200 protein-coding genes and 2 tRNA genes (2 of these 202 only partly in view) are annotated in these 230686 nt (G+C 62.0%); 131 read left to right on the plus strand and 71 right to left on the minus strand.

The genetic code is table 11. The features are described from left to right. The 3 genes from K8B33_RS11470 to K8B33_RS11480 form a co-directional block, all read left to right on the plus strand. Window positions 1-1059: the 3' portion of a TonB-dependent receptor domain-containing protein gene (locus K8B33_RS11470; protein ID WP_223426570.1), read on the plus strand. The gene continues 1011 nt to the left of window position 1, outside the view; the window shows 1059 of its 2070 coding nt (coding positions 1012-2070); its start codon lies off the left edge, out of view; its stop codon occupies window positions 1057-1059. A gap of 17 nt (window positions 1060-1076) precedes the next feature. Beyond that, window positions 1077-2369: a YncE family protein gene (locus tag K8B33_RS11475; RefSeq protein ID WP_223426571.1), complete on the plus strand. Its 1293-nt coding sequence runs from the start codon at window positions 1077-1079 to the stop codon at window positions 2367-2369. A gap of 76 nt (window positions 2370-2445) precedes the next feature. Beyond that, window positions 2446-3132: an SDR family NAD(P)-dependent oxidoreductase gene (locus K8B33_RS11480; protein ID WP_223426572.1), complete on the plus strand. Its 687-nt coding sequence runs from the start codon at window positions 2446-2448 to the stop codon at window positions 3130-3132. Between the two features lie 12 nt (window positions 3133-3144). Here K8B33_RS11480 and K8B33_RS11485 read toward each other — a convergent pair whose 3' ends face one another. Together K8B33_RS11485 and K8B33_RS11490 are read right to left on the minus strand one after the other, a co-directional pair. Next, window positions 3145-4476 (minus strand): MATE family efflux transporter, encoded by a 1332-nt coding sequence (locus tag K8B33_RS11485; RefSeq protein WP_223426573.1) that lies wholly within the window; start codon window positions 4474-4476, stop codon window positions 3145-3147. Next, window positions 4473-5609 carry an AraC family transcriptional regulator gene (locus K8B33_RS11490; RefSeq protein ID WP_223426574.1) on the minus strand — a complete coding sequence of 379 codons (1137 nt, stop codon included), beginning with the start codon at window positions 5607-5609 and terminating at the stop codon, window positions 4473-4475. Before K8B33_RS11490 ends, K8B33_RS11485 begins: the two co-directional genes overlap by 4 nt. 36 nt (window positions 5610-5645) lie before the next feature. Between K8B33_RS11490 and K8B33_RS11495 the strand changes: the two genes are divergently transcribed. Genes K8B33_RS11495 through K8B33_RS11505 form a run of 3 tightly spaced genes read left to right on the plus strand, consistent with a single transcriptional unit; the run spans window position 5646 to window position 8742 of the window. After that, entirely contained in the window at window positions 5646-7175 is a 1530-nt protein-coding gene (locus tag K8B33_RS11495) for a flavin-containing monooxygenase (protein ID WP_223426576.1), read from the plus strand. Beyond that, window positions 7159-8085 (plus strand): patatin-like phospholipase family protein, encoded by a 927-nt coding sequence (locus K8B33_RS11500; RefSeq protein WP_223426580.1) that lies wholly within the window; start codon window positions 7159-7161, stop codon window positions 8083-8085. The genes K8B33_RS11495 and K8B33_RS11500 overlap by 17 nt, the downstream gene beginning before the upstream one ends. A 48-nt stretch (window positions 8086-8133) precedes the next feature. Continuing rightward, window positions 8134-8742 (plus strand): methyltransferase domain-containing protein, encoded by a 609-nt coding sequence (locus K8B33_RS11505; protein WP_223426582.1) that lies wholly within the window; start codon window positions 8134-8136, stop codon window positions 8740-8742. On the opposite strand, the gene gloA is transcribed toward K8B33_RS11505, so the two are convergent. Next, on the minus strand, window positions 8723-9268 hold the full coding sequence (gene gloA, locus K8B33_RS11510; protein ID WP_223426584.1) for a lactoylglutathione lyase: 546 nt from the start codon (window positions 9266-9268) through the stop codon (window positions 8723-8725). The genes K8B33_RS11505 and gloA overlap by 20 nt on opposite strands. Window positions 9269-9409: 141 nt before the next feature. Here gloA and K8B33_RS11515 point away from each other — a divergent pair, with 141 nt between their 5' ends. From K8B33_RS11515 to K8B33_RS11535, 5 genes are all read left to right on the plus strand, one after another. Continuing rightward, complete coding sequence (locus K8B33_RS11515) at window positions 9410-10792, plus strand: SDR family NAD(P)-dependent oxidoreductase (protein WP_223426586.1); 1383 nt, start codon at window positions 9410-9412, stop codon at window positions 10790-10792. Beyond that, window positions 10789-11712, plus strand: coding sequence for an alpha/beta hydrolase (locus K8B33_RS11520; protein ID WP_223426589.1), 924 nt, complete (start codon window positions 10789-10791; stop codon window positions 11710-11712). The genes K8B33_RS11515 and K8B33_RS11520 overlap by 4 nt, the downstream gene beginning before the upstream one ends. A gap of 118 nt (window positions 11713-11830) precedes the next feature. After that, a complete protein-coding gene (locus tag K8B33_RS11525) occupies window positions 11831-12517 on the plus strand; it encodes a DUF3592 domain-containing protein (RefSeq protein ID WP_223426591.1) in 687 nt (228 codons plus the stop codon). Between the two features lie 135 nt (window positions 12518-12652). Then, window positions 12653-13147, plus strand: coding sequence for a GNAT family N-acetyltransferase (locus tag K8B33_RS11530; protein ID WP_223426594.1), 495 nt, complete (start codon window positions 12653-12655; stop codon window positions 13145-13147). A 132-nt stretch (window positions 13148-13279) separates the two neighbouring features. Beyond that, entirely contained in the window at window positions 13280-15352 is a 2073-nt protein-coding gene (locus K8B33_RS11535; RefSeq protein WP_223426596.1) for a CocE/NonD family hydrolase, read from the plus strand. A 495-nt stretch (window positions 15353-15847) separates the two neighbouring features. Here the strand turns inward: K8B33_RS11535 and K8B33_RS11540 are convergent, their stop codons facing one another. Then, window positions 15848-17692, minus strand: a complete 1845-nt coding sequence (locus K8B33_RS11540) for a beta-ketoacyl synthase (RefSeq protein WP_263284642.1) — start codon at window positions 17690-17692, stop codon at window positions 15848-15850. Between the two features lie 215 nt (window positions 17693-17907). Here K8B33_RS11540 and K8B33_RS11545 point away from each other — a divergent pair, with 215 nt between their 5' ends. From K8B33_RS11545 to K8B33_RS11565, 5 genes are all read left to right on the plus strand, one after another. Then, on the plus strand, window positions 17908-19089 hold the full coding sequence (locus K8B33_RS11545; RefSeq protein WP_223426597.1) for an acetyl-CoA C-acyltransferase: 1182 nt from the start codon (window positions 17908-17910) through the stop codon (window positions 19087-19089). A gap of 193 nt (window positions 19090-19282) precedes the next feature. Further along, the gene (locus K8B33_RS11550) at window positions 19283-19864 is read left to right on the plus strand and encodes a superoxide dismutase (RefSeq protein WP_223426598.1); all 582 of its coding nucleotides are present in this window, start codon (window positions 19283-19285) and stop codon (window positions 19862-19864) included. A 196-nt stretch (window positions 19865-20060) separates the two neighbouring features. Next, on the plus strand, window positions 20061-20603 hold the full coding sequence (locus K8B33_RS11555; RefSeq protein ID WP_223426599.1) for a hypothetical protein: 543 nt from the start codon (window positions 20061-20063) through the stop codon (window positions 20601-20603). Window positions 20604-20743: 140 nt separating this feature from the next. Further along, the gene (locus K8B33_RS11560; RefSeq protein WP_223426601.1) at window positions 20744-21649 is read left to right on the plus strand and encodes a coiled-coil domain-containing protein; all 906 of its coding nucleotides are present in this window, start codon (window positions 20744-20746) and stop codon (window positions 21647-21649) included. Between the two features lie 100 nt (window positions 21650-21749). Continuing rightward, a tRNA-Leu gene (locus K8B33_RS11565) sits at window positions 21750-21834 on the plus strand. 42 nt (window positions 21835-21876) lie between these two features. Here the strand turns inward: K8B33_RS11565 and rnk are convergent. Then, window positions 21877-22254, minus strand: a complete 378-nt coding sequence (gene rnk / locus K8B33_RS11570) for a nucleoside diphosphate kinase regulator (protein WP_223426604.1) — start codon at window positions 22252-22254, stop codon at window positions 21877-21879. Window positions 22255-22686: 432 nt separating this feature from the next. Between rnk and K8B33_RS11575 the strand changes: the two genes are divergently transcribed. The 5 genes from K8B33_RS11575 to K8B33_RS11595 all read left to right on the plus strand — a co-directional run bounded on the left by K8B33_RS11575 (window position 22687) and on the right by K8B33_RS11595 (window position 29257). Next, the gene (locus K8B33_RS11575; protein ID WP_223426607.1) at window positions 22687-23013 is read left to right on the plus strand and encodes a YbjQ family protein; all 327 of its coding nucleotides are present in this window, start codon (window positions 22687-22689) and stop codon (window positions 23011-23013) included. After that, window positions 23010-23486, plus strand: a complete 477-nt coding sequence (locus K8B33_RS11580; protein WP_223426610.1) for a YbjQ family protein — start codon at window positions 23010-23012, stop codon at window positions 23484-23486. Before K8B33_RS11575 ends, K8B33_RS11580 begins: the two co-directional genes overlap by 4 nt. Then, window positions 23483-24334, plus strand: a complete 852-nt coding sequence (locus K8B33_RS11585) for a M48 family metallopeptidase (protein WP_223426613.1) — start codon at window positions 23483-23485, stop codon at window positions 24332-24334. The genes K8B33_RS11580 and K8B33_RS11585 overlap by 4 nt, the downstream gene beginning before the upstream one ends. 13 nt (window positions 24335-24347) lie before the next feature. Further along, entirely contained in the window at window positions 24348-28571 is a 4224-nt protein-coding gene (locus tag K8B33_RS11590) for a caspase family protein (protein WP_223426616.1), read from the plus strand. Window positions 28572-28657: 86 nt separating this feature from the next. Then, entirely contained in the window at window positions 28658-29257 is a 600-nt protein-coding gene (locus K8B33_RS11595) for a porin family protein (protein ID WP_223426620.1), read from the plus strand. 57 nt (window positions 29258-29314) lie between these two features. On the opposite strand, the gene K8B33_RS11600 is transcribed toward K8B33_RS11595, so the two are convergent. The 4 genes from K8B33_RS11600 to K8B33_RS11615 all read right to left on the minus strand — a co-directional run bounded on the left by K8B33_RS11600 (window position 29315) and on the right by K8B33_RS11615 (window position 32838). After that, window positions 29315-30034, minus strand: a complete 720-nt coding sequence (locus K8B33_RS11600; RefSeq protein ID WP_223426622.1) for a hypothetical protein — start codon at window positions 30032-30034, stop codon at window positions 29315-29317. A gap of 269 nt (window positions 30035-30303) precedes the next feature. Further along, on the minus strand, window positions 30304-31206 hold the full coding sequence (locus K8B33_RS11605) for an alpha/beta hydrolase fold domain-containing protein (RefSeq protein WP_223426625.1): 903 nt from the start codon (window positions 31204-31206) through the stop codon (window positions 30304-30306). Between the two features lie 147 nt (window positions 31207-31353). Beyond that, on the minus strand, window positions 31354-32199 hold the full coding sequence (locus K8B33_RS11610) for a metal-dependent hydrolase (protein ID WP_223426627.1): 846 nt from the start codon (window positions 32197-32199) through the stop codon (window positions 31354-31356). 147 nt (window positions 32200-32346) lie between these two features. After that, window positions 32347-32838, minus strand: coding sequence for a DUF1289 domain-containing protein (locus tag K8B33_RS11615; RefSeq protein ID WP_223426629.1), 492 nt, complete (start codon window positions 32836-32838; stop codon window positions 32347-32349). Between the two features lie 108 nt (window positions 32839-32946). Between K8B33_RS11615 and K8B33_RS11620 the strand changes: the two genes are divergently transcribed. Next, window positions 32947-33537 (plus strand): DUF2846 domain-containing protein, encoded by a 591-nt coding sequence (locus K8B33_RS11620; RefSeq protein ID WP_223426632.1) that lies wholly within the window; start codon window positions 32947-32949, stop codon window positions 33535-33537. A 23-nt stretch (window positions 33538-33560) separates the two neighbouring features. On the opposite strand, the gene K8B33_RS11625 is transcribed toward K8B33_RS11620, so the two are convergent. Next, entirely contained in the window at window positions 33561-34112 is a 552-nt protein-coding gene (locus tag K8B33_RS11625) for an acyl-CoA thioesterase (RefSeq protein WP_223426634.1), read from the minus strand. A gap of 228 nt (window positions 34113-34340) precedes the next feature. Here K8B33_RS11625 and K8B33_RS11630 point away from each other — a divergent pair, with 228 nt between their 5' ends. Both K8B33_RS11630 and K8B33_RS11635 read left to right on the plus strand, forming a co-directional pair. After that, window positions 34341-35111 carry an SDR family NAD(P)-dependent oxidoreductase gene (locus tag K8B33_RS11630; RefSeq protein WP_223426637.1) on the plus strand — a complete coding sequence of 257 codons (771 nt, stop codon included), beginning with the start codon at window positions 34341-34343 and terminating at the stop codon, window positions 35109-35111. A 215-nt stretch (window positions 35112-35326) separates the two neighbouring features. Continuing rightward, window positions 35327-35593, plus strand: coding sequence for a hypothetical protein (locus tag K8B33_RS11635; protein WP_223426639.1), 267 nt, complete (start codon window positions 35327-35329; stop codon window positions 35591-35593). Between the two features lie 41 nt (window positions 35594-35634). Here the strand turns inward: K8B33_RS11635 and dinB are convergent, their stop codons facing one another. Both dinB and K8B33_RS11645 read right to left on the minus strand, forming a co-directional pair. Continuing rightward, window positions 35635-36750 carry a DNA polymerase IV gene (dinB, locus tag K8B33_RS11640; protein WP_223426641.1) on the minus strand — a complete coding sequence of 372 codons (1116 nt, stop codon included), beginning with the start codon at window positions 36748-36750 and terminating at the stop codon, window positions 35635-35637. A 40-nt stretch (window positions 36751-36790) separates the two neighbouring features. Beyond that, window positions 36791-37156 carry a cupin domain-containing protein gene (locus tag K8B33_RS11645; protein ID WP_223426644.1) on the minus strand — a complete coding sequence of 122 codons (366 nt, stop codon included), beginning with the start codon at window positions 37154-37156 and terminating at the stop codon, window positions 36791-36793. A gap of 68 nt (window positions 37157-37224) precedes the next feature. Between K8B33_RS11645 and K8B33_RS11650 the strand changes: the two genes are divergently transcribed. Beyond that, the gene (locus K8B33_RS11650; RefSeq protein WP_223426646.1) at window positions 37225-38925 is read left to right on the plus strand and encodes an FAD-dependent monooxygenase; all 1701 of its coding nucleotides are present in this window, start codon (window positions 37225-37227) and stop codon (window positions 38923-38925) included. A 72-nt stretch (window positions 38926-38997) separates the two neighbouring features. Here the strand turns inward: K8B33_RS11650 and K8B33_RS11655 are convergent, their stop codons facing one another. From K8B33_RS11655 to K8B33_RS11665, 3 genes are all read right to left on the minus strand, one after another. Further along, complete coding sequence (locus K8B33_RS11655; protein ID WP_223426649.1) at window positions 38998-40746, minus strand: S1 family peptidase; 1749 nt, start codon at window positions 40744-40746, stop codon at window positions 38998-39000. Between the two features lie 70 nt (window positions 40747-40816). After that, a complete protein-coding gene (locus K8B33_RS11660) occupies window positions 40817-42571 on the minus strand; it encodes a serine protease (protein WP_223426652.1) in 1755 nt (584 codons plus the stop codon). A 72-nt stretch (window positions 42572-42643) separates the two neighbouring features. Then, window positions 42644-43591 (minus strand): GGDEF domain-containing protein, encoded by a 948-nt coding sequence (locus tag K8B33_RS11665; protein ID WP_223426654.1) that lies wholly within the window; start codon window positions 43589-43591, stop codon window positions 42644-42646. A 212-nt stretch (window positions 43592-43803) separates the two neighbouring features. On the opposite strand from K8B33_RS11665, the gene ppc reads away from it, so the two are divergent. Continuing rightward, window positions 43804-46473 (plus strand): phosphoenolpyruvate carboxylase, encoded by a 2670-nt coding sequence (ppc, locus tag K8B33_RS11670; protein ID WP_223426656.1) that lies wholly within the window; start codon window positions 43804-43806, stop codon window positions 46471-46473. A gap of 22 nt (window positions 46474-46495) precedes the next feature. Here ppc and K8B33_RS11675 read toward each other — a convergent pair whose 3' ends face one another. Then, a complete protein-coding gene (locus K8B33_RS11675) occupies window positions 46496-46723 on the minus strand; it encodes a CDGSH iron-sulfur domain-containing protein (protein WP_223426659.1) in 228 nt (75 codons plus the stop codon). A 109-nt stretch (window positions 46724-46832) separates the two neighbouring features. Between K8B33_RS11675 and K8B33_RS11680 the strand changes: the two genes are divergently transcribed. The 8 genes from K8B33_RS11680 (at window position 46833) to K8B33_RS11715 (ending at window position 54550) form a co-directional block, all read left to right on the plus strand. Next, entirely contained in the window at window positions 46833-47699 is an 867-nt protein-coding gene (locus tag K8B33_RS11680) for a GNAT family N-acetyltransferase (protein ID WP_223426663.1), read from the plus strand. Between the two features lie 3 nt (window positions 47700-47702). Next, window positions 47703-48545, plus strand: a complete 843-nt coding sequence (locus K8B33_RS11685) for a lysophospholipid acyltransferase family protein (RefSeq protein ID WP_223426665.1) — start codon at window positions 47703-47705, stop codon at window positions 48543-48545. Window positions 48546-48754: 209 nt separating this feature from the next. Beyond that, window positions 48755-49792: an aminopeptidase gene (locus K8B33_RS11690; protein ID WP_223426666.1), complete on the plus strand. Its 1038-nt coding sequence runs from the start codon at window positions 48755-48757 to the stop codon at window positions 49790-49792. A 39-nt stretch (window positions 49793-49831) separates the two neighbouring features. Continuing rightward, entirely contained in the window at window positions 49832-50740 is a 909-nt protein-coding gene (locus K8B33_RS11695; protein WP_223426668.1) for a rhomboid family intramembrane serine protease, read from the plus strand. A gap of 95 nt (window positions 50741-50835) precedes the next feature. Continuing rightward, window positions 50836-51708, plus strand: coding sequence for a TRAP transporter TatT component family protein (locus tag K8B33_RS11700; protein ID WP_223426670.1), 873 nt, complete (start codon window positions 50836-50838; stop codon window positions 51706-51708). 32 nt (window positions 51709-51740) lie between these two features. Further along, entirely contained in the window at window positions 51741-52727 is a 987-nt protein-coding gene (locus K8B33_RS11705) for a TRAP transporter substrate-binding protein (protein ID WP_223426672.1), read from the plus strand. 21 nt (window positions 52728-52748) lie between these two features. Then, on the plus strand, window positions 52749-53264 hold the full coding sequence (locus K8B33_RS11710) for a TRAP transporter small permease (protein ID WP_223426674.1): 516 nt from the start codon (window positions 52749-52751) through the stop codon (window positions 53262-53264). Next, window positions 53261-54550: a TRAP transporter large permease gene (locus K8B33_RS11715; protein ID WP_223426676.1), complete on the plus strand. Its 1290-nt coding sequence runs from the start codon at window positions 53261-53263 to the stop codon at window positions 54548-54550. The genes K8B33_RS11710 and K8B33_RS11715 overlap by 4 nt, the downstream gene beginning before the upstream one ends. Window positions 54551-54568: 18 nt before the next feature. Here the strand turns inward: K8B33_RS11715 and K8B33_RS11720 are convergent, their stop codons facing one another. Together K8B33_RS11720 and K8B33_RS11725 are read right to left on the minus strand one after the other, a co-directional pair. Further along, window positions 54569-55165, minus strand: a complete 597-nt coding sequence (locus K8B33_RS11720; RefSeq protein ID WP_223426679.1) for a GNAT family N-acetyltransferase — start codon at window positions 55163-55165, stop codon at window positions 54569-54571. Between the two features lie 29 nt (window positions 55166-55194). After that, window positions 55195-55542, minus strand: coding sequence for a hypothetical protein (locus K8B33_RS11725; RefSeq protein WP_223426680.1), 348 nt, complete (start codon window positions 55540-55542; stop codon window positions 55195-55197). 135 nt (window positions 55543-55677) lie between these two features. Between K8B33_RS11725 and K8B33_RS11730 the strand changes: the two genes are divergently transcribed. Further along, the gene (locus K8B33_RS11730; RefSeq protein WP_223426681.1) at window positions 55678-56079 is read left to right on the plus strand and encodes a CBS domain-containing protein; all 402 of its coding nucleotides are present in this window, start codon (window positions 55678-55680) and stop codon (window positions 56077-56079) included. A gap of 44 nt (window positions 56080-56123) precedes the next feature. On the opposite strand, the gene acnA is transcribed toward K8B33_RS11730, so the two are convergent. Further along, complete coding sequence (acnA, locus tag K8B33_RS11735) at window positions 56124-58877, minus strand: aconitate hydratase AcnA (RefSeq protein ID WP_223426682.1); 2754 nt, start codon at window positions 58875-58877, stop codon at window positions 56124-56126. A 283-nt stretch (window positions 58878-59160) separates the two neighbouring features. Here acnA and K8B33_RS11740 point away from each other — a divergent pair, with 283 nt between their 5' ends. The 3 genes from K8B33_RS11740 to K8B33_RS11750 are packed head-to-tail and all read left to right on the plus strand — an operon-like array spanning window position 59161 to window position 65004. Next, the gene (locus tag K8B33_RS11740) at window positions 59161-60807 is read left to right on the plus strand and encodes a cation:proton antiporter (RefSeq protein ID WP_223426683.1); all 1647 of its coding nucleotides are present in this window, start codon (window positions 59161-59163) and stop codon (window positions 60805-60807) included. A gap of 34 nt (window positions 60808-60841) precedes the next feature. Next, the gene (locus K8B33_RS11745) at window positions 60842-62266 is read left to right on the plus strand and encodes an MBL fold metallo-hydrolase RNA specificity domain-containing protein (protein ID WP_223426685.1); all 1425 of its coding nucleotides are present in this window, start codon (window positions 60842-60844) and stop codon (window positions 62264-62266) included. Next, the gene (locus K8B33_RS11750) at window positions 62263-65004 is read left to right on the plus strand and encodes a cation-translocating P-type ATPase (protein ID WP_223426686.1); all 2742 of its coding nucleotides are present in this window, start codon (window positions 62263-62265) and stop codon (window positions 65002-65004) included. Before K8B33_RS11745 ends, K8B33_RS11750 begins: the two co-directional genes overlap by 4 nt. A gap of 12 nt (window positions 65005-65016) precedes the next feature. Here the strand turns inward: K8B33_RS11750 and K8B33_RS11755 are convergent, their stop codons facing one another. The 4 genes from K8B33_RS11755 to K8B33_RS11770 form a co-directional block, all read right to left on the minus strand. Next, on the minus strand, window positions 65017-67416 hold the full coding sequence (locus K8B33_RS11755) for a phosphoketolase family protein (protein WP_223426687.1): 2400 nt from the start codon (window positions 67414-67416) through the stop codon (window positions 65017-65019). A gap of 95 nt (window positions 67417-67511) precedes the next feature. Beyond that, on the minus strand, window positions 67512-68981 hold the full coding sequence (locus K8B33_RS11760) for a hypothetical protein (RefSeq protein ID WP_223426688.1): 1470 nt from the start codon (window positions 68979-68981) through the stop codon (window positions 67512-67514). Beyond that, window positions 68932-69585, minus strand: a complete 654-nt coding sequence (locus K8B33_RS11765) for an START domain-containing protein (protein ID WP_223426689.1) — start codon at window positions 69583-69585, stop codon at window positions 68932-68934. The genes K8B33_RS11760 and K8B33_RS11765 overlap by 50 nt, the downstream gene beginning before the upstream one ends. Then, window positions 69545-70327 (minus strand): lysophospholipid acyltransferase family protein, encoded by a 783-nt coding sequence (locus K8B33_RS11770; protein WP_223426690.1) that lies wholly within the window; start codon window positions 70325-70327, stop codon window positions 69545-69547. Before K8B33_RS11770 ends, K8B33_RS11765 begins: the two co-directional genes overlap by 41 nt. A 133-nt stretch (window positions 70328-70460) precedes the next feature. Here K8B33_RS11770 and K8B33_RS11775 point away from each other — a divergent pair, with 133 nt between their 5' ends. Together K8B33_RS11775 and K8B33_RS11780 are read left to right on the plus strand one after the other, a co-directional pair. Further along, window positions 70461-71441 carry an NAD(P)H-dependent flavin oxidoreductase gene (locus K8B33_RS11775; RefSeq protein ID WP_223426692.1) on the plus strand — a complete coding sequence of 327 codons (981 nt, stop codon included), beginning with the start codon at window positions 70461-70463 and terminating at the stop codon, window positions 71439-71441. A gap of 285 nt (window positions 71442-71726) precedes the next feature. Then, window positions 71727-73508, plus strand: a complete 1782-nt coding sequence (locus K8B33_RS11780) for a c-type cytochrome (RefSeq protein ID WP_223426695.1) — start codon at window positions 71727-71729, stop codon at window positions 73506-73508. 57 nt (window positions 73509-73565) lie between these two features. Here K8B33_RS11780 and K8B33_RS11785 read toward each other — a convergent pair whose 3' ends face one another. From K8B33_RS11785 to K8B33_RS11795, 3 genes are all read right to left on the minus strand, one after another. Continuing rightward, entirely contained in the window at window positions 73566-74225 is a 660-nt protein-coding gene (locus K8B33_RS11785; RefSeq protein WP_223426698.1) for a hypothetical protein, read from the minus strand. A 305-nt stretch (window positions 74226-74530) separates the two neighbouring features. After that, entirely contained in the window at window positions 74531-75490 is a 960-nt protein-coding gene (locus K8B33_RS11790; protein WP_223426699.1) for an Rpn family recombination-promoting nuclease/putative transposase, read from the minus strand. Between the two features lie 111 nt (window positions 75491-75601). After that, a complete protein-coding gene (locus tag K8B33_RS11795; protein WP_223426700.1) occupies window positions 75602-76597 on the minus strand; it encodes a GlxA family transcriptional regulator in 996 nt (331 codons plus the stop codon). Between the two features lie 113 nt (window positions 76598-76710). Here K8B33_RS11795 and K8B33_RS11800 point away from each other — a divergent pair, with 113 nt between their 5' ends. Beyond that, complete coding sequence (locus K8B33_RS11800) at window positions 76711-77193, plus strand: hypothetical protein (RefSeq protein WP_223426701.1); 483 nt, start codon at window positions 76711-76713, stop codon at window positions 77191-77193. A gap of 126 nt (window positions 77194-77319) precedes the next feature. Here K8B33_RS11800 and K8B33_RS11805 read toward each other — a convergent pair whose 3' ends face one another. From K8B33_RS11805 to K8B33_RS11845, 9 genes are all read right to left on the minus strand, one after another. After that, window positions 77320-78750 (minus strand): aldehyde dehydrogenase family protein, encoded by a 1431-nt coding sequence (locus K8B33_RS11805; protein WP_223426702.1) that lies wholly within the window; start codon window positions 78748-78750, stop codon window positions 77320-77322. 38 nt (window positions 78751-78788) lie between these two features. Then, window positions 78789-80429, minus strand: coding sequence for an acetolactate synthase large subunit (locus K8B33_RS11810; protein ID WP_223426705.1), 1641 nt, complete (start codon window positions 80427-80429; stop codon window positions 78789-78791). A 119-nt stretch (window positions 80430-80548) separates the two neighbouring features. After that, window positions 80549-81535 (minus strand): Csu type fimbrial protein, encoded by a 987-nt coding sequence (locus K8B33_RS11815; protein WP_223426708.1) that lies wholly within the window; start codon window positions 81533-81535, stop codon window positions 80549-80551. After that, on the minus strand, window positions 81532-82308 hold the full coding sequence (locus K8B33_RS11820) for a fimbrial biogenesis chaperone (protein WP_223426710.1): 777 nt from the start codon (window positions 82306-82308) through the stop codon (window positions 81532-81534). The genes K8B33_RS11815 and K8B33_RS11820 overlap by 4 nt, the downstream gene beginning before the upstream one ends. Window positions 82309-82313: 5 nt before the next feature. Next, the gene (locus K8B33_RS11825; RefSeq protein ID WP_223426713.1) at window positions 82314-84860 is read right to left on the minus strand and encodes a fimbria/pilus outer membrane usher protein; all 2547 of its coding nucleotides are present in this window, start codon (window positions 84858-84860) and stop codon (window positions 82314-82316) included. Window positions 84861-84984: 124 nt separating this feature from the next. Next, window positions 84985-85539, minus strand: coding sequence for a Csu type fimbrial protein (locus K8B33_RS11830; RefSeq protein ID WP_223426716.1), 555 nt, complete (start codon window positions 85537-85539; stop codon window positions 84985-84987). Window positions 85540-85955: 416 nt separating this feature from the next. Beyond that, on the minus strand, window positions 85956-86156 hold the full coding sequence (locus K8B33_RS11835) for a hypothetical protein (RefSeq protein WP_223426718.1): 201 nt from the start codon (window positions 86154-86156) through the stop codon (window positions 85956-85958). Between the two features lie 118 nt (window positions 86157-86274). Further along, window positions 86275-87591 (minus strand): ribonucleotide-diphosphate reductase subunit beta, encoded by a 1317-nt coding sequence (locus tag K8B33_RS11840; RefSeq protein ID WP_223426720.1) that lies wholly within the window; start codon window positions 87589-87591, stop codon window positions 86275-86277. A gap of 46 nt (window positions 87592-87637) precedes the next feature. Further along, window positions 87638-90532, minus strand: coding sequence for a ribonucleoside-diphosphate reductase subunit alpha (locus K8B33_RS11845; RefSeq protein WP_223426722.1), 2895 nt, complete (start codon window positions 90530-90532; stop codon window positions 87638-87640). A 789-nt stretch (window positions 90533-91321) separates the two neighbouring features. Between K8B33_RS11845 and K8B33_RS11850 the strand changes: the two genes are divergently transcribed. The 5 genes from K8B33_RS11850 (at window position 91322) to K8B33_RS11870 (ending at window position 97707) form a co-directional block, all read left to right on the plus strand. Continuing rightward, on the plus strand, window positions 91322-92044 hold the full coding sequence (locus tag K8B33_RS11850) for a response regulator (RefSeq protein ID WP_008737922.1): 723 nt from the start codon (window positions 91322-91324) through the stop codon (window positions 92042-92044). A gap of 21 nt (window positions 92045-92065) precedes the next feature. Beyond that, complete coding sequence (locus K8B33_RS11855) at window positions 92066-93694, plus strand: ATP-binding protein (RefSeq protein ID WP_223426724.1); 1629 nt, start codon at window positions 92066-92068, stop codon at window positions 93692-93694. Window positions 93695-93745: 51 nt separating this feature from the next. Next, on the plus strand, window positions 93746-95236 hold the full coding sequence (gene glpK / locus K8B33_RS11860; protein WP_223426727.1) for a glycerol kinase GlpK: 1491 nt from the start codon (window positions 93746-93748) through the stop codon (window positions 95234-95236). A 220-nt stretch (window positions 95237-95456) separates the two neighbouring features. Then, window positions 95457-96560: a GGDEF domain-containing protein gene (locus K8B33_RS11865; RefSeq protein ID WP_223426729.1), complete on the plus strand. Its 1104-nt coding sequence runs from the start codon at window positions 95457-95459 to the stop codon at window positions 96558-96560. A gap of 4 nt (window positions 96561-96564) precedes the next feature. Beyond that, window positions 96565-97707 (plus strand): GGDEF domain-containing protein, encoded by a 1143-nt coding sequence (locus tag K8B33_RS11870; RefSeq protein ID WP_223426731.1) that lies wholly within the window; start codon window positions 96565-96567, stop codon window positions 97705-97707. Between the two features lie 16 nt (window positions 97708-97723). Here K8B33_RS11870 and K8B33_RS11875 read toward each other — a convergent pair whose 3' ends face one another. The 3 genes from K8B33_RS11875 to K8B33_RS11885 are packed head-to-tail and all read right to left on the minus strand — an operon-like array spanning window position 97724 to window position 100888. Continuing rightward, window positions 97724-98785 carry an ABC transporter ATP-binding protein gene (locus K8B33_RS11875; RefSeq protein ID WP_223426734.1) on the minus strand — a complete coding sequence of 354 codons (1062 nt, stop codon included), beginning with the start codon at window positions 98783-98785 and terminating at the stop codon, window positions 97724-97726. Between the two features lie 19 nt (window positions 98786-98804). Then, window positions 98805-99704 carry an ornithine carbamoyltransferase gene (gene argF / locus K8B33_RS11880; RefSeq protein WP_223426736.1) on the minus strand — a complete coding sequence of 300 codons (900 nt, stop codon included), beginning with the start codon at window positions 99702-99704 and terminating at the stop codon, window positions 98805-98807. After that, entirely contained in the window at window positions 99701-100888 is a 1188-nt protein-coding gene (locus tag K8B33_RS11885) for an aspartate aminotransferase family protein (protein WP_223426739.1), read from the minus strand. Before K8B33_RS11885 ends, argF begins: the two co-directional genes overlap by 4 nt. Window positions 100889-101106: 218 nt before the next feature. Here K8B33_RS11885 and K8B33_RS11890 point away from each other — a divergent pair, with 218 nt between their 5' ends. From K8B33_RS11890 to grxD, 3 genes are all read left to right on the plus strand, one after another. Continuing rightward, the gene (locus tag K8B33_RS11890) at window positions 101107-102669 is read left to right on the plus strand and encodes a hydantoinase B/oxoprolinase family protein (protein ID WP_223426741.1); all 1563 of its coding nucleotides are present in this window, start codon (window positions 101107-101109) and stop codon (window positions 102667-102669) included. 138 nt (window positions 102670-102807) lie between these two features. Then, window positions 102808-104994, plus strand: coding sequence for a TonB-dependent receptor family protein (locus K8B33_RS11895; protein ID WP_223426742.1), 2187 nt, complete (start codon window positions 102808-102810; stop codon window positions 104992-104994). Between the two features lie 126 nt (window positions 104995-105120). Continuing rightward, on the plus strand, window positions 105121-105450 hold the full coding sequence (grxD, locus tag K8B33_RS11900) for a Grx4 family monothiol glutaredoxin (protein ID WP_223426744.1): 330 nt from the start codon (window positions 105121-105123) through the stop codon (window positions 105448-105450). A 115-nt stretch (window positions 105451-105565) separates the two neighbouring features. On the opposite strand, the gene K8B33_RS11905 is transcribed toward grxD, so the two are convergent. Both K8B33_RS11905 and K8B33_RS11910 read right to left on the minus strand, forming a co-directional pair. Beyond that, window positions 105566-108106 (minus strand): efflux RND transporter permease subunit, encoded by a 2541-nt coding sequence (locus K8B33_RS11905; RefSeq protein WP_223427144.1) that lies wholly within the window; start codon window positions 108104-108106, stop codon window positions 105566-105568. Between the two features lie 137 nt (window positions 108107-108243). After that, the gene (locus tag K8B33_RS11910; RefSeq protein ID WP_223426746.1) at window positions 108244-108675 is read right to left on the minus strand and encodes an SRPBCC family protein; all 432 of its coding nucleotides are present in this window, start codon (window positions 108673-108675) and stop codon (window positions 108244-108246) included. Between the two features lie 283 nt (window positions 108676-108958). Between K8B33_RS11910 and K8B33_RS11915 the strand changes: the two genes are divergently transcribed. The 3 genes from K8B33_RS11915 to K8B33_RS11925 all read left to right on the plus strand — a co-directional run bounded on the left by K8B33_RS11915 (window position 108959) and on the right by K8B33_RS11925 (window position 113476). Continuing rightward, window positions 108959-109975: an AraC family transcriptional regulator gene (locus tag K8B33_RS11915; protein ID WP_223426749.1), complete on the plus strand. Its 1017-nt coding sequence runs from the start codon at window positions 108959-108961 to the stop codon at window positions 109973-109975. Then, window positions 109972-110763, plus strand: a complete 792-nt coding sequence (locus tag K8B33_RS11920) for an AraC family transcriptional regulator (protein ID WP_223426751.1) — start codon at window positions 109972-109974, stop codon at window positions 110761-110763. The genes K8B33_RS11915 and K8B33_RS11920 overlap by 4 nt, the downstream gene beginning before the upstream one ends. Window positions 110764-111658: 895 nt before the next feature. Beyond that, a complete protein-coding gene (locus K8B33_RS11925) occupies window positions 111659-113476 on the plus strand; it encodes an acyl-CoA dehydrogenase (RefSeq protein ID WP_223426754.1) in 1818 nt (605 codons plus the stop codon). A 15-nt stretch (window positions 113477-113491) separates the two neighbouring features. Here K8B33_RS11925 and K8B33_RS11930 read toward each other — a convergent pair whose 3' ends face one another. The 5 genes from K8B33_RS11930 to K8B33_RS11950 are packed head-to-tail and all read right to left on the minus strand — an operon-like array spanning window position 113492 to window position 119787. Continuing rightward, window positions 113492-115270: a flavodoxin domain-containing protein gene (locus K8B33_RS11930; protein WP_223426757.1), complete on the minus strand. Its 1779-nt coding sequence runs from the start codon at window positions 115268-115270 to the stop codon at window positions 113492-113494. Window positions 115271-115272: 2 nt separating this feature from the next. Beyond that, window positions 115273-116124 (minus strand): DUF4198 domain-containing protein, encoded by an 852-nt coding sequence (locus K8B33_RS11935; protein WP_223426760.1) that lies wholly within the window; start codon window positions 116122-116124, stop codon window positions 115273-115275. Window positions 116125-116155: 31 nt separating this feature from the next. Then, complete coding sequence (locus tag K8B33_RS11940; RefSeq protein ID WP_223426761.1) at window positions 116156-116701, minus strand: DUF2271 domain-containing protein; 546 nt, start codon at window positions 116699-116701, stop codon at window positions 116156-116158. 42 nt (window positions 116702-116743) lie between these two features. After that, window positions 116744-117367: a PepSY-associated TM helix domain-containing protein gene (locus K8B33_RS11945; protein ID WP_223426762.1), complete on the minus strand. Its 624-nt coding sequence runs from the start codon at window positions 117365-117367 to the stop codon at window positions 116744-116746. Between the two features lie 8 nt (window positions 117368-117375). Beyond that, entirely contained in the window at window positions 117376-119787 is a 2412-nt protein-coding gene (locus tag K8B33_RS11950; RefSeq protein ID WP_223426763.1) for a TonB-dependent receptor domain-containing protein, read from the minus strand. Window positions 119788-120088: 301 nt separating this feature from the next. Between K8B33_RS11950 and K8B33_RS11955 the strand changes: the two genes are divergently transcribed. The 6 genes from K8B33_RS11955 to ung all read left to right on the plus strand — a co-directional run bounded on the left by K8B33_RS11955 (window position 120089) and on the right by ung (window position 126683). After that, window positions 120089-122026, plus strand: coding sequence for a DUF389 domain-containing protein (locus tag K8B33_RS11955; protein WP_223426765.1), 1938 nt, complete (start codon window positions 120089-120091; stop codon window positions 122024-122026). Window positions 122027-122123: 97 nt separating this feature from the next. Continuing rightward, on the plus strand, window positions 122124-122408 hold the full coding sequence (locus K8B33_RS11960; RefSeq protein ID WP_223426767.1) for a DUF7352 domain-containing protein: 285 nt from the start codon (window positions 122124-122126) through the stop codon (window positions 122406-122408). Between the two features lie 90 nt (window positions 122409-122498). Then, window positions 122499-123618, plus strand: a protein-coding gene (gene prfB / locus K8B33_RS11965; protein ID WP_223426770.1) for a peptide chain release factor 2 whose coding sequence is annotated in 2 segments (ribosomal slippage) — window positions 122499-122570 and window positions 122572-123618 — 1119 coding nt in all. Because the reading frame shifts where the segments join, the coding sequence is not laid out codon by codon here. Window positions 123619-123650: 32 nt separating this feature from the next. Continuing rightward, window positions 123651-125177 (plus strand): lysine--tRNA ligase, encoded by a 1527-nt coding sequence (gene lysS / locus K8B33_RS11970; RefSeq protein ID WP_223426771.1) that lies wholly within the window; start codon window positions 123651-123653, stop codon window positions 125175-125177. A gap of 112 nt (window positions 125178-125289) precedes the next feature. Beyond that, complete coding sequence (locus tag K8B33_RS11975) at window positions 125290-125964, plus strand: TetR/AcrR family transcriptional regulator (RefSeq protein ID WP_223426772.1); 675 nt, start codon at window positions 125290-125292, stop codon at window positions 125962-125964. Window positions 125965-125969: 5 nt separating this feature from the next. Then, window positions 125970-126683, plus strand: coding sequence for a uracil-DNA glycosylase (gene ung, locus K8B33_RS11980; RefSeq protein ID WP_223426773.1), 714 nt, complete (start codon window positions 125970-125972; stop codon window positions 126681-126683). 56 nt (window positions 126684-126739) lie between these two features. Here the strand turns inward: ung and K8B33_RS11985 are convergent, their stop codons facing one another. After that, complete coding sequence (locus tag K8B33_RS11985) at window positions 126740-127720, minus strand: AraC family transcriptional regulator (RefSeq protein WP_223426774.1); 981 nt, start codon at window positions 127718-127720, stop codon at window positions 126740-126742. 111 nt (window positions 127721-127831) lie between these two features. On the opposite strand from K8B33_RS11985, the gene K8B33_RS11990 reads away from it, so the two are divergent. From K8B33_RS11990 to K8B33_RS12010, 5 genes are all read left to right on the plus strand, one after another. Continuing rightward, window positions 127832-129325: a CoA-acylating methylmalonate-semialdehyde dehydrogenase gene (locus K8B33_RS11990; RefSeq protein ID WP_223426776.1), complete on the plus strand. Its 1494-nt coding sequence runs from the start codon at window positions 127832-127834 to the stop codon at window positions 129323-129325. Between the two features lie 67 nt (window positions 129326-129392). Further along, on the plus strand, window positions 129393-130532 hold the full coding sequence (locus tag K8B33_RS11995) for an acyl-CoA dehydrogenase family protein (RefSeq protein ID WP_223426777.1): 1140 nt from the start codon (window positions 129393-129395) through the stop codon (window positions 130530-130532). A 57-nt stretch (window positions 130533-130589) separates the two neighbouring features. Continuing rightward, window positions 130590-131486: a 3-hydroxyisobutyrate dehydrogenase gene (gene mmsB / locus K8B33_RS12000; RefSeq protein ID WP_223426778.1), complete on the plus strand. Its 897-nt coding sequence runs from the start codon at window positions 130590-130592 to the stop codon at window positions 131484-131486. 76 nt (window positions 131487-131562) lie between these two features. Then, a complete protein-coding gene (locus K8B33_RS12005; protein WP_223426779.1) occupies window positions 131563-132678 on the plus strand; it encodes an enoyl-CoA hydratase/isomerase family protein in 1116 nt (371 codons plus the stop codon). 60 nt (window positions 132679-132738) lie between these two features. After that, the gene (locus K8B33_RS12010) at window positions 132739-134640 is read left to right on the plus strand and encodes a polysaccharide deacetylase family protein (protein ID WP_223426780.1); all 1902 of its coding nucleotides are present in this window, start codon (window positions 132739-132741) and stop codon (window positions 134638-134640) included. 1 nt (window position 134641) lies between these two features. On the opposite strand, the gene K8B33_RS12015 is transcribed toward K8B33_RS12010, so the two are convergent. Continuing rightward, window positions 134642-135529: an acyltransferase gene (locus K8B33_RS12015; RefSeq protein ID WP_223426782.1), complete on the minus strand. Its 888-nt coding sequence runs from the start codon at window positions 135527-135529 to the stop codon at window positions 134642-134644. Between the two features lie 154 nt (window positions 135530-135683). Between K8B33_RS12015 and K8B33_RS12020 the strand changes: the two genes are divergently transcribed. Beyond that, complete coding sequence (locus tag K8B33_RS12020; RefSeq protein WP_223426783.1) at window positions 135684-137480, plus strand: phospholipase D-like domain-containing protein; 1797 nt, start codon at window positions 135684-135686, stop codon at window positions 137478-137480. A 20-nt stretch (window positions 137481-137500) separates the two neighbouring features. Here the strand turns inward: K8B33_RS12020 and ygfZ are convergent, their stop codons facing one another. Beyond that, on the minus strand, window positions 137501-138568 hold the full coding sequence (gene ygfZ / locus K8B33_RS12025) for a CAF17-like 4Fe-4S cluster assembly/insertion protein YgfZ (protein WP_223426784.1): 1068 nt from the start codon (window positions 138566-138568) through the stop codon (window positions 137501-137503). Window positions 138569-138794: 226 nt separating this feature from the next. On the opposite strand from ygfZ, the gene K8B33_RS12030 reads away from it, so the two are divergent. Further along, window positions 138795-139109, plus strand: coding sequence for an FAD assembly factor SdhE (locus K8B33_RS12030; protein ID WP_223426785.1), 315 nt, complete (start codon window positions 138795-138797; stop codon window positions 139107-139109). Window positions 139110-139125: 16 nt separating this feature from the next. After that, window positions 139126-139461, plus strand: a complete 336-nt coding sequence (locus tag K8B33_RS12035; protein WP_223426787.1) for a hypothetical protein — start codon at window positions 139126-139128, stop codon at window positions 139459-139461. Here K8B33_RS12035 and nadB read toward each other — a convergent pair. Then, window positions 139458-141047 (minus strand): L-aspartate oxidase, encoded by a 1590-nt coding sequence (gene nadB, locus K8B33_RS12040; RefSeq protein WP_223426790.1) that lies wholly within the window; start codon window positions 141045-141047, stop codon window positions 139458-139460. The genes K8B33_RS12035 and nadB overlap by 4 nt on opposite strands. A 359-nt stretch (window positions 141048-141406) precedes the next feature. Here nadB and rpoE point away from each other — a divergent pair, with 359 nt between their 5' ends. The 13 genes from rpoE to acpS all read left to right on the plus strand — a co-directional run bounded on the left by rpoE (window position 141407) and on the right by acpS (window position 152290). Then, the gene (gene rpoE / locus K8B33_RS12045) at window positions 141407-141973 is read left to right on the plus strand and encodes an RNA polymerase sigma factor RpoE (protein ID WP_223426792.1); all 567 of its coding nucleotides are present in this window, start codon (window positions 141407-141409) and stop codon (window positions 141971-141973) included. A gap of 85 nt (window positions 141974-142058) precedes the next feature. Further along, window positions 142059-142661, plus strand: coding sequence for a sigma-E factor negative regulatory protein (locus K8B33_RS12050; protein WP_223426794.1), 603 nt, complete (start codon window positions 142059-142061; stop codon window positions 142659-142661). Window positions 142662-142681: 20 nt separating this feature from the next. Next, window positions 142682-143665, plus strand: a complete 984-nt coding sequence (locus K8B33_RS12055; RefSeq protein ID WP_223426795.1) for a MucB/RseB C-terminal domain-containing protein — start codon at window positions 142682-142684, stop codon at window positions 143663-143665. Window positions 143666-143699: 34 nt separating this feature from the next. After that, a complete protein-coding gene (locus K8B33_RS12060) occupies window positions 143700-144185 on the plus strand; it encodes a SoxR reducing system RseC family protein (protein ID WP_223426796.1) in 486 nt (161 codons plus the stop codon). A 105-nt stretch (window positions 144186-144290) separates the two neighbouring features. Further along, window positions 144291-145685, plus strand: coding sequence for a DegQ family serine endoprotease (locus K8B33_RS12065; protein WP_223426797.1), 1395 nt, complete (start codon window positions 144291-144293; stop codon window positions 145683-145685). A 92-nt stretch (window positions 145686-145777) separates the two neighbouring features. After that, on the plus strand, window positions 145778-147577 hold the full coding sequence (gene lepA, locus K8B33_RS12070) for a translation elongation factor 4 (protein WP_223426799.1): 1800 nt from the start codon (window positions 145778-145780) through the stop codon (window positions 147575-147577). After that, window positions 147577-148371, plus strand: coding sequence for a signal peptidase I (lepB, locus tag K8B33_RS12075; protein ID WP_223426800.1), 795 nt, complete (start codon window positions 147577-147579; stop codon window positions 148369-148371). The genes lepA and lepB overlap by 1 nt, the downstream gene beginning before the upstream one ends. Then, window positions 148368-148745, plus strand: coding sequence for a DUF4845 domain-containing protein (locus tag K8B33_RS12080; protein WP_223426801.1), 378 nt, complete (start codon window positions 148368-148370; stop codon window positions 148743-148745). Before lepB ends, K8B33_RS12080 begins: the two co-directional genes overlap by 4 nt. Before the next feature lie 70 nt (window positions 148746-148815). After that, the gene (gene rnc / locus K8B33_RS12085) at window positions 148816-149523 is read left to right on the plus strand and encodes a ribonuclease III (protein ID WP_223426803.1); all 708 of its coding nucleotides are present in this window, start codon (window positions 148816-148818) and stop codon (window positions 149521-149523) included. After that, complete coding sequence (era, locus tag K8B33_RS12090; RefSeq protein WP_223426805.1) at window positions 149516-150427, plus strand: GTPase Era; 912 nt, start codon at window positions 149516-149518, stop codon at window positions 150425-150427. The genes rnc and era overlap by 8 nt, the downstream gene beginning before the upstream one ends. Further along, window positions 150417-151091: a DNA repair protein RecO gene (recO, locus tag K8B33_RS12095; protein ID WP_223426808.1), complete on the plus strand. Its 675-nt coding sequence runs from the start codon at window positions 150417-150419 to the stop codon at window positions 151089-151091. The genes era and recO overlap by 11 nt, the downstream gene beginning before the upstream one ends. Window positions 151092-151172: 81 nt before the next feature. Continuing rightward, a complete protein-coding gene (gene pdxJ, locus K8B33_RS12100; RefSeq protein ID WP_223426809.1) occupies window positions 151173-151910 on the plus strand; it encodes a pyridoxine 5'-phosphate synthase in 738 nt (245 codons plus the stop codon). Then, a complete protein-coding gene (gene acpS / locus K8B33_RS12105; RefSeq protein WP_223426811.1) occupies window positions 151907-152290 on the plus strand; it encodes a holo-ACP synthase in 384 nt (127 codons plus the stop codon). Before pdxJ ends, acpS begins: the two co-directional genes overlap by 4 nt. On the opposite strand, the gene K8B33_RS12110 is transcribed toward acpS, so the two are convergent. Then, window positions 152251-155040 (minus strand): response regulator, encoded by a 2790-nt coding sequence (locus K8B33_RS12110; protein ID WP_223426812.1) that lies wholly within the window; start codon window positions 155038-155040, stop codon window positions 152251-152253. The two genes, acpS and K8B33_RS12110, sit on opposite strands and share 40 nt — an antisense overlap. Before the next feature lie 204 nt (window positions 155041-155244). On the opposite strand from K8B33_RS12110, the gene cysM reads away from it, so the two are divergent. From cysM to K8B33_RS12140, 6 genes are all read left to right on the plus strand, one after another. Continuing rightward, window positions 155245-156150, plus strand: a complete 906-nt coding sequence (gene cysM, locus K8B33_RS12115; protein WP_223426813.1) for a cysteine synthase CysM — start codon at window positions 155245-155247, stop codon at window positions 156148-156150. Between the two features lie 92 nt (window positions 156151-156242). Beyond that, window positions 156243-157580, plus strand: coding sequence for a 23S rRNA (uracil(1939)-C(5))-methyltransferase RlmD (gene rlmD / locus K8B33_RS12120; RefSeq protein WP_223426814.1), 1338 nt, complete (start codon window positions 156243-156245; stop codon window positions 157578-157580). 63 nt (window positions 157581-157643) lie between these two features. Continuing rightward, entirely contained in the window at window positions 157644-159896 is a 2253-nt protein-coding gene (gene relA / locus K8B33_RS12125) for a GTP diphosphokinase (protein WP_223426815.1), read from the plus strand. A 17-nt stretch (window positions 159897-159913) separates the two neighbouring features. Continuing rightward, window positions 159914-160711 (plus strand): nucleoside triphosphate pyrophosphohydrolase, encoded by a 798-nt coding sequence (gene mazG, locus K8B33_RS12130; protein WP_223426816.1) that lies wholly within the window; start codon window positions 159914-159916, stop codon window positions 160709-160711. A 138-nt stretch (window positions 160712-160849) separates the two neighbouring features. After that, window positions 160850-161878, plus strand: coding sequence for a porin (locus tag K8B33_RS12135; RefSeq protein WP_223426818.1), 1029 nt, complete (start codon window positions 160850-160852; stop codon window positions 161876-161878). Window positions 161879-162134: 256 nt separating this feature from the next. Beyond that, a complete protein-coding gene (locus K8B33_RS12140) occupies window positions 162135-162869 on the plus strand; it encodes a putative porin (RefSeq protein ID WP_223426821.1) in 735 nt (244 codons plus the stop codon). A 2-nt stretch (window positions 162870-162871) separates the two neighbouring features. Here the strand turns inward: K8B33_RS12140 and K8B33_RS12145 are convergent, their stop codons facing one another. Further along, on the minus strand, window positions 162872-163021 hold the full coding sequence (locus tag K8B33_RS12145; protein ID WP_223426823.1) for a hypothetical protein: 150 nt from the start codon (window positions 163019-163021) through the stop codon (window positions 162872-162874). A gap of 191 nt (window positions 163022-163212) precedes the next feature. Between K8B33_RS12145 and K8B33_RS12150 the strand changes: the two genes are divergently transcribed. Beyond that, window positions 163213-164298: a porin gene (locus K8B33_RS12150; RefSeq protein ID WP_223426826.1), complete on the plus strand. Its 1086-nt coding sequence runs from the start codon at window positions 163213-163215 to the stop codon at window positions 164296-164298. 75 nt (window positions 164299-164373) lie between these two features. Here K8B33_RS12150 and fabB read toward each other — a convergent pair whose 3' ends face one another. Then, window positions 164374-165588 (minus strand): beta-ketoacyl-ACP synthase I, encoded by a 1215-nt coding sequence (fabB, locus tag K8B33_RS12155; protein WP_223426829.1) that lies wholly within the window; start codon window positions 165586-165588, stop codon window positions 164374-164376. A 10-nt stretch (window positions 165589-165598) separates the two neighbouring features. After that, window positions 165599-166117 carry a 3-hydroxyacyl-[acyl-carrier-protein] dehydratase FabA gene (gene fabA, locus K8B33_RS12160; protein ID WP_223426831.1) on the minus strand — a complete coding sequence of 173 codons (519 nt, stop codon included), beginning with the start codon at window positions 166115-166117 and terminating at the stop codon, window positions 165599-165601. Window positions 166118-166633: 516 nt separating this feature from the next. Here fabA and K8B33_RS12165 point away from each other — a divergent pair. The 9 genes from K8B33_RS12165 to K8B33_RS12205 all read left to right on the plus strand — a co-directional run bounded on the left by K8B33_RS12165 (window position 166634) and on the right by K8B33_RS12205 (window position 174764). After that, entirely contained in the window at window positions 166634-168616 is a 1983-nt protein-coding gene (locus K8B33_RS12165) for a heme lyase CcmF/NrfE family subunit (RefSeq protein WP_223426833.1), read from the plus strand. Then, window positions 168613-169161, plus strand: a complete 549-nt coding sequence (locus K8B33_RS12170; RefSeq protein ID WP_223426834.1) for a DsbE family thiol:disulfide interchange protein — start codon at window positions 168613-168615, stop codon at window positions 169159-169161. The genes K8B33_RS12165 and K8B33_RS12170 overlap by 4 nt, the downstream gene beginning before the upstream one ends. Next, window positions 169158-169625, plus strand: a complete 468-nt coding sequence (locus K8B33_RS12175; protein WP_223426835.1) for a cytochrome c-type biogenesis protein — start codon at window positions 169158-169160, stop codon at window positions 169623-169625. The genes K8B33_RS12170 and K8B33_RS12175 overlap by 4 nt, the downstream gene beginning before the upstream one ends. Beyond that, entirely contained in the window at window positions 169622-170653 is a 1032-nt protein-coding gene (locus tag K8B33_RS12180; RefSeq protein ID WP_223426836.1) for a tetratricopeptide repeat protein, read from the plus strand. Before K8B33_RS12175 ends, K8B33_RS12180 begins: the two co-directional genes overlap by 4 nt. Before the next feature lie 121 nt (window positions 170654-170774). Further along, window positions 170775-171437: an adenylate kinase gene (gene adk, locus K8B33_RS12185; protein WP_223426837.1), complete on the plus strand. Its 663-nt coding sequence runs from the start codon at window positions 170775-170777 to the stop codon at window positions 171435-171437. A gap of 220 nt (window positions 171438-171657) precedes the next feature. Continuing rightward, a complete protein-coding gene (minC, locus tag K8B33_RS12190; RefSeq protein ID WP_223426840.1) occupies window positions 171658-172377 on the plus strand; it encodes a septum site-determining protein MinC in 720 nt (239 codons plus the stop codon). 92 nt (window positions 172378-172469) lie between these two features. Next, the gene (minD, locus tag K8B33_RS12195; protein ID WP_223426841.1) at window positions 172470-173288 is read left to right on the plus strand and encodes a septum site-determining protein MinD; all 819 of its coding nucleotides are present in this window, start codon (window positions 172470-172472) and stop codon (window positions 173286-173288) included. Further along, window positions 173288-173548, plus strand: coding sequence for a cell division topological specificity factor MinE (minE, locus tag K8B33_RS12200; protein ID WP_223426842.1), 261 nt, complete (start codon window positions 173288-173290; stop codon window positions 173546-173548). The genes minD and minE overlap by 1 nt, the downstream gene beginning before the upstream one ends. 379 nt (window positions 173549-173927) lie before the next feature. Next, window positions 173928-174764 (plus strand): hypothetical protein, encoded by an 837-nt coding sequence (locus K8B33_RS12205; protein WP_223426843.1) that lies wholly within the window; start codon window positions 173928-173930, stop codon window positions 174762-174764. A gap of 95 nt (window positions 174765-174859) precedes the next feature. On the opposite strand, the gene mobA is transcribed toward K8B33_RS12205, so the two are convergent. After that, window positions 174860-175438 (minus strand): molybdenum cofactor guanylyltransferase MobA, encoded by a 579-nt coding sequence (mobA, locus tag K8B33_RS12210; protein ID WP_223426845.1) that lies wholly within the window; start codon window positions 175436-175438, stop codon window positions 174860-174862. A gap of 129 nt (window positions 175439-175567) precedes the next feature. Here mobA and K8B33_RS12215 point away from each other — a divergent pair, with 129 nt between their 5' ends. Genes K8B33_RS12215 through K8B33_RS12235 form a run of 5 tightly spaced genes read left to right on the plus strand, consistent with a single transcriptional unit; the run spans window position 175568 to window position 180351 of the window. Further along, complete coding sequence (locus K8B33_RS12215; RefSeq protein ID WP_223426847.1) at window positions 175568-177547, plus strand: ATP-dependent DNA helicase; 1980 nt, start codon at window positions 175568-175570, stop codon at window positions 177545-177547. Then, complete coding sequence (gene tsaB, locus K8B33_RS12220; RefSeq protein WP_223426850.1) at window positions 177528-178214, plus strand: tRNA (adenosine(37)-N6)-threonylcarbamoyltransferase complex dimerization subunit type 1 TsaB; 687 nt, start codon at window positions 177528-177530, stop codon at window positions 178212-178214. Before K8B33_RS12215 ends, tsaB begins: the two co-directional genes overlap by 20 nt. A 13-nt stretch (window positions 178215-178227) precedes the next feature. Further along, complete coding sequence (locus K8B33_RS12225) at window positions 178228-178737, plus strand: acyl-CoA thioesterase (protein WP_223426852.1); 510 nt, start codon at window positions 178228-178230, stop codon at window positions 178735-178737. Continuing rightward, window positions 178734-179531: an undecaprenyl-diphosphate phosphatase gene (locus K8B33_RS12230; protein WP_223426855.1), complete on the plus strand. Its 798-nt coding sequence runs from the start codon at window positions 178734-178736 to the stop codon at window positions 179529-179531. Before K8B33_RS12225 ends, K8B33_RS12230 begins: the two co-directional genes overlap by 4 nt. A gap of 10 nt (window positions 179532-179541) precedes the next feature. Beyond that, a complete protein-coding gene (locus K8B33_RS12235; RefSeq protein ID WP_223426857.1) occupies window positions 179542-180351 on the plus strand; it encodes a class I SAM-dependent methyltransferase in 810 nt (269 codons plus the stop codon). Between the two features lie 13 nt (window positions 180352-180364). Here the strand turns inward: K8B33_RS12235 and plsB are convergent, their stop codons facing one another. Beyond that, entirely contained in the window at window positions 180365-182857 is a 2493-nt protein-coding gene (plsB, locus tag K8B33_RS12240) for a glycerol-3-phosphate 1-O-acyltransferase PlsB (RefSeq protein ID WP_223426860.1), read from the minus strand. Window positions 182858-183022: 165 nt separating this feature from the next. Between plsB and K8B33_RS12245 the strand changes: the two genes are divergently transcribed. Then, window positions 183023-184042, plus strand: a complete 1020-nt coding sequence (locus K8B33_RS12245) for a zinc-dependent alcohol dehydrogenase family protein (protein WP_223426862.1) — start codon at window positions 183023-183025, stop codon at window positions 184040-184042. Window positions 184043-184158: 116 nt separating this feature from the next. Beyond that, window positions 184159-184899, plus strand: a complete 741-nt coding sequence (locus tag K8B33_RS12250; RefSeq protein WP_223426863.1) for a TIGR04219 family outer membrane beta-barrel protein — start codon at window positions 184159-184161, stop codon at window positions 184897-184899. A 62-nt stretch (window positions 184900-184961) separates the two neighbouring features. On the opposite strand, the gene K8B33_RS12255 is transcribed toward K8B33_RS12250, so the two are convergent. Beyond that, window positions 184962-185708, minus strand: a complete 747-nt coding sequence (locus K8B33_RS12255; RefSeq protein ID WP_223426864.1) for a ParA family protein — start codon at window positions 185706-185708, stop codon at window positions 184962-184964. Window positions 185709-185953: 245 nt separating this feature from the next. On the opposite strand from K8B33_RS12255, the gene K8B33_RS12260 reads away from it, so the two are divergent. Beyond that, window positions 185954-186976: a DUF4062 domain-containing protein gene (locus K8B33_RS12260; RefSeq protein WP_223426865.1), complete on the plus strand. Its 1023-nt coding sequence runs from the start codon at window positions 185954-185956 to the stop codon at window positions 186974-186976. A gap of 51 nt (window positions 186977-187027) precedes the next feature. Here K8B33_RS12260 and K8B33_RS12265 read toward each other — a convergent pair whose 3' ends face one another. After that, window positions 187028-188746, minus strand: coding sequence for a proline--tRNA ligase (locus tag K8B33_RS12265; protein ID WP_223426867.1), 1719 nt, complete (start codon window positions 188744-188746; stop codon window positions 187028-187030). A gap of 167 nt (window positions 188747-188913) precedes the next feature. Between K8B33_RS12265 and K8B33_RS12270 the strand changes: the two genes are divergently transcribed. Beyond that, window positions 188914-189318 (plus strand): PaaI family thioesterase, encoded by a 405-nt coding sequence (locus tag K8B33_RS12270; RefSeq protein WP_223426869.1) that lies wholly within the window; start codon window positions 188914-188916, stop codon window positions 189316-189318. A 7-nt stretch (window positions 189319-189325) separates the two neighbouring features. Here K8B33_RS12270 and K8B33_RS16230 read toward each other — a convergent pair whose 3' ends face one another. From K8B33_RS16230 to K8B33_RS12320, 10 genes are all read right to left on the minus strand, one after another. Further along, window positions 189326-192913 (minus strand): translocation/assembly module TamB domain-containing protein, encoded by a 3588-nt coding sequence (locus K8B33_RS16230; protein WP_223426870.1) that lies wholly within the window; start codon window positions 192911-192913, stop codon window positions 189326-189328. Continuing rightward, window positions 192910-194589: an autotransporter assembly complex protein TamA gene (locus K8B33_RS12280; protein ID WP_223426871.1), complete on the minus strand. Its 1680-nt coding sequence runs from the start codon at window positions 194587-194589 to the stop codon at window positions 192910-192912. The genes K8B33_RS16230 and K8B33_RS12280 overlap by 4 nt, the downstream gene beginning before the upstream one ends. 302 nt (window positions 194590-194891) lie before the next feature. Next, the gene (locus K8B33_RS12285; protein ID WP_223426872.1) at window positions 194892-195446 is read right to left on the minus strand and encodes a response regulator transcription factor; all 555 of its coding nucleotides are present in this window, start codon (window positions 195444-195446) and stop codon (window positions 194892-194894) included. Further along, window positions 195443-196705, minus strand: a complete 1263-nt coding sequence (locus tag K8B33_RS12290; RefSeq protein WP_223426874.1) for a sensor histidine kinase — start codon at window positions 196703-196705, stop codon at window positions 195443-195445. The genes K8B33_RS12285 and K8B33_RS12290 overlap by 4 nt, the downstream gene beginning before the upstream one ends. 108 nt (window positions 196706-196813) lie before the next feature. Continuing rightward, on the minus strand, window positions 196814-197434 hold the full coding sequence (locus K8B33_RS12295; RefSeq protein ID WP_223426877.1) for a class I SAM-dependent methyltransferase: 621 nt from the start codon (window positions 197432-197434) through the stop codon (window positions 196814-196816). 10 nt (window positions 197435-197444) lie between these two features. Then, window positions 197445-198665 (minus strand): hypothetical protein, encoded by a 1221-nt coding sequence (locus K8B33_RS12300; protein ID WP_223426879.1) that lies wholly within the window; start codon window positions 198663-198665, stop codon window positions 197445-197447. 294 nt (window positions 198666-198959) lie between these two features. After that, window positions 198960-199253, minus strand: a complete 294-nt coding sequence (locus K8B33_RS12305; protein WP_223426882.1) for a PA4642 family protein — start codon at window positions 199251-199253, stop codon at window positions 198960-198962. A gap of 50 nt (window positions 199254-199303) precedes the next feature. Beyond that, window positions 199304-200578, minus strand: coding sequence for an ABC1 kinase family protein (locus K8B33_RS12310; RefSeq protein ID WP_223426884.1), 1275 nt, complete (start codon window positions 200576-200578; stop codon window positions 199304-199306). Window positions 200579-200654: 76 nt separating this feature from the next. Then, complete coding sequence (locus tag K8B33_RS12315) at window positions 200655-201863, minus strand: acyl-CoA dehydrogenase family protein (RefSeq protein ID WP_223426886.1); 1209 nt, start codon at window positions 201861-201863, stop codon at window positions 200655-200657. Between the two features lie 194 nt (window positions 201864-202057). Next, complete coding sequence (locus tag K8B33_RS12320) at window positions 202058-202465, minus strand: HU family DNA-binding protein (protein ID WP_223426888.1); 408 nt, start codon at window positions 202463-202465, stop codon at window positions 202058-202060. 269 nt (window positions 202466-202734) lie between these two features. Between K8B33_RS12320 and aspS the strand changes: the two genes are divergently transcribed. The 21 genes from aspS to nadA all read left to right on the plus strand — a co-directional run bounded on the left by aspS (window position 202735) and on the right by nadA (window position 221670). Next, a complete protein-coding gene (aspS, locus tag K8B33_RS12325; protein ID WP_223426890.1) occupies window positions 202735-204501 on the plus strand; it encodes an aspartate--tRNA ligase in 1767 nt (588 codons plus the stop codon). Between the two features lie 45 nt (window positions 204502-204546). Then, window positions 204547-205287 carry a YebC/PmpR family DNA-binding transcriptional regulator gene (locus K8B33_RS12330; protein ID WP_223426892.1) on the plus strand — a complete coding sequence of 247 codons (741 nt, stop codon included), beginning with the start codon at window positions 204547-204549 and terminating at the stop codon, window positions 205285-205287. Between the two features lie 69 nt (window positions 205288-205356). Next, window positions 205357-205875: a crossover junction endodeoxyribonuclease RuvC gene (ruvC, locus tag K8B33_RS12335; protein WP_223426895.1), complete on the plus strand. Its 519-nt coding sequence runs from the start codon at window positions 205357-205359 to the stop codon at window positions 205873-205875. Further along, window positions 205872-206489, plus strand: coding sequence for a Holliday junction branch migration protein RuvA (ruvA, locus tag K8B33_RS12340; protein WP_223426898.1), 618 nt, complete (start codon window positions 205872-205874; stop codon window positions 206487-206489). The genes ruvC and ruvA overlap by 4 nt, the downstream gene beginning before the upstream one ends. A 39-nt stretch (window positions 206490-206528) precedes the next feature. Next, window positions 206529-207584: a Holliday junction branch migration DNA helicase RuvB gene (gene ruvB, locus K8B33_RS12345; protein ID WP_223426901.1), complete on the plus strand. Its 1056-nt coding sequence runs from the start codon at window positions 206529-206531 to the stop codon at window positions 207582-207584. Window positions 207585-207644: 60 nt separating this feature from the next. Continuing rightward, the gene (gene ybgC / locus K8B33_RS12350; RefSeq protein ID WP_223426902.1) at window positions 207645-208067 is read left to right on the plus strand and encodes a tol-pal system-associated acyl-CoA thioesterase; all 423 of its coding nucleotides are present in this window, start codon (window positions 207645-207647) and stop codon (window positions 208065-208067) included. 87 nt (window positions 208068-208154) lie between these two features. After that, window positions 208155-208844 (plus strand): protein TolQ, encoded by a 690-nt coding sequence (tolQ, locus tag K8B33_RS12355; protein WP_223426903.1) that lies wholly within the window; start codon window positions 208155-208157, stop codon window positions 208842-208844. Beyond that, complete coding sequence (tolR, locus tag K8B33_RS12360) at window positions 208844-209272, plus strand: protein TolR (protein ID WP_223426904.1); 429 nt, start codon at window positions 208844-208846, stop codon at window positions 209270-209272. Before tolQ ends, tolR begins: the two co-directional genes overlap by 1 nt. Then, entirely contained in the window at window positions 209272-210042 is a 771-nt protein-coding gene (gene tolA / locus K8B33_RS12365; RefSeq protein WP_223426906.1) for a cell envelope integrity protein TolA, read from the plus strand. The genes tolR and tolA overlap by 1 nt, the downstream gene beginning before the upstream one ends. Before the next feature lie 8 nt (window positions 210043-210050). Continuing rightward, entirely contained in the window at window positions 210051-211331 is a 1281-nt protein-coding gene (gene tolB / locus K8B33_RS12370) for a Tol-Pal system beta propeller repeat protein TolB (protein ID WP_223426908.1), read from the plus strand. Between the two features lie 79 nt (window positions 211332-211410). Further along, window positions 211411-211986, plus strand: coding sequence for a peptidoglycan-associated lipoprotein Pal (gene pal, locus K8B33_RS12375; RefSeq protein WP_223426910.1), 576 nt, complete (start codon window positions 211411-211413; stop codon window positions 211984-211986). Between the two features lie 51 nt (window positions 211987-212037). Next, entirely contained in the window at window positions 212038-212847 is an 810-nt protein-coding gene (locus tag K8B33_RS12380) for a tetratricopeptide repeat protein (RefSeq protein WP_223426911.1), read from the plus strand. Between the two features lie 124 nt (window positions 212848-212971). Beyond that, window positions 212972-213613, plus strand: coding sequence for a 7-carboxy-7-deazaguanine synthase QueE (gene queE / locus K8B33_RS12385; protein WP_223426912.1), 642 nt, complete (start codon window positions 212972-212974; stop codon window positions 213611-213613). Between the two features lie 41 nt (window positions 213614-213654). Next, window positions 213655-214326, plus strand: coding sequence for a 7-cyano-7-deazaguanine synthase QueC (queC, locus tag K8B33_RS12390; RefSeq protein ID WP_223426913.1), 672 nt, complete (start codon window positions 213655-213657; stop codon window positions 214324-214326). A gap of 65 nt (window positions 214327-214391) precedes the next feature. Next, window positions 214392-214466 (plus strand) — tRNA-Lys (locus K8B33_RS12395). 210 nt (window positions 214467-214676) lie between these two features. Then, entirely contained in the window at window positions 214677-215627 is a 951-nt protein-coding gene (locus tag K8B33_RS12400) for a MerR family transcriptional regulator (protein ID WP_223426914.1), read from the plus strand. After that, the gene (gene phrB / locus K8B33_RS12405; protein ID WP_223426916.1) at window positions 215624-217081 is read left to right on the plus strand and encodes a deoxyribodipyrimidine photo-lyase; all 1458 of its coding nucleotides are present in this window, start codon (window positions 215624-215626) and stop codon (window positions 217079-217081) included. Before K8B33_RS12400 ends, phrB begins: the two co-directional genes overlap by 4 nt. A gap of 44 nt (window positions 217082-217125) precedes the next feature. Next, window positions 217126-218370 carry an NAD(P)/FAD-dependent oxidoreductase gene (locus K8B33_RS12410; protein WP_223426918.1) on the plus strand — a complete coding sequence of 415 codons (1245 nt, stop codon included), beginning with the start codon at window positions 217126-217128 and terminating at the stop codon, window positions 218368-218370. Then, window positions 218367-219173, plus strand: a complete 807-nt coding sequence (locus K8B33_RS12415; RefSeq protein ID WP_223426919.1) for a DUF1365 domain-containing protein — start codon at window positions 218367-218369, stop codon at window positions 219171-219173. Before K8B33_RS12410 ends, K8B33_RS12415 begins: the two co-directional genes overlap by 4 nt. An 8-nt stretch (window positions 219174-219181) precedes the next feature. Further along, a complete protein-coding gene (locus K8B33_RS12420) occupies window positions 219182-220453 on the plus strand; it encodes a class I SAM-dependent methyltransferase (protein WP_396020983.1) in 1272 nt (423 codons plus the stop codon). A 164-nt stretch (window positions 220454-220617) separates the two neighbouring features. Beyond that, window positions 220618-221670, plus strand: coding sequence for a quinolinate synthase NadA (gene nadA, locus K8B33_RS12425; RefSeq protein WP_223426921.1), 1053 nt, complete (start codon window positions 220618-220620; stop codon window positions 221668-221670). A 486-nt stretch (window positions 221671-222156) separates the two neighbouring features. Here nadA and K8B33_RS12430 read toward each other — a convergent pair whose 3' ends face one another. Both K8B33_RS12430 and K8B33_RS12435 read right to left on the minus strand, forming a co-directional pair. Then, the gene (locus tag K8B33_RS12430) at window positions 222157-223527 is read right to left on the minus strand and encodes a DEAD/DEAH box helicase (RefSeq protein ID WP_223426923.1); all 1371 of its coding nucleotides are present in this window, start codon (window positions 223525-223527) and stop codon (window positions 222157-222159) included. 172 nt (window positions 223528-223699) lie between these two features. Continuing rightward, window positions 223700-225148 (minus strand): M48 family metalloprotease, encoded by a 1449-nt coding sequence (locus K8B33_RS12435; RefSeq protein ID WP_223426934.1) that lies wholly within the window; start codon window positions 225146-225148, stop codon window positions 223700-223702. Window positions 225149-225245: 97 nt separating this feature from the next. Here K8B33_RS12435 and K8B33_RS12440 point away from each other — a divergent pair, with 97 nt between their 5' ends. Then, complete coding sequence (locus K8B33_RS12440; protein WP_396020980.1) at window positions 225246-225575, plus strand: sulfurtransferase TusA family protein; 330 nt, start codon at window positions 225246-225248, stop codon at window positions 225573-225575. Next, window positions 225576-226667, plus strand: a complete 1092-nt coding sequence (locus K8B33_RS12445) for an AI-2E family transporter (RefSeq protein ID WP_223426935.1) — start codon at window positions 225576-225578, stop codon at window positions 226665-226667. Between the two features lie 18 nt (window positions 226668-226685). Here K8B33_RS12445 and K8B33_RS12450 read toward each other — a convergent pair whose 3' ends face one another. Then, complete coding sequence (locus K8B33_RS12450) at window positions 226686-227156, minus strand: peroxiredoxin (protein WP_223426936.1); 471 nt, start codon at window positions 227154-227156, stop codon at window positions 226686-226688. 27 nt (window positions 227157-227183) lie between these two features. Beyond that, window positions 227184-227714 (minus strand): glycine cleavage system protein R, encoded by a 531-nt coding sequence (locus K8B33_RS12455; RefSeq protein WP_223426940.1) that lies wholly within the window; start codon window positions 227712-227714, stop codon window positions 227184-227186. Window positions 227715-227965: 251 nt separating this feature from the next. On the opposite strand from K8B33_RS12455, the gene dapA reads away from it, so the two are divergent. The 4 genes in view from dapA to purC are tightly spaced (at most 35 nt apart) and all read left to right on the plus strand, a layout consistent with a single transcriptional unit that may run on beyond the window. Further along, window positions 227966-228853 (plus strand): 4-hydroxy-tetrahydrodipicolinate synthase, encoded by an 888-nt coding sequence (gene dapA, locus K8B33_RS12460; RefSeq protein WP_223426949.1) that lies wholly within the window; start codon window positions 227966-227968, stop codon window positions 228851-228853. Then, a complete protein-coding gene (gene bamC, locus K8B33_RS12465; protein WP_223426952.1) occupies window positions 228850-229461 on the plus strand; it encodes an outer membrane protein assembly factor BamC in 612 nt (203 codons plus the stop codon). Before dapA ends, bamC begins: the two co-directional genes overlap by 4 nt. 24 nt (window positions 229462-229485) lie before the next feature. Next, complete coding sequence (locus tag K8B33_RS12470; protein ID WP_223426962.1) at window positions 229486-230262, plus strand: MBL fold metallo-hydrolase; 777 nt, start codon at window positions 229486-229488, stop codon at window positions 230260-230262. 35 nt (window positions 230263-230297) lie between these two features. Continuing rightward, on the plus strand, window positions 230298-230686 hold the 5' portion of the coding sequence (purC, locus tag K8B33_RS12475; RefSeq protein ID WP_223426964.1) for a phosphoribosylaminoimidazolesuccinocarboxamide synthase. 328 nt of this gene lie beyond the right edge of the window; the window shows 389 of its 717 coding nt (coding positions 1-389); its start codon is at window positions 230298-230300; its stop codon lies beyond the right edge, outside the window.

Genomic DNA, 230686 nt, shown 5'->3' on the forward strand with positions numbered 1-230686 from the left:
ACGACGTTTCGGCATCGCGGCTATGAAACCCGCATAGAGGCCGAGCACCAGCCGCTGGCCGGATGGGAAGGACTCGTCGGCATCCAGTACCAGGATAGCCAGTTCAATACCTTCGGGGTGGAAGCCTTCATCCCGAAAACCGACACCCGTCTGATCGGCGTTTTCCTGATCGAGCGTTACCGCATCAATGAAGCGCTGCGGCTGGAGCTGGGCGCGCGCCACGAGCACCAGTGGTTGACCACGGTGGACGATCCGCAGAACCGGCCGGATTTCAGTAACGGCGCGACCTCCCTGTCTTCTGCCTTGTTGTGGCAGCCCGTGCACGGGTACCAGTTGTCTTTGTCGCTGGATCGGGCCCAGCGCTCGCCCCACGCGCAGGAAATGTATGCACGCGGCGTGCATCTGGCCACCAATACCTACGAGTGCGGTCTGGCGGCGGATGCATTTACCTGCGGCGGCCCGCAAAACGATGCGCCGATCAGAACCGAAACGTCGCACAACATCGGCCTCAACCTGAAAAGAACGCTGGGGGCGCTCACCTTCGAGGCGGGGCTGTTTCACAACCGCATCGATGACTACATTTATGCGCGCACGCTGGATCAGGTGGATGAATTCCGCCTGATCAAATACACCCAGGATGATGCGGTCTTCAACGGGGCAGAGCTGGAAGTCCGTTATACCTGGGCAGACTGGCTCAGCACCCGCGTGTTCGGTGACACGGTGCGCGGCGCGCTGCGCAACGACGAAAACCTGCCACGCATTCCCGCCGACCGCCTGGGCGTGGGCGTCGATACCTTCTGGCGCGGTGTGGAAGGCGATGTTGCCTTTTATCGCGTGTTTGCCCAGGACCGGCTGGCGCCTGAGGAATCGCGCACCGCCGGGCATGACCTGCTCAGCGCCTCACTGGGTTATCGCTTCGGGCGTGCTGATCAATACAGCGTTTTCCTGCGTGGCAATAACCTGCTCGGCGAAAAAGTCTGGAACCACACCTCCTTTCTTGCACAAACCGTTCCGGAGCCAGGCCGCAATCTGTCTGCCGGATTGCGTATCGAATTCTGAAGAGGGAAATAACCACCATGAAAAGATTACTGACAAGAAACGTGACAATCCTGTTTGCCGCGCTGGCGCTTGCCGCGTGCAACAACGATACGGGGGGCACCGCGCTGCCCGGCGACCACGACCATGACCATGGGGATGCTGCAGGGCGTCTGGTATTCAGCCACGCTGCAGGCAGTAACTCCCGGGTCTATGTGTATGACCTGCACGAAGAAGCGATGCTGGATGATTTTGCCCTGAGCCACCCCGCCAATGCCGTGTACCCCAGCCCGGGTGGTCGCTACGCGCTGGTCATGCACCGCGACAATGATCAGGTGTCGATACTGGACAGCGGCCTCTGGTGGCATGGCGACCATCCCCATGTGGACCCGCCGGTGCTGTTGCCGTTGACGCTGGATGGCGTACGCCCCACTCATTACCGCTACAACGGTGATCATGGCGCGGTATTTCACGATGGTGATCATGATGCCGGCCTGATGGCCAGCTTCGATCTGTTCACCGATGCGAGCCTGTCCCAGGGCGGTGTAGTGGCCTCGCGTACCCTCACCAGCGCGCACCATGGCGTTGCCGAGCCGCTCTCGGGCTGGGTGCTGGCCAGCGATGCGGAATCCGGTGAAAGCGCTTCCGGTATTCGCTTGTTCGAGGTCCACGGTGATCATTTCCATAATGAAGGTCTGTTGCCGGAAGCCTGCCCGGGCCTGCATGGAGGTGCCACCCACAGTGTTTATTCCGTGTTCGGTTGCAGCGACGGTGTTCTGATCGTCGAGCGGCTGGGTAACGATTTCGAGGCCACCAGACTGGATGAACCGGCTGAAGGCATTTCGATTGTCTACGGGCATGAGGACCTGCCGCTGTTTGTCGGCTTCTCCTGGCCTGCCCTGAATCTCTATACCATCGACCCGGTGGGCGAGACGGTTGAACTGGTCGACTGGCGCAATGGCGCGGTCAACGGTGACGACGACCCGGTGGCGGCGGTTTACACCGCGATGGGGCTGGACGCTCACGGCGAGCATCTGGTGGTGCTGGATGAAACCGGCCATGTGCATGTGGTGGATACCGCGACCTGGACGCATCAGGGCAGTGTGAAGTTGCTGGACCAGGTGCCGGCGGGTGCGCTCGCCCCGGTGCTGACCTTCAGCCGACTGGGCGGCGTTGCTTACCTGACGGACCCGGCGGACCAGCGCATTCTCGCACTGGATCTGGAAACACTGTCCCATGACGTGGTAGTGGACGAACTGGGCTTCGCCCCTGTGGGTCTGGCCTGGACCGGGTTTGAGGATGACCACGATCACCACCACGACCACGATCACTAAACCCGTCTCGCATGCGTCTTGACCTCGACCGGGCTTGAGGTCTTAACCTCAAGCCTGTTTTGTCAGGAGGTGAGTGATGCATGCTGTGATTACCGGTGCGAGCCAGGGCCTGGGCCGCGCGTTGGTGGAAGGGTTGGGGCATGCGGGCGATCGCATGACCGGCGTGTCACGCGGGCGCCCTGCGACAGTGCGCTCCCGTGTGCAGGCGCAGATCGACTGGATTCCGGCGGACCTGAGCGAGGGTGAGGCTGCCAGCAAGACAATACTGAGTGCACTGGGCGCGGCGTGCCCTGATGTACTGATCTGCAATGTCGGCATCTGGGAACCACGCGCCTTCGAGGACGATTACGACTTCCTCTCGGATGCGCCGGACATGCTGCGTCGGCTGGTGGACATCAACATCACCAGCACCCTGTTGTTGTGTCAGGCGTTGTTGTCGCGCCTGCTGACCCATCGTAAATCCCACATCATTCTGATCGGCTCTACCTCCGGACGTCCCCATGCCGGGCGTCCGGAGGTGGCGTTCGGTGCCAGCAAGCATGCACTCAACGGCATGGCCGATGCCTTGCGCGAAGGATTTCGTCAGCGCGGTCTGGCGGTGACCTGTCTGCACCCCGGTTATCTGGCAACAGGGGACGAGGCGGATGCCTCACAGATTCCGTTGCAGGATGTCGTCAGTGTGCTGCGCTGTGCGCTATCGCTGTCGGAAGCGTCCTTCGTGCGGGAGCTGGTGATGCCGGCGCTGGCGGACGCGCGCTTCTGATCAGCCTCTGCGTCAGTCGGCGGCGTCCTGGTGAAAATGACGCCGGTACAGACCGGGCAGGCAGGCACCCAGGGTCAGGCCACGGAACACCACGAATAACACGAACGCCAGCCACAACCCGGTGTTGCCCCAGGTGGCCAGGCCGGCGGAGGCGCCGATGAACAACAGCAGGGCCACCAGTGTGCTGTTGCGCATGGGGCGGCTTTCCGAGGTGCCGATAAAAATGCCGTCCAGCTGAAACGCGGCGCAGGACAGGGCCACATAAAGCGCCACCCAGGGCAGCTGGGCGATGGCGACCTCGCGCACGCTGTCGATGCTGGTGAGGGCGTGCACGCCCCAGTGCCCCAGTAACAGCACCAGCAAGGCAAGCAGCAGGGCAGTGCCGACGGCCAGATGGCTGCTGCGCACAATCACGTCGCGAAAGCGTTGCCGGTCTCGTGCCCCGACGGCCTGACCCACCTGTGATTCCACCACGAAGGCGTAGCCATCAAGAAAAAAAGCCGAGAAGGCGATGAATTGCAGCAGCACATGATTGGCGGCCAGTACATCATCCCCCAGCGCGGCACCCTGGCGCGCAAACCAGCCAAACCCGGCGAGCAGAAACAGGGTGCGCCACATGATGTGACTGTTGGTGCGCAGGGTGGCCTGCCAGCGTTGCCTCTGACGCAGCAATGGCCACGGCCAGGGCTGGCCGGGGGCCGGACGGACCAGCGGCCAGAGCAGCCACAGGCCCAGCAACAAGGCGCTCCATTCTGCAATGACGGTGCCCAGGGCGACGCCCGCCACGCCCCAGTCGAGTACCAGCACGAAGTACACATCCAGCAGAATATTCAGACCGTTGAGGAAGACTTGCAGCACCAGCAGGTGCCGCGTGCGCCCCAGGCCGATCAGAGTGCCGAGCAATGCAAAGGTGGCCAGGGTCGCCGGCGCACCCCAGATCCGCAGGTGAATATATTCGCGCAACAGGGCGCGGGCGTCGTCACTGCCGCCGAGCAGCAACAGGGCAAGCTGGCTGATCAATCCTTGCAGCACAATCAGCAGCAGGCCGATGCCCAGCCCCAGCAACAGGGCGCGGGTCAGGGCGGCGCGCACTTCATCGTTATCGCGGGCGCCGGTGGCACGGGCGATAAAGCCGGTGGTGCCCATGCGGAGAAAGCCGAAACCCCAGTAAACAAAACTGAACACCAGCGCCCCCAGCGCGATGGCGCCGAGGGCGGCCGCATCGCCGGTGTGGCCGATCACGGCGGTGTCCACCAGGCCGAGTAACGGCACGGCGATATTGGCGAGGATCACCGGAATGGCCAGCTGGATCAGGGTCCGGTAGCGCAGCGAGGACGTCGTCATGGGCGCCATCTTGCACGCCATCTTGCACGATAATCGCGAGGTGTCTCGCCGGTCCAGCGGCGAAAGGCACGGGTAAAGTTGGCCGGATTGTCGTAGCCCAGGCGGGCGGCGATATCGCGCACCGGCATGGGCGAGTGAGCCAACAGGTGACGGGCGTCCTGCTGACGGGCCTCTTCGAGCAACAGCAGGTACGAGGTGCCCTGTTGTTGCAGGCGCCGCTTCAGGGTGCGGCTGCTCAGGGCCAGCGTTGCGCACACGTCAGCCGGGCGCGGGTAGCCGCCGTGCTCTGACGGCTTCAGGATGGCGCGCACCCGTGCGGTGATATCGCTTTCCTGGCCTGCCGCCAGGGCCAGTTCCTGTTCGCACAGGGCGATGGCTTGCTGCGACGCCATCGGGTCGGCCAGCACCGGGCGCAGTGTCAGGTAGTGGGCAGGCAGTCGCAGTAAATTGGCGCGCTGCCCGAAACGCACACGCGGCAGCCGTGTTCGCCAGGCGGCGTAGTAGGGGGGCTCCGGGGTATCGAACCAGATTTCCAGGTCGGGTAACTCGGCCAGGGATCGGCCCAGCAGTACCGCCGTGGCGCCGGCCAGACCCAGCAGAATATTTTCGATAAAAAAGGCACGCGCCACCGGGATCGGTTGGCGCGGGGTCAGCGCCAGATAGCCGTAGTCGGCATCCTCGTAAAAGTCGAAGGTAAACCCGGCCTGGCGCAGGCGATTATAGCGGGCGGAGATTTCCTGGGCCTGGCGCAGGGTGGCGCTGCTCATGGCGGCATAGCCGAGCACGCCATGCACTGTCGGCCGCATGCGCAGGCCGTAGGCGTAGCCGAGCCCCGGATCGCCGGTCAGGGTCAGGGCGCGCAGCACCAGCCGGGTCCATTGTGCCGGGGACATGCGTGCCTGGTTGTCACGCAACAGCGCCGGGTCCAGCGGCTGGTCTGCCAAGAGCTGCTCCGCCGTCATGCCGCGCTCGCCCAGCATCTCCACCAGCAATTGCAGGTAGGCGATGGGAATGGAGGGCTGGTGCTGGAAATCGGGCACGGTGCGTCGGCATGGTGGCGGCAGTGGCCCCCGATGATAAGCGACATGGCGCCCGCCCGCATCACGCTTCTGCCAGCAAGCCGATAGAATCATTGTTTAATGTCACGTTCTTCAAAGGAAAAGTCATTCATGGCCAGCAAGACGCCACCCGGCACAACACCACCCGACATAACACCACAGTGGTTCGACGTTCTGATTATCGGTGCCGGTATCAGCGGTATCGGTGCCGCCATTCGTCTGCGTGAGCAGGGGATCGACAATTTTGCCGTGCTGGAAAAGGCCGACAGCCTGGGCGGCACCTGGCGCGACAATACCTATCCGGGCTGCGCCTGCGATGTGCCGTCGGCGCTGTACTCCTACTCCTTTGCCCAGAAGCCGGACTGGAGTCGCTTTTTCGCCGGCCAGGCGGAAATTCTGGATTATGTGCAGGACACCGCCAGGCGCCACGATGTTGCGCGCTTTATCCGCTTTGGCGAGCCGCTTGAAGAGGCCGTGTGGGACGAGGACGGTAACTGCTGGGTGGTGCGCACCTCACAGCACACTTACCGGGCGCGCGCCGTCATGGCCTGTACCGGCTACCTGCATGAACCGATCATTCCGGACTTGCCGGGGCTGCAGGCATTTCCCGGCACGGTCTTTCATTCCTCGCAGTGGGACCACACCCATGATCTGCGTGGCAAGCGCGTGGCGGTGATCGGCACCGGCGCGTCGGCGATCCAGTTCGTGCCAGCCATCCAGCCACAGGTCAGTGAACTGAACATCTATCAGCGCACGCCGCAGTGGATTCTGCCGAAACCTGATACCGCACTGGACGGTGTCGCTGCCGGCCTGTTGCGCCTGCCGGGTGTCCGGCAGATGTTGCGCGGCATGCTCTACAGCGGCTTTGAAACCTTCGGCATCGGCTTTCGCAAACCGGCACTGCTGCGTCAGGTGGAGCGCCTGGCGCGGGCGCATATTCGCCTGGCGATCAAGGACCCGGTACTGCGGGAAAAAGTCACCCCGGATTACACCCTCGGTTGTAAACGAATGCTGCTTTCCAACGACTATTATCCGGCGCTGACGCAACCGAATGTGGCGGTGTTCGCCAGCGGGGTGCGCGAGATTCGCGGCAATGTGGTGGTGGCGGACGATGGCAGCGAGCGCGAGGTGGACACCATCATTCTCGGCACCGGCTTCCATGTGACCGATCAGCCGATTGCCCATCGCGTGCGCGGTGTCAGTGGCGACACACTGGCCGCCACCTGGGCGGGCAGCCCGCAGGCCTATCGCGGCACCACCATCCACGGTTTTCCGAACCTGTTTCTGGTACTGGGGCCCAATCTGGCCATTGGCCACAACTCGGCGTTCATCGTTATTGAATCGCAGATTCGCTATGCGATGTCGGCACTGCGCGCCATGCGCGACAAGGATATCGCCCGGCTTGAAGTGCACGAGACGGCGCAGCGCGACTACAACGTCCGCGTGCAGAAAGCGCTGCAGGGCACGGTGTGGAATACCGGCGGCTGTTCCAGCTATTACATTGATGCCAACGGCTTGAACAGCACCGGCTTTCCCTGGAGCACGCTGACCATGCAGCGGTTGCTGGCCGAGTTCGATACGGTGAATTACCACACGGTAGCGGCCACACAGGAGGTGCATGCCGATGTCGCCACAGTCTGAAAAACGTGCCCTGGTGTTGGGGTGTGGCGGCGTCGCCGGGGCCGCCTGGTCGATTGCGGCGCTGGCCAGTCTGGAGCAGACCCTGGGCTGGGATGCTCGCGAGGCGGATGTATTGATCGGCACGTCGGCGGGCGCCGTGCTGGCCGCGCTGCTGGGCGCCGGTGTGTCGGTGGCGCAGATGGTGGCCAGTCAGCGCGGCGAGGCCACGGATTGCATCTGGGATCATGACACGGCCACAGGCGGTGCCTTGCCGCCGCTGCCCGGACTGTCGCTGACGGCGTTGCCATTGCTGCGAAAAGGCCTGCGTGGCCAACTGCCCGCGCTTACCGCATTGGTCGGCGCCTTGCCGCGCGGGCAAGCGGACATGACGCCGTTTACTGCGCTGATCGACAGCGTCGTGCCCGCCGGTGCGTGGGCACCACATCCTGCGACCTGGATCATGGCCGTTGATGCCGACAGCGGCGAACGGCTGGCACTGGGCCGCAGCGACGCGCCGACCCTGCCGCTGAGTACGGCCGTTTGCGCGTCCTATGCCGTGCCCGGCTGGTGCCCGCCGGTCACCTGGCAGGGCCGGACGCTGCTGGACGGTGGCATCGTATCGCCGGTGTCGGCAGACATGTTGTTGGGCACAGACGTGACAGAAGCCATCGTGCTCGCCCCCATGGCGTCCTCTTCGCCTGATCGGCCGCGCCACCCGGCCGCACGGATCGAACGCCGGGTGCGGCGTTACATGACGGCGATTGTCGACCGTGAAGTGGCGGCACTGGAAACGGCGGGCATTCGTGTGATCAGACAGGAACCGGGTGCCGAGGATTTGCAGGCCATCGGTTACAACATGATGGACCCGCGCCGTCGCCGACGGGTGTTTGATACCGCTGTCCGCACGTGTTTTCAGCGCGCTGCTGTCTAGCCCTTATACTGCGGCTCGGTGTGAGGAAATGCAGTGTGAGGAGAGGGGATGTACGGTGATCTGCATGAAGAGCGGCTGCAACAGGTCACAGGCTGGTTGCGGCAGCAGGGTGCCCGCTCGGTCCTGGACCTGGGGTGTGGCAGCGGCACGCTGCTGACGCTGCTGGCGGCTGACACGCGCTATCAGCGTTTGCTGGGCGTGGAGCATATGGCCGAGGGGCTGGCGGTTGCGCGGCAGGCGCTGGCGGCGCATCTGGGTGCGGACGGTCTGAGCCGGGTGACGCTGCTGCAAGGGCGCTATGACGACCCGGGCCTGCCGCTGACCGGCTTCGATGCGGCGGTCATGATCGAAACCATCGAACACAACCCGCCAGAACGGCTGGGCGGCGTGGCGCAAACGGTGTTCGGCGTCTATCGGCCGGGGCTGGTGGTGGTGACCACGCCCAACGTCGAATTCAATCCCTTGTACGGCCTTGGCCCCGGTGAGTTGCGCGAAGCGGGCCATTATTTCGAATGGACCCGGCAGCGCTTCCGGCAATGGGGCCGCCGTGTTGCCGAGCAACACGGCTACCTGGTGCGCTTCGATGGCATCGGCGAGCAGGACCCGGATCGCGGTGCGCCGTGCCAGGCGGCGCGTTTTACGTTGCCTTCCGGCTGAGCGCCGTGAGCATGTTCGGCTGCAGGATTTCAATCCAGTAGCCGTCCGGGTCGCGGATAAACGCGATGCCTTTCATCTTGCCGTCGTCGGGTCGCTTGACGAAATCGGCGCCGAGTTTTTCCAGACGTGCCGCAGCGGCATAGATATCCGGTACCGCAATGCCGATATGCCCATAGCCCTGGGGCTTGTCATTGCCGTTGTGGTACTGAAAGTCGGCGTCGTCTTCCGTACCCCAGTTATGGGTCAGCTCCAGAATGCCGCTGCCACTGAAGGTCCAGGTGGTGCGCTCGCCATCGTCAGACGGAATGTCGGCAGCGTCGCTGGCATAGCCGAGAAAATACAGCGAGAACTGCATCTCCGGAAAATCCAGCTTGCGCAGCAGCCGCAGGCCCAGCACGCGGGTATAAAAGTCCAGGCTGCGGGCCGGGTCCTTGATGCGCATCATGCTGTGGTTGAACACGTAGCGTTGGGTTTCGGCGTCGGGTTGTTCACAAAGGCCGGGGGCCTGCTCAAAGTGACGGGACATCAGGGGGCTCCGTTGCGTCAGGTGTCTTCAGATCAAAGCGTCTTCACGTTCACGTGGCTCCGCATGGATCAGCATAGTCCAGAACAGGTGTGGCATGAGTACAGTATGCTGGCCTGCTATCGCCAACCCGGGAAGACATGAATGATTCGGTTGCACGAAAGGATAACGGTTCCGCGCAGTGTGGCAGAGTGTTATCGCTACCTTGCTGATTTTTCCACCTGTGAGCAATGGGACCCGGGCGTCTACCGGGCCCGCAAGACAACGCCGGGCGCGCCGGCAACGGGTACGGCCTTCGCGCTGATACTCAGCAGCGCCGGGCGACGCGTGCCCATGACCTATCACATCACCCGCATGACGCCCCACAGAGAACTGGTGTTGCAGGGGGAGGGCGACGGCTTTCGGGTCGTGGATACGCTGCGCTTCCGCAACGCGGGTAACGGCACGACAAGCATCGATTACGTTGCGGACATGACCTTCACCGGGCCTGCGCGTCTGCTCGGGCCGGTCCTGGCGCGCTGGCTCAGGCGGATGGGGCGGCGCGCCGTCGCGGGGCTGGCCCAGGCCCTGACGCCGCAACAGACGCTGCCGCAACCTTCCTGGTCTGATCGTCTCGGTCACCGCGCGCTGTTGCCGGCCTTTCGCGCCTTTACCGAGCGTGGCTATCTGGCCATGCCGGACAAGTCGTTGAGCGATTATGTGGATGGCCGTACCTACGTGATCACCGGCCCGACAAGCGGGTTGGGGCTGGCGGCGGCGCGCGAGCTGGCACGGCTGGGGGCACGCTTGTTGCTGGTCGGTCGTGATGGCGCGCGCCTGGCACAGGCTGCGGAGGACGTTTGCGCCTTCAGTGGTTGCCCGGCGTCGCAGGTCCGTGTGTTCGAGGCGGAACTGTCGCTGCTCAGTGAAGTCGCCCGGATCGCGCCGGTGCTGCGCGAGGCTGCGCCGCGACTCGACGGGCTGATCAATAATGCCGGTGCGCTGTTCGCGGAGCGGGATGTGACAACAGAGGGGCACGAGCGGGCACTGGCCATCAATTTGCTGGCGCCCTGGCGTTTGACCGCGTTGTTGATGCCGTCACTCACGGCTGCCAACGGCCGCGTCATCAATGTCGCCAGCGGTGGTATGTACGGGCAGGCATTGCAGCTCGATGACATGCAGTACACGCAGCCGCCTTACAGTGGCAGCAAGGCTTATGCCCGAGCAAAACGTGCATTGGTAAGCCTGACCGAGCACTGGGCGCAACAGCACCCGCAGGTCACTTTTCACAGCATGCATCCGGGCTGGGCCGCCACGCCCGGCGTAGCAAAATCCCTGCCGGCGTTCAATCGCCGTTTGCAGCGTTGGCTGCGCGACAGCCATATGGGGGCCGACACCATGGTGTGGCTGGCCACTGCTCCTGTGACAGCGGGCGGCAGCGGCCAGTTCTGGTTTGACCGGTTGCCCCGGCCAACAGCGGTGCTACCGGGCACCGCCGTGACCCCGGCGCAACAGCAGGCGTTACTGGCATGGCTGGAGGCGTTATGACACAGCGGATGCGGCATGGCGCGTTCATGCAAATGAGAGTGCAGGTGAGAGTGCAGGCGAGAGTGCTGGTGACAGTGCTGGTTATCGTCATAACCAGTGTCAGTTGCAGCAATCAGCAGCGCGTGGACACAGCGCCGCAGGCGCAGAAGGGGCTGGTGTTTTCACCACCGGAATGGCCGCAGACGCTCAGGGCGGATTTGCATCGGCCTGAGGGTGACGGCCCGCACGCCGCCGTGTTGCTGGTGCACGGCGGCGGTTGGGCGGGGCGCTCCCGGGATGACATGACCGGCATCGCCGAGCAGCTGGCCGAAGCGGGTTATGTGGCGCTGAATATCGATTACCGTTTTGCACCGGACTATACGTTTCCGGCCCAATTGCATGACTTGCAGATTGCCATGGCATGGTTGCATGACAATGCCGAAACCCTGGCTATCGACACCGCGCGCATCGGTGCACTGGGTTATTCCTCCGGCGCCCATCTGGTCAGCCTGCTGGGACTGGTGGCGGGCCAGGGGGACGCGTTGGATGCACCTTATGGCGGCGCAATGACCCGGCCAGCGGCTGTTGTCGCGGGCGGCACGCCGACGGATCTGCGCAAGTTCCGTGGCGGCGGGCTGGTGCCGCAGTTTGTTGGCGCGACCCAGAGTGAGGCGCCGCAGGCCTATGTGGCGGTCTCGCCGGTGTCGCATGTGCATGCCGATGCGCCGCCGTTCCTGCTGTTTCATGGCAGCCTTGATCGCACCGTGCCGCTGGATCACGCCACGGATTTTGTCGATGCGCTGGCGGCAGCCGGTGGCGATGTGACGTTTTATCAGCAGCCACGCCGTGGCCATATCACCAGCTTCCTGCTGCGCGGCGGCGCCATGGAGGAAGTCCTGGCGTTCTTTGCACAGCATCTGGGTGTCCCTGATCCTTTGTGACCCGCGCAGCACTTTGCCGCATCACTGAAAGACCTGACTGCCCCGTGCCGTTAAACTGCCCCGCGTTGAGCGCAGCACGCGGTGTGTGTGCTGTATTGCACGGAGCACGGGGGATTTCATGAAAGCGATCGAGCGTATTTTTGGTGTGGGCGGCGTAGTGCTGTTGGCGATCAGTATTGCCCTGGGCGTGCATACGCACCGGTTTATTGCCGACAGTGTCGAAGCCGACGGCATCGTCATGGATCTGAAAATGTCGCGTTCCAGCGACAGCACCACCTGGCGACCGGAAGTGTCTTTCGAGGCGGCGGATGGCCGCACCTACCGGTTTGTCAGCAACTCGGGCAGTAACCCGCCGGCATACCAGCGCGGAGAGAGAGTTGTCGTGCTGTATCACCCTGACAGTCCTGAGAAAGCCCGTATCAGGGGCTTCTTCTCGCTGTGGGGCGGCGTAGCGATCTGCGGGTTGGTTGGCGTCATATTCGCCGGGGTGGGTTTCGGCATTATCGGCTTTCGCCACGTGTCAGCCCGTCGCGCCAGACACCTCCGTGCGCACGGTCGCCGTATCGAAACGACATTCCAGGGCGTGGAGCAGAACACCCGCGTGCGCGTCAACGGGCGATCACCGTTCCGCATTATCACGCAGTGGCAAAGCCCGACTGACGGCAAGGTGCATGTGTTTCACAGCAGCAATCTCTGGTTTGACCCTACGGATCACATCACACGGCGCTCGCTGACGGTGTATATCGATCCGCAGAATCCGCGTCGCTATGCCATGGACACGGATTTTCTGCCGAAACTCGCCTGATCGTAAAAGCCTGTATCAGTCTGCCCGGGCGTCCGAACTCCGGTCACCGCAATGGACTCTTACCTGTGGGGGATGCCAGTACGGGGTTCACGTGGAAGGTTCATGTGGAAAGCCCCGCGGAAGGAGAACCAGGCTATGACCATAATGCAGAAGCGCGTGGCAGCAAGCCGGATTCAGGTGCGTGACGCACGCAGCGATGACCACACGGCATTGCTGCCGTTACGCCAGGAAGCCATCAATGCCTTGCGCCGGATTTACCTGCCCGCCGACGAGATGCCGGGCATGCGCCGGGTGATGCCCCGCTTCGACACGCTGGTTGCGGTTGTGGATGGCGAGCTTGTCGGCACGCTGGAGTACACGCTGGCGCACACTGCAGTCTACTTGCAGGGGCTGGGCGTGGCGGAGGCCTGGCAGGGGCAGGGCGTGGCCCGCAAGCTGGTGGATGCCGTCGGCGGACTGGCAGAGCGGTATCCGTTGCCGCGACTGGAACTCTGCACTATTCGCGAAACCGGCAATGTACAGGTGTTCGAGCGGCTCGGGTTTCGTGTGTGTGAGGAGGCGCCGTCGACGCAGTTTGTGGGCGCGGTGGGTCAGCCCGTGTCGGAAGTCGTGATGATGAAACAGCTCTGAACCAGGCACTGACACAGGTTACATTCTTTCGCTCAGCGGCAACGCCTGTGACATATTCCCTACATACTCCACATACCGCCCTTGCCGCGCCTGCCGCCTAATAAGCGCAAATACAACAATCGGGCGTGCGCTATGTTATTCCTTTCTCGTTTGCTGCTGGCGATGTCAGCAGTGTTCCTGGTCGCCTGTGGCGGCGGCAATTCCGGCTCGCTGGGATCTGGTGGTTCGCCGGATGATCGCAATGACGCCCCCGGCGTAGGCGGTCCGGCCAATCCGGACCCTGATCGCGAGCTGCGTCCATTGCCGCAAAGTACTGATGAGCTGGCCGCTGCCAGCTGTACTCGCGGTGAACATCTCGAAGGCGGGCGCAGCTATCGTGTGTCCATGCCCTCGCGCGTCGACGGCGCCGCCATCGTCTTTCAGGTGTTCGAGCCACGGCATATGGATTGCAACACGGGCCATCCGCTGGTGCTGGAAGGCCACGGCTTCGGCGGTGGTCGGCAGACCGAAGCGGGTACGGCGTTTGCCGGGCCCATCGGTCCGTTGGTGGATGCGGGCTATGCGGTGATCAGTATTGACCAGCGCGGCCACGGCGAAAGCGGCGGTACAGTGCGGGTCATGACCCCGGATTTTGAAGGGCAGGACCTGATCCAGATCGTGGACTGGGCCGAGGCCAATCTGGATTACCTGGCCTATGCGCCGAACCACACCGGTTTCGACAACCTGCTGCTGGGCGCCATGGGCGCCAGCTATGGCGGTGGTTTTCAATATTCGCTCTACACCATGGACCCGGACCAGCGGCTGGATGCCATGGTGCCGCACATTACCTGGCACGATCTGAGCTACAGCCTGAGCCCGGGGGATGGCGTCAAATCCTATTGGGGGCTGTTCCTGACGGCCGCCGGTGATGGCGGCACCCAGCTGGCCATGGACCCGCTGCTGCGCGCGTCGTTGATCGAGGCGGCCGCAGTGAATGTGCTGCCCCCCTCGACACAGGACTTCCTGCATTACAGCGGCCTGGCCTATACCTGCAGCAACAGCCGTAATCTGCAATTACTGGATTCCCCCGGCACCGGTGACTTTTCACTCGACCCGCTGCTGCAATTGCTGGCACCACTGACAGGCGGCGGCAGTTTTATCGTCAATCAGCCCCGCGGTGAGTTGTACCCGGTGGATGTGTTGATGTTCCAGGGCTTCCGGGATTCCCTGTTCACCTTTAACGAAGCCTTCTGGAACTACCAGTGCCTGCAACAGGCGGGCGGCGACGTGCGCCTGCTGACCTATCCGTTCGGGCACCACTTCTTCTCGCCCAATGCCGGTTTCGTGCTGGAAGCCGCCAGCGGGCTGCCGACCTTGCTCGGCGCCTTGCCGGATCTCGCTGACGGCAATCTGAACACCTTTGCATCCTGCGGGGATGTGGATGCCGGCACCGCGACGGTGGCCTGGTTCGATGAAAAACTTCGCGGTATCGGCAATGCCGACGATGTGGTGACCTCGGGCCAGGATGTCTGCATGACACTGACCTATGGCGATTCGGTAAACGTCCCGGAAGTGACCGTCGGCGGGCACGAATTCGCCATCGAAGGCCCCGGCGGTTTGCCGGTGATCGCGCGCTCCGGCGCACTGGGCGTGGTGCCGACATTGGTCGGTCTGGGGTCTGTGACGGAAGAAGCGGTCATTGCCGGCATTCCGACACTGAGCGTGACGCTGACCGATCCGCTCGCAGAGCTGAATCAGCTGGAAGACGTCCTGCTGGACCCGCTGCTGTGCAATGAGGTGATTCTGGGTCTGCTGGGCCCGCTGCTCAATCCGCTGTTGTGCAGCCAGACCACACCGCCGGTGCTCAGCATCAAGGGCGATGACATGATCCTGTTCGCGGGCATCGGTGTGATACGCGCCAATGTTTTGCCGGAAGTGCCGCTGCCTTTGCCGATACCGGACCTGATCGACGAGCAGGTATTTCCTTTGCGTGGTTTCGGTACTCATGAGGTCACATTGGAAGGCATCGCCGAGCGGTTGCAGCCCGGCGATCAGTTGTACCTCATGTTGTACGGCGTGCACCCGACGTTTATCGCGACCTTCTCCCGGGATCTGCTGTCCATCGCGGTGGATGTCCAGGGGCATGTCCGAGTACCGCTGCTGACCGCCGACGGCCGCACTGCCCTGCCAGCGGAAGCTGTCGGGCCCAGTCTGTTGCCGCGCTGATTTCTGGTTGGTGTTTTCCATTCTTTGTTGGTTGGGTGGTTGTGGCCCTCGGGGGGCGGGGATGTATTTTCAGGACACGCCGTAAATACATCCCTGTAGTCTTGTGTTCGGCATCCATGCCTCACACAGTCCTGAAAATACATCCCCGCCCCCCGAGGGCCGTCACGCGCAGCCCGGTTAATAGCTCTCAGCCAACTGGCGGTTTTGTTCCTCCAGAAAGTCGATAACAGCTACCGAACTCCGAATTTCCTGCCAGCGTTGAGCCGGGGTATGCCCTGGAGGGACCTCTTTGGCCATGGATGGCCAAAGCGCGAGCGCCCAGGGATGGCTTGAGCGGTCCCGGAAGGGCATACCCCGGCTCAACGCGCACTGGATGGAGGGTGACCAACTCTGCTGAAGAACAACCCGCTTCCCGGTTGGCACGCAAGCGGCCCTTGCCGGCAAATATTCCCGCTCATCCGCGATGAACCTGATTTTGCCGCAGCGGTTACGATCTCAGTCGTTCTGCAAGTACTCGGCAAAGCCCTTGTCGTCTTCCAGCGGCAACGGGTGCGCCCAGCCCGGCAGTCGCACATGGCTGTCGCTGACTTCCAGATCCTGACCGTCGATCACGCCTTCACCGAAGTGGTACACCGGCTTCGTTTGTCCCGCGCTGGCGTGGGCATCCCAGGCGGCAATATGTGCCCGGGTGCCTTTGACGCGCCCCTGCCAGGTACACAACGCATTTTCGCCATGACGCGCCCGCAGCAACGCACAGGTGCGCTCCGGCGATAACACCAGCGCGGTGGCATTGTTGCCGCCGAACCCCTTGGCGTTGATCAGCGCAGCATCCTGTTTGCCGGGACGCGTGTGGGCCTGGCTCAGTGTCAGGCGATCCGCGTGTACGTCCGGGGCTATCTGGTCCAGGGTCGCGATGCCCGGCAGGATGCCGGTGGCGAAGGTGCCCAGTGCCGCCGCCAACTGATCGCCACCAGCGCTGCCGAGGCTGTGGCCGACGTAGCATTTGATCGCGGTGACCGGCCAGTGGCTGATGCCGAAGGCCTCAGCGATGCGGTCCAGCACTTCGGATTCTGTCGTGCGGTTCTGTGGTGTGCCGGTGCCATGGGCGTGCACAAATGTGCGTTCGCGCAAGCTCTTTTCCCCCAGCAGTTGCCGGGCCAGTGCCGCAGCGCGGCCCATGGTCAGGTAGTTGCCCACGCCGGGTGCGGAGATGGATTTCTTGGGGCCGTCGGCGTGTACGAACACGTCCGGCACGGCGCCGAGGATGTCGGCGCCCAGTTCCAGCGCCAGGGCGTCATCCATGAGGACGGCGAACTGTGCCGATTCGGCGATGGTAAAGCCGGCATTGAAGCCAAAGGGGCGGCAGGCGCGGCGATGGTCGGCGGTGTCGCTGTTGTCCAGCTGGCGCAGGGTTTCGTCTTCACCCAGTGCGCCCATGGCGCGATAGCCTTCGATCACTTCCGGCACCAGCGGTGCTTCGCTGGTGCCGACCACCACTAACCGGCGGCGGCCGCTGCGAATATCGTTGACGCCCAGTTGCAGGTTGTAGAGGAAGGTGGCGCAGGCGCCAAGCATGCCGCCGGTGCCGCCGGCGGTGCCGAGAATATAGGCGTTGATGAAATCGGCGCTCATGCCACCAAAACCCAATGGCAACTGTTTGGAGGTGATGCGGCGGCCCAGCGCCGGGCTGCGCAGCACGCCGCCGAAGCCGTTGTCGTCCAGTTGCGACATGGCGCTGGAGGCGTAGACGGCGATCTCCTGCGGCGCCAGTCGTCGTTGTATCACGGACCAGTCGATGCCGAGCATGCCGAGCATGTCCGAGGCGCCGAACACCGCCATTTGCAGCGCCCGGGGATGATGCCGGGAGGGATAGAGTGCGGCCGGGTCGAAGCCGCTGGGCAGTTGCCCGGCAGACTGCACGCGGCTGCGTCGGGTCGCTGGCAGCAACAACTCGGCACCCGCCGGGATGGCAACCCGGCTGCGCTTGTCGCCCAGGGGGGTGACGTGCCAACTGGCGGGCACCGGGCTGGGCAAATCCATGTCGCGCATTTCCAGCACCAGCGGGGCGCTGGCGCGGGCGTTGACATGAATGCCCACGTTGTCGGCGTCAAACAGATTGTTTTCCAGGCGTCGGATCAGTGTGCCTTGCAGCAGGCCATCGGCGCCGGGGGCGCCTGGCATCAGGCTGCTGAGGGCGTGCAAGGTGCGCTCCCGCGTGGTGCTATCCAGGGCGTCCATCACCAGGCGGTGAAAGCCATGGTGGCAAGCGGTGCGACCAGCGGGGCTGATACCGCCGATGGCGGTGATCACGGGTAGGGCGGACACGGGCAGAGCGGACAAAGCAGCGACTCCAGGATCTGTGACTAATGGGTCACGGATTCTAGCGGATCGGCGCCGCTCTGGCAGTTATCCACTTGTCGTAGTGCCGGCTCAAGTGTAACCAAATAACAATGACCCGCAGGCGGGGCGGGTGTGGTGCGCGACAGGGCCATCCCAAGTACAATCCGGGCCCGAACCCGGCGCATGCGCCGACCGCTGATCAGCAGGAGATTTCCATGAGTAACGACGCTGTCGTCATCGTCAACGGTGCCCGTACCCCGATGGGGGGCTTTCAGGGCACGTTGGCCCCTGTCACCGCGCCTGAACTGGGCGCTGCCGCGATCCGCGAAGCGGTGGCTCGCGCCGGTCTGCAGGGCACGGACATCCAGGAAGTCATCATGGGTTGTGTATTGCCCGCCGGCCTCAAGCAGGGCCCGGCACGTCAGGCCATGCGTCAGGCTGGCCTGCCGGACAGCACCGGTGCCACCACCATCAACAAGCTGTGTGGCTCGGGCATGAAAGCCACCATGTTTGCCTATGATTCGATCAAGGCCGGCACCAACGACATCGTTGTCTCCGGTGGCATGGAATCCATGAGCAATGCGCCCTATGTGCTGGACAAGGCACGCAGCGGCATGCGCATGGGGCATGGGCAGGTCTATGACCACATGTTCCTGGACGGGCTGGAAGATGCCGAGACCGGTCGTCTGATGGGTTCTTTCGCCCAGGAAGTGTCCGACAAGCGCGGCATCACCCGCGAGGACATGGACAACTACGCCATCGAATCGCTCAAGCGCGCTCAGGCGGCGATTGATAACGGCTGGTTCAAGGACGAGATCGTGCCGGTGACCGTGGCCACGCGCAAAGGCGAGACGGTCGTCGATACCGACGAGCAGCCGGGGAATGCCAATATCGAGAAGATCCCGACCCTGCGCCCGGCCTTCGCGAAAGAGGGCACCGTGACGGCGGCCAACGCCAGCTCGATTTCCGATGGCGCCTCGGCGCTGGTACTGGCGCGCGAGTCCGTGGCCAGTGAGCGTGGCCTGACACCCCTGGCACGTATTCTCGGCCATGCGACCAATTCCCGGCATCCGGGTGAATTCACCCTGGCGCCCATTGGCGCGACCGAGAATCTGATGCAGAAGATGGGCTGGAGCGTGGCGGATGTGGATCTGTTCGAAATCAACGAAGCCTTCGCCATGGTTGCCATGATGCCGATGCTGGATCTGGGTATCCCCCATGACAAGGTCAACATCCACGGTGGCGCCTGCGCACTGGGCCATCCGGTGGGGTCCACCGGTTCGCGTATCATTCTGACGCTGATCCATGCCCTGCGCCGTACCGGTGGCAAGCGCGGCATCGCCAGCCTGTGCATCGGCGGCGGCGAAGCGACTGCGGTGGCGATCGAACTGATCTGATGCCGGCGGGGCGTCAGGTTTTACAATGGGCCCTGATCCGGTCGTGAAACAGGCCTTGAAAAAGATCGGGTCGCCCCAAGGATTAACAGTCAAGACGCCCGCTGCGGCGGGCGCGTGCTGATTTTCCGGTTTCGCCGCTCCTTCGGAGCGTGCGGAACCTTCATTCATCGATACCAACGTCAGGGGAAATGACATGGCTTTCGAACTTCCTGCACTGCCTTACGAGAAGAATGCGCTCGAACCGCATATCTCGGCTGAAACTCTGGAATACCATTACGGCAAGCATCACCAGACCTACGTGGACAAACTCAATGGCCTGGTCAAGGGCACTGAGAATGAAAACAAGGCACTGGAAGAGGTGATCAAGAGCGCCGGCCCCGGCCCGCTGTTCAACAACGCAGCGCAGATCTGGAACCACACTTTCTACTGGAACAGCCTCAGCCCGAACGGCGGTGGTGCACCCACTGGCGCGCTGGCAGATGCCATCAACGCCAAGTGGGGCTCTTTCGACAAGTTCAAGGAAGAGTTCACCAACGCCGCAGTGAACAACTTCGGTTCTGCCTGGACCTGGCTGGTCAAGAACGGCAACGAGCTGGAAATCGTCAACACCAGCAACGCCGCGACGCCGATCACTGATGGCAAGACCCCGCTGATCACGGTTGATGTGTGGGAACACGCCTACTACATCGATTACCGCAATGCCCGTCCCAAGTACCTGGAAGCCTTCTGGGCGCTGGCGAACTGGGACTTTGCGGCCAGCAACTTCGGCGCCTGATGCGCGCTGAGGCGCCGCAGCCGCAAGGCTGTGGCGCACAGGACGGACATCGCATGTCTGTTCGTATGTACAGAGGCCGCCTTCGGGCGGCTTTTCGTTATGGGCGCCGCCGTTTCGCGCGTGCCCGCAGTCTGCTAGCGTAGCCGACGGCCAATAACAATATAGACAACAACAGCACCAGTTTTCGGAGAAGAATATGTTCAGGTTGCGGGTGGGATTTCAGAGGCTGTGCAGTGCGGGCGCGATGCTGGCGCTGTGCCTGATGGTGGCTGTGCCAGCGTTCGCGGCAAACGACGATGAGGCAACGGCAACATCGGAAGAGCGCCAGGCCATGAACAGCATCGCCGAAGTGGCCATGCAGACCGCCATGAAAGCCATTCAGGAATCCGGCGGCCTGTACCCCTTTGCCATGATTGCCAAGGCCGATGGCGATGCAAAAGTGCTGGGTTATCAGGGCACCCAGGAAACCGCGCCGCCGCCGGATCAGTGGACTGCCGCCCTGTTCATGCGCCTGCAACAGATGGCAGAAGAGGAGCCTGACCTCAAGGTGCTGGTGCTGGTGCGCCTGCATGAGGTGACGAGCAAGCAGGGCGAGAAAGTGCCGGGTATCTGGGCGCAAGTGGACCACCGTGACGCCGAGCCATGGGTACTGTTTCTGCCATTCCTGCGCAACGAGGCGGGGCGTCATGAGGTGGGCGAGCTCATCTATTACGCCAGCGAGCAACCGATATTTCCCTGATCGGCAAGGCAACTGCCGGGGCCGGGAACCCGCTGAGCGGGTACCGGTCTACGTGCATGCCCTGAAGGGGCGGGCGCAGGTGCTCGTGGCCTGTTAAGCTCTGCCCGAATCCATTAACTCTCTGCACAGACAGCACGCTTATGAATCAGGATCGCGACCTTCCGCTTGGCAATATCGGTGATGTGCCGCTGGACGACGACCGCCCCGGGCGCCCTGGAAAACAACCGGGACAGGGCGCTGGCGCCGGTGCAGGGCAGGGCGCTGAGGCTGCAGGCAAGCCTGCCCGCAGGACAGGTGGCGGCGGTGGCCAGGGGGGCGGCGAGCCGCCCCGCCGTTCGCGCCGTGCCGCGGCGCCGCGCCCCGCCAGTGGCGGTGGCGGCAGTGGTCTCTGGATCGCGGCAACGGTGGTGCTGCTGTTGATTACCCTCGGGATGGGGGCATTCATGTACCAGGAGCTGAGCGCCGTGCGCGCGCAGATGGATACCCGCATCAGCGAGTCCTCCGAGCAGCTTGGCAGCCTGGCCTCACAGCTCTCCGCCACCGATGAGAGCCTGTCCCAGTCCTCAGGCAAGGTGGAAGAACGCCTGGCGTTGCACATGAGCGAGATCCGTAAACTCTGGGATGTCACGAATGTGCGCAACCGCCGCTGGATCGAAGAGAACCAGAAGGCGCTGAAAGCGCTGCAGGACAAGCAGAGCGCCCAGGAACGCACTGTCGCAAGTTTGCGCACGGATCTCGCGGAAGCAAAGAAGGCGGCCGAAACTGCCCAGGAACAGGCGGCCTCAGCCCGTCGCGAGGTGCAGCAAGCGAACGTTACCCGCAACCAGATGCAAACGCAGATCGACCTGTCCCAGGAGACAATCAAGCAGCTGGAAAGCCGGGCAGCGGCCCAGCAGCGCGCCCTGAACGAAGTGCGCGAGGCGCTGAACGCGGGCGGCGAACAGAATCTGCCAGCACGCTTGAGCGACATAGAATCTGCCATCAACGCGTTTGATGCCTATCGCCGTGAGGTCAACAATCGCCTGGACGGCCTGGAGCGTCGCTGACCGACACATGACAGCCGGCCCCGTGCGAGCGGGGCCGGTGCCGTTGGCGAAGCAGCCCACGCTTGCAACATGACCGCCGCCGTTTACAATGCTCCTCACCGCGCCAGTGGTGGAATTGGTAGACACGCCAGATTTAGGTTCTGGTGCCGTAAGGTGTGGGGGTTCAAGTCCCTCCTGGCGCACCAATCTAGCCCAAGAAGACCTGAAGCAGGCCGTTTGGCCTGCGATTAACGGGTCACATTCAATAGCCGCAGATGCAGAAAGTGTCCCTCATGGGGCCACTGAATGTCGTCACCCGTTTTCAAACCGAGCAAGGCAGCACCGGCAGGCGTCAGGATCGAAATGGCGTCACTGACGGTCTGTGTTTCGCCGGGTAATGTCAGCACGCGCTCATGTTCCTTGCCGGTGGCGTCGTTACGAAAGCGAGCACGACTGCCGAGGGTCACAACACCTTCCGGGATATCGTTCTCGTCGACAATGTTGGCGCGGGCCAGCTCGTCATAAAGATAGTCGATCTGGTCCGAGTCGCCTTTGAAATTATCCAGCACGGCAAAAAGGCGGTCGCGATCTGTGGTGCTGACGGTAATGGCGGGTAGCAAATTCATGATGTTCTCCTGACGGATTTACGGGGTTTGAGCCGGAGGCGCCGAACCCCTTTTTATATCTGGTGTTCGGCGTCAGGAGAGGAAGACAGGGGCATTCGCAGCCAGGGCGCAAGCGCTGACAGTGAGGAGAAAAAACGGGACGCCGATGACGGCATTGGCGGTGCGGGATATGTTCACGCTCCGAGATTAACAGAGCCGGTTTTTTTGTCCAGAGTTCTCTTCAGGCCGGTCAGGCCGGATCAAACGAGCACATGGGTTTGTTCAGTGCAGTTGATTTCCCCAAACTTATCCTGAATATTTGTCCAGTATCTGCTCTCTGGCTGTCTCACAGCCATGTTGCGGCCGTCCCTGACGTTGCGGGGCTGCCCTGCAGCGAGTGCAAGGTGCGGGGCCGCGTGTGCGGTGGGGGAATCTTTGCAGGGGAAGAAGGGAATGCTGATCAGTAATCTTGAAATTGTGCCGGGTATGCGTGTGCGGCGGCATCTGGGCTTGATCCAGGGCAGCACCGTGCGGGCCAAGCATGTCGGCAAGGACTTCATGGCCGGGCTGAAGAATATCTTTGGTGGCGAACTCACGGGTTACACGGAATTGATGAATGAATCCCGTGAGGCGGCCATGGCCCGGTTGCAGGAGCAGGCCACAGCGCTCGGCGCCAACGCCATCCTGAATGTGCGTTTTGCGACCTCCACGATCGCCGTTGGCGCGTCGGAAATCCTGGTCTATGGCACGGCGGTCGAGCTGGAGCGCATGGGGGTATGATGCTGCCCTATGAGTTGATTATCCTGCTGAGTCTGCTGTTGCTGGGCTATGTGTTCGGGCGGTTGGCGGAGCGGCGACACTATCGCTCGATTCAAGCCAGGGAAGACCAGTATCGGCAGTTGCTGGTGCTGGCTGAACGGCATTTGCCGCCCGAGTATGTGACGAGCCATGAATCTCGCCTGGTGATGGGCAATGTCGTGGTATCGGTGGATTACTTCAAGATGATGATCGCGACACTGCGTAATCTGGTCGGGGGCTCCATCGGTGCGTTCGAATCCTTGCTGGACCGGGCTCGCCGCGAAGCCATCCTGCGCATGCAGGAGCAGGCCGCTGCGCTGGGTACGGGCGTCGTCATCTTCAACGTCAAACTCGAAACCTGCCGGGTGTCCGGTGATGCCTCCCGCGGTGTAGGTTCCGTGGAAGTCATGGCGTATGGCACGGCGCTCTATCCCCGAGGCAACGCGTCGCGATGACACCGCTGCCGGACGGCAATCCGCGGGTTCCGGAGCACATCAATAACCCGCCGCAGAATGCGCTGCTGGAATTCGGCAGCCTGGTTGCGATGGTCGGTCTGGTCATGGCCGCCCTGACCTTGCTGCTCGTGCTGCTGGCGGGTTTTCTGGCCCCGCATATCCCGTTTCGCTGGGAAGCGGCAGCGGTGAGCGACTTGCCTGTGAGCGCGCCCTGGCCGCAGGCGGATGCGGCGCTCAATCAATTGGCCGATGACCTGATGGCGAGCATGGACCCGCCGCCTGCCATACCGGTGCAGGTGCGCCTGATCGATATGCAGATCCCCAATGCGTTTGCCACCCTCGGTGGCCATGTACTGATCACCCGGGGGTTGCTGGACAGTGTGACGTCAGAGAATGGCCTGGCCATGGTGCTGGCGCACGAGATCGGGCATATCCAGCACCGTGATCCGATTGCCGTGCTCAGCCGCAGCGCAGTGATCGGGCTGCTGTGGGCGGCGGTGACGGGCGGCGAGAACTTTGCCATGCAGACACTGTTCGGGCAGAGCGGTGGGTTGACCGCCCTGCGTTTCAATCGGGACATGGAGCGTCGCGCGGACCAGTACGCGCTGGACATGTTGGCAGCGCATTACGGGCATGTGCAGGGCGCGGATGAATTTTTCCTGGCCATGGTGGCGCATCAGAACCTCGCGCATCAGGATGCCGGGCGCTGGCAGGCCTTGTTTCAATCGCACCCCCTGACCCGTGAACGTATCAAGGCGTTGCAGCAAGCGCTCCCGGCGCAGGGCGAAGCGGAACGGCGACCATTGCCACCGGCGCTGCAAAAACTGACTCGCCCTGAGGATCACTGACAGGATGACGCGCATGGGGAAGTGGAAGAGCCGATGGCTGGTGCTGATGGCGTGCCTGTCGGTCGGTGTTGGCACCGCCGATGAGGCGCTGGTGCTGCAATCAGCCGTGCCGGTGGACGTCTGGGGCAGTGGCGAAACAGCGGTGGATGTGGCCCGTGACGGCGTCACCGCAGCAGTGGGCTATGCCGATGGTCGCGTGGTGTTGTGGAACCTGTCCATGCGCTACCGGATTGCCTCGCTACAGGCCGGTGCCCATGTGATGGACGGCGTGCGCCAGTTGCAGTGGCTGGACAACGGCACTCGCTTGCTGGTCACCACCGCACAGCAGTTTTCGCTGTTCGACACGACCACGCGCACGATGCTGCTCCAGCATCCGGTCAGCCTGATGTGGGGCGAGGCGGTGGAGGGCGACAGCGCGCCACTGGTGGATCTGGCGGTCAGCCGTGATGGTGGCCATGTGGCCTTCAATGATTTCAGTGAGGCGGGGTTGTCTCGCCCGGATGGTCAGGGTGATAAAGAAGTGGTGCCCCTGCCGGGCGCGGCCGGGGCGCGGCTGGCCCTGAGCCCGGACGGCGCCTGGCTGGCCGTGATGGGGTACGACGACGTGCGCATTCTGGCCACCGATACGTTGGCCGAGCGAGCGGCCTGGCCGATCACGTCCGGTGAGCGTCCTTTCTATCCTGGTGGTTTACGCTTCTCCCCCGATGGATCGCAATTGCTGGTGTCTACCGGCATGGCAGGGCGCCCGGGCGGCTGGCTGCTGGAGATCGACAGCGGCCAGCGCCAGCCGCTGCCGAACGCCCGCGAGCCGCGCTTCATGGCCGACGGATCGCTGATCTATTTCGACGAAGACACCTGCCTGCAACGCCAGCGACCGGGGGGCACTCCGGAGGCGTTGCCGGTGACCTGCCGGCGGGACAGCCGCGCCGCCTTTGCGATCACGGATGAGGATGTGGTGTTCAGTGCCGGGCGTCTGGTGCATGCGCCCAGTGGCGCGGTGCTCGGCGAACTGGATGCCGTGCCGACCCAGACGCGCCTGGTGGGCGTGGATGAAACGCGCGGCCTGTTACAGGTGTCGCTGGAGCAGGCGCTGTCGCATCCGTTGTTCTTCGCCTGGCCCGATCGCGCCATGGGGCCGGTGCCGCAGACGGGTATGCAGGAATGGGACCTGGGGACCGGGGAGCGACGTCCGGCCAGCGCGCCGGCGGATCATCCCGACCCGTGGGCCTGCTTTGATGCGGACACCCATCCTGACCGGCTGGATGCGAGTGCGCGGCACAGCGATGGCAGCCTGCTGCTGGCGGTGGGCAACATGGTGTACCAATGCCAGGATGGCGTCATCACGACCCGGATGCAGCGCGATGGCCCGCCGGTGACCTGGCTGCGCTTGCGCGAGCTGCCCGATGAAGACCCGCTCCTGTTCCTGAATGACAGCCAGGGCGATCTGGAAATGCTGGCGTGGGCAGCGGGCACCTCGCTGGGGCGCACCCGCATCGACCCGTTCGCTGACGGCAGCGGCATGCCCTCCGTCAATACCTTGCTGGAGCTGGACTTCAGCGACGCGGGGGAGCTCTGGATGCTGACCCGCTATGGTCTGTTCATCGGTGACGACCGGCAGCCCTACAACGGTAACGTGACGGCGTCGGCCTACGCGCCGGACCAGGACCGGCTGGCGCTGGCCACGGAGGAGGGCGTGCGACTGTACCAGCCTTCAACGGGCGCGCTGGGTGAGGCGGTGCCGGTGGGGGATTTGCCGATACGCACCCTGCTGTTTGGTCGCCAGCGGCTGTATGCGCAGACCAGCGATGCGGCGGTGCATGTGCTGGATATCGAGGCGCCGGTGACGCTGGCGCTCTTGGCCAGTATCTACCCGGTGGCGGATCAGGGCGCGTTGATTCTGACCCCGGACGGGGAGTATGCAGCCTCCCGCGATGCGGTCAGCCAGGTCACCCGCCGCGACGGCATGACACTGCGCGCCTTTACGCTGTTTGATGGCGAGCGTAATCGTCCGGATCGCGTGCTGGCGGCGCTGGGGCACGCGCAGCCGGACTATCTGGCGCAACTGGCGCAGCTGGTGACGTTGCGTCAGCAGCGGCTGGCCACACGTGGCGCCCGGCTGTCAGGTGACCTGCTGCCGACCTGGTCGCGCACCCCGCCGCTGGTGCACGACCGTCGCCAGCTGGAGGTGGCCGTGGGCGGCCCGGACGGCGCGCGGCTGCATCTGTTTGTGGCCAACGTGCGGGCGACGCCGGATGACGGCGTGCCGGTGCGCGGCGATGAGGCGCGCCATACGCTGTCACTGATGCCGGGCGAAAACCGGATTACGGCGCATCTGACGCTGGCCGACGGGCGCCGTTCGGACGACCTGATGGCACAGGTCTACAGCACCGCCGCCGCGACGACCCGACGCACCTTCCTGGTCGGGGTGGGGGTGTCCGAGTACGCCCAATCGCAATACGACCTGCGTTATGCCGCCAAGGATATCGAGGATGTGGCCGCGCATTTTGCCACCCTGGAAGGCGAGCATATCGAGACCTTGTTGCTCACCGACGGGCAGGCGACGCGCAGTGCGATTCTGCGGGCGCAGCGTTTTCTTGCCCGCGCCGGGCTGGATGACCGGGTGATTTTGTATTTCGCCGGACACGGCGTGCTGGCGGACGACGGGGTCTACTATTTTGCACCCACCGACATGGACTTCGAGGCCCCGGGCCGCCGGGGGGTGCGCTTTGACGAGATCGAAGGCTTGCTGGCGAACACCCGTGCCCGCGAACGGCTGATCTTCATCGACAGCTGCCATGCCGGGGAAAACGACGACGGTGCGGCGGGCCTGCTGCCCACGCCGATGCTGCTGGCAGGCGGCGATGGCGAGGTGTCAGCACGCGGGCTGCGACGTATCGGCGCCATACCCGACGATGCACCGGAGATCGACAGGCCGCTGCTGGAAGATATCTTTGTCGAGCTGCGCGAAGGCAGTGGCGCGCATGTGATTGCCGCATCCGGCGCGATGGAGTTTGCGCTGGAGTCAGCCCGCTGGAACAACGGTGTCTTTACCGCAGCGGTACTGGAGGGGCTGGAAGCCATGGCGGCGGACCTCAACGGCGACCGCCAGATTCGCGTGGACGAATTGCGCCGCTTTGTGGCCGACCGCGTGGCGGAGCGCACTCAGGGGCGCCAGGTGCCCACGGTGCGCGGCAGCAATCCCGCCCTCGACTTCGCCATCACCCGCGCCACCCTGCCCGTGCAGGAAACCTGGTCGCTGGGCTTTGCTGATGACGATGCCGACCTGTCCCAGGCGCAAGCGATGGCCTTCAGTGGCGATGGCCGCACCGTCGTCACCTTGCAGAACGAAGGGCTGCGCCGCTTCGATGCCGAGCAGGGCACCCTGCAGACGCAGGTACCACTGGCGCTGGACCAGCCGCGCAGTCTGCGGGTGGACGCCAGCGGGCGGTATGCCCTGGTGCTGGCGGACGACTATGTCTTGCAGCGCGTTGATCTGCAGACCGGCGAGCAGGTGGTGCTGGGTGGTCGTGATCAGGAGGGGCGTGATCAGGACGGGCATCTGGCCCGTGATTTGTCGGCCGCCGCGTTCAGTGCAGACGGGCGGCGCGTGCTGGTGGAAGGGGGGTTCCCCGGGCGCGGAGTGCGTTTGTTCGATGTCGATGCCGGCACCACGCAGACCCTGCCGGTGTCATTACCGGGGTTCGTGCGCGGCCTGGCCATCCGTGGTGATGGCGTCCGTGTGGTGGACGAATACGGGGTGATGGTCGACCTGGCGCCGGGGGCCGGTGGCGAGTGGGTGGAGCAGGCGCGCTGGCAGCTCCCTCGCGATGAGGTTCAGGGTTTCGGGCGTGCCGGTGAGCCGGCGCAGGCGCAGCAGACGGCGCTCAGTGCCGATGGCCGTTATCTGCTCCGTGCGTTCCGCCACCAGGGCGAGAATGTCTACGGTACCGCTGCTGGCCATCACTATGTCGAAGCCTGGGATCTCGACGAAAAACGCCGCCTCATGGTGCGCGAGGCCCCGGCACTGCGGGGTATGGCCGTGACGACGCACGGCCGGGGCCTGCTGTTCGACGGTGACAGTTTCCGGGTGCTGCACCTGCCTGCGGGCACGGAACCGGAATGGCTGTATCGTGGCGACAGCCAGTCTTATATGCCCTGGGCGCTGCACCCGGCCGGGCATACGGTGCTCGGCCCGCGCTGGCGCGATCGGGTCGAGCGCTGGCGGTTACGTCACTGAGGTTGTTGAGTGCGCTGTCTGCGTCCCTCCTATTCGGTATGTGTGGTGAACACACCGGAAGCAGGACAAGCAGAGTGAGCATTTCCATGTCAGCGATACTCAGCACGGTGTTGTTGTGGCCCGTCATGCTGATGGCCGATGAGCCGGATGGCTTTCCGCAAGAAAGGCCGCCGCAAGAAAGGCCGCCGGCCGCTGGCGGCTTCGTCTTTCATACCAGCCTCAACCTGTCCGAGACGCGGGCGGGGGAGAACGTGCTGCAGGGTGGCAGCACGCAGGCGTTTCGTGACAGCAATCTGGGATTCGTGATCGGCGGCGGCTATCGGATCACGTCCAGTGTCGCACTGGATGTGGCGCGCCTGGAGCTGGATGCGGACCGGGTATGGAGCGAGCTGGGTGGCCAGAACATCTATGGCAATGGCTGGCGTGTTGCGTTGGACGGCACCTGGGCGTTGAGCGATGTGGCGGGGGTTTACGGCCGGGCTGGTGTGTGGCGCTGGAACATGCAGGTGCGCGGCGGTTTCGGACTCGGCAGGCGATCAATCAGTGGCACCGACCCGATGGCGGAAGTGGGGATACGTTTTGGTCCGCGCGCGCCGCTGAATCTGGATATCGGGTATGGCTGGTATCCCATGGATGATCTGGATACGCGCCTGGTCACTATCGGCTTGCGTTATCATTTGCCCTGACACTGAAAGACTGGCGCCGAAGAATGGGGCTCCGGCGCCAGCCGTTGGGGAGATGTATCAGTTGGTGGCGAGTATGTAGGCGTTCCATACGCTACCGAAATTACTGACTTCGATAGTGAAGGCGCCGGTCCAGCGTGGCTGCCAGGCACAATACTCTCTGTCGCTCATGGACTCCGACGCACAGATAACGTTGCCGAATTCATCGTAGATGATCAGATCCAGATCCGTGTCACCGTCGCCGATCAGCAAGACTTCAGCCGGTGCACCGCCCTCGAAATAGACATTCCGGTAGAACACCTCAGAGTAGGCACCCACAACATCCTGAATGGTTCTGGCGCCGCCGACCATGCCTCGCGAACGCACTTCGGCAACCAGCGTGCCGTCGATCAATGCCAGCAGGGTCTCGTCATCGCCAGCGAATTCACGGGCCAGTTCCAGCATGTCTGCGGCGGACATGTGCTCGAACGACGTTTCCTTTTCGCTTTCCGTACCCGTCTGCTCACTCTCGCCCTGGGTGGCTTCTGCTTCAAGCGCTTCGGTAGCGACGCGCGCTCTGAGCTTGGCAGCCTGGGCAAGCATTGCCGCATCTTCATCAGCAACGGCGAGTTGCGCAAGTTGCGCGCTCATCTGCAGTAATGACAGTGCTTCATTTGCCGCCGTTTGCTCTGACTTCCCCGGCGCTACATTGGCTTCTTTACTTTCCTGAGCCTCATCGGTGCAGGCCCACAGAAGGCTGACACCGAGTGACAATACAATAATCCGTAACAGTGCGTGCATGACGTTTTCTCCTTGGCACTCAATAAAGACATTAAAAACAGGCAAGCCGCAAGTCACTGTGGACGGTGCAGGGATGAAGGCGAGAGTGGGTGCATCCATTGCAGCCAGGAAGGGCACAGTGCGTGCTGCAATGATTGGAGCAGAAAGCCGTCAGGAAATAAAGTGTACAAAGGTACTGGGCGTGCCGTGTGTATCGGTGCCCGGCACCTGATGCAGGTGCTCGCTTACCCGGGATTCACCTGCGCGGGGCCCATTTACCCAGGGCCCATTTACCCAGGGCTTAGGCAGTCGCGAATAAACTGCACGACCTTGCGCACGTCTTCCCGCGCCTCGGGCAGCCAGGGCAGGATGATGGGCCAGACATGGAACAGCCCGTCTCTGGCAATCCACGTCACGGGTACGCCCGCTGCCTCGGCTTTGGCGCGCACGGCTTGCGCATCACTGTAGAGACATTCTTCCGTGCTGACGGTAATCATCAATGGCGGCAAGCCGGTGTAGTCACCCAGGGAGGGAGACGCATAGGGGTTGTCCCGATCCGTTGGTGCCATGTAGATATCCGATACCGTGCGCACCAGCGATGCGGACAGCATGCAGTCAGAGGCGTTATTGGCGTCGACGCTGGGGCCGCGGCAATGGCCATCGGCGGCAGGCGAAAACGTCACCGCGCAGCGTGGGCGAGGCAGCTTGCGATCACGAATGGCCAGCAACAGTGCCAGGGTCAGGCCGCCACCGGCTGAGTCACCGGCAATGACGATGTCTTCTGCGTTGCGCCCTTCGGCGAGCAGCCACTCGTAGGCTTCGATGCAACGATTTACGCCCGCCGGGAAGGGAGACTCCGGCGCGAAGGGATAGCGCGGCAGATACACTTCGGCATCAAGGTCCTTTGCCAGTCGGCCGGCCAGGTTGTGATAGGTGCGGGTGACGCCGGCAATGTAGGCGCCGCCGTGGATATACAGTATTGCCATGGACGGTGTGGCAACGGTCACCAGATCACCGCTGAAACCGCCGGTCTCGAGGGTCCGCAGGCGTACGCCCCGGGGCAGCAGTGTCAGGCCCGGTGTGTGATTGAATGTCTTGCGCAAGTGTCTGGTCAGTGCTTCCGGCGACAGGTTTTCGCGGCGCACCATGCGGCGTGAAACGCGCTTGATCAGGCGGGCGGTCAGGCTCGGCAAAGTCATTCTCCCAGGCTGGGTGATGGGCTGAAGGCGATGAAACCGGGGAGTTACCTTAGCGGTGGAGTGGCCCGGTGGCGACAACCGATCGGGCCAATTTTTCTCAGGCCGCCGAACGATGCATTCGGCGGCCTGCAGCCGGTGTTGTCAGGCTGCGTTCTTCTCTGTTTCTGTGACAGTTTCCAGCAGGGCGTCGATCTGCTCCAGGAAGGCGCGGTTGTCGTGGTCCCAGGGATGGAAACCGGGTTTGAACCAGTCAAACCAGTCCCCCATGGCCTGGCGCAATGTGCCTGGATTGCCCCACTGATAACGGAATGAGGTGATCCACCCTTTCAGGTTGAACAGGCCGCCTTTGCGACGCACATTCTCGAAATAATAGGGGTAGAGAATCGCCAGGAAGATGGTTGTGGCGATGACCAGTGACGAGGTGCGCAGCAGGTAAGCGGGCAGGGTTTTGCCCATGACCTTGGTGTAGACGTCGAAGGCAACGGCCTTGTGCTCGGTTTCTTCCAGCGCGTGCCAGTTCCACAGTGCGACAAAGCGCGGGTCAGAATCACCCAGGGTTTGCGGGTTGCGCAGCAGGGAGTCGGCCAGAATGGCTGTCAGGTGCTCCAGTGCTACCGTCGTGGCCAGCTGGAATTTTTTCGGCGTGTACTTCTGCAGGTTGTTCAGCAGCATCAGTACGAATTTTTCCTGCGCTACAGCGGGAACGCCAGCGTTTTGAAGCAGTTCGTTGAGTTCTTCGTGCTCACGCCCGTGCATGGCTTCCTGCCCGATGAACGCGGTGACGGCTTTCTTCAGCTCCGGGTCGGTGACCTGGTCGCGGAACGCGCGCACGGAATCAATGAAGAAGCGCTCACCCACCGGGAAAAACAGGCTCATGGTGTTGAAGAACTGCGCCACGTGCATGCCGGCTTCGTGCCAGTCAGTGGCCTTGTCGGCGGGCAGATTGAATTTCAGATCGCGACGGATCGGGAGGATAGCCATGTTCATGGTGTGTTCCTCTGATGATTGTGACATTACTCAATGGTACATTCGGGTGCGGGGTGGCGCCACCCCCGAGCAAGCGTCCGGTTGGCTGTAAAGACCGAGGGGGATGGGCCGCGCAACCAACCCGCCGGATCAGGCGGGTTCGTCGGCTCAGAGCAGCTCGTCGGCGGCTTGCTGGACCAGGCTGATCAGCCGTTCCGGCTGGGTGAAGCAGCGCTCGTGATGGGCGCGGGAGAGGGCGTAGAACTCCGCACTGAGCAGGTCGTACAGGGCGCGCGGGCTGTATTCCGCAGGATCGACCAGCAAGCGCAGGCCGAAGGCCGGGTAGTCCAGGTTCTGGTGCCCGGCCGCTTTCAGCAGGTCTGGCACCCAGCCTTCCGGGGACATCTCGCTCTGGAAGCGCAGGTTCTGGTATTCCATGGCGGTGCGCAGGCGTTGCGAGTCAACGACGTGGATGTAGTTGTTCACCACCAGTTTCAGCAAGCCGTCCAGACGCCGCCAGACAACCGCTTTTTCCGCGTCGGAATAGGCGTTCCAGTTCACCACTTCATGGGCGAAGCGTTTGCAGCCCCGGCATACAGTGTCGCCGAAGACCGTGGAGCAAACGCCGATACAGGGAGTGCGGACACGTTTGAGAGTCATGGCGGGAAGTGTAATCCAGACAGGTGCCGGGACACTACAGGCGCGCTTGTGAAGGGCGGATAAATCGGCGATAGTTATCGCAGCGAGAATAATAATAAGAGAATCACCATGATACGTCGTGTGCTATCCCTGACGCTGGTCCTGTCCCTGGCGCTTCATCTGGTTGCCTGCTCCGTGGCTGTGCCGCGTACGCCCGGTGCGTTCATCAAGGCCGCCAATGGCAAGACGTTCGAGCCTGTGGACACCCTGGATCCCCGAAACGCCATGGTTTATATCTACCGACCGGGCAATCAGTGGGGCTATGAGGAAATGCAGGCCCCGACCTTCTTCATCAATGAACAGATGCTGTTCGGTCTCAAGAGCGGGGCCTATACCTGGCTGGAACTGCATGGGGGCGAGTATGATGTTTACGCCCGTCGGCCGTTCGGGCTGTTGTTTCTGAAGACGATCTTCGAACTCCCATTGGCGGTCAACGGCGGAGAAACCTACTATTTCCGCTATTCCGAGGATCAGCCTCTGGACCCCGCGCGACTGGGCAGTGATCCGGACCGGTATATGCAGGCCGGGCCGTTGCAGCAGGTGCCCGAGGCGCTGGCGCTCCAGGAAATCCGCAACCTGCGGCTGGATCAGGCGGGTGTCTATTATGGCGGGGATGCCTACCGCGAACCGCGCTGGGCGCCATTCCAGACGTTGGAATAGCGCCGTTCAGGAGGGCTTTGTTTTCAGGATGGCCTGGCAGGCGGGATGTCCAGCCCCTGCTCGGTAAACCGTCGCTTGGTCTGCAACAGCTTCTTCCACTGTTCGACATATTCCGGCAGGGCAGGTGTGTTCATGTTCATGCCGGTCATTTCCTGCACCGCCTGGGGGCTGATGGACTTGCCACCATACATGTGCACGACTCGCAGCAAGGCGTGGGTGTGCAGCTTGCCCTGGGCGTCGAAGCGCTGGTCGTAGTACATGTACTTGTCGTCCCAGCCCAGCACCCGGGTGCTGACAGCGAAATGCTGGTAGGGGCGCAGTTCGCGCACATAGGCGATTTCTGCGTTGGCCACGACCACATTGCAGCGTGCCTCGATCATGCTGTTGAGCAGCCCGGTGCACACGGAGTGCTCCAGCCGGCAACGGTCCATGAACTTCAGGTATTTCGCATTATTCAGGTGCAGGTTCAGATCGAGATCCAGCAACCCCACGCGGAACTCCATCGACACCGTGTCGAATATGCCATGCGTCGGCGGCCGTTTTCGGCGTCTCGCGGCACTTATTAGCTCAAACATCCAGTCTCCTCCCCCGAACGGGTGATCCTCCCGTACGAAACGTTCCGCAGTATAGCGACCTTTATGGCCCGATGTCAGGATGCTATCAAGGTCTTCTTTGTTGTGCTTTTCATGTCACATTGTGGTTGTTCCGGACAGTGGCCCCCGCCGCACCGGCATGTATACTCCCGAATCTGTGACTGACCGGTTCCGCCGGCAGCGAATGATCGACATTTTCAGGAGAGCTTGATGGACATCGCAAACACCATAGCCGTCATTACCGGCGGGGCGTCCGGCCTGGGGCAGGCCACCGCAGAAGCCATTGTTGCCAAAGGCGGCAAGGTGATGATTCTGGATCGTGATGAAGCCAAAGCGGCCCAGGTGGCAGCAGATCTTGGCGAGCGCGCAGCCTATGTGGTTTGCGATGTGACGGACGCGGCGTCTGTCGAGGCGGCCATCAAGGCCACCACCGACAAGTTCGGCAGCCTCAACGTGTGCGTCAACTGTGCCGGTGTCGGCTCTGCCATGAAGACGGTGGGCCGCGAGAACAAGCCCCACGACCTGGGTGTCTTCGAGATGGTGGTCAAGATCAACCTGATCGGCTCGTTCAACGTGCTGCGTCTGGCCGCCGCCGCCATGGCGGAGAATGCTGCCGGCGACGACAATGAGCGTGGTCTGATCGTCAACACGGCGTCTGTTGCGGCGTTCGATGGCCAGGTGGGCCAGGTTGCCTATTCCGCCACCAAAGGCGGCGTCGTGGGCATGACGTTGCCCATCGCCCGTGATCTGGCGCCGCTGGGCATTCGCTGCAACACGATCGCGCCGGGTATCTTCAACACGCCGCTGATGAATGCCGCGCCCGACAAGGTCAAGCAGCCGCTGATCGAGATGACCCAGTTCCCGAAGCGCCTCGGCCATCCGCCGGAGTATGCCGCGCTGGTCTGCCACATGATCGAGAACAGCTTCATGAACGGTGAAACCATCCGTCTGGATGGCGGCATCCGTATGCAGCCGCGCTGAGTTGCGCTGCAGTTTTCCTGCGGTATCCCCGCTGATATGCCCTGCACCAACCCGGCCTGGCGCTGCCAGTGGCCGGGTTGGCTGTTTATGACTACAGGGTCACAAAACCGCGTAATATCCTGACACAATCTTTCAAGAGCACATGCTTATGGTTGTGGTCCTACACTGCTAGTGTCGTCTCTGGCGATGATCTAAACACAGTAGGAGCCACCACAATGCTGCTCAAATATCTGAACGAACTGGATCGCGCAGTGAAAGACGCCCGCGAGCACCCCGGGCTCGAGCAGTACAGCCGCTGTGCGGAGTGTGCTGATGTGCTGAAGGATTACCTCAGCGGACAGATGGAGCCGGTGCGCAAGCGCGGCACCGAGATCATGGATGACCTGTTGCCGGCGCAGTTTGATGACTGGGTGGCGCAAGTGGGTGCCGCACGCATGGGCGCCGTCCGTGCACACACCGTTTATCAGGCGCGTCATCACTGAAGTCTGCTGTTACCTGTCGCCGTTACCGGGACTGAACCCCCTCAACGCTGCTGCCGTGCGCGTTGTTGTGCAAGTGCGCTCACGCGCTCCTCTTCGAACAGATCCGGTTGCTCCGGCGCATTCATGTCCCGCAAGCGCACACCGATCCCGACCAGACGGGCGGGCTCCCCGCGACGTTCCCACAATGCCTCAAGCAAGCGGGCAAAGCCTGCCTCCGCCAGACTGTCCCCGGGACCGTCACAGGTGGCCTGACTGAAATCCTGATAACGCACCTTGGCGGTCACACCCTGGATCATGTAGCTGTGATCGAGCTGGTCCAGACGTCGCCGCAATCGCTCCAGCAGATCCGGGAGCTGGCCTTGCCAGTGGTGCAGCCCCGGCAGATCGTCGGCATATGTCTTCTCCACACTCACCGATTTGCGCCGCCGCCCGCTCTGCACGCTGCGATGATCTTCGCCGCGACTCAGGTGCCACAGCCGCTCGCCGAAACTGCCAAAATGCTGGCTCAGCGCCAGACGCCCCAGCGCCTGCACATCAGCGCAGGTCGTCACGCCCAATGCCTCCAGCTTGCCCGCCGTTACCCTGCCGACACCGGAGAGCCGTTTTACCGGCAGTGTGCGGACGAACGCTGCCACCTGGTCCGGGCGGATCACGAAGAGCCCGTCGGGCTTGCGCCAGTCACTGGCAATCTTGGCCAGAAACTTGTTCGGCGCGACTCCGGCAGATACGGTAATGCCCACTTCCTTGCGCACCGCTGCGCGGATGGCCTCGGCGATGCGCGTGGCGCTGTTGTCGAAGTGGGTGCATTCGGTGACATCCAGATATGCCTCATCCAGCGACAGCGGTTCTATGTGCGGTGTGAAGCGCCGGAATATCTGGCCGATGGCGGCAGAGACCTTGCGGTACTTGTCGAACTGCGGTGCCAGGATCACCAGTTCCGGGCACAGTCGCAGTGCCTGGGATGAGGCCATCGCCGAACGCACACCGAAGTGCCTGGCCTCATAATTGCAGGTAGCAATCACACCACGCCGCCCCGGATCGCCGCCCACGGCCACCGGCCGGCCGCGCAGGCGCGGGTCGTCGCGAACCTCGACGGCGGCGTAGAAGCAGTCGCAATCCACATGGATGATCTTGGTGGTAATCCCGGAGGTGCTCATGCCGGATGTCGTCGCTCCACACGTTTGCTCCGCACTATTGCTACAACAACTCGGTGTCGTCGTGGCTGTAAGGGGGCGTGCAGGCGCACAGCACGACCAGTGTTTCGGTGCCGGTATTGTGCAGCCAGTGCGGCGTGCCGGGCGGGATGCAGACGGTGTCGCCAGTCTCGACAGAAAATGTGTCTTCGCCCAGCATCATGCGACCGTTACCGGCGCTGATATGGTAGATTTCCTCGCTGGTGCGATGCCGGTGGCAGAGCGTGCGTGCGCCCGGCGCAACCCGGGCCTCAGCCAGCGACTGGCGCGCCGCGCCCAGCCGCGCGTCCCGGTCAGGATGCATCAGCTCCCGGATTTCGGACGCATCGCGGGTGACAAATGCGTGGATGTCAGCGTAACGGGTTTTCATGACAGCCTCGGTCAGTGGTGGCCTCTCGGTCGGCAGTGGTCTGGGGCGGCAGTACAAGGATATAGCACGTGGCAGAAAAAGCAGCGTCCGTGAAGGGGTGGCCGACGCGCACCCAGGTTCTGATTATCGGCGCGGGGCCCACCGGGCTCACGCTGGGTATCGCATTGCGGCAGCGCGGCATCGACTGTCTGATTATCGACAAGCTGCCGGCGCCACTGCCCTGGTCGCGGGCACTGGGCCTGCATGCCCGCACTCAGGAGATTCTCGCCGCGCTGGAGGTGCTGGATGCGGTGACCGCGCGCAGTCTCAAGCAACACGCTGTGAGTGTCTATGGTGATCGCGGGCCGCTGTTCAGCCTGGACCTGACAGTGCTGGACGCGCCGTATCCTCACGTACTGTCCTGCCCCCAGACCGAAGTGGAAGAGTGTCTCGCAGCGCGCTTTACCGCGCTCGGCGGCATGCTGGTGCGCGACTGTGAACTGATGGATTTCAGCCAGGATGAAGGCGGTGTCGAGGCGCGCCTGCACTGGGCGGCGCGCGAGCAGTTTCTGCGTGCGGATCTGATGGTGGGCTGTGATGGTGCCGCCTCCCGGGTCCGGGACCTGCTGGGTATCAGCTTCGACGGCGAGCGTTACCCCGACCATTTTCTGCTGGCCGATCTGGATATCGACTGGCCGCTGGCGCGCGACAGCTCGCACGGCTTCCTGCTCGGTGACGGCGCCCTGATTGCTATTCCGCTGCCGGATGGCTGGCGGCTGATCATCAACCAGACCGACGATGAGGATCTGGCGCCGCAACTGGATCTGACACCTTTTCGTGACCGGCTGGCGCAGTGTGATGCCCATTTCGGGGGCGAGACGCCCGTGCTGGGCGAGCCGCGCTGGTTGAGTCGCTTCTCGATTCACCGCCGACTGGCGGGCCGTTATCGCCGCAATCGTGTGTTGCTGGCCGGCGATGCCTGTCATATCCAGAGCCCGCTGGGCGCGCAGGGGATGAACACAGGCATCGGCGACGCCTTCAATCTGGGCTGGAAGCTGGCCGCCTACCTGCAGGACAACGGCGACGGCCGCCTGCTGGACAGCTACGAGCAGGAGCGCCGCCCGGTGGCCCGGCAGATGCTGGCAGCGGTGGATTTGCTGTCGCGCAGTTCCTTTGCCCGTGCTGCGCCGTTACGGCACTTGCGAAACGGGGTGCTGCGATTCGCTGGCAGCCGCCCGCAGCTGGGTGCGCGCCTGGTGCGCCGTGCCAGCCAGCTGGATGTGAATTACCGTGGTTCACCGATTGTCCGGGCCAGTTCAGGGGCTTACGCAGGGCGCCGGCAGAGCGGCCCGGAGCCCGGTGACCGGATCCCGGACGCCGCATGGCGGGCAGCGGCCGATGGCCGACCGGGGCGATTGCACGAGTGCCAGCGGGGCGGGGCTTTTCAATTACTGATACAGCTGCCCGGATCGAACGATCTGGACCACGCCGCCGTGCTGGCGGTGTACGCGCTGCTGTCGCGGTTGCCGGAAGAATTCGGTCACCTGCTGGGCATTCAGATCATGGCCTCAGGCAGTGTCTGGCCGGACAAGTTGCGCGACCTGCTGGATCGACCCGCGCCCGGCGCGGCCCCCGGTCTGTGGGTTGCGGAGGGCGAGGGTGTGACGCGGCAATTCGGCGATGAGGGCCAACTGTGGCTGATGCGCCCTGACGGGCACCTGGCGTTTCGTGGTCCGCTCACCGATGCCGATGAGCTGATGCATTACCTCGCCGACATGCACCGGCGGTAAGCGGCGCAGGTCCCGCGTGCCAGGTTGGGCGCCCCTTGTAAGCACCTGTCTGAGCACCTGATTGAGAGTGGGTCAGGCTGCTGGCGTTCGGACGGACCTCGGCCGGTAGCGCAGCAACAGTGCGACCAGGCTGAACAGCCACATGCTCCCGCTGCTACTGGAGCCCGACAGGGTGAGTCCTTCCGGTTGCGGATAGGCCACCTGTACCTCACGTTCGAGGGTGCCTGCGCCGAACGTATCGTTGCCGCTCACGACAGCAAGGGACACGGTGCGAGCAATGCTGTCCCCGGATTGCAGACGCAGTGCCAGATCTTTGCTACCGCCGTGCGCGACAGTATTCAGCGGGCATGACATCACGGCACTATTTTGCGTGCATCCCAGGGTGCCTGCGTTGACCAGATCTGTTGCGGGGGGGAGTGTCAGCTCGACAACAACATTTTCCGCGTTCTGATGCCGGGAAAGATTCTCCACACTGACGTTGAGCCAGGCCTGTGGCTGATTGGCGACGAGGGCGCCCTGTACAAACGTCGGTGCCTGAAGGTTCAGGTCCGGTTTGTCGGTCACAAAGATCTGCACCTGCGGACGGTTGTTGCTACTGCGATAATCCTCTTCGTCCGAGGTCAGGCGCAGCGCGAAGGCAATGGTGGTGTCCGCGGCCGGCGCAGCAACATCCAGGCTGACGGCGCCGGGTTGCCAGACGCCGGGTGCGACAGGATTGCTGGCAGACAAGTCACAGTTCCCGGCAGGGCAGGTCGTGCCGTCCACCGAGAGGGTCGACGCCCCGGGAGCGTCCACCAGGGTCAGGTTGATGAGCGACGCCGGGTTGACCACGCTGTTATTGCCGACCTCGAATGTGATGTCGCTGATGGGGTGGCCCGGCGGTTGTGAATGGTAGGTATCAATGAGGATGGCACCGTCGATCAGGGCGGCCGGGGTGATGCCTGCTGGCGGAGTGGCGGTGCTTTCTTCTACCCACTGGGCGAACGCGGCGGTGCTGGTGTACACGCCGGGCACGTTGGTCAGGCCGCAGCCCTGGGCAGAACCGAAGCTGGTCAGGCCGACAATCACCGGCGCGGCGGGCGTGCCGACAAGCAGGGGGCCACCGCTGTCGCCGACGCAGGTGTCCTGGCCGAAGGTCGCGCTGGGAGGTGGCGCAGGTTCCCCCGCGCAGACCAGCAGCTCTGTCGGCAGGCCGCCCCAGAAGTTGTTGCAGGGCGTGCGCGGAATATAATCCAGCATGACCTGTTGCATGCGCAGGGCCAGGCCGGTGCTGGTGGGGCTGGTCTGCCCCCATCCCAGCGCTGTCATGATGTCGTCGCGGCGTGGTGCTGGCAGGCTCTCGAGATGGTCGACGGTGGGTCCATCAGCGAGATCCGGAAACATGGGCAAAGATGGCGCGTTGTAAACGCGGACCAGAGCAATGTCGTGCCCCAGAGCGATACGGTCGGGGACGTACTCGGGGTGGATGATTATGTCGTCGCGGGATCTGCGCTCTGTCTCTATTGGGTCTGAGGCACCGAAATCCGGAGCGTTATAGAAAAAGTCCATGTCTTCCGCGAGCGCGCCGGACTCCCGCACAAGGCAGTGTGCCGCAGTGAGAACCCAGTCGGTGGATATCAGTTGGCTACCGCAAAAGGCGGGGTTGGTACCCGTAAAAAATATGTTCATCCCCGTCATCCAGGGCCAATCTGCCTGATCAGCATCTTCCCCGCCATAAATGCGAGCGTTGACGCCACTGGCCAGGCTGGCGGTTGAGATCAGGCAACTCGTCATCACAACGGCGCTGGCGAAATGTTTGGCGAGGCGTGAAGGAGCTGGCATGAGGATCTCGCTGGCAACAAAATATGCCGTTCAGTTTACCTCCCATGCGCAAGGGAGGTGTGAATTTTTGTCAGGCCCCACGACGGCGCAGGCTCAGCAGGGGCAAGGCCAGCAGCAGCCAACCGATGCTGAAGCCGCTGCGGCTACCCACGCGTGGCAGCGTGTCCTCGAGAGTGGGGTATTGCAGTGTCACGGCGGCGCGGGTTTCACCGGCACCGAAGGAGCCCGCGCTGGCATCCGCTTGCAGATGCAGGGTGCGTGGCAGGCCATCTTCGGATGACAGCGTCAGTGCCATGCTGTGCTGTCCGCCCGGGTCGAGGGCCGGCACCGGGCAAATCAGACCGGCGTCGGACGTGTCGCATTGGAGGGATGTCGCATTCAGCAATTGTGTTGCGGCAGGTAGCACCACGGTCAGCCCGGCCTGGTCTGCGGTGGCATGGGTGGACAGATTTTCAAGGCGTATATTCACCGTGGCCCGGCGTTGCTGATTGCGGAAGGTGCCGCGCACGAAACCGGGCGCGACCAGATTCAGATCAGGTTTGTCCGTCAGGAAAAGGCGCACGGTGGGACGGTTGTTGCTGCTGCGATAATCGTGTTCCTGCGTCGCGAGTTGCAATGAAAGGATGAGCGTCTGGTCTTCACCCGAAGGCAGCGTGGCGACTGACACCTTGCCGGCAATTTCCTGTTCAGGAGCAAACGGGGACAGACCGGAGAGGTCGCAATCGTCCTCCGGACAGACGCTGCCATTGATCTCCAGGGCAAGGTCATCAGCGTCATCACGGGTCAGCGTCAGACGCTGCAGTGTGGCGGCATTTACCAGACTGTCATTGCGTACCCGAAAATCGATGTCGTAGGGCGCTGCCAGCGCCGGGTTGGCGGGCAGCGAATGATAGCGGGGAATATGAATGGCGGCGTCGATCAGCGGCCGTGCGTCGGTGTCTGGTGGCGGTGCCGCCGTGGACGTCTCGATCCATTCCGCCATATCTGCAGTGCTGGTGTAGCCGCTGGGGACATGCGCCAGGCCGCAACCCTGCACTGATCCAAAGCTGGTAATGCCGACAATAACGGGCACGTCCGGCGTACCGTCCAGCAGGGGGCCGCCACTGTCTCCCTGGCAGGTGTCCTGGCCGAACTCGGCCTCATCTGGCGGGGCTGGCTCGTTGGCGCAGATGAGTATCGAGGTGTCAGCCCTGAACCAGTAACTGCCGCAGTGCTCACGCGTGATGTAGTCGAGTGCGACCTGCTGGAGCGTCTCCGAAATGCCGGATGAGGGCGTGAATTCGCCCCAGCCCAGCGCCGTCAGGCGGTCGTTGCGGTCCAGTGGGGAGGCGGCTTCCAGCGCCTGTATCCGGGGCATGTCTGCCAGGTCTGGATAGGGTGCTATCGCGGGCGGCTGGCTGACGCGGATCAGGGCTATGTCATAACCCTTGAGCAGATTGTTGTAGACAAATTGGCCATGCACCAGCGCCAGGGCGCTGATTTCATCGCTGTCGTTTTCCGCCGGAAAGCTGCCGTCGGGAAAGATCGGCGCATCATAGTAAAGCGCGACGTGGGAGGCATTCACCCGACTGCCGGCATCGTTATCCTTGATCAGGCAATGTGCCGCTGTAAGCACCCAGTCCGGGGAAATCAACTGGCCGCCACAGAAGCCGGCGGTGCCATCTTCAAAGGTGATGCGCAAGCCCGTCATCCACGGCCAGTCACCTTCGCCAGCCTCCTCGCCTCCGAAAATGCGCGTGCTGAATGCGCTGGCGCTGGCCTGATGCCACAGGATCAGGCTGCCAAGCAGGCATAAACAGCAAAGGGGGCGGGCGGCAAGGCGCATGATGACTCCCGGGTATATACAGCTATCGGGCGAAGTGTACCGTGTTCCGAGCGGCGCCAGATGAGGGCCCGGTCACGGCCGTAACGGCGGGGCGTGGATCAGCTCGCGCTCGGCCGTATCGCCTCGCCGGAAGGTGTCGCCCAGGTGGTCGATGACCAGGTCGAGGCTGGTTTCGCGAGGCACTGCCGCCATGACAGCGGTGAACGGCGGGGTGTGCTCGCGCAGGCTGGTGATGACCCGTTCGGCGTTGGCAACATTGGTGTCCGGCAGTAGCAGGGCCAGGCAGTGGTCGTCGGCGCGGGCGCCGATGTCACTGCGGCGCAGGCGCTGGCTGAGGCCACCGGCCAGGGCGTCCAGCTGCGCCGGGTCATGCGGGCGCAGCATGATGGCGGTCAGCGGGCTGGAGAGGCGTTCGTGCAGCGGCAGCAGCCAGCCTGCGGTATGGCTCAGAGCGGTGCGGCTGATCAAGCCGGTTTGCGGGTCTTGCCAGGTGGATTCCTGAGCCAGCCGCGTCAGCACCTTGTTGCGATACAGCAGCAGGCCGAAATACACCGCACAGGTCAGCATCACTGCGAGCAGAAACAGGGAGCTGGCAGCCAGCGGCGCGTCCGATTGCTGCAAGCGCAGCGGCAGCACTACGGCCAGTACCACAGCGGCAATGCCCAGGCTGGAGAGAAAACGCGGCAGGCCGTTGAGCAAACCGGTGCTGAGCACGGCCACGATCATCAGCGCCAGGGTCGGCGGCGGCTCGCCCGGGTCGAGCATCACCAGCACGCCGAGTGCAATCAGATCGATCAGATTGCCGATCAGCGGCGCGCCGGCAAAGGGGCGATAGAAGAGGCCGCCCTGAAGCAGCAGGTACAGCGCTATGAGCAGTGCCATCAGTGCGCCATGCAAGGGCAACTGCAGCGCGGGCAACGCAGTGAAATAAGCGATCACCAGCAACGTGAACAACAGCCGGGCGGTCAGCTGAAGGGTGTTGGTACCGCGATCGGTGGCAAGCGAGCTGGGCAGGTTCATAGTTTGTATTCTGGTTATCCAAAAGCCGGGGTGCGTCATGGGCAGCCTGCCCCGAGCGAGCGCCGACCATCGCCTGCCAATGGTGCGGTATCCGAGCGGTGGCGGCAAGCGCAGAACCGATCATCCTGAGGCATCACTATTATCATTCCGGCAAGGCGTTCATTATGCGAAGGAAGGTTACGAAAGGTTATTGTGCAACCGGGAGAGAACAGGTGAACGAAACCGATCTGCATGCGCCGTTGCGCGAGAACGTGCGCCAGCTGGGTGAGATGCTGGGGCAGACACTGCGTGCGCAAAAAGGGGATGCGTTATACGACCTGGTCGAGCGGATTCGCCAGGTGGCCGTGGAAGCACGCACCAGCGGCGTGGTTGATATGAGTCGTCTGGGGGCGGTACTGGCACCGCTGGACGAGCAAGCGTTGCTGGATGTAGCCCGGGCCTTCAGCCAGTTTCTCAACCTGGCCAATCTTGCCGAGCAACAGCACCGGGTGCGGCTGCGGCGGCAACGCCAGGGCTATGACGCGGACAGCGTCAACACGGAAAGTCTGCGTCAGGTCATACAGCGCTTGCTGGATGCCGGCCACGCCCCGGAGGCGGTGCGCGAGGTGCTGGGTAGCCTGTCGGTGGAGCTGGTGCTGACGGCTCACCCTACCGAAGTCTCCCGGCGCACGCTGATCCGCAAATATGATCGTATGGCGGTCGAACTGGCGGCGCTGGACCGTCAGGATCTGAGCGGCGAAGAGCTGGCGCATTGTCGCGAGACCTTGCGGCGCAGCATTTTGTCCGCCTGGTGCACGGATGAAATCCGGCGCGAGCGACCGACCCCCGTCGACGAAGCCAAGTGGGGGTTCGCCACTCTGGAGCAATCGTTGTGGCAGGCGGTGCCCGACTTTTTACGTGAGCTGGATCAGGCGGCGTCCGAGATGCTGGGTGGGCCGATGCCGGTGGCGGCGGCACCGATCCGGTTTGCTTCCTGGATGGGCGGCGACCGGGACGGCAATCCCAATGTCACGGCAAGCGTCACCCGGGAAGTATTGCGTCTGGCGCGCTGGATGGCGGCAGATCTGTATATCCGGGATGTGGAGGAACTGCTGGCAGATTTCGCCATGCACGAGGCGTCGGAGGAGCTGCTGGCCGTAACCGGGCCGAGCCCGGAACCTTATCGGGTCATTCTGCGACAGTTGCGGCAGGCATTGCGCAATACGCGCCGGCATATCGAGGCGCAATTGAACGGCGAAGACGCGCCTGCGGATGACATCATCGTCAGCGCTGATGCATTGCTGATACCCCTGCAACTGATTGATCGCTCACTGCGCCAGTGCAATATGGCGCAGCTGGCGGAGGGCGCGTTGCGCGATACGTTGCGACGCATCCATGCCTTCGGTATCACCCTGTTGAAGCTGGATATTCGCCAGGAATCATCGCGCCACAGTGCGGCAATCGATGCGATGACACGCTATCTGGGGCTGGGCAGTTACCTGGCCTGGGATGAGGCTGAACGTCAGGCGTTTCTGCTGCGTGAGCTGGCCGGCAAGCGGCCCTTGGTGGATGCGCGTTTTTATCGCAGTGACGAATGCAGCGATGAGGTGCGCGAAGTGCTGGCGACCTGCGAGGTGATCGCGGACGAAGCGCCGGGCGCGTTGGGTGCTTACGTGATTTCCATGGCGACGGCGCCTTCGGATGTGCTGGCGGTGATGCTGCTGCAGCGGCAGGCGGGTGTTGAGCAGTTCATGCGCGTGGTGCCGTTGTTCGAGACCCTCAGTGATCTGCAACAGGCTGAGCAGACCATGCGTGAGCTGCTGGCGGTGGACGCTTATCGGGAGCGCGTGCGCGACGGCCAGGAAATCATGATCGGCTATTCCGATTCCGCCAAGGATGCCGGTTTTCTGGCGGCCGCCTGGGCGCAGTATCAGGCGCAGGAGAAACTCACCGCGCTGTTTGCCGAGCACGGCATACCGTTGACGTTATTCCATGGCCGGGGGGGCTCGGTCAGCCGCGGCGGCTCGCCCACCCGCATGGCATTGCTGTCGCAGCCGCCGGGTTCCGTGGCGGGGCGGATTCGCGTGACCGAACAGGGTGAAGTGATTCGTTTCAAGTACGGTCTGCCGCAGATTGCCATCCACAACATGGAGCAGTATGTGGCGGCGACACTGGAGGCAACGCTGGCTCCGCCCAAAGGCCCCAGTGACGCCTGGCGCGAAGAAATGGAACGCCTGACCGGCACCGCAGTGCAGGCTTATCGCGCGGTGGTGCGTGATACGCCGGCGCTGGTGGATTATCTGCGCACGGTCACACCGGAGCAGGAGTTGACGCGCCTGTCGCTGGGCAGCCGTCCCGCGCGGCGCAAGCAGGCGGATGGGCTGGCTTCGTTGCGTGCGATTCCCTGGGTGTTTGCCTGGACACAGATACGTTTGATGTTGCCGGCCTGGCTGGGCACGGGTGTGGCGCTGGATGAAGCCCTGGCCGACCCGCAACGCAGGGCACGGTTGGACAGTATGCAGGCGGATTGGCCGTTCTTTCAGGGCATGCTGAACATGCTGGAAATGGTGCTGGCGAAAGCCGATGTGGCCGTGGCCAGCTATTACGAGCAGCGTTTGACCCAGGATCGCGTGCTGCGCGAGCTGGGGGCCGAGCTGCGCGAAAAGCTGCAAGGGACGGTAAAAGCCCTGCAACAGATCAGTGGCCGGGCGGATTTGCTGGACAATAATCCGGTCATGCGCTGGTCCGTGCAGGTGCGCAATCCCTACACCGACCCGCTGCACCTGTTGCAGGCGGAACTGATGGGGCGGCTGCGCGATGGCGGGGATGCGGATCCGCGTCTGGAAAGCGCGTTGATGGTGACCATCACCGGCATTGCAGCGGGTATGCGCAACACTGGCTGATACTTGTCGAGAGCATCGGGCGTTACAGATCCTTGTGGCGCCCGTCACAGACCGGGGGCTGCCCGGTCTTCTTGCATCCGCAAAAAAACACGATCTTGTCCCGGGGCGCGGTATAGGCCACCGGGCGCACGCTCGTGCCCTGATGGCTGCCGTCGCAGAACGGCGGGGTGTTGCTCTGCCCGCAGGCGCACCAGTAATAGGTCTTGCCGTGCTCTACGGCGATGGGGACCGGGTAGCGTCTTGCCGTCACAGGGTTTGTCTCCTTTCATCCGGAAAGCTGTCCCGGAAACGTCATACAGGTGTCACGAACCGGCAACCCGCAAGGCGGACACTGCGCGAAAGATCATCAGGAGTGTCCTATGCTCGCGCAGGCCGCCGTACGAATCAAAGCATTCAGCCCGCATCTGAAACAGGCGCTGGCCAAACCGTTCACCACGACGGCAGGCAAGTGGCGACCGCAAGGCGGGGATGCCGCCCAGGGCCTGGCAGGCGCCGCAGACGGTGCGCCGCGGTTCAGTGCCTGGTTCAGCCGGTCGCGACGCGACATCATGCGCGCCCAGCGCATGCGCTACCGGATCTTCAGCGAAGAGTACGGCGCCAGCATGAAGGCACCCTTCGGGCTCGACCGCGACCGCTTCGACAAACACTGTCTGCATCTGATGGTGCGGGATAACCAGACCGGTGAGCTGGTGGGGTATACCCGGGTGCTGACCCAGGCGGGTCTGGCGCGCACCGGCGGCTTTTACTCTGCTGGCGAATTCGACATGGCCATGGTCGCTCGTCTGGACGGACGGGTTGCCGAGATAGGCCGCACCTGTATTCATCCGCAGTATCGCAGCGGTGCCGTGATCACCGTGCTCTGGTCGCGGCTGGCGCAGTTCATGATCGAGGAAGATATTCGTTATCTGATCGGCTGTGCCAGCGTCGCCTTCAATGAAGGCTACGATCTGCGCGGCATTGTCAGCCAGATTCGTGCGGCACATATGAGCCCGGTGGGGCAGCGGGTCACGCCGCTGGTGCCGGTGCCGCGCTTGCCGCTGGCGAGCACCGACAAGGTCCGCATGCCGCCGTTGCTCAAGGCGTATCTGCGCATGGGCGCGCGCATCTGCGGCGAGCCTTGCTGGGACCCTGACTTCAACTGCCTGGATTTTTTTGTGTTGATGGAAGTGGAGCGTTTGCCAGCGCGTTACGTACAGCACTTTCTGCAATTGAGGCGCGCGGTATGAGCCATGCCGCATAAGCCCTGCACGGTGAATGACGACCTACCTCTGGACGCTCGGTCTGCGATAGCAGCGCCGCTGTTGCGCGGTCGATTGTGGCCGCAGTTGCGCCGCCTTGGTCGCCTGGTCCGGGTTGTGATGCATATTCTGGGCGGCCTGTGGCTGGCGTTCCGCATTGATGCGGTGCGGCGGCCCCATCAGCCTCGCGTGCGCGTTGCCGCCCGCGAGTGGGCCGCACAGCTACTGCGCATCCTGCACGTCGATATTCACTGGCAGGGCGGATTGCCTGCGCCGGGGACCTTCCTGGTCAGCAATCATGTTTCCTGGCTGGATATTCCGGTGCTGGCGGCGCGCGGTGATATTCATTTCCTGTCCAAGGCGGAAGTGCGGCAGTGGCCATTGGTGGGGCGCCTGGCCTTGGCGGCGGGCACGCTGTTCATTCGCCGGGGCAGTGGCGAATCCGCTCAAAAAGCCGGTGAAATAGCGGCGCATCTTCGGGAGGGTCGCAGCATCTGTGTATTCCCGGAGGGCACGACCACCGACGGCACGGGGGTCAGACGTTTTTTCCGGCAGCTGTTCGATGCACCACTGCAGGCGGGGGCAACGGTGCAGCCGCTGGCAATACGTTATCTCACTGAGGAGGGCGCTGCAGATAAACAGGTCGCCTTTATCGGCGATGACGTCTTCCAGCGCCACCTCTGGCAACTGCTGCTGCGAGATCGCGTTCACGTCAGCGTGGTCAATGCCGATCCTTTGTCGCCGGACCAGTATGACGATGCGGACACCCTGTCCCGGGCGGCCCACGCGGCCGTGACGGCGCTGGTCAGATATCCTGCCATGAGCCATCGCTAGCCGACCTTGCCTCGACCTCATCAGCACGCTGCGTCGTCGTGCAGGGGCTGGCATGAGACTGGCATGAGACTGGTGCAGGTGCTGGCATAGACGCTGGCGGCTGCGTAGCATCGGTGGTCATGCCGACCCACCTGCGAGCCGCACATGCCTGACGTCAGCGCCCGGAAACAACCTGCTGCTTGCCGGCTTTCCCGGCATGAGACCCCGGTATGAGGAGCGTCGCCATCGCGGCGCTGATGGCATGCCTGAGTGGCTGCCAGGCGGGCTATTACCTGCATCTGGCCAAAGGCCACACCGATCTGATGCGTGAGCGCGTTCCGGTAGCCCGGGTGTTGGCGGATCCGCAAACCCCTGCCGCGCTGCGTGAACGCCTGCAGCGCGCCGACGATATGCTGGTGTTTGCAGAAACGGCGCTGGCGCTGCCGGTGGATGATGCCTACCGCACCTATGTCGCGCTGGAGCGCGGCTTTGTGGTGTGGAACCTGTTTGCCGCGCCGGCTTATTCCCTGACGCCAAAGACCTGGTGCTTCCCGGTGGCGGGTTGTACCAGCTACCGGGGCTTCTTCGATCTTGAGCGGGCAGCCCGGGAGGCCGAAGCATTGCGGCAGCAAGGGTATGACGTCTACGAGGGCGGGGCAGTGGCCTATTCCACCCTGGGCTGGTTTGCAGACCCGCTGACTACGCCGATGCTGGCCGGCGATGACGCGCAGATTGCTGATCTGTTGTTTCATGAGTTGGCCCATCGGCGTTTTTATCTGAAGGGCGATACCCGCTTCAACGAGAGCCTGGCGACCAGTGTCGGGCGAGAGGGGGCGCGCCGCTGGTTGGCGCGCCATGGTGATCCTGCGCTGGTGGTTGATATGCGGCAGTCGGAGCGTCTGCGGCAGCAGATGCTGTCACTGGTGGCCGAGGCCCGGGAGGCGCTTGCGATCCTGTATGATAGTGAGTCAGACGAGGCTGTGCTGGCCGCGGGCAAGGCGGCGGTTCAGGCGCAGTTGCGGCGCTCATTCGAACTGGCGAAAGAGGATGAGCCCGCGCTGGCGCGTTACGCCCGCTGGTTTGCCGGGCCGCTGAATAACGCGCAGCTCAACACCTTCAGTGATTATAACCAGTGGGTGAGTGGCTTTGACGCAGTGCTGCTGCGCTGCGGTGGAGGCTGGGGCTGTTTCTGGCAGGAGGTGGAACGTATTGCTGCCTTGCCTGCCCAACAACGTACCCGTGTCATGCAGCAGCTCAGTCATCAGTAGCAGGCATCACCAGTAAACAGACGATGGGGACGACAACGAATGATCGAACTGGCTCGCTTCCACCATGCGCAACCGGCTCACTTGCTGGCGACGGCGCTGCGTGGGCAGAGCATTCTCAGTGTGGTGCGTTCCGAAGGTGCGGAAACCGTGCTGTACCTGCAGGACCCGGATCACTATGACGAGGCCCGGGCACTGGTGGCACTGTTCCTGCGCAATCCGCAGGACCCGCGCTTTGCGGCGGCCGCCTGGCAGGCCAGCGCGCCGGCGGCACGGCAATCTGCCGATGGCACTGGCGAGCATCCTCACGAACGCTCCGGTTTTAGCGGGGCTGTGGGCCAGCCAGCGCTGTTCAGCAGTGGCTGGCTGGCTCGCATGGGGCTGGTAACGCGCACGGTGTTGGGCGCCGTGTTGCTGGTCTATCTGTTGCAGCAGTTCATGGGCGAGAGCATCTATCGCTATCTGATGTTTCCGGCCTCGCTGGAGGGGCTGGCCAGCCAGCCCTGGCGGTTGTTTACGCCCATGCTGCTGCATCTGAGCCTGCTGCATCTGGCTTTTAATCTGCTCTGGTGGGCGGAGCTGGGCGGCATCATCGAGCGCTTCCAGTCCGGCAAGCAGCTGCTGTTTGTGACGCTGGTGACGGCCGGGGTTTCTGCCCTGGCACAGTTTCTTTCTTCCGGGCCGGCATTCGCCGGTCTGTCTGGCGTGGTGTACGGCCTGCTGGGGTACCTGTGGTTGTACGGCAAGGTGAACCCGGAGGCCGGTTATGGCCTGCGCCGAGAGATCGTCATTTTCATGGTGGGCTGGCTGGTGTTCTGCTACGTTGCCCTGACCAGCTATGTGGCCAATGAGGCGCATCTGTTCGGGTTGCTCAGCGGTTGCGCGCTGGGGGCCGCCACCGGGTATTACCGGCGCCGGATTGTTGACAACCGTGGAGGGCCACGGGTTTGAGTTGCCTTGGGGCGCCTGCTATAAAGACCTCTGCTTTTCAGCCGGTTGTTGTTTCAGCAGTGATTGCCTGCAACCACCGGCCAACAGGACAGAACATGCGCACACTGAGTACTTTCTCCGGGTTGTTTCGCCGCCGTCTCCTGCCTTCTCTCATGCTGGTTCTGATCGCCGGTCTGCTGCAGGCCTGTGCTGTTGCCCGGGTTGGCGACAATCTGCCCTACGGTATTCTCAACAATGACGATGTCGAGCTGGTGGCCGAGGGCTTGCCAACCTACCTGTTGATGGTGGACGGCCTGATCGTCAACTGGCCTGACAGCGTGGATATGTTGCGCACCGGCGCAAGCCTGTACAGCGCCTACGCTGGCCTGTTTGTGGAAGAGCCCGAGCGGCAGGCACGGATGACGGAGAAAGCACTGGATTATGCCACGCGCGCTGCCTGTGCCCGACGCGCTGCGTTGTGTGATGTCCGTGGCATGAATGTGCCGAAACTTGAAGCACAACTTGCGGGCCTGCGCGCACGCGATGTGCCGGTGCTGTATACGCTGGGAACCACCTGGGCGGGATACATTCAGGCGCACAGTGACGACTGGGGCGCGGTGGCAGACCTGGCCCGTGTCCGGGCACTGCTGGAGCGGGTGACAGAGCTTGATGCAAGCTACGAGCGGGGGCAGGCGCATATGTACCTGGCGGTGCTCGATAGCGTGCTGCCGGGAGAACTGGGTGGCCAGCCTGATGCCGCCAGGGCGCACTTCGAAAAGGCGGTGTCACTGTCCGAGGGGCGTAACCTGCTGGCCAAGGTGCTCTATGCCGAGCGTTACGCCCGCATGGCCAACGATCAGACCTTGCATGATGATCTGCTGGAACAGGTCATTGCTGCGGACCCTGCTGAGCATGGTCTGACATTACAGAACACGTTTGCGCGCCAGGAAGCCGAACGGCTGCTGGCAGAATCTGCGGATTATTTCTGATTTCCGCTATATCACCTGGTGTCGGAGTGATCATGTTGTTGCGTCTGTTTACTGCCTGTGTGCTGCTGTTGCCGTTGAGCGCTGCGGCCATGGAGTTCAAGATTTCCACCTTGTACCCGGACGGTACGGCTGCGGTGAACCGGCTCAAGGAAGCCGGGAAACAGCTGGAGAAAGAAACCGACGGCCGCGTCAGCCTGCGTATCTATGCCGGCGGTACCATGGGTGATGATCGGGCGGTACAGCGCCGTATCCGCATTGGCCAGCTGCACGGCTCCCTCGCCCAGGCCGGGGCCTTCGCGTCCTCCTACAAGGACAGCCAGATACTGAACCTTCCCCTGGCCTTCCGTTCCCTGGACGAAGTGGATCATGTGCGCGCCGAACTGGACCCGCTGATCCGGGACGGCTTCGAGGACAATGGCTGGGTAGTGTTTGGCCCGATGGACGGTGGCTTTGCCTATCTGATGTCACGGAATCCGGTGGCCAGCGTCAGCGACCTGCAGCGCCAGAAGGTCTGGTTGCCTGCCGGTGATACCGGTTCCGCCATGGCGGCGCGCGAGTTCGGCATTTCGCCGGTGGTACTGAATCTCGGCGCCGTGTTGACGTCCTTGCAGACCGGCGTGATTGATGCCTTTGCGGCGCCAGCGGTGCCGGCGCTGACGCTGCAATGGTATACCCGCGTCAGTCATTTCACCGAGATGCCGCTGCTGTACACCTATGGTGTGCTGGCGCTGGGCAAGCAACACGTCGAGCGTCTGAGCGACGAGGATCAGGTAACGCTGCGGCGTGTGCTGTCTGAAGCCGCCGCTGATCTGGACAATGCCGAACGGGCGGGCAACCGGCGCGCCATGGAAGCACTCAGAGGGCAAGGGCTGGAACCGGTGGAGCCGAATGCCGAGCAGCTGCGCGAGTGGCGCACGCTGGCCCGTCAGGCGACGGATCGCCTGGTGGAGGGCGGCGAGATCAGTGAGGACATGCTGGCGCGGTTGAACGCGCTGCTGGATGAGTACCGGGGCGACTGAGGCAAATCACGGATGATGTTGATGCGCGGCCTGCATCGCTTTGAAGATGCACTGATCGTTGTGATTCTGCTTGGCATGATGGTGCTGGCGGTAACACAGATATTGCTGCGTAATCTGGCGGGCACCAGCCTGGTCTGGGTGGACCCCTTGCTGCAGAACGCCGTGTTGTGGATCGGCATGCTCGGGGCAATGATCGCCTCCCGCAAGGACGAGCACATCAGTATCGATGTTGCATCTCAATGGCTGCCGCCTTTCTTGCATCGCGCTTTATTGTCCGTGGTCGATCTGTTCACCAGCGTGATCTGCGGTGTGGCAGCCTGGTTCAGTCTCCTGTCCGTCCGTGATGAAGCCAGCTTCGGTATGATGGCTTTTGCCAACGTACCGGCCTGGTGGCTGCAGGTGATTGTGCCGCTGGGGTTTGGTTCTATCGCACTACGTTATGCCATTCTGTTTTGTCTGGGGCTGGTGGGGCGGCGCCCCGCACCCGGCAAGTCGCGGATAAAAAATGCCGTTGATGCCGGAGTGCGCGCACCATGATCTGGTTGGTGGTGCTGCTGCTTGTTCTGCTGGCGTTGATGGGCGCGCCTTTGTTCGCGGTGATTCTGGCGGCCGCTGCTGTCGGCTATTACAGTCTGGGCATTGACCTCTCTGTCCTGCATATCGATATCTACGAAATGAGTAACTCGGTGGTGCTGATGGCACTGCCGCTGTTTACGTATGCCGGTTTTCTGCTGAGTGAATCGAAAACCGCTGACCGCATGTTGCGCTTGTCCCAGGCCGCGTTTGGCTGGATGCCGGGTGGCATGGCGTTTGTGGCATTGATTGCCTGCGCGATATTTACGGCACTCACCGGGGGCAGTGGCGTGACCATTGTGGCGCTGGGTGGTCTGTTGCTGCCTGCCTTGCTCAAGGGCAGCTATCCGCGCCGTTTCAGCATGGGCCTGATTACCACGTCCGGCAGTCTTGGCCTGCTGCTGGTGCCCTCCATTCCGTTGTTGATCTACGGCATTATTGCCCAGCAGATGTCCCAGCAGCTGGACATGCCTTCGGTCCAGATCACGGACTTGTATCTGGCAGGGATTATGCCGGCGCTGCTGATGATCGTGCTGTTGTATGTGTATTGCCTGTGGGCGACGCGTAAGGCGCCGATCCCCCGCCAGGCCTTTCGTCTGTCGGAGTTGCGTGCAGCGGCCTGGCAAGCGCGCTGGGAGTTGCCGCTGCCGTTTGTGGTACTGGGCGGGATTTTTTCCGGCCTGCTGGTGATCAGCGAAGCCGCGGCCGTCACCGCATTGTATGTGACTATCGTGGAGGTATTTGTCTACCGCGAGGTGGGCCTGCGTCGCCTGCCTGCCGTCATGCGGGAATCCATGGTGATGGTGGGTGGCATTCTGCTGATACTGGCCGTGGCCATGTCCTTCACCGGTTACCTGGTCTATGCCGGCGTGCCCGAGGGGCTGTTTGCCTTCATGCAGGAACACGTTTCCAGCAAGTTGATGTTCCTGATCCTGCTGAATATCGTGCTGCTGATTCTGGGGGCCGTGCTGGATATCTTCGCGGCGCTGGTGATCATGGTGCCGCTGATCCTGCCGGTGGCCATTGGTTACGGCATTGATCCTGTGCACCTGGGCATTATCTTCGTGGCCAACATGCAGATCGGTTACTTTACGCCGCCGGTGGGCATGAATCTGTTTATTGCCAGCTACCGCTTCAAGCAACCGATTACCACGCTTTACGCAGCCACCTTGCCGTTCATGGCCGTTCTGGTCATCGCGTTGTTGCTGATTACCTATGTGCCGGCATTGAGCCTGTATTTTGTGCGGTAACAGCGGGTAGAGTGCTGGTCATCGCAGTTTCTTTTCCATGATGTGACGCGTCAGCACGGCGTCTCCGCGCGTCACTTCCTCAGTGCCCACACTCTTGAAACCCATGGTCTCGAAGAATTTTTTTGCTGCCAGGCTTGCCCGTGTCTGCAATACGGTCGTGCCGGCAATCCGCGCCTCGTCCTCGAGGTACTGACACATCAGCGTGGCGATGCCGTAGCCGCCCAGGCCGGGGGCGACGTACATCATTTCAATGGTGTCCGCCGGATGCAGCTGGGCAAAAGCGCCGGCCCGGCCATCCAGTTCTGCAACGATGGTGACCCCCTCGCGCAGCCGTGCGATAAACGGCGATTCGTCCGCGGCGCTGGCCGCCCAGGCTTCACATTGATCGGCGGTATAAAACTGCGCCGCCTGACCGTGAATGGCGGCACGGAAAATCTTCGGCAGGGCACTGTTGTCGGCGTCTTCCATTGGCCGGATCATGAAGGGTCCGCCCATCTCAGGCAGACTGTCTTCTGTGGTTTCCGGGGGCAACAAAGGCACGTCCGCCAGACGCACAGGCTCGGCGGCCGGCGATGTGTCGGGTATGTCGCGCTTGCGGCGCAGCCAGTCAAACATGACGGCTGCCTTGGACAGCGCTGTGCGGTTCAGGGTTTTTCAGCATGCGGTGCCCCCTGAGTGCTCTCTTGCACATTCTCTTGCGCATTCAGTTGCCGCATGGTTTCCAGTTCGCGGGTCAGGCGTTCCAGATACGCGTCCTGCAGCGCCTGCAGTTTGCGCGCTTCCTCTAACTGCCGGGCGAGGTCCTCGGCCCGATCCTGCAGCTCGCGCTGTTCCCGTGCCGCTGCATCCCGCGCTTCGGCGGCCAGCAGTTCGGCATCATTGTCCGGCGCTGCGGCGTGCGCCGAGAGCGCGAGCAGGGCCAGCATGGCGCTGAGCGCGCGCGCGGTGATGGTGAGCACTGTCGGACACGACAGGCGGTGCGCTGTGAACATAAATACAGACTCTTGTCGTAAAGGGCCCCGGTCATGCCGCGGGCACTGCGAGACAGCGATGATAGCAAATCAGGGCCCGGGAGACTTGATTCCGTCAGTCATGGCATGATGAGGCATCAGGCAGGAGGCACCGAGATGAAGCGTATCCCCACAATTGGCGCGCTGATGACGCCCTTCCCCTGGCATCTCCATGTGAGTGCCACCGTGGCCGAAGCGCGCACGCTGATGATGCGGCAGGGCATACACCATCTGCCGGTGACGGACGCTGAGCATCAGGTGCTGGGTCTGGTGGCGCTGGCGGCCTTGCCCGATACACCAGACCCGCTGGCGGACTGGATCGAGACAGTGCCCAGCGTGGATGCGCATACCCGCGCGGACCAGGTGCTGGAGATGATGGCGGAAAGCCACCAGCCGGTCATCGTGGTGTGTCACCATGACCGACTGGCAGGCATCTTCACCTGGACGGATGTCTGTGATCGCTTCGCCGAGTTCCTGCGCGAACCGTTTCTGCCACCCAACGGTGACGACGCGGCTTAAACACCGCGCGTCATGTCGCTAGATCAGGGCGCTAGATCGGGGCATTACATCATGTTCCGCAACACATAGTGCAGGATGCCGCCGTGGCGGAAGTATTCCACTTCCGTTGCGGTATCCAGGCGGCAGGTCATGGAAACGGTCTGCGCCTTGTCGCCCTTGCGGAAGATGACCTCCAGTGTGTCGCCCGCCTTGATCTTGTCGTCGAGGCCGGCGATATCCACTTCTTCCGTGCCATCCAGGTTCAACGTCTTGCGATCCGTGCCGGCCGGAAACTGCAGCGGCAACACGCCCATGCCAATCAGATTGGAACGGTGGATACGCTCGAAGCTTTCTGCGAGCACCGCACGCACGCCGAGCAGATTAGTGCCCTTGGCGGCCCAGTCGCGACTGGAGCCGGTGCCGTACTCCTTGCCGGCGATGACCACCGTGGGGACGCCATCTTTCTTGTAGCGCATGGCGGCGCCATAGATGGGCAACTCTTCGTCACCGGGAATGTGGCGGGTAAAGCCGCCCTCGGTGTCCGGGACCATTTCATTGCGGATGCGGATGTTGGCAAAGGTGCCGCGCATCATCACTTCATGATTGCCGCGTCGCGACCCGTAGGAGTTGAAATCAATCGGCTCTACACCGTGACCCTGCAGATAATGCCCGGCGGGGCTGTCGCCCTTGATGGCGCCGGCAGGGGAGATGTGGTCGGTGGTGATGGAGTCGCCCAGCAGCGCCAGAATGTGGGCACGCTTGACCGGTGTAATCGGCGGCACGGTTTTGCTCAGACCCTCGAAGTAGGGCGGGTGCTGGATATAGGTGGAGTCCTTGCGCCAGGCGTAGGTCATGGCATCGCCCACCGGCAGAGATTGCCACATCTCATCGCCGTCAAACACCGAGGCGTACTGCTTGCGGAACATGGCGCCGGTCACGGAGGTGAGCGCCTCCTGAATTTCGCTGCTGCTGGGCCAGATGTCCTTGAGGAAGACTTTTTTGCCCTGGTTGTCGTAGCCGAGAGGGTCCTTGTCGAAGTTGATCTTCACCGTGCCTGCCAGGGCATAGGCGACGACCAGTGGTGGTGAGGCGAGCCAGTTGGTGCGCACGCTCTGGTGCACGCGGCCCTCGAAGTTGCGGTTGCCGGACAGCACGGAAGCAACGACCAGATCTCCCTTGCCAATGGCTTCGTCGATAACCTCCGGCAGCGGGCCAGAGTTGCCGATGCAGGTGGTGCAGCCGTAGCCCACCAGGTTGAAGCCCAGTTCGTTGAGCTGATCGGAAAGACCGGCTTTATCCAGATAGTCGGTGACGACCTTGGAGCCGGGCGCCAGGGAGGTCTTGACCCAGGGCTTGCGCCGCAGACCCAGTGCCACAGCCTTCTTCGCCACCAGGCCCGCGGCCAGCATCACGCTGGGGTTGGAGGTGTTGGTGCACGACGTGATGGCGGCGATCACCACATCGCCATGGGCCAGCAGGTGTTTTTCGCCCTCAATGGTCACCGGCACTGCGCCGGCATGTTCGGTGCCGCCTACGGCGGTCTGCCCGCCGCCCTCACTTTCCAGCTCGGCAATGTCGGTTTCGACGCCGGTTTCCTGGCGCAGCACGTCCAGGAAGGCCTGCTTGACGCCGGTCATGGGTACCCGGTCCTGGGGCCGTTTCGGGCCGGCCAGGCTGGGGACGACCTCGCTGAGATCCAGCGAAAGCGTATCGGTGAATGCCGGGTCGGCGTGGTCGCTGTCGTGCCACAGCCCCTGTGCCTTGCAGTAGGCCTCCACCAGGGCAATGGTCGCCTCGTCGCGACCGGAGAGGGTGAGATATTCCATGGTGCGTTCGTCGATGGGGAAGAAGCCGCAGGTGGCACCGTATTCCGGGGCCATGTTGGCAATGGTGGCACGGTCGGCCAGCGACAGGTCGGAGAGGCCCGGGCCAAAGAATTCGACGAACTTGCCCACCACGCCCTTGCGGCGCAGCATTTCGGTGACGGTCAGCACCAGATCGGTGGCGGTGACGCCCTCGTTCAACTTGCCGTTGAGCTTGAAGCCGATCACTTCCGGAATCAGCATGGACACAGGCTGGCCGAGCATGGCCGCCTCGGCCTCGATGCCGCCCACGCCCCAGCCCAGTACGCCCAGGCCGTTGATCATGGTGGTGTGGGAGTCGGTGCCCACCAGCGTATCCGGATAGGCCCAGGTCTTGCCGTCCTTGTCTTCGGACGACCAGACGCCGCGTGCCAGATATTCGAGATTCACCTGGTGGCAGATGCCGGTGCCCGGCGGCACCACGCGGAAGTTGTCGAAGGCTTTCTGCCCCCAGCGCAGGAACTCGTAGCGTTCGCGGTTGCGCTGGAACTCCATGTCCACATTGCTGGTGAAGGCCTGGGGGTTACCGAATTTGTCGACCATGACGGAGTGATCAATGACCAGATCCACCGGCGTCAGGGGATTGATGCGCTGCGGGTCACCGCCGGCGGCGACAATGGCGTCGCGCATGGCGGCCAGGTCAACGATGCCGGGTACACCGGTGAAATCCTGCATCAGCACCCGCGCCGGGCGATAGGCAATCTCGCGGTCCGAGGTGCGCGTTTCCGGCCAGCGCACCAGTGCTTCGATATCGTCCTGCGTCACTGTCTTGCCGTCTTCGAAACGCAGCAGGTTCTCCAGCAGCACTTTCAACGAGAACGGCAGCATGTCCAGATCACCCCAGCCCTTGTCGGCGAGTTTTTTCAGGCTGAAGTAGTGGACCCGGGGGGCGCCGGTATCTTGATCTGTCTCAAGGGCGGTGGCGGTTTTCAGGCTATCCTGACCAATCTGTGTCATGACATGCTCCCTGTGCGGATGGAAACGGGGTTTCTCCATACTACGCCGACAAGCGGGTGACATGAATAGCGACAAATGTCGCGACAAAGGCCGCATGTGCATGCGAGGCCGCTCAGCAGGTGCCTGATCCATAGTCCAGGTCCATGCCCGGGCCGATGGGCCGGCGCTGTTGCAGGGCGATGGCAGGCATGCCGACAATATGTATAAGCTTGTATAACTGTTTTGTCCCGCTGCGCAGGTGTTGCGCGGCGGTTCGTTGCCTTTGCCGGTCTCAGGGGAGCAGATGGATCACGTCTATTACGAATTTGCAGCATTGCTTTTTGCCTCGGCCGTGGTGGGCGCCATTGCGGTACGGTTGCGGCAGCCGCTGATTGTCGCGTTTATCCTGGTGGGCATTCTCGTTGGCCCGGCGCTGCTCAACCTGATCAGCGCGGAGAGCGAAATCGAGCTGTTGGCAGAAATCGGCGTGACGGTGCTGCTGTTCGTCGTCGGCCTGAAGCTGGATATGCATCTGGTACGGCATCTGGGCCCTGTGGCACTGGCCACGGGGCTGGGGCAATTGCTGTTTACCATTGTGTTCGGTTTTCTGATTGCTACCGGGCTGGGGATGGACTGGGTAAAAGCCACTTATGTGGCGGTTGCGCTGACCTTCTCCAGCACCATCATCATCGTCAAGCTGCTGTCGGACAAACGGGAGATCGATTCCCTGCACGGCCGTATTGCCATGGGTTTCCTGATTGTTCAGGACATTGCTGTGGTGGTGGCCATGATGGTGGTGGGCAGCATGAGTGCCTCGGACGGCATGGATGTGGAGCAGACCGGCATGCTGGTGCTGGGGATCATCGCCAAGCTCGCGGCGGCGGTGGTGCTGGTGGCCGTGATGATGCGCTATGTGCTGCCCCGGCTGATGGAGCTGTTAGCGCGCTCGCCGGAGCTGATGCTGGTATTTGCCATCGCCTGGGGCACCTCGCTGGCAGCGGTGGGCGATGTGATCGGCTTCAGCAAGGAAGTCGGGGCGTTTCTGGCTGGTTTCTCACTGGCGTCAACCCGGTACCGTGAGGCGGTGAATGCGCGCCTGAGCAGCATTCGCGATTTTCTGTTGCTGTTCTTTTTCGTGCATCTGGGATCGCAACTGGAATTTGCCGCGCTGGGCGAGGAGCTGGGTACGGCGCTGATTTTTGCCGCGTTCGTATTGATCGGTAATCCGCTGATCGTGATGGCCATCATGGGCGTCATGGGCTATCGGCGCCGGACCGGTTTTCTGGCGGGTTTGACGGTGGCACAGATCAGCGAGTTTTCGATCATCTTTGTGGCCATGGGTATCGCGCTGGGGCATGTGGACGACAACACGCTGGGGCTGATCACGCTGGTGGGCATCATCACGATTACCTTGTCGACCTACATGATTCTGTATTCACACAAGCTGTTTGATGTGCTGTCGCCGTGGCTGAAGCCCTTTGAGCGGCGCAACCCGTTCCGTGAGGCGGAGCAGGCTCAGGAGAAAGTGAGTCAGGCGTCCGTGGTGGTGTTCGGTCTGGGCCGTTATGGCGGCCGACTGGCGGCGCAGCTGCGGGCCAGCAATGTCGGCGTGCTGGGGCTGGATTTTGATCCGGAGGTGATTCGCGAAGCAAGTCGCGCAGGCCTGAATGTGGCCTATGGCGATCTGGAAAGCCGTGATTTTATCGATCACCTGGAGATTGACGATGTACGCTGGGTGATCAGCAGTATTCCGGATCTGAAACTCAATCTGAACCTGGCAGAAGCGTTGCAGGAGCGTGGCTTTCGCGGGCGTCTGGCGGTGACCGTGCACCACGAAAAAGACGCGGACATCCTCAAGCATGCAGGGGTCAGCAAGATACTCAGGCCCTATCGTGACGCGGCAGACTATGCCGCCGAGATGATCTGCGCTACTGCCGCCGATGCCAGCTAAGGCTGGCACAGGGCTTTTCCGGGAGACGATTCGCATGGCAACAATCACCTCATTGGGCGCGGCACGGGAAGTCACCGGCTCCTGCCATCTGCTGGAAACGGCTGGCCGGCGTATATTGCTGGATTGTGGTATGCATCAGGGCGGTGACGCAGTGCGTCGTCTGCAAGGTGAGGCGTTTGCCTTTCGGCCCCGGGACATTGATGCCGTGGTACTTTCCCACGCGCATCTTGATCATGCAGGGCTCTTGCCGCTGCTGGTGTCAGAAGGGTTTTCCGGACCGATCTACACCACACCTGCCACACGCAACCTGTTGGCGATCATGCTCGAAGATGCGGTCGGGCTTTACCTGCGCGATCTGGAAGCGGCCAACACCCGGCGTCGCCGCGCCGGCAGTCGTTTGCTCAAACCCCGTTACGATCACAGTGATGTGCTGGAAGTGCTGAAGCTGTGCCAACCGCTGTCCTGGCACGCGGAGGCGGAGATCGCCGAGGGTTTGCATCTGGCGTTTATTGATGCCGGGCATATTCTGGGTTCCGCCATTGTCTGTCTGCGCCGCGCAGGCAGCGCGCCATGGCGGCTGGTGTTCTCCGGCGATATCGGCGCTTCGGATAGGGTGTTGATGCGTGAGCCGGAAGTGCCGGACACGGCGGATCTGGTATTGATGGAAGGCACCTACGGTAATCGGGATCACCGCTCCCAGGATGCCACCATTGCCGAGCTGGAAGAGGTGGTGGCTCAGGCCGGGCGCGACGGGGGCAATATCCTGATGCCGGCGTTTGCTGTCGGGCGCACGCAGGAGTTGCTGTTTCACCTGGGCTGTTTGTATCACCGCGGGCTGCTCAATGGCTGGCATGTCTTCCTCGACAGCCCGATGGCGATAGAGGTCACCCGGCTGTATGACCAGTGGCTGGATGCCCTGGATGCAGATGATCAGCAGATGATGCGGCACTTCGGTGCCCGCGCACTCGGGCAGTTTCTGCCGTGTTTCACACCGACTGCCTCGGTGGACGATTCCATGCAGATCAATCGTGTCGAACGCGGCGCCATCATCATCGCCGGCAGCGGCATGTGTAACGGCGGGCGTATCCGGCATCACCTCAAGCATCGTCTGTGGCAAGAACGCAATCACATCGTATTTGCCGGCTTTCAGGCCCGGGGCACCCTGGGGCGGCAGCTGGTGGATGGCGCGGAGCATGTGCGCATGTTCGGCCAGCGCTACGCCGTGGGCGCCCGGATTCATACCCTTGGTGGATTTTCTGCCCATGCCGGGCGCACCGAGTTGATCCGCTGGGCGGAGGGCATCGGCGGGCGCCCTGCGCTGCGCCTGGTGCATGGCGAGAACGAGGCACTGGAGAGTCTGGCGGAGGTGCTCAGGGAACGCGGCCACAATGTCAGCATCGCGGAGCCGGGGAGCCCGTTTGCCATTGCCGCTGTCACCCCGGAGGACATAGCGCAATGACAGCACCTGAAGCAGAGCAGCCGAAAACATGCTGGCACGCCCGCGCGGTAGAGGCAGCGCAGCAGGCCTGGGATACCGACGGCAAGGGGCTGAGCGGTGACGATGTGGCGGCACGTCGCGCACGCTACGGCGAGAACCGTCTCGTTGCCCGACGCCGGCGCGGTGCCTGGCAACGCTTGCTGGCCCAGTTCCACAACGTATTGCTGTATGTGCTGATGGCCTCCGCATTGCTGGCGCTGGTGCTGGGATATGGCACGGATGCGCTGGTGATCGCCGCCGTGGTGGTTATCAATGCGCTGGTCGGCTTTATCCAGGAAGGTAAGGCGGAAGCCGCGTTGCGCGCAATCCAGCAAATGCTGGTGGCGGAGTGCCTGGTGGTGCGTGATGGCCACACCCGGCAGATCCCGGCAGACGAGCTGGTGCCCGGCGATCTGGTATTGCTGGCCGCAGGTGACCGGGTGCCGGCGGACCTGCGCTTGTCCGAAGTGCGCGATCTGCATTGCGATGAATCCATGCTGACCGGTGAATCCGTGCCGGTGGCGAAACAGGACACGCCGGTGGCTGACGACGCCCCGCTGGCGGAACGGCGCAGTATGGCCTGGATGGGCGCGCTGGTGACGGCCGGGGGCGGACGGGGCCTGGTGGTGGCCACCGGCGGCAATACGGAGTTGGGCCGCATCGGCCATCTGGTCGATACGGTGGAGACGCCGGACACGCCGCTGACACGTTCTCTGGGCGTTTTCGGCCGGCAATTGGCGGGGCTGATTCTGGCGGTTACGGCGCTGGCCATGGCCTGGGGCTATTTTGGGCTGGGCCTGCCGTTGGCGGAGCTGTTCCGGGTTGCCGTAGGGGTGGCGGTGGCGGCAATTCCTGAAGGCTTGCCAGCGGTGGTAACCATCACGCTGGCCATCGGCGTGCAGCGCATGGCGGGCTCGCGTGCGGTGATTCGCAAACTGCCTGCGGTGGAAGTGCTCGGCTCGGTTACTGTGATCTGCTCCGACAAGACCGGCACGCTCACACGCAATGAAATGACGACCCGCCGGGTACTCACCGCTGTCGGCGATTTCGACGTGTCCGGTGAGGGTTACGCGTTGGCTGGCGCGATGGCGTATGCCGGGCAGGGCGATGCCGGGGCGGCGGCGCGGGTAGGCGATCTGGTGGCGCGCGTCGCGCTGCTGTGCAATGACGCGCATATCAGTCGTGAGGGTGAGGATTGGGTGCTGCACGGTGATCCCACCGAGGGCGCGCTCTATGCACTGGCCTGCAAGGCCGGGCTTGACCCGGGCACGGCGCCTGCGCGCTGGCCGCGCCGGGACGTGATTCCTTTTGCTACGGAGCGGCTTTACATGGCCACCCTCAATGGTCGTGGTGAGGACGCCATGATGCTGGTGAAGGGCGCACCGGAACGTCTGTTGGGCCTGTGCAAACAGCAACAGGGCATGCAAGGTGCGGAGCCACTGGACAGCGCCTTCTGGCATGCCGGTCTTGAACGCCTGGCCGGGGAGGGAATGCGCGTACTGGGCCTGGCCTACAAACCGTTGCCCGGGGATTGTGCGCGCATCGGCGAGGACGATGTCGTGGACGGCCTGATTTTTCTGGGGCTGACCGGCACCACGGACCCGCCGCGTCATGAGGCCATCGAGGCGGTGGCCGAGTGCCGCAGTGCCGGGATACGGGTGAAGATGATCACCGGGGACAATCCACGCACCGCTGGCGTGATTGCCGGGCAACTCGGATTGAACGCGGCGCGGGTGCTGACCGGCAAGGATCTGGCCAGTATGGATGACGCGGCACTGGGTGAGGCGATGGCGGAGGTCGATGTATTTGCCCGCACCAGCCCGGCGGACAAGCTGCGATTGGTCGAAATCCTGCAGGCCCGTGGCGAGGTCGTTGCCATGACCGGCGACGGCGTCAATGATGCGCCTGCCTTGCAGCGGGCGGATATCGGGGTGGCCATGGGGCGCAAGGGTACGGACGCCGCCCGGGATGCCTCGGCCATGGTGCTGACGGATGACAACTTCGCCACCATCGCCGCCGCCGTGCGCGAAGGGCGCACGGTGTATGACAATATCGTCAAGGCGATCCAGTTCATTCTGCCCACCAGTGTTGTGCAGGCATCGGTGTTGTTGCTGGCGCTGGTCATCGGCATGGCGGCACTGCCGATCACGCCAGTGCAGATCCTCTGGGTGAACATGATTACGGCAGTGACGCTGGCCCTGGCGCTGGCTTTCGAGCACGGCGAGTCAGGCCTGATGCGGCGGCCCCCGAGGCGGCCCGGCGAGGGGCTGGTGACGCCCTTGCTGTTGCGACGTCTGGTATTGGTGGGTGTGGTCGGCACGCTGCTGGTGATCGGCCAGTTTCTCCGCTACCAGGAGGATCTGATGCTGGCACGCAACATGGCCGTGTTGACCCTGGTCTTCGTTGAGATCTGGTATCTGTTCTGCTGCCGTCGTCTGCATGCCCCGCTGTGGCATGAAGCCAGCCTGCGCGGGCTGATGCCTGCCGGTATCGCTGTAGCCGCAGTGTTGATATTGCAGTGGTTGTATACGGTTGTGCCGCCGATGCAGGCACTGTTCGAATCACAATCCCTGCCAGCCACCCTGTGGCTGGAAGCGGCGCTGGTGGCGTTGGTGGTGCCGCTGCTGGTGGAACTCGACAAGGCGTTCTTGCGTTATGCCTTACGTCACTCCCGTGCTGCGTCCCCGGCGCAAGGCCCCGCCCGGGGGCCGTTGCGTTGATAGCAGCTCACGTCAGCGCAGCACGTCGGGATTGTCACTGCGGTATTGCACCGCTGCCAGCTCTGCCTCATCCAGCAGCGTCTCCGGGGACAGTGACAGGCTTTCCGCCACGGCAAGGGTAGCGTGTGCCCAGGTGGCGCCGTTGGCGTAGAGCATGCCAAAGGTATCCAGCGTGCCGCCCCGGTTGCGATAACCCAGAAAGCGGCTTTGTGTGCCGGTATCCAGCGGCCGCAGCACGCCGCTGAAAACTTCGGGGCGACCATGGCAGAGAAAGACCCGCGCAGGGCAATCCGGGATCAACGCGCGAATCTGCGCGGCGTCATGGACTGACGTGGCTTCCCGGGCATCACGCGCCGCCCGGAACCGCCCCGGTGCCTGCAGGGCGTACAGGGCGTGCGCAATCCCTTTTTCCCGCAGTCGTTGACTGGCCCGCTGCATGGCCTCCAGCTGATAGGCCCCGATGGCAAACAACTGCACCGCCGGTGTCTGATCGTGATGCAGGCACAGCACGCCGTCATCGCTGAGCTGCGTTGCCTGGTTGGCATCCAGCTGCACGGGCAGAGCGTTTTTCGGCACCACCATCACCGCAATGCGGCCGCGGCTGGCATACAGATCCAGCAGCGCCCGCGCGGCACTGGGCCCGTCCACGGGAAACAGCACGCTCGCCACATCATTCATTTCGCCAAGCCAGGCCTCGCACAATGTCGGGTCCTGATGGGATTGCTCGTTCTTGCCGTTCTCCCAGGTATGCGAGCTGCACAGGATGGGCAGTGACAACCAGCGTGGTGGTCGGCCGGCGCTTGCCTGATGCCGGGCGAAGATAATTTCCTGGCGCATGGCGCCCAGCATTTTCACGGCGAAGGCTTCGTAGCTGGCGACCAGATTAAGGCCTTGCTTGTTGCCCAGTGCCGCACACACCACGGCTTCCTCGTTGAGTGCCGTAATGACGCTGCCGTGCAGGGATTCGGCGATACCGGGCTCGGGATGGGTCACGCGATGCTGCAGCATGTCCAGTGAGGCATTGAGACGGTTGCTGCGCATTTCATCCGGGTTGCCGATGCGCACACGCAGATCCGGATTGGCGCGCACCAGCGCGACAAATGCATCGTCGATGGCCGCCATGGGAGACTGGGTTGTGCCTGCCGGCGGGGGTATCAGCGCCGGGAGTATGGCGTCGTGGGGCGCCGGATTGGCCAGAGGGTGGTCGCGCTCTGCAGGCCGGTCAGACTGGCCATGATTGTTCAGGGTGGCGATTGCCTCGCGCAGCGCCTCGGCAGGCACGAACAGTTTGGCGGCGCCGGCGTTGAAGCTGGCCCGGGCGCGCTCATCGTTCGCCGGGTTGTCGGCCAGCGGCAGGTTGTGGGCGGCGTTACTGCCCGCGCCGGGAAAGCCGAATCCCTTGACGGTTTCGGCGATCACGTACGGCAGCCGGACCGGGTAATCACTGACGCCGTCGCGCAGCATGCGCACCCGTTCAGCCAGGCGATGCTCGCCATCCAGCAAGGCCCAGGCAAAGGCGGCCGGGTCGCGTCCGTCGATGGTCAGTGGGTCAAAGCCGTTGAGGGTCAGATGGTCGCGGAACCAGGGTGTGCCGCCGGACTGGCTCATGCTGGTGCGCTGATCAATGCGCCGACCGTTGGCAATCATCACCGGTAGCACCGTGCCGCAATCTTCGGCGCGCCACCAGCGCGGCGACCAGTCGCTGCCGCGTTGTTCCTCGAAAGCCCCGTCACTGAGAAAAGCGACCAGCGACTGCCCGGGCAGCGGCATGTGCACATATTGCAGCTCGGCAAAGCCGAGATAGCCGCCCTCGCTGATACCGCCTGCGGTATGCGCATTGACGTGGCTGCCCAGTGGCGAGCGGGGCGCGCCATCCGTGCCGACGCCGTAGTGGTAAAAATCGTTCACAAAGGTGGCCAGCCCCGCATCATCCAGCGCGTAGCGTCGTGCGTGCTCCGGCATCATATTGCCGGTGAGCAGGTTCAGCGCGTCGATAGCCGCCACGCAGTGTCCCTGGCCCATCAGCCAGGCGCGGGTGTCGCCGGACAGGCTGTTGGCCAGCAGATAGCCGGTATAGGCCGGGACCATATTGAGGGCACCACCGGTGTGGCCTTCCGGCACAGGTTTGAAGTCATCCGCGCTCAGGGGGCTGCCGTCCAGGCGCGGACGGCGTACGTAGGTCATGTGCGCCACCAACCACATCCCCATGCAGGCAATGCGATCTGCGGCGTGCAACAAGGCCAGCCATGCATCGCGTTGTTCCGGCGATGCGGCACGTTCCAGCAAGCTCGCCACGCGGTGCTGTGTCAGCGGCAAATGCTGTATCACGCCATAGCCGCGTGCCCAAGTATCAAAAGCCGGATCGCGTGCACGCAGCGCTTCCAGTGTGGCGGCCCGGTGCGGGTCATTCATGGGGGGCTCCTGTTTGTTTCCACTGATCCTGATCGCAATCAACGTCACGAGCAATGATCTGTGTCATGGACGCAGAGTTTTGCGTTCGCTCGGTGTCACTCAAGCGATGTGAAAAGCGTCTCTGCGAGATCGCCGTCGTCGAAGTGGCGGCGGCCGATAAATGCAGTGGCCTGGGTGCCTTGCTGGCGCATGGCGCCAGCGGAAGGAATGCCCATGGGCCAGAGTGTGAAACGCTCGGGACGACGTGATGCGGGGATCAGACCGTTACTGTTGAACAGACTGGTGATGCCGCCGTCGGGCGCAGGCAACTGACGCAGTTTATCTGCAGCGTGCAGGCGGTACCGCGTCGCCGGCAGCATATCGGGCACGGTATCAGTGTGATGTATCGGTGTTGCAGCCGTGACGCCAACCAGATAGTGGGTGCCGGACTCGAGCAACAGTTGCAGTCGCTGTGTGGCCGCATCGGGTACCGGCGCTGGCGCGGTTACCGGGCGGTCGCCGTCGGGGACGCGATGTGCAATCCGGTCCGCGGAGGCCGTGCTGATGAACAGTTTGTGGTAGCAGCCGCAGGCATGAATGCTGTCATAGAACAGCACCTTGCCGTCCGGGCGCAGCGTGACGCGCCAGATCACACTGTCCAGCTCTCCCGCGTACATATCGAAACGGCCCGTGGCCGGGCGGCGCGGGAACCAGAACTGATAATTGAGCTGTAGTAGCGGGGTGTTGTTGAACCGGGTCCAGGTCAGCCAGGTGTAGCTGACCGGGTCATTGGTGAGTACCCGGATGCCGGCGTCATCAATGGCGATGGCGCCGGGATGATTGTCGTGTTTGTCCCGCTCCGTGGCGATTACCGGTGCATAATGTTGCAGCAGCACGTTGCGCGTGGCGTCATCCGGCAGTGCCAGCGGCGGCAGGTTGGCAACGTGTTCCGGTGCGGTCATTGCGCCGTCGCCTTGCGGCGCGTGTGGTGCCAGGAAGAAACGTGCCGCCTGCACATCGTTGCTCGCCAGACGGGCGCTCATGGTGCGGTGGTACCGGTTCACCGCGGGTGCTGCCAGCCGCCGTGTCAGCGGATACAGGCCGAGGGCTCTCTGCCAGGTATTGTAGCTGTCCGGGATCTCCGGCAGCGTCAGCGCGCCGATGTCGTTGCCGGCCGTCAGCTGCTGGTCAAGCAGGGCTTGCTGGCAGTGCCAGAGCGTTGGCGCCCAGTGATGATCCGGCGCCAGCCGTGCCAGTCGCGCCTGCCAGCTGGTAAAGCCCGTATCAGCAGCGAGTGTGAGCCAGGCCTCACGCAGGGCCGGGTCATGGTGCGTAAGGCCGAACAGGCCGTTGAGCCAGCGACTGCTGTGTAACCAGGGCGCGTCCGGCAGCGGTACACTGGCGGCATCATGGATGTTTGCGCGACGTAGCGCGCTGTCTGCCTGAACGAACCAGGCCTTGCAGGCTGCTGCTTCGTCGGCATTGGCGCGTGGGCGGCTGACATCGGCGAACGGAGCGTGGCCAGCGCTGTTTCGTTCACTCGCCGTTACCAGGCCGGGGGCCAATCCAGAGATAAGTATCGTCACGGCCCATGCGAGGGTCAGTGACCGGAGGCCCTGCAGCGCTGCAGTCATTCTCCTCGGTATGACGTTCAACATATTCCTCCAGTGCTGCCAGTGTGGTGCGGACATGGCGGACAGCGGCCTGATCTGCCAGCCATTGTGGCACGCCGCCGCCCGGGCTGACGCGTTGCTGGTAGTCCACCTGCGTCATGGCCTCTGCTTCCGGCCTCAACTGCCATTGTCCTGCGATGAAGGGCATGCGCACGACGCCGGGCATTGCCGGAACGGCATCACGCTCGCCCTGCATGGTCAGTGTGACGGTACCGTCCTCTGTCTGATGCCGGGAAAAGCGCGTCACCGCATCACGGGGTCGCATGGGCCAGGGTGTCCGGGTACGCATGTACACCAGGCTGTGCCCGTCATGGTGCTCAAGCAGCACCAGCTCCTCCAGATCCGGCGCCCATTGCCTGACATGGCAGGGATGCTCGAGCACCGAAAGCAGCGTGTTGACGTTGAGGGGGAGCCGGGTCGCGGCACGCACAATGTCGGGCCCGGATTGTCGCTCGCGCATGACCCGGGTTGAAACGTCAGTGGTGGCGTCGGCGCCCACCGGGTGTGCTGCCGTCACTGCCAGGCTCATTGTTAACAGCCTCGTCACCAGCAGAGCTCTCGATAGCCGGGTGGCCGGCGTCCAGGCAACGGACAAAGCGTTTCTCCAGATCATCAAGCCAGAGCCCCCCGGCAGTTATGGTGTCCTCGGGTATGGGTGACAAGACCGTCACGGCAACGGTGCTCGAGTGCATCACCAGGGCACCGGGGGGCAGTATAACGCGGCTGTTATGCAGCACGATGGGTACGACAGGCACCCCGGCTTCCCGGGCCAGCCACAATGCGCCGGGGCGAAAGGGTAGCAGCCGGCCATCGGGGCTGCGGCGACCCTCGGCGGCGATGACGATGCCGTACCCCTGTTTCAGGCGTGCCAGAGCAGGTTGCAATGCCGCACTACCGGCACCGGCGTCGCGGTCGACAAAGGCTGCGCCTGCCAGGCGCAGCAGTGGTCCCAGCAACGGGTGGCGGCGCAGGGATTTCTTGGCCACCCCGGTGATGTTCCGCCGCAGCAGGCGGGCAACGATGATCGGGTCGGCGCCGCTCTGGTGATTGATCACGAAGACTGCCGGTCGGATCGACAGCGCCGCAACATCGCCAGCCACGGCAAGACGAATGCCCGCCAGAAGATGGCCCAGCCAGGTCACGGCCGGCACGGCAATGTTGATGGCGCGCCGCCGCCCCAGGGGCATGCATAGCAGCATCAGAACGATGCCCAGCAAGGCGGGCAGGACAAAAGCAATCAGGCTGCGGATCCCGCGCATGGTCAGCACTCCTTTACAGGTCATCAGCATGACGCGATGCGGGTCAGCGCCAGGTGAGGAGTCGCAGGATACTCACGGGTTTTATAAACTGCTAAGGTTGCCCCCATTCTTTTGGCTCACAAGGACTCACATCATGGCTCTGCCTGACATGCTCAAAGGCCGGCTTACGCTGCCGGTACTGGCGTCACCCATGTTTATCGTATCCGGCCCCGAGTTGGTCATTGAACAATGCAAGGCCGGCATCGTCGGCTCTTTCCCGGCGCTCAATGCCCGGCCCCAGTCTGCACTGCGGGAATGGATCCAGCGTATCAAGCGAGAGCTGGCCGAATATGCGGCGGCAAACCCGGACAAGACGGTCGCGCCTTTTGCGGTTAACCAGATATGCCATGCGAGCAATGACCGTCTGGAAGCCGACATGGCGGTCTGCGTGGAAGAAGAAGTGCCGATCATCATCACCAGCCTGCGCCCGCCTGCAGAACTGGTCCGCGCCACGCACGCCTATGGCGGGCTGGTGTTTCATGATGTGATCAATCAGCGTCATGCGCGCAAGGCGGCAGAGCAGGGGGTCGACGGCCTGATTCTGGTCAGCGCCGGCGCCGGTGGCCATGCCGGTTCGTTGAGTCCGTTTGCCTTGCTGCGGGAAATCAAATCCTGGTACGAGGGTACGGTGATTCTCTCCGGCGCCATCGCTGACGGCGCCTCGGTGGCCGGTGCCATCGCCATGGGAGCAGATCTTGCCTATATGGGGACGCGCTTCATTGCGACGGAAGAGGCCAACTCTGATGAGCGTTACCGCGCGATGCTGGTGAAGGGTTCTGCAGACGATGTGGTCTACAGCTCTCTGTTCACCGGTGTGCATGGCAATTATCTGAGAGAGTCGGTGGCCGAGGCCGGCTATGATCCAGACAAGTTGCCACAAGGTGATCCCTCCAAGATGGATTTCGGTTCCGGCGGCAACAGCGACAAGAAAGTCTGGAAAGATATTCTGGGTTCAGGCCAGGGCATCGGCAGCATTCGTGATGTGCCCAAAGTCAGCGAGTTGGTGCAACGCCTGCGCAACGAGTTTTCTACCGCTGCGTCGCAGTTCGAACAGGTGACGCGCCCCTATCGTTGACAGATATTCTGACGTGATTGACAAGCAAGAAGTCAGCCGGGCGTGAATTCACGCCCGTTCTGATTACCCTCCGGCAACATATCAATGCACGCCTTTCACACTTCATCATTTAATCCGATATTCGCGTGAATATTCACCTGACCTCCACGTCATCGGGTCCAACGTCCCGAGGGAGTAACGTTTGCACGCTACTCGGGGCACCGGATTACCGTCATGACAAGCACTGAAGAAACGCTGACGGGCTGACGGGCAAAAGGAAAAGAAATGCGGGTGGAGGTACGTATCGTGAATCAATTATCCATGGCGCGCTGGTATAGCGCCGGAAAGATGTCAGCGGGCATGCTCATGCTCGGTCTGGCAACGCTTGTTCTCAGTGCTTGCGGCGGTAGCAGCAGCGTGAGACCCAATGTATTGCTGCTGGAAGAGCCGGTGTCGGCGGCGCTGGGCGGTACTTTTATGACACAAGATGGTGCGGTGACCGTTGTCGTGCCACCTGATGCACTCGATCAGGACGGCACATTGCGCATCGTGCGGCAGGGCGTACCGCCACGTACGCCGGACAATACGACGCCGGTGAGTGACGCCTTCGATATCCGGATTCTCGGTGCGGTAATAACAGAGAATGTCAGCATCGAGCTGGCGGTGCGGGATGCGCCGCAGCATCCTCAGGTCGCAGAGGTCCTGCGACTGGATCTCAATGGTTGGGACCGGGTTCGCGGCAGTTTTTTTCGTGCCTCCGAAAGCCGCACTATCGGTTTGACCAGAGAGACAAGCATCTTCCGTGCAGTGAACCGACAGCTCCGCACTGCCACGGGTGACGGGGTTGCCCGCGGTCAGGATGTATTCCTGTACGAAACTTATGAGAACGAAGATATCTGGGGCGGTGTGATAGGTCTGCATGAGTTGCTGAACGGACTTGCGCCGTCCACCGCTGTGGCGGTCGGCGCGCAGATTGATCTGAATCGCGTACCTCAAGGCATCGTAGATGTACTGCTTGGCGACAATTTCCAGGCCAAGCAGGATGCGCTGGAAGACCCCGCCATTACCCGGGCGCTGATTCAGGCTGATGCCGTCGTCGGCGTGCGTGGTTTCTTCGATGACATGGATAACCCGGACATGATGACGTCTGCGGGCATCACCTGCGCGCTGTGTCACGTTAACGTGACACCGACAGAGTTTGAATTGAGCGCGGGTGAACTCACGCCACTGCCCATCGGGCCGCTGGCGCTGGATGGCTTGCCCAACTACGACATGAACACCGGCGTCATCATTTCCCTGACACCGTTTGTGCAGGGCATGCCCGACGGGCAGGCGAAAGATGATCTGATCGCCGCACTGGAAGGATGGGGGCCGGGACGCCACGATGTGCGCGCCTTCGGCGCCTTCAACCCGCTGGATGACGGCGTGGACAATCCGACAACCTTCCCGCCGTTGTGGAATTTCGTCGATCTCGGTGCACAGGGCTATCGCTACAACTGGGACGGGGAGTTCATCAATGATCCGGAAAACGGACTGCCCAACGGCTTGGCCAGTCAGGCCGAAGCGGTTTATCACCTCGTGATGGGTGGCAAAGGCGCCTTCGGCACCGACACCGGCACCTTGCCGCCGCACCTGCGTAGCGCCCCACCTCAGGATTTGATTGATGCCCTGGTCGCGGCTGCCAATATGCCAAACATCATTCCGGAGCAGGATCTGCTCGACGTGCAGGACTGGCAGCGCAGTTTCACCAGCCCGGCACCGGGCATGTTCGATGAAGCACTGGCGGAGGAAGGTTTCCAGCTCTTCTACGGCCGTGCCAACTGCGGCGGTTGTCACAACACCGGAGAATTCACCGGGAATGTGATCACGGCAGCCATTACGGACGAGCCCCCCATGGGTGGGCTGGCTGGCGGTATCAAGACGCCGGGTCTGCGCGGGATCGGTTTCACTGCGCCTTACTTCCATGACGGCAGTGCTGCCACGCTGGAAGAAGTCGTGGAAACCTATTCGCGCAACCTGGGTGGTGTGCCGGATGACCTGACAGTAGAAGAAATTGCAGCGGTCGCGGAGTATATGCGCTCGCTGTAACGCAACATGCCCGGCAGTGATGGAGGTCGTCACTGCCGGGTATGATCTCGCCAGCTATCAGGTTGTTTCATCCATATCCCTGCGCTCCACAGCGGAATAATGCGAAAGTACCTTGTCGCGATCTGCCGCACTCAATGCATCAAGAATCACCCGTTGCCGATCAGGGGAAACCCCCAGACACACCCGTGCAGCGATAGCGTGGTTGCCGCCGGCACAAGCGGCTTTCCCTAACTTCACCAGGTAGGTGTTCGAAAAGCGGCGCGCAATGTTCACCACGCGTTCCGGATCGGCCAGATGCGGTGCGATATGCATCACGCCCTCGGGATCGTTCAGAGTGACGATAAAGGCACGAATCTCATTCTCTGTCAGCAGATCGGCAAAGCCGGCGGTGATCTCGTATTTCCCCTTGTCCATCAGGGCCCGGGCGATGGCGATCCAGACATCGTTGGGCATGTGATCCAGCAGATCGCGGATTTCCTGCGGCGCCAGGTACAGGGTGACATCGGCATTGAAGTCGGGCGCAAGCCGCTGGGTCACCGGCAGCATCAGCGGTCCCGGTGTGTGCACTGCCAGGGTGGCCGTGCGGCGCGGGCCGAGCACATGGGTCACGAAGGGCACCTTGATGAACAAGGGTATGAAGCGTTGTACAGACAGCAGGATACGAAAGAGTGGGCCAACCGCCGGTCGAGGTCGCGGTGTCAGTGCGGAGCTGGTCATGAGTGTTCTCCCCATAGTCAGAGTGATGTAGCACGCCAAACAGGGGGGGAGCGCCGGTAATCGGCCATTGTTGTCATAGCATCAGGCCGGGCGTTTCCCCCAGGATTCCTGATACATCGGCTGCGCCGGTAATTTTCAGCCGGTACTTTTCAACAGTGCGGCTCAACAGTGCTGCGGCGCGCCGTTATTATTGTTATCTGCGCAATATGTTGCGGTCAGCGCAGACAAAGTGCAAGGGCAATGCCGGAGCCACAGGCGGCCCCGGGGGGCGAATTTACGGTGCGGGGAGCGCGCGATCCGGTCTATCAACTGAACACTGCCTCCAGCGAAGGAGCATCCAGCAGGGCCAGCGCCCAGTTGTGCAATTGCGTTGCGTCAGCAACGCGCAGCCGATCCTGTACCCACAGTGGAACGTCGCCGAAGCGGCGCTCGATGACCGCAGTAGCAATCGCCGTGGCCTCTTCCTTGCGGCCCTGCTCCAGCCCCTGCTCAAGACCTTGCTCTCTCCAGTCCCGGGTCCAGTCTTTCACTCGTTCAGACAACATGGTATCGACCTCCTGCAAATCCTGTATCTCGGGTATGGGTGTATCCCGCATTCGGCGTGGAAGCAAGACCCGGCGTAACCAGGCGGTGATGCTACGCCGCAAATCCGCCTGCTCCGGTGTATCCAGCCAGTCTATCAGAAGTCTCAGGACCCGCCTGAAATCCTCCTTCGTGCGGCTGGTCTCCAGCCGAAACAGTGCGGCCACCAGGTTACGTTCCCCGGGCAGCGCGGCCTCCTCATAGGCGCCTTCATCCAGCAACAGGTAGCGCATGGCAGGGCGCCAGGGGGTGAGGGCGCCCGGCCCGGGGTGTATCAGGTCCGCGATGTGCTGCGGAGCGCGCCAGCGTGGCTCGCCGTTGTACAGCACAACAGGCAGCACCGGAGGCAACAGCCGGTCGCTCTCCAGCTGATCGCCGCGGATTAAATCCTGATACAGCAAGGCGACATACGCCATGATGCGCACGGCCATAAAGCGGTCCACGGAAGACTGGAATTCCAGCAGAATGTAAACGTAGAGCCAGTCGTCCCCCCAGCGCACGCGCCAGATGACATCGTCACAGCGGCTGCGCAGATCGTCCGTCACATAGCTGGTATTGACCCGCTCAAGGGTGTCGAGATCCAGTTCATTCGTCCAGGTGCCCGGTGTGAACCCCAGTAGCAGGTCCCGCACCATGGCCTGGTGCGAGAACAGCAGCCGGTAAGCGGTATCGTGGTCGTCCATGCCACACTCCTGCGCGTCCATTCAGGTGCATAGCCTGACAGAGCCGGCCGCCTGGTGCTGTCAGCCTGAGCGGAAGTGCAGGTAAGCGAATGACGTCTGGTGTTGTCAGTCTCAGGCGCGGGCTTGGCGAAAACGTTGTCGGTAGGCGCCCGGTGACACGGCGACCTCTTTGCGGAACAGGCGCCGGAATGAACTGACATCGGTGTAACCGACCTGCGTAACAATATGCTCCAGCGGCAGGTCTGATTGCTCCAGCAGGCGCTTGGCGGTATCGATGCGCATCTTCTGCAAGTAGTGTCCCGGTGGCATGCCTGCGACTTCCCGGAAGCGACGAATGAAGGAACGCTCGCTCATGTTTGCCCAGGCCGCCATGTCGCTGACAGACAGGGGCGTGTCGAGTTGCTCGCGCATGCGGTCTATCACCTGCTCAAGCGCGCTGTCGCGGCTGGCGGTGAGATGCTCGGCATTCAGGTAGGGCGCCTGCGAGGCACTGCCCGGGTCCACCAGCATGATGCGCGCGCAGGCGCTGGCCACCTGCGCGTCCATATACCGCGCGATCAGCCGCAGACTGACATGCATCCACGACGCCGCTGAGCCGCCGCACAGCAGGTTGCCATCTTCGGTGACCACTTCTCGCGGATGCAGATCGACGGCCGGGTAACGGCGGCGGAACGACTTGGTCAGCCACCAGCTGGTGGTGGCGCGGCGGCCATCCAGCAAACCGGCCTCGGCCAGTACGAAGGTGCCGCTGCAGATGCCGCACAGCACTTTGCCTGCCTGGTGTTGGGCTTTCAGCCAGCTGAGGTAGCCTTCGGGCATGGCCGATACATAATGGCTGACCTCGCGACCGGTGCGGTGATTGAAGCCGGGAATGATGATGATGTCGGCTTCGCGGGCGCGCATGTAATTGCCCTCTACCGGCAGCATGAAGCCTGCCGAGCTGCGCACGGGTTTCCCGTCCACGGAAACCACGGTCCAGCTGAACCGCTGATGTGCCGGCAGATCGGCCAGATCTGCCTGGATATTGGCGATATTGAGCACCTCAAGCGGACCGGTGACACCTGTTGCCAGAATGTCGTCTACGGCGAAAACTGTCACCTTTGGCATGAATGGCACCTCATGTGTGGCGGATATGGCCATAACAATGTCAATAACGCCACTCTTGCACTGATAAGTCAAGGCGTATTCTGAATGTGTCAATCAAGGCAGGGAGGTGCGACATGCGCACAGTAACCGGCAACTTTTACGACGAACTGTCCCGCGAACTTTTTGATCGCGATACCCGTCTGGCGCGGCCCGCCAGTCATATTCCAGTGGTCAGTGAGCTGGCTCGCCTGAGTGCCCCGCTGGGCATGGCCAGCGCAGGAGCCGGGTTGCTGATGCTGGCAGGCCTGCTGGGCGCGGCGCTGGGTCTGGTGCCGGCCTACGCTGGCAGCCTGTTCCTGGTGGTCATGGCCTGGGTGATGGTGGCGCTGGCGCTGGATGGTGACCGCCCGGTGTTCATGCTGGCTGCGGTTGCCAATCTGCTGGTCACCTTACTGGCGTTGTATCAGGGTGCAGCGATGCTGCCGATCTATGGCGCCCATGGTTTGCTGGTGGGGATTGCCCTGCTGGACCGTGTCGCCCTGAATCGCGGCGCCGTACAGATCTGGTTTGGCGCCGAGCTGGCCGCGCTCGGCGTGCTGGTAGTGACGCACTTGTAGTGATGTTTCTGTAGTGACGTTCCTGAGAGGCCTGCTCGCGTAGAGGCCTGCCCGTAAACGTGCTCCGTTCTGCCGCCCATCATCGGGCGGCTTTTTTTTCCCTTGTTGAAACAGCTCTGCACACTGCTACTGCGGCGTGCGGATCACCAGAAGTCGCTCCTCGGTCATATCGCGAATCGCCCAGCGAATGCCCTCACGTCCCAGCCCGGAATCCTTGACGCCACCGTAGGGCATATTGTCGACCCGCCAGGACGGCACATCACCGATGACCACGCCGCCGACTTCGAGCAGATCCCAGGCACGGTGCGCCTTGTACAGATCGCGGGTGAAAATACCCGCCTGCAGGCCGAAGGTGCTTGCGTTGACGGTCTCCAGCACACGATCAAAATCGTCGAAGGCTTCCAGTACTGCCACTGGACCGAACGCTTCGTCGTCGACAATGCTGCACCCGGCTGGCACGTTTTCCAGCAGCGTCGGTTCGAGCATGGCACCGTTGCGGCCGCCGCCGCACAGCAAGGTGCCACCGCGCTCCACGCCTTCCTGTATCCAGTTTTCCAGACGTTGCGCTTCCCCTTCCGAGATCACCGGACCGATAAAGGTCTCCTCGTCACGGGGATCGCCCATCTTCAGGGTGCGGGTTTTTGCCACCAGCTTCTGTTTCAGCTTGTCGTAGATGGCGCGATGGCCGTAGATGCGCTGGACGCCGATGCAGCTTTGGCCCGATTGATAGAAGGCGCCGAACACGATGCGCTCCACGGCATCTTCCAGATCTGCATCCTCATCCACGACGCAGGCCGCGTTGCCGCCGAGTTCAAGCACCACCGGTTTCTTGCCGGCGCGAGCTTTCAGGTCCCAGCCGACCTGGGGTGAGCCGGTAAAGCTCAGCAGTTTCAGGCGCTCGTCTTCGGTAAACAGGTCTGCGCCGTCGCGGTGGCAAGGCAGAATGGAAAAGGCGCCTTTGGGCAGGTTGGTTTCTGCCAGCACTTCGCCGATGATCAGGGCGCCGATGGGGGTGCGGCTGGCGGGTTTGAGCACAAACGGGCAGCCTGCTGCAATCGCGGGCGCTACCTTGTGGGCGGCGAGATTGAGCGGAAAGTTGAAGGGCGAGATGAAGGAGCAGGGGCCGATGGGCACGCGCTTGGTAAAGCCGCGATAGCCTTTTGCCCGGGCAGAAATTTCCAGATTCAGCACTTCGCCGTCAATGCGAACGGCTTCTTCCGCCGCTACACGAAACGTATCCACCAGCCGACCTACTTCGCCCCGTGCATCGCGAATCGGTTTGCCTGCTTCGATACACAGCGCCATGGCAAGCTCTTCGCTGCGCTCGCGGAAGCGCATGACGCAGTGATCGAGTACGGCCTGGCGCTCGTAGGGTGCCATGGCGGCCATGGCGGCGGCCGCCTTGACGGTGCCGGCGATGCCCTGATCAATGGCCTTGCGGTCGGCCAGGGCAACGTGGGTGGCGATCTCGCCGGAGTATTTGTCTGTCACGGCCAGGTCTTTGTTGGCGTAGATCGGCTCATTGGCCAGATAGTACGGGTATGCATCCTTCAGCATCGGGGTCTCCCTTGATGTGTTAAAGCGCGCGGGATGTATTAAAGCGCCTGGCTCAGTTCCCGGATCTCATTATTCAGAATACGGTCGTTGTCGGCGTAATCCACGGGCAGGTCAATCAGGTGCACGCCGCCGGTGACAAAGCATTGTTCGATGACCTCTTCCAGCTCGCCGCTGCGTGAAATGCGGTGGCCGTTGGCGCCATAGGATTGCGCATAGGTGACAAAGTCGGGATTGCCGAAGTCCAGACCATAGTCGTCAAACTTCATTTGCGCTTGTTTCCACTTGATCATGCCGTAGCCATCGTCACGCAGCACCAGCACGACCAGATCCAGTTTCAGGCGTACCGCCGTCTCCAGTTCCTGGGAGTTCATCATAAAGCCGCCGTCGCCACAGATCGCCATGACGCGGCGCTCGGGATAGACCAGTTTGGCGGCCATGGCGGAAGGCAGGCCGGCGCCCATCGACGCCAGCGCATTGTCCAGCAGCACCGTGTTGGGCAGATAGGCGGGATAGTTGCGCGCGAACCAGATCTTGTACATGCCGTTATCCAGCGCAATGATGCCGTTTTCCGGCATCACCTTGCGGATGTCATGCACCAGGCGTTGCGGCTTCACCGGGAAGCTGTCGCCATGGGTGCCTTCAGCGATGTGCGTCTTCAGGGCGTCGCGGATGCGCATGAACTCGCTGAAATCCCAGTGGGGTTCCGCGTTCAGCATATCTTTCAGTTGCCACAGGCTGTTGGCGATGTCGCCAATGACCTCGATCTGCGGAAAATACACCGGATCGACCTGGGCGGAATTGAAATTGATATGCACGACCTTGGGCCCGCCGCTGCGCATGAAGAAAGGCGGTTTCTCCACCACGTCGTGACCAAGGTTGATGATCAGGTCCGCCGCATGAATGGCGCGGTGGACAAAGTCGCCGTCGGACAGCGCCGTATTGCCGATGAAATGCGGATCGGTTTCGTCGATGACGCCCTTGCCCATCTGGGTGGTGACCACCGGGATGCCCAGTTTGTCGATGAACTGCCGCAGCATCTTGCAGGTGAGTTTGCGGTTGGCACCAGCGGCGACCAGCAGCAGCGGCCGTTTGGCGTTGCTGATGGCTTGTGCGGCGGCCCGTACGGCTTTTTCTTCTGCGGTGGGGCGACGTGTCAGGCTGGGTTGCAGCACTGCGGCGTTACTGTCCTCCCGGGCAATGTCCTCGGGCAGTTCAAGGTGGGTGGCGCCGGGGCGCTCTTCCTGTGCCAGACGGAAGGCCTCGCGGATACGTGACGGGATGCTGTCGCCGCTGACGATCTGTTTGGTGAATTTGGTCAGCGATCGCATCATGTCGACCACATCAATGATCTGGAACTGGCCCTGCTTGCTGCTCTTGATCGGCTTCTGGCCGGTCAGCATGACCATGGGCATGCCACCCAGCTGGGCGTAGGCGGCGGCGGTCACCAGATTGGTGGCGCCCGGGCCCAGGGTCGCCAGACAGACACCGGCCTTGCCGGTCAGGCGGCCGTAGGTGGCGGCCATGAAGCCGGCGGCTTGTTCGTGCCGGGTAATGATCAGGCGAATGCTGGAGTGGCGCAGGGATTCCAGCAGGTCGAGGTTTTCTTCACCGGGAATGGCAAACAGGTAATCCACCCCTTCGGCTTCCAGGGCTTTGACAAACAGATCCGAGGCTTTCATGTGCGGGGGCTCCGGTCACGGCAGGATGGGCGGCGTCGGCGCAAGGCCGGTACGTCGCAGCAGTCGTCACTATAGCCGTTTATGGCGCCGTGTGGGCAGGCGCGGTCAGAACCTTGCCATCAAAATTCTACCATCACGGTGATGGTGTCGCTGTAACTGCCCGGTGCGGCACCCGGTGCGGCGGGGACGCGGCCGTAAACCGGCAGCTTGATGACATTGCCGGGGCCGACACCGGTGCCGGCGGCACGCTGTCCGGCGCTGCTGCCCCAACGCTGGCTGCGGGCCGCGTCGCGGAACAGCTCATAGATCAGCAGGTCGTTGTTGGCGCTGCGCATGCGACGATTGCCCCCGGCGGCATGCAGGCCGTCGTTGAGTTGTACCGTAAAGGCGGTCTGGTTGCTGCAGCGCACGCGCACGGCAGAGGTGCTGTCCACGGCGTTGAGCAGCAGCCCCTGGGTGCCGAAATCCATGTCGGTGGTCTCGACCCGGCACTGGTCCAGAATGTTCACCCGGGTTTGCAGGGTGTAGGTACTGGACGTTGAGAAGTTGCTGATATTGTCACAGCTCTGCCCGGTATTGCCGGTGCGCACGCCGACACGGGAATTGATCAGCAGATTCTCGTGCATACCAGCACGTGTGTTGGCGGGCAGGGGGGTGAGCAGACGCCCATACAGCGTCACGGTGCCGCTGGTGGAGAAGGTGAACAAGGGGAGGGAAACACTGACGGACAGCCCGCGATTTTCGCTCTCGCCCGGCTGGCCAAGAATGATGCTGCGTGCTGAATCCCGAAACAGATTGAAGCTCAGTGACGGGTTGCCGGCAGGATTGCTCAGCTGCCGGGGAGCGATCGGACCGTTGCCGCGGCTGGCGTAAATACACATGGTGTTGGCGGTGCTGTCGAACAGGCCTCGGTCGCATTGCCAGTTCAGCTGGACCGTGGCGTCCTGGATGGTCTGTGTGAAGGGGTCCACGTCACCGAAGGTCAGTACCGGGCTGTTGGTAATGCTGCAGTTCACGGCGGACCAGGCCTGCGGCGCCATGGACAGCAACAGTGTCAGCAGACACAGTCGCAGTGCCATCCGGGTGGGATGTCGTGCGCCGGTCATGGTGTCTGCTCCGACGGCGTCAGTGCCAGCATGGTGGCTGTGCCGTTGATGCTGACGCTCAGTTGCGTGGCCGTGGTAGCGGTATCCGGCAGCGGCCAGTAAAAAACCGAACCGGGCAATACATAACCCATCAGGCCCGCGCGCCAGGGCGTCAGCTGGCCCTGCGAGTCTGCCAGAGAGGCGTCGGTGAGGCGGGCATGGCTGTTGCCGTGGTTTTCCAGGCGCAGGTGAGGGTTGCCTTCCCGGGTCGTGACGCTGGCCTGCAACCGGGGCGCTGCGTCGGCAGGTCCCTGGGTGAAGACCGGTACCGACACGCGCAGCAGCACGTTGACGGCGGCATCGCCCTGCTCCAGCAGATCGTGGGGGATTTCACTGATGATCAGGCGGTAGCTGCCTTCTGTGTCCGTGGCGGTGTTGCCGTCCGCGCGGACGACACGAGCGAGTTGTGACGCGCCCGGTGCGATCAGCGCCAGCGGCGGAGTCACGATCAGGGATTCCTGTGGCACAAGCCGGGTTTCTCCGTCCTCCTGGGACCAGGCGAACAACTGCAATTGATAATACCCCTCGGTGGCGGCGGTATTGCGCAGGGTAATGGTGCGGTTGTTCTGGGCCTGTGTCATGGAGAGCAGCACCGGGCTCACCGACAGGCTGCCCGCCTGGGTGAGCGCAGAAAACAATCCCAGGGACAGGGCCATGGTCCACAGCAGTACCAGCTGCAGGACGCGGGCCAGGCTCTGGCTGATGCTGGTTGATGTGAGGGGCGTCAAGAACATGGCGGTCACTCCGTCTGCTGCGGGTTAGTGATACTGGTCGCGTCGCGTTGGCTGTTGTTGACTTGATCAGGGTTGGCCGCGCAGGCGATCGGTCCGATGCGTGGCAAATGGTTGCTGCGCGCGGGCACCGCCAACTGTGCCTGACAGCCGTCACCGCGTGACGTCATAACGGTGAGCACACTGGTCTGCAGCCCCGTCTGTCCATTCTCCTGCGGTGCCAGCTCCTGCACAAATACTTCACCGTCATGCCCCACCACGGTGCGCGAGCCATCCGCCAACAGTACGGCGGTGCCCAGAGGCAGTGGTGCGCCCTCGGTATCGTGCAGGATGACAATGGCGCTGTGTTGCCGGGTCACGTCGAAGCGCACCACGAGGCCGACCTGGTCCGCTGGCGTCACTTCTGTCTGCGGTTGATCAATGCGCGTGTTGACCGGCAGATCGTCGATGTCGATCGCGAGTTTGTTGGGCACAAACGAGACCAGATTGGGCACCAGCAGTTTGCCGTGCCGGTTGGTGTGGCCGATCAGCAGATTGGATTGCCGCACCGGCACATTGGCAAACCCCGAGGTATCGACGATGGCAAAGCTGTCGCTCACGCGGTTGGCGGCAAACAGGGCACCACCGCCATACACCAGGGAGCCGTCGGCGCTGGCAAACAGGTCTGTGCCGTTGCCGCTACGGGATGCGCCGCCTTGCACCTGTGCATAGGGCGTGCGCCAGGTGGCATCAGCGCGGGTGACATCGCTGTGGTCATGGCTGTAGCCCAGATTCCAGCCCACATCCCAGAAGGCCTGAACCGGGCGCCGCAGGTTGAGCTGGGAGCGCGTGCCGCTGTCGCTGTATGACGTGGATGCGCTGGCGCTCAGATTGCGGCTGCCCGGGCGATCCAGCGACATGCTGACGGAGGCAAACAATGTACGGTCGTCGCTGTCTTGCAGGTTCTGGTTGACGCTCAGGCTCAGCGAGATGCGCTGCAGCAGGTTGCGGGTATGGCCCAGCACCAGGAATTCGTTGTCGTCAGTGTCGAACTGGCGCGTATGCAGATAGCTGGCATTGATGCTGCCCTGGCGTCCGGCGCGCAGGTTGGCGTTCACTTGCGTCGCGCTGCGCAGCAGATCGCGATCGCTGAAATAGTTGGCGCTATCGCGGAAGCCCCTGTCGCGATGCGTGTGCTGCACGCTCAGCGCATAGCGGCGCTGGCGAAATTCATGGCTGGCGGTAACTTGCCCACCGCTCTGGCTGGCCGTGCTGTCCTGGCGCTGGCTTTCACTATGACTCAGGGACACGCCGGATACGCCCAACAGTCCCAGCCGGGTCACGATGCCCGCACCGGCCACACGCAGGTCATCCAGCACCGTGGCACTGGATTCCGCCGTGACTGTATCGCTGAGGCCATAGCGCAGAACGCCGGTGGCCAACACCTTGTCACTGTAATCCGAGGAGGCAACACCGAAGCGGCGCCGCGGCACACCGGCGCTGGCGGAATAATCCATCAGCCCCTGGCGAAGCAGCTGCGGGGACACGTAGAACGGCACAGTTTCGACGCTCTGGCGCCCGAGGGCGTCGGTGGTGACCAGCTGTACTTCACCAAGGCCGGTGAGCAGTGGGGCAGTCTCCACATTGAACGGGCCCGGCTGTAACGCCTGCTCGCCCACCTTGAGATTATTGACGAAGATCTCCAGGGCGGTAGGCACGCTGGCGGAGCCGCTGAAGCTTGGCAGCGGGAAGGTGATCAGGTCGGGGCGCGTGGCAAAATTTCGGGCGACCTGCACGCCGCCCAGGCGTGTGGCGCTACTCCAGCCCAGTGAGCCGGAAATGGTGTCGCCCACGGTGTAGGTGAGCATGCTGGCCGGATCGGAATAGCGCCAGTAGGTGTCCAGGCGCACGTATTGGCCGTTGTCGTTGACGGCTGCATCGTTCCAGCGCGTGACGCCGCTGCTGCTGAGCGTGCCGATGTTGCTGAACAGGCGCAGCTCATGGCTGGCGGCCAGGGACTGGGCGCCATCATCAAGGTGGGTCGCGAAGACGTCGTAGTTCATCAGCGCGCCGTTGCCGCGTGCGACCTCGCGATAGCCGGAGAGATTGCCGCTGCGAATGAACTGGGCAGGCAACCATTCCGGCGGCAGGTCCAGGTACAGGCGCTGCTCGCCCGGTGCGTAGCGGCCGTTGATTTGCAAGGCGCTCAGAGCGGTCCAGGCAGCATCGTCTGCGGCAGTGAATCGCTCAGGCAGGCTGACTGAGAGCGCGGTCAGCGCGGCGGGCTGTACGCGGATGTCCGCGCCAGCGAGCATGATATGCAGTGTCTGGCCGGTATTGACGCCATTGATGACGACCTCCGGCCAGGCGGGATACTGGTGTGAGGCGCCGCCGCGTGCGGCGGCTTTGAGCGCCTCGATATCGGTCTGCGACAGCTGGGTGACGGACAGGTTACCGAGTTCCAGTGTCGCCAGTTGCGCTGGCATGTCTGCGGGCGAGCCCGCAGACGCCAGAACGGGCCCCATGCACAACAACCACCCGGCAATGATGCCGTATCGGAAGGGCGTTTGAGGCATGGCACGCGTCTCCAGACAGGGGTGAGTGTGCCCCCGGCCGCCGCGGTATAAACCGTGCGGACAGTGGCGGCCGGGATGGCGGGGTCGTTGAGCAGGTCAGCCTGTGTGAAACAGGCTGGCCGGATCAGAACTCGACAGTGGCAGTGATGGTGTCGGTAAAGGTGGCTGGACCGTTGCTCAGGTCGACGGCGTCCAGGTCAAGCGCCTGTGCCGGTACGCGACCGAACACGGAGAACACCTGGCGAGCACCGGTGCCAGTGGCATCGACCTCTTCGCCAGAGCCCAGAGCGCCCCAGCGTGCATTGCGAGCGCTGTCCTGGAACAGCTCGTAGCTGACGTATTCGCCGCTGTTCTGCATGGCACGGCTGTCGGAAACAGGGCCTTCATCGAAGTTGTTGCCGTCGTCGAGACCGATGGAGTAGCTGGTGCCGCTGGAGCAGCGTACGGCGATGCCATCGCTGCCGTTGCTGGCATCGATGTTGGCGTCGAGCAGGCCAGGGTGCGTGCCGAAGTTCAGGTCGCTGGCGCCGAGGTCGCCGCCGGCGACGGTGCCGCTGATTTCGCAAGCGGATTCCAGCGTAATGCGCACGTCAAACGTGTCGCTTACTGTGGCAGCCAGAGCGGCATTGCCGGCCAGGCAGGCGCTTGCCAGTGCAGTCATCTGAATCATTTTCTTCATGGTCTGTCTCCCGTGGATACGATGTTGTTGAGTAGAATGCTGAGCGCTTTAATGCTGAGCGCTTTATGGGCAACAACGTCATGAAACAGCCGGGGAGAAAGGCTCGCAATGGCGGCGATATGAACGAAAATAGGGTGTTTCAGGCGGCACGCGTTGTGTGAACGAAATGCGCAAGATGTGGTTCAGGTGTTGTTCATGTCTCGTTCATCTTGCCGGCCGGGACCGGGTAAACGCGGTGCGAACAGGGGTTATTCAGGCAGGGGCTGAAGTGAGGTGTTTGGGGGATTTGTCAGGGGAGGGGAGGCCCGCCCGGGAAGCGTATCAATGACCACAGCAGCGCTGCTGTGGTGTCTGAACGTTGCAGCCGCGCTACACGGCTGCTGTCAGTTCAGTGCTGTCAGTGCAGTGCCATCAGTTCAGTGCCAGGTGCCGTTGGCGTTGTCACAGCGCTCGAGAAATTCCTCGGCACTGAGTTCGACGACAGCGTCTTCGTCCAGCTGGCTCAGCACTTGTTCCTTCAGGTGACCGACGACGCCGGACATGACCGTCAGGGTTTCTTCCACTTGTTCCAGGGTAGTGAGCAGGTCTTCCGCATCCAGTTCCAGGTGGTCGCTCATCAGAGGCTCCTGTCGGGCTATTCAGCCCTGTCAGTGGCTTTATAAGGGCGGTCTTGTTGCTGACTACATCACCATACTACAAAAAGAGGCGCCGTTTGGCGCCTCTTTTCTTGCTCGTTTACCAGCTCAGCGAACCGCCTGTCTGATATTCGATCACGCGGGTTTCGAAGAAGTTCTTCTCTTTCCGCAGGTCCATGATTTCGCTCATCCAGGGGAAGGGGTTGTTGACTCCCTTGAACTGCTCCGGGAGACCCAGCTGGGCCAGACGGCGGTTGGCGATAAACTGAAGGTACTCTTCCATCATTTTCGCGTTCATGCCCAGCACGCCACGGGGCATGGTGTCGCGGGCGTACTGGATTTCCAGTTCGGTGCCTTCCAGGATCATCTGGGTGGCCTTGTCACGCATCTGGGCGTCCCACAGGTGCGGGTTCTCGATCTTGATCTGGTTGATCACATCGACGCCAAAATTCACATGCATGGACTCGTCACGCAGGATGTACTGGAACTGTTCTGCTACGCCGGTCATCTTGTTGCGGCGACCCATGGACAGGATCTGGGTGAAACCGCAGTAGAAGAAAATGCCTTCCAGCACGCAGTAGAACGCAATCAGGTTTTCCAGCAGGGCCTTGTCGGTCTCGACGGTGCCGGTGGTGAATGCCGGATCAGACATTTCCCGGGTGTACTGGATGCCCCACTGGGCCTTCTTGGCGACTGAAGGCAGTTCGCGATACATGTTGAAGATTTCGCCTTCATCCATGCCCAGCGACTCGATGCAGTACTGGTAGGCGTGCGTATGAATGGCCTCTTCGAACGACTGACGCAGGATGTACTGACGGCACTCCGGGTTGGTGATCAGGCGATAGACAGCCAGTACCAGGTTGTTGGCCACCAGCGAATCTGCCGTGGAGAAGAAACCCAGAGAACGCTTGATGATGCGGCGCTCGTCGTCGGTCAGGCCTTCCGGGTTTTTCCACGTCGCAACATCGGCAGACATGTTCACTTCCTGGGGCATCCAGTGATTGGAGCAGCCATCCAGGTATTTCTGCCAGGCCCAGTCGTACTTGAAGGGCACCAGCTGGTTCAGGTCCGCACGACAGTTGATCATGCGCTTGTCGTCGACCTGCACCCGGCCGGCAGTCCCTTCCAGTTCGGCCACACCTTCTTCGACATCCATGTGCTCGACGCTGGCGCGTGCGCGTGCGATGGCGTCGGTTGCCGGCGCGCTGGTTACGGTACCGGTTTGGGCGGCACTGGCGCCGGCAGGCTGGCTTGTGGCTCCGCGTTGAGCATCATGTTCTGTTCGCGCTGCCGGTGCTGCAGCAGGCGCATACGCCGCTGCTGCTGCAGGCGCTGCAGGTTCCGGCGCCTCTGTGGGCGCAGGCTGTTGGCGGGCGACCGGGTTCTCTTCCGCATGAAATTCATCCCAGTTCAGCATTCAATCTCTCCTAAGTTCGCATTCTTTCAAAAGGTGCACAAATCAATTACTGGCACGCTTCGCAGTCCGGATCATCCAGGGAGCAGGCCTGGGGCACATCCGCTGCCTGTTCAAAGCTGGCGGTGTCTGCCGGGGCTGCCGACGATACGCTGTTGAGGCGGCCGTCACTGATGGTCGATTTTTCCGATGTCGTGGCACCGATGGCGCGCAGGTAATAGGTGGTTTTCAGGCCACTGAGCCATGCCATCTTGTAGGTCACATCCAGCTTCTTGCCGTTGGCCTGGGCGATATACAGGTTCAGCGACTGCGCCTGGTCAATCCACTTCTGACGGCGGCTGGCGGCTTCCACCAGCCAGCGCGGCTCGACTTCGAACGCGGTGCGGTAGATTTCCTTCAGGTCTGCCGGGACGCGGTCAATCGGCAGCACGGAACCGTCGTAGTACTTCAGGTCGTTGACCATGACGTTGTCCCACAGACCGCGTGCCTTGAGATCGTTGACCAGGAACGGATTCACCACGGTGAACTCGCCGGACAGGTTCGATTTCACGTACAGGTTCTGATACGTGGGCTCGATGGACTGTGAAACCCCGGTAATGTTGGCAATGGTTGCCGTGGGGGCAATGGCCATCACGTTGGAGTTGCGCATGCCCATGGTGCGCACCTGATCACGCAGGCTGTTCCAGTCCAGGGTCTGGTTGCGATCAACCATCAGGTACTTCTCGTTGCCGCGTTCGCGCGCCAGAATCTCGATGGAGTCGATCGGCAGAATGCCCTGGCTCCAGAGAGAGCCCTCGAAGGTGGCATAGCTGCCACGTTCTTTCGCCAGCTCGCTGGAGGCCTTGATGGCAAAGTAGCTCACCGCTTCCATGGAGGTGTCTGCGAATGCCACGGCTTGCGGTGAGGCATAAGCGATCTTCTGCATGTACAGCGCGTCCTGGAAGCCCATGATGCCCAGGCCCACCGGACGATGCTTCAGGTTTGAATTACGCGCCTGGGGCACGCTGTAGTAATTGATATCAATCACGTTATCCAGCATGCGCACCGCGGTGCGTACCGTCTGCTCCAGCTTGACCAGATCCAGGCCACCTTCGTTGAGGTGGTGGGTGAGGTTGATGGAGCCGAGGTTGCATACGGCAATCTCGTCCTTGTTGGTGTTCAGGGTGATCTCGGTGCACAGGTTGGAGGAATGCACCACACCTGTGTGCTGCTGCGGGCTGCGCAGGTTGCACGGATCCTTGAAGGTGAACCACGGGTGGCCTGTCTCGAACAGCATGGACAGCATCTTGCGCCACAGGTTGACCGCCGGGATGCGCTTGAACAGCTTCATGCGACCGTCGCGGGTCATGGCTTCGTATTCGAGGTATTGCTTCTCGAAAGCCTGGCCATAGAGGTCATGCAGGTCCGGCACGTCGTTGGGCGAGAACAGCGTCCATTCCTGCTCTTCGATCACACGCTTCATGAACAGATCCGGAATCCAGTTGGCGGTGTTCATGTCGTGGGTGCGGCGACGGTCATCACCGGTGTTCTTGCGCAGCTCGACGAATTCCTCGATGTCCAGGTGCCAGGTTTCCAGGTAGGCGCAGACAGCGCCCTTGCGCTTGCCGCCCTGGTTTACCGCTACGGCGGTATCGTTGACCACCTTCAGGAAGGGCACGACACCCTGGCTCTTGCCATTGGTGCCCTTGATGTAGGCGCCCAGTGCACGTACCGGGGTCCAGTCGTTGCCCAGGCCGCCCGCAAACTTGGACAGCATGGCGTTATCCTGGATGGCGCCATAAATGCCGTGCAGGTCATCGGGCACGGTGGTCAGGTAGCAGCTGGAGAGCTGCGGGCGCAGGGTGCCGGCATTGAACAGGGTCGGCGTAGAGCTCATGTAATCAAAGCTGGAGAGCAGATCATAGAACTCGATGGCTCGTGCTTCGCGGTCATCTTCGCGCACTGCCAGGCCCATGGCGACGCGCATGAAGAAGCACTGCGGCAGCTCGAAGCGGGTATCCCGGCTGTGGATGAAGTAGCGGTCGTACAGCGTCTGCAGGCCGAGATAGGTGAACTGCATGTCGCGCTCGCCTTTCAGGGCCGCGCCGATGCGATCCAGATCAAAACGGGCCAGCTCCGGGTCGATCAGTTCCAGCTCGATGCCACGATGCACATACGCCTTGAAAGCGTCGCTGTAGAGCGCTTCCATCTCGTGCTGGTCGGCCAGTTTTGCCACACCCAGAAACTGCAGGGCTTCGGCGCGCAGGCTGTCCATCAGAAGACGCGCGGTCACCTGGGAGTAATTCGGTTCCTGCTCGATCAGGGTACGGGCGGTCATCACCATGGAGGTGTTGACGTCGTGAATCGACACGCCGTCGTACAGGTTCTTGACGGTCTCGTTGATGATCTTGCTGGCGTCCACATCTTCCAGGCCGGCGCAGGCTTCCACCACCAGGCCTTCCAGACGCGCCATATCCAGCGGTGCCTCGGTGCCGTCGTCATGCTTGACAGTAATGGCCGGGTGCTGGCTTTCGCTGGCTGATGTCTTGATGTTGGCTTTTTCGGCGCGCTTGCGGCTCTGCTCTTCGCGGTAGAGCACGTAGGCACGGGCAATCTTCTGCTCGCCATTACGCATCAGGGCCAGCTCGACCTGGTCCTGAATCTCTTCGATATGGATGGTGCCGCCGGACGCCAGGCGGCGACGGAAGGTGGCGCTGACCTGCTCGGTCAGACGCGCCACGGTTTCATGGATGCGCGAGGACGCAGCGGCTGTGCCACCCTCGACGGCCAGAAACGCTTTGGTGATGGCGACGGTGATCTTGTCGTCGGTATAGGGCACGACTTTGCCGTTGCGCTTGATGACGCGCAGCTGACCCGGGGCGGTGGTGCTCAGGGCATCGTCACTGGCGTTATCACCGGGGGTCTGGCTGGCGGCGGCTGGTTGGTGTTGAGTATCCGTCTGCATGGTGGCCTGCTCTCCGTTGTCTCTGTCTGTTTCTCTAGTTGTTGTCCCGGGCCGCCTCCCGAGGGGGGTGGGTTGACGGGGCCGGGTGTTGCTGTATCAGGTTCGGATATGGTCCGGCAGCCAACACAAGATGTAGTGGTGCGCGTGATCCTGTGATGTCCGGCCTTCCGGAGACCCCTGCCGGGGCAGTCCGGGTCCGCTGACCGGAACGGCATGTGCCCCCTTTGCGGTGCACTGACGTGGTGTTTGCCCGGTCTGTTGTGTGTCGTCTTGCGATGTGCTGGCACTGTTCCGGTGCCGTTCCCGCACTACTGTCTAGGCTGTTGGAAATGCTGCAAAACCCAATATGTAGGGTTTGCTGGTGCAATCAACACAAGTTATAGCGGTTGGCCTCGTATTGCAAGAGTTTGCCGGTGGACAAGTCTGTGGAAAAAATGTGTGTTTCCGGTGGGTGTCTCTGCGGCGAGCGTTGCGGTGGATAAGGGTGATCGGGAGTCCGATCCGGAAGGGGCTGGCGGGCCGTCAGTGCGGGCTGGAGACCGGGGCTGGCCGTCGGCAGGGAAACACCATATATTGTGTTGGTTACAGACCGTATATCGACGGTTGTCGCCCGGTGCCTTACTGTGACGGCCTGCGGTGTTACTGGCGAGGCAATGTTTTTCCCGGTAAGCCGGTGTATCAGTGTTGCCGCAGAAGTAACGGATGCGTATAACTTGTGTATGCGGGCCCGGTGGGGGTCCGTATTCCGGGAAGACTAAACGAGCACGATAAAAACAGGAACAGCACGGAATGAGCTCAGTGCAGGACAATCCCCCGCGAATCTTGATAGTAGAAGACGATGAGCGCCTCGCGACCCTGACCCGCGAATACCTGGAAAGTAATGGTATGGACGTCACGGTAGTGAATGATGGCGAGGAAGCAGTCCGTCGTATCCGTGCTGATCAGCCGGATCTGGTGGTACTGGATCTGATGCTGCCCGGTGCTGATGGTCTGACAGTCTGCCGCGAAGTACGGCCGGCCTTCCGCAACCCGATTCTGATGCTGACCGCCCGCACGGATGACATGGATCAGGTGCTGGGTCTTGAGATGGGCGCGGACGACTATGTCGCCAAGCCGGTCAAGCCCCGGGTGCTGCTGGCACGTATTCGTGCCCTGTTACGCCGTGTCGAGACAGAGCACGAGCGGGACCAGCCGCAGATGCGCCTGGAGTTTGGCAATCTGGTGATCGACAACTCTGCGCGCGAAGTGGTGCTGGAAGGCAAGTCCGTGGACCTCACCAGTGCCGAATATGATCTGCTCTGGTTGCTGGCTTCCAATGCCGGCAATGTGCTGTCCCGGGAAACCATTTTCGAGAAGCTGCGTGGCATCCAGTATGACGGCCAGGATCGCTCCATCGATGTGCGCATTTCCCGTATTCGCCCCAAGGTGGGTGATGACCCGGACAATCCGCGCCGCATCAAGACAGTTCGCTCCAAAGGGTATCTGTTCGTCAAGGAGGTGGGCCCGGTCTGATTCGGCGCCCACCTTTCCCCTTTGAACAGCATCTTTCTGCGCATTTATGCCGGCATGCTCCTGGCTGTGTTACTGGTCGGGGCGTTTTCCTATGGCATGGTGCAGCTGATCAATGGCTATCGTTCCGATATCTACCGCGAAAGCATGGCCCACGGCACCTTCTATCTCATGGCGCGCGGTTTGCAGCGCCAGGATTCCGATGAGGGCCGGGAGGCGCGCAGATTACTGCTGAGCCGCTTGCTGGGTGCCGAGATCGAGCTGCACGAGGAAGGGGAACTGGCGCTGACCTACCGCGAGCGGCTGGAGCTGGAGCAGGGCCTGGTGGTCATGCGCCTGAACCAGACAGAATCCTTCGCCGACATCTTCTATCAGTTGCCCGATGAAGACCGCTATATCCGCACCCGCATGGACAAGGTCTCCGAGCAGCAGGCCCGCGCCACCGCGTTGTTGTTGCTGGATGAGCTGGCGCAATATCCGCTGTCCGAATGGGATGCCGAATTTGCCCGAATCCAGGAGCGTTTTGGCTACCCGCTGGCGCGTGTCCCCAAGGAAGCCCTGTCACTGGATGCCGAGCAGCGCCAACGCCTGACTCGACGCGAAGTGGTGCTGGTGCTGGACGAGGGCGCCAGCCGCTCGCGCTCATCGGTGATGGTCTATGCGCCCATCGGCAATACCGGCGAGGTGCTGGTGCTGGGGCCGCTGGCGCTGTTCGACTGGATGCCGCTGGAAATGTCGGTGCTGGTCGGGGTGCTGGGCCTCAGCGCCATGGGTTTTGCGACCTATCTGCTGGTGCGTCCGTTGCAGACCCGGCTGCGCAAGCTGGATGGCGCGGTGCGGCAGCTGGGCACCGGTGATCTGGACGCCCGGGCAGATGTCAGCGGCCAGGATGCCATTGGCCAGCTGGGGCTGACCTTCAACGGCATGACCGAACATATTCGCCGGTTGATCGAGTCCCAGCGGGAAATGACCCGCGCTGTTTCCCACGAGTTACGCACCCCGGTGGCGCGTCTGCGCTTCGGCCTGGAGATGCTGGCCGACTGCGATGACAGTGATGAGCGCCGCCAGAAACTGGACGAGCTGGATCTGGATATCGAGCAGCTGGATCAGCTGATCGACGAGATTCTGACGTTTGCCCGGCTGGAAGAGGGCACCCCGGCGATTGAATTCAAACCGGTGGATATGGCCGAGCTGTTCGGGCAGATCTGCCGCGAGATAGAACCGATCAGTGGTGACTTGCGCGTGTTTGATGCCACCGACTGGTCTGTGGTGCGGCCGGATCAACGGCAGGCGGAGGGGGAAAGCCGCTACCTGCATCGCATTTTGCAGAACCTTGTCACCAATGCCCTGCGTTATGCCCGTCAGGAGATTTCACTGCGCTACAGCGTGGTGGGCGGCATGGCCGTGATGGAAGTGTCGGACGACGGTCCGGGCATTCCCGAGTCGGAACGCGAGCGCATCTTCAAACCCTTTGCCCGGCTGGACAAGAGCCGCCACCGCGCCAGCGGGGGTTACGGGCTGGGCTTGTCCATTGTCCAGCGTATTGTCGAGTGGCATGGTGGCCATATCGATGTCAGCCAGAGCGCCGCAGGCGGTGCCTTGTTCCGGGTAAGCTGGCCTCGCCAGCAACGCTCCGGGCACGTGCTCGGCTAAAGCCCCTCGCCCGTTGTACACCTTGTGAACGGAATCTGTGGAGAGACCGCTATGACCGGATACCTGCTTGCGATTGATCAGGGCACAACCAGTTCCCGCGCCATCGTCTTTGCCGCCGATGGCTCCGTGCGCGGCCAGGCGCAGAAAGAGTTTGCCCAGCACTATCCTGCCGACGGCTGGGTGGAGCACGACGCCGGTGATATCTGGACTGACAGCCTGGCGCTGTGCCGCAAGGCCATCAGCAATGCCCATATCGAGGCCAGTGAGCTGGCGGCCATCGGCATTACCAACCAGCGCGAAACCACGGTGTTGTGGGACCGGGCCACCGGCACGCCTCTGGCGCGAGCCATTGTCTGGCAGGATCGGCGCACTGCCGAGCGCTGCGAGGCATTGCGGGAGGCGGGGCATGAGGCCATGGTGCGGGACAAGACGGGCCTGTTGCTGGACCCGTATTTCTCTGCCACCAAGCTGGCCTGGCTGCTGGACAATGTGGATGGCGCCCGGCGACGGGCTGAGGCAGGGGAGTTGGCGTTTGGCACCATAGACAGCTGGCTGCTGTGGCACCTGACTGGCGGCAAGGTGCATGCCACGGATGCGACCAATGCCTCGCGTACCCTGCTGTTCAATATCCACAGCCAACGCTGGGATGATGATCTGTTGGCACTGTTCGATATTCCCGCCGCATTGTTGCCGGAGGTGCGCGACAGCGCCGCGGATTTTGGCCGGACGGATCCCGCACTGTTTGGCACCCCGGTGCCGGTGGCCGGTATCGCCGGTGACCAACAGGCCGCCCTGATAGGCCAGGCCTGTTTCGAGCCCGGGATGGTGAAAAGCACCTACGGCACCGGCTGCTTCATGGTGCTGAATACCGGGGACCAGGCGGTGACATCGGAGAACCGTCTGTTGACGACGGTGGGCTATCGACTGGATGGCAAGACCTGTTATGCCCTGGAGGGCTCGATATTCGTTGCTGGCGCAACCATTCAGTGGCTGCGAGATGGCCTGCGGCTGATCAGCCATGCCAGCGAAAGTGAAGCGCTGGCACGCAGTGCCGGAGGTGCCAAGGGCGTTTATCTGGTGCCGGCCTTTACCGGTATGGGCGCCCCCTGGTGGGACCCCCATGCCCGTGGCGCGCTGCTGGGCCTGACGCGGGACACCGGTATTGCCGAGGTGGTGACTGCAGGTCTGGAAGCCGTGTGCTACCAGAGTCTGGATCTGCTGGAGGCGATGATTGCGGACGGCGCCAGCCGGCCCACGGCGTTACGGGTGGATGGCGGCATGGTGGCCAACAACTGGCTGGCGCAGAATCTGGCCGACATTCTCGGGGTTCGGGTGGACCGCCCGGTGATCACCGAAACAACGGCCCTGGGTGCGGCCTATCTGGCCGGGCTTCAGGTCGGGATATTCAAGGATCTGGCGGCCATCAGTGATCAGTGGCAGTGCGATCGGGATTTTGCACCGCAACTGGCGGAGCCGGATCGGCAGGCACGGTACCAGGGCTGGCGCGAGGCCGTATCCCGGGTATGCAAGGCCGGAGGGTAAAAAAACAGCAGAAACAGGCTCAAAAGATGTGACATGCATCACGCGCTCTAATACTATCAGGTGAGTTGATGGCAAAATGTCATCATTTAAGCTGGTTGGGGAAGGCGTGGCGTCTGAAAGGGATGAGGCGTAAAAACGGTTCCGGTAATCGGGCGGGGGGCCTGACCGGGCCATCGCGGGCAGTTCCCTCGGGGGAGCGCCCTTTGCGAGAGTAACTGGCATGCAGGGATGGTCTATCACAGGTGAAAGCGACAGTGATCAGGGGCGCATTCTGCGCCGTGTACTGTTCGCTATTGTGGCGGGTGGCCTGGCGCACACATTGGTGTGCTGGATCGCGGCCCAGCTCGATTTCTTTCGGGGCGGTGGCAACGCATTTGCTCAGCTTTTTACGCTGATCTGGAGTGGTCATCTGCTGCTCATCATGATCACGTTGCTGGGTTTCAACCGGTTGTTTCGTGATCCGTCCATGACCCTGCCAGTGCTCTGGTGGTCGACGCTGGTGCTACTGGTGTCGGCCTGGTATGTGGACGAGGTGCGGTTGTGCGTGATGCTGCTGTTCTTTGCGATCCTGCAGATGGGCATCTTCCGTTGCCGGACCCGGGAGCTGGTATTACTGGCGGTGGTCTGTGTCGGCGTTTACCTGGGTATTATCCTGGCATTGCATCACTGGTACCCGGAAGCCCTGGACATAACAGGCGAACTGATCCAGTGGGCGACCTTCCTGCTGATGACGCTGGCGGTCATCATCCTTGCCGATGAGATCTCCGCGATTCGTCTCAAACTCAGCGAGCGCAACCGGCAGCTCGGCGATATCGTCGACCGTATTCAGAATCTGGCCGTGCGCGATGAGTTGACGGGCCTGTATAACCGCCGCTATGCCATGGAACGCCTGGGCAAGATCCGCGAGATGGCGGATCGCGGCGCGTTCGGGGTGGTGGCGGCCTATGCCGATCTGGATCACTTCAAGCAGATCAATGACCAACACGGCCATGCACTGGGAGATCAGGTGCTGCGGGATTTCGCGCGCCTGACCGGAAATCTGCTCAGCGGGCGGGACTTCTGCGCCCGCTATGGGGGGGAGGAGTTCCTGCTGGTGCTGGTGAAAAGTGACCTGGCGCAGGCCGAAGCGCTGCTGGAGCAACTGCGTGACAATCTGTCTCAGGCTCACTTCCCGGAGGCGCCGGGATTGCGAGTGACGGTATCCATCGGGGTCACCGCCTATCGGCCCGGCGAGGCGCTGGATACCTGGCTGGCGCGCGCGGATGATGCGCTGTATCAGGCCAAGGGCATGGGGCGCGATCGCGTCGTCAGGGCGGAGGGATGAGCTGATGATTCGGGATATGCAGGAAGCGCGCAACCTGGCGCTGGATGATCAGCGGCTGGCCCGGCGCCATAGTCTGACAGCGGTCGCCATCAGTGCGCTCCATGCCATGGTGTGTATGTTCTATTTTCGTGCCGGTTATTTCACCCTTGATGGTGCGGGGCTGGCCGGCCTGTTTGCCCTCATCTGGCTCGGCAACCTGACATTAGTAGCGGTGGTGTTGACGGGCAGCACTCGGCGTATGCGCGACCCGAGCCTGTCCCTCTACTGGAACCTCTGGTTGACGGTGGGCTTCCTGCTCAGCGCCTATTACATGGATGAGCATCGCATCAGCGTGCTGATGCTGTTTTTTGCCGCCATGCTGCTGGCGTCTTTCCGCCAGGCGCTGCCGGGGCTGATCCTGTTGTCGGTTGCCGCCATGGGCGGGTATCTGTTGGTCGTCATTCTGGCCTGGCAGGCCCGCAGTGTGTCCATGAACCTGACCCTCGAATTGTTGCAGTGGCTGATTTTCTGCATGACGGCGGTGAGTTTTGTCGTCACCGGAGTGGGCATCAATGCGCTGCGCACCAACCTCACAGCGAAGAACCGTCAGCTCAGCGGCGCGCTGGTGCAGGTCCGCGATATGGCGATTCGGGATGAGCTCACCGGGCTGTTCAATCGTCGTCATATCATGGACGTGCTGGCGCAGCAGCAGGCGCTCGCGGATTCCGGCGACTACTATTTTACCCTTTGCTTTGTCGACCTGGATCACTTCAAGCGCATCAACGACACCTTCGGCCACACCGCCGGGGATCAGGTGTTGCAGCGCTTCGCCGGCATTGCGCGGCGTTGCCTGCGGGAAGCCGATTACACGGGGCGTCTGGGTGGTGAAGAATTTGTGCTGGTGCTGACACAAAGCGATGCAAGCAGTGCCAGTCGGGTGGCGGAGCGTTTGCGTCAGGCGGTTGTCGAGGAAGATTTCAGTGATCTGGACCCGGCTTTGCGCACGTCGATTTCTATCGGCATTGCGCAGTATCGCCCCGGTGAACCCCTGGATGCGACGCTGGCCAGAGCAGACCGGTGCCTGTATCAGGCCAAACTGTCAGGCCGGGATCAGGTGGTCACAGAGGCGATACTGGCGCACCCGGAAAAGGTGCTGGCACCGGAATAGCGGCTTGGCAGGGGGCTTATTTCGAGACAGGCCCCGGCGGGAACAGCACCAGATGTTTGGCGGCGATGCGCACGCGCATACTGGCGCCGATGGGAATGTTTTCATGACTGCCCGTGAGACAGGTCAGTTGTTCGCCGTTTTCCAGAGCCAGCCGGTAAAGAATGTTCGGGCCGGTAAAAACGCGATGAATCACTGACGTTTGCAGCGGCCCCGCTTCATCCACCACGACATCCTCAGGCCGCAGCAAGACCGTCACCGGTGACCCCGACGGGTAGCCCAGCGGCCGGTGGCTGCCCAATTCCCCGGCCACGGTGGCGACATGCTCGCCCGGCAATACCGTCCCCTCGAGAAAGGCGCCGGCACCGGCGAATTCCGCCACGAAACGGGTGACCGGGGAATGATAGATATTGTAGGGGCTGTCCCACTGAATCATTTGCCCGGCGCGCATGATGCCCACATGGGTGGCAATGGCGAAGGCTTCTTCCTGATCATGAGTGACGATGACGGCAGTAATGCCTTCGTGCAGCAGGATATCGCGCAGTTCCTGATTCAGCTGACGGCGCAGATCCAGATCCAGGCTGGCAAAAGGTTCGTCCAGCAGAATCAGACGCGGGCGGGGCGCCAGTGCCCGAGCCAGGGCGACACGCTGTTGCTGGCCACCGGACAGTTCGTGGGGGAAGCGCGCTTCCATGCCTGCCAGTCGCACCATCTCCAGGCATTCCGCCACACGCTGCCGCCGGGCGTCACGGCTTTCGTTACGCAGGGCAAAGCCGACATTCTGGCCGACAGACAGGTGGGGGAAGAGCGCATGATCCTGAAACACCATGCCCAGGCCGCGTTTCTCCGGCGCCACCAGGGTGCCGGCGCGGGACACCTCTCGCCCGGCGATATGAATACTCCCGGCAGTCAGCGGTTCGAGCCCGGCGATGGCACGCAGGGTGGTTGTCTTGCCGCAGCCGGAGGGACCGAGCAGACAGGCAATCTGCCCGGCCTGCAGCGTAAAGCTGACGTGGTCGACCACCACATCATCGTCGTAGCGGCAGACAATGCGTTGCAGGCTCAGTAACGGCTCAGACATGGCGGCTACCATCGGGCTGTTATAATAAAAACTCCAGCAGCGCTTTTTGCGCATGCAGGCGATTCTCGGCTTCATCCCAGACGACCGAGCGCGGATCATCCAGCATGTCATGGCTGATTTCTTCGCCGCGATGCGCCGGCAGACAATGCATGAACAGCGCTTCTTTATCTGCCAGATCCATCAATGCCGGGCTGACCTGATAATCGCGGAACGCTTTTTCCCGTTGCGCCTGCTCTTCTTCCTGCCCCATGGAGGCCCAGACGTCCGTGACAACCAGGTGAGCGTTTTGCACGGCCGCTTTCGGGTCACGCTCCAGGCGCACGCGGTCGCTGTTTTCTGCCACCAGATCGGCGCGCGGGTCAAAGCCTTCCGGTGCACAGATGACCAGCTCGAAATCAAACTGCCTGGCGGCGTTGATGTAGGAGTTGCACATATTGTTGCCATCACCGACCCAGACCACGCGCTTGCCGCGAATGGCGCCACGGTGCTCGACAAACGTCTGGATGTCGGCCAGCAGCTGGCAGGGGTGAAAATCATCCGTCAGCGCATTGATGACCGGCACGGAGGAATGGGCTGCGAAAGTTTCCACCGTGCTGTGAGCAAAGGTGCGGATCATCACGGCATCCACCATGCGTGACAGCACGCGTGCGGAGTCCTCGATGGGTTCGCCGCGACCGAGTTGCGTGTCCCGCGGAGAAAGAAAAATGCTCGAGCCACCGAACTGGTTCATGCCGACTTCGAACGACACGCGGGTCCGGGTGGACGATTTCTCGAACACCATGCCCAGCGTCTTGCCACGAAACGGCTCATGCACCTGGCCGTTGCGCAGCATGGTTTTCAGTTCTATGGCACGCTGGATCACGTAGCCCAGTTCATCACTGGACAGATCCCGCAGCGTCAGAAAATGACGGACAGTCATGCAGCCTCCTGTTGCCGGACGAACGCGCGGACCGCGTCCGCGACGCGCTCGACCAGCAGGGCGATTTCTTCATCATTGATGACCAGCGGCGGCAGCAGGCGAATGACCCGGCCAGCCGTCACGTTCACCAGCAGACCTCTATCTCGCGCCAGCGCGACGATTTCAGGGCAGTCACGGTCCAGTTCCACGCCGATGATCAGGCCCTGGCCTCTGATGTCCTGCACCATGGCTACGCCGGACAGCGCTTCGCGGAGCCGTTGTTGCAATAGCGCGCCCTTGGCGTTGACCGAGGGAATGACCTCTCGCGTCAGGGTGTCTACCACTGCCAGCGCCGTGGCGCAGCCAAGCGGGTTGCCACCGTAAGTGCTGCCATGACTGCCCGGGCCGAATACGTCTTCTGCGGCACCGGAAACCAGGCAGGCGCCGATGGGAAAACCATTGCCAAGACCTTTCGCCGTCGTCAGTACATCCGGTACCACGCCGGCGGCGCTGCAGGCAAAGTAGCTGCCGGTACGGCCATTGCCGCTCTGCACTTCATCCAGCATCAACAACCACTGTTTTTCGTCGCAGAGCTGCCGCAAACGCGCCAGGTAATCCGGCGCAGGAATGCGCACACCGCCTTCGCCCTGCACCGGTTCTACCAGGACAGCGACGATATTGTCGTGGCTGTCAGCCAGCGCACGAATGGCATCGACATCATTCCATGGCGCGCGCACAAAGCCGGACACCAGCGGCTCGAAGCCTGCCTGGGCCTTGGCGTTGCCGGTCGCCGTGAGCGTCGCCATGGTACGGCCATGAAAGGCATTTTCCAGCACGACGATAGTCGGGGTGTTCACCTTGCGACGGTTGCCGTACAGGCGCGCAATCTTGATGGCGGCTTCATTTGCTTCCGCGCCGGAATTGCAGAAAAAGGCGCGCGCCATGCCACTGACCTGACACAGTGCCGCGGCCAGACTTTCCTGATGCTCTACGCGATACAGGTTGGACGTGTGCACCAGGCTGGCGGCCTGTCGGGTCAGCGCGCGCGTCACCGCCGGGTGACAGTGGCCGAGGTTGCACACGGCAATACCGGAGACGCCATCCAGGTAAGCCTGGCCGTCCGTATCGTACAGCCAGACGCCTTCGCCACGGCTGAAATTCAGGGGTTGCCGCGCATAGGTCGGCATCAGGTAATTGTCGTTCATGCTCGGGCCTGAAGCAGTTTCTGAAACGAAAAACGGCAGCCAAGGCTGCCGCTGGATGCTGATGATAGCCGCCGGGGCAGGGTGGTGCAATGTATCGGACCCGCTCCTACAATGTCCGGTTATGAATGTCCTGTTATGGGGCGGACCAGCAGGCCGCACAGCCACGTACAGGTCGCAGCGCCCGGGCCACAGCACCGGGATGACGCGCCGGAGCCGCAATGAATCCAGTTCAGCTTTCCATATTCGCCAATCGCCTGTCGGGTATCTGTGACGAGATGGGGGCCTTGCTGCGCCGTTGCGCTCTGTCGCCGAACATCAAGGACCGGCTGGATTTCTCCTGTGCCATTTTCGACGCCCACGGCGAACTGTGTGCCCAGGCGGCACATATCCCGGTGCATCTGGGCAGCATGGCTTACGCCATGCGTGATCTGGTTGCCGGGCGAGACTGGCAGCCGGGCAGCCTGCTGGTGGTCAACGATCCTTATCTTGGCGGCACACACCTGCCGGATGTCACCGTGGTGGCGCCCGTGTTCTGCGGCGACGGCCCCGATCCCGTGGCATTCACCGTGACCCGCGCCCACCATGCCAATATCGGTGCCCAGGCACCGGGGTCGATGCCAGTGTCCCGCCATCTGGATGAAGAGGGCATCGTGATTGCGCCGCAATGGTTGCGCCGGCAGGGCGCATGGGCGATGCCGCTGGTGCGGCGGCTGGTGGATGATGCAGAGACGGCTGCGCCGGAAGAGACGCCCCGGTTCGCGGATTTTGTCGCCCAGGCCAGTGCCTGCGAAGCGGGCGGACGCTGGCTTGCGGCGCTGCTGGCAGAGCGCGGTCTGGCATGGTTCGAGCACGGTGTGGTAGCGCTCAATGCCTACGGTGAGCGGCTGACGCAGCAGTTGCTCGCGGGAATGCCGGATGGGCACTACACGTTCACGGATTATCTTGATGACGATGGTCAGGGCACGCTGGATATCCCGGTCGTGGTGAGTATTCGCGTGGGGGGCGAGCGTGCCCATGTGGATTTCACCGGCACCAGCGATCAGGTGGCGGGCAATATCAACTGCCCGCTGTCGGTGGCCGCCGCTGCGGTCTATTACTGTTTCCGCTGTTTGCTGCCTGCCTCCGTCCCGGCCTGCGCAGGTCTGTTTCGTCCGGTCACTCTGGGGGCACCAGCGGGCAGCCTGGTGAATGCCCGACGCCCGGCGGCGGTGGCCGCCGGCAATGTGGAGACCAGCTCGCGTATTGTCGATGCGGTGCTGGGCGCGCTGGCCGCCGCCATCCCCGAACGTATTCCCGCTGCCAGCCACGGCACCATGAACAATCTGGCCATGGGCGCCCATGCTCAAACTCAAGGTGACGGGCCGGGCTGGGACTATTATGAAACCATGGGCGGCGGCATGGGCGCCTCAGCGCGGGCCGCCGGGCTCTCCGGCGTGCAGACGCACATGACCAACACTCTGAATACACCGATCGAGAGCCTGGAGCAGCACTATCCGCTGCGCGTCTGGCGCTATGCCCTGCGGCGCGGCAGCGGTGGAGCGGGGCTGCATGTCGGTGGCGATGGCCTGATCCGCGAACTGGAATTTCTGGCACCCGCCCAGGTGACCCTGCTGACGGAGCGGCGTACCCATGCGCCCTGGGGGATGGCGGGCGGTGCCGCCGGGCAACCGGGCGAGAATCGTTTCAATGGCCGCCTGTTGCCGGGCAAAACGACCTTCCATGCGCGACAGGGGGATCGCCTGGTTATGGCGTCGCCGGGTGCTGGTGGCTGGGGCCGGTAGTGCACGGAGTATTCTGAAGGCTATCAAACCTGATTATCTTAAGAAGAATGATTTGCATTCACTTTAGGAAAGAATCTAGACTCTTGCCCGGAGTGCCCGGTTCGGGGGCAATACATTGTTTACATGGCAGGAGTCGAGATGATGTGGCGTATCAGGATGTTGGCCTTGGCCGGTGGCTGTCTGGCGGCGACGGGGATGGCAGTGGCGGAAGAGGCCAACTCGTCAGGGGGAACGCTGGACCAGGTGACGATCATCGGCAGTGAGGAAGATCGGCGGTTCGCGCCGGGGTCTGCCTTTCAGGTGACCCAGGAAGAGCTGGAGCGATTCGAGCATACCGACATCCACCGCATGCTTGATGATGTGCCCGGGGTGTACATCCAGGAAGAAGACGGTTTTGGTCTGCGCCCGAATATCGGTATTCGCGGGGCCGGGCCGGAGCGCACATCAAAGATCACGGTAATGGAGGACGGTGTACTGGTCGCGCCTGCGCCTTACGCTGATCCTGCCGCCTACTATTTCCCTACCGCGGGCCGCATGAGTGGCATCGAGGTGCTCAAAGGCCCCAACACCCTGCGTTATGGCCCTTACACTGTGGGCGGCGCACTCAATCTGCAATCCACACCGATTCCCACTGCGCCCGGCGGCAGCCTGACGTCCGAGTTGGGCAACTTCGGTAACCAGAAAACACATATCCACTACGGCGGCACGGAAGGCCAGTGGGGCTACCTGCTGGAAGGCTGGCGCCAGAACGCCGACGGGTTCCAGAATATTGATCGCAGCAACCGGGATACCGGCCTGGCGGTGGAAGATTATGTGGCCAGGTTGCGCTGGCGCAGTGCCCCGGATGCGGCACTTGCGCAGCAGCTGGACTTCAAGGTGCAGTACTCCGAAGAAGCGTCGAATTTCTCCTACGTCGGTCTGACCGATGAAGATTTCGGCCGCGACGCGCGCCGCCGTTACGGCCTGACGGAGCTGGATCAGATCACCAATCGCCACCGCGGTTACAGCATCCGCCACCAGATCGCGCTGGGCCTGGAAGGCTCTTTGGCGACGACCCTGTACCGAAACGACTTCTATCGGAACTGGTACAAGGTTGACCGGATTGATGGCCAGTCAGTGTCCGGCTATATGGCTGATGCCAATACCGATCCGCTCAAACAGGATGTGTTGCGGGGCGATCTCGACGTCACGGATATTCGCGTCAAGAACAATGCCCGGGATTATTACGCCCAGGGCGTTCAGTTCGAATATTCTGATGCCTTCTACGTTGGCGATGTCCGCAATGACTGGCTGACAGGCGTGCGTCTGCACGAAGACGAGAGCGACCGCTTCCAGCCCATCGACGTGTTCAATCAGGAAAATGGCAGCCTCGTTTACCAGAACACCATCTTGCCGGGCGCGGGTGACAACCGCGTCGGTGAAGCCGAGGCGACGTCTGTCTGGGCGCTGAACCGGATGACCTTTGACCGCTTGCAGCTCACCGGCTCGCTGCGATACGAAAATATCAAGACCAAGGAAACACGCTACAGCGATGTTGACCGCACCATTGCCAACGTCACAGCACGGGCACGCACTGAAGAAGTGATGGCCGGCCTGGGTGCAACCTACGCGTTCAACGAGCGAGTCACGTTGCTGGCCGGTTTGCACCAGGGCTTTGCCCCGGCGGGGGCAGGCGCTGACGATGACGAAGATCCGGAGAAAAGCGTCAACTATGAACTGGGTATGCGACTGCTCGACGGCAATCGCCGCCTGGACGTTATCGGCTTCCTCAGCGATTACAGCAATGCGGTGCAGAACTGCTCCGTGGCCAACCCTTGCCCGGACGCGGCAGTGAGCGGCACCTATCAACTGGGTGAGTCAGAGGTTTACGGCCTTGAGCTGGCATTCCGCGATGTGGTGTACGAAGGCACCGGGTTTGTCGTGCCGGCGGGTCTGACCTACACCTGGACCAAGGGCGAGATCACCCGCGACTCGGACAACGGTGATGTGTTCGCCGGTGATCCGCTGCCTTATGTCGCTGAACATATCGGTACCGTATTCGTGGGTGTCGAGCATGGCCAGGGGTGGAAGACGTTCCTGAACGCGCGTTACAGCGATGCTGTCTGCATCAACAACGACTGCGAACGGGTCAATGACTCGCTGCTGAAAACAGACAGCTACGTCACCCTCAATCTGGCAGCCAGCTACGCGCTGACACCGGCGGCAGAAGTGTATGTCAAGGTGGAGAACCTGCTGGACAAGGAAGCGGTTGCCTCCCGCAGCCCGGCGGGCGCCCGCGTCAACATGCCCCGCTATGCGGGTCTGGGTGTACGGTTGAGCTTCTGAGGGGCTCTCGATCCTCTCAAACAGGCATTTCTCCATGGGCAGTATCTGTCTGCCCATGGAGACTTGCTCTCTCAGTTGGTAGAATGGCGGCGTTTGCTACACACACCGCATTGAGGCAGCAGTCCTATGAACGACGCGACGGACGTAATGAAGGTCATTCAGGAGCAGATCGAGAAGAATCCGGTCATCCTGTACATGAAAGGGTCACCGCAGTTTCCGCAGTGCGGCTTTTCGGCCCGGGCGGTGGAGGTCATGACCACCATCGGCAAGCCGTTTGCCTATGTCAATGTGCTGGAAGCGCCAGAGATTCGCAGTAACCTGCCGAAGTATGGCGATTGGCCGACGTTTCCCCAGTTGTGGGTGAATGGCGAGCTGGTCGGTGGCAGTGACATCATCATGGAGATGCATGTCAGTGGCGATCTGGCAAAAATGGTCGAGGAAGCAGCTGGCGCGTAATGCCCGGTCTGCTGACAGGAAACCGCTGGCGAGGAGACTCGTTGGCGGTTTTTTTTGTGTTCCATTTTTTGTTGGTTTGGGGGTTGTGACCCCCGGGTTATGGCCGCAGCCCCGCCTAGAGGCGGGGGATGCGGGGTTTGACGACGGCCAGCAGTGCTGGCAGCAGTGTCAGGTTGGAGAGCAGGGCCACCAGCATGGCCAGCGCGGTGAGCATGCCGAAGTACACCGTCGGGTTGAAGTTGGAGACCACCAGGATCGAGAAGCCGGCGATGATGGTCAGCGACGTGTAGTAGATCGCCGTGCCGATCGAACCGTGGCAACGTTTCATGGTGGCCATATAATCCTGATCGACAGGAAACTCCTCACGATACCGGTGGATATAGTGAATCGTATCGTCCACCGCGATGCCGATGGTGATGGCCGCAATGGTGATGGTCATGATGTCCAGCGGCAGGCCGATCCAGCCCATCAGCCCGAGAATGAAAGCCGCGCTGAACAGGTTGGGCAGCATCGCAATCAAGGCCACCACCGGTGAACGGAACAGCACCAGGAACATGGCGAAGATGGCCAGGAAGACGAAACCCAGGGTTTTGATCTGGGAGTCAAACAGGCTCTGCAGCATGTTGTTGTAGAGCACCATGGCGCCCGTCAGCTGGATCTGTTCCGGCTCCAGACCAAATTGTTCTTCCAGGTCCACGCGGATGCGCTTGAGCAGTTCGTTGCGATTGAGGTTTTCATCGGAATCGATCATGCGCAGGCTGATGCGTGCTTCATTGCCGTCGTCGGACAGGTACGGGCTGATCAACTGCCCACGCAGGTCCTCCGGCACAAAGCTGGCGAGCAACATCAGCTCCACATAGCTCAGCGGGCCTTCGTTGAGAATGGTCGCCAGTTCATAGGTGGAGGCGATGGAAAGCACCTTGCCGGTTTCCGGCAGGGATTGCAGGTAATGCTGGATCGCCAACAGCTGATCGAGGCGTTCCGGCGTGTACCAGTAGCTGTTTTCCAACGGGTTGTTGCTGTCACCGTTCTCACCAAAGGGATCGTCGGCAAAGGGGTCGTCGTCGAACGGGTCGCCCCAGTCGTCATCACTCGTGTCGGCGGCGGCCGTTGAGGCGGTGCTGGCAGGCGCTGTCTGCGACGCTGCAGCGGGCGGTTGCAGAATGATGTCCAGCGGCGTGGTGCCGCCCAGGTTGCGATCAATCTCGAGCATGCCCTGATAGATTTCAGTGTCTTTCTGGAAGTAGTCGATAAAGCGGTTTTCCACCGTCAGGCGGGAGACCCCGGCCAGGGAAATCAGCGTCACGACAACGCCCACCACCAGCAGCGATACGGTATAGCGGCGGGTAATACCGGCGATCAGCAGCGTGGCACGGCGGGTGAAATCACGCAGCTTTTGCGGTTCGCCCGGCGACAGCAGACCCAGCAAGGTGGGGTAGAGGGTGAAGCACAGCAACATGGCGACGCCGATGCCGAGGGTCATCATCCAGCCGAAATCGATCACGGGTCGAATGCCACTGAACACCAGCGAGGAGAAAGCCACCATGGTGGTCAGGCCGGTATAGAGAATCGGCCGGGACATGCGCCGGAAGGTCTCCGTGATCAGCTCCTCCTGGGTGGCGCCGGGGCTCGCCACATGCAGCTCCCGGTAACGCACGGTCAGGTGGATGGTCATGGACATGGTGATGATCAGCAGCAAGGAAACGAAGTTGGAGCTGATCACGGTGACTTTCCAGTCCATGAAGCCAAGCCAGCCGGCCATCCAGATGGCGGTCATGGCGCAGCAGGCCATGGGGATGACCACCCAGCGTGGCCGGCGGAATATCACCAGCAGCGTCAGGATGAGAAACAGGCCGACGCCGACGCTGAATACCTGCAGATCACTACGCACAAAGCTGATGACATCCGTGGCAATCATGGCGGCGCCACCGAGGAACAGGTTCGCGTTGTCCCGGTAGCCGTCCATGATGGCGCGGATTTCGGCAATCTCGTCAGCGCTGCGCGCCTGGGTCTGGGCGTTATAGTCGCTGAACTCCCGGGTGATACGGCTCAGCTCACGCTCTTCGTCTGACGAGAGGGTGCCGGCGCGGTCCTTGTCGCGCAGGGCATTGCGCCGGTTCAGTAATTGAAAGTATTCCTGGTCCCGGGACATGGTGATCAGCAGGGCGGTGATGGTGCCTGAGCGGTTGACCAGCAGGTCTTCATACACCGGGTTGGTGCCGGTGAATTCCTCCCGCGCCAGCGCCAGGTCCACGTCCTTGTCTTCCAGCGTGGTGTAGCCGCTGGCCAGATCCCGGAAGCTGACCTGGGGACTGAACAGCAGCGGCACATCCAGCATGGTGTAGACCGAGTTGACCCGATCCACTTCGCTCAGCTCGGCACGCAGCCGACCCAGCTCATCGAGCGCGTCCCGGCTGAACAGGTCAAAGGCAGTGGGCTCGAATGTCACAACCAGGAATTCGCTGCCGCCGTAGCGCTTGGAGACCTCCCGGTAGAACGCCAGCGATTCGTCATTTTCGAGCACCAGCGATTCCGCCGAGGCATCCAGGCGGAAGTTGCGGCTTTCCCAGATGGCCGCGGCGCTGACCAGCGACAGAATAACCAGCCAGATGACCGGGTGGCGCAGTACCAGGCGCTGGTACACATCAAAAAACATCTTGGTCACGGCAACATCCTTGCTTGTCAGTGCGTTTATGCGGGGGTGGCGAGCCACCGGGTGTCAAAGTCGAATCAGCGATGTCACTGCCTGTTCTGTTACTGTTTTCAGAGCTCTTGGCTTCAGAGCTCTTTGTCTTAGAACATGGCAGCAAGTTCGCGGGCGAAGCGGTCGTTGAAGCGGCGCAAGGCGCCGGCCACCGGCAGAGTCAGCAGGCTGACGATGCCTTCGGACCATTCTTCGTGATGAATGCGGCAGCTGCCGCCCTCCACCGGTGTGAAGGTGAAGCGGTGCAGCATGCGCATGAAGGGAAGATCAATGCCCCAGGTGATGCGGTAGTCCTGCTCGAACTCGATGATCGGAACGACCAGTGGCGCTGGCGGCAGGCCCGGCAGCTTGGGCATGAACAGCAACAACGAACCCTTGCGCCAGTCGCCATTCAGCAACTTGGCCCGGTGAATCACGCTGGACCAGTCCTGCCAGTCGGACACATTGCAGAAGAAGCGGAAGGCCTGGGCGGGCGGTACGGCGGCATCGGTGACCATGTCTGCGTAGTAGCGTTTGAGCATGAATAAACAGTCTCTTCTTGTATGTTTACAAAGGCCTGCTGTCGAGGCAATCTGTCGGGCTGACCGGGACAATCCCGTCAGTTTGCCACAGCTGTAGCAGTTGCGGGCGTCATCTTGGGATAATCTTGCAGCAGCCCCAGGCCACTGCCGCCACACGCTATGGCTGCCACACGCTATTATAGTATGGCAGTATGCCGACAGCCCTGATGGCCATGACATGACAACAATGAAACCATGGACAAGTGTGCGCTGATGTCAACGTTCAAACGATGGGGGCCACCCCATGTCCGGTAGCCTGTTGCCCGCATCCATCCTGCCGGGGCTGCTGGAGCTTGCCCTGAAAAGCCGCCTGAATATCCAGACGCTGTTTGATCAGGCCGGGATCGATCCGGATACGGTGGGGCGTCACGATCAGTTCATCACCCTCGGCCAGCTGGATATGTTGCTGTCGGCGGCCTTTGCCGTGGCCGAAGAAGACCCGTTTTTCGGGCTGCGGGTCGGCCAGGAAAATCACTATGGCAACCTGGATCTGCTGGGCAATCTGATGGCGACGGCCGGCAGCCTGGGCGAGGCGCTGGTGTTGCTGCTGCGCTACAAGGACCTGCTGGTGCCCTATCAGCAGTTCGAACTGCAGGAGCACGGTGATCTGGTCGCGCTGACCAGCACGTCTGACGAATCCCTGAATTTCACCCGCACGCGCACCCACAATGAGGTGGTTGTGGCCACCATGGTGGCGATTGGCCGCTCATTGACCGGCGGCGAGCTGGGTTTGCGCCGTGTCGGCTTCTGCCACGCGCAGCCGGCATCGGTTGCACCTTACGAGGAGATGTTCCGGGTGCCGATCACGTTCGCTGCTGAACACAATGAAATAGTGATCGAACGGGCCGTACTGGATGTGCCCTTGCCCACGGCCTACCCGAAATACAATCAACGCCTGCGCCGGCTGGCAGATCAGCAACTGGCGCGGCTAAGCCGGGCCCAGGGATTGGCTGGCCAGGTGCAGGACATTCTGGAAGCACGCCTGGGCCAGGCCGACACCAGCGTTGAGCAGATAGCGGCGGTGCTGAATCTCAGTGCCCGCACCCTGCAGCGCCGATTGCGCCAGGAGGGCGTCACCTTTGCCGGGCTGCGTGATCAGGTGCGTCACAGACATGCCTGCGCGGCGCTGGCCGGGGCGGATTGCGACATGGAGCAACTGGCCGCCGCACTCGGCTTCTCCGATACGGCCAACTTCTACCATGCCTTCAAGCGCTGGCAGGGCTGCGCCCCTGGCGCCTACCGCCGAAAGGTGATCGGATGAGTCCCCGGGCCAGCGACGCCAGTGGCCGGCTTTACGTCGCCGGCGGGCACGCCATGATGGTCGGCTGCCACATCCAGAATCTGCCTCACGCCCATTACAATGCGTCGATCCTGGTGGCGACTGGCGAACCCTTCCGGTTTGCCCACGGTGATGACTGGGTCACCTCGCGGGGCGTATTGGTTGCGCCTTGCGTCTCCCAACAACTGGAGACCGCTGACGATAAAGTGGTGGTCATGCAGGTCGACCCTGACCGGGGCAGCTACCGCCGCTTCGGCGAGCGCCTCCAGGGGCGCCCCTGGGTCGAGCTCGAAGTGGACGAATGCCGGGCGATCACCCGTGCCATGCCCAACAAGGAGTGGACCCCGAGCAGGGCGATCCGGTTTTTCCAGCGTGCGATCGATGTGCTGGCGGAGCGGGCTCCGGGACCTGTGCGGCGTGACCCACGGGTCGAAAAGGTGCGGGAGCTGCTGCTACGCAATTTTGAGCACCCGCCGCGTGTTGACTGGTTGGCTCGCAAGGCTGCCTTGTCCGTGTCGCGCTTGCAGCACCTGTTCAAGAAGGAGCTCGGGCTGAGTCTGAGCCAGTACTTGTTGTGGCTGCGTGTCGGCAGGGCCGTACAGCTGCTGGAGCGGGGGGTATCACTGACTGAGGCCGCTATTGCGGCGGGCTTTTCGGATTCGGCGCACTTCAGCCGGACTTTCCGGAAGATGTTTGGCCAGCGGCCCTCAGCGATGCTCAAAGATAGCAGTAGCGTTCAAGTTTTCATTCTGCCGCATCAGCCAAGATAGTCGCTTGTTTTGATAGTCGCTTGATTTATATGGTGTGCGCTACACACCTGCCTCATGGCAGCACTGCTGCTGCAAAGAATGCGTGTCGCGACAGCGACACCGAACGACGGAGAGCTTGCCCGGTTATCGGGCATACCCAGGGCGTGCTACCTGACAGCACGCCCTTTTTTTTGCTTTATCGCGGCGTGGCTGGACGTTTGTATTTGGCCGCGACTACGCGCTTGCTGGAAAGCGGGTTGTTCTCAAGCAGAGTTGGTCACCCTCCAGCGAGTACGCGTTGAGCCGGGGTATGCCCTTCCGGGACCGCTCAAGCCGTCCCTGGTCGCTCGCGCTTTGGCCATCCCTGGCCAAAGAGGTCCCTCCAGGGCAAACCCCGGCTCAACGCTGGCAGGAGATTCGAAGTTCGGTAGCTGTTATCGACTTTCTGGAGGAACAAAACCGTCAGTTGGCTTCCAGCTTATCGACCGGGCTGCGCGTGACGGCCCTCGGGGGGCGGTAAAGGTTTTCAGGACTGTTTGAGGCAGGATGCCGAAACCAAGCCCCCAGGGATGGGTTTACGGCGTGTCCTGAAAACCTTTACCGCCCCCCGAGGGCCACAACCACCAGCCAACAAAGAATGGAACACCCCGCGACCGAGTAGCCAGAGACGGGCAAAAAAAAGCGCCGGGGTTGCCGGCGCCTGATATCTATCAGAGGGATTGCATCGGAGGGTTGTAACAGAATCAGCTATGTCTGTCGGGGCTGCCAAATCAGCCACTGGTAAATATGACGCCACCCCGACGCAAAAGTTCACACCCGCTTTCAAATACGACATTATCATTAGGTTTTCAGGCCCGGCTGCCACCGGACCTGTCACCGCGACAACTGACAAAATGACTGAAAAGAGGTCCCGGACATGAGCAAGAGCCCCATCATGGATCGCCGCAATCTGGATTTTCTGCTGTACGAAGTGCTGGGCGCAGAACAGCTCACCGGCTGGGATGCTTTTGCCGAGCACAATCGCGACACCTTCAATGCCGTGGTTGACCTGGCCCATGATCTCGCCCTGGAGCAGTTCCTGCCCCACAACCGCAAATCGGACCTTCATGAGCCCGAGTTCGACAACGGCCGCGTGCGCATCATTCCCGAGGTCAAGCAGGCCCTGGATGCCTATATCGAGGCCGGTTTCATGGGCGCCACAGCACCCGCCGAGATCGGCGGCATGCAACTGCCGTTTCTGATTGATACCGCCGCCAGCAGCGCGTTCGGTGCCGCCAATGTGGCCACCTTTGCTTATGCCGTACTGGCCCGGGGCGTAGCCAACCTGCTGACCGCCCACGGCAATGAGGATCAGCAGCGCCGCTACCGCGACCCGATTCTGGCCGGGCGCTTCTACGGCACCATGTGCCTGAGTGAGCCCCAGGCGGGGTCCTCGCTGGCTGAAATTCGCACCCGTGCAGTGCCACATCAGGACGGGCATTACCTGCTGGAAGGCGCCAAGATGTGGATCAGCGGCGGCGAGCATGAGCTGGGCGAGAACATCATTCATATGGTGCTGGCGCGTCTGCCTGATGCACCGGCTGGTGTGCGCGGCATCAGCCTGTTTGCGGTGCCGAAGTTTCACGTCAACGATGATGGTTCGCTGGGCGAGCGCAATGACGTAGTGCTGGCAGGGGTGAACCACAAGATGGGCTATCGCGGCACCGTCAATACCTTCCTGAAGTTCGGTGAGAGCGGGCAGTGCAAGGGCTGGCTGGTGGGCGAACCCCATAAAGGCCTGGCCTGCATGTTTCATATGATGAATGAAGCCCGCATCGGCGTCGGCCTGGGGGCGATCATGCTCGGCAATGCGGGTTACCTGCATTCACTGGAGTATGCCAAAGAGCGCCGCCAGGGGCGTCTGCCGGATCAGAAGGACCCGGCCAGCGAGCCAGTGACGTTGATCGAGCACGCCGACGTGCGGCGCATGTTGTTGCAGCAGAAATGCTATGTGGAATCGTCTTTTGCGCTAGCCCTTTATGGCGCCCGACTGGTGGATGAAAAAGCCAGTGCACCGGAGCCGACGGCGCGGGAAGAGGCCGGGTTGCTGCTTGAGTTGCTGACGCCAATCATCAAGGCCTGGCCGTCGGACTGGTGTCTGAAGGCAAACGAACTGGCGATTCAGATTCTCGGGGGCTACGGCTACACCCGGGAATATCCGGTGGAGCAGCATTACCGGGATAACCGCCTCAACCCGATTCACGAAGGCACCAATGGTATCCAGGCGATGGACTTGCTGGGCCGCAAGGCGATGATGCAACAGGGGGCTGCATTGAAGCTGCTGATGCAGCGTATGCAAACAACCCTGACCGCCGCGGCGGAGCACGAAGCGCTGGCGGGGCATGTCAGTGCCATGCAGCATTATCTGCAACTGGCAGGTGGCACCACCGCCGTCCTCGGGCAACAACTGGCTGCCGGGAACGTGCGTTTGGCGCTGGCAAATGCGACTCACTATATGACGCTGATCGGTCATCTGAGCATGGCCTGGATGTTGCTGGAGCAGGCCTCTGTGGCAGCCGCGGCATTGTCTGGTGCCCGCGGTAGTATCAATGACGGTGACCGGGATTTTTATGAGGGCAAGTTGATCGCCTGCGATTTCTTTTTCCGGCATGAGCTGCCGGTGATTGAACATAGCGCGGCGTTGCTGAAATCTCTGGACGATACGACCTTGCGCGCGACCGCTGCGCATTTCTGACGGCAGCCTGGCTGCTCAGTAAATGTCTCGGTGATAGCGTGAGGTCTGTATCAGCGTATCGACTTCCGCCTCGCCCAGCAGCTGTCTCAGTGCACTGTCCACACCCTGGCCCATGGCCAGGCTGCCGCACACGTAAAAGTGCGCGCCTGCGGCGACCCATGCCTGCAGGCGTGTTGCGTGGCGATGCAGCAGATCCTGCACATAGCCCGTATCCGGTGACGTTCCGCGGGAAAAGATACGGTCCAGATGGGTCAGGTGCCCAGCTTCATGCCATGTCTGAAGTGCCCCGTCATGGTAGCGATCATGGTCCGCACTGCGCTCACCGAACAGCAACCAGTTCCGGTGATGACCGCGTTCGGCGCGCTCGAGAAGGTGCGCGTGGAGGCCGGCCAGGCCGGTGCCGTTGCCAATCAGTATGATTGGCAGATCTTGCGTTATGCCATGGAAATTACGGTTTGTGCGGATGCTCAGCGATACGGATTCGCCCACCTGCAGCGATTGCGTCAGTAGTCCGGACCCCAGGCCGAGCTGGCCATCCGCGTGACGCATCTGTCGTACCAGAAGCTGCAGGCTGGCAGGCGCCGCACCGTGTTTTTCGCCAGCACCGGGCAACGACGCGATGGAGTATTCCCGGCGGGTATCGCCAATATGTATCACCGCCAGATCACCCGCGACCCAGTGGGGCAGGGCCGGGGCGGTCAGGCTGATATGGAAGGCCGGTGCGCCCGGGCTGCCGGGATTGAGATGTTCGCGGCGTTGCAGGGCCATGGTGTGCACGGTGGTCGATGGTTTTACAGGCGTGGGCGGCGAGACTGCCGAAGCGGTGAAGTACGCGAGCTGCTGATGCCAGTGCGTCAGGGCGGCCGCATCGTGTTTGTCCACTTCCACCGGCGCGAAGCTGGCATGAGCGCCTTGCTGCCGCAGCCATGCGTTCAGGCTGCGGCCAAAGCCGCAAAATAATTCATAGGTGCTGTCTCCCAGTGCCAACAGGCCGAACTCCAGCCGTGACAGATCTGTGCGTGTCGGCAAGACGCGGCGGGCAAACAGCGCGCCGTTGTCCGGCGGGTCGCCCTCGCCGTGGGTACTGACGATGAACAGGGCCTGCTGTGCGCTGCCCAACGTGACAGCGTCCAGCGCATTCAGCGCTATCATCTGCACGGCGCGCCCCGCATCTTGCAAACGCCGGGTGGTTTCCTGTGCCAGCGCTTCGGCGCCGCCGGTCTGGCTGGCGTAGCAGACCAGCATGGTGTCGTTTGCTGTCGTGTCCGGCGTGATGATGCCGGGTGCTTGTGGTGCTTGCGGGGCTTGTGTTGTATTGCCCCGCAAAAACTGCCGAAGCAATAAGCCGTACGCCAACAATAGCAGCAACGTTGCCGGCAAGGGCGCACCCAGTGTTCGCCGCAGACGCTGCCCCGCGGTTTCTGCGCGCGTCAGCCAGCGCTGGCCGCGCAAGGGCATGGTATGCAAGGTGCCGCTCACCGGGTCCGCCAGTGCGTGACGACGCTGCGCACTGTGTAGGTCGGTATAAAAGACCTGTGCAAACCGGCCCGGCGCTGCGGGCAATGTCAGTCGATGCAAGCGCAGATCCGGATGGCTGGCTTCAAGGTGCTGAAGCAGCCGCGCGGCAGGTTGCGCGCGACCGTCAGTGCCTGGTGCGGGCAGCGCCGGATTGAGCATTCGCAACAGCGGCTCTGTCGGCAAGCTCACACACAACAGCAGCGCGGCGCCACACAGCAGCAGCCCGCCATGCCGTGGTCTGGTCCGCGCAGATGCCGGGGAAGAAGCTGGCGCCACGATTACTCCGGCAGTACTTCAAACGTGCCGCTGTAGCTGGCGTTACGTCGCGCACCGGGGATGGACGACCTGTCGTCCCCATAGCTTGCGCCGAGCCAGTACATGCCGGCGCCTTGCCAGGTAATCGCGACGTAACCTTCTTTGTCGGTGGTCAGCGTCTGCATCGCTTGCTGGTTGCGGTAGCGCATGCCTGCCGGAATGACTTCTATCTCGACGCCCTCTGCCGGTTCGCCGTCGATCAGAAACCGGAAACGCGCCGTTTCTGTGTCGAACAAGTCGTTGGGATGCGTTTCCGGTTGCAAGGTCAGGCCAGCGCGGTCGCCGTCGAAGACGGTGTTATCCGGTGCACCGGCCGTGACGAAGGTTTCCAGCCGACGGGAAAATTCGGTGATCTGTACATTTTCTGCATTGTCCGGCACGGCGCCATCGAGGCCGGCGGCATCGCCGCGCCAGCGTTTGCGCTCACCGTTTTCTTCCCAGGTTGCCATGACACCGGCGTTGTTGCTGGTGATGCGATAGGTGCCCCGTTCGAGCAGGTTCAGGTCAAAGGTGCTGCGGTATTTGCCGGTGTGGGCGTTGTGCACGGTCACAGGTTCGCCATCGGGCCCGGTGACGGTGAGGCTGGCCAGGCGCATCGGTGCATAGTCGGTATGAAAGATATCGTTGGAAATCGCGGCGTCGAACGTCACCCAGGCGTCATCGCTGGACAGGGTGGTGGCGGCGGGCAGGATCCAGCCACGGTGGGCCTGTGCCGACAGGGGCAGCAGTGCGGCGCTGGCGAGCAGCAGGCCGGTTAGGGTGCGGGTGATCATGCGCTGCCGCGCGCTCGCTTTCAGTTTCAGCTTCTGGGTCATGGGTGTGCTCCTTTTGTATTCGGTAATAACGTTATTCGGTAATCACCAGGGTGACCTTGCCGAGCTCGTGTTCGCCATGGCGTTCTGTTTGCATGCTGCCGGGCCAGGTGAAGGGGATGGTGACAACTTCGCGCCCCCCCACTTCACGTGCGGCCTCGACCATCAGGCGGTAGTCACCCGGCGGGAGATCGCCCAGCGGTGCTTTGCCGGCATGGAATGTCAGCGTGTGGTGGCCTACGGGGCGGGTGGCGCTGCTGACGCCGTCCACCGGCATCAGGAGGGTGCGACCGTCACGGCGCCACCATTGGCGCATGTCCTTCAGCCATTTTTCGCCTTCGCGGTCGCGCATGCCGGTGTCATACCAGACCGACAGAGTCTGCACCGGCCCACCGTCCGGATGCTCCAGCCAGATGGCGACATAAGGGCGGTGGTACTCGGCCACATTGAGGGAGGGCACTTCGATACTGACGCGCATTTCAGTGGCCAGTGCACTCGCAGGTGCCATGAGCAGCAACAGGCGTAGCGAGGTGACGAGAAAGCGATATCGGTATGTGCTGAACAGGAGCGTGAAATGCATAGGATGTCTCTCGTTAAACGTTGCTTATCAAGGCCGCACACATCAGGTGTGCACAAACAGAATAATCAGCAGCAAGGGCGCCACCAGTCCCAGTGCAACCAGCGGCCAGGTGCTGCGTCGGCTGCCGGCATAACGTTGCAGTAACAGCAGGCCGGTGATGCAGAACACCACACAGGCCAGGGCAAAGATGTCGATAAACCAGGACCAGGCTGTGCCGGTATTGCGCCCCTTGTGCAGGTCATTGAGCCAGGCGACGGCACCGCGTGTGGTGCGTTCCATCAACCAGTCACCTGACGCTGCATCAATGCTGAGCCAGGCATCTCCACCGGGGCGGGGCAGGCTCAGGTAGATTTCTCCACCGTCCCATTCAGCGGTGCCGGTACCCGGATTCATGCCGGTTTCGTTGCGCAACCAGTGCCGCAGGGTGCGTGGCAGTGGCGCGTCGCCATCGGCGTGCTCGCTGAGCCCGGCGCGGATATGCCCCGGCAGCGTCCCTTGCCAGGTCGTGGTCACCGGTGTTGCTTCAATGCTGGCCGCGTGATTCAGCGTGATGCCGGTAACGGCAAACAGCAGCATGCCGATCAGGCAGATGGCCGAACTGATCCAGTGCCAGCGAATGATCTGCTGATGCCAAGCGGCCTTTTTTGCAGCGGATGAAATCGCCATGTTTCAGCTCAGAAGCGCATGTTGGCGGAGAGCCACAGGCTGCGCCCGTATTCCTGGATTCTGTAGTTGTCGTTACAGGTATAGCTGCTGATATTGGCGGGGTTATCCGGCACGCAAGTGCGATCAACAAAGTTGGTGTCCAGCAGGTTGTTGATGCGCGCATTGAACGTGAGATCTTCATTCACCTGATAACGTGCGCCGAGGTGGAACAGCTCATAGCTCTTGTAGTATTCCAGCAACTGTTGACCCTGTGGGCCGCTGGCGTTGGCGACACCGCGATAGCGTTTGCTACGGGCTTCAGCGCCGAGGGTGACGGTCAGGTCTTGCGTGGCGAACCAGTCAAGATAGGCGTTGGCCATATGTTCGGGGGTATTCACCAACGGCAGCCCTTTCTGATTGCCGCTGCGTTGCTCGCTGTCGGTGTAGGTGTAGTTGGCGCGCAGGGCAAACGGGTTGGCAATGCGGATACGCGTGGCAACTTCGGCCCCCTGGGTGAGCGCTTTGTCCACGTTGGTGCTCTGGCGGAACTGGATGTAGCCGAGATCCGCCCAGCCGGGCCCGATGTCCACACAGCCGGGGACGTTGTTCACTTCGCAGTTGGGCACGCTGTCGCCGGTCGATATCTTGTCGTCGAAATCGCTGCGGAACACCGTCAGGTTGGCGCTGACGCGACCGCCGTTGTCGAAATAGGCGGCTACTTCATAGTTGGTGCTGGTCTCCGGTGTCAGCGACGGGTTGCCGACGGTGGGGTTGACACCTTGTCCGGTGAAGCCGGTGATGCCGGGGTAGAGTTGATCAGGCGTTGGCGCCTTGTAGCCCGTGCTGGCGCCGCCTTTTAGCGTCCAGGCCGGGGAAGTGCGCCAGACCAGGTAGCCCCTCGGACTCAGCTGATCGCCGAAAATATTGTGGTCGTCATACCGCAAGCCAGCGGTCAGCGTCAGTTGCGGCAACAGGTCCCAGTTGTCCTCGAAAAACAGTGCCCATTGTCTGTGCGGTTGAATGGTGCCTTGCTGGAACCCGGCACCATCAAGCCCGAATACGCCGTCTTCCATCTGCGAGTCGATGTACTGTCCGCCCACCACAAGCAGGTGGTTGCCGAGCATCGTATCCAGCTTGGCATCCACAATGGTGTTGTCCAGTTTCAGCTCGCGCAGGGGCCGTGGCAGGAAGGCATTCAGGCGCTCGAGTTCATCGTCGTCGAGTTCATCGAGGCGATTGCCGAGATTCAGTTGGCAGGGGTCCGGGGCGCCGGGCTCGAGGCGCGCGCCGACGTCGCACCAGAGTTGCTGAAGTGTATCGCGTTCCTGGATCGACAGCGGTTGAGAGCGGCCGAGGTTGTTGCTTTCGCTGCGGGTCAGCGCGATTTCGCTGGTGCCGATATCCCAACGGCCGATATGCGTCAGCGTCAGTTGCTCGCGCTCGTAGCGCTGGAATTCGGTGTAGCCGACACGGGGTGCGACAACGCGATTGCCGGCGTTGGGCCCATCACTGACAACCGTGGAGCGCCACAGGCTTTCCGTGCCATCCAGGGTGCCGGTCTGGCCCTGGCGATTGTCGTAGCGCTGCTTGCTGACGTCGTAATCCAGCAGGATGTCGTGGTTTTCTGTGGGCGTAAATGCCAGGCGTACGCCGCCAGTCCAGTTTTGTGCGGCAACGGTATCGCTGCCGAATCCGCCACTGTTCTCCCAGGGCGTCCCGTCAGACAGCAGCAGTGTGTCATTGAAGCGGGGGTTGGATTCTTCACGGTTGTAGATGCCACCGCGCAGTACGATACCCAGCTTGTCCTTGATCAGGGGGCCGGTAATGTAGATATCGGTCTTGATGTCGTCACCGAATTCGGCGTGTTCCTGCAAGGTTCTGCCATGGGTGATGGAGCCCGCCCAGGTGTCGCTGACTTTGCGCGTGATGATATTGATGACACCGCCCATGGCGTCGGACCCGTACAGGGTGGACATCGGGCCGCGCACCACTTCGATGCGTTCGATGGCATCCAGTGGCGGCATGAAACTGAATTGCCCGCCGCCGAAGCCGTTTGGATAGATGTTGCCGATATTGCTCTGCCGGCGTCCGTCGATAAGGATCAGGGTGTATTCGGCAGGCAGGCCGCGCATGGTGATGCTGAGATTGCCGTTCTTGTCGGTGCCGGTGCCAACGTCGATGCCTTCCACATCACGCAGCGCATCGGCCAGGCTGGTGTAGGGTCGCGATGCCAGGGCCTCGCGGTCGACGATGGTGACGCTGGCTGGCGCGTCGGTGAGCTTCTGATCAAAACCGGCGGCCGTGGACACGATGGTGACCGGGGCCAGTTGGTCAGCGGGGCGGGTCTCGATATCGGCGTTGGCGGTATCGGCGAGGGCAGGGCTGGTGGCGGCGGCTACAGCCAGGCTCAATAGACAGGCAGTGAAGGCCTTTGAGCGCATGGGTCAGACTCCTGTGAGATTCATGGGCAAGCAAGCGAATGTAAGCAGCGCGTGAATCTACAGTAACTGATAATCAATCTCAATAGATAACAAGTATCATTACGGGTAAAAGAAGCTGAATCGGATTCACGCGGGCATCTGCATGACATGACGCGACCGGGATTGACCGCCACTGATGTGTAAAGGGACTATGTCCGCAAACTCAGCGTGCGCAAACTCAGTGCAGCGCATTGCGTGCAGCATCCAACCCGGCCGGGCATGACCTCGGGCGGGGCCAGATTTGCGAATATGAGGAGCTCTCATGACGGGTGTACGCAGTGCACTGGCGGTATACAAGGATGAAGGCGAGGCACTGCTGGACAAGCTCAGTGCCTATGCGGCGGAGCAGGGCATCGAGCTGGTGCCGGTGCCGCTGGACGAATTTGCCGAGGCGCCTGGCACCTGGCTGGAGAAAAGTCGTCACGTCGTGGCGGTGGTCAACGATGGTGACCTGTCGCGCATCATCCACGGCGCGCGGGTCCACGATTATGCCGTCGGCATCATCCCGGTCAGCCCCCGTTCCCTGACTTATCGCCTGTTTGCCATTCCCCGGCGGCTCGAATCGGCCATGGAGCTGGCGCTCATGGCCGAGGGGCGCGCCGTGGATGTGGTGCTGTGCAATGACGAAGTCGTGCTGGGCATGGTGATGCTGGGCGAAACGCCGTTTCTGGATCAGCGCAGCAAGGGCTATGTTGCCGAGCAGCCTACGCGGCTGTCACGGCTGTGGTATTTCATCCAGTCATGCTTCATCAGCATCGGTAACCTGTTTGGCATCCACCCGTTCCCGGTCACCCTGACAACGGGGCGGGATGTCACCATCAAGACGGCCGTGACCGGCATTGTGCTGATCGAAAACGATGTACACAGCGCCGCCGCACGTCTGGTGAATACCAGCATCTCGGTGCAGGACGGCAAGGTGTCATCGGTGCTGATTGCGCCGAAATCGGTGGTGGAATACCTCGCTTTCATGCTGACGGCCCTGTTCCAGGGCAGCCGGATCGGCAAGAAGTTGCCAGCCGCGATCAGCTATATCAAGAGCGAGACGCTTGAAATCGCCAGCAGCAAGAAGATGCCCTACTACGTAGATGGTCGTCGTCGCGAGGCGAGCCAGTTGAAAGTGCGGGTGGAGCCCCAGTCGGTGCGCATCAACCTCAACGACACCTTCTATGAGCGGCATGAGAGCGCGGGCGAGAAAAAAGACACCATGAAGGTGGAAAATCTGCCCCAGAACGAAGCGCGGGTGGAGATGATCCAGAAGCACTTGCCGTTCTTCACGCGTGCGGTGGAGGAGGATTTCAAGGATCTGTTTCTGCTGCTCAAGAACAACGCCCAGACCAGCCGTGACTATGTGATCCTGATGGTGCTCAGCAGCCTGGTGGCGAGCCTGGGCCTGTTTCTCAACAGCGCCGCAGTGATCATCGGGGCGATGGTGCTGGCGCCCCTGATGGCGCCCATCATCTCCCTGTCCATGGGCGCGCTGCGCAACGACACGACCCTGCTACGCAACTCTACTTTCACCATCGGTATCGGCGTGGTGCTCGCCCTTGGTGCGTCTGCGCTGGTGGCCATTATCGTGCCGTTGCAGAAGATGACGCCGGAGATTGCCGGCCGGTTGCAGCCTTCGCTGCTGGATATGGGGGTGGCGGTGGGGTCTGGCATTGCCGGGGCTTACGCCCATGCCCGCGAACATGTCATGAAGAGCTTGCCCGGTGTGGCCATTGCGGTGGCGCTGGTGCCGCCGGTATGTGTGGCGGGCATCGGCATCGGTTGGCTCAGCTGGGAGGTCATCAGTGGCGCCATGTTGCTGTTTATCACCAACCTGGTGGGGATTGCGCTGGCAGGGCTGCTGACCTTCATGATGCTGGGTTACGCACCGGTGAAGCGCGCAACCAAGGGCCTGGGCTGGTCTCTGTTGATGGTGGTGCTGGTGTCCATTCCGCTGGCGGTGTCGTTCAACAATATCAACCGCCACTGGCAGATCGAGAATCGTCTGGTGGTGACGCAGTTCGAGATCAACGGCAAAAGTCTGAGTCTGGCAGATGTGTCACTGACGCTGGCCCGGGACGAGTTGCGCATTCGCGCGGATGTGGTCAGTGCCCAGATGCTGGCACCGGGTGATCTGCATGATCTGAAGCTGCAACTGGAGGAGATGCTGGACAGCCGGGTGCTGCTGGAGGCGGTGCCACGATTGCGGCTGTGAGGCGGCGGGGCCGTGACCTGCCGCCCGGTTGTGGCTAACATGGAGCCCCCGTCGACTCACAAGGTCGGCGAATCATCGGCTACCGGGAGACCCCCTGATGAAAACCATGCACAAGCATCGCCTGCAGACCGGCGACGAAATCCAGATTCTGAAGATGTCCGCCGAGGGCGTTGTCCGTGATGTCGCGTTCAACCAGCAGGAGCGTCTGCTGTATGTGTGGGTCGAAGTGCCGGCAGGTAGCGTGATGGGGACAGAGCAGGTGGAGCGGCGCTTCCGCGTGTTCCGCACCGGTGACGGTATCCCCGATCATGCCAGTTTCAGCGGCACCGCCGTCGACATGCTGCGGCCAGAGGCCTACCACATCTATGAGCTGGCGGAATAGCCAGTCACGCCGGTAATCGGTAGAATCGCGCTCTTTGCGGCCAGGCAATCAACTTGACTGGCCGCTGAACCATAACCGGAACGCTTTTCTATGGAAATCAACCCGCTGCGAAACCAGCTCGCCGACCTCAAAGTGCGCACCGACGCACTGAGGGGGTATCTTTGACTACCCTGGCAAGCGTGAGCGCCTGACCGAAGTCGAGCGTGAGCTCGAAGACCCCGCCGTTTGGAATACCCCGGACAAAGCACAGGCCCTCGGGCGTGAGCGCGCCCAGCTGGAAGCTGTCGTGGCCACGCTGGATGAGCTGGAAGGCGGTTTCGCGGACAGCGAGGCCATGCTCGAGCTGGCCGTCGAGGAGCAGGACGAGGACATGCTGGGCGAACTCGGCAGCGAACTCGGATCGCTGGAAGCCAGTGTCAGCAAGCTGGAATTCCGTCGTATGTTTTCCGGCGAGATGGATGCCAGCAGCGCCTATGTGGATATCCAGGCCGGTTCCGGCGGCACTGAAGCCCAGGACTGGGCCGAGATGCTGCTGCGCATGTACCTGCGCTGGGCCGACGCCCACGGCTTCAAGGCCGAACTGGTGGAAGCGTCTGCTGGCGACGTCGCCGGTATCAAGAGCGCCACGATCCATGTGCAGGGTGATTACGCCTACGGCTGGTTACGCACAGAGACAGGCGTGCATCGCCTGGTGCGCAAATCCCCGTTTGATTCCGGCGGCCGCCGCCACACCTCCTTCAGCTCCGTATTCGTGTCGCCGGAAGTGGATGACGACATCGATATCGATATTGATATGGGCAGCGTGCGGGTGGACACCTACCGCGCGTCCGGTGCTGGCGGGCAGCACGTTAACCGGACCGATTCTGCCGTGCGCCTGACCTATGTGTTCAAGGACCCGGATACCGGGGAAGAGCACACGGTGGTCACGCAATGTCAGAGCGGCCGCTCCCAGCACCAGAACAAGGATACGGCCATCAAGATGCTGCAGGCGCGGGTGTACGAGCTGGAAGTCCAGAAGCGCAATGCCGAGAAGCAGCGTCTGGAGAATTCCAAGTCCGACATCGGCTGGGGCAGCCAGATTCGCTCCTATGTGCTGGATGACGCGCGCATCAAGGATCTGCGTACCGGCGTGGAAACCCGCAATACCCAGGCGGTGCTGGACGGCGATCTCGACCGTTTCATCGAGGCTTCTCTGAAATCGGGCCTGTAATGGCGACCTCTGACAATATCAGGTGACACCGCATGACGGACCACACCCAGACTCACCCCCAGACTCATCCCCAGGCCCCGCAAGCCGACAGCCCGGAGACGGCTGTCGATGAGAATCGTCTGATCGCCGAGCGTCGGGAAAAACTGCAGGCGCTGCGCGCCGAGGGCCAGGCGTTCCCCAACGGCTTTCGCCCGGACAGCCAGGCGGCAGCACTGATCAGCGAATATGGCGAACTGGACAAGGAAACCCTGGAGCAGCGTGATATCACCGTGGCTGTAGCAGGCCGCCTGATGCTCGATCGCAAATCGTTCAAGGTGTTGCAGGACCAGAGCGGTCGTATCCAGATTTATGCGGCCAAGCCGGTGCAGCAGGCGACGCGGCACTGGGATATCGGCGATATCGTCTGGGTGCGCGGCAAGCTGTGCAAATCGGGCAAAGGCGACCTGTACGTGATGATGGACGAGTATCAACTGCTCACCAAATCCCTGCGGCCGCTACCGGAAAAACATAAAGGCCTGACCGATACCGAAACGCGCTATCGCCAGCGTTATGTGGATCTGATGACCAACGATGATACCCGCCGCACGTTTCGCATCCGCGCGCAGGTGATCAGCGGGATTCGCCGGTATCTGGCGGAGCGGGGCTTCATCGAAGCAGAAACCCCCATGCTGCAGGTGATTCCCGGCGGTGCGACAGCGCGGCCGTTCATCACCCATCACAACAGTCTGGACATGGATATGTACCTGCGCATCGCGCCGGAGCTGTATCTGAAGCGGCTGGTGGTGGGGGGCTTTGATCGGGTATTCGAGATCAATCGGAATTTCCGTAACGAAGGCCTGTCGACGCGCCACAATCCCGAGTTCACCATGGTGGAGTTCTATCAGGCCTACGCGGATTACAACGACCTGATGGATCTTACCGAAGACATGCTGCGCACGCTGGCCAACGATGTGCTGGCCGACACTGCCGTGACCTATCAGGGTGAGACATTCGATTTTGGCAAACCCTTCCAGCGTATGTCCGTGTTTGATTCGATTCTGCACTTCAATCCGGAGATCAGCGCAGAACAGCTGGCGGATGATGACGGCGCCCGGGCTATTGCATCAGGGCTGGGTATCGCGCTGAAAGACGGCTACGGGCTGGGCAAGGTGCAGATTGAAATCTTCGAGAAGACGGTGGAGCATCGCTTGCTGCAGCCGACCTTCATCACCGAGTACCCGACGGAAGTGTCGCCGCTGGCGCGCCGCTCCGATGACAATCCGTTTGTCACGGATCGCTTCGAGTTCTTCGTCGGTGGGCGGGAAATCGCCAATGGCTTTTCCGAGCTCAATGATGCCGAGGATCAGGCCGAGCGCTTCCGTAATCAGGTGGCCGAGAAGGAAGCCGGCGATGACGAAGCCATGTTCTATGATGAGGACTACGTCACAGCGTTGGAGTACGGCATGCCGCCCACAGCAGGCGAAGGTATCGGGATTGATCGGCTGGTCATGCTTTTTACCGATTCGCCTTCGATCCGGGATGTGATTCTCTTTCCCCATATGCGTCCGGTGGGGCGCTGATATCAGACGTGTTCAGAACAAGCGCTGCTGTCAGGGCGGCGTCTGCAATACGGTTTTTTCGACACCCTGTCAGGGGCCGGGCAATCCAATACACAAATAAAAAGGGCAGTACATGACGTCTGCAATCCAATATCAGGGACGCAAGGCACGCCGGGCAGGCAGCGAACAGCGCCGCCGGGCCATTCTGGAGGCCGCACTGCGGCTGATCATCCGTGAAGGTGTGCGCAGTGTGCGCCACCGCGCGGTAGCCAAAGAGGCGGACGTGCCGCTCTCCGCGACCACTTATTATTTCAAGGACATCACCGATCTGATCGCTGATACCTTCACCCTGTTTGCCGAGCAGGCCATGGAGGAGGTGATCGAGCCGTTCCGTGACCAGGCCTTTGCCTTTATTGACAATGCACCGGCCAATCTTGCCAACTCGCCAACTGAGCACGCGGCAATGCTCGACGCACTGGCGGACATGACAACGGCGTACGTCGTGGGTGAGGTGACCAACAAGCGCGAGCATCTGATCGCGGAGCAGGCGTTCATGCATGAGGCCGTGCTTGATGAGCGGCTACGCGGCCTGGCGGACCTGTACAAGGCAAAGCAGCTGGAAGTGCTGGTGCGTGCCTGTGAGAAACTGGGAACCGGGCAGCCTGAACTGGATGCGGAGCTGATTTACGGCGCCTTGCTGCATCTGGAATATGAGATGTTGGCATCGCCCGAGCGATATGATCAGAGCGGCGTGCGGCGGCGGGTGCGCTACATACTGAGTCTGCTGGTCGAGTCGGGCCAGAGGTAGCAGATATGCCGGAGGGGGAGCAGTTGGGCGAGCAGTTGGAAAGACAGCGCGACATCCAGCTGGAGTCGGGCTGGAAGGCGCAGCTGGCGGATGAATTCGCCAGTGATTACATGCAGCACCTGGGTGTGTTCCTGCGTGAGGAAAAAGCGCAGGGCAAGCCGGTGTTTCCGCCCGGCCCGGTCATCTTCAATGCATTCAATTCGACACCGTTTGATCAGGTGCGGGTAGTGATTCTGGGGCAGGACCCCTATCACGGTCCGGGGCAGGCCCATGGCCTGTGTTTTTCGGTGCCGGAAGCGGTGCGGCCGCCACCGAGCCTGGTCAATATCTTCAAGGAACTGCACCGCGATCTGGGCCTGCCCATCCCCACCCACGGCTGCCTGCAACGCTGGGCGGAACAGGGCGTGCTGCTGCTCAATGCGGTGCTTACCGTGGAGCAGGGCAAGGCCGCATCGCACCAGGGGCGCGGCTGGGAACGCTTTACCGACGCCGCTATCGAGCGCCTGAACCGTGATCGTGAAGGGCTGGTGTTTCTGTTGTGGGGCAGCTACGCCCAGAAAAAAGGCAGTCTGATCGACCGCCAGCGCCATCTGGTGCTGACGGCGCCCCATCCCTCACCCTTGTCCGCGCATCGCGGTTTTATCGGTTGCGGCCACTTCTCCCGTGTTAACGAATACCTGCTTGATCGCGGTGATGCACCCATCGACTGGCGTCCCTGAAGTGTGCCTGCCCGGACAGTCTTATTCGCCCATGGCGGCCGCCATCGCCGCCATCGCTATATAGGCGGTGCGCCGCCCTGGCGATAACGGGCCGGGCTGGTGCGGGCGATCTTGCGGAACAGGCGCGAAAAGTAATAGGGGTCGTCGTAACCCAGCTGGCGGGCAATCTCCGCCACTGTCAGGTCACTGACTTCCAGCAGATAGCAGGCGCGTTCGATCTTGCGGTGGAGGAATGCCTGCATCGGCGTCTGGCCGGTCAGCGCCCGGTAGCGACGGATGAACTGGTAAGTAGATGCCTGGCCCGCTGCGCTGGCCAGATCGGCCAGTGAGGGCCGCTGATCAAGCTGTGTTGCCATCAGGTGGTGTACGGCGGCCAGATCCAGGGTGTGTTGATGTGCGGGGGGCCGCTCCATCAGTAGCGCGGCGTAACTCAGCAGGCCCCGGCACAGGTCTGCCGCATGCAGAAAGGCTGTCAGGCGATAGCCGCCCCGGGCGATGGCGAGCAGTGCCTGGAAATCGTTGACCAGACGTTCATGCAGGCCAACCCGGTAGCCGCCGGCAATGCGGCTCGCAGCATCACCCGGAGTAACCCGTGCGCTGATGCGGGCATGACTGCCTGTCTCCGCTGAATCCTGCACCGTGACGATGTCGGTCACGCGGGCAAACAACGCCGGAACATGAATGCCGCCGAGATGTACCCAGTACAGACTCCAGGGTTGCCGATTGTCGGCACCGTACGTGTGAGCCCGCCCCGCCGGGAGTAGCAGCAGGTCCCCCGCTGCAACAGACTGCCGCACCGATTCCCCCGCATCATTCTCCAGCGTCAGCCAGCCAGCACCTGCCACGCAATAAATCACCAGATGGTCCTCCGGTCGCGCGCGGGCCATGCGATGCCCGCGCGCCTCGGGATAGTAGCCAAACGCCTGCGGATAGCAGCCACAGGACAGGTCATGCTTGGCCAGTGCCCGAGTCAGGTCGTGGGGCAGCAGGACCCGGTCTCCGCTGTCCGGCAGCGGCCAGTTCGAGGTATGGGGCATGCAATAAAGTCCATCTGGTGCAAGGAATGCCATCTTACCCCGAGGCTGGAGTGTGCTAAAACTGATCCTTGAGATCGTTTTGTCGAGAGACCGTTATCCAAGGAGAAATTCATGACCCGTCGCGTTCCCCTGCTGCTGGACGGCGCATTCCGGGACAGCGCCAGCGCTGACTGGCTGCCTGTGACTGATCCCGCCACCCAGAAAGTGCTCTGGGAAGTGCCCATGACCACGGCGGATGAAATGGAGGCGGCCTTGGCCAGTGCTGCCGAGGCGTTTCTGAGCTGGCGCGAAGTGGCGGTGTCGGAGCGCGCCCGTGTCATGCTGCGCTACCAGCATTTGCTCAAGGAACACCACGATGAACTCGGCGAGCTGGTGTCCCGGGAAACCGGCAAGACCTTTGCCGATGCCAAGGGCGATGTCTGGCGTGGTATCGAAGTGGCGGAGCAGGCGGCCAACGTGGCGTCGATGATGATGGGCGAAACCGTCGAAAACGTGGCGCGGGGTGTGGACACGCATTCCTGGATTCAGCCGCTCGGGGTGTGTGCCGGCATCACGCCGTTCAATTTCCCGGCCATGATTCCCTTGTGGATGTTCCCCATGGCCATCGCCTGCGGCAACACCTTTGTGCTCAAGCCCTCCGAGCAGGACCCGATGACGGCAGTGCGGCTGGCAGAATTGTTTGTCAAAGCCGGCGCGCCCAAGGGCGTGCTGCAGGTGGTGCATGGCGGCAAGCAGCAGGTGGATACCCTGCTCAATCACGATACGGTGCGGGCGGTGTCCTTTGTCGGCTCGGTGCCGGTGGGGCAGCACGTCTATCGCACCGCCACGCACAATCTCAAGCGGGCGCAGTGCTTCGCTGGCGCCAAGAATCACATGGTCATCATGCCGGATGCCAATCCGCAGCAAGTGGTCAATCAACTGGTCGGTGCCTCTGTGGGCGCGGCGGGCCAGCGCTGCATGGCGATCTCGGTAGCGGTTTTCGTCGGCAGTGCCCGGGACATGATTCCGGCGTTGCGCGACGAGTTGGCCAAGGTACGGCCCGGTGCCTGGGATGACGAGCAGGCGGGCTATGGCCCGTTGATCAGCCCGCAGGCGAAACAGCGCGTGCTGGCCATGATCGCAGCCGGTGTCGAAGAGGGCGCCGAGTGTCTGCTGAACGGATCGGATTGCACCGTGCCCGGCCTGCCGGATGGCAACTGGGTCGGGCCGACGCTGTTCAGCGAGGTCACTACCGACATGCGCATCTACCAGGAAGAGGTTTTCGGTCCGGTGTTGTGTTGCATGACCGTGGACTCTCTCGACGAGGCGATCACGCTGGTGAACAACAATCCCTACGGCAATGGCACCTCGATCTTCACCGCCAGCGGCGCAGCTGCACGCAAATACCAGCATGAAGTGGAAGTGGGGCAGGTGGGCATCAATGTGCCGATTCCGGTGCCGCTGCCATTCTTCTCTTTCACCGGCTGGAAAGGGTCTTTCTACGGCGACCTGCATGCCTACGGCAAACAGGCGGTGCGCTTCTACACCGAAACCAAGACGGTGACGTCGCGGTGGCCGGAGGATGATGTGGTGCAGGAAGCCAATATGACGATCAGTCTCAAATAAGTCGCTTCATATCAATGTTGCGACTGAAATGTTTCGGCTGAAATGTGCCGGCTGAGGACACGGTGTTATGGATTTTTCGCTTTCGGACATGCAGCTGGCCTACCAGGACAGCGCCCGGCAGTTCATGCAGAAGGCGCTTGCGCCCCATGCGGCGGCGTGGGATGCAGACAGCCATTTTCCGCTGGACACCCTGCGTGAGGCCGGACGACTCGGGCTGATGGGGATCTACACCCCGGAAAGCGAGGGCGGGTTGGGGCTGTCTCGACTGGATGCCAGCCTGATCTTCGAAGTGTTGTCCGAGGGCTGCACCTCTACCACGGCTTACATGACGATCCATAACATGGCCACCTGGATGGTGGCCTGTTTCGGTGATGAGGCGGTGCGCACTGAATGGTGCGGCGCGCTGGCGGCAGGGGAAAAGCTGGCGTCCTACTGTTTGACTGAACCGAATGCGGGTTCCGATGCTGCCTCGTTGAAAACGACGGCGCGCCGGGACGGTGACGACTATGTGCTCAACGGCGGCAAGGCCTTTATTTCCGGCGCAGGCAGCACCGACGCACTGGTGTTGATGGCGCGCACCGGGGGCAGCGGTGCCAAAGGCATTTCCTGCTTCCTGGTTCCGGCGGACGCTGCGGGCATCAGCTACGGCCGCAATGAAGCGAAGATGGGCTGGAAAAGCCAGCCCACCCGGCAGGTGATGCTGGAGGATGTGCGTATTCCGGCGCGCTATCGGCTGGGGGAAGAGGGCGCAGGTTTTCGCATCGCCATGCGCGGGCTTGATGGCGGCCGCATCAATATCGCCAGTTGTTCGCTGGGTGCGGCGCGGGCGGCGCTGGATCACTCGCTGGCCTATGTGCAGCAGCGGCATCAGTTCGACCAGCCGCTGGCCACGTTTCAGGCGGTGCAGTTCCGCCTTGCGGATATGGCCACCGAGTTGACGGCGGCACAACAGATGGTGCGCCTGGCCGCCTGGAAACTGGATAACGATGCGGCAGACAAGAGTGCCGTCTGTGCCATGGCCAAGCGGCTGGCCACGGATCTGTGTTTCAACGTCTGCAATGAGGCGCTGCAGCTGCATGGTGGCTATGGCTACATTCGCGAGTATCCGCTGGAACGTTATGTGCGTGACACGCGGGTGCATCAGATTCTTGAAGGCACCAACGACATCATGCGCGTCATCATTGCCCGGCATCTGCTGGCGCAGTAACTCGAAGAGCGCCGAAAAAGGGTGACGCACATCAGGGATACATCAGGGAGAGCAGTCATGAATATTGCATTTTTTGGCGTCGGCAACATGGGTGGTCCGATGGCCGCTAATCTGGTCAACGCCGGGCATACGGTGCGCGTGTATGATCTGGCGCCGGCACTGGTGGAAGAGGCGGTAGCGGCGGGCGCCGAGGCCGGCAATAGCCCGGCGGACACTGTGGCGGGCGCCGAGGTGGTGATCAGCATGTTGCCCTCGGCCAACGCGGTGAAAGGGCTGTACCTGGGCGCGCAAAATCTGCTTGGCAGCATTCCGGCAGAGGCGCTGGTGATCGACTGCTCCACCATTGACGCCGCGACCTCGCGCTTGCTGGCGACGGCTGCAGCGGAGCAGGGGCGCACGGTGATTGATGCGCCGGTGTCCGGCGGTGTCGGCGGTGCGAAAGCGGCCACGCTGACTTTCATATGTGGTGGTGATGAAGCCGCCGTCGAGCGGGCCCGCCCGATCCTGTTGGCGATGGGCAAGAAAGTATTCCGCGCCGGTGATCACGGCGCAGGCCAGACAGCCAAGCTGTGCAACAACATGCTGCTGGCGGTGCATATGATCGGCACTTGCGAGGCGCTGCAGCTGGGTGCGGATAACGGCCTGGACCCGGCCGTGTTGTCAGAGATCATGCAGGCCAGTTCGGGTCGCAACTGGTCGCTGGAAGTCTATAATCCCTGGCCGGGTGTCATGCCGGGTGTGCCCTCGTCAAATGACTATCAAGGGGGCTTCGCGGTGGATCTGATGAACAAGGATCTGACCCTGGCCATGGGCAATGCCATGCAATCTGGCACGCGCACCCCCATGGGCGCATTGGCGCGCAGCCTGTATGGTCTGCATGGTGGTCAGGGCAGCGGGCAGCTGGATTTTGCCAGCATTCTGCGGTTTATTGCCGGCCAGCCAGCAAAAGACTGATGTTGCAGGCTGGCGCCACAGATCGTCGCCACAGACTGGCACTAATATGTTTCGTACTGATTTGCAGGAATAAAATATGTCTGAGACCGCCAGTACCGCACCGGTGATGTTTGAAGAGCTGCCTTGCGAGTCCGGCCAGCGTATCGGTGTAGCACGTCTGAACGCCCCCCGTTCCCTCAACGCCCTGAGCCTGGACATGATCACGGCGCTGTTTGATCAGTTGTTGCGCTGGGCAGACGATGAGCAAATTGCCTGTGTCTGGCTGGAAGGCGAGGGTGAGCGTGCCTTCTGTGCCGGCGGCGATATCGTGCAGATGTACAACAGCATGACGCCGGTGGGTGAGCGTAATCCGTATATCGAAGACTATTTTTCTGCCGAATATCGGCTGGATTATCTGATCCATGTGTATCAGAAACCGCTGATCTGCTGGGGTCACGGTGTGGTCATGGGCGGCGGCATGGGCCTGATGCAGGGCGCCTCGCAACGGGTGGTGACGGAGAAGTCGAAACTGGCCATGCCGGAAATCACCATCGGCCTGTATCCGGATGTGGGCGGCAGTTTTTTCCTGAATCGTGCGCCCGGTAAAACCGGATTGTTTGCTGGCCTTACCGGCATCCATCTCAACGCGGGCGATGCGTTGTTCATGGGGCTGGCGGATGTCTTCATCCATGCCGAGCGCAAGAGCGAGGTCCTCAGCGGCCTCCAGGATATGGCGCTCAGCGGGCAGCCAGCGACGGATCATGTGCTGGTGCATCGCCTGCTGCGGGAAATGTCACCGAACGAGACACCGGCGTCGCCGGTACGTGAGCATCTGGATAGCATCAATCAGGCCTGTGACGCTGCCACATTACCTGAAGTGGCCGAGGCGCTCTTGCGACTCAAGGATCAGGATGACTGGTTGCATCGCGCCGCCTCCACCTTCGAGCGCGGCTGCGCACAAACGGCCTGGCTGGTGTGGGAGCAGTTGCGCCGCGCACGCCACCTGTCGTTGGCAGATGTGTTCCGGCTGGAATGGTGCATGTCGGTGCAGTGTGCCATGCATGCCGATTTCCGGGAGGGTGTGCGAGCGCTCCTGATTGAAAAGGATGGCGCGCCGCAATTCCGTTATCACACGACGCTGGATGTCCCGAGTACCTATATCGAGGGCTTCTTTGTGCAACCGGCGCCCACCCACCCGTTGGCGGATCTCTGAAACGCTGGGCCAGCACCGTGGTTCAGGTGCGCCAGCAGAGGTCACGGTGAAGGAGCTGTAATGCGGCGAGCTTTACGGGCCCTGCCAATGCTGGCGATAGTGTTATGCATCGTGGCAGTGGCCACCTTGCTGTTCCTGCAACGCAATACGTTTCATGCGTTTTCTGCGCTGCACGGGCCAGCAGAACCGTCACTGGTGGCGCCGCCAGAGCCCTCTTCCTGGCAGGGCTATTCACACAAGAGCTATGCACACAAGAGCCATGCACAGGGCGATGTGTCCCGCCTGGCGCTGTTGCTGACCGATGAAACAGCGGCCTGGCCGGGCGTTGTCAGCGCCCTCAAGAGTATCGGTGTGCCGTTTGTGGTGACCGATGATGTAACCCGCGCCACGCGCCATCATGTCGTGCTGGCCTATCCCATGATTGCCGGCAGCGTGCTCAATGGCGATGAGTTGCGCGCACTGCGTGCGCATGTGGAGGACGGCGGCGTGCTGATTGCCACCCAGGTGCTGGGTGGGGGCATGCAGGACCTGTTCGGTTTCGAGTCGGTGACGGAAAGCCGCAGCCATTATGCCGTGACGTTCAGCGACGACGACCCGCTTACGACCTGGCTTGACCATCCACATGAACAGACAGTCCTGCTGGGACACCCGGATGACCCGGCATCCTGGTTGGGGACGCAGGTTTATCATGGCGCCGAACATGTCCTGGCGCGCTTTCAGGATGATGGTCCGGCCCTGATCACGCGGCAACAGGCGGGCGGCGGTACAACCTATGCGCTGGGCTTTGATCCCGGCTTCTTCATCCTGCGCGCCCAGAACGATCGTAATCAGGAAGCCTATCGGCAGTACGCCAACGGTTACGAGCCATCGGTGGACGTGTGGCTGCGCTGGTTGCATTTTCTCTATCACCGGCATGAACCGTTATCGGTGACACTCAATACGGTGCCGGCCGGTCGGGATTTGTCAGTTGTCGTGACGCTGGACGTGGATTACGCCCATTCGATGCAGAACATGGCGGCCTATCATGCGCTGTTCGACACCCATGACATCGGCGCCACATTCTTTATCCAGACCAAGTATTTTCGCGATTTCCAGGATCAGGGCTTTTTCAATGACGCCTCGCTGTCATTGCTGCGGGCGCTGTCGCAGGGAGGGATGGAAATCGCCAGCCACACGGTGAGCCATACGGATATGTATGCGGAGGTGCCGTTGGGGTCCGGCAAGGAAGTGTTTCCCGACTACCAACCCCGCGTGCGCCGCACCGGCGACACCCGCGGCGCCACGGTGCTTGGGGAGATGCGGGTGAGCAAGTACCTGCTGGAGCACGTTATTGATGCAGAGGTAGTGTCGTTCCGTCCGGGCTATCTGGCGACACCGCCGAGCCTGCCCCAGGCACTGGCGGCGACAGGCTACCGTTATTCCTCTTCTGTGACGGCAGGCAATGTCACCACTCACTTGCCGTATCGCCTGATGTATGACCGTCGCTACAGCGCCCGGACTGACATCTGGGAATTCCCGATTGCAGTGGAAGACGAGTTTCCGCCGGACATGGACCAGCGTTTGGACGAAGCGCTGGCGCTGGCAGAGCAATTGGCACAATACGGCGGCAGCTACGTGATACTGGTGCACCCGGATGTGCTGGATCACAAGTACCGTTTTCTGGCGCAAGTGATCCCGGTTTTAAAAGACAATGCCCGGTTCGGTGCCTGGTTCGGTACGCTGAGAGAGTTCGGGGACTGGTGGCGAGCGCGTGATGCGGTGACGGTGGACATGCAGCGCGTCGATCAGCAGACACTGATGCGTCTGGATGTGCCGCAGGCGCTGGAGGGCCTGACGCTGACCTTGCCCGCAGACCTGACACCCGTGGCCGGTCTGCCGGCGGGAGCCCTGGTCCGCGACGGGCAACTGATATTGCCCCGGGTAGAGGGCGAATTGCGCATCCTGCTGGAACCTGCGGGCTGACTCAGCTGTGTTGTTGCAGTGCGCTGATGCGGGCGTCCTTTTCCTTCCAGAGCCGGCTGACCCATTGGTGAACATAGCTTCTGAACGCCGGGTCGTTCTCGTAGTCACCCTGCCAGAGCGCATCATCCAGGTCCGTGACCCGGATATCGACAATCACGCGTGCTACCCGGCCGGACAACAGCTGCCAGAAGCCCGGCGGCGTGCCTTCCGGGTAGACCACGGTCACATCCAGCACCGCATCCAGCTGATCGCCCAGGGCGGCCAGCACAAAGGCCACGCCACCGGCCTTGGGTTTGAGCAGGTGCTGGTAGGGCGAGTTCTGGCGGCGGTGCTTCTCCGGGGTGAAGCGTGTGCCCTCCAGATAGTTGACCACGGTGACAGCATGCCCCCGGAATTTCTCGCAGGCGGCGCGGGTGATGGCCAGATCCTTGCCCTTGAGTTCCGGTTTTTTGGCCAATACGGATTTCGGGTAGCGCTTCATGAACGGATAATCCAGCGCCCAGAAGGCGAGGCCGAGGAACGGCACCCAGATCAGCTCCTGTTTCAGGAAAAACTTGAAGTAGGGCGTCTTGCGATTGAACGCCTGCACCAGCGCCGGGATGTCCACCCAGGATTGATGATTGCTGATGACCAGATAGGAGGTGTCGCTGCGTAGCGGCACGTCACAGCGAATGTCCCAGTGCGTTGGCGTCATCAGCGCGAAAATCTTCTTGCACAGCTCGGCCCAGGTTTCGGCGATCCACATGACGCCCCGGGCGCAGCTGTCTTTTAGCGGCTTGCCGGGTAACAGCAGCCTGAGCAGAGCGACCAGCATCATCGGTCCGATCAGGATCAGGGTGTTGAGCAACAGTAGCAGGGCGGCAATGGTGCCTGTCAGGACCGGTCGCATGCAGGGTGAACTCCATTCAGCAAAGCGCCACTGATAATACGCAACCCGGTCTGATTTCCCAATGCCGGAATCTCCGGAGGGGGCTGATTTGCCGCTGTCATCACAGTGGCTATGATGCGCTATGGTTCTCGTATATCGACTTTCCGGAAGAATGATGCAGCTTTCCAGGCGGATGCTCAGTGCCATTCTGGCGTTGATGGTGACGGCGGCCCTCTCCGCCTGTGGTGTAACGCCGGTGGATCGGGCGGCTATGGATGTATCGGTGGCACAGCGGCAGAATGCGCAGCTGGACTGCCCTGAGGCGCATCCGCAGCGTTGTGCGCCGACGTCCGGCCTCGCCGGTCTGGTGGACGACAGCGGCGACACACAGCATGTGATCACGCTGTCCCGGGGCAGCGATGCGCTGGCGGCGCGGCTGCACATGATCCGCACTGCCCGCAGTCACATTCTGTTGCAGAATTATATCTTCAGCGATGACGAGGCCGGCATGTTGCTGCTGGCGGAGCTGGTTGCGGCGGCACGCCGGGGCGTGCAGGTGCATGTTCTGGTGGATGCCTTGTTGTCGCTGCCGGACCCTGCCTTGCAGGCATCGCTGGAGCTGGCTCACGAAGGCTTCGCGCTGCGTCTCTATAACCCCATGCGCGAGCATGCCATGGTGCGTGGCGGTGATGCCATCGCGGCGCTGACCTGCTGCTTCCGGCGCTTCAATCATCGCATGCACAACAAGCTGTTCGCGGTGGACGGGCGGCATGTGATTCTGGGGGGGCGCAACACCGCAGCGCGCTACTTCGACCTTGATACACGGATGAATTTCATTGATTTCGAGATTCTGGTCAGCGGGCATGTGGTCGAGGAGGTGGAGCGCGGCTTCTTCCGTTACTGGCACCATGAACTGACCCGTTCCCCCCGACATACCGTCGACGTGGCGGCGGCGCTGGACGCCGACGTCGCACCGCTGTCAGTGATTCCTGCGACACGCCTCAACTTTGCCCTGGCGCAAGCCATGGATGAGCGCTGGCTTGACGCGCTCATCCGTGATGCCGGGTTTCGTGTCAGTGATGTCACTTACTTCAACGATCCCCCGGACAAGATCCATGTCGCGCCGCAGGATCTGGCAGAGGACAGCACCGGTCAGCTACGTGCGCTGATGGCGGACGCCAGACATAGCGTGACATTGCAAAGCCCCTACCTGGTCATGTCGCGGGATTTCGAGCGTTTTTTGCGGCAGCGCGATCCGGCGGTGCGCTGGCGCATCAGCACCAATTCGCTGGCGGCCACCGATGCCTTCCCGGTGTACGCCATTTCCCGGCGTCAGCGCCAGCGAATGGTGGCCAGGCATGGACTGGAAATTCACGAAATCCGGCCCTTCCCCGAGGATATGACGGACTGGGTGCCCAGGTATGACGCCCTGATCGAGGAGAAGGCCATGGGGCTGTCCAGCCTGATGGCCGGTGATCCCCAATCTCCGGTGCGCGAGATGCCGGGGCCACGCGTCAGCGTGCACGCCAAGGTATTGGTGATTGATGAAGAGATCGCGGTCATCACGTCGCACAATTTTGATCCGCGCTCTGAAGTGTATAACACCGAAAATGGATTGATCATTCGTGACGGCGCGTTTGCCGCTGCCATGACGGCGTTGCTGGAGCAGATGATGCGGGATGAAAACAGCTGGTTGCACGCGGAGAAGCCGCGCGGCATACCGGTCCTCGGCAGCATCAATCGCACACTGGCCCGCGGCTCCCGGCGCATGCCGACCCTGGATGTGTGGCCGGCACACATGACGCAGAACTACAGCCTCAGGGCGGGCGCCGACCCCGTGCCGCCCCTGCATCCGGCGTTCCACGAGCGCTATGAGCCGGAGGGCGAATTCCCGGAGGTGGTGCTGGGCAAGCGCCGTCGGCACACCGCTATCATCAGCCGCATGTTCGGTTTCCTGCGTCCGTTGATGTAATGCGCCTCAGGGCGTCCGCCTCAGGCGTCGTCGGGCGCCGCGTCGGATGGTGTATCTGGCAAGGCATAGGGCAGCGGCAGTTCATGCTGCTGCAGGGGCGCGCCATCCATCAGCAACGCCCCCTGGTGGTCATGCCGCAGCACCGCCAGGGCATGAATATCTGCCGCGCAGGCAACACTGACGACGATTTCACCCACGGATTTGCCCGCCTCATTGCGCAGCACTGTGCCGGGTGCGGGCGAGGTGTTGCCCGGCCACGTCAGCCGCCGCATACGTTGCTTCAACTGGCCCTTGAATTTCATCCGCGCCACGACTTCCTGGCCGGTGTAGCAACCCTTTTTGAAGCTGACGCCCTCGATCAGGTCATAGTTGAGGACTTGCGGCAGGAAGAGGTCTTCGCTGCCGGGCAGCACATGCCCTTCGCCAGCCATGATGTCGGCCAGCAGGGCGTGATCTGCGGCGCCGCTCTGGCGCTCGTCGGCCAGCGCGGGCCACAGGTCCATGGCGTCCTCCACCGGTGCGATGATCAGGTAGCGGTCTGTGGGACCCGCGCGCACCAGGCTGATGCCATTGTTCACTGTGCAGCCATCGGCGTGATGCGAACAGGGCAGCCCCGCCCCGGATAACACCTCTGTGGCGCCAGCACCGGCGATGCCGAGCACGACGCGCTCCGGGTCTTCAGCGAGGGTGGCTTTGGAAAACACGATGTATTTCTGCAGCCGCTCGCGCAGGGCTGCCGCCATGCTGGCGGGCACCAGAAGATCGAGGCCGTCTTCGGCGGGCAGCACCCGCATGCTGACCAGCCCGCGGCCTTTCAGGCTCAGGTGCATGGCAAGCCGGCTGAATCCGTTGCCGGTATCACGGACGTCGGCGCAGACCTGCCCCTGCAGAAACGTCATGGCGTCCGGCCCCCGCAGGGTCACCAGGCGCAGGTGATCTGCGGCAAAGGTCATCGCGGCACCGTCACCGGCGGGCAGCACCGGCGCCTGACCCATGTCCCGGGCGATGCCATGCTGATCACGCCGTGCGCCGGCCTGGTTCAGAAAGGATGTCCACTGGGCTGCTGGTGCATCGGAAAAGGCTGACATGTTGTATCACTCATGGCTGACACGCAGAGATGACGATAACGTCTGGCCGGTGCGGTGCGAAAGGGGCAGAATCGCAAACCGGACTGGCAAATGCCGGAACGCTGGCGTGGAACCCCGCTCCGGATGCGCGATAATGCGCCCCCGCGGGCCGGTGTGGCTACCCCCGGCGGCGGATTACGCCGCCCTGTATGACGCACTGTCCTGTGTGACTGATTGTGGAGACATCATGAACCGCCCAACAGATACTGCTCCGGCGAATGGCGCCGAGGACAGTTGCACGCCTCTGACAGCTGAAGCGCACCATCGCCGCCTGGCCTGGCAGTGTCGCCGTGGCCTCAAGGAAACCGATATCGTGCTCAACGCGTATCTGGACGACCACTTTCTGCAGGACACCGCCGCGCATCAGGCGGCGTTCGAGCGTCTGCTGGCGTGCCAGGATGCGGACCTGTTCGAGTGGTTTACCCGGCGCTCTGTGCCGGAGGATGAGGAACTGGATGCCTTCGTCAAACACATCTTGCGTCTTCTGGGGGCGCAGGACTGAATTACAGGCGGGACGCTTGCGGCGGCGCTGGGCTGCCGGGCTGTTGGTGCTGGTCTCCGTCGCGCTCTGGGCCAATGGCTTGCCGCTGCTGCTGCGTGGATTGTTGTGGTTGGCGGTGATGACGCTGTTGTGGCGCCACATGCGCAGCGCGCCCCGCGCCAGCCAACTGATCCTGTGGCCGGACGCGCTCTCGGTGACCCTGGATAACGGCCTGCTGCGACAGTGGGAAGCGCCATTCGCGGCGGCGGCCTGGCCCGGCTGCCTTTGCCTGCCGGGGCTTACACTCTACCGCGACCAGATGGATGCCGTGACCTGGCGCCGGTTACGCATGCTGGTGCTGGCGCGCGGTTAGCTGTCCGGCACCAGCACGGTATCGTGAATCTCCGCCAGCATATCCGGGTAATCCAGCATGTAGTGCAGGCCCCGGGATTCCCGCCGCTTCAGCGCAGAGCGGATGATCAACTCGCCGATCACCACCAGATTGCGCAATTCCAGCAGGTCATTGGAAATGCTGTAGTTGGAGTAATACTCGGCAATTTCGCGTTTGAGCAGATCAATGCGGTGCTGGGCGCGCTCCAGGCGCTTCACGGTGCGGACGATGCCCACGTAGTCCCACATGAAACGGCGCAGCTCATCCCAGTTGTGGCTGATGATGACGTCCTCGTCCGAGTCTGTCACTTGGGATTCATCCCACTCCGGTGCCCCTTCTGGTTGTGACATGCCCGGCAGCCGTGCGGCGATGTGCTCGCTGGCGGCCTTGCCGAACACGAAGCATTCCAGCAGGGAATTGCTGGCCATGCGATTGGCGCCATGCAAACCGGTGAAGGCCGTTTCGCCGATGGCGTAAAGCCCGGCCAGGTCGGTCTGACCGTTCAGGTCGGTCATGACACCGCCGCAGGTGTAGTGGGCGGCGGGCACCACCGGCATGGGCTCGCGGGTGATATCGATGCCCAGTTGCAGGCATTTGGCATACACCGTGGGGAAATGATTGATGATGAAATCGGCCGGCCGATGGCTGATATCCAGATACAGGCAGTCGGCCCCGAGCCGTTTCATTTCATAGTCGATGGCCCGGGCCACCACGTCGCGTGGCGCCAACTCGCCACGCTCGTGAAAGCGGTGCATGAAACGCTCGCCGTCCGGCAGCAGCAGATGCCCGCCTTCCCCGCGAATCGCCTCGGTGACCAGAAAGGACTTGGCTTTCGGGTGGTACAGGCAGGTGGGGTGGAACTGCATGAATTCCATGTTTGCCACCCGACAGCCTGCGCGCCAGGCCATGGCCACACCGTCGCCGGTGGCGACATCCGGGTTCGACGTATACAGGTAGACCTTGGACGCGCCGCCTGTCGCCAGCACCACACACTTGGCCAGGAACACATCGGTCGTGCCATGGCGAGAGTCGTGAATGTAGGCGCCGATACAGCGTCGGCTGCCGTCCGCAGTGGTGTCATGCAGCAGATCCACCGCAACCCGGTGTTCGAACAGCGTGACGTTGGTGCGTTGGTGCACCTGATCAATCAGCGCGCCAGAGATCGCCAGCCCCGTGGCATCGGCCACATGGATCACGCGCCGGTGGCTGTGGCCGCCTTCCTGTGTGAGATGGTAGCCCTGCTGGCCATCCTCGCTGAAGCGGGTGAAGCCCACGCCCTGGTCAATCAGCCAGCGAATGGCGTCGGGGCCATTCTCGACCGTCTTGCGCACTGCATCATCGTGGCACAGGCCCGCGCCGGCCACATGCGTGTCAGCAATGTGGGATTCCAGTGAGTCCTTCTGGTCCATGACGGCGGCGACGCCGCCCTGGGCATAATAGGTGCTGGCGCTGGTGAGCTGGCCCTTGGACAGCAGGGCAACATCCGTTTCCGGCGGCAGTTGCAGGGCCACAGTGAGGCCAGCGGCGCCGCTGCCGATAATCAGGACATCATGGTGGTAGGTGGCCATAGGTTCTCCGCAAACAGGCTTTTACAGATGCCGCTTCAGGGTGGTTGCGGCACCCATGGCCCGGCTCAGCGCAGGTCGGACGGCAGTATAACCGGCTGCCGGGCCCTGTGTCCGTGTCTGACCGATCTGTATCAAATGATAAAAGATGTCTGCCCGGCAGGCGCCTGCACTGCCGCTTTGCTACAATGCGCCGGTTGTCATCAGGCAGTCTCAACTGCCAGGCGGGCCATTGTGTCTCGGCACGCTGTCAACGGGAGATGATGGTGAGCCGGGGAATCTGCCCCGCTGACGGAACTTGTCGGCCATCACGCTATCAGAAAGATTCATTATGGCCCAAGCGGCCAGTTGGGGGACCACGGGTGTCTGACGAGGAACTGGTCAAACGCGCAAAGAAAGGTGATCAGCGAGCATTCGATCTGTTGGTGCGCAAGTATCAGCACCGACTGTTTGCGTTGATCAGCCGCTATGTGCGTGACCACGATGAAGTACAGGATGTTGCCCAGGAGGCCTTTATCAAGGCCTGGCGGGCGTTGCCGCGGTTTCGTGGCGATAGCGCCTTTTACACCTGGCTTTACCGGATCGCCGTGAATACCGCCAAAAATCACCTTGTTGCCCAGGGGCGACGCCCGCCAGGCTCGGATGTGGATGCGGTGGAAGCCGAGCAATTTGCCGGCGCCGGCGGTTTGCACGAAATTGGAACCCCGGAGTCACTGGCGTTGTCGGATGAGTTGGAGACCGCAATCCACAAGGTGATCAACGAATTGCCTCAGGAGCTCAAAACTGCGGTAACGTTACGTGAGTTCGACGGTCTCAGTTACGAGGATATCGCGTCGGTAATGGATTGCCCGGTGGGCACGGTGAGATCACGCATCTTCCGTGCCCGGGAAGCGATAGATCAGGTGGTGCGCCCGCTCATGGAGCGGTAGGGCTGCACAATCAGTACACATCCCGGGCTGATGACCGGGGCTGTCTTGGCGGTGAATGGCTACTCCAGGTGAGACGAGAGTAGCTATGCCAGCGATTGAAGGTGATGCCATGAGCACAGAACGCGAGCTTGAGATACTTTCCGGCCTGCTGGACGGTGAGACCAGTGAGCTGGAAACACGTCGGATCCTGCGGGATCTGGATGATGCCAGCGCGGCAAACTGGCAACGCTGGCAGCTGGCTGCAGATGTCGCCCGGGGCCAGCAGGTGGCTGCCGTGCCGATGGATTTCAATGCGCGCCTGAGCGCAGCGCTGGCAGAGCAGGGCCCCGCCAGGGGGAGCTGGCTCGGCAGTGTGGCCCGGGCCGCTGTGGCGGCGTCCGTTGCGGCAGCCACGGTGACCGTGGGCTGGCAGTACTGGGGCGTGCAGCAGGGCGAAGGTCAGGCTACGGTAGCGGGCGTGGCCACGGAGCAGGTGCAGGACGTGCGGTCCCGGCCCATGGCCGATGCATTCCTGGTGGGGCAGGGCCTGCGCGCTCCGGCTCCTGCGGCGCGCAGCCAGGCCAGCGTCGGCCCGCAAATTGATCCCATGCTGATGCGACACAGTGAATTTGCTGCACGCCATGGCGGCCAGGGCATGGTGCCTTATGCGCGCCTCGTCAGTGCGGATGCGCGTCAACAGGAGAAGTAGTTCGAGATGAGTAACCCGAGATGACACTCATGCTGCGTCGCGCGGCCCTGCTGCTGATGATGTTTCCCGTGCTGGCTCTGGCGGAAGGTTCGCAGCCCCAGTCTCTCTTGACGGCCATGGCCGAGGCGTATCGCAGCCTCGATTACCAGGGCCGTTTTCTCTATATGTACGGCAATCAGCTGTCCACCATGAAAGTCCGCCATGCCGTGATTGACGGCCGTGAGTATGAGCGGCTGACGCACCTTGACGGCCCTCTGGCTGAGTTGATTCGCCAGGATGATGACGTCATCTGTGTGCACCCTGATCGCAGTATCACCCGCCTGCGCGCGGAGGAAGGGCTGGGCCCGATGCAGTTTCAGGCGCGCATCAGCCAGGCACTGCCGGCGCAATACAACGTACTGCTGGATGGGGATGACCGCGTAGCCGGACGCGAAGCCTCGCGTGTGCGTATTGCCGCACTGGACAATCATCGCCACGGTTATCGCCTGTGGATTGACCAGGACAGTAACCTGTTGCTGAAATCCGAGATGGTGGATGCGCGCGGGGTGGTGCTTGAACGTATTGAGTTTGTCACGCTGGACATTGATCCGGCGCTGACGGTGGATGATTTTGCCGCACCGGCAGCGGCGGTCGTCCATGCTATCGAGGATGTTGCGCCGGAGGCTCATCCTCAGGGGCGTCTGGAACTGGACATGACCTGGTTGCCCGAAGGCTTCGAGGTGCTGGAGAAAGACCTGCGCCGCAACACGCCTGATCGAGATCCGGTGGCCGCCCTCGCTTACAGCGACGGGCTGGCGACCTTCACCCTGTTTGTGGAAAACCTGCCGGAGGGCCGTAGCGCGGAGGAGGGTGTCAGCCGCATGGGGCCCACTGTCGCAGTAAGTCGTCTCTTCGGTGGGACCGATGAGACGGCGGCACGCTATCTGGTGACGCTGGTGGGCGAGATACCGCAGGACACGGCAGAGCGGGTGCTGGCGGCCGCACGGATCGGGGGCAGCCAGTGATGTATTCGATGATATCTGCCCCGGGTACGGCGCTGTGATTGAGGAATCCGGCCGTATCGTTGCTGTTGAGCCCGGCGCTGTCTGGGTTGAAACGATACGCCATACCGCCTGCCAGAGCTGCAGCGCGCGCAAGGGCTGCGGTCATAGTCTGATGGACAGCCAGCGGGCCGGGGCGCGTGCTCGCGTGCGGGCCATGTCCGATGATGCGACGCTGGTGTGCGGTGACCAGGTCGTGGTCGGCATACCCGAAGGCGCCCTGGTGCGCGGGGCCGTGATGCTGTATCTGATGCCGTTGATATTGATGTTTCTGGCTGCCCTGCTGGGGGCCGCCTTGCCCGCCGGGTCTCTGCCCGGCGGTGATCTGTCGGCGCCTCTGGGTGTGGCCGGGCTGGTCATCGGTTTCCTGATCAATCGCTGGTACAGTCATACCCACGCCAGCGATCCGAGTCTGCATCCACAGGTGATGCGCAAGGTGGCGGCTGCGCCGGTGGTACAGACGGTTTCGCTCTGTCATCACTGAGACTCGACGATACTCAAAATGCACGTAATCTGCGGCGGTGACGCTGACGGAAAAGGCTGGCAACAAGTCTGGGCAATACGTCTGAGAAGTAAGGGGATGGCACCTATGATGACCAATATGCATGCGCGCTGGGCAATGGTTCTTCTGGCGGGGCTACTGATCAGTTGCGGGCCGCAGGCCAGCACCTTGCCTGATTTCACGGCGCTGGTGGAGGATAACCACGACGCGGTGGTGAATATCAGCACCCTGCAGCGGGTGGAGCGGGGCAGTGGTTCCGGACAGCGGGTGCCGGAGTTCTTCCGGCATTTTTTTGAAGGCATGGAAGACCAGTTCGATGTGCCCCCCCGGGACGCGGAATCCCAGGGGTCAGGGTTCATCATTTCCCGCGAGGGATACATCCTCACCAACTACCACGTCGTGCGTAATGCAGACCGTATTCTGGTGCGGCTCCAGGATCGTCGTGAGCTGGAGGCCGAGCTGGTCGGTCAGGACGAGCAGAGCGATCTGGCCCTGCTGCGCATCGACGCCGGGGACCTGCCGGTGGTCAAGATCGGCTCCTCACGCAACTTGCGCGTGGGGGAGTGGGTGCTGGCAATCGGCGCGCCATTCGGCTTTGAGAGCACCGTGACCGCCGGCATCGTCAGCGCGGTGGGCCGCAGCCTGCCGAACGAGAATTATGTGCCTTTCATCCAGACCGACGTGGCCATCAATCCGGGCAATTCCGGCGGGCCGCTGTTCAATCTCAAAGGCGAGGTTGTCGGTATCAACTCCCAGATCGTATCCCGCTCCGGTGGTTTCATGGGGTTGTCCTTTGCCATTCCCATCGATATGGCCATGGATGTGGTCAAGCAGTTGCGCGAAACCGGGCGCGTGGCCCGTGGCTGGCTGGGTGTGCTGATTCAGGATGTGGATCGCGACCTGGCGGAGTCCTTCGGCCTCGACAAGCCTTCAGGTGCCCTGGTGGCGCAAGTGATGCCGGATTCTCCCGCCGCCGAAGGCGGCCTGGAAGCGGGTGATGTGGTACTGACATTCAATGGTGAAACCATCAACCGCTCCTCCCAATTGCCCCACGTGGTAGGCCGCGTGCCCCCGGGCAGCACGGCCGAGGCAGTGGTCATGCGTAACGGCGAGCGCGTGACACTGAAGGTGCCGGTGGGCGAGTTGCCCGAGAACGGCGCAACGCCGGATGGGCGTCAGTCGCCGACACCGGAGGTCAAGTCAGACCCGCTGGGCCTGTCTGTGGAGCCGCTCAATGATGCCGAGCGCGAGTCACTGGGGCTGGATCATGGTGTCAGAATCACGGAAGTCCGATCCGGGCCGGCCTCCCGTGCCGGCATTCGCCGGGGCGATATCCTGCGCACCCTGAACAACATGACAGTGGATGATCCGGCAGCACTGCAGGAGATCATCGAGACCTTGCCCCGCAATGCCTGGGTGCCCGCGCTGGTCCAGCGCGGCGAGAGCCCGCGCTTCCTGGCGCTGCGCGTAGAAAGTGACTAGCCGTCCGTGCGCCTCCGGGGTGATGCCCATCGCCCCGGGGGCTTATATCCGCTAGAATCGGGCTCCCCTGAACCTTGGCAACGGCGCACTTTGTGACTGATATCCGCAACATTCGTAATTTCTCCATCATCGCCCACATCGATCATGGCAAATCCACGCTGGCGGACCGCTTTATCCAGGTCTGCGGTGGGCTCAGTGATCGGGAGCTCAAGGAGCAGGTGCTGGACTCCATGGAGCTGGAGCGTGAGCGGGGCATCACCATCAAGGCGCAGAGCGTGACGCTCTACTACAAGGCGCGCAATGGTGAAACCTACCAGCTCAATTTCATTGATACGCCCGGCCATGTGGACTTCTCCTACGAGGTGTCGCGCTCCCTGGCCGCCTGTGAAGGGGCGTTGCTGGTGGTGGATGCCGCACAGGGCGTGGAAGCCCAGTCGGTGGCCAACTGCTATACCGCCATCGAGCAGGATCTCGAAGTGCTGCCCGTATTGAACAAGATCGACCTGCCCCAGGTGGAGCCGGAGCGGGTGATTCAGGAAATCGAGGAGATCATCGGTCTGGATGCCCACGATGCCTGCCGCGTCAGCGCCAAGACCGGTCTGGGCATCGATGATCTGCTGGAGCAACTGGTTGAGCGCATTCCGGCCCCGCAAGGGGATCGGGACAACAAGCTTCAGGCGCTGATCATCGACTCCTGGTTCGATAACTACCTTGGCGTTGTGTCGCTGGTGCGCGTCACCGAAGGGCGCCTGAAAAAGGGCGACAAGATTCTGGTCAAATCCACCGGGCAGACGCACATCGTCGACGGTCTTGGCATCTTTACCCCCAAGCGCACCGAGCGACCATATCTGGAAGCGGGAGAGGTGGGCTGGATCAATGCCAGCATCAAGGAAATCCTCGGGGCGCCCGTCGGGGATACCCTGACCCACGCCCGCACACCTGACGTGCCTTCATTGCCCGGCTTCAAGAAGGTCAAGCCGCAGGTCTATGCGGGCATGTTCCCGGTCAGTGCGGACGATTACGAGAACTTCCGTGATGCACTGTCCAAGCTGGCGCTCAACGACGCCTCGCTGTTCTATGAGCCCGAGACCTCTGACGCGCTCGGCTTCGGTTTCCGGGTCGGCTTCCTCGGCATGCTGCACATGGAAATCATTCAGGAGCGGCTGGAACGGGAATATGACCTGGACCTGATCACCACCGCCCCGACCGTGGTGTACGAGCTGCTGCTGGCGGACGGCTCTGTGCTGCATGTGGATAACCCCTCGGATCTCCCGGAAGCCAACAAGGTTGAGGAATTCCGCGAACCCATTGCCCGGGTCAATATTCTGGTGCCGCAGGATTATGTTGGTGCCGTGATCACCCTGTCGGTCGAGCGTCGCGGCGTACAGAAGAACATGCAGTATCTCGGCAAGCAGGTGGCGCTGACCTACGATATTCCCATGGCTGAAGTGGTGCTGGATTTCTTCGACAAGCTGAAATCCTGCAGCCGCGGTTACGCCTCACTGGATTACGCCTTCGACCGCTTCGAAGCAGCGCGCCTGGTGCGGGTGGATGTGCTGATCAATGGCGAGAAAGTGGATGCGCTGGCGATGATCTGCCATACCGATCAGGCGCTGTATCGCGGCCGTATTCTGGTTGAGAAAATGAAAGAGCTGGTGCCCCGGCAGATGTTTGATGTCGCGATCCAGGCGGCCATCGGCAGCAAGATCATTGCGCGTCAGACGGTCAAGGCATTGCGCAAGAACGTACTGGCCAAATGCTACGGTGGCGATGTATCGCGCAAGCGCAAGCTGCTCGAGAAGCAGAAAGCCGGCAAGAAGCGCATGAAGCAGGTAGGTAGCGTGGAAATCCCCCAGGAAGCCTTCCTGGCTGTACTCAAGGTGAGTGATTGATGGATATTGATATCGGCTTCTGGCTGACGCTGGCAGTAGTAGTGTCGGGCATCATCTGGCTTCTGGATCGTAAGCTCAAGTTGCGCGAGCACGCCAACAAGGCGTTGCGGGAAACCGTGGAATTCACCAACTCGCTGCTGCCGGTGTTTCTGGTGGTCTTGCTGATCCGTTCGTTCGTCGTGGAACCCTTCACCATTCCCTCCGGCTCGATGCTGCCGACCCTGGAAGTGAACGACTTCATTCTGGTCAACAAGTTTGCCTACGGGTTGCGTTTGCCGGTTACCAACACGCGCTTTGTGGCGCTGGGCGAGCCGGAGCGTGGCGATATCATGGTGTTTCGCTATCCGCTCAACCGCCGCCAGAATTTCATCAAGCGAGTGGTGGGGCTGCCGGGTGATGTGATCAGCCAGCGCGATGGCCATCTGCTGGTCAACGGCGAAGCCATACCCCGGGAACACCTGAATACCCACACGGCGGGACGCCTGCAGGAAGACCTCTACATCGAGACGCTGGGGGAGGCGGTGCACCTGGCGCGCAACGAGTCCGTCGTGAATCGGTTCACAGGACAGCGCGTCTCCCGGTCGGAAGATAATGACTGGGAGGTGCCAGACGGGCATTATTTCATGGTCGGGGACAATCGCGATAACAGCAGCGACAGTCGTATCTGGGGTGCTGTATCCGAAGATCTGATTGTCGGCAAGGCGTTCATGATCTGGATGCACTGGCGTCCGGGGCTTTCCGTGCCGAGTTTTTCCCGCAACGGCGCGATTGACAAGGTGGAGACAGTAGAATGATAACAAGACCATCGCGTATGCAAGGGCTGTCCATGATCAGCTGGATGCTCATACTGGTTATTGCTGTGGTGCTGGGCACCGCTGCAATTCGCATCATTCCTGCTTATATGGAATATGGCACCATCAATACAGCCATCAACAATACCATGCAGGATAACCGCATCGGCATGCAGTCTGATCAGGAGATTCGTCAGGCGGTGGGGCGTCGATTCGACATCAACAATGTCAGTTCGATTTCCGCCAATGATGTCGCCATCAGCAAGCAGGGTGGCATGCTGTATGTGTCCATCGATTATGAGGTGCGGGAGTCACTTTTCGGCAATGTCGATCTGGTGATATCGTTCCAGAAGGATTACGAGCGAAGCATTCGCTAGTGATTGACACGGGGTCACTGATAACAGGATCACTGACTGATGCAAAGCGATCAGTCACGGATATGCCGTTATGAATGAGCTGGCACTTTCCCGTCTCAGCAATCGTCTGGGTCATGTGTTTTCAGACAGCACTCTGTTGCAGCAGGCCCTGACCCATCGCAGCGCACATCGCCAGCGTAATAATGAGCGTCTGGAGTTTCTGGGCGATGCCCAACTCGGGCAGATTATCGCGCGCTGGCTGTTTGACCATTTCCCTGACGCATCCGAAGGCCAGTTGACACGCATGCGTGCCGCACTGGTGCGGGGACAGACACTGGCTGAAGTGGGCCGCGAACTGGACCTGGGCAGCTGCCTGGTGCTCGGTTCCGGCGAGATGAAAAGTGGTGGCCACCGGCGTGATTCCATTCTGGCAGATACGCTGGAAGCGGTGATTGGCGCTATTGTGCTGGATGCCGGTGCGGAAGCCTGCCGTGAAAGGGTGCTGGTGTGGTTTGCCAGTCGCTTGACGCAAATATCCCCCCAGAGCAGCGGCAAGGATGCCAAGACACGTCTGCAGGAGCTGTTGCAGGCGCGGCAGAAGCCGGTGCCGGAGTATGACGTCATGGCCGTGCACGGGCAGGCGCCGAAACAGCAGTTTGAAGTGCGCTGCCAGCTGGCGGCCCACGACCAGGCGTTTACCGCCAGCGGCGCCAGCCGTCGTCGGGCCGAGCAGGCGGCGGCAACGCTGGCGCTGACGTGGCTGGAAACCGAATATTCCGAGGACAGGCAGAATGACTGACGCAGTATCCACCACGCCCGCTCGCCGTTGCGGGGTAGTCAGCATCATTGGCCGCCCCAACGTGGGTAAATCCACGCTGATGAATCACCTGATCGGGCAGAAGATCAGCATCACCTCGCGCAAGCCCCAGACTACCCGCCATCGTATTCATGGCATTCTCACCCGGGATGATTACCAGATCGTGTTTGCCGACACGCCTGGCATTCACCAGGACGCCCAGCGTGAGTTGAACAAGAGCATGAACAACGCCGCGCTCACGGCACTGGCGGATGTGGACCTGGTCTGCTTCATGGTCGACAGCACCAAATGGACCGAGGCCGACGAGCATGTGCTGGCACTGCTGGCGCGCGTCGAAGTGCCGGTGATTCTGGTGATCAACAAGATTGATAATCTGGAAGACAAAGCGGTACTGCTACCGCACATCCAGAAGCTCAGCGCGCAACTCGATTTTGCCGAGGTAGTGCCGGTGTCAGCGCTGGGCGGCCATAATCTCGACATGCTTGAAGCGACCATTGCCAAACGGTTGCCGGAAGGCGATTTCTGGTACAGCGAGGACCAGATTACTGATCGCAGCCTGCGCTTCATGGCCGCAGAAATGATTCGCGAAAAAGTCTTTCGCCAGCTCGGCGAAGAGCTGCCGCACCAGATCACCGTCGAGGTAGAGCTGTGGGAGGACTCCCCCAAGGTGACGCATATCGCTGCGGCCATTCTGGTGGAGCGGCGCGGCCAGAAAAAGATCCTGATTGGCGCTGGCGGTGATCGCATCAAGAAGATAGGCACCGAAGCGCGGCATGACATAGAAGCGCTGATCGACCGCAAGGTAATGCTGCAGCTCTGGGTCAAGATCCGTTCCGGCTGGTCGGATGATTCCCGTGCGCTGCGTTCGCTGGGTTATGACGACTGACGGCGACAGTGGTGGCCTGGAACAGGTCTGGGTGCTGCACACCCGGCCGTATCGTAATACCAGTCTGATTCTCGAATTGTTCGGTGAGCGCCGTGGGCGCATCGGTGCCGTAGCACGCAGTGGCAGGAAAAATCATCTGTTACAGGCGTTCCGCCCGTTGCGAGCCGACTTCCACGGGCGCGGAGAATTGCTGACGCTGGGACATTGCGAAGCGGAAGGCCCCGCGCTGCCATTGACCGGGCGCGGATTATTTTGCGGCCTTTACCTCAACGAACTGCTCACCCGATTGCTGCATCGCTTCGATCCGCACCCCGAACTGCTCTCACCCTATGTGGTCACGCTGAGTGCGCTGGCGCAGGATGGCGTGCCCCAGGATGTCCTGCTGCGGCGTTTTGAGCTCACGCTGCTGGACGTGCTCGGATATGGGCTGGCGCTGGAGCAGGACGCAAACGGTGCCCCGGTGCGCGCCGATGGCACCTATCAGCTTGATCCCCATCAGGGTCTGCTGCCCGCGCGCGAGGGCTGGCCCGGCAATGACTTGCTGGCTATCGCTGCCGATGCCTGGCACGACAGCGCCAGGCGTACTGCGCGTCAATTGCTGCGTGCCGCCCTGGCCCCGCATCTGGGCAGCAAACCGCTGATGAGCCGCGAACTGTTTCGTTGATCCTGTTTCAACTCCGCACGACCCGGGGCGCGCTGAGGGTTTATACTTGTGGTACATAAACCGTGTCACAGGGTAATTCACATGCAACGCGTTCTTCTCGGCGTCAACATCGACCACATAGCCACACTGCGCCAGGCGCGCGGTACGATGTATCCGGAGCCGGTGCAGGCCGCGCTGATCGCGGAACAGGCGGGTGCCGACGGCATTACCGTGCACCTGCGTGAAGACCGCCGCCATATCAACGACCGGGATGTGGCGCTGCTGATGCAGACCGCGCAGACGCGCATCAATCTGGAGATGGCAGCTACCGAGGAAATGGTGGGTATTGCTTGCCGGTTGCGGCCACCGCATTGCTGCCTGGTGCCGGAACGACGGGAAGAACTGACCACCGAAGGTGGCCTCGATGTTGTCGGTAATCTCAGCGCAATGAAAGACGTTTGCGCACGCCTCAATGACGCCGGCATCCAGGTATCCCTGTTCATTGACGCCGAGCCCGCCCAGATCGAAGCAGCGGTGGCGTGCGGTGTCGCCGCTATCGAATTGCACACCGGGCAATATGCCGAGGCGGCCGATGAAACGGAGCGACTCAGCGAGCTGCGTCGTATCCACACCGGGCTGGATCTGGCCAAGGAAAATGGCTTGATCGTCAACGCCGGGCATGGCCTGCATTATCACAACACGCAGGATATCGCGGCGCTGCCGGGCATCCATGAACTGAACATCGGCCACGCGATTATTGCGCGGGCGGTGCTCACCGGCCTGGATGAAGCGGTGCGCAGCATGCGCACGTTGATAGATCGCGCGGCGGGCCAGGCATGATTGTCGGCGTCGGCACGGATCTGGTGGCGGTTGCCCGCATGGCCGCTGCCTGTGAGCGCCGTGGCGCCTCGCTGGCGGAGCGGCTGTTGCATGAGGACGAGCTGCGTATCTGGGCTGCCCACAAGGACCCGGTGCGCTGGCTGGCGAAGCGCTTCGCTGCCAAGGAAGCCTTGCTGAAGGCGCTGGGCACCGGGCTGCGTCGGGGGCTGAGCTGGCGTGATATCGCGGTACTGCCGGATGAGCTGGGGCGGCCTGAAGTCTTCTGGTTCGGCGCTGGCGCGGCGCGGCTGGAACACATGGGCGGCTGCCGCACCCATGTGTCCATCAGCGATGAGAAGGATTATGTCTTGTCGTTCGCGATAATCGAATCCGGCGCCTGAGCCTGCAGGGTTTCGATTTCCATCAACAGGCGGGTTACTGCCTGGTCCCGCGTTTGCGTGTCTGCGCCGGTCTTCAACGCTTCCTCCAACAGGCGCGCCGCGAGTTCAAGCCGGGGTGCGCCGCAGTAGCGGGTGGCGCCATGCAGTTTGTGCACGCTCTCCAGTAACGCATCCAGGTTCTGCGCTTCGGCCTGGGTGCTGATGCGCGGTGCTTCCTGGCCCAGACTGTCTATCAGCATGGTGTGCAGCTCCTGCGCCAGCGCAGGGCGGTCCCCGGAACGGGTGAGTGCGAGTGCTGCATCGAACACTGGCGGGGCGCCCTCGGTCAGCGCAGCCTCCGCTATAGGCCCTTCCGGTTCCTGCGGTGCTGCTGCAGGTTCGACATCCAGTATTTCGGCGGATCGCAGCAGGTTGCCGGCGGGCGTATTGCGCACCACCCACTTTTCCAGCATGTGGCGCAGATGGCCTTCGTTCACCGGTTTTGACAGGTAGTCGTCCATGCCCGCCTTGAGCAGCGTCTTGCGCTCGCTGGCCATGGCATGGGCCGTGAGGGCGACGATGGGAGTATGCCGCTTGTCGTGCTCCATGGCGCGGATTTCGCGCGTTGCCTGCAGGCCGTCCATCTCCGGCATCTGGATATCCATGAATATCAGATCAAACAATTTGTCGGCAAAGGCCGCGACGGCTTCCGCGCCACTGTTGCAGACACATACACGCACGCCCATTTCTTCCAGGAAGACCTGGGCCAGCCGCAGGTTGCCGGGGTGATCGTCCACCACCATGACGTCCAGATCCATGGCCGGGCGTCCATCACCGATGCGTTGTCCGCGTACCTCCTTTTCCTGACCGCTGAGTTCCAGCAGCGCGTCGTACAGGCGCATGCGCGTGGCCGGCTTGCCGAGCACGCGATTGAGGTGCTGGAAATCAGGCAGCTGCCGGCTCAGACGGTCGGCCTGGTTGCACAGTACCACCAGCGCGCGCTGATGATCGCCACACAGCTGCGCCACCGTGCGCTTGACCAGCGCGTCCTGATCGTGGCCCGGCGGCATGCCGACGATAAATACATTGGCGTCCGGCAAGGCATCCTGATCCAGCAGCGGCAGCAGGGCGTCCAGGGCCTGCAGGGTGATGACCTCGATGCCCCAGGCGCGCAGCATGTGGTACAGCCCCAGCCGGGCGTGTTCGTTGGGCTCGATCAAGACCGCCGAGGTGCCGCGAAAGGCGCGGAAGCTGTCGGTGACCGGCGAATGTTCATCGATTTCCACGCGCAGGGTGAACCAGAAGGTGGAGCCGCGTCCGGGGGCGCTCTCCACACCGATCTCACCACCCATCTCCTCCACCAGCCGCTTTGAAATCGCCAGCCCGAGGCCGGTGCCGCCCATGCGTCGCACTGAACTCTGGTCCACCTGGGTAAAGGCGCTGAACAGCTCTTTCTGCATGTCATCGGTAATGCCGCTGCCGGTATCGGTGACCGCCACCTTGATGGTGGCCATATGCTCACGCTCTTCTTCCAGCATGGCGCGCACCACCACCGAGCCGCGGTCGGTGAACTTGATGGCGTTGTTGACCAGGTTGGTGAGTACCTGACGAATGCGCAACGGATCACTGAGCAATTGCAGCGGCACATCCGAGTAGATGATGGCGGCCTGTTCCAGGCTTTTTTCCTGAGCCAGCGGGGCCAGCATGGTCTGCACTTCCTCGATCAGATCGTGCAGGTTGAGCGGCACGCGATCCAGGCTCAGCTTGCCGGCCTCGATTTTCGAGAAATCGAGAATATCGTTGATGATCGACAGCAGGGCCTCGGAAGACTTGCGAATGGTGCTGAGGTAATCACGCTGGCGCGGGCTCAGGTCGGAGCGTAGCAGCAGACGGGTAAAGCCGATGATGCCATTGAGCGGTGTGCGGATTTCATGGCTCATGTTGGCCAGGAATTCAGATTTGATCTGGCTGGCCTTGAGTGCCTGTTTGCGCGCCATGTCCAGCTCGATGTTCTGGATTTCGATGGTTTCCAGCGTCTCGCGCAGATCTTCAGTGGCCTGATCGACATTCTGTTGCAGTTCGGCCTGTGCTTCATCCAGCGCGGCGGCCATGGCATTGATGGTGCGTTCAAGCTGGCCGAGCTCGCCACCGGCGCCGGTGTGCACGCGACTGTGCAGTTTGCCCTCACGGATTTTTTGCAGCGTATCGGTGAACGCGGTCATCGGCGCCGTCATCCGGCGGCTGAAACGCAGCGCCGGGATCAATGCCAGCCCGATAATGGTCAGGGTGCTGAGCACCAGTGTCAGTAGTGTTTCCAGCATTTCAATGCGCTGGCGGGCGCCGGAGAACTCGATTTCCAGCACTCGCTCAGGTTCGGCTTGCAGTTGGCGGCGCCAGCGCCAGGTGTCCCGGGCGGGCAGGATATGCGTGTCCGGCGCCAGGCTGCTGAAGGTCAGATCATCGCTGGCCAGCGGGCGCATGCGCGGGCCGGTGTGATACGCCTGATCACCCTGGCGCAGCGTCGCCGCGCGCACGTCCTGTTCTTCCAATAGCGCTTGCATGACCGTGCGATGGCCGTGCAGATCACTGGCGTCCAGCGCCTGCAGGCGGGCGGCGTAGCTGTCGAGAATCAGGCGATGCAGGTTATGGGTATTGTCACGAATCTCGCTGAGGCGGCTGGCCAGCACGTAGCCGCCCAGCGTCAGCGCGGCAATGACCACCGGCACCGCCGTGAGCAGCAGAATACGGGTGCGCAGATTGATATCAGTCATTGTTGTTGTGCTGCATGGTTGTGCCGCATGTTGTGCTGCATGAGCTGTGCCGCATCCAGAGTCTGTCCCGCATTATGCATGGCCACGCCCGCGGCTTCATCCCCGGCACAGGCAGAGTGCACATTCGTTACGGACCTCGCCGACAGATACCTTGCCGACAGACACCGCTAGCGGCGGCGGCCCCGTGTCCCTACAATTGCGCACATGAGCTACCCAACCATTGAATCAACCGTCGGCAATACCCCCCTGGTGCGGCTGCAGCGCATGCCCGGTGAGACCAGCAATACCGTGCTGGTGAAGCTCGAGGGTAACAACCCCGCAGGCTCGGTGAAAGATCGCCCGGCGCTGAACATGATCCTCAGGGCCGAGCAGCGCGGCGAGATTCGCCCCGGTGACAGGCTGATCGAGGCGACCAGCGGGAATACCGGCATCGCCCTGGCGATGGCCGCCGCCATGCGCGGCTATGCCATCCGGCTGATCATGCCCGCCAATCAGAGCCAGGAACGCCGGGATGCCATGGCCGCCTACGGCGCTGAACTGGTGTCCGTGAGCAAGGAAGAGGGCATGGAGGGCGCGCGAGACCTGGCCCAGGCGATGCAGGCCCGTGGCGAGGGCAGGGTGCTGGACCAGTTTGCCAATCCGGACAACCCCTTGGCGCACTATGAAACCACGGGGCCGGAGATATGGCGGGATACCGGCGGCCGCATTACTCACTTCATCGCCTCCATGGGCACCACCGGTACCATCATGGGCGTGTCGAAATACCTGAAGGAGCAGAACCCGGAGATCGAGATCATCGGCCTGCAACCCACCGATGGCGCCCAGATTCCCGGCATCCGTCGTTGGCCGAAAGCGTATTTGCCGAGCATTTTCGACGCCAGCCGGGTAGACCGGGTGGTGGACATGAGCCAGCAACTGGCGGAAGAGACCATGCGCCGCCTGGCGCGGGAAGAAGGCATCTGCTGCGGCGTCTCCTCCGGCGGCTCGGTGGCCGCAGCACTGCAGCTCTCCCGCGAGGTCGAGAATGCCGTGATTGTGGCCGTCATCTGTGACCGGGGGGACCGTTATCTCTCCACCGGCGTTTTCAACCGCGATGCCCCTGCGCCCTGACAGGGTGTGGCGTCGTGCAGTAGCAGGATCAGCATCATGTACCCAACCCCCGGTTTGACCCGTACCCCCCTGTTGACGCGGGGGCAGTCCTGATGGGCCGCCGCCGCAGCCGTCGCAAGTCACTGCCCGAGGGCAGCTTTCCCGCCGTCATCGAGGCGCTCGGCCACGACGGGCGCGGTATCGCCCGTATTGACGGCAAGACCACCTTTATTGCCAATGCCCTGCCCGGCGAAACAGTGCAGTTCCGCTACAGCTGGCAGCGTCGTCGTTTCGATGAAGGTTATGCCACCGAGGTCAGCAATCCTTCCCCGGATCGCGCCGAGCCGCCGTGCCAGCATGCCGATATCTGTGGCGGCTGCAGCCTGCAACACATCTCACCGGCAGCGCAGCTGCGCATGAAGCAACAAGTGCTGGCAGAACAATTGCAGCATTTTGGTGGCCTGGCGCCGGAGCAATGGCTGGCGCCGCTGACCGGACCACTGACCGGCTATCGCGGCAAGGCACGACTCGGGTCGCGCTATGTGGATGCCCGTGAGACCGCCATGGTGGGGTTTCGTGAGAAGCGCAGTAATTTCATCGCCGATATCAGCCGCTGCGAGGTGCTGGTGCCGGAGGTGGGCGGGGCGCTGATGGCCCTGCGCGAATTACTGAACGGGCTGGATGCCCGCCGCGATATCCCGCAGATCGAAGTGGCCGCCGGCGATGACGCCGTGGCACTGGTGTTTCGCCATATGCGACCCCTGAGTGCCGCAGACCAGCAGCAGCTGGTGGATTTCTGCCGCGAGCGCGGCTGGCACTGTTACCTGCAACCGGGCAATGAGTCCACGGTGCATCGCATCTGGCCGGCGGAGGGCGCCTCACGGCTGCATTTCTCTCACCCTGCCTCGGACATGACCCTGGCGTTCCATCCCAACGATTTCACCCAGGTGAACCGCGAGATCAATCAGCGTATGGTGCCCCTGGCACTGGATTTGCTTGATGTCGGCGCGCAGCACCGGGTGCTGGATCTGTTCTGCGGCCTGGGCAACTTTACCCTGCCACTGGCACGTCGCGCTGGCCGGGTCGTGGGTGTCGAGTTGAGCGAGACCATGGTGGAGCGCGGCTACGAGAATGCCCGCCTCAATGGTCTCGAGAATATCGAATTCCATGCCTGGGACCTGAGCCAGGATATCAGCGGCCAGCACTGGGCCGCGGAGCGCTTTGACCGGGTGCTGATTGATCCGCCGCGCAGCGGCGCCCTTGAAATGGTCCGCCTGATGCCCCAGTTCGGGGCGCAGAAACTGGTTTACGTCTCCTGCAATCCGGCCACACTGGCCCGGGATGCCGGCGAACTGAAAGCGCTGGGCTACCAGCTCACCCGCGCCGGTGTGATGGACATGTTCCCCCACACCACCCACGTGGAGTCCGTGGCGCTCTTTGAGCGGCGCTAGTTTTCGAGGGCGAGCCGGGCTGACGTCGTTGGCCTTGCCCGCCTTCAGCAGGGAGTGAACAACATGGTTACCGTCCGCCGCCAGCCGCCGCTGGCCGGAGAGTACACCGATCTGCCGAGCTGGCTGGCCAGTGTTGCCGAACGCTGCCAACTGCCCGATACAGACCTGCTGCAGCAGGCCTGTGAGCGTGCCCGCCAGTGCGAACAGGCCGGCGACCAGGCCGGCCGCCGCTGGCCCTATGGTATCGGTTGTTACCGCATCGGCCTGGAAATGGCCGAGACCCTGGCGGATCTGCGTGCAGATGGCGAAATCCTGCCTGCGGCAGTGCTCTACCGCTCCGTGCGTGAAGGCCACCTGTCACTCCTGGAAGTCGAGCGCGAGTTCGGCGAAACCATCGCCCGGCTGGTGGAAGGTGTGCTGCGCATGGCTGCCATCAGTGCGGTACTCAACCCCACTCGCAAACCGGTGCTCGGCCAGCAGGAAGGGCAGCTGGATAACGTGCGCAAGATGCTGGTGGCAATGGTCGACGATGTGCGCGTCGCCTTGCTCAAGCTGGCTGAGCGAACCGTCATCATCCGCGCACTGAAAGATGCCGATGAAGAGCGCCGCCGCAAGGTCGCCCGGGAAATCTTCGACATCTACGCACCCCTGGCACACCGCCTGGGGGTGGGCCAGCTCAAATGGGAGCTGGAGGATCTGTCGTTCCGCTACCTGCAACCCGGTGCCTATAAAAAGATAGCCCGGCTGCTGGACGAGAAGCGCCTGGACCGGGAAGCGTATATCGAGAGCGTTATCGATGACCTGAAAGGGCATCTGGAGCGTTACGGTATTCACGGAGCACAGGTGGATGGCCGTGCCAAGCACATCTACAGCATCTGGCGGAAGATGCAGAAAAAGCATCTGGATTTCTACGAAGTCTACGACGTGCGCGCGGTGCGCATCCGCGTGCCGGATGTCCGGGATTGCTATGCCGCACTGGGGATTGTGCATTCCCTGTGGCAGCACGTGCCGAAAGAATTCGACGACTATATCGCCACCCCGAAAGAGAACGGTTACCAGAGCCTGCACACCGCCGTGGTGGGCCCCGAGCGCAAGATGCTTGAGGTGCAGATCCGCACCTTCGACATGCACGAGGATGCCGAGCTGGGGGTATGCGCTCACTGGCGCTACAAGGAAGGCGCCGCCCGCCGCAAGGGCATCGAATACGAAGACAAGATCGCCTGGCTGCGCCAGGTGCTGGAATGGCACGACGAACTGGGCGAAGCCAGCCTGACCAACCTGGTCGAGGATTTCCGTACCCAGGAGCGCGGCCAGCGGGTCTATGTCTTTACCCCGGACGGCCATGTCGTGGATATGGAAGCCGGCGCCACGCCGGTGGATTTCGCCTACCAGATTCACACCGAAGTGGGCCACCGCTGCCGGGGCGCCAAGGTCAACGGCCATATCGTGCCGCTGAACTACACCCTGCGCACCGGCGAGCAGGTGGAGATTCTCACCACCCGCGAGGGCGGCCCCAGCCGGGACTGGCTGACGGCGTCGCTGGGCTATGTGCACAGCGCCTCCACCCGGGCGCGTATCCAGCAATGGTTCAAGCGCCAGGATCGCAGCACCCACATCAGTCAGGGCCGCGCCATTCTCGAGCGCGAGCTGTCACGCCTGGCGCTGGGGCAGCTGGATCTGGACAAGCTGGCCCCGCAATTCAACCTCAAGGCCGGTGAAGACGTCCTCGCGGCGCTCGGGGCCGGGGACCTGCGGCCCGCGCATGTGGTGAATCATGTGCAGGGCCTGCTGGAGGCGGACGAGACCCAGCAGGAGCTGGAGTTCATCCCGCGCAAGCCGGGCAAGGACCTGCGCAAGGACGGCGACAGCGACATCACCATCGAGGGCGTCGGCAACCTGCTGACGCACATCGCCGCTTGCTGTCAGCCGATTCCCGGCGACCAGATCATGGGCTACATCACCCACGGTCGCGGCGTCACCGTGCACCGCGCCGATTGCCCCAACCTGCTGGCCATGCAAGCCGATGATCCGGTGCGGGTGATCGAGGTGAGCTGGGGGCATGCAGACCGCATCAGTTACCCGGTGGACATCTACGTGCGCGCCTGGGACCGCCAGGGGCTGCTGCGGGATCTGTTGTCGGTACTGGCCAATGAGCGCGTCAATGTGACGGCGGTGCATACCGAATCCCATGTGGATGACAACACGGCGACCATGCTGATGACCATCGAGATATCGACTCTGGGCAATCTGGGCAAGGTGCTGGCGCGCATGGACCAGTTGCCCGGCGTACTGGAAGTCCGCCGCTACAAGAAGTGATACCCGCAGGAGACGCTATGACCGACGCTCATGTTATTGAAGAGATGCTCACCGTCATGGCGCGCTTGCGTGATCCCGAGAACGGCTGCCCCTGGGATCTGCAGCAGACCTTCGCCAGTATCGCCCCCTACACCGTGGAAGAAGCCTTTGAAGTTGCCGATGCCATTGCCGCGGGCGACCACGACGGCCTGCGCGATGAGCTGGGTGATCTGCTGTTGCAGGTGATCTTTCATGCGCAGATGGCCCGCGAGCAGGGCCTGTTCGATTTCGATGACGTCACCCGGGGGCTGATCGACAAGATGGTACGCCGCCATCCCCACGTCTTCGGCGACCGCCAGGGCGCCTCCCTGGCCGAGATCAAGGATACCTGGGAAGCTACCAAGGTGGCCGAGCAGGCCGCCAACGGCCAGGTGCGAGAGAGCCAGCTGGACGGCGTGCCCGCCGGGCTACCCGCACTGCAGCGCGCCGCCAAGCTGCAGAAGAAGGCCTCCCGGGTGGGTTTCGACTGGGATCAGGTGACACCGGTACTGGCGCAGGTGCGCGCCGAGCTGGACGAGCTGGAAGCCGCCATGGCGGCTGGCGAGGCTGACGCCATCACCGATGAGCTGGGGGATGTGCTGTTTTCTGTGGTCAATCTGTCAAGGCACTTGCGCACCGATGCCGAGCAGGCCCTGCGCGGCGCCAGCCACAAGTTCGAAAGGCGCTTCCGGCTGATGGAGCAGATCATCGCGGAGCAGGGCGCATCGCTGGCCGGGCAGGACCCGGTGCAACTCGACGCCCTGTGGCGTGAGGCCAAGCGCCGTGGCGGCGCCTGACCGGCACAAGTTCCCGCTTCACAAAAACTTCATACAACAGCAACTTGAAGGTCATCCTTGATTTCCATAATTCACGCCAGTCGCAGCATGTTGCTGCGTCATAAATGATTGCAGAAGCCTGATCGAGGGAGAATCTGAATGAACAAGAAGCTGCTTGCCATTGCTGTGGGGGCCATCGTTGCCATGCCGGTCGCTGCCATGGCAGACATTACCGTATACGGTCGTGCCAACATTGCGCTGGATTATCTGGATGATGGGGCCGACTACAGCGAGCTCAACGTGTCCAGCAACTCCTCCCGTCTGGGCTTTCGCGGCCAGCGTGAAATCGGTGATCTGACTGCGATCTTCCAGATCGAGCAACAGATCGACTTCAACCAGGGCAGCACCGAATTCTCCGGCCGTGATACCTTTGCCGGCTTCCGCGGTAACTTCGGTATGTTCCGTGTCGGTCAGTTCGATTCACCGTTCAAACGCGCCCGCGGTCCGGCAGATCTGTTCAACGCTCAGGTTGGTGACATGCGTAACCTGACTCGGGTTGGCCAGGCTCGTTTCGATGAGCGGAACCCGAACACCCTGCATTACCAGACACCAAGCTTCGATGGCCTGCAGTTCAACATTGCCTACTCTGTGCATGAAGAAACTGAAAATGGCGATGACGCCAAGGAAGACGGTATCAGCGCGTCTGTAACCTACAAGAATGGCGGCTTTGATTCGGCACTGGCTTACGAGACGTTTGGTGAGAACACAGGCCGCGGCGAGCGTAACGCAGTGCGTCTGGCTGTTGCCTATCAGCTGACGGATCCCCTGAAGCTGGTCGCGTTCTACCAGATGGTTGATTACAAGGACGATGTACAGGTGGTTGACGACCGTCTGGACAGCGATACCTTTGGCGCTGGTGCGGAGTTCAAGCTGACCTCCCAGACCGCCCTGCGTGGCATGTACCTGACTCGCACCACAGATGAAGATGATTATGATTCTGATCTGGTCGCAGTGGGTGTCGAGCATCGTCTGGACAGCGCGGTACGCGTATACGCCAACTACGCGATGATGATGAACGACGATAATATTGCACTGACGCCCTGGCAGCAGGGTCGTACTGTTCGTGCAGGCGCTGTGGCAGGTGAAGATGCCAGCGGTCTCTCCGTCGGCTTCCGTTACGACTTCTGAACGGCTGACACGCATAATCTGATGCGCTGTTAGTATCTGCTTACTTTAAAAGCCCGGCTACGCCGGGCTTTTTTTGTTCTGGAATCCTTTCAGTGGAACCAGTGCGCCCCATCAGGGAGCACGACACAGCTGGGTTGACAGCCATGCACTGTATTGGGGCTTCACATATCTGTCATGTCGCCATATATTCGTAGTTCAGCTGCGAACGTCAGGTAGCTGAATCGGACATGATATTGACTCATCAAAGGACTACATAATGAAAAAGACGTACCTTGCCTTGGCTGTTGCCGCCGCCCTTTCTGCCGCTTCCGGTGTCGTACAGGCACAAGACTACAACGTGGAGATCGGCGCTTCCTACATCGATTTCGACGGGGATGATCACGCACTCAAGCTTGACGCTACTTTCCATTTCGAGACCGTAAATACGGCAGGCAGGCCTCTTGCGGAAGCCGCGTTTATGGGACGTAACAATAACGTCTCCGCCTTTTACGCCACCCGTGATGACGCTGATATTGATAGATTCGCTATAGGCGGCGAATTCTGGCTTGACGATATTTACCTCTCCGCGACGTATATGGATGAAAGCGGAGACAACTCTGATGATGAGAGCAGCTATGAGCTGCGCGTCGGTTATATGGTAGGTGATGATTTCCTGGTCAGCCTGGGTTACGAAGACGGTGACGAGCGTGATGATGAAACCATCAGCCTGGCCGCCAAGTACGTTGGCCAGATCGGTGACAACTTCATCAACGTGGAAGGTGGCATTGCCAGCACTGATGGCGATAACCTGTTCTCATTGGCCGGGGATTACTACTTCACTCGCGAATTCAGCGCCGGCCTGCGGTTGGCAGAATCGGATGTGAGTGGCGTCAAGACTCGGTACGGTATTGCTGCACGCTATTTTGTAACCCCGACGATCAGCGGCGAAATCGAGTATCTGACGCAAGACAGCGTAGATGAGTTTACACTGCGCGTCGCTGCCCGTTTCTGATATCAAGTGATCTTGTGACGGTGGTTTGAGCTGGTCACAGCACAAGAGCCGTCTGCAGTAAGAATGCCCGCCGGGAAACCTGCGGGCATTTTTATTGTAGTGCTCAGGGTGATGATCTGGATTTGTAAAATTTCATTGAATCGCTTTTTCACATCTGCTTCATCTCCTGCCCTGCACCCTGATCCGCTGTGCTTGCCCTCGTTTTCCGGCTCATGCGCGTAACAAAAAAGCCACACGAAGGTCTTTTGTTACAAATCATTTTGTCATACATTCGAAACATCGGTATGCAGGTACCGATATCAATATTGATGAGGACCACAAGAAATATCTGGGAGATCTCAAAATGAAAAGAAAGCTGCTTGCAATTGCTGTGTGCGCTGCTGTCGCAGCCCCGGTATCCGCGATCGCAAATACTGAACTGTATGGGCGAATCAATCTTTCAATCGACCATTTCGACGGTAAAGAAACAGGTGTTCCTGGTGGTATTGGTTACGATGAAGAGGGCGGTACCTACCAGCTGAACTCGAATAAATCCTATTTTGGTGTTCGCGGCGGTGCTGACCTGACTGCGGGGCTGCGCGGGTTCTATCAGCTGGAGTTCGGCGTATTTGTTGATGAGGGCGCACTGGCGCCGGGCGTGGATATCTTTACGTCGCGCAACAGCTTCCTTGGTCTGGAAGGTGGCTTGGGTTCGGTGCAGGCTGGCCGTTTTGATACGCCGCTGCGCGCAATGGGTGCCCAGGTCGATCAGTTCCGCGATATCCGTTACGGTGATTCTGCGAACCTTGTTGCCGGCGAATGGCGCCCGGACAATATCATCCAGTACACCTCCCCGAAAATTGCAGATATGCTCACGATCGCCGTAGCGACAGTCGCTTCCGAGAACCAGGCTGATGCAACAGATAGCGGGAACACCAACAACAAGTTGTTCGACACGCTCTCCGTATCCGCCATGCTCGATTTCGGTGATTTCTATGCGGGTGTGGGCTACGACAAGAATAACTTCGGCACGCAGAACGTCAGCGGTCTCTATCTCAATGACGACATCTATTCCGATACGGGTGTCAGCATATCAAGCCTCGATCTCGGGCTGAGCAACGATATCTATCGTGTAGTGGCAGGTATCAACATGGACGCTCTGGAAATCGGGCTTCTGCTTCAGCAGGCTGAGGATGTCAGCGATTCAGACAACAAGAATCGCTCCTACATGCTGAGCGCTGGCTTTGAGCTGACCGACATGATCAAACTGAAAGCCCAGTATGGCGAAACGGATTTCCGCGCTACTGATATCAAGGCGCGCCAGGCGACGCTCGGCGCAGATTATATGCTTGGCCAGCAAACCAAAACCTTCATCTACACCACACGTCAGGAAGTGGATGGCGACCGCCACTTCGCAGTGGTCGGTATCGGTGCAGAACATCGCTTCTGATACAACCTGAAGAAAGAAAAAGGCCCGCATCAGCGGGCCTTTTTTTGTGCGAGCTTTTCATTGCGCTTGCAGATTTCAGTCCTGATAACGCCGGAACACTAGCGACGCATTGGTGCCACCAAAGCCGAAGCTGTTGGAGAGCACCTGGTTGAGCTGGCGTGCCTCGGTCTGGCGCAGGATTGGCATGCCGTCGGCAGCGTCGTCCAGTGTGTCGATATTGGCGGAGCCGGCCACGAAGCCTTCCTGCATCATCAGCAGGCAGTAGATGGCTTCTTGCACGCCGGCTGCACCAAGAGAGTGCCCGGAGAGGCTCTTGGTGGAGCTGATCGGCGGCATGTCGTCGCCGAAGACGTTGCGGATGGCTTTCAGTTCGGCCAGATCGCCCACCGGGGTGCTGGTGCCGTGGGCATTGATGTAGTCGATGGGGCCGTCCAGGCCGGCTATGGCCTGCTGCATGCAGCGTGTGGCGCCTTCGCCACTGGGGGCGACCATGTCCAGGCCGTCGGAGGTGGCGCCGTAGCCGACCAGTTCTGCATAGATTTTGGCGCCACGGGCTTTGGCGTGTTCGAGTTCTTCCACCACCAGCATGCCGCCGCCGCCAGCGATCACGAACCCGTCCCGGGCTGCGTCGTAGGCGCGAGATGCCTTGTCCGGTGTGTCGTTGTACTTGGTGGAGAGCGCGCCCATGGCGTCAAACAGTACGCTCATGGTCCAGTGCTCTTCTTCACCGCCGCCAGCGAAGACCACATCCTGCTTGCCGAGCTGTATCTGTTCCATGGCGCTGCCGATGCAATGGGCGCTGGTGGCACAGGCGGAAGCGATGGAGTAGTTGACGCCCTTGATGTGGAAGGGCGTGGCCAGGCAGGCGGAAACAGTGCTGGCCATGGTACGGGTGACCATATAAGGGCCGACGCGCTTGACGCCGCGCTCCCGGGCCGTATCCGCAGCTTCCACCTGATTCGCGGCGGAAGCGCCGCCGGAGCCGGCGATCAGGCCGGTGCGCAGGCTGGAAACCTGTTCCTCGGTGAGTCCAGCGTCAGCGATGGCGTTTTGCATGGCGACATAGGCATAGGCTGCCGCGTCGCCCATGAAGCGGCGCGCCTTGCGATCAATCAGGGCATCCAGGTCGATGTCCGGGTAGCCGGCAACGTGACTGCGCAGGCCCTGCTCCTGATATGCCTCTTTCAGACGAATGCCGGAGCGCCCGTCGCGCAGTGCGGTGGTGACGGTGGCAGGATCATTGCCCAGGCAGGAGACGATGCCCATACCGGTGATTACGACTCTTTTCATTGCCAGTACCTCAGAACCCTTCTGTGGAAGTAAACAGACCAACGCGCAGATCCTTGGCGGCATAGATTTCCCGCCCGTCAACGCTGACGGTGCCGTCTGCCATGCCCAGAATCAATTTACGGGCGATGATGCGCTTGATATTCAGCTGGTAGGTCACTGTCTTCGCGGTGGGCAATATCTGTCCGGAGAATTTCACTTCGCCGACGCCCAATGCACGGCCGCGGCCCGGATGGCCCAGCCACCCCAAGTGAAACCCGACCAGTTGCCACAACGCGTCAAGGCCGAGGCAGCCCGGCATCACCGGATCACTCTCGAAATGGCATTTGAAAAACCACATCTCCGGATCGATATCCAGTTCGGCGCGAATTTCACCCTTGTTATAGAGGCCGCCTGTGTCGCTGATGTGTGCAATACGATCGATCATCAGCATGTTGGGCAAAGGCAGGCGGGCATTGCCCGGGCCAAATAATTCGCCGTGCGCGCAGGCGAGCAGGCCATCCCGGTCGTAGCTGTTTTGTCGTTGTGTCATCGGGCTGTGTGTCTCCTAACAATAAGTCTTGCCGGGTGTTACAAGGGCTGCCTCTGATACTGACAGACGCTGTGGTGAATCATGCGAAACACCGGCGACGTGTCATTGACCAGGGCGCGGGTATCATAGCAAAGCGCCTGTGACAGGGGTTGGTTCGCAGGTTGTTGAATTATGTCAGGGTGTTTCGGCCGTGGCATGCTGCAACAAGGCCGGTACAGGGCCTGCGGCAAATTGTCGCAGAGCACGCCCCAAAGCGGCCTTTCAGTGGCGCAAGGGATTGAAAAAGAATGGGTTTTGCACCAAGCTAGGCGGCCCCCGAGGCGGTGAACTACAAGGCAATGGCGCTGTGTCAATGGTGCTGATGTCTGGCTGGTACACGCCGACCCGCCAAGCCTGCTCAGGCTATCCGCGCAGCGTGCTGATAGCAGGGGCCGTTCGACGGGCATTGAGCCCGGTGGCCCCGCAGGGCCCCGGCAAGCACATCACCGGGCTGAGCAAAGCCCCCAAGGAGCATGCGTGACAGCGGAACTGGGACATTTTGCAGTCTGGATGGCGCTGACGTTGGCCGTGTTGCAGGCATCATTGCCGTTAGTGGGGGCATGGCGTGGCAATGCGGCGCTGATCGCCACGGCGCGACCGCTGGCTATCATGCAGCTCGTACTGCTCTCCGGCGCCCTGTTCGCACTCGGCTACGCGTTCTACTTCAATGATTTCACGCTGACCTATGTCGCCGGGCATTCCAACTCCCAGATGCCCTGGGGTTATCGCCTGTCCGCGATCTGGGGCGGTCACGAAGGGTCGTTGTTGCTGTGGGTGTGGATGTTGGCCGGGTGGGGCGCCGCTGTTGCCTGGTTCAGCCGGTCCGTGCCCAGCGACATGGTGGTGCGGGTGCTGGCGGTGATGGGCATGATCAGCATCGGCTTTCTGGCGTTCATGCTGTTCACCTCGAACCCGTTTGACCGCACGCTCCCCTGGTTCCCGATCGACGGCGCGGATCTGAACCCGCTGTTGCAGGATCCCGGGCTGATTGTGCATCCGCCCATGCTCTATATGGGCTATGTCGGTTTCTCTGTTGCCTTTTCATTTGCGGTGGCGGGGTTGTTGGCCGGCCGGCTCGATCCTGCCTGGGCACGCTGGGCGCGCCCCTGGACCACCGTTGCCTGGGCTTTTCTGACCATCGGTATCGCGCTGGGCTCCTGGTGGGCTTATTACGAGCTTGGCTGGGGTGGCTGGTGGTTCTGGGACCCGGTGGAAAATGCCTCGTTGATGCCATGGCTGGCGGGCACAGCGCTGATTCATTCCCTGGCGGTATCGGAAAAACGCAACATGTTCCGGGCCTGGACGGTGCTGCTGGCGATCCTGACATTTTCCCTGAGCCTGCTCGGCACCTTCCTGGTGCGTTCCGGCATTCTGACGTCGGTGCATGCATTCGCCAATGATCCCGAGCGCGGCCGCTTCATTCTCATTTTCCTGGCGCTCGTGGCGGGTGGTTCGTTGGCGTTGTTCGCCCTGCGGGCACCGTCCCTGCGCAGCACGTCCGGCTTCAAGATGCTGTCGCGGGAAGCGTTTTTGCTGGGCAACAATCTACTGCTGCTCACCGCGACGGTGGTGGTGTTGTTGGGCACGCTGTTCCCGTTGGTCGGCGACGCCATGAACGTGCGGATTTCCATCAGTGGGCCTTACTTCAACGCCTTCTTTGTGCCGCTGACACTGCTGCTGATGGCGATACTGGTGCCGGGGATGCTGAGCAGCTGGAAATCCCAGCGCCCGGATGCCCTGTTGAAGCGCCTTTACGTGCTCGTGCCTGCGGCCATTATCGGCGGCCTGATTGCGAGCTGGCTGCCGGGTGGCACGGCGTGGCTGGGCACACTGGGCTTTATTGCGGTGGCCTATGTGGTGTTTGCGCACATTGATGATGTGATACGCAAGGCACTGGCGTTCCGCGCGGGTTTCTTCAGCGGCTTGCGCCGTTTGTCACTGGGCTATAAAGGCATGGTGCTGGCCCATTGCGGTCTGGCATTGCTGGTGGCGGGTGTGATCATGGTGACGCACCACGAGATCGAGCGCGATGTGCGGATGGTGCCCGGTGATACCGTCAATGTGGGGGGCTACGATTTCCATTTTGCAGATATCGGTCATCGCGAAGGGCCGAACTTTGATGCCATTCGCGGTGTGTTCGAAGTGACCCGCAATGGTCGTGCCGTGACCACCATGTATCCGGAAAAGCGCACTTATCGTGTCGGTGGGCAGGTGATGACCCAGGTCGCGCTGCGTCCCGGCGTGTTGCAGGATCTGTATGTGGCCCTGGGTGAACCGCTGGATGCCCCGGGCGCCTGGGCGGTGCGGGTCTACTTCAAGCCGGGCGTGCGCTGGATCTGGGGCGGCGCGCTGCTGATGGGGCTTGGCGGGATGCTGGCGGTGGCGGACAAGCGTTATCGCAAGCCTTCTCAAGGGGCGGCGCCGGGGGCAGCAACAGGCACGCAGGAGAAGCTCGTATGATGCGCTATCTCTGGGGGCTGATCCCGTTGGCGGTGTTTGCTGCGCTGGCGTTGCTGCTCAATGACGGGTTGGGGCGCGATACGGAAACCCTGCCGTCCGCACTGGTGGGCCGCCCGGTCCCGGATTTCGATTTGCCTGCGCTGGCATCGGCGCAGGACAGTTACGATCAGTCACTCTTTAATGGTCGCTGGTCACTGCTGAATGTCTGGGCGACCTGGTGCCCCACCTGCTATGTAGAGCATCCCTATTTTATCGAGCTGGCCCGTTCCGGCGTGGCAATCGTGGGTCTGAACTACAAGGACAACGACGACAAGGCGCGCAATTATCTGGCTGAGCTGGGTAATCCCTATACGGAAGTGCTGGTGGACAAGCGCGGGACGCTGGCGCTGGATCTGGGCGTGTACGGCGCCCCGGAAACCTTTCTGATCAACCCGGAAGGCAAGATTCTGTTGCGTCATGCCGGTGAAGTGAACGCCCGCGTCTGGGAAGAAAAATTTGTGCCGTTGATGACAGAGCATGCGGCGCAGGAGGGGGGTACACCATGATACTGAGTGCGGCCTTGAAGAAACAAACCCTGCGCTACTGGCTGGTGCTGTTGTGCAGCGTACCGCTGCTGGCGCTGGCGGCCATTGATGTCTATGAGTTTGATACGCCGGAGCAGGAGGCTCGCTTTCGCAGCCTGACCCAGGAACTGCGTTGCCCCAAGTGCCAGAACCAGAGCATTGCCGATTCTGACGCGGACATTTCCGGTGACATGCGCGCGCGAACTGCCCAGATGATTCGTGAAGGGCATACGGATCGCGAGGTTGTGGATTTTTTCCGTGAGCGCTACGGCGATTTCGTCAGCTATCGGCCGCCGTTTGATGCCACCACGCTGTTGCTGTGGCTGGGCCCCGGCATTGTGCTGCTGGCCGGCGGTATTCTGGTCATACGGTTGCTACGTCGGGCCAGCGCTGCGGCGGATAAAGAAGGCGCCGCTGCGGATAATGAAGAGGATGTAAACCAATGAAGCTGCTGCTCCTGTGTGCCGGCCTCGTCGTACTGACTGTGCTGTGGTTGCTGTGGCTGTGGGCCCGTGAGGCGCACCGCGAAGGGCAGGCGCTGCCGCTGCCGATACTGTTGAGCGGTATTCTCGCCCCGGTGCTGGGTGTGGTGGTGTATGTCGGGCTGGGGTATCAGCAGGATACCGGTGACTGGTTGGGCGACTATCAGGCCCTGCACCCGGTGGCTTCACAGCTGATCGCCGGGCAGCCGCCGGCGGCGCTGCCGCAGGACATTCCGCCTGCTGCACTGGTGCGTGTGTTGCAGCGCCAGTTGGTGATCTCGCCGTCAGTGGAAGGGTGGTATGCGCTGGGGCTGCTGTACGGGCAGTTGGGCGCGCCCAACATGGCGGTGGAGGCCGGGCGTCGGGCCATGGCCGGGCAGCCGGGGAGTGTTTCTGCGCGGATGCTGGTGGCCCAGAACCTGATAGAGGAGCGCGAGGGGCGGATGAGCGATGAAGCCCTGGCGTTGTTGCGTGGCGTGATCGCAGATCAGCCGCAACATGATGGTGCCTGGATGCTGCTGGGCATGGGCGCGAGCCGCAACCGGGATTATCCGCTGGCAGAAGAGGCGTGGACCGAGCTGCTACGGCGGCATGGTGAGGGCGAGGCGGCGTCGGTGCTGGAGCGTAGCCTGGCGTTCGCTCGCAGTCAGCAAGCCAGCGCCGAGCGTTTTGCCGATGTCAGCATCCGGGTTACCACGGAGGGCGATGTCCCGCCGGGGGGCTCGTTGTTTGTATTTCTGCGTGATCCGGCCGAGCCCGGTCAGCCCCTGGCAGCGCGGCGGGTATTGGCAGAGCGCTTCCCGGTACGCGTGACCTTGCGCGCCCAGGACTGGCTGCAGGCCTATCCGGACAAGGACAGCGAGGTGGTTGCCGGTGCCCGCTACAACCCGGCCCCGGCGGCGGGGGTGGATCAGGCACCGTTTGATGCCCCCCACGTCGGCTTTTCCCGTGGCGAGGTAGAGGTCAGGCTGCAGCGTCGCGACGCGCTCTGAAACCTGCGTCACCGGGGCATCTTAGACCATGTAATGAGGTCGGCCTGCTTGTCGCCCGGCAGTGGGCAGGGTAAAGTGGCGCGTTTTCGAGGCTGCTCACTGGCCACAGATGGAGAATTCAATGCGCGTCATCCTGCTTGGCGCACCCGGGGCCGGTAAAGGCACCCAGGCGCAGTTCATCATGGAACAGTACGGTATCCCGCAGATTTCCACCGGCGACATGCTGCGTGCGGCGGTAAAGGCCGGAACACCGCTTGGTCTTGAAGCGAAGAAGGTGATGGATGCAGGTGGGCTGGTGTCGGATGACATCATCATCGGGCTGGTCAAGGAGCGTATTCAGCAGCCGGATTGCGCCAACGGCTTTCTGTTCGACGGCTTCCCGCGCACCATTCCCCAGGCGCAGGCGCTGGTGGATGCCGGTATCGATATCGATTTCATCGTCGAGCTGGTGGTGGATGATCAGGAAATCATTGCGCGCATGTCCGGGCGCCGTGTGCACCCTGCTTCCGGCCGGGTTTACCACGTAGACCATAATCCGCCCAAGGTGGCGGGCAAGGATGATGTCACCGGCGAAGCGCTGGTACAGCGGGACGACGACAAGGAAGCGACGGTACGCAAGCGGCTGGACGTGTATCAGGAGCAGACACGCCCGCTGGTGGATTTCTACCGCAAGCTGGCTGAGTCGGAAGGCGGCCCGGCACCCAAGTACATCTGCATTCCCGGGGTCGGTTCCATGCAGGATATTCGCGATCGCATTTTCGATGGCCTGGGTGCCAGGCAGTAGCATGTCATGTGTGATAAACATCAGCGATGATGTTCAATGAAAAGGGCCTTTCGAGGCCCTTTTTTGTGGGACATGGCACTGGCCTTCACTTTTTTACATTTCCGGCATGGCGAAAACGCCCGCATGACCCGGTCCAATACGTTTTCCTGCTTTTCCCCCGGGAACCTTTGGTCTAGGCTTGCGTTCCATCCGTTATACCCACTCCCAACGCAGGTCAGGCATGACAGCTGTTGTCGAAGAAAATACTGTTCTCGAATTCAAGGGCCGCATGTTGATGATGACGGTCCTCCATCTGAAAACCCTGGACGCCGATGTACTGCGCGAGCAGCTTGATCGCAGCCTGGCGCAGTCGCCGGACTGGCTGCGTGAAGTGCCTATCGTGCTGGACCTGCCCGGCGATGACGTATCGGTGGTGGCTCTGGCGCTGATTCTGGATCTGTTGCGCGACCGCGACATGAATCTGGTGGCGGTGGCCGCGTCTGCGGCCGTGGCCGAGCCGGAAATCCGGGCGCTAGGCCTGGGGGTGGTGACACTCGCCAGCGCGCGACCGGTGCGTGCAGACGCTGAGCCGGCAGCGGCGCCAGTGGCGGCAAGCCGCGAGCCCCGGGCAGAGACATTGGTGGTGGATCAGCCGGTGCGCTCTGGCCAGCAGCTCTACAGCCGTGGCGACATGATTGTGCTGGCGCCGGTGGGCACCGGTGCAGAGTTGCTGGCGGAAGGGCACATTCATGTTTATGGCAATCTGCGCGGGCGGGCCATCGCCGGCGTGCGTGGCGACACGAGCGCCCGGGTGTTCTGCCAGCAGCTCAATGCCGAACTGATTTCCATTGCCGGGCATTACCAGGTTGCTGAAGATCTGCCCGAGGAATTCCGCGGGCAGGCGGTACAGATAGGGCTTGATGGCGAAGTGATGCAGTTCTCATCCCTGCGCCGCAGCTGACAATTTGTTTACGGGCAATCCGTTTATGAGGGCCGACAGCCGCTGTTGGCCAGTTTCTTACCAAGGCCAAATGCTTACCAAGGAGAGTATGTGTGACGAAAATCGTGGTTGTGACATCCGGCAAGGGTGGTGTCGGTAAAACCACCACCAGCGCGGCGCTGGCCACCGGGCTGGCGCTGCGGGGTTTCCGTACGGCCGTGATTGATTTCGATGTGGGCCTGCGAAATCTGGATCTGATCATGGGCTGCGAGCGCCGTGTGGTCTACGACCTGGTCAACGTCATCAATGGCGACGCCAATATCCGTCAGGCGCTGATCAAGGACAAACGGGTGGATAACCTGTTCATCCTGCCGGCCTCACAGACGCGGGACAAGGATGCGCTGACCCAGGAAGGGGTCGAGAAGGTGCTCAATGCCCTGCGCGATGACATGGCGATGGATTTCATCATCTGTGACAGCCCGGCGGGTATCGAGAAAGGCGCTCTGATGGCGGCTTACTTCGCTGACGAGGCGGTTGTCGTGACCAATCCGGAGGTGTCCAGTGTGCGTGATTCGGATCGCATGCTGGGCATCCTGGCCAGCAAGACGCGCATCGCGGAGCAGGGCGGCGGCGATATTCCTGCGCGCCTGTTGTTGACGCGCTACTCCCCGGAACGGGTCCTGCGCGGGGAAATGCTCTCCGTGGAAGATGTGCAGGAAATCCTGGCGGTGGAATTGCTGGGCGTGATCCCGGAATCCCAGGCCGTACTGAATGCCAGTAATGCCGGTAGCCCGGTGATCCTGGACACGGATTCTGACGCGGGCCAGGCCTACCTGGACGCGGTCGCCCGTTTTCTGGGCGAAGATCTCCCGCATCGCTTCCTGACAACCGGCAAGAAAGGCCTGCTGGGCCGTCTGTTTGGAGGGCAGTGATGAGCATTTTCAGTTATCTGCTGCCGAAAAAGCAGCGCACCGCCTCGGTGGCCAAGGAACGCCTGCAGATCATCGTGGCGCGGGAGCGCAGTATGCGGGGTGGGCCGGACTACCTGCCGCAGTTGCAGGAGGAATTGCTGGCGGTTGTGCGGAAATATGTCCCGGTATCGCCGGAGTCGGTGAATGTGCAGGTGGATCGGGATTCCGGATGTGAAATTCTGGAACTCAATATTACCCTGCAGGACCATCAGGACACCTGACGTCTGCGGACAATAGAGACCGGCCAGGCACGAAGGCGGTACAGCACAAGCTGTACCGCCTTTTTTCTTTCTGTTGTTCTCTGAGGCGAATAAAGGTGACGAATATTGTCACTTCAGGGGGTATTAAAGAGGCGTGATGCGCTGGAATGCATTAAAGGAAAAACCGTGTTGCGGGGTAATCAGTTCGGTAGAGAGATGCGACAGGTTTTAATCCCGGTGATCATTTTCGGGGGCTCATTGGCGGCTTGAGCGGGTCGAAATCGGATATTTTTTCTATTTCATATAAATGTTGGCTAATTTATATACCAACTGATTTTTTTTTATGCTACTTTCCAACCGTTGCAGTACCAAAACAATGCAATAGCTTAGGAGATCGATCATGGCTCGTGTGGCTAAGAAAACCGCGACCCGCAAAAAGGCAGCTGCTCGCAAGACCGCTGCTCGCAAAACAGTAGCCGTCAAGAAACCGGCAGTTCCCAAATCCATAACCAATGCCGAAGCAAAGGTGAAGATGCAGCAGAAAGTGCTGGATCAAGCCGACAAGAAAGTAGCCGGCGCTACCTCCAAACTCGCTACCCAGCGCAAGAAGGTTGATGCAGAGAACGCCAAACTGGCGAAACTCCGCGCTGACCTGAAGGCCAAGCGTGAGAAAGCCCGTAAAAATGGCACTCAGGCCGCCAAACGTGCTGTCGAGGCGGCCCGCGCGAAAGTCAGCGCTGCCTCCCTGAAGTCCAAGGAACTGCGCGACCAGATGAAACTGGTCCGTGGTGAGCTGGCGGCAGCGAAGAAGCTGGTGACCCGTGAGCGCAAGAAGCTGCGTACCGCCGAGCGTAACTACGCTACCAAGGTGCGTGCCCAGGCTGCCAAGGACGCCAAGAAAGAGAAGGCTGACCAGAAGAAGGCAGCCGCCAAAGCCAAAGTCGCTGCGCGTAAAGCAGCCGCCAAGGTAAAGGCCGCTGAGCGTAAAGCTGCTGCCAAGGCCAAGAAAGCTGCGGCCAAGGCGAAAAAAGCGGCGCGTAAAGTGAAGGCGAAAGCCAAGAAAGCGGCAACCCCGCGTAAAGCCAAGGCGGCAGCGCCGCGCAAGAAGGCAGCACGCAAGGGCCCGGCTCGCAAGAAGAAAGCCGCCGCTCGCAAGGCGCCTCGCAAGACCCCGGCCCGGAAGAAAGCCGCTCGTCGCGGTCGTCCGCCGAAGGCCAAGGCCGCTTCAGCCAGCTGATTAGCGGTTTGTACATGCAACAACAGAAAACCCCGCCTCGGCGGGGTTTTTTGTTGTTGTGTAATTTGGTAACACTCAGGTCTTCAATACGGCCATCAACGCGGCCATTCCTGCGGCGTGTTGAGGTTGCGAAACGCATCGGCGGGCGCTGGTAGCACCACCTCCCTGACCGGTTTTTCTGCCAGCCAGCCATGCACACTGCGTTGGCCGCTTTCCAGATACGCTGACAGGTCGTCCCGCCAGCGATCTCTGTCCAGACACATGCAAAGTGGCTGCAGCCGTTCGCCATCGTGGAGGATGGCTATATCGCTGTCAGTGTGCCGCGCTTGCAGCAGCACCGAGGGCAGGTTGTCCGGCAGCCATGGCATGTCGCAGGGCACGACCAGGCACTGGCGGTGTGCAGCATGGGGCAGGCAGGCGTCGATACCGGCCAGTGGTCCCTGAAAGCCGCCGTGGCGGTCCGCGCAGACCCGTGCCCCCAGTTGGCGATACACCTCCTCATTGCGATTCGCACTGATCAGCGCATCGCCGTGCCCGCCAAAGCGCGCCAGCAGGTGGGCGACCAGCGGCTGGCCGTCCAGGGGTAGCAGACCCTTGTCGGCGCCCTGCATGCGATTGCCGGCGCCGCCGGCGAGGATGATCAGGGAGTAATGGTTGTCGCGACCGTCTGTCATAGCAGTTCCAGCGCCTCATGGCGCAATGACGCAATAATATTGTGCCGGGCCCGCGCTTGGGTCGGTCCCCGGCATCCGTTATGCTCTCGCAATTCGGAGTGAGAGCGCCATCATGACAGGAGCAAGTGAGTGAGTCAGGTCAGAGACGTGCTCCGCGACGGTGAGCGCTTTGCGGCGGCGATTCCCGGTTTCAGTGCCCGGGCACCGCAGCTGGATATGGCAGCAGCGGTAGAAAGCGCGCTCGCCGACCTCTCGACCCTGGTGGTAGAAGCGGAAACCGGCACCGGCAAGACGTTGGCCTACCTGGTGCCCGCGTTGCTGGCGGATGGCCCGACGATTGTGTCCACGGGCACCAAGAGTCTGCAAGACCAGTTGTTCTTCAAGGATCTGCCGGTGGTGGTCAAGGCGCTCGGCGTGCGCCGGCAGGTGGCACTATTGAAAGGCCGGGCAAATTATCTTTGCCCCTATCGGCTGGCGTTGCATCGTGAGGAGGCCCGCTTTCTGACGCGGGAAACGGCCGAGCAACTGCAGATCGTCAATCATTGGGCGCAACGCACACGCACCGGCGATCTTGCTGAGTTGCAGGAGCTGCCCGAAGACGCCCCGGTCTGGCCCTGGGTGACCAGCACGACGGACAATTGCCTGGGTCAGGATTGCCCCAGCTACAGCGAATGCCCGTTGATGAAGGCGCGCCAGAGCGCCCAGGAAGCGGACCTGGTGGTGGTCAATCACCACCTTTTCTTTGCTGACGCGGCGCTCAAGGGCGAGGGCGTGTCGGATCTGCTGCCCAGCGCCAACGCGGTGATCTTCGATGAGGCGCATCAGTTGCCGGATGTGGCCGCCAGTTTCTTTGGTGAATCTGTCAGTGCGCGACAGATTACGGAATTGACCCGTGACCTGCTCAGCGAAGCGAGCCATACGGCCGCGGACTTGCAGTCGCTCAACAGCCTGTGTGCCGCCACAGACCGCTGTGTAGCGGATCTGCGTCTCGCCATGGGCGAAGAGGGGCGGCGTGCGCCCTGGAACGAGATAGCGAGCCTGCCGGCGGTCAACGAGGCGGTCAACGCGCTGCTGGCGCAACTGGAGGAACTGGACGGGGCGCTGGAACCGTTGCACAAGACCACCCGAGGCATGGACAGCTGCTGTCGCCGTGCCCGGGAGCTGCAAACCAGCCTGCGACGGCTGGTTGCCGCTGCGGATCCCCAGCAGGTTTACTGGTTCGAGAATTTCCGCCGGGCGTTCATGCTGCATGCGACACCGCTGACCGTGGCGGACGCCTTCGACGCCCATCGGGCCCGGCATCGCTGCGCCTGGATTTTTACCTCCGCGACGTTATCGGTGGCCGGTAATTTTCAGCATTTTACCGAGCGCCTCGGGCTCGGCCAGGCGACCACGCTGCGGCTGGAAAGCCCCTTCGATTTTCGCCGTCAGGCGGTGTTGTACGTGCCGGAAGACCTGCCGATGCCGGATTCGCCCGATTATACGCGCGCTGTGGTGGATGCCATGCTGCCGGTTATCCGGGCGGCGGGTGGGCGAACCTTCTTTCTGTTTACCAGTCACAGAGCATTACGCGAGGCGGCGCAGTTGTTGCGCTCGCGGCTGGATTTTCCGTTGCTGGTCCAGGGCGAGGCCGGTCGTCGCCAATTGCTGGAACAGTTTCGCAACCTGGGCAATGCGGTGTTGCTTGGCGCAGCCAGTTTCTGGGAAGGTATCGACGTGCGCGGCGATACGCTCAGCTGCGTCATTATCGACAAGCTGCCGTTCGGATCCCCCGGCGATCCGGTCGCTGCTGCGCGGATCGACAATATCCGCCAGCGCGGTGGCCAGCCGTTCCGTGATTTCCAGTTGCCGCAGGCGGTGCTGACACTGCGCCAGGGTGCAGGGCGTCTGATTCGCGACCCTTCGGACCGCGGGCTGCTGGTTGTGGCGGATCCGCGTATTGTCAGTCGCAGTTACGGGCGTCTTTTTCTCGACAGCCTGCCGGGCATGACCCGCACCCGAAAGCGGGAGGTGGTGGAACGTTTTTTTCGTATGCTGCAGGCAGAGGATGCGCAGCGGATGCAGAACCTGAAGGATGAAAAGCCCACACATGAAAATACTGGCAATTGAAACGGCGACAGAGACCTGTTCGGTCGCGCTACTGGACAACGGCCAAGTGCTGGAGCATTTCGAGCTGGCGGCACGCCGACAGACAGATCGGGTGTTGCCGATGGTGGCTGCGCTGCTGGCCGAGGCAGGCGTCAGCCGGGGGCAGCTGGATGGCATCGCTTTCGGGCAGGGGCCTGGCGCGTTTACCGGTGTGCGCATCGCTGTGGCCGTCACCCAGGGGCTGGCCTATGCACTGGATCGCCCGGTGCTCGGCGTGTCGACCCTGGCGTCGGCGGCGCTGGCGGGCTTCGACCGTGGTCTGTCAGGCCCGGCACTGATTGCCTTCGATGCGCGCATGGGCGAGCTTTACCTGGGCGCTTATGAGCGAGTGGGTGAACACAAACTGAAAACGTTGCTGGTTGATTGCCTGGCACATCCGACGGCGCTGCCGTCATTGCCGCAGAACCTGCGCAGCGGGGGTGGTTCGGGCGGCGTACATAAGGCCGCCCTGCAGGCGGCGGTGCCCACACTGACCGAGTGGGACGAGACGGTCTGCCCCCGTGCCGGGACTGTGGCGCGGCTGGCGTGGGCAGGACTGGCGGCGGGTGAGGGGGTGTCCGCGCAGAATGCGATGCCGGTGTACCTGCGTGACCGGGTTGTCCATGCGGCGCCAGGCGCGAAGAAATAACGGGGGTAAGCAGATGACGGACCAAAACTATTCTGACGCTGGGTTTGATTGTGGGTCTGACGGCGAGTCTGCCCATCACTGGGACTATCCGGCCCCGCACATCGTGTCGCTGGTGGTGGGGGAGGATGTCATTGATCGCATGGACCATGCCAATAACACCGCTTACGTGCAGTGGTTCGAACTTGCCGCCTGGAGCCACACCGAGGCGCTGGGCCTGGGGTGGGATGCTTATACACGCCTCAATCGGGGATTCGTCGCCCGCCACACTGAAGTTGATTATTTGCGGCCCGCGCTGAAGGGCGATGCGCTCAGGATTGCCACCTGGGTGGTGTTCAATGACCAGCGCCTGAGTATGGAGCGTCATTACCAGATCGTGCGCGACAGCGACGGCGCCACACTGGCTCGTGGCAGCACCCAATGGGTTTGTGTGGCGCTGGATACCGGCAAGCCCCGGCGTATGCCACAGGAATTCATCGATATCTATCCCAGTGAGGATATCCGGCGGGAGCGTGGTGCCGGATGAGTTGGCTGCAAACATTCGTCCTGGCGATTATCCAGGGCCTGACAGAATTTCTTCCTGTATCCAGTTCTGCCCACCTGATTCTGCCGTCGCAGCTGCTTGGCTGGGAAGACCAGGGGCTGGCCTTCGACGTCGCCGTGCATATCGGTACCTTGTTCGCCGTGATCTGGTATTACCGCCACAAGCTGATGGATATGACGCGGGGAGCGCTCAGCGGTGCGCGTACTCGCACCATCAATCCTGATCTGCGGCTTGCCTTGCTGATTGCCTGGGCTACATTGCCGGCTGTAGTGGTCGGTTTTCTGGGCAAGGACCTGATTGCCGAACATACCCGCTCTGTTGCCGTGATCGCCTCCAGCACCCTGGTATTCGGTGTCCTGTTATGGGTGTCCGACGTGATCGGTCGCCGCGAGATGACATTGATGGGAATCGGCCTGGGGGTGGCGACGCTGGTGGGGCTGGCCCAGATGCTGGCGCTGATTCCGGGCACATCGCGCAGTGGCGTCACGATCACGGCAGCACTGTTGCTGGGGTTGCGTCGCGATGATGCGGCCAACCTGTCGTTTCTGATGTCCATTCCCCTGATTCTCGGCGCCATCGTGCTGATGAGCTTCGATCTGGCGCAGGCCGAGCAGATATTCACCCTGGCGCAGTTGCTGGTGGCCAGTGTGGTGGCCGGCGTGGTGGCGTACCTCACTATCGGCTTCTTTATCGCGCTCGTAACCCGGCTGGGTATGCTGCCATTCGTTATCTACCGTCTGGCTCTGGGGCTTCTGCTGGTGGCGTTTTTCCTGTGACGAGCATCCTGTGACAAGCGCTGCACAAGCAAGTGCCGGCGTGGCATTGCTGCCTGATGCGCCGGGCGCGCTGCCCGGCGTGCGCGTGACCAGTGAAGCCGCAGCCGCCGCAGCGGGGTTTGCGCTGGTGATGGGCTACCGTGATGGCATGCTCAGCCTGTGGCGCCCGGAAGGGCGTGAGAAGCCGCTGACGGTAGATTTCGGCGCGGGCCGCATGGGCTATCGCCTGGCCGCCGAACGGGCCCGCCACGAGCGTCTTGTGCGGGCTGCGGGCAAGGTGGGGATGCCGGGCAGCAAAAACGAGGCGGCGGAACAGCCATCGGCCTCTGTGGTGCAGAAAGGCTTGCTGGTGGACGCGACCGCCGGGCTGGGACGCGACGCGGCGCTGTTGGCTGGCGCAGGCTGGGAGCTGATCCTGCTGGAGCGGCAGCCGTTGCTGCACGCCATGCTGGTGGATGCCTTGCGGCGGGACCCGGAGATGGCCCAGCGTATGCAGCCGCTGCAGGTCGACAGTCTGGATTGGATGCGGGAGCGCTTGCACAGCGGCCTGCCGCGCCCTGAGGTGATCTGCCTGGACCCGATGTTTCCGGAGCGGGAAAAATCTGCCGCCATCAAGAAGGATCTGCTCTGGTTGCAGCAGCTGTGCGGCGTGGCGCCGGAGGCGGATGAGGCCGCCTTGCTGGCGGCGGCCCGCGCACTGGCTGGCAAGCGGGTGGTGGTCAAGCGCCCCTTGCGTGCGCCACCGCTGGCCGGCGTTTCTCCCTCTCATGCCCTGCCGGGAAAAACCGTACGCTTTGATATTTATCTGACGCTGCCCTGAGACAGCGCCGCCATCAGGCTGCGCTGTCTGTGCTGGCGTGCTGCGCTTCGCACAGTCGTGTCAGCCGCACGATGCCCTGGCGCAGGTCCGGGCTGAGAATCCGTCGCGCTTCATCATCCATGGCCTGCAGGCGTTCATCAAAGCGCAGCAACCCGTCTTCGCCCACTTGCACCAGTTCGTAAACCTGAAGCTGATGAATAAAGTTGCGCAGCACCGCACGATCGAAGAATTCCGGTGAATTGAATTCGTACAGCAAAGACAGACGTTGTGCGGTCAGGTGGGCCAGTTCTTCCAGCGCATCTGCTGTCAGTCTTGCGTCGCCATGCTGCACCAGAATGCGAATTGTCAGGTAATAGCGCTCCAGCGCCTGGGCAACCGTCTGGCCGAGATGGCTGAGCAGATCGGAGGCCATGGTATGCAATGCGGCGCCACAAACGGTGTCACCGTTGTCGTGCACCAGCTGTTGGCTGGCGAGTACGCCGAGGATATTTTCAACTGCCGCATCAATCTCGGCGGTGCCCTGCCAGTGCAGAAAATACTCCGAGCGGAAGAACGGGTACAGCAGGCGCACCAGGCGCTTGAGGTGGCTGCGGGGAATATCCCGGCCATCCCCCAGCAACGAACACACCAGCCCCGGCAGGACGAACAGATGCAGGCTGTTGTTGCGGATGTAGGCCATCTGCAATGCGGTCACCTGATCGGTGCTGATCAGATCGCCCATGGCATGCTCGATGCGATGGATGAACTGGTTATCCAGCCCGTAACGGATGATGGATTCCGGGTCGGTATCCGCCGTGGTGGTCGCGCTGCTGTAGGGGGCCTGTTGCAGCAGGCGGATATACAGCGCCAGCTGTTGGCGCAGCTGCACCTCGTCCATGGTGTGTTTGGGGGTTGCCAGCAACGCCAGGCTGAGCAGATTGACCGGGTTGGCCACCGCCGCTGCATTGATACGGGTAACGACCTCATTGCCGAGATGCTCGACGGCGCTTTTGATGTCTGCGGGCAGCGTGCCCTGGGCGGGTGCCTCGCGCCATGACGGCGCTTGCTGGTCCAGAAAATCCTTCAGCAGCAACGGGTCCCCGAAATTCACGTGCACCTGACCGAAATGCTTGCGCAGCACGGACAGGGATTTCATAAAGCCGAAGATGCTTTCTTTTTTCTTCTGCTGGCCGTGCATTTCGCCAATATAGGTACTGCCTTCAATCAGCTTTTCGTAGCCGATATATACCGGCACCAGTGCCACCGGTTTGCTGTGGTCGCGGATGAAACTCTGCACCGTCATGGCAAGCATGCCGGGGCGGGGCTTGAGCATGCGGCCACTGCGGCTGCGGCCGCCTTCAACAAAATATTCCACGGAATAGCCACGGGTGAGCATGGTGTGCACATACTCATTGAAGACAGTGGCGTAGAGCGGATTGCCCTTGAAGCTGCGGCGCATGAAGAAGGCGCCGCCCCGGCGCAGGATGGTGCCGACGACGGGCAGGTTCAGGTTGATGCCAGCGGCAATGTGCGGCGGCACCAGGCCGTTCTTGTACACCAGATAGGACAGCAACAGATAGTCTGCATGACTGCGATGGCACGGTACGTAGATCAGTTCGTGGTCGCTGGCCACGCTGTGCAGCTTGTCGATGTTGTAGGCGCGCAAGCCGCTGTACAGACGATTCCAGACCCACTCCAGCACCACTTCGAGAAAGCGGATCACGGTGTGGGAATAGTCGGAAGCAATTTCCATGGCGTAGCGCCGTGCTTTCGCCTCGTGCTTTTCATAGGGTTCGCCGGCTTCTGCGGCGCTGGCGGCGATGACCTCGCGTACCGGTCCGCTTTCCACCAGTGAGGTCACCAGGGTGCGACGGTGGGACAGGTCGGGCCCGATCATGGCCTCGCGCTGACGGCGGAAGTGCACTCGCAGAATGCGTTGCGTCTTGCGCACCGTCATTGCCGTACTGTTGTGTTCGTCGACCAGCTGGCGCAGGGACATGGGCTGGCTGAAGTTCAGGTACAGCTGCCGCCCCTGAGTCAGGATGATGAAGAATTTCTTGATGAAGCCGGGGGGCGACCAGTTATCGGCAAAGATGATCTTCCACAGGGAGTTCTCTTTCTCCGGTCGCCGACCCCAGAACAGGGTAACGGGGATCAACTGAACATCCTGCTCCGGATGTTGCGCCAGATTCTCGATGACCTGTACGAGGCGTCGCGGCGTGTCGCTGATGCGCTCCCGGCCCACCATGCGCTGGCGACGGTAAAGCGGGTAATAGCGTCGGCGTAGCGTCTTGCCTTCCAGCGGCAGCGCGTCCAGCGGGCTGGGCAGTCCCAGACGGCGGGCCTCGCGATCCAGCAGCAGCATGTCGGCCAGAGAGGCGTCACGCAGCACGTACATCACGGGCCGAGTGGGATCCAGCGCCAGTTCGCTGATATCCCTGGGCAGACTGGTCGTCTGAGTGCACCAGGTCAGAAACAGGCGAGCGAGAAAAAAGAAGAGGCGGTCGAGACCAAACCAGAATGTCATAGTATTTGTCGAGATATGGCCTGAAAAGGTGACGAAAGTGTAAACAAACGAGAGCTTCCGGCATAGCGGCGGGATATTTCAGGGTGTAACGCTGTGTGTTGTCTCGCCTGTTTCTGTGACCGACTGGTCATGTATGATGCCCGCAAACCGATAAGGGAGAACCTGATGAGAGCGGTACTACTGGAGCGATTCGGGCTGGACGGGCTGCGCGAGATCCGGGATGCCCCGGAGGCGAGCGCGCCTGCGCCCGGCGAGGTGCGGGTACGATTGAGCGCCGCGTCGCTGAACTACCATGATCTGGCAACGGTGCTGGGCATGGCCAACCCGAAGATGGCGCTGCCCCAGGTGCCGTTGTCCGATGGCGCGGGGGTCGTGGAGGCTGTAGGCGAGGGCGTCACGTCCCTGCGTGAAGGCCAGCGGGTGACTACCAGCTTTTTTCCCGCCTGGCAGGCGGGCGCGCCGGGGCTGGCCAAGCTGCGCCAGGTGACCGGCGAAACCGTGCCGGGCGCCATGCAGGAGTATCTGGTGGCACCGGCCGCGGCTTTTGTACCGACACCGGCGCATCTCAGCGATATCGAGGCGGCCACGTTGCCTTGCGCGGCGCTGACGGCCTGGCGCGCTGTGGTGGAAGAGGGCCAGGTGCGCGCCGGCAGTCGTGTGCTGATTCAGGGCACCGGCGGCGTCAGCCTGTTTGCGCTGCAGTTTGCCCACATGCTGGGGGCTGAGACTGTGGTGATTTCCTCCTCTGACGAAAAACTGGCCCTGGCCGAGGCACTGGGCGCGGATCATCTGATCAACTACACGGCCCAGCCGCGCTGGGGCCGCGCCGTGCGCGAGGCGTGTGGCGGTGAGGGCGTGGACATGGTGGTGGAGGTGGGTGGCGCCGGCACGCTGCCGGAATCACTCAGTGCTGTCACGATCGGCGGCCATATCTCGATGATTGGTGTGCTGACCGGCGTGGCCAGCATGGTGCCCACGGCGAAAATCATGGCCATGAATGTGACGGTGCGGGGTATCACGGTGGGGCATCGTGAGCAGTTCGAGGCCATGAACCGGGCGATCACGTTGCAGGCGCTCAGGCCGGTGATCGGGCAGGTATTTGGTTTTTCCGAGCTGGGCAAGGCGCTGGCGACGATGCAGGCGGCGACGCATACCGGCAAGTTGTGCATTGATTTCGACCGTTGATGCGGTTGCCGGGTGTGCAGGTTTGGCCACAGCGGTGTGCTGATGCGATACTCGGGGAGCAGACTTCGGGGCAGTAATGCCCAAAAGAAATCACAACAAGGCGAGGACATCGCATGATGCGCAAGACACTTATGGCCGCTGGCCTGGTTGCCCTGGCACCTGCCGCGCAGAGCGCCCCCCTGATTGATGTCTATGCGGGAGCCTATACCTGGAATGCCAGTCTCTCCGGCACCATTGCCTCCGGCAACGACGATATCGATATGAAAGATGATCTGGGCTACGGGCGTGAGCGGCAGAACGTGCTGTATTTCGGGCTCGAGCATGTTGTGCCAATGGTGCCGAATGTGCGGCTCAAGCATATGGTGATGTCAGACTCCTCACGGAACACCATCGAGCGCAGTTTCCAGTTTGGTGGCGGTACTTTCGTGATTACGGATGAGGTGCAATCGGAATTCGATCTGGACATGACGGACCTCACGCTCTATTACACGCCGCTGGACAATGTGGTGAAGCTGGATGTGGGTCTGAATGTGCGCCGTGTGGACGCTGATTTCCGTATGCGCAGCGGCGGCGATGACGGGCGCGAGACGGCGAAGGAAACCTTCCCGATGCTGCATCTGGCGGCGCGCGGCAATCTGCCTTTCAGCGGCCTCTACGCCGGTGCCGAGATCAATGCCATTCGTTATGACGGCAGCCGTGTCGAGGACTACACCGTCAAGGCGGGTTGGGTCTCGGATTTCCTGCTCGGCGTCGAGCTGGGCTACAGCCAGTTCAATGTCGAACTGGACGATGTCAGCGGTCTGGATACCGATCTGGAATTCGGCGGGCCTTACCTGGCGCTCTCACTGACATTTTGACGGGCCACGTTGGTCGGGCCACGATGGTCGGGTCGCCAGGCCGGCGGTCCGGCACAGCGCGGTCAGAGCTTCAGCCTTTCCGCCAGTTCGAACCACAAGCCCCGGTACGCCCGCGCGGCGGGCGTATGCGGCGCAAACTCCCCCACGGGTGCGGCATGCTCGCCCATCTGTTCCACATGCGTTGAGTAGGGTATCCAGGTTTTCAGACGCTGGCGCATCAATGCGGGCGGTTTGACCAGCATTTCCACGTGCAGCAGACGCCGCCGGTCCACCATATTGAAGAACGGCAGCACCGTCAGGTGTTTGAAGGCTTTCTGGTCCAGCCACTGTACCACCTGCTCGAAGGCACGCAGTGACAGATGTGTGGGGATCACCGGCACCACCAGATAATCCGCTGCCGCAAAGATGCTCTCTGCCACCGGGCTCAGGGTTGGCGGGCAATCCAGCAGAGTCAGGCTGGTGGTTTCGCTCAGGGGGTCTATCAGGCGCTTGAGACTGCTGCGCCCGGCACCGGGCTCGGCGAGCTTTAGGTCCAGATTGCGCAGGCTGATGTCGGCGGGGATAACGTCCAGGCCGGGCCAGCGGGTTTCCATGCGCAGATTGCCAATCTGCTGCTTGCCCTTGATCAGGCTGCCGGTCTTGTAGGGGCGGCTGCCATCCACGCCCAGATAGAAGCTGGCCGCACCCTGGGGATCGAGATCCCACAAGAGTGTGCGGTGTTTCCAGCGCGCCGCATGCCAGGCAATGTTGACGGCGGTGGTGGTTTTGCCGACACCGCCCTTGAGGTTGTAGAAGGCAATCGTATGCACTGTAAGCTCTCCCGGCACCCGGTATCAGCCTGTACTGTACCCCAAGCCGGTGATAATCGACCACACGGGAGGCGCTGTTGCGGATCAGGACCGGTCGAGCGAGCGCAATGCACCCGGCGCGCTGACTTGTGACCGGAGGGCAAAGTGGCTTTAATACGTGGCTTCAGAACATGTGACGCTATTCATATTTCAACGTCGCTGGCGGTGCAGTCAGGCCCGCCAGACGTCCGGTGACAGGAGCCCGCTTGAGTATCGAGCGCAAGTATCAGATTTTCGTCAGTTCGACTTACAGTGACTTGCCTGAGGCGCGGCAGGAGCTGATGCTGGGTCTGTTGTCCATGGGCATGATTCCGACGGGCATGGAGTTGTCGCCAAGTGAATCGAATAATCACTGGACGATGATTCAGAAGCTGATCAACGAATGTGACTACTATCTGGTGCTGGTGGGCGGGCGCTACGGCACGCTGTCGCCGATCGGCCTCTCCTATACCCACCGCGAGTATGTCTACGCGGCGACCAAAGGGAAGCCGGTACTGGCGTTGCTGCATGATGCGCCCGACTTCTTGCCGCCGGAGCGGCGAGAAACCTCTCGCGAAGGGGATGTGCGTTTCAATGATTTTCGCCAGCTTTTGCAACAAAAATGCCTGGTGCGTTACTGGAACGCTCCCACTGATCTGAGCGCAGCCGTACAAAAAGGGCTGCCGGCGCTGATCGAGAAATTTCCCGGATCGGGCTGGGTCAGGGCCACGGACTCCAGCGCCACATCAGAGCTGGAGGTGCGTGCGCTCAAGCAGCGCATTGAGGCCCTGGAGAGCGAGCGAGACGTCTTGACGCAAAGCATGCGGCCGCCGCTGGAGCAGCTGGCCCGTGGTGCGGATCAGGTGCTGCTGGGCTACAGCTGTAACGTGTTCGTGAAAGGGGATTGCAAGGTGACTGCGGCCCGCACCAGCATCAGCTGGGATCAGGTGATCGCCAGCGTGGCACCACAGATGCTCGACGAAGTATCAGAAATGGTGATGCGTCAGGCGCTGGAGGAGCACATCGCACCGCGCGCGCTCACCGATGTGCAGGTGCAGTGGCCCAAGGCTCATGCGGTGCGTAACGTCGTGCTGGACACCGACAGCTTCAATCAGGTCAAGATTCACTTGCGTGCGCTGGGCATGATCCGCAAATGCCCGCCACGCCCGGGGCGGTCGCAGATCACCTGGCAACTGACCCCGCTGGGGGATCAGGCCATGACCCAGATACTGGCCCGCAAGCGCCGCTAGTCTGCCCGGCGTGGTTCTGTCCGGCGTGGTTCTGCCCGGTGTGGTATCGACTCAGCGCTTGATGCGGCGTTCCAGGAAATCCAGCACCTCATCAACCGACAACATGGTGTTGTCGTCATCGCGGCGGGCGCGATATTCCAGCTGTCCCTCATCCAGACCGCGTTCAGCGACGACGATGCGGTGGGGAATGCCGATCAGTTCGGCATCAGCGAGTTTCACGCCCAGGCGTTCTTTTTCCCGGTCGTCATACAGCACCTCGTAGCCAGCGGAGGTCAGATCCGCGTAGAGCTGCTCGCAGACTGCCTTCTCGCGTTCGCTTTTCTTCAGATTGACCGGGATCAGTGCGATCTGGAACGGGGCAATGGCGTCAGGCCAGGTGATGCCGCGCTCGTCGTGATTCTGTTCAATGGCAGCGGCCACAACACGGGTCACGCCGATACCGTAGCAGCCCATGGGCATGACCACGCTCTTGCCATTTTCGTCCAGCACGGTGGCTTTCAATGCTTCGGAGTACTTGGTGCCGAGCTGGAAAATATGGCCCACCTCGATGCCCCGCTTGATGGTCAGCGTGCCTTCGCCATCGGGGCTGGCATCGCCCTCCACGACGTTGCGCAGATCAGCAATGTCCGCCAGGGGCAGATCGCGCTCCCAGTTGATGCCGAAGTAATGTTTGCCGTCCTGATTGGCGCCAGCGGCGAAATCGCTCATCAGCGCCACACTGCGGTCGATCACGCAGGGGATCGGCAGATTCACCGGGCCGAGGCTGCCGGGGCCTGCACCAATGGCTGCGCGTATTTCGCCTTCGTCGGCGAAACGCAGCGGGCTGGCGACTTGTGGCAGTTTTTCGGCCTTGATGTCGTTGAGTTCGTGATCGCCGCGCACCAGCAGTGCAACCAGTTTGCTGCCCGTCTCCGGCGCTGCCGCGACCACCAGCGTTTTCACGGTCTTTTCCACCGGCAGTTTGAACTGTGCGACCAGCTCGGCAATGGTGCGGGCGTCGGGTGTATCAACCAGCGTCATGCTCTCGGCAGGCGCGGCGCGCTCCCCCGTTGCAACTGCTTCGGCCAGTTCGACGTTGGCGGCGTAGTCCGAGCTGTCGGAAAAGGCGATGGCGTCCTCACCGGAGGAGGCCAGCACATGGAATTCGTGGGAGGCGGAGCCGCCGATAGCGCCGGTGTCCGCCGCCACGGGGCGGTAGTCCAGGCCGAGGCGATCGAAGATGCGGCAATAGGTGTCGTACATGACCTGATAGGTGGCGGCCAGCGATGCCTGATCTACATGAAAGGAGTAGGCGTCCTTCATGATGAATTCCCGCGACCGCATGATGCCGAAACGGGGCCGGATTTCATCACGGAACTTGGTCTGAATCTGATAAAAATTCATCGGCAGCTGCTTGTAGCTGTGCAGCTCGTTGCGCACCAGATCGGTAATCACTTCTTCGTGGGTCGGGCCCAGACAGAAAGCATTGTCGTGGCGATCGGTGATGCGCAGCAGCTCCGGGCCATAGGCCGGGGCACGGCCGGATTCTTCCCACAGTTCCATGGGCTGTACCACCGGCATCAGCACTTCCTGGGCGCCGGCGCGATCCATTTCTTCCCGGATGATCTGCTCCACCTTGCGCAGTACCCGCAGGCCCAGCGGCAACCAGTTATACAGGCCGGAGGACAGTTTGCGGACCATGCCGGCGCGCAGCATCAGCTGGTGGCTGATCACGACAGCGTCGGAGGGTGTTTGCTTGACGGTGGCCAGCAGGTAACGGGAGGTGCGCATTGCCAAATCCTGATTGTCCGGTGAAAGACGGCCATTGTATGGCATCCCCGGCGTAAGTCCATCCGGCGTCAGCCCATGCCAGGCGGGTCAGTCGAGCGCTGTTGCGGGCCCGGGGCGGGGGGTATGATGAGCGTCCTGTTATCGCAACCGAACCCGGGAGAGAACACATGCTCAGTGCGGAAGAAGTCGAGCAGATTATCTATAGCGGCTTGCCGGCAACAGCGGGTTCGGGATTGAAAGTGGAGCAGGCGGGCGAGCATCGCTCACGACTGCGTCAGCCGTTCAGCGACAAGATGATTCGGCCCGGCGGCACGCTGTCCGGCCCGACCATGATGGGGCTTGCCGATGCGGCGATGTATGCCGCGATTCTGGGGACGTTGGGGCGTCTGGAAATGGCCGTGACCCAGAATCTGAATATCAATTTCTTGCGCCGGCCGGCGCCGCGAGACCTGCTGGCGGAGTGCAGGATCATTCGTCTGGGGCGCCGCTCAGTGGTGCTGGAAGTGACGCTGTTCAGTGAAGGCGATGAGGCGCCGGTGGCCCACGTTACCGGTATCTACGCGCTGCCATAAGCCTGTTTCAGCGCTCGGTACGGAAGATCAGGTCGATGGCGTTTTCGCGCGTATTGGAGCGTGTCTCCAGGCTCAGGCTGCGGCTCAGGGTGTAGCGCAGCATGACCGTGTTCAGCGCTTCGAAGAGGCCGATGCTGTAGCGCAGGTAAAGCCGTGACGACAGTTGTTTGCCGAGCATCAGTGCCGCTTCGTCCGCTTCGCCCTCGTTGTCCAGCCCCACTTCCACGCCCAGCTCCTGGCCCAGACGGTTGGTAATGAAATCCCCGCGCTCGATACCGTACAGAATAATCGCTTGCATGATGACCGCCGCGTCGGCATCGGAACCGCTGTCCAGCGGGCGCCCTGTGAGCAGATAGGACATCGCCTCGGTTTCTTCCATCGAGGGCTCGGAGAAAATGCGCGAGCGCGGGTCCTGCAGTGTGCCGCCAATGGCCAGGCCGGCGCGCACGTTATAGGCGGTGACGTGGCGCACGGCGACGATATCCAGCCCGGGGTTATCCGGCGGGCCCTGGAAAATCAGGGTGCCCCGTTCCACATGCAGATTCTGACCGTAGGCTCTGTAACGCCCATCCTCGATGCGAATTTCCCCGATCAGGCGCGGGGTGCGTCCCGGCTTGTCCTCGATGCGCACCGCGCCAGCGAAGCGCGCTTCCAGGCCGAAACCCGAGATGCGGACACGATCACCCAGGCGCACCGTAATGTCGGTATCGATCTTCCACAGTGATGCCTCTTCCTCGTCGTCCTGGAGAATGACTTCATCCCGGGACACCGAGATGGCTTGCTGCGGCAGTTCCTGGGGCGTGAACATGGCGCGTGGCACGGTGACCTCGCCGCGAATGGTAACCAGATTGCGGGCAACACTGATATCCAGGTCCGGATTGATCTCCACACGGGCGTCCGGTCGTTGCGCAGCGAGGAAATTCTCGCCCTTGATTTGCAGCCGCAATGGCCACGGCAGGGGTTCGCGCGTATCCAGGTCGCCGGTCAGGCGGATTTCGCCATCGCCAGAGCGCACCTGGCCGCTGAGGTCCAGCTCGCCGGAGCGGCGAGCGATGGCCATCAGATGGATGTCCTGCAGCGACAAGCCGACTTCCGGCACATCGGCTGCGGCCTCATCCAGCACCAGTTGACCGCCGAAGCGCGGGGCGGACACCGTGCCGCTCAGTGTCAGATCGCCGCGCAGGCGCCCGCGAATATTGCGCAGGCTCGGGGCCAGTGCCTCCACCCAGCCGAGGTCGTCCAGATGAGTATGGAGGCTGCCATTCAGGCGCGTATCGTTGCCGGCCAGTTCGGCACGCAGGTTGGCGCGGGTGCCGCTGGTATCGTCCACGTCGAAGACGAGATTGGCATCCAGCAAGGTGTCTTGCAGGTCGATATGGGCGGAAAGGCCTCGCCACACCAGTTCATAGGGTTCGTCCCGACCACTGGAGAGCGCCAGGCGACCAGCGCTGACCTGCAGGTCGGCGTTGCCTGTGTTGCGGCCCTGCCGCTGTTGGAAACTGGCGCTGAGATTGATATGCCCCTCCAGCTCTGCGGCATCTTCGGGCAGTTCCCGAGCCAGATAGGCGAGTGACAGATTGCTGAGGTCCAGGCGGGCGTCAATCGGACCGCCGGCGCGCCAGTTGCCATCCAGGCACAGGCTGCTGTCTTCGGCCACCAGACAGGCCGGGGCGATATGTGCCGCTTCGGCCGAGAAGCCCAGCGCTGCGGGACGGTCCAGCTGCCACAGGCCTGATATCGGGCTGTCCACTTCCAGCGACCGAAGCATCCCTTGCCAGGCACGCAATTCTTTCAGCATGCCGGCTACCGCCCCCCGGGTGCTGCCCTGGGGGGCGGTGATATCCCAGTCGATGCGGTGGTCGCTGGCACTGCCATCGCCCCGGGTGGCCACCCGCTCCAGCAACAGTTCGCCATCGCGCGTCAGCGCACCGGTGCTCAGGTTCAGGTTCATCACCGGTTCTTCGCTGCCGTTCCGTGCATCCACGGCCAGCAGCAGATCCTCGATGCGCCATCCTTCAAAACCTGCCAAGGGGGTGCTGATGCGGGCCTCCAGCATCGGGTTACTGCGGGTGCCGCGCACCCTGCCGTCCAGTTGCAGGGTGCCGTGCAGGCCGGGCCACAGGGCGGCCAGATCATTGCCTTCCAGGGCCAGCGTCAGATCCAGGCGCTGGTGCGCAGTGCCGCGCAGGCTGACACGGTTTGCGCCGGCGGCCAGACGCAGGTCACTGGTGATGCGGCTGTCGGTCAGGGCGTCATCCGCATGGCGCGCCAGTTGCAGGTGGCCACCGCCGCTGACGCGGTGCTGTCGCAGCGTGCCGCTGAGCTCGTTCAGTGCCAGACCCAGTGTCAGTTGCTGGTCTTCCAGACTGCCGTTGATGCGGGCATCCACCTGCAGCTGCCCGGGCATTTCCTGGATCAGCAGGCCCGGGTCGAAGTCGGTGATGGCCAGGTTCAGGTCCCAGCTGAGTGTGGGAGCCCAGGCCAGATCGCCCGAGATCAGAATATGACTCTCGGCGATGTCCAGCCTGGCTGTTTCGATGGCGAGGGATTGGCTGTCGCCCTCGGCCAGCAGGCTCAGGGTGATGGCCGGCAGATCCGGCAGGCTGGTGCCGCTGTCGAGTCGCAGACGGTAAGCCTCCGGTGTGCCGCGGATGGCGAGCGCGCCATCCGCCAGGGAAAGCGGCTGGTTGTCGGCACTGTAGAGGGTCAGGGCCTGCCAGCTGTTTTCCAGATCAAAGGCCAGCGGTTGATCGAACGGGCGCAGCATGCCGTCGCTGCGCAGGGCCAGCGGTGTGTGCAGGCGATGTTCAATGGCCAGCTCCGCCAGGGTACCGCGCACCCGGGCATCCGCCGTCGCCAGCAGGGGGGCGGCTTCTTCTGTATCGGCCGGAGCGTCCGGCCCTTCCAGTGTCTGACGTAGCGCATCAGGGACGGGGGCCTGCCAGTCAGCCCAGGTATCCAGGTGAAACGGTTGGTGCAGACCGAGCTTGCCGCCGAGGCTGATGCGATAGTCCCCCTGGCTGACAAACAGCTGTTGCAGGTGCAGTTGATCGCGGTCGGTGCTGCCAGCCAGCAATATGCTGTCGAGGACGATGTCCGTGCCGTTGGCCAGCGTCAGTGTGAAATGCGTGACACTGGCGCCGTGAATCGCTATCGAGAGCGGCAGGTTGATGTCGTCCAGCTGATCGATATGAAAGGGTGTGGTGTCTGGCTCTGGCTCGGTGCTGTCCTCCTCGCCAGGGTGAAGGGTGATGTGCAGGCGTTCCGCGCGCAGGGTATTCACGGCCAGGCGGCGTTGCAGCAGCGCCGGCATCACCAGGGCAAGACTGAAGCGGTCGCTTTCCACCGTGAATGCCGGATGCGCATAGTGCACCCCCTCAAGCGTGATGCCGTGCAGCAGTGTGCCATCAATCTGCGCGATGCTGGCGGTACCCGGTGCGTAGCTCAGGGCGCGCTCAAGCAGCCAGCGGCTGCCGCCCTCGGTTGCCATGGCTCCCAGCAGGATCAGTGGGCTGAGCAGCACCAGCAGCAGCATGGCCAGCAGGCCACGGCGTAGCCAGCGCATCAGCGCCTGCATGATGGATGCGGGGCTCACAGGTCTGGCCCCATGCTGATGTGCAGGCGGAAGGGATCACGGCCATCCGAGGGACGTGCCACATCAATGCGGATCGGGCCGATGGGGGAGCGCCAGCGTACCCCGAGTCCGTAGCCGTATAGCGCTTCGAAATCATTCAACGTGTCATACGCGTTACCCGCGTCAACAAATACGGCAACGGCCCAGCTGGGCAAAAACAGATAGTCGTATTCGATGCTGCCGGCGAGCAGGTGACGGCCACCGATGACATCGCCATCGCTGTTACGTGGACCGAGCCGTTGATAGCCGTAACCGCGCACGCTGTTGTCACCCCCGGCAAAGAAACGCACGGATGTGGGCAACTCAATGACCTCTTCGGCTTCCGTGGCACCTCCCTCGATGCGTGTTAGGATGCGGCCGCCGAGCAAGGGCATGACGGCTTTGGCGCGCCCGCGAACCTGAACAAAGGTGACTGACGATATGACACTGTCTTCCGCGCCGCGTATCTTGCCGCTGACGGTCCAGCCTCGCGTCGGGTAGATCGGATGATTGCCGCGTGTGCGGGACAGCTCAAAACCCGGCATCAGCAGATCGGTACGATCCCTGTCACCGGATATGGTGAAGAATTCACGCTCGAATTCCAGAGAGGTAGTGGCAATCCAGCCGGTACGCAGCTCGCGCAAATGCGCTGCGCCGACGCGGTAACGCTCGCTGAGGCTGGTGCCGGTGTCCTCGCGTTGGTAGCTGGATGACAGATTGACGCGCTCCCGGTTGGGATCATCCAGAGGGATTTCATAGTTGATACCGGCACCCGAGCGCACGGGCGAGGCTTCTATCTCGGTGTTGTAGCGGTGACCCCGGTCGTTGACGCGACGGTTTTCGTAACCCAGCCGGATACGTGGGCCGATATCGGTGGAAAAACCGATACCCGCCAGGTAGCCGTGCCGTGGCCGGGGTGTGGCGGTGACGTGCACCGGTATGCGCAAGGTGTCATCGTCAGGGTCTGTATCGATGCGCACCGAGCCGTAGTAGCCGCTGCCATTGAGTGACTGCTGCAGACTGATCAGTTGACGGCTTTCGAAATAATCGCCCTCGTTGAAGGGAATGAAGCGCACCGCCAGATCCTCTACCAACACACTCTGGTCCAGTGTGACGGCGCCAAACCGATAGCGCGGCCCGCTGTCGAGCGCCAGCCGTACATGGGCCTTGCCCGTGTCAATATCAACTTCGAGGCGGCTCTCGAGCAACTCGCTTTGCAGGTAGCCACGGTCCGCTGCCAGCCGCACCAGTGCCGTCTTCATGGCCTCGTAATCAGAATGCCGGAGGGGGTCATCCTCGCGAATGCGCGGCTCACGCAGCAGTTGACGAAAGGCGAGGTCATCCTCGGCCTCGCCGGTAATGCGGATATCCACCTCACCCACCGTGATGCGCTGGCCGGGTGTCACGGTCATCAGCAGACGCCAGCAACTGTTACGGCGTTCGAGTTCGGTGGTGATGTCGGTGCGGTAGTAGCCCAGCGCCCGCATGGCGTTGTCGGCGCGTTCACGGGCCGTGCGTAACAGCGCACGTTCGCGCCAGCTGGGCAGTTCACACGGTTCATTGGCGATGTTCACATGGGCGCGAATATTTTCTTGCACCTCATCGCTGCCCCCGCTGATCTGCATCACGGGCTCAGCCTGTGCGGCGGCTGTCGTCATCCACAGCACCGTCCCCCATACCACCACAGCGCCGAGGGCGCGCGCATAGCGCCGCCGGTTCGGACGCGATGATGTGGAAGTGGTGGACGACGTGCCCGTGAAGAGTAGCTGCATCAGGTGCCTGTGCGCGTGAGTGGTGACAAAGCGTTGACGAAAGTGGCCTGCACAGGGCCGATGCTACACCTCGGCGAGGCCGACCCAAGTGAAGCGCGACAACTTAGCAGATACCGCTGACAGTTTGCAGTTCAGATCATCGGTAGAGAAGGGCAAACATTGAAAAAAACGAGGAAACAGCTGGGCCGTCAGTAATCACGAGAGTAGTCGTCGGCACTGGGGCGCTTTTTCAGGCGCCGTTGCAATGTCCGCCGGTGGATGCCCAGCGTGCGTGCGGCAGCCGATATATTGCCCTCATGCTCTTCCAGAACCCGTTGTATATGCTCCCACTCCAGGCGTTCCAGTGAGGGGGGCGCGCTGGGTAGCGACGGAGTTTCCGTATCGGGATTGGCGGACAGCGCGCCCAGAATCTCGTCCAGGCTGGCGGGCTTGGTCAGATAGTTGTGCGCCCCGCGCCGGGTGGCCGCTACCGCCGTGGGGATGCTGCCGTAGCCCGTCAGCATCAGTATCCGACACTTCGGGGAGTGGGCCAGTACCGGCTCGATCAGGTCGAGACCGTTATCGTCACCGAGATTGAGATCCAGAATCGCCGCATCCAGCGGCGCGCTTCTTGTTGCGAGCACCGCCCGGCATTCCTCCGCACATGACGCGATGACCACATCATGGTCGCGGCGGGTCAGCACCCGTTGCAACTGGGTGCGCAGCGCGTCGTCGTCCTCGACAACCAGAATCTGCTGAGTCATGCCTGTTCTCCGTCGGTCGGCGCCACCGGCTTGTCCGTGGTGGCCTGTTGCACCGGGGCGGTCAGGATAATACGGGCCTGGGTCCAGCGGCGATCAAAGTCCAGTTCAAGCTCGGCGCCGAGCGCCGCAAGGCTGGTTTCTACCAGCGCCAGACCGATACCCATGCCGTTGCTCCCGGCATGTCGGCTTTGCGGCGTCTGCTGGCGTGGCCCATCGTCACTGATCTGGATGATGGTGCCGTTGGCACTGGTGGTGCAGGCAATCAGCAGCCTGCCGGCGCCGGCATCGCAGGCGTTGTAGCCCAGATTGGCGAGCACGCGCTGCCAGGTGGTGGCGTCGGTGAGCAGCGGATCAAACGGGCCTTCCCAGGTCACCGTCAATGACGGGGCCAGGTGCTTCAGGGTTGCTGCAAGGTCCTGGCACAGTGCGGACAGCGGCTGTGGCGTATTCAGGGCTCCATTGTCGCTCCCCGGGGGACGCAGCAGCGCGGCGATGCGGCGGCTCAGTGCACTGATCTGGGTCAGATCTTCCCGGCAGTCGGCAGGCAGTTCCTCGCGGCTGGCCAGGTCTTCACTGAGCAGCAACAGGGTGGAGAGCGGCGTATTCAACTCATGAGCCCGGTCAGCGAGCGTCGCGCCGATCTGGTACATGCGCTCGCGCTGCAGCGCCAGGGTCAGGGCCGTGCTGTGGCTGCGCTGGGTTTGTTGTTGCGCTTGCCGGAGCAATTGGCCAAGCAGCGTCAGCAGCAGCGCCACCAGCGTAAAGGCCAGCCACATGCCCAGACCGTGATTGGGGTGCATGTCGTGCGTCAGCGCATGCAGGTGGGTGTCATGACGGGGCACCAGATGCCAGTGCAGGGTCAATCCATAACCGGCGAGGGCGACCAGCGTCTGCATCAGGCTGGCCATCAGAGGCAGGGACATGGCGGCGATCAGGACGGGCAGCAGCAGATAGAACGCGAGCGGGTTTGAGGAGCCGCCGAGTTGGTGCAGCAGCGCCATGAACAGCAGTTGATCGAGCAGGATCTCGGCCCACAACAGCAGCCACTGGATGCGGCCCGTGCGATTGCGGGTGGCCAGAAAGAGCAGTGACGGAAGCCAGAGCAGGGCCAGCCAGAAAAGAGCCAGCACTGTGGGAACAGGAGAGGCGGCCTGCAGGTCGGCAACCAGATAAAGCATGCCCAGTGCGGTGACCAGGCCGCCGCGAAGAAACAGCAGGCGCCGACGCCAGGCGCGAGGATCGTTCCAGCTGGTCTGCATGGGGCTCCGGGAGGTGGTGGCGATGAGGCGGATATTGTACCCGGCTCAGGTGATTCGGGGGTGCGGCAATTTGCCTGGGGAGACAGCGGCGCGCCTCAGGGTGCCAGTTCAGCGCGCCAGGGTGGCGACCCCTTGCAACAGTTCACCAGCGAAGCCCGGCAGCTTCGGGTGGCGGCGACGTTGTAGCCCACGGGTGTCAAAACCGGATTGCTGCAACAGCGTGCCGGTGTCTCGAGTCAACTGACAGCCGCAGGCGAGGTGCCGCCATACCGGATTGAGGCCATGCTGGATCAGGCGGGTGCTTTTGCGTTCGCTTTCCACATGCTCCAGCACCAGCAGCTGACCGTCGGGCTTGAGCACGCGAGCAATCTCGCGCGCCGCTGCCTCCCGGTCGGGAATGGTGCAGAACACCAGGCAAGCCACCACCGTATCAAAGCTGCAATCCTCGTAAGGCAGCGCTTCCGCACCGGCTTCGACAAGGTGAAAGCGTGTCGGGCGGGGCAGGCTCAGGGCATGCGCCCGGGCCCGCGCCAACATGGCCGCGCCGGGCTCAATGCCATGGATGTCGCTGGCATGGTCACGGTAGCGACTGAAGTTGGCGCCGGTGCCGACGCCTAGCTCCAACACCGTGCCACGCGCGCTGGCAAGCAGGGCATCCCGGTCCCGGTCAAGCGGGCGGGTGGCCCAGTCAAGCAAGGGCGGGAACAGGGTGTCGGCGTACCAGCTCATGACTGCACCGCTATTCTACGTCCGGCAACGCGTAGTCCCGCGGATTTTCCATCATGTCCCGGTTCAATGGCGGGCTCAGGACGTTGGTCAGGTTATGGTCGGTAGTCCGGCTGAACCGCCGGCGATGGCGCTCGAAAGCGCGGAAGCTGCGGTAATGCTGGTCGTACAGATGAGCTTCCTGCAGGCGCTTGAAGGCGTACATGGTATCCAGCGCATCCATGGACCAGGTGGGTGTGTAGCGCGTTGCCCGGGTCAGGTAATCAATCGCCTGGTTGAGATCGCGCTTGCGGCTCATGTACATGATGGCGTTGGCGTATTCGTAATTGAGAATCGGAATATCCGGCGCCATTTCAAATGCCTTGGCAAAGGATTCATCCACCACCACACTGCGTGCGCCATAGGTCATGCGGCCTGTCGCACGGCCCACGCGGCGCATGATATTGGCATCTACAGCAGCACGAAACGCATGACCCAGAGGATGATCCGGCTCAATCTCGACGATCTCCTCCGCATTATCCTTGATCAGACCGATATAGCCGCGCACCACGATGACGGGCACCGGAGACTCTTCTGCGATGCGGGCGATGGCGTAGGCGTGCCCGAGTTTGGTAAAGGCTACCAGCTCAGAGGCGATAGGATCGTCTTCCAGGCGGTCAACGAGATAGATATGTTCGCGGATGCGGTTGGCGGCATCCTGAAGCATCATGTATTTCTCGCTCTGACGGTCTGCCAGGTAAATGGCGTAGGTGATCTGCGAAAACATTGCCGGGTACAGGCCCATGATGCCGAGCTTGAGGCCGTCTTCACGGGCTTGCTGGAAGTCCCCGCGCAGAAACAGACGCCAGACCTCAACCAGTCGGCGGCTGAGATCCTCGTAACCGCGGAAGTTCTCCACATTTTCGAGAATTTCCGGGTGGTTGGAGCCCATGTACTCCAGATAGCCGGCGGACGGGAAGGGCGCACGGAGGCCGATCATGAACTCGCCCCAGCGTGCTTCAATTTCTGCGGGTGAGTAATCGAAGAAGCGCTTGTTGTAGGGCACATCATTCCAGCGTGTCAGAAAGATGCGCTCATCCACCGGAATATCGATATAGGACAGCTCTTCCGGGGTGACCTCATCCATCTCGTCGTCGGGACCGTCGTCGGTGAGGGCGTGTGCTTTCAGGGAGAGGGTGGTCGCAAGCAACAGTACAAGCCAGACCATGCTGGCAGCAGCAGGTTTTGTTTTCATGTCGGGGCTCTTTTTAAGTCTTGTTTTATGTCTTGCAGGTCTTTTTTTTGTGATGTCGTGCTTCTTTTCGGTGCCTGAGCCCAGACATTGCCACAATCCCGGCCTCTTTGAACAGACCGTCCGGCGACCCGGGCAATCCCGGAGTGGCCCAGGGCGCGTTGTAAACCGCCATCAAGATGTGCCAAACGAAGAGTCTGTAATGATTTATATATAGATATCAGCGAGTTATTGATGCGCGGGGCGTGGTGCGAGGATGCCTGCCTTGCTCTGCGGGCAAGGCAGCTTTTCGTCACATTATTGTAAACGGCGCTTCAGAATGTCCAGGTAACCGGCGGACTGGGCATGGTTGGCAATGATGTCTGCCAGGGTACGTCCGGCCGGGTCGGTGGCGCTGACGTTGCCACCGGCATCGGTGAAGATATCCAGGAAACGGTCGAAATCCTCTTCACGCAGGCTGCGGTAGGCACGTTGCAGCAGATGGAAATCTGCGTTCAGGCCGCTTTCAGGCTGGCCGCCGAGAAAGGCCCTGATCTGTTCGTCGGTCATCGGCTCGCCGATCACCTTCTTCTTGTCTTTCCGCTCACTCATGGGGATCTCTCCTGCTGGGGGCGGCATTATCCGGGGGTTGTGTCGGGGATTCAACCGTTGAGGGCGGGCCAGCGGAACGGGATGCTGTACCGGGTCATCAGGCCGCCCACGGTGATCAGCACGCGCACCATGGCCACGAACGGGTCTGGTATCCGCAAATGCAGGCGGCGGAATTCATCCATCAACGTGCGCAGGTTGCTGGCCAGTGTGGCGTCATGCTCGCGCGCGGCAATCAGCGCTTGCGACAGCAATGTCAGACGCGCTTCGTCGACGCCCCCGAAGCCGGCGGCCTCAAACAGGGGCAACAACGGTGTGCCATCGCTCTTCAGGAGTGCCATCAACAGGAGCGTATAGCGCTGCCGATCTTCCGCGCTGAGGTGTTCTACGGCGCCAAGATCCAGTACGGCCAGTGTCTTGCTGTCCATGGCAATGAAGTTGCCGGGATGAGGGTCGGCGTGGAACAGGCCGAACTCCAGTACCTGTTGCAGCGTGCTGTCCAGCAGCGTTTCCAGCAACGGCTTTATCCGGGTTTCGTCGTCGGCTTCCAGTATCTGGGACAGGCTGGGGCCTTCCATCCATTCAGTCACCAGCAGCCGCTCGCTGCACAACGCCGGAAACACCCGGGGCACGCGGATGTTCGGACCGTGGGGCAGAGCGGAGAATTCTTCCAGATGCCGGGCCTCCTCATTGAAGTCCAGCTCGCGCTCGGTGGTCGCAATCAGCTGGTTGACCACCTGGCGCAGATCAACCTCCCGCAACAGGGGGGCCAGCACGCGGGTCAGTGCCCGCAAGGCAGCAGCATCTTCGTGGAATTCCTGACGCACTCTTGGCAGCTGCAACTTCACCGCGACTTCGGTGCCGTCGGCCAGTGTTGCGCGGTGCACCTGGGCGATGGAGGCGGAGGCAACGGGGATGATGTTGAAGGCGCTGAACGTGCTGGCCCAGTCCTTGCCCAGCAATTCCTCCAGCCACGGCTGCACATCGTCAAAATGGGCGCTGGGCGCATCTTCGCGCAGGGCGGTGAAGGCGTCGATGTAAGGCGGGGGAAGCAGGTCTGGCCGGCAGCTCAGGAACTGGGCGAACTTGATCCAGGCGCCGCCGTTACGGCGGCAGAGCTCCGCCACGGCAGTTGCTACATCTTCGTGCAGTGGCATACGCGCGTCTTCGTCTTTACTGCGCAGCAGATCCCGGTGTTGCCACAAGGCCTGCTGCAGCTGACGAATGGTGCCCAGAACGCGAATATAGCGGCCACGCCCGTGCCAGATCAGGCGTGGGGCGCTGATCCGGGTGCGGGCGGGCGATGCTGGCCCTGATGATGCTGGCATACTGACTCCCCGGTAGTGCCTCTTTATGACACAAATGCCGGGAGCGTGTCCAAAGTCACCGAACTGATGCTCTGGCTCAGAGCCCGAGCACCATTTTGGCGATGATATTGCGCTGAATCTCGTTGGAGCCGCCGTAAATGGTCGTGGCGCGGGTATTCAGATAGGTCGAGAGGACGGGCACGCCGCCCGCCGGGCCAACGGGCGTCACATCCCCGGCCTGTTTCGGGTCCAGTGCCGCTGGCTGCCAGACCTGGTTGTACGGCCCGAGTGCTTCGACCGCCAACTCGGTAATGTGCTGTGCCGCCTCCGAGCCGATGATCTTCAGCATGGAGGAAATGGCGCCCGGGTTCTGGCCGCCCTCCAGTGCTGACATGACTTTCAGTTCTGCGGCCTCCACGGCGCGCACATTGACTTCTGCGCGGGCCAGTTTGAGGCGGAACAGCTCGTCGTCGATGGCGCGCTCGCCAGCATGCCCCTGGCTTGCCAGATGCCGGACTTTCTGCAGCGAGACGTGCAGGCGTGGGCTGTAGGCCTGGCCGCCACGCTCGAACTCCAGCAGGTATTTGGCCACACTCCAGCCATCGTTTTCCTGACCCACAACATTGCTGACCGGGACGCGCACATCCTCGAAGAACACCTGGTTCTGTTCGTGCTCGCCACTGATGCTGATAATGGGGTCAACGGTCAGGCCGGGGGTTTTCATGTCCAGCAGCAGGAAGGTGATGCCTTGTTGTGGCTTGCCGTCGGAGCGGGTGCGCACCAGCAGAAACATATGGCTGGCGTGATGGGCGTAGGTCGTCCAGATCTTGGAGCCGTTCAGCACATAGTGGTCCCCGTCGCGCTCGGCCCGGAGTTTCAGTGATGCCAGATCGGAGCCGGATTGCGGTTCGGAATACCCCTGACACCAGAAGTGATCGCCGCTGAGCATGGGGGGCAAATAGGTCTGCTGCTGCGCCGTCGAGCCCTTGCCGATCAGGCAGGGGCCGCACATATCCAGGCCCATGGGCAGCAGGCGCGGCGCATCTGCGGCGGCCGTTTCCACCGCGTAAATATAGTGTCGCGTAATGCTCCAGCCGGTGCCGCCGAAGGCTTCCGGCCAGGAGGGCGCGGCCCAGCCCTTCTTCTCATGCAGAATGCGCTGCCAGGCCATGGCGGCCTCGAAATCCGCAAACACGCTGGTCATCAGGGCGCCTGCCCGGCGCAATGTTGGCGTGAGGTTGTCGTTGAGAAAATCCCGGACTTCTTCCTGGAACTGACGGTCGTCGCTGGAGAGCGTGAGTTTCATGATCTGGTGATCCCCGTGCATGGGCGGCTGGCGGATGAGCGCCTAAGGTACCAATCACGGATGGATATGACCACTGGGTCATATTGTCCGGGCAGACATTTCCGCCCAGCTTTTTGATGGCCTGCGTCAGGACAGGCAGGGTGGGAAGAGGAGGCAATGGCCGGCCTGTGAAACAGGCCGGCCAGAGGTGGTGCTTAGCTGATCGCCATATCTTTCAGTTTTTTCAGCGGGCGAATCTTGACCGCAGTGCTGGCCGGCTTGGCCTTGAACACGGTCTCTTCACCCGTGAAGGGGTTGATGCCCTTGCGCGCCTTGGTGGCCGGCTTTTTCACGGTGGTGATTTTCATCAGGCCTGGCAGGGTGAACTGGCCAGCCCCACGCTTCTTGACGTGACCTTCGATGATGCTGGTCAGCTCTTCCATTACCGCAGTGACCTGCTTCTTGGTCAGGCCAGTGGATTCAGCGATGCTGGCGGTTACCTGGGTCTTGCTCATGGGTTCGGTGATCGCCTTGACCTTGCGAGCAGCGGCCGGAGCGGCAGCCTTGGCAGCGGGTTTCTTGGCGACGGTTTTCTTGGCAGCAGCTTTCTTTTTAACGGCCATGGATTTGCGTACCCCTGTCTGAGTTGCTGTTTTACGGTGTGTTCCGCGCCTGTTATATGCGATGAAGCTGGTGTCAGCAAGCGTTCGGACCCTGTTTTTCAGGGTTTTTTTGCAATTTCGGGTGGTTGAGAGGCGGTCCAGCGGATACAGGTGCGCCGGGTTACTGCCGTATAGCGCGCCGGCATGGCTGCCCGCCGGGTGAGTCGCTATACTATGCCGCCTTTCGCGGCCCTGATGCCGCGCCGTCTGATCCAGCGGAACGAGATGTTATGCGAAGCCATTATTGCGGTGATTTGAGAGCCTCCCACGACGGGGAGCAGGTGACCTTGTGCGGTTGGGTGCATCGCCGCCGGGACCATGGCGGGGTGATCTTCCTCGATCTGCGTGACCGGGCTGGCCTGGTGCAGGTGGTTTTCGATCCGGATACCGTCGAGGCATTTGCCCTGGCCGACAGGATGCGCAGCGAATACGTGGTGCAGGTGCAGGGTCTGGTGCGCCTGCGCGACGAGGCAGTGCGCAACAGCCGCATGACCACCGGCGACATCGAAGTGCTGGGCACGGGGCTGACCCTGCTCAACACCTCCGAGACACCGCCTTTCGAGCTGGACGAGCACAGCCAGGCGGGCGAGGAAGTGCGCCTGAAGTACCGTTACCTGGATTTGCGCCGGCCGGAAGTGCTGGCCAGCTTCCGCTTCCGCTCGAAGCTCACCGCTGCCGTGCGCAGCGCGCTGGAAGAGCAGGGCTTCATGGATGTGGAAACACCGATCCTGACCAAGGCGACTCCGGAAGGCGCGCGGGACTATCTGGTGCCCAGCCGCACCCATCCGGGCAGCTTCTTTGCGCTGCCGCAATCACCGCAGCTGTTCAAACAGTTGTTGATGGTGGCCGGCTTTGATCGCTACTACCAGATCGCCAAGTGTTTCCGCGACGAAGATCTGCGCGCGGATCGTCAGCCCGAATTTACCCAGATCGACCTTGAAGCATCTTTTGTCACGGAAGACGACATCATCTCGATCACCGAAGCGATGGTGCGCAAGGTGTTTGCGCAGCTGCTGGACGTGACGCTGCCGGAATTTCCGCGCATGCCTTTCGCGGAGGCCATGCGCCGCTTCGGGTCGGACAAGCCGGACCTGCGCATTCCGCTGGAGCTGGTGGATATTGCTGACTTGCTGGCGAGTGTGGATTTCAAGGTCTTTGCCGGCCCGGCCAACGATCCGAAGGGGCGCGTTGCTGCGCTGCGGGTACCGGGTGGTTGCGAGATGAGCCGCAAGGAGATTGACGAGTATACGAAGTTTGTCAGCATCTACGGTGCGCGCGGGCTGGCCTACATCAAGGTCAACGATCTGACAGCAGGCAATGACGGTCTGCAGTCGCCGATTCTGAAGTTCCTGACGGACGATGCCATCGCGGGCATTCTGGCGCGTACGGGCGCGCAGACCGGCGACCTGATTTTCTTCGGTGCGGACAAGGCAAAAGTCGTCAACGAAGCGCTGGGTGCACTGCGTGTGCGCGTCGGCCACGACCGCGGTCTGGTCGAGGGTGACTGGGCGCCGCTGTGGGTGGTGGACTTCCCGATGTTCGAGGAAGACGACGATGGCCACTGGGCGGCGTTGCATCACCCCTTCACCATGCCGTCCTGTTCGGCGGAAGAGCTGGCGGCCAATCCCGGCGCCGCCCTGTCCAAAGCCTATGACATGGTGCTCAACGGCACGGAGCTGGGTGGCGGTTCCATCCGTATCCACGAGTCGGCCATGCAGCGGGCGGTCTTCAAGGCGCTGGGTATCAGCGATGAAGAAGCCGAGGAGAAATTCGGTTTTCTGCTGGACGCACTCAAGTTCGGCGCGCCGCCCCATGGTGGTCTGGCCTTCGGCCTGGATCGCATGGTGATGCTGATGACCGGGGTGGATTCCATCCGTGATGTGATTGCCTTCCCGAAAACCCAGACTGCTGCCTGCCCGCTGACCCAGGCCCCGGCAGAGGTGGCCAGTCGTCAGCTGCGCGAGCTGGGCATCCAGCTGCGCAAGGCAGACGTCTGATACGTACATATTAAGTCGATGCACAGATAAAAGAATGAGGTTGCCATGGCCGGCCACAGCAAATGGGCGAATATCAAACACCGCAAGGCGGCGCAGGATGCCAAGCGGGGCAAGGTCTTTACCAAGCTGATTCGTGAAATCACGGTGGCAGCACGGCTCGGCGGCCCGGAGCCCAATGACAACCCGCGCCTGCGCGCGGTGGTGGACAAGGCGCTCACCGCCAACATGACCCGCGACACCATTGATCGGGCCATCAAGCGCGGTGTCGGTGCGGATGACGGCGCCGACATGTCCGAGATCACCTATGAGGGCTATGGGCCCAGCGGCGTGGCGGTGCTGGTGGAAACCATGACCGACAACGTCAACCGCACGGTGTCGGATGTGCGTCACGGCTTCACCAAACACGGCGGCAATCTGGGCACCAATGGTTCGGTGGCCTATCTGTTCTCCAAGCGCGGCGAGATCATTCTCGAGCCGGGCCCGGAAGAAGACACCTTGCTGGAGCTGGCCCTGGAGGCTGGTGCAGAGGATGTGCAGACCCACGAAGATGGCTCCTATACCGTGATCACTGCCGCCGATCGCAGTTTTGGCGAGGTGGTGGATGCGCTCAAGGCGGCGGGTATCGAACCGGCTAATGCCGAGGTGACCATGCACCCGAGCACCGAAGCCGAGGTGGATGGCGATACCGCCGCCACCGTGATGAAAATGATTGATCACCTGGAAGACCTGGACGATGTGCAGAATGTCTACACCAACGTCCGTCTGCCGGATGACTTCGAGCTCTGAATCCGAGCGTGCGGCGCGGCGCGGCAAGCGGGCCTTGCATACTGTCCATAAGTTGAGTATCAATGCCGCATGACACGGATACTCGGCATTGACCCTGGTTCCCGGTTTACCGGTTACGGCCTGATTGATCAGGTTGGCCAGACGTCGCGCATGGTCGCCTGCGGCACTATTGCCACCAGCGGCGATGACATCGCCCCCCGGTTGGGCCAGATCTTTCGCGAGTTGGCCCAGGTGGTGGACCTGCACAGCCCGGTGGAAGTGGGCATCGAGAAAGTCTTCATGGCACGCAATGCCGATTCGGCGCTCAAGCTGGGCCAGGCCCGTGGGGCTGCCATTGCTGCGGTGGTCCAGCATGATCTGCCGGTATTCGAATATTCCGCCCGGCAGGTCAAGCAGGCGCTGGTAGGGCGTGGCGGTGCCGAAAAACAACAAGTGGCGCAGATGGTCTGTTATCTGCTGGGGCTCGAGAAGGCCCCGCAGGCGGATGCTGCTGACGCGCTGGCCATCGCCATCTGTCATGCCCACATGCGTGTGACGCTGGCACGCATGGCCGGCGCGACTGCCATACGACGAGGACGGATCCGATGATTGGACGTTTGCGCGGCATCCTCATAGAAGCCCGCCCGCCGCAATTGCTGGTTGAAGTGGGCGGCGTGGGCTACGAAGTCGAGGCCCCGATGACCGCCTTTTACCAGCAGACCCCGCCGGGCCAGGAAATCCTCCTGCACACCCATCTTGTGGTGCGTGAAGATGCGCAACTGCTGTACGGTTTTATTGATCGCTTCGAGCGTGAGCTGTTTCGGGCGCTGATCAAGGTGAACGGCGTTGGCCCGAAGATGGCGCTGGGTATCCTCTCGGGTATCGAAGCCGCGCGACTGGTACGCTGCATCGAAGAGCAGGATACGACCTCACTGGTACGCGTGCCTGGCATCGGCAAGAAGACAGCAGAACGCCTGGTGATCGAGATGCGCGACCGGATCGGTCGCCTGGAAGGCACTATTGCGATCACCGGCGCGGCCGGCGCATCGGCGCCGGCCGGTAGCGCACGGCAGGACGCGGTGGCGGCGCTGGAGGCGCTGGGATATCGCCCCAGGGATGCGGAGCAAGCGCTGGCGAAAGTGCTGGACGCAGGGGCTGATGATCACAGCAGCCTCGATAGCGCTGAGTTGATTCGCCTGGCGCTGAAGAATCTTGCGCGATGACCTGCATGCGGCAACGACAGTTTGCCCCCGGGAGTGATCATGGAGACTGAACGGATTATTTCTGCAGAGACCGGCCCGGGTGACGAGCAACTGGAGCGGGTGATTCGTCCGGCGAGCCTGGCCGATTACCGTGGCCAGCCGAAAGTGACCCAGCGCATGGAGATCTTTATTGATGCCGCACGCATGCGCAAGGAAGCGCTGGATCATACGCTGCTGTTCGGGCCGCCCGGCCTCGGCAAGACCACACTCGCGAACATTATCGCCCGGGAAATGGGCGCAGACCTGAAAAGCACCTCGGGCCCGGTGCTGGAAAAAGCCGGCGACCTGGCGGCACTGCTGACCAATCTCGAGCCCGGTGATGTGCTGTTCGTGGACGAGATTCATCGTCTCTCTCCCGTGGTGGAGGAGATTCTTTATCCGGCCATGGAAGACTATCAGCTGGATATCATGATCGGTGAAGGGCCTGCCGCGCGCTCCATCAAGATCGAACTGCCGCCGTTTACCCTGGTGGGCGCGACCACACGCGCCGGGCTGCTGACCGCGCCGTTGCGGGATCGCTTCGGTATTGTCCAGCGCCTGGAGTTCTATTCGGTGGAGGATCTGACCGGTATCGTCACCCGCTCCTGCGATATTTTTGCCTTGAGCGTGGAGCCGGAGGGGGCCAGTGAGATTGCCCGCCGCGCCCGGGGCACGCCACGGATTGCCAACCGTCTGCTGCGCCGGGTGCGGGATTACGCCGAAGTGCGTGGCGATGGACGTATTACCGGTGACATCGCGCGCGCTGCGCTGGATATGCTGGAAGTGGATGCCTGTGGTCTGGACGGCACCGACCGGCGTCTGCTGCTCACCATGATGGAAAAATTCGATGGCGGCCCGGTCGGGCTGGAAAGTCTGGCCGCCGCGCTGAATGAGGATGCGGGGACGCTGGAGGAAGTGGTCGAGCCCTATCTGATCCAGCAGGGGTTTATCCATCGCACGCCGCGCGGGCGTCAGGTGACCAACCATGCCTGGCGACATTTCGGCCTGCGGGCGCCGGAGCGCAATAATGTGGGCGGCGTTGGCGGGGCGAGTGCCGGTGATCTCTTTGACGTCTGAGTGCCTGGCGGTGAGATGGCGGAGGCCGTTTAACACTTTTTTCGATAAACGGCGGGTTTTATGACCAAAAATCAGGAATTTACACTCCCTTTGCGCGTCTATATCGAAGACACTGACGCCGGTGGGATTGTCTACTACGTGAATTACCTCAAATTCATGGAGCGCGCGCGGACCGAGTTTCTGCGCACACTGGGGTATCAGCACTACGGGCTGGCGGAAGAAGACTTCCAGTTTGTGGTGCATTCCTGTGCAGTGCGTTACTTGAAGCCCGCACGTATTGATGATGCCTTGAGTGTCACCGCCCGCCTGAGCAAGGCGGGGCGGGTGGCGCTCGATTTCGTTCAGCAGGTATGGCGGGGCGAGGAACTGTTGTGCGAAGCGCAGGTCAAGGTGGCCTGCGTGCGGGCCAGTGACATGCGCCCGCGCGGTTTGCCGGCACCTTTGCAGGCCGCGATGCAGGCTCAGGTTATTCGCCACGCGTAAGAACAACGACGCGTAAGAACAACGATATGTCATTGTCTGGTCATTGACTGACGGGACGCTGTGAAACGGTAACAGGAGACGGGGTAGATGGCAGAAACAGATAGCATGTCGATGTGGTATCTGATTGCCACGGCGGATTTGCTGGTGCAGCTGGTGATGCTGCTGCTGGTGGTCTTGTCGGTGGCATCCTGGGCAATGATCTATACACGCTACCGCATTATCGGCCGAGCCCGGCGTGCCGGTGCGGCCTTTGAAGAGCGTTTCTGGTCAGGCGAAGACTTGTCGACGCTGTATCAGAAGGTCAAGAAAGAGCCGGACCCGGACAGCGGGCAGGAAGCGATTTTTCGTGCCGGCTTCCAGGAATTCGTACGCCTGTCGAAAAACTCCCGCGATGCCGAAGCGGTCATGGTTGGCGCCCAGCGCGCCATGCGCGTGACGCTGCAACGCGAGCAGGCGCGCTTGACCACCTCCTTGCCCTTCCTGGCCACCGTGGGTTCCACCAGCCCTTATATCGGCCTGTTCGGTACCGTCTGGGGCATCATGAATTCGTTCCGCGCACTGGCCAATGTCAGTCAGGCGACCCTGACCGTGGTCGCGCCGGGTATCGCCGAAGCACTGATCGCGACGGCAATGGGGCTGTTTGCGGCCATTCCTGCGGTCGTGGCCTATAACCGTTACGCCTCCGCCACAGACAGCCTGATCGGCGACAGTGAAATGTTCGCGGAAGAGTTTTCCTCGATCCTGCACCGGCAGGCCCACGGCCGGGGAGAAGCCTGATGGTCAAGGTCCGTCCTCCGCGCAAGCTGGTGGCCGAGATCAACGTCGTGCCGTATATCGACGTCATGCTGGTGTTGCTGATCGTGTTCATGATCACTGCGCCCATGCTTACGCAGGGGATTCAGGTGGATCTGCCGCGCAGCAGCAGTGAGCCGCTTGTCACCGATGATGAGCCGGTGATCATCAGCGTGCAGCGAGACGGCGGCTACTTTATCAATGTCGGGGAAGATCAGCAGAGCACTGCCACGCTGGATACCGTGCGTGGTCATGCCCTGCGTATCCAGCGCAATGCACCGCAGACCCTGTTCCTGGTAGAAGGGGACAAGGACGTCGCATACGGCAAGGTGATCGAGCTGATGTCGGCCTTGCAGGGCGCCGGCATTGATCGCCTGGGGCTGGTGACGGAACCGCCGGACAAGGCCAACTGATGAACTGGCGTGATGGTGCACCGGCGATTGCGGTCTCCCTGACACTGCATCTGGCGGTGGTGGGTGTGCTGACCCTGAACTGGGCGAGTTCGCCCAAGGTGGATATCAAGCCGCGCAGTGTGCCTCATGTGCAGGCCGTTGTGGTGGAGCGTCCCGCACCACAGCAGCCTGCTGCCCGGCCTCGTCCGCAGCCACAGCCTCGTCCACAACCCCAGCCGAGACCGCCTGAACCGAAACCCGAGCCGCCGAAGCCGGAAGTGCAGCGGCCGGAACCGAAGCCCGAACCGAAACCTGAGCCAGCGCCTCAGCCCAGGCCGGAGCCAAAGCCCGAGCCAAAGCCTGAGCCCAGACCGGAATTCAGCCAGCCGGACTTGTCGGAATTGCTGGCTGAGGAAGAGATGGCCATGGCCCAGCAACAGGCAGAGCGTGAGGCCAGCGCGGAGACGATAGTCAGCACAGATGGTGCGTCCATGGGCGATGATTCGGAAATGGCGGGTTATCGGCAGGCGATTCAGGCTGCGGTCAGCAGGCGCTGGAGCCGGCCACCCAGTGCGCGCAACGATATGGAACTGGTGCTGCGGGTCCGTTTGGCGCCGGGTGGCGATGTCGTCAATGTGTCAGTCAGAACACCCAGTGGCGATCATGCGCTGGATCGTTCCGCGATGGCTGCGGTCAGAAATGCGAGCCCGTTACCAGTGCCGAGCGGGCGCGATTTTGAAAATTTTCGTGAATTTGATTTCCTGTTCCGGCCGGAGGATATGCGGTTGTGAGAAAGTTGATGAAGAATTTGGTCATGACGTGCCTGTTGTTGGGGTGCACAACACTGGTGCACGCCAATCTGGTGATCGAGATCACTCAGGGGCGTGATGATGCGCTGCCGATTGCGGTGGTGCCGTTTGCCAGTTCCGGGGGGCAGCCCGAGGAAGATATCGCCGCGATCATTGCGGCGAACCTGCATCGCAGCGGGCAATTTCGTCCGCTGCCTGCGGAGGACATGCTGAGTCGTCCGAGCCGCGGTGCCGACATCATCTGGCGCGATTTCCGCGTCATGCAGTCGGAATATGTGGTGGTCGGGCGCAGTAACCGGCTGGAGGACGGCCGCTATCGTGTGGAGTACGAACTGCACGACGTGGCGCGCGGCGCTCAGATGGTCGCCGCCAGCTACACGGGTAGCGCCAGCCAGCTGCGAGATATGGCGCATTCGATATCAGACAAGGTGTTCGAGCAGCTGACCGGGATTCCCGGCGTGTTCGGCACCAAGATTCTGTATGTGACCATGAATGAACGGCGTGAGCATCCGTTTGAACTGCAGTATGCGGATGCCGATGGGCACCGGGCGCAGACTATTCTGCGCAGCCGTCAGCCCATCATGAGTCCGTCCTGGTCACCGGATGGCAGCCAGGTCGCCTATGTATCGTTTGAGGGCGACGGGCTGCCGAAAATCTATGTGCACAACCTGGCCAGCTCCGAGCGCAGGGTGGTAGCCCGGGAGTCGGGCATTAACGGGGCGCCGGCGTGGTCGCCGGACGGTACGCGTCTTGCATTGACCTTGTCACGGGACGGTGCGCCGGAGATCTACACGCTGGACCTGAGCACGGGTCGCCTCGTGCGCAGGACCAACAGCCGCGCTATTGATACAGAGCCGCGTTGGCTGCCGGACGGTGAATCACTGGTGTTCACCTCCAGCCGGGGTGGCGGTCCGCAGATCTATCGCATGGACCTGCGGGACAACACGGTGCGGCGTCTGACCTTCGAGGGGCCTTACAATGCCCGCCCGGATGTCACACCCGACGGACGGTACCTGGTTTTCGTGCATCGTCGTGATGGGCGCTTCCAGATTGGCGTACAGGATATGCGACGCGGTACCTTCAATGTGCTGACCGCATCAAATATGGATGAATCCCCCAGTGTTGCGCCAAATGGAACTATGATAATTTATGGCACACAGCAAGGGGGGGCAGGTGTTCTCGAGGCCGTATCCATTGATGGACGGGTGAGGGTGGCACTGCCTTCGAAGGAAGGTGAAGTTCGTGAACCGGCATGGTCGCCGTTTATGTGACCCTGGTGGTTCAGGACAAAAAAGAGTTTAAACAAAGGTTTTTTCAGACCTACCAATGGTAACAACAGGAGTTCTATCAATGCGCGCTTCCACGTACAACCGTCTTTTCATCGCTGTGATCGGGTCCGCCATGCTGGCCGCCTGCTCCAGCACGCCGACCGAGGATGACACCTCTGCCACTGATCAGCAGCAGGTCGAACGTGAGGCTGATACCCGTCCCGTGACTCCGGCACAGCCGACTCGCCCGGACTACAGCCACATTCCCCTGACCGCCGAGGGTTACCACAATCATCCGTCTCACTACGACGGCACCACTGACAGCCGCATCGTGTACTTCGCATTCGATCGCTCTGAAGTGCCTGCCGCCGCATTCGACACGCTGCGTGCCCACGCCAATCACCTGAAAGGCAACAGCAACGCTCGCGTCCGTCTGGAAGGGCATACCGATGAGCGTGGTACGCGCGAGTACAACGTAGCGTTGGCTGAGCGTCGTTCCAAGGCGGTCGAGCAGTTCCTGCGCGTGCAGGGCGTTTCTGCTTCACAGATCACCACTGTCAGCTACGGCGAAGAAAAGCCGAAAGCGCGTGGCTCTGACGAAATGGCCTACGCCCAGAACCGTCGCGTAGAGCTGAACTACACTGCTGGCCGTCCGTAACATCAGGTCTGCAGATATCTCGTCAAGAGATATGGCATCAGGAGTACCGATATGAAGCGCCTGCTTACAGGCATTCTGATCGGCGGCCTGGCGGGGGCTGCGCTTGCGCAGCCCTCGACCGGGCCTTTGTCGGTTGAGGACCGTGTTTACCCGCGTCCACAGACATCGACACCGAATCAGCCCACCAATCAGCCTCGCAGCACCCCTGGATCACAGCAAGCCAGCGGTCAGGCCACGCCTGAAGGTGGTGTGATGATGCTGATGCAACAGATCAACGCATTCGAAGGCGAGATCCAGCGCCTGGAAGGGATGATCGAGCAGCTCCGGCATGAGCTGGACACCGCCCGCAGTGGCGAGCGCGAGCGTTACCTTGATCTGGACACACGAATCAATGCCCTGGCGGAAGCCTCCATCGAACAGTCCGAGCAGCAAGGCGCTGGCTCGGCGGCGACGGGGAATGCCGGCGGGGATGCGGCAGGTGACAGGGCCGCCTACAGCGCAGCACGCGAAAAGCTGCTGGGCCGCCAGTTCCCGGAGGCGGGAAAGGCGTTTGAAGTGTACCTGAAAGACTATCCGCGCGGGCAGTTCCGGCCGTTTGCCCATTTCTGGCTGGGAGAGATCTATCGCAGCCAGGCCACGCCGGATCGTGACAAGGCCATGGCGCAGTTCCGCAAGGTCGTGGATGACTTCCCCGATCACAGCCAGGTGCCCGCCGCGCTTTACAAGCTGGCGACGCTGGAAGCAGAGAGCGGTGATATCAACCGGGCCAAAGTGACCCTGAATCGTATCATTCGCCAGTTTGACGGCTCCTCCGAAGCCCGTCTTGCCCGCGGCATGCTGGAACAGCTCGAAGGCGCCTGATCTCCGGGCGGCCCGGGCTCGGGCCGTTGCCGCTGTGCAGGTTGCCCTGCTGAGGCGCGGCCCTGCTGAGGTAAGGCGCGCCCTGTGCTAGAATCCGCCCCCCTTGAGCATGCGGGCCTGACCTGTGGATCTGCGCATCACCGAAATCTTCCATTCTCTGCAAGGGGAAGCCCGCACAGTGGGCCGCCCGACGGTGTTCGTGCGCCTGACCGGCTGCCCGCAGCGCTGTGTCTGGTGTGATACGGAATATGCCTTTCAGGGCGGTGAGCGATGGTCGCTGGACGCCGTGCTGGCTGATGTGGCCGGCCGGGGTGCGCGTTACGTCACGGTGACGGGGGGCGAGCCCCTGGCCCAGCCCAACTGCCTGCCGCTGCTCACCGCACTGTGCGATGCGGGCTATGAGGTCAGCCTGGAAACCGGTGGCGCCATGGATATCAGCGGCGTTGACCCGCGTGTCGTGGTGGTGATGGATATCAAGGCCCCGGCATCCGGCGAGCGCCACAACAACCGGGTGGAGAACATCCCCCTGTTGAAACCCGCAGACCAGGTCAAGTTCGTGCTCGCCAACCGGGGAGACTACGACTGGGCGCGCATGCAGGTGGATCAGCACCAGCTGGCCGAGCGTGTCAGTGACGTACTGTTTTCACCGGTCTGGGGGCAATTGCCCCCCGCAGATCTGGCTGCCTGGATACTGGAAGACCGTTTGCCGGTGCGTTTTCAGATGCAGCTGCACAAGCTGCTCTGGGATGATGCCCGTGGACGCTAAAGGCATACCCGCGCGCTGAAAGTAGATTGAGGAGTGTGTTGATGAAGAAGGCAGTGGTGCTGTTGTCTGGCGGTCTGGATTCCGCCACCTGTCTGGCGCTGGCGCTGAAAGCCGGTTATCAGGTGCATACCCTGGCCTTTGATTACGGGCAGCGCCATCGGGCCGAGTTGCTGGCCGCCGAGCGCGTAGCGCAGGAACAGGGTGTGGCCAGCCATCGCATCATTCGCCTGGACCTGGGCGCCATCGGTGGCTCGGCGCTAACGGACTCCTCCCTGGCGGTGCCGGAAGAGGAGGGCGAGGGCATTCCGATTACCTATGTGCCAGCGCGCAACACCGTATTCCTGTCACTGGCGCTGGGCTTGGCCGAAGTGCTGGATGCGGCGGCGATCTACATCGGTATCAACGCGGTGGACTACTCGGGCTATCCGGACTGCCGCCCCGCCTTTATCGACGCATTCCGGGAAATGGCCGCGCTGGCCACCCGGGCCGGTGTGGAAGGGCATGGCCCGATGATCGAAACGCCGCTGTTGACCCTGAGCAAGGCCGACATCATCGCCACAGGCGCCAAGCTGGGTGTGGACTACAGCCTGACCGTCTCCTGCTATCAGGCGGATGACGAAGGCCGTGCCTGCGGGCGCTGCGACAGCTGTCGTTTGCGCCGCGCCGGTTTTGACGACGCGGGGCTGACCGATCCGACCCGTTACGCCCCCTGAACAACAAAATCCATATTTCCCCTTGTAACGCGGCAAAATATTAGTATCATTTGCGCCTCTTCGACGGGCCGTTAGCTCAGCGGTAGAGCAGTTGGCTTTTAACCAATTGGTCGATGGTTCGAATCCATCACGGCCCACCATATCAGAACGCCTCGGCAATCATGCCGGGGCGTTTTTGTTTGTGCCCCGCATTTGCCCCGCCCTTTTCACAACCCGTCCCTTCGCAACCCGCTCCTTCGCAATCCGCCCTTCACAATCCAATCACACCCTGTACAAGTAATATTGGCTGTACAGCTTTTGTGAAGGCCAATCCGGTGAAGGTACGCAATGCAGACGATGGGGCAGGGCCTGTGAAGCCCGCAGTGGGCGATCTGGTGCCAATCAGTGTGGTGGGTGCCATGACCGGGGTAAACCCGGTCACGCTGCGTGCGTGGGAGCGGCGCTACGGGCTCTTGCAACCACATCGGACCGCCAAGGGATACCGTCTGTACAGCGACGACGATGTGGCCAGGGTGCGGCACATCGTCAGTTGGCTGGACAAGGGCGTTGCCATCAGTCGCGTACGCCCGCTGCTGGAGGGGACTTTACCGGGCGCCGCCGCCAGTGAGACGGCGGATGCCAGCCAGGATCAGGGGCAAGCCGCCCGGGACTGGCAGGAGGCGCTGGATGCCGGCGTGCAAGCCGCTATGGCCCTGGATGTGCGGCGGCTCGAACAGCAGTTCAATCGGCTGGCGGGCGATTACCCCTTGTCGCAGGTGCTGGCGTGCTGGGCAGACCCGCTAAGCGCGCGGTTGCTGGCCCAAAGCGGCTCTGGCAGCACCGGGGTGCCGGGCATGCGCTCTGCAAGGATCGCCTTCGATGACTTCCTGCACAACAAACTGGCGGCACGCCTGCTGATGGCGGGTCGCCGTGCCGGGCGCCAGCCACGCTGGGTGGTATTGCCCGCCGCAGACGGCGCTGACCGGGAGGCGCAGACGCTTGCCGCGCTGTGCGCGGAGGCGGATCTGCCGGTGTTGCTGCTGTCCACGCCGTTGCCGGCAGACGAGTTGAGTCTGCTTGGCAGCCGCGCTGATGTGGCCGGTGTGTTGCTGGTGCTGCCGCCCGGCACCTCGACCACCTCGCTGGAGCGCCGCCTGGGCACTGCGCGGCGCCATCTCGCGGAGCGCCTGTTTGCCTGCGGTGACGGGCTGCTCACCCTGTCGCGCATACCCTCTGGCGTTTCGCCGCTGGCCGGTCCCCGGCAGCAGATCATCAACCGTCTCGCGGCGCTGTCATCGACACACAGAAAGGAGCCGGTATGACCGCCCTGGTCTGGTATCGCAACGACCTTCGTGCGCAGGATCATCAGGCGCTCAGCGCCGCCCTGGGCAGCAAGCAGCCCGTGCGCGCCGTGTACCTGCTGAGTCCCGGCCAGTGGGACCGGCATCAGGTCGCGCCGATACGCCGCTGGTACGTGCTGGCTTCGCTGCATGAACTGGGTGAGACCCTGGGCAAGCTGGGCATTCCGCTGGATATTCTGCCTTGCGATACCTTCGACGAAGCGCCCGCGGTGCTGGCGGCGTATTGCCGCGACCGACAGATCAGGGCGTTGTTCTGTACGCGTGAGTACCCCCTCAACGAACTGCGCCGCGATCGTGCCGTGGCGGACACCTTGCGGCCGCTGGGCATTGAACTGCAGGGATTTGATGATGCGGTGATCATACCGCCGCGCGCGCTGAAGACGGGGCAGGGCACGCCGTACACCGTATTTACGCCGTATCGTCGCCGTTGGGATGAATGCCTGGCTGAGGCGCCCCCCAGCCTGCCGCCAGCGCCGAAAAAGCCGGCCGGTGTCGCGCCCGTGACGTTTGATGCCCGCGCGCTGGATGCGCAGATCAGGCTGCTGGACCTGCCGGACACCCTTACCGGGTTGTGGCAACCCGGGGAGAAAGCAGCGCAAAAGCAGCTGCAACAGTTTGCCGATGATCGGCTGGCCGATTACCGGCGGGATCGGGATTTTCCTGCCTTGCCCGGCACGAGCCTGTTGTCCACGGCGCTGTCTGCGGGAACGGTCAGTCCTGCGCGTTGCGTGACGCTGGCCCGCGCAGTGCAACGTGCGGGCAGTAAAGCGGGGGGCAAAGAGGGCGCCACCACCTGGCTCAGCGAAATTGCCTGGCGGGATTTCTATCGCCAGATCATGGCCAACTTCCCGCATCTGGCCTGGGGCGCGCCGTTCCGGCCGGAGACGGGTTATGTGCAATGGTCCCGCGACGAGCAGCTGTTCCAGGCCTGGTGCGAGGGCCGCACCGGCTATCCCCTTGTGGATGCGGCCATGCGGCAGCTCAACAGCACGGGCTGGATGCACAATCGCCTGCGCATGGTCAGCGCCATGTTTCTGAGCAAGAACCTGTTCATCGACTGGCGCTGGGGCGAAAGCTATTTCATGCAGCAGTTGATCGACGGCGACTTCGCTGCCAACAACGGTGGCTGGCAGTGGAGTGCGTCCACCGGCACCGACGCGGCGCCCTATTTTCGCGTGTTCAGCCCGATTCGCCAGAGCGAGCGATTCGACCCTGATGGCACGTTTATTCGCCAGCAGGTCCCGGCGTTGCGTGACCTGCCGGGCAAACAGATTCATCAACCCTGGAAAGCGCCGCTGCTGGCCCCGGATTATCCCGCGCCGGTGGTGTCCCTGGAGGGCGTGCGTGACCGTGTGACTGCCGCGTTCAAGGCGGCAAAGAATATCCATGATTCAGCGGGCGGCGCTTCACGATGAGCGCGCTATCTGACACGCAGACTGTTCTCGGAGAGACGAACGACATGAAAAAGATTGCCATTATTGGCGCCGGTATCAGCGGCCTTACTGCGGCATACCTGCTAGGGCGGCGACACGCGGTAACGCTGTTCGAAGCCGAGTCGCAGCTTGGCGGGCACACCCATACGGTCCACATAAAACGCCCGCATGGTGACTACGGTGTTGATGTCGGGTTTATCGTATTCAATGACCGCACCTATCCCAATTTCAACAAACTCATGGCGCAGATCGGCGTCGGTCGGCGCGATACCGAAATGGGATTTGCCGTCAGCTGCGAGCGGACTGGCCTGGAATATTGCGGCCGCAATACGGCCGGCGTCTTTGCCCAGCGCCGAAACCTGTTGTCGTGGCCGCACTGGCGGATGATTCGCGACATATTGCGTTTTAACCGGGAAGCGCCAGCACTGCTGGAACATGATGACGGCGAGATGCCGCTGGGCGATTACCTGCGCCGCGAGGGCTACAGCGAGCGCTTCATGAGCCATTACATCCTGCCCATGGGCGGCGCCATCTGGTCCTGCAGTGAAAAGCACATGGCCGACTTCCCGGCACGTTTCTTTATTCGCTTTTTCGACCACCATGGCTTGCTGAGCCTGAAGAACCGTCCGCAATGGCATGTGGTGCCCGGTGGCTCCTCGAGCTACCTCGAGAAGCTGGTGCCCGCGATCAATGCGGACATTCGCGTTGCCACGCCGGTGCAGCAGGTGCTGCGCAGCGAGAAGGGTGTGACGGTAGTCAGCCCGGCTGGCCGGGAAGGTTTTGATGAGGTGGTGTTCGCCTGCCACAGCGATCAGGCACTGGCCTTGCTGGGCGACGCGGATGAACAGGAGCGTCGTCTGCTGGCCGATATTCCGTATCAGGAAAACGATGTCGTGCTGCACACCGACACCCGGCTGTTGCCGCGCAGCAAACGCGTCTGGTCCAGCTGGAATGCCCTGTTGCCGAAACAGCCCGGTGACCGCATTCAGGTGACCTACAACATGAATATCCTGCAGGGCATCGAGGCACCGGAAACCTTCTGCGTGACCCTCAATGCAACGGATCGTATTGATCCGGTAACGATTATCAGCCGCCATAGTTTTTCTCACCCTGTATTCACCCCGGCAGGCATAGCCTCCCGGCAACAGATTCAGGCAGACAACGGGCGCAACAAGACCTGGTTCTGCGGCGCCTGGCTCAGAAACGGCTTCCATGAAGATGGCGTGGTTTCCGCGCTGAATGTTGCCGAGGCCTTCGGAGAGCAGCTGTGAGCCTCACCCATATCGGCCATGGCATATACCAGGGCAGGGTGTGGCACGAGCGGCTGACCCCCACACGTCACCGCTTTGCCTACCCGCTGTGGTTGATGGCAGTTGATGTTGACGATGTGGACGGCCTGCTGGGCCGCCACCGGGCCTGGGGGCGCCGTTGGCGCCCGATCGTGGTGCGAGACAGGGACTATCTCGACGCTGCTGCGCAGAACAGTCAGGGCTCTTTGGGAGGACAGGTGCGAGCCAAGGCGGCCGAACTGGGCTTCGACTGGGGTCAGGGCCGCATCCTGATGTTGGCACAGCCGCGTATCTTCGGGTGGTTATTCAATCCGATTGTTTTGTACTGGCATTTTCCGGCGGACCAGGCCGAGGGGCAGACAGGCACAGCGCGTCCGGATCAGGTCATTGCCGAGGTGAGCAATACACCCTGGCACCAGACCCATTGGTATCCGCTGCGGTTAACGGCGCAGGGTGAAGACAGCTTCACGGTGGAAGATGACAAGGCGTTTCATGTCTCGCCCTTCATGGGAATGAACATGCGATATCACTGGTTTCTGCAAATGAATGACGCCAGCCTCACGGTACGTATCGAAAACTGGCAGGCGGGAGAAAAGATATTCACCGCCGGGATGACCCTGAAGCGGCAACCGGCGACACGAGAAGCAATGGGGCAGGTGATACGCCGTTTCGGTTGGCAGAGCCTGCGAGTGAGTGCGGGTATATATGCCCAGGCCTTCCGCCTGTGGCGCAAGGGTGTGCCGTTCCACGGCCACCCGGAAAAATCAGAGATCGAGCGGAGATAAAAATGGGCATGCTTAAACTTCAGGACACAGGCTCGTTGCCGGATACCGGCATGCTCGACCGCATTGCGCGGCGGTTTGTGCTGAAGACGCTGGGGCGTTTCCCCGTCGGGCGTTTGTCTGTTACCGAGCCGGACGGCAACACCGTGGTGCTGGGCGATGGCGAGCCGGCGGCAAACATCGAGATTCTCGACTGGCGCACCTACCGCATGCTGTTTACTGGCGGTTCGCTGGGCGCTGGTGAGTCGTACATGGAGGGCCTGTGGCGTAGCGATGACCTGCCCCTGGTCGTACAGTTCTTCGCCGCCAACATCGAGCCGATGCAGGATCTGGAAAATGGCGCGGCGCGGCTGGCCAGGCCCCTGATCCGCATGCTGCACAACATGAACCGGAACTCCATCACCGGCTCGCGTCGCAATATTTCTGCCCACTACGATCTGGGCAACGACTTCTTTCGTCTGTTTCTCGACGAAACCATGATGTATTCCAGCGCGATTTACGCCAGCCAGGAAATGACGCTGGACCAGGCCGCCGTGCACAAGCTCGATGTGATCTGCAAGAAGCTGCAACTTGGCCCGGAGAATCACCTGCTGGAAATCGGCACCGGCTGGGGCGGCTTGGCCGTCCATGCCGCCCGCAACTACGGTTGCCGCGTCACCACCACCACCATTTCCCGCGAGCAGCACGCCTTTGCCTGCCAGCGCGTCAGCGAGGAGGGGCTCGAGGACCGCATCATTGTGCTGGACCAGGATTACCGGCTACTGGAAGGCAAGTACGATCGCATTGTCTCTGTGGAGATGATCGAAGCGGTGGGGCACCAGTACCTGAACAACTATTTCGGCAAGCTGGATGAGCTGCTCACCGACGATGGCCTGATTCTGCTGCAAGCGATCACCATCCCGGACCAACGTTACAAGTACGCCATCAAGCATGTGGATTTCATCAAGCGCTATATCTTCCCCGGTGGTTTTCTGCCGTCCTTGCGGGTGATGTTCGACAAGTTCTCCCGGAACACGCGCATCACCCCGGTGGATGTTCATGACATTGGCCTGGACTACGCGCGCACCCTGGCTGATTGGCGCGAACGCTTCAGTGCCGCCAGCCAGCAGGTGACCGCCATGGGCTTCGATACGCGCTTTCAGCGCATGTGGGAGTACTATCTTTGCTACTGCGAGGGCGCCTTTCGCGAACGTGCGATCAGCACCGTGCAGATGCTTGGCGCCGGCCACGGCTTCCGGCCCACGGGGCTTCCCGGCGGCAAGATACCCCGCATCGGCGACTGACCTTCGGACAGGGGCCCCTGCCGCTGGCAGGAGGGGCCTTCACCTGTGTTATCATGAGCAGTCCGAGGTGCCCACAAAGCACCGTCCACAGCGGAACGTGGCGCCCGGACGCGGGCGCCCTGCGTTAACTTGTCGGAAGGGAAGCACACTTCCCTGATATGCCCATGACTGCACAGGCCATTGAACTGGTTCGTGACCATCTTGACCGCATCAACCCAGCCACTGTGCTTGATGACGCTCAGCGGCGTAATTTCCGCGATCGTATCAAGGCATTGTTGCAGGCGCGTGATGCGGTGCTGGTGGCCCACTATTACACCGACCCGGAAATACAGGCTCTCGCCGAGGAGACCGGCGGCTGCGTCGCTGACTCGCTGGAAATGGCCCGTTTCGGCAAGGAGCACCCGGCTTCGACACTGATCGTGGCGGGGGTGCGTTTCATGGGCGAAACCGCCAAGATCCTGAGCCCCGAAAAGCGCGTGTTCATGCCCACCCTTGAAGCGACCTGCTCGCTGGATCTGGGCTGCCCGGAAAAGGCCTTCGCCGAGTTCTGCGATGCGCATCCCGATCGCACGGTGGTGGTCTACGCCAACACGTCGGCGGCGGTGAAAGCCCGGGCCGACTGGGTGGTGACCTCCAGTATTGCCGTCGAGCTGATCGAGCACCTCGACCGCCAGGGTGAGAAGATCATCTGGGCGCCGGACAAGCATCTGGGCGATTACGTCACTCGCCAGACTGGCGCTGATGTGCTGTGCTGGGACAGCGCCTGCATCGTGCATGAGGAATTCAAGGCGCGTGGTGTGCTGGACCTGCGCGAGGCCTACCCGGACGCTGCGGTGCTGGTCCACCCGGAATCGCCCCAGGCTGTGGTCGAGATCGCCGATGTGGTGGGTTCTACCTCCCAGCTGATCAAGGCGGCGGTGGAACTGCCGAATCAAACCCTGATCGTGGCGACCGATCGCGGCATCTTCTACAAGATGCAGCAGCTGGCGCCGGGCAAGACCTTCATTGAGGCGCCAACGGCGGGCAGTGGTGCGACCTGTCGCAGTTGTGCGCATTGTCCGTGGATGGCGATGAACGGTCTGGAGAATATGTGCCGGGTGCTGGAGGACGAGCAGGGTGCGGGTCAGGAAATCTTCGTCGACCCGGAGATCGCCCGTAAGGCGATGGTGCCGCTGGATCGCATGCTGGCATTCGGGGCGTCGCTCGCCTCTCGCTGATCTGACTACTGTAGCTTGGTTGGGCCATTCTGTTTTAGTTTGGTGGTTGTGGCCCTCGGGGGGCGGGTACAGGTTTTCAGGACCCGCCGTAAATACGTCCCTGTAGGCTTGTGTTCGACATCCTTGTCTCACACAGTCCTGAAAACCTGTACCCGCCCCCCGAGGGCCGTCACGCGCAGCCCGGTTAACAAGCTGGAAGCCAACTAGCGGTTTTGTTCCTCCAGAAAGTTGCTATAACCACCGTGCGTCGAATCTCCTGCCAGCGTTGAGCCGGGGTATGCCCTGGAGGGACCTCTTTGGCCAGGGATGGCCAAAGCGCGAGCGCCCAGGGATGGCTTGAGCGGTCCCGGAAGGGCATACCCCGGCTCAACGCGTACTCGATGGAGGGTGAACCACTGGCTGGAGGATGACGAATTTCCAGCCGTGATAAACCACAAAAAAGCCCCCGTTTCCGAGGGCTTTTTTGGTGTCAGCAGACTGAAGAAATCAGTTGGTCGCTGCCGTGCGGCGACGACGCTGGCTGTTGCCGGGGCGGGCGCCGGTGGTGTTGCCCGATGCCGGGCGACCGCTGCCGCCGCCGGGGCGACGTTGGCCATCCCCGCGTGGGGCACCGGCGGACTGGCCGCTGCGCTGGCCACCGCGATTGGCGCTGTTGCCACCGCCGGAGCGGCCACCGCCACCCTGGCGTTGGCGACCGTTCTGGATCGGCTCGGGCTTGATGCGCGGGTCCGGTTCAAAGCCGGGCAGGATTTCTTCTTCCAGCTTGCGGCCGATGAGTTTCTCGATGCCGGACAGCAGCCGGTTTTCGTCGACGCAGACCAGCGAGATGGCTTCACCCACAGAGCCGGCCCGGCCGGTGCGGCCGATACGGTGCACGTAGTCTTCGGCCACGTTGGGCAGCTCGAAGTTGACCACATGGGGCAGCTCGCTGATATCGATGCCGCGTGCCGCGATGTCCGTGGCGACCAGGACCTGCAGTTGGCCCGCCTTGAATTCACTCAGTGCGCGGGTCCGGGCGGACTGGCTCTTGTTGCCATGGATTGCCATCGCCGTGATGTCCTGTTTGGAGAGCTGTTCTGCCAGGCGGTTGGCCAGATGCTTGGTCCGGGTGAAGACCAGTACCTGATACCAATTGTGGCGAATGATCAGCTCTGCCAGCAGTTCACGTTTGCGCTCGCGGTCGACACGGTAAACCTTTTGCGAGACGGTTTCGGCGGTGGCGTTGCGGCGTGCGACTTCGATCAGTGCCGGCTTGTTCAGCAAGCCATCGGCCAGCGTCTTGATCTCATTGGAGAAGGTCGCGGAGAACAGCAGGTTCTGGCGGCCGGCGGGCAGCAGTTTCAGGACCCGGCGGATGTCATGGATAAAGCCCATGTCGAGCATCCGGTCTGCTTCGTCCAGCACCAGGATTTCAACACCGGAGAGGTCTACGGTGCCCTGACGGGCGTGGTCCAGCAGGCGGCCGGGGCAAGCGACCAGGATATCAATGCGCTTTTTCAGGCGGTCGACCTGGGGCTGCATGCCGACACCACCGAACATCACCATGGAATTGATATCCAGGTGTTTGCTGTAGGTGCGGACGGATTCTTCCACCTGCGCCGCGAGTTCGCGGGTCGGGGCCAGAATCAGGGTGCGTATCTTGCCGGGCTTGCGGGCCGGCTGTGTTGTCAGGCGCTGCAGGATCGGCAGGGTAAAGCCGGCGGTCTTGCCGGTGCCGGTCTGGGCACCGGCGAGCAGATCGCCACCTGCCAGCACGGCAGGAATGGCCTGGCGCTGGATGGGGGTAGGAATGTCATAGCCTTGCTCACGCACGGCACGCAGGATGGCATCAGAGAGGCCAAGTTCAGAAAAAGACATGTTGCTCCGGGAAAATATTGAGCGCCTGTCGCTGCGTTGAGGACCAGTCACAGGCGTTGAAAAATAGGGGTGTCGCAGAAGGCGGGGTGTCGCTGACTGGTCGCGACGTTGGGCATAGTACAGGGATTCGCGTCGCGCAGCCAGCTAAAGCGTTACGGCGCTCTGCGGCTGCTCAGAAGCGCTCGTTGGCGAGCCGTTCCATTTCCTGCAGCCGTGCGCGGACCTGGCTGTGCATGGCGAAGCGTTCACGGCTCTGGTTCAGGGCGAAGCGCATCTGCTCCAGGCCCCGCTCCTCCTGGCCCATGGCGAACAGATACTCGCCGCGGGCCTGATGTGCCCGGGCGCGGTCGCCTTCTTTGCCCCAGGCGTCGGCCAGCATGCTCCACAACAGTGGATCCTGGCGTTTCAGCAGCATGCGTTCTGTCAGCGCGCGGGCTTCCGCGTATTCCTCTTGGGCAATAAGGTTGCGCGCCAGCATCACAGAGGTAGCGTAATTACCGGGCATCAGGTCCAGCACTTCGCGCAGTATCTTGATTGCCCTGTCGTGGTCGCCACGTTGCTCGGCAACCTCTGCCAGGGCCAGGCGGTACCAGAACTGATTGGGTTCCTGTTCCATCATCTGTTTGAGTGTGGATTCGGCCAGGTCATATTGCCGCGCACGCATGGCGCTCATGGCGAGGCCAAAGCCTGCTGCCTGCTGGGCAATGCTGCGGCCGCCTTCGTAGCGCCCGCGGAAGTGGGTCAGGGCCTGCTGCGGGTCACTGATAAAGGCGGCCTGAGTGCGCGCGCGAATCAGATCGAACTCCGGTGTGACGCGCATGGGCGGGCGGCTGAGGTTTTCTGCCCGGTTGCGGCTGTCGGCAATCCGGGTTTCGGTGACCGGGTGGGTGAGAACGAATTCGGGGGGCGTGCCGGCGTATTGGCGGCTGCGGGCCATGCGCTCGAAAAAGCGCGGCATGGCATGGGGGTCCATGCCTGCATTGACCAGTGTCTGCATGCCGACGCGGTCGGCCTCGCGTTCGTGGTGTCGGGAGTAGGCCAGTTGCGACTGGATGGCGGCGGCCTGGCTGGTGGCAATACCGGCCATGCCAGCCTGGGCATCGCCGGCAATGGCGACGGCGAGGCTGGCCAGCATGGCGGCCAGCATGGCCTGATTCATGCGCCGGCTGTCAGCATAGCGACGGGTGAAGTGGCGCTGGCTGACGTGGGCGATTTCATGGGCCACGACGGCGGCCACTTCATCTTCGCTTTCTGCATTGAGAAACAGCCCGGCATTGAGACCGATGACGCCGCCAGGTACGGCGAAGGCGTTTATTTCACGATTGTTGACGACCACGATCGCCAGGTCAGGTTCTGACAGGTCACTATGGGACGCGAGGCGATAAACCAGGTGCTCCACATAGTCCTGTACCAGGGGGTCCTGGAGAATCGGCGCCTGGCTGCGCAGTCCACGCAACCAGGCGCGCCCGAGGCGGTTTTCCTGCTCGGGGGTCAGGATATTGCCGGTCGGGTCGCCCAGATCAGGGAGGCTGTGCGGGCTGGCGGAGGCGCCGGCCACAGTAAGGATGGCCAGCAGCATCAGCGGCAGCAGTGAGGCGCAAAAACGCCGTAACTGTGTCAAAGTGATCTCCTGTTCGTGACATCCATCAGTATCATCTATCAGTATAATGTACCCACGCGCTGGCGTATCTCTGTGAATCGACCTGAAGGGCCGTGATGTGACGAATGATACCCCCCGCAAGTCTGATGATCCGGGCCAGCTGGTTGCGAGGGCGGCCGGTTCATCGCAGGTGCTGCCAGGCGCGGACAGCGTGCTGGATGCCCGGGGCCTGCGTTGCCCGATGCCGTTGCTCAAGACGCGTCAGGCGTTACGTGGCCTGGCGTCGGGCCAAACGTTGCTGGTGCGCGCCACGGACATCGGCGCACGCCGGGACATCCCCGCTTATCTGAGACAATCGGGACATGAACTGGTTCGCAGTTCTGATCCCGCCGCCCCCACTGATGATGAAATCTGGTTCCTGATCCGGGTTGCCGAAGGAGAGAAATAGATGATGAACGTGATCAGGAACTGGTTCCGGGCCTACTTTTCCGACGAAGAGGCGGTCTATCTGTTTTTCCTGCTGGCCGGCGGTCTGCTGGTCATTCTGTTCTTTGGCGGCATGTTGGCGCCGGTGCTGACGGCGCTGGTGCTGGCTTATCTTATGCAGGGTCTGGTTACGACGCTGATGCGCTGGGGGCTGCCGGAGAAGTTGTCAGTGGGGCTGGTCTATCTGTTGTTTGTCAGCCTGCTGGTGGCCACTCTGGTGATATTGCTGCCGGTGATATGGAAGCAGACGGTCAACCTGATTCAGGACCAGCTTCCCCGAATACTCAACAACAGTGAACGCTGGTTGCGTGAGCTGCCGGCGGCCTATCCGGAAATGATTTCCATGCGTCAGGTAGACACCATCGTTGAACTTGCGCAGCGTGAGCTGGCCAATGCCGGGCAGGCGGTGTTGTCGTTGTCGCTAGCTACGATACCCAGCATTGTCGATGTGATGATCTTTGTGGTGCTGGTGCCGTTGCTGGTGTTTTTCTTTCTGGTAGACCGTGAACGATTGATGAGCTGGAGCGGTTCCATGTTGCCGGACCGGCGCAGGGTATTGTCCAATGTCTGGGCCGAGATGGATCAGCAGATCGCCAACTACGTGCGCGGCAAGGCCATTGAGATCCTGATCGTCGGCGCCACCAGTTATATCGTGTTCAAGCTGCTCGGCGTCAACTATGCGCTGTTGCTGGCGGTACTGGTGGGGTTGTCGGTGGTTATTCCCTATATCGGCGCCACGGTGGTGACGATTCCAGTGGCCGCTGTTGCCTGGGTGCAGTTTGGCTGGGGGGGAGAATTTGCGCTGGTGATGGCGCTCTACGCGGTGATCCAGTTCCTGGATGCCAATGTGCTGGTGCCGTTTTTGTTCTCCGAGGCGGTCAATCTGCATCCGGTGGCGATCATTACGGCGATTCTGTTTTTCGGCGGGTTGTGGGGGTTCTGGGGCGTGTTCTTTGCCATCCCGCTGGCGACCCTGATCAAGGCGGTGCTGTATGCCTGGCCGCGAAATCAGGACTCACCGATCGTTACCGAGGAGCCGCAGCCCGAGGCCTGACCCGGGCTGCGACGACCGCTACAGGGCCTGCACAGCTTCCAGCACGGCCTCGACGTGGCCCTTGACCTTCACTTTGCGCCATTCCTGCCGCAGAGTGCCGCTGGCATCGACAAGAAAGGTGCTGCGTTCGATACCCTCGAATTCGCGACCGTACATTTTTTTCAGTTTGATCACATCGAAGATGCGGCACAGGGTTTCATCTTCATCAGAGATCAGTTCGAAGGGAAAGGCCTGCTTGTTCTTGAAGTTTTCATGGCTTTTCAGGCTGTCTTTCGAGACACCGAAAATGTCACAGCCTGCCTGCTGGAACGCAGCGTACAGGTCACGGAAATCTCCCCCTTCAGTCGTGCAGCCCGGTGTGCTGTCCTTGGGATAAAAGTACAGGACATAGGCTCGGCCCTTCAGGTTCTCGGACTGGATTGTCTGGCCCCCGGTGGCGGGTGCAGAGAAGCGGGGTATCGGTTTGTCCAGTTGGGCGGTCTTGCTCATTAATCACTCCTTGACGGTCTTCGTTGTTCAGTGGCGACGGGGGTGCATGGTGGCGTCCAGATTGCGTTGTTCGCAGAGATCGAGGAACTCGTCACGCAAACGGCTGACGGATTCTTCAGCGGGCACGTTCAACGTGATGTGAAGGCTGAACATCGGTGTGCCGGTGTGCGGTGCGGCATAAGTGCCGGTGGTCAGATCATTGATGTTGATGCCGCGGCTGGAAAAGAACTGGGCAATCTCATGGACGATACCGGGGTGGTCCATGGCCACGACCTCGACCTGATAGGGGAGGGCGCTGGCCTGTTCGCCGGCACGGCGGGTGCGCCGCAGGGTAATGGTCAGCGCCAGTGATTGCTCCAGTGACGGTGCAGCGGCTTCGAGCTGCGACAGGGTGTCGTCACTGCCGCTGACCAGCATCAGCACGGCGAATTCGCCGCCCAGTACGGTCATGCGGGAGTCCAGAATATTGCCCTGGCGCTCAAGCACCGCACCGGTGAGGGCTTTGACAATGCCCGGACGGTCGGAACCCAGGGCGGAAATAACGATCAACTGATCCATAGTGATGTGTCCTGACAACAAGCTAAGTGACCATCGTGCCAGGCAGGCACGGGGTTCATGGGGGTCAGTGTACCTCCCGGACCGCCGGCCCTGAAGCGGCCTGGCTCACGCTTGTGACTGTTGTCGCCGGTGTTGTCGCCGATCAGGGCGCCAAGTACCATATGGCGCCTCGGACGCGGTCGGGATGCCGCACCAAACTATACTGATTCTGTGACGCAACATCTGTGTGACGTCGCAAGCCGGAGTAAATCGTGGACATTCGCGGCAGCATCGTAGCCCTGGTCACCCCCATGCATGCCGACGGTTCGGTGGACTGGGAGCGCCTGAAGAAGTTGGTCAACTGGCATGTGGAGCAGGGCTCCCATGCACTGGTTGCTGTGGGCACCACCGGTGAATCGCCGACCATCGGCTTCGAGGAGCACGATCTGGTGATCCGCGAGATCGTTGCCGCTGCGGCCGGGCGTATCCCGGTGATCGCGGGCACCGGCGCCAATTCCACCGACGAAGCCATTCGCCTGACCCGCTATGCCCAGCGCGCCGGTGCTGACGCCTGTCTGCTGGTGACGCCTTACTACAACAAGCCGACGCAGGAAGGCCTGTATCAGCATTACCTGGCGATTGCCCGGGAAGTGGATATCCCGCAGATTCTCTACAACGTGCCCGGGCGGACCGCCTGCGACCTGCTCCCGGAGACGGTGGAGCGGCTGTGCAAGGTGCCGAATATCGTTGGCATCAAGGAAGCCACCGGTAACCTGGATCGTGCCCGGGAACTGATGGAGCGCTGCAGCGCCGATTTCATGCTCTACTCCGGTGACGACGCCACAGCGATTGAATTCATTCTGATGGGTGGTCACGGCAATGTGTCGGTGACCGCCAATGTCATGCCGGCGACCATGGCGGCGGCATGTGACGCTGCGCTGGCCGGTGATGCAGAGCGGGCTCGTGCGCTCAACGCGCAGATGGCGCCGCTGCACCAGGGGCTGTTTGTCGAATCCAATCCCATCCCGGTGAAATGGGCCCTGCATGAAATGGGGCTGATCGACCGGGGTATCCGCTTGCCGCTGACCACACTGTCAGGGCCGGCCCAGGAACGTTTACGGCAGATGCTGCGTGATTGCGGTCTGCTGGAGGTGAAATGAGGTATTTCTCTGTCGCGACATTGTCCGCCATGGTGGCAGTCGTGCTGTCCAGCGGTTGCAGCTGGATTCCCGACCGTACCCTGGTGTACCAGGAAGCCGAGACATCACCCCGTATGGATGTGCCTGAGGGCATGTTCTTTTCCGGTTTTCAGGATGGTTATCCCATTCCGGATGTGGATCAGCGCGTGACGCCCTCGAGCGAGCGGTTTCGGCCACCTCCGCCACCGCAACTGGCAATCCTGGGGCAGCAGGACAGTGCCGAGGCGGCTGCCGCATCCGTTGATCCCGGTCGCCTGAGTGCCATCATGGGGCGGGATGGCAATGGCTATCCGATCATCATGCTCAGCACCCAGTTCGTCTGGGCCTGGGAATATGTGGGTCAGGCGCTGGCTCGCACCGACCTGACCATTGAGGACCGCAACAGGGAATCCGGGATTTATTATGTCCGTGTGCCTCGCAGCTATGGGCTGGAAGAGCGTCAGGCACAGCTGAAGCTCAGCCATACCGTCAATGGCATCCAGGTGGCCGTGCTTGATCGTCGCGGCACCGCACTGGTGGCCAGGGAGCCCGGGCAAGCGATCCTCGAGCGCCTGAATAATGAGTTCTGAGCAGTACCCGGCAGGTGAGGTGACGTGAAAATCGCATCGCTCGGCAGTGGCAGCAAGGGCAACGCCACACTGGTGCAGAGCGACGACACACTGGTGATGGTGGATTGCGGGTTTTCCATGCGGGAAACCCTGGCGCGGCTGGCGCGTCTGGGAGCTGATCCCGCTGAGATTACCGCCATACTGGTCACCCACGAGCACGGCGATCATGTGCGTGGCGTACTGCCGCTGGCCCGTCGTCTGGGTGTGCCGGTTTACCTCAGCCATGGCACCGGGCGCGCACTTGCTGAACGGGAGCGCTTCGATACCCGTGGCGTGGTGCTGCACGAGGTCAGGCCCGGCCGGGCACTGACCGTCGGCGCCCTGACGGTCACGCCGGTGCCGGTCCCCCATGATGCGCGGGAACCCTGCCAGTACGTATTTGATGATCAGCGCCGCAATGTTGGTGTCCTGACAGACCTTGGTACGATTACCTCCCATGTGGTCCAGGCCTACGGCGCCTGCGATGCACTGGTGCTTGAGTGCAACCATGACCGGGACATGCTGGCCATGGGGCACTATCCGATGTCGCTGAAACGGCGTGTGGGCGGACAGTGGGGGCATCTGAACAACCGCCAGGCTGGCGAACTGGTGACAGAGATGGATCAGGGGCGGCTGCAACATCTGGTGCTGTCGCATCTGAGCGAGGACAACAACACGCCGGAGCATGCGCTGGCAGCCATGGCCGAGGCCGGGTTTGATGATATGCAGCGGTTACGAGTGGCGAGTCAGGGTGATGGTTTCCCCTGGCTGCTGGTGGAATAAGCAGGGCACAACGACTGATACGGGGCTGAGGCAACATGGAAAAACGTAAAGAGCTGTACTCCGGCAAGGCCAAATCGGTGTTCACCACCGATGATGACAATCTCATGGTGCTGAGCTTCCGTGATGACACCTCCGCGTTTGACGGCAAGAAAGTGGAGCAGCTGGCGCGCAAGGGTGCGGTCAACAACCAGTTCAATGCCTTCATCATGGAAAAACTGGCGGCGGCGGGGATTCCTACCCATTTCGTGCGTCGTTTGTCGTCCAACGAATCGCTGGTGAAGCGGCTGAGCATGATTCCGGTGGAGTGTGTGGTCCGTAATATCGCCGCAGGCAGCCTGTGTCGCCGGCTTGGCGTCGAAGAGGGGCTGGCGCTGAACCCGCCCACCTTCGAGATGTTTCTGAAGAATGATGCCCTCGGCGATCC

This window comes from Alcanivorax limicola, from assembly GCF_019931215.1.
Taxonomy (GTDB): domain Bacteria; phylum Pseudomonadota; class Gammaproteobacteria; order Pseudomonadales; family Alcanivoracaceae; genus Isoalcanivorax; species Isoalcanivorax limicola.

Bases quoted from the DNA above. Each gene is read 5' to 3' on its own strand.
- K8B33_RS11475 (WP_223426571.1), top strand. From the start codon at position 1,077: ATGAAAAGATTACTGACAAGAAACGTGACAATCCTGTTTGCCGCGCTG.
- K8B33_RS11480 (WP_223426572.1), top strand. From the start codon at position 2,446: ATGCATGCTGTGATTACCGGTGCGAGCCAGGGCCTGGGCCGCGCGTTG.
- K8B33_RS11485 (WP_223426573.1), bottom strand. From the start codon at position 4,476: ATGACGACGTCCTCGCTGCGCTACCGGACCCTGATCCAGCTGGCCATT.
- K8B33_RS11490 (WP_223426574.1), bottom strand. From the start codon at position 5,609: ATGATTCTATCGGCTTGCTGGCAGAAGCGTGATGCGGGCGGGCGCCAT.
- K8B33_RS11495 (WP_223426576.1), top strand. From the start codon at position 5,646: ATGGCCAGCAAGACGCCACCCGGCACAACACCACCCGACATAACACCA.
- K8B33_RS11500 (WP_223426580.1), top strand. From the start codon at position 7,159: ATGTCGCCACAGTCTGAAAAACGTGCCCTGGTGTTGGGGTGTGGCGGC.
- K8B33_RS11505 (WP_223426582.1), top strand. From the start codon at position 8,134: ATGTACGGTGATCTGCATGAAGAGCGGCTGCAACAGGTCACAGGCTGG.
- gloA (WP_223426584.1), bottom strand. From the start codon at position 9,268: ATGTCCCGTCACTTTGAGCAGGCCCCCGGCCTTTGTGAACAACCCGAC.
- K8B33_RS11515 (WP_223426586.1), top strand. From the start codon at position 9,410: ATGATTCGGTTGCACGAAAGGATAACGGTTCCGCGCAGTGTGGCAGAG.
- K8B33_RS11520 (WP_223426589.1), top strand. From the start codon at position 10,789: ATGACACAGCGGATGCGGCATGGCGCGTTCATGCAAATGAGAGTGCAG.
- K8B33_RS11525 (WP_223426591.1), top strand. From the start codon at position 11,831: ATGAAAGCGATCGAGCGTATTTTTGGTGTGGGCGGCGTAGTGCTGTTG.
- K8B33_RS11530 (WP_223426594.1), top strand. From the start codon at position 12,653: ATGACCATAATGCAGAAGCGCGTGGCAGCAAGCCGGATTCAGGTGCGT.
- K8B33_RS11535 (WP_223426596.1), top strand. From the start codon at position 13,280: ATGTTATTCCTTTCTCGTTTGCTGCTGGCGATGTCAGCAGTGTTCCTG.
- K8B33_RS11545 (WP_223426597.1), top strand. From the start codon at position 17,908: ATGAGTAACGACGCTGTCGTCATCGTCAACGGTGCCCGTACCCCGATG.
- K8B33_RS11550 (WP_223426598.1), top strand. From the start codon at position 19,283: ATGGCTTTCGAACTTCCTGCACTGCCTTACGAGAAGAATGCGCTCGAA.
- K8B33_RS11555 (WP_223426599.1), top strand. From the start codon at position 20,061: ATGTTCAGGTTGCGGGTGGGATTTCAGAGGCTGTGCAGTGCGGGCGCG.
- K8B33_RS11560 (WP_223426601.1), top strand. From the start codon at position 20,744: ATGAATCAGGATCGCGACCTTCCGCTTGGCAATATCGGTGATGTGCCG.
- rnk (WP_223426604.1), bottom strand. From the start codon at position 22,254: ATGAATTTGCTACCCGCCATTACCGTCAGCACCACAGATCGCGACCGC.
- K8B33_RS11575 (WP_223426607.1), top strand. From the start codon at position 22,687: ATGCTGATCAGTAATCTTGAAATTGTGCCGGGTATGCGTGTGCGGCGG.
- K8B33_RS11580 (WP_223426610.1), top strand. From the start codon at position 23,010: ATGATGCTGCCCTATGAGTTGATTATCCTGCTGAGTCTGCTGTTGCTG.
- K8B33_RS11585 (WP_223426613.1), top strand. From the start codon at position 23,483: ATGACACCGCTGCCGGACGGCAATCCGCGGGTTCCGGAGCACATCAAT.
- K8B33_RS11590 (WP_223426616.1), top strand. From the start codon at position 24,348: ATGGGGAAGTGGAAGAGCCGATGGCTGGTGCTGATGGCGTGCCTGTCG.
- K8B33_RS11595 (WP_223426620.1), top strand. From the start codon at position 28,658: ATGTCAGCGATACTCAGCACGGTGTTGTTGTGGCCCGTCATGCTGATG.
- K8B33_RS11600 (WP_223426622.1), bottom strand. From the start codon at position 30,034: ATGCACGCACTGTTACGGATTATTGTATTGTCACTCGGTGTCAGCCTT.
- K8B33_RS11610 (WP_223426627.1), bottom strand. From the start codon at position 32,199: ATGAACATGGCTATCCTCCCGATCCGTCGCGATCTGAAATTCAATCTG.
- K8B33_RS11615 (WP_223426629.1), bottom strand. From the start codon at position 32,838: ATGACTCTCAAACGTGTCCGCACTCCCTGTATCGGCGTTTGCTCCACG.
- K8B33_RS11620 (WP_223426632.1), top strand. From the start codon at position 32,947: ATGATACGTCGTGTGCTATCCCTGACGCTGGTCCTGTCCCTGGCGCTT.
- K8B33_RS11625 (WP_223426634.1), bottom strand. From the start codon at position 34,112: ATGTTTGAGCTAATAAGTGCCGCGAGACGCCGAAAACGGCCGCCGACG.
- K8B33_RS11630 (WP_223426637.1), top strand. From the start codon at position 34,341: ATGGACATCGCAAACACCATAGCCGTCATTACCGGCGGGGCGTCCGGC.
- K8B33_RS11635 (WP_223426639.1), top strand. From the start codon at position 35,327: ATGCTGCTCAAATATCTGAACGAACTGGATCGCGCAGTGAAAGACGCC.
- dinB (WP_223426641.1), bottom strand. From the start codon at position 36,750: ATGAGCACCTCCGGGATTACCACCAAGATCATCCATGTGGATTGCGAC.
- K8B33_RS11645 (WP_223426644.1), bottom strand. From the start codon at position 37,156: ATGAAAACCCGTTACGCTGACATCCACGCATTTGTCACCCGCGATGCG.
- K8B33_RS11655 (WP_223426649.1), bottom strand. From the start codon at position 40,746: ATGCCAGCTCCTTCACGCCTCGCCAAACATTTCGCCAGCGCCGTTGTG.
- K8B33_RS11660 (WP_223426652.1), bottom strand. From the start codon at position 42,571: ATGCGCCTTGCCGCCCGCCCCCTTTGCTGTTTATGCCTGCTTGGCAGC.
- K8B33_RS11665 (WP_223426654.1), bottom strand. From the start codon at position 43,591: ATGAACCTGCCCAGCTCGCTTGCCACCGATCGCGGTACCAACACCCTT.
- K8B33_RS11680 (WP_223426663.1), top strand. From the start codon at position 46,833: ATGCTCGCGCAGGCCGCCGTACGAATCAAAGCATTCAGCCCGCATCTG.
- K8B33_RS11685 (WP_223426665.1), top strand. From the start codon at position 47,703: ATGCCGCATAAGCCCTGCACGGTGAATGACGACCTACCTCTGGACGCT.
- K8B33_RS11690 (WP_223426666.1), top strand. From the start codon at position 48,755: ATGAGGAGCGTCGCCATCGCGGCGCTGATGGCATGCCTGAGTGGCTGC.
- K8B33_RS11695 (WP_223426668.1), top strand. From the start codon at position 49,832: ATGATCGAACTGGCTCGCTTCCACCATGCGCAACCGGCTCACTTGCTG.
- K8B33_RS11700 (WP_223426670.1), top strand. From the start codon at position 50,836: ATGCGCACACTGAGTACTTTCTCCGGGTTGTTTCGCCGCCGTCTCCTG.
- K8B33_RS11705 (WP_223426672.1), top strand. From the start codon at position 51,741: ATGTTGTTGCGTCTGTTTACTGCCTGTGTGCTGCTGTTGCCGTTGAGC.
- K8B33_RS11710 (WP_223426674.1), top strand. From the start codon at position 52,749: ATGCGCGGCCTGCATCGCTTTGAAGATGCACTGATCGTTGTGATTCTG.
- K8B33_RS11715 (WP_223426676.1), top strand. From the start codon at position 53,261: ATGATCTGGTTGGTGGTGCTGCTGCTTGTTCTGCTGGCGTTGATGGGC.
- K8B33_RS11720 (WP_223426679.1), bottom strand. From the start codon at position 55,165: ATGTTTGACTGGCTGCGCCGCAAGCGCGACATACCCGACACATCGCCG.
- K8B33_RS11725 (WP_223426680.1), bottom strand. From the start codon at position 55,542: ATGTTCACAGCGCACCGCCTGTCGTGTCCGACAGTGCTCACCATCACC.
- K8B33_RS11730 (WP_223426681.1), top strand. From the start codon at position 55,678: ATGAAGCGTATCCCCACAATTGGCGCGCTGATGACGCCCTTCCCCTGG.
- acnA (WP_223426682.1), bottom strand. From the start codon at position 58,877: ATGACACAGATTGGTCAGGATAGCCTGAAAACCGCCACCGCCCTTGAG.
- K8B33_RS11740 (WP_223426683.1), top strand. From the start codon at position 59,161: ATGGATCACGTCTATTACGAATTTGCAGCATTGCTTTTTGCCTCGGCC.
- K8B33_RS11745 (WP_223426685.1), top strand. From the start codon at position 60,842: ATGGCAACAATCACCTCATTGGGCGCGGCACGGGAAGTCACCGGCTCC.
- K8B33_RS11750 (WP_223426686.1), top strand. From the start codon at position 62,263: ATGACAGCACCTGAAGCAGAGCAGCCGAAAACATGCTGGCACGCCCGC.
- K8B33_RS11755 (WP_223426687.1), bottom strand. From the start codon at position 67,416: ATGAATGACCCGCACCGGGCCGCCACACTGGAAGCGCTGCGTGCACGC.
- K8B33_RS11770 (WP_223426690.1), bottom strand. From the start codon at position 70,327: ATGCGCGGGATCCGCAGCCTGATTGCTTTTGTCCTGCCCGCCTTGCTG.
- K8B33_RS11775 (WP_223426692.1), top strand. From the start codon at position 70,461: ATGGCTCTGCCTGACATGCTCAAAGGCCGGCTTACGCTGCCGGTACTG.
- K8B33_RS11785 (WP_223426698.1), bottom strand. From the start codon at position 74,225: ATGACCAGCTCCGCACTGACACCGCGACCTCGACCGGCGGTTGGCCCA.
- K8B33_RS11790 (WP_223426699.1), bottom strand. From the start codon at position 75,490: ATGGACGACCACGATACCGCTTACCGGCTGCTGTTCTCGCACCAGGCC.
- K8B33_RS11795 (WP_223426700.1), bottom strand. From the start codon at position 76,597: ATGCCAAAGGTGACAGTTTTCGCCGTAGACGACATTCTGGCAACAGGT.
- K8B33_RS11800 (WP_223426701.1), top strand. From the start codon at position 76,711: ATGCGCACAGTAACCGGCAACTTTTACGACGAACTGTCCCGCGAACTT.
- K8B33_RS11805 (WP_223426702.1), bottom strand. From the start codon at position 78,750: ATGCTGAAGGATGCATACCCGTACTATCTGGCCAATGAGCCGATCTAC.
- K8B33_RS11810 (WP_223426705.1), bottom strand. From the start codon at position 80,429: ATGAAAGCCTCGGATCTGTTTGTCAAAGCCCTGGAAGCCGAAGGGGTG.
- K8B33_RS11815 (WP_223426708.1), bottom strand. From the start codon at position 81,535: ATGACCGGCGCACGACATCCCACCCGGATGGCACTGCGACTGTGTCTG.
- K8B33_RS11820 (WP_223426710.1), bottom strand. From the start codon at position 82,308: ATGTTCTTGACGCCCCTCACATCAACCAGCATCAGCCAGAGCCTGGCC.
- K8B33_RS11825 (WP_223426713.1), bottom strand. From the start codon at position 84,860: ATGCCTCAAACGCCCTTCCGATACGGCATCATTGCCGGGTGGTTGTTG.
- K8B33_RS11830 (WP_223426716.1), bottom strand. From the start codon at position 85,539: ATGAAGAAAATGATTCAGATGACTGCACTGGCAAGCGCCTGCCTGGCC.
- K8B33_RS11835 (WP_223426718.1), bottom strand. From the start codon at position 86,156: ATGAGCGACCACCTGGAACTGGATGCGGAAGACCTGCTCACTACCCTG.
- K8B33_RS11840 (WP_223426720.1), bottom strand. From the start codon at position 87,591: ATGCTGAACTGGGATGAATTTCATGCGGAAGAGAACCCGGTCGCCCGC.
- K8B33_RS11845 (WP_223426722.1), bottom strand. From the start codon at position 90,532: ATGCAGACGGATACTCAACACCAACCAGCCGCCGCCAGCCAGACCCCC.
- K8B33_RS11850 (WP_008737922.1), top strand. From the start codon at position 91,322: ATGAGCTCAGTGCAGGACAATCCCCCGCGAATCTTGATAGTAGAAGAC.
- glpK (WP_223426727.1), top strand. From the start codon at position 93,746: ATGACCGGATACCTGCTTGCGATTGATCAGGGCACAACCAGTTCCCGC.
- K8B33_RS11865 (WP_223426729.1), top strand. From the start codon at position 95,457: ATGCAGGGATGGTCTATCACAGGTGAAAGCGACAGTGATCAGGGGCGC.
- K8B33_RS11870 (WP_223426731.1), top strand. From the start codon at position 96,565: ATGATTCGGGATATGCAGGAAGCGCGCAACCTGGCGCTGGATGATCAG.
- K8B33_RS11875 (WP_223426734.1), bottom strand. From the start codon at position 98,785: ATGTCTGAGCCGTTACTGAGCCTGCAACGCATTGTCTGCCGCTACGAC.
- argF (WP_223426736.1), bottom strand. From the start codon at position 99,704: ATGACTGTCCGTCATTTTCTGACGCTGCGGGATCTGTCCAGTGATGAA.
- K8B33_RS11885 (WP_223426739.1), bottom strand. From the start codon at position 100,888: ATGAACGACAATTACCTGATGCCGACCTATGCGCGGCAACCCCTGAAT.
- K8B33_RS11890 (WP_223426741.1), top strand. From the start codon at position 101,107: ATGAATCCAGTTCAGCTTTCCATATTCGCCAATCGCCTGTCGGGTATC.
- K8B33_RS11895 (WP_223426742.1), top strand. From the start codon at position 102,808: ATGATGTGGCGTATCAGGATGTTGGCCTTGGCCGGTGGCTGTCTGGCG.
- grxD (WP_223426744.1), top strand. From the start codon at position 105,121: ATGAACGACGCGACGGACGTAATGAAGGTCATTCAGGAGCAGATCGAG.
- K8B33_RS11905 (WP_223427144.1), bottom strand. From the start codon at position 108,106: ATGTTTTTTGATGTGTACCAGCGCCTGGTACTGCGCCACCCGGTCATC.
- K8B33_RS11910 (WP_223426746.1), bottom strand. From the start codon at position 108,675: ATGCTCAAACGCTACTACGCAGACATGGTCACCGATGCCGCCGTACCG.
- K8B33_RS11915 (WP_223426749.1), top strand. From the start codon at position 108,959: ATGTCCGGTAGCCTGTTGCCCGCATCCATCCTGCCGGGGCTGCTGGAG.
- K8B33_RS11920 (WP_223426751.1), top strand. From the start codon at position 109,972: ATGAGTCCCCGGGCCAGCGACGCCAGTGGCCGGCTTTACGTCGCCGGC.
- K8B33_RS11925 (WP_223426754.1), top strand. From the start codon at position 111,659: ATGAGCAAGAGCCCCATCATGGATCGCCGCAATCTGGATTTTCTGCTG.
- K8B33_RS11935 (WP_223426760.1), bottom strand. From the start codon at position 116,124: ATGACCCAGAAGCTGAAACTGAAAGCGAGCGCGCGGCAGCGCATGATC.
- K8B33_RS11940 (WP_223426761.1), bottom strand. From the start codon at position 116,701: ATGCATTTCACGCTCCTGTTCAGCACATACCGATATCGCTTTCTCGTC.
- K8B33_RS11945 (WP_223426762.1), bottom strand. From the start codon at position 117,367: ATGGCGATTTCATCCGCTGCAAAAAAGGCCGCTTGGCATCAGCAGATC.
- K8B33_RS11950 (WP_223426763.1), bottom strand. From the start codon at position 119,787: ATGCGCTCAAAGGCCTTCACTGCCTGTCTATTGAGCCTGGCTGTAGCC.
- K8B33_RS11955 (WP_223426765.1), top strand. From the start codon at position 120,089: ATGACGGGTGTACGCAGTGCACTGGCGGTATACAAGGATGAAGGCGAG.
- K8B33_RS11960 (WP_223426767.1), top strand. From the start codon at position 122,124: ATGAAAACCATGCACAAGCATCGCCTGCAGACCGGCGACGAAATCCAG.
- lysS (WP_223426771.1), top strand. From the start codon at position 123,651: ATGACGGACCACACCCAGACTCACCCCCAGACTCATCCCCAGGCCCCG.
- K8B33_RS11975 (WP_223426772.1), top strand. From the start codon at position 125,290: ATGACGTCTGCAATCCAATATCAGGGACGCAAGGCACGCCGGGCAGGC.
- ung (WP_223426773.1), top strand. From the start codon at position 125,970: ATGCCGGAGGGGGAGCAGTTGGGCGAGCAGTTGGAAAGACAGCGCGAC.
- K8B33_RS11985 (WP_223426774.1), bottom strand. From the start codon at position 127,720: ATGCCCCATACCTCGAACTGGCCGCTGCCGGACAGCGGAGACCGGGTC.
- K8B33_RS11990 (WP_223426776.1), top strand. From the start codon at position 127,832: ATGACCCGTCGCGTTCCCCTGCTGCTGGACGGCGCATTCCGGGACAGC.
- K8B33_RS11995 (WP_223426777.1), top strand. From the start codon at position 129,393: ATGGATTTTTCGCTTTCGGACATGCAGCTGGCCTACCAGGACAGCGCC.
- mmsB (WP_223426778.1), top strand. From the start codon at position 130,590: ATGAATATTGCATTTTTTGGCGTCGGCAACATGGGTGGTCCGATGGCC.
- K8B33_RS12005 (WP_223426779.1), top strand. From the start codon at position 131,563: ATGTCTGAGACCGCCAGTACCGCACCGGTGATGTTTGAAGAGCTGCCT.
- K8B33_RS12010 (WP_223426780.1), top strand. From the start codon at position 132,739: ATGCGGCGAGCTTTACGGGCCCTGCCAATGCTGGCGATAGTGTTATGC.
- K8B33_RS12015 (WP_223426782.1), bottom strand. From the start codon at position 135,529: ATGCGACCGGTCCTGACAGGCACCATTGCCGCCCTGCTACTGTTGCTC.
- K8B33_RS12020 (WP_223426783.1), top strand. From the start codon at position 135,684: ATGCAGCTTTCCAGGCGGATGCTCAGTGCCATTCTGGCGTTGATGGTG.
- ygfZ (WP_223426784.1), bottom strand. From the start codon at position 138,568: ATGTCAGCCTTTTCCGATGCACCAGCAGCCCAGTGGACATCCTTTCTG.
- K8B33_RS12030 (WP_223426785.1), top strand. From the start codon at position 138,795: ATGAACCGCCCAACAGATACTGCTCCGGCGAATGGCGCCGAGGACAGT.
- nadB (WP_223426790.1), bottom strand. From the start codon at position 141,047: ATGGCCACCTACCACCATGATGTCCTGATTATCGGCAGCGGCGCCGCT.
- K8B33_RS12050 (WP_223426794.1), top strand. From the start codon at position 142,059: ATGCCAGCGATTGAAGGTGATGCCATGAGCACAGAACGCGAGCTTGAG.
- K8B33_RS12055 (WP_223426795.1), top strand. From the start codon at position 142,682: ATGACACTCATGCTGCGTCGCGCGGCCCTGCTGCTGATGATGTTTCCC.
- K8B33_RS12065 (WP_223426797.1), top strand. From the start codon at position 144,291: ATGATGACCAATATGCATGCGCGCTGGGCAATGGTTCTTCTGGCGGGG.
- lepB (WP_223426800.1), top strand. From the start codon at position 147,577: ATGGATATTGATATCGGCTTCTGGCTGACGCTGGCAGTAGTAGTGTCG.
- K8B33_RS12080 (WP_223426801.1), top strand. From the start codon at position 148,368: ATGATAACAAGACCATCGCGTATGCAAGGGCTGTCCATGATCAGCTGG.
- rnc (WP_223426803.1), top strand. From the start codon at position 148,816: ATGAATGAGCTGGCACTTTCCCGTCTCAGCAATCGTCTGGGTCATGTG.
- era (WP_223426805.1), top strand. From the start codon at position 149,516: ATGACTGACGCAGTATCCACCACGCCCGCTCGCCGTTGCGGGGTAGTC.
- recO (WP_223426808.1), top strand. From the start codon at position 150,417: ATGACGACTGACGGCGACAGTGGTGGCCTGGAACAGGTCTGGGTGCTG.
- pdxJ (WP_223426809.1), top strand. From the start codon at position 151,173: ATGCAACGCGTTCTTCTCGGCGTCAACATCGACCACATAGCCACACTG.
- acpS (WP_223426811.1), top strand. From the start codon at position 151,907: ATGATTGTCGGCGTCGGCACGGATCTGGTGGCGGTTGCCCGCATGGCC.
- K8B33_RS12110 (WP_223426812.1), bottom strand. From the start codon at position 155,040: ATGACTGATATCAATCTGCGCACCCGTATTCTGCTGCTCACGGCGGTG.
- cysM (WP_223426813.1), top strand. From the start codon at position 155,245: ATGAGCTACCCAACCATTGAATCAACCGTCGGCAATACCCCCCTGGTG.
- rlmD (WP_223426814.1), top strand. From the start codon at position 156,243: ATGGGCCGCCGCCGCAGCCGTCGCAAGTCACTGCCCGAGGGCAGCTTT.
- relA (WP_223426815.1), top strand. From the start codon at position 157,644: ATGGTTACCGTCCGCCGCCAGCCGCCGCTGGCCGGAGAGTACACCGAT.
- mazG (WP_223426816.1), top strand. From the start codon at position 159,914: ATGACCGACGCTCATGTTATTGAAGAGATGCTCACCGTCATGGCGCGC.
- K8B33_RS12135 (WP_223426818.1), top strand. From the start codon at position 160,850: ATGAACAAGAAGCTGCTTGCCATTGCTGTGGGGGCCATCGTTGCCATG.
- K8B33_RS12140 (WP_223426821.1), top strand. From the start codon at position 162,135: ATGAAAAAGACGTACCTTGCCTTGGCTGTTGCCGCCGCCCTTTCTGCC.
- K8B33_RS12150 (WP_223426826.1), top strand. From the start codon at position 163,213: ATGAAAAGAAAGCTGCTTGCAATTGCTGTGTGCGCTGCTGTCGCAGCC.
- fabB (WP_223426829.1), bottom strand. From the start codon at position 165,588: ATGAAAAGAGTCGTAATCACCGGTATGGGCATCGTCTCCTGCCTGGGC.
- fabA (WP_223426831.1), bottom strand. From the start codon at position 166,117: ATGACACAACGACAAAACAGCTACGACCGGGATGGCCTGCTCGCCTGC.
- K8B33_RS12170 (WP_223426834.1), top strand. From the start codon at position 168,613: ATGATGCGCTATCTCTGGGGGCTGATCCCGTTGGCGGTGTTTGCTGCG.
- K8B33_RS12175 (WP_223426835.1), top strand. From the start codon at position 169,158: ATGATACTGAGTGCGGCCTTGAAGAAACAAACCCTGCGCTACTGGCTG.
- K8B33_RS12180 (WP_223426836.1), top strand. From the start codon at position 169,622: ATGAAGCTGCTGCTCCTGTGTGCCGGCCTCGTCGTACTGACTGTGCTG.
- adk (WP_223426837.1), top strand. From the start codon at position 170,775: ATGCGCGTCATCCTGCTTGGCGCACCCGGGGCCGGTAAAGGCACCCAG.
- minC (WP_223426840.1), top strand. From the start codon at position 171,658: ATGACAGCTGTTGTCGAAGAAAATACTGTTCTCGAATTCAAGGGCCGC.
- minE (WP_223426842.1), top strand. From the start codon at position 173,288: ATGAGCATTTTCAGTTATCTGCTGCCGAAAAAGCAGCGCACCGCCTCG.
- K8B33_RS12205 (WP_223426843.1), top strand. From the start codon at position 173,928: ATGGCTCGTGTGGCTAAGAAAACCGCGACCCGCAAAAAGGCAGCTGCT.
- mobA (WP_223426845.1), bottom strand. From the start codon at position 175,438: ATGACAGACGGTCGCGACAACCATTACTCCCTGATCATCCTCGCCGGC.
- tsaB (WP_223426850.1), top strand. From the start codon at position 177,528: ATGAAAATACTGGCAATTGAAACGGCGACAGAGACCTGTTCGGTCGCG.
- K8B33_RS12225 (WP_223426852.1), top strand. From the start codon at position 178,228: ATGACGGACCAAAACTATTCTGACGCTGGGTTTGATTGTGGGTCTGAC.
- K8B33_RS12230 (WP_223426855.1), top strand. From the start codon at position 178,734: ATGAGTTGGCTGCAAACATTCGTCCTGGCGATTATCCAGGGCCTGACA.
- plsB (WP_223426860.1), bottom strand. From the start codon at position 182,857: ATGACATTCTGGTTTGGTCTCGACCGCCTCTTCTTTTTTCTCGCTCGC.
- K8B33_RS12245 (WP_223426862.1), top strand. From the start codon at position 183,023: ATGAGAGCGGTACTACTGGAGCGATTCGGGCTGGACGGGCTGCGCGAG.
- K8B33_RS12250 (WP_223426863.1), top strand. From the start codon at position 184,159: ATGCGCAAGACACTTATGGCCGCTGGCCTGGTTGCCCTGGCACCTGCC.
- K8B33_RS12265 (WP_223426867.1), bottom strand. From the start codon at position 188,746: ATGCGCACCTCCCGTTACCTGCTGGCCACCGTCAAGCAAACACCCTCC.
- K8B33_RS12270 (WP_223426869.1), top strand. From the start codon at position 188,914: ATGCTCAGTGCGGAAGAAGTCGAGCAGATTATCTATAGCGGCTTGCCG.
- K8B33_RS12280 (WP_223426871.1), bottom strand. From the start codon at position 194,589: ATGACGACAGCCGCCGCACAGGCTGAGCCCGTGATGCAGATCAGCGGG.
- K8B33_RS12285 (WP_223426872.1), bottom strand. From the start codon at position 195,446: ATGACTCAGCAGATTCTGGTTGTCGAGGACGACGACGCGCTGCGCACC.
- K8B33_RS12290 (WP_223426874.1), bottom strand. From the start codon at position 196,705: ATGCAGACCAGCTGGAACGATCCTCGCGCCTGGCGTCGGCGCCTGCTG.
- K8B33_RS12295 (WP_223426877.1), bottom strand. From the start codon at position 197,434: ATGAGCTGGTACGCCGACACCCTGTTCCCGCCCTTGCTTGACTGGGCC.
- K8B33_RS12300 (WP_223426879.1), bottom strand. From the start codon at position 198,665: ATGAAAACAAAACCTGCTGCTGCCAGCATGGTCTGGCTTGTACTGTTG.
- K8B33_RS12305 (WP_223426882.1), bottom strand. From the start codon at position 199,253: ATGAGTGAGCGGAAAGACAAGAAGAAGGTGATCGGCGAGCCGATGACC.
- K8B33_RS12310 (WP_223426884.1), bottom strand. From the start codon at position 200,578: ATGCCAGCATCATCAGGGCCAGCATCGCCCGCCCGCACCCGGATCAGC.
- K8B33_RS12315 (WP_223426886.1), bottom strand. From the start codon at position 201,863: ATGAAACTCACGCTCTCCAGCGACGACCGTCAGTTCCAGGAAGAAGTC.
- K8B33_RS12320 (WP_223426888.1), bottom strand. From the start codon at position 202,465: ATGGCCGTTAAAAAGAAAGCTGCTGCCAAGAAAACCGTCGCCAAGAAA.
- aspS (WP_223426890.1), top strand. From the start codon at position 202,735: ATGCGAAGCCATTATTGCGGTGATTTGAGAGCCTCCCACGACGGGGAG.
- K8B33_RS12330 (WP_223426892.1), top strand. From the start codon at position 204,547: ATGGCCGGCCACAGCAAATGGGCGAATATCAAACACCGCAAGGCGGCG.
- ruvC (WP_223426895.1), top strand. From the start codon at position 205,357: ATGACACGGATACTCGGCATTGACCCTGGTTCCCGGTTTACCGGTTAC.
- ruvA (WP_223426898.1), top strand. From the start codon at position 205,872: ATGATTGGACGTTTGCGCGGCATCCTCATAGAAGCCCGCCCGCCGCAA.
- ruvB (WP_223426901.1), top strand. From the start codon at position 206,529: ATGGAGACTGAACGGATTATTTCTGCAGAGACCGGCCCGGGTGACGAG.
- ybgC (WP_223426902.1), top strand. From the start codon at position 207,645: ATGACCAAAAATCAGGAATTTACACTCCCTTTGCGCGTCTATATCGAA.
- tolQ (WP_223426903.1), top strand. From the start codon at position 208,155: ATGGCAGAAACAGATAGCATGTCGATGTGGTATCTGATTGCCACGGCG.
- tolR (WP_223426904.1), top strand. From the start codon at position 208,844: ATGGTCAAGGTCCGTCCTCCGCGCAAGCTGGTGGCCGAGATCAACGTC.
- tolA (WP_223426906.1), top strand. From the start codon at position 209,272: ATGAACTGGCGTGATGGTGCACCGGCGATTGCGGTCTCCCTGACACTG.
- tolB (WP_223426908.1), top strand. From the start codon at position 210,051: ATGAAGAATTTGGTCATGACGTGCCTGTTGTTGGGGTGCACAACACTG.
- pal (WP_223426910.1), top strand. From the start codon at position 211,411: ATGCGCGCTTCCACGTACAACCGTCTTTTCATCGCTGTGATCGGGTCC.
- K8B33_RS12380 (WP_223426911.1), top strand. From the start codon at position 212,038: ATGAAGCGCCTGCTTACAGGCATTCTGATCGGCGGCCTGGCGGGGGCT.
- queC (WP_223426913.1), top strand. From the start codon at position 213,655: ATGAAGAAGGCAGTGGTGCTGTTGTCTGGCGGTCTGGATTCCGCCACC.
- phrB (WP_223426916.1), top strand. From the start codon at position 215,624: ATGACCGCCCTGGTCTGGTATCGCAACGACCTTCGTGCGCAGGATCAT.
- K8B33_RS12410 (WP_223426918.1), top strand. From the start codon at position 217,126: ATGAAAAAGATTGCCATTATTGGCGCCGGTATCAGCGGCCTTACTGCG.
- K8B33_RS12420 (WP_396020983.1), top strand. From the start codon at position 219,182: ATGCTTAAACTTCAGGACACAGGCTCGTTGCCGGATACCGGCATGCTC.
- nadA (WP_223426921.1), top strand. From the start codon at position 220,618: ATGACTGCACAGGCCATTGAACTGGTTCGTGACCATCTTGACCGCATC.
- K8B33_RS12430 (WP_223426923.1), bottom strand. From the start codon at position 223,527: ATGTCTTTTTCTGAACTTGGCCTCTCTGATGCCATCCTGCGTGCCGTG.
- K8B33_RS12445 (WP_223426935.1), top strand. From the start codon at position 225,576: ATGATGAACGTGATCAGGAACTGGTTCCGGGCCTACTTTTCCGACGAA.
- K8B33_RS12450 (WP_223426936.1), bottom strand. From the start codon at position 227,156: ATGAGCAAGACCGCCCAACTGGACAAACCGATACCCCGCTTCTCTGCA.
- K8B33_RS12455 (WP_223426940.1), bottom strand. From the start codon at position 227,714: ATGGATCAGTTGATCGTTATTTCCGCCCTGGGTTCCGACCGTCCGGGC.
- bamC (WP_223426952.1), top strand. From the start codon at position 228,850: ATGAGGTATTTCTCTGTCGCGACATTGTCCGCCATGGTGGCAGTCGTG.